This window comes from Micromonospora sp. TSRI0369 (assembly GCF_001905625.1).
Taxonomy (GTDB): Bacteria; Actinomycetota; Actinomycetes; order Mycobacteriales; family Micromonosporaceae; genus Micromonospora; species Micromonospora echinospora_A.
Genome location: NZ_LIVU01000004.1, coordinates 1 through 175,445, shown reverse-complemented (window position 1 = coordinate 175,445; position 175,445 = coordinate 1). Strand labels below are relative to the sequence as shown.

The window sequence follows — 175,445 nt, the reverse complement described above, 5'->3', positions numbered from 1 at the left end:
GGGTGGGTGGGATCTCGCCACTTCGCCGGGCTGGTGGGGTCGGGTGGGTGGGATCCCGCCACTTCGCCGGGCTGGCGGGGTCGGGGTGGGTGGGTTATCGCCACTTCGCCGGGCTGGTGGGTGGGCCGGGTTTCGGTGGTCGTGCCACCGTCGGGTGTGCGTGGGGCGGGATTCAGGGTCGGGTTGGCGGTTTTCGGCTGGCGGGCGGCGCCAGTTCGGGGGAGTGGTGTGGTCGGGGCCGGTGGGATACCGCCACCTCCCCGAACTGGCGGGGTGGAGGTGGGTGGTTACCGCCACTTCGCCGGACTGGTGGGGCCGGGCTGGGTGCGATGTCACCACTTCGCCGAGCTGGTGGGTGGGCCGGGTTTCGGTGGTCGTGCCACCGCGGGTGCGTGGCGGGACTCGGGGTCGGGTTGGCGGGTTTCGGCTGGTAGGTGGTGCCAGCTCGGGGAAGTGGTGTGGTCGAGGGCGGTGGGATGCAGCCACCTCGCCGAGCTGGCGAAGCTGCCGGCCGGTCCGGGCGGACAGAGGGCCGGGTGGAGACAGGGCCGGGCGGACACAGGGCCGGGTGGACACAGGACGGGCGGACACGGTCCCGGCCCGGACCGTCGTTGCCGCGACGGTCTCGGGCCGGGAACACGGGCCGTCGTGGCCGGGTGAGGCGATGATCGGCGGGGGAAGCCGGTCCGGCCACGACGGACGTCAGCGTCCGGTCATCCACCGTCCCAGCGGTACGGGTGCCCGGGTGCGGGCTCCTCGATGGGCAGCACCTTGACCCGGTGCCGGCCGGCGCGTACCGCCCCGACGGCGGACAGCGCCCGGGCGAGCAGGAGCGCGGCGTCCCGGTCCTCGGCGTGGACGACCTGGCGGCGGGGTTCCGGCGTGCTCGTCTCGTCCCGCAGGCGGCCCCCGCCGGCCCAGACGGCGGCGATGTCGGCGTCGGCGGCGGTACGGATCTCGGTGCGGACGATCAGGAACCGCATGGTGTCCCCCGGAGAGTGGACGGTTACCCGCTGGAACTTCCACGTCACTCCCGCGTCATGTTACGCCGCTGTGTCCTCCCGACAAGTGGAACGCGCCAGCTCGACCGATCGGGGGATGCCAGGTCAGCACCGTTGTCGGGGCCGGACACGCGAGGGGGCCGCCGGCGTGACGCCGACGGCCCCGAACGTTCGCCGGATCAGTCCAGATCGAACTGACCGTTCTTCGCCCCGGCGAGGAAGCCGAGCCAGTCGGCCCGGTTGAACAGCAGGACCGGCCCGCTCGGATCCTTGCTGTCCCGCAGTGCCATGGTCGCCGGCCCGGTGCCGAGCGGCGCGACCTCCACGCAGTTGGAGGTCTGGCTGCGGGTGCTCTTGCGCCAGGTGGCGTCGGCGAGCTCTCCCGAGAGGGCGGTCGTGCTGGTACGGATCTCGTTCATGGTGCTTGCTCCTGGTGAGGTGCTCCGATGGGACCGAGCGACGCCGGAGCGCGGACGGTGTCCTGCCGGATCACCGCTCCGTGGTGAGGCGCCCCGAGTCCCGGCGGCGCTGGGTCGGCGCCGTTGCCGGCCCGTACACCGCCGTGGACTCGACTGCCGTGCCGGTCAGCCGTCCTGTCGCCTCGATCAACCAGGAGAGGGTGTCCGATGCGGAGAGTGCCGACGAGCATAGCCACTCGAACACCACTTTATAGCGATTTAGGGTGTTCACCTCGGTCGACATGACGTCGGTGAACCCACCTTCGATGGCCAATGTCTCCGGATCGAGCGGATCGGCGAACCGGTAGACCGAGAACGCGGTCGGCGGAAGGTACCAGTCGCCGACCCGGGTGTCCCGCAACAGCAGCAGCAACGTCACGTTCGGGAGCAGGGCCATCTCGCACAGGTGGACGAGCTGGTCGTGCAGCACCTCCGGCGGGCCGGCCCGCCGGCCGAGAGCGGCCTCCTCCAGCACGGCCGTGTACCGGGGCACATCGGGGGAGCGGGTCAGCAGCGACTGGCGGGCCTGCCGCGCGCGTACCTCGGTCTCCGGGTCCTCGTGCTCCTGGTCGCCGGCCTCGGCGGCGACCTGCGCGGCCGACATGATCCGGTGCCGGGCGTACCCGGGCGTCTGCAACAGCCCCGGGACCAGCACCGGGTTGTACTCGGAGATCTCCGCGCAGCCGGCCTCCAGCTCGGCGAAGGCGCGCTGCTGCTGAGTCATCACCGGGAAGTTGCGCAGCCACCCGCGCATGTCGCCGGCCTCGTGGGTGATCCCGGTCAGGTCCGCGCGCTGCTCCTCGTCGGCGCCGTAGAGCGTCAACAACACGTCCACGTCGTCCGGGTCGGGCCGGCTGCGGCCGTTCTCCAGGCGGGACAACTTGGATGCGGAGGCCCAGCCGATCCGCTCGATGACCTGGTCACCGGTCAGACCGGCCTGTTCGCGGAGCCGACGCAGCTCGATGCCGAGTCGACGGCGGCGCAGAATCGGGCCTGGTACGGCAGGAGGCACGGTGTCCTCTTTCCCGTCGACCGTCGCAGGACACGACGGTAACTGTATGAAATTCGCCCCCCACGGTCAGTATGGACGGCGCGACCGGCGTCGGAGGTTCCGGCACGGGCGTGTCATGAGACAAAAAGAGGACTGTGGAGGGTGTCTTCACCAGCGCCCACCCCCGACGCGTCCCTGGTGGCGCACCCCTGCCGGAGGCAATCCGATGCGCACCGTCCTGCGCCGCCCCGACTTCCGTCTCCTCTTCGCCGCACTGGTGGCGAGCATGGCGGCGGAGTCGGTGCTGCTGCTCGCCCTGGCCGTCTGGGTCAAGGACCTGACCGGGTCGGACAGCATGGCGGGGGCGACCATCTTCGCGGTCATCGCCCCGATGGCGCTCGCCCCGCTCGTCGGCTGGGTGGTCGACCGCTACCGCCGGAAACCCTTCTTCATCGCCGCCAACCTGGTCGCGGCCGCGCTGCTCAGCCCGCTGCTCACGGTGCGGGACCGGTCCGACGTCTGGGTGATCTACGTGGTCGCGGCGTTCTACGGACTGTCGTACATCACGCTCGCCGCCGTGCTCAACGGACTGATCCGGCATCTGGTTCCGGCCGACTCGCTGGCCGACGCGAACGGTCTGCTGCAGACAGTCCGGCAGGGCCTGCGGCTGATCGGGCCGCTCGCCGGGGCGGGCGTCTACGCCGCCGTCGGCGGCTGGCTGCTCGCCGTCCTGGCCATGACCGGATTCGTGGTGGCCGCGGCGGTGGTCGGCCGGCTGCGGGTGCGGGAGCGGAAACCGTCGCGGTCCGGCCGCCGCGGGCCGTCCGAACTGGGCGCCGGGCTGCGCCACCTGACCGGCGAGCCCGCGCTGCGCCGGGCGCTGCTCGGGTACGGGCTCGGCTCGCTGGTGATGGGCTTCACCGAGTCGCTGATCTTCGCGTACGTCGATCTGGGCCTGCGCCGTGAGGCCGCGTTCGTCGGCGTGCTGGTCATGGTGCAGGGCGTCGGCGGCCTGGTCGGCGGCCTGTTCTCGGCCGCCGTGGTCCGCCGGTACGGCGAAGTCGGCGCGCTGGCCGCCGGCGTGACGTTCTTCGGACCGGCCGCGCTGGCGCTGGCGTACCCCCGGCTCTGGCTCGGGGTGGTGGCGCTGCTGCTGGCCGGCCTCTCGCTGCCGCTGACCATGGTGGGGTTGAACACGCTGATCCAGCGGCGGACCCCGCCGGGGCTGCTGGGCCGGGTCACCGCGGCGTCGGAGGCCCTGGTCAGCGGGCCGCAGGCGCTCTCCATCGGCACCGGCGCGCTGCTCGTCGGCGTGTTCGACTACCGGCTGCTGTTCGCAGTGGTCGGGGCGGTCACCACGGCGGCGGGTCTCTACCTGTGGCGGGGCCGCGGGCTGAGCGCGCCGGTCGCCGGGCCGGTGCGGATCCCGGGGCCCCGGAAGCCGGCCGACGACGGCGTGCTCAGTCGGGGCGGCTCCTGAACGGCGACGAGCGGCCGTACCCGGGTCGGGTACGGCCGCTCGCAGTGTCGCGGGAGATCAGCCGGGCAGCGCGGCCAGGTGCTGCTTGACCTGGTTGATCGAAGGGTTGGTCAGGGCGCTGCCGTCGGCGAAGCGCAGCGTCGGGACGGTCTGGTTGCCGCCGTTGACGCTCATCACGAAGTCCGCGGCCGCGGGGTCCTGCTCGATGTCGACCACCTCGTACGCGATGCCCTCCCGGTCGAGCTGCGACTTCAGCCGGTGGCAGTAGCCGCACCACGGGGTGGAATACATCGTCAACATGGTCTGGTCCTCCAAGGGGTGGCTCGCGCCCGGTCCGATCAGGCCAGGCTAACCGCTGCAACGTCACACGATGCTGGGATGATTCCCTGCTGTGGGCGTTCACTCAGGTGCGGAACGGGTGCTGGCCGGGCTGGATCCGGAGCAGCGGTCCGCGGTGATCGCCCCGGCCGGGCCGGTCTGCATCCTGGCCGGCGCCGGCACCGGCAAGACCCGGGCGGTGACGTCGCGGATCGCGTACCGGGCGCTGACCGGCGACATCGCCGGCCGGCACGTGCTGGCGGTCACGTTCACCGCCCGCGCCGCGGCCGAGATGCGCAGCCGCCTCACAGTGCTCGGGGTGCAGGGTGTGCAGGCGCGCACGTTCCACGCCGCGGCGCTGCGCCAGGTCCGCTACTTCGCGCCCCGGCTGCTGGCCGGGCGGGCCATGCCGGAGCTGCTGGACAGCAAGGTGCGGGTGGTCACGCTCGCCGCCGCCAAGGTCGGGCTGCGCGCCGACCGGGCCGCCGCGCGTGACCTCTCCGCCGAGATCGAATGGGCCAAGTCGTCACTGGTCGAGCCGGGGGAGTACGTGGTCGCCGCGGCCAAGGCGCTGCGCGAGACGCCGTACGAGCCGGCCCGGGTGGCCGACGTGTTCGACGCGTACGAGCGGCTCAAACGCGGCAACGGGGTGATCGACTTCGAGGATATGCTGCGCGCCGCGGTCTGGGGCATCGAGGAGCATCCGGACGTCGCCGAGCAGGTGCGCAACCAGTACCGGCACTTCGTGGTCGACGAGTACCAGGACGTCAACCCGCTCCAGCAGCGGCTGCTGGAGGCGTGGCTGGGCGGCCGGGACGACCTCACTGTGGTCGGCGACGCCAGCCAGACGATCTACTCGTTCACCGGGGCCACCTCGTCGTACCTGGTCGACTTCCCCAGGCTGCACCGGGGCGCGACTGTGGTCCGGCTGGTCCGCGACTACCGCTCCACCCCGCAGGTGGTCGGTCTCGCCAACGCGGTGATCTCCCAGGCGCGGGGCACCGAGGCGCGGCTGCGGCTGGAGCTGCACGGCCAGCGCCGGCCCGGTCCGGAGCCGGAACTGCGGATCTTCACCGACGAGCCGGCCGAGGCGAACGCGGTAGCCGCCCGCTGCCGGGTGCTGATCGCGGGCGGCACCCCGGCGCGGGAGATCGCCGTGCTGTTCCGCACCAACGCGCAGTCCGAGGCGTACGAGAAGGCGCTCTCCGAGGCCGGTGTGCCGTACGTGCTCCAGGGCGCGGAGCGGTTCTTCGAACGGCCCGAGGTTCGCCAGGCGATGATCGCGCTGCGTGCCGCCACCCGATCGGCGCCCGCCGACACGCCGCTGCGAGCCGCAGTGGTCGACGGGCTCACCGCTGTCGGCTGGGCGCCCGACGCGCCTCCGCCCGGCGGTGCCGCGCGCGAGCGGTGGGAGGCGCTCGCCGCGCTGGTTCAGCTCGCCGAGGAGTACGCGGCGCAGGCCGAGGAGGAGCCCGGCCTGACCGGGTTCACCGAGGAACTCGCCCGGCGGGCCGCCCAGCAGCACGTGCCCACAGTCGAGGGCGTCACGCTCGCCTCGCTGCACTCGGCCAAGGGGCTGGAGTGGGACGCGGTGTTCCTGGTCGGGCTGGCCGAGGGCACGCTGCCCACCACGTACGCGAAGACCATGGAGCAGGTCGAGGAGGAACGGCGGCTGCTCTACGTCGGGATCACCCGGGCCCGCGAGTGGCTCTGGCTGTCGTACGCCACGGCCCGCTCGCCCGGCGGACGGGCCCGGCGTCCCTCCCGCTTCCTGCCCCAGCTCGACCGGTCCGGCGGCGGTGAGCGGGCCGGCAGCGCCGGTCCGGCACGGCGGGCCGAGCGGCGCCGGCCGCAGGTGGTCTCGTGCCGGATCTGCGGCGCCACGCTGCTCGCCGGCGCGGACCGCAAACTGGGCCGCTGCCCGACCTGCCCGTCGGACATCGACGAGGAGCTGTACGAGCGGCTGCGCGAGTGGCGGCAGCGGGTGGCCGGCGCGCAGAAGGTGCCGGCGTACGTGGTCTTCACCGACGCCACGCTCACCGCGCTGGCCGAGCGGAAGCCGGGCCGCACCGAGGAACTGGTGGCGATCGCCGGGATCGGGCCCCGAAAAGTGGGGCTTTACGGGGATACGGTGCTGGCCCTGGTGGCCGGCGCCACCGTGGACGAGGTCTGCCCGCAGAAAACTTTCGAAATCTAGCCGTAAATCGTTTGCCCTCGCCCGAGGGCGAGGAATAGCCTCAGGACACACCTCGCGAGCGGCGCCGTTCTGGCTGCTCAAGGGGGATGAGTCCGTGGTCGGCACGAGGAGAGTAGGGAGGTGGCACCAGTGAAGATCTTCAACTATGAGCGTCTCGCGGCGATGCCGTCTGCCGTCGCTCCGCTGTCGGCCGTCCGGGTGGCCCTCGCTGCTCGACCGTCGGCTCCGCAGGTGCACCAGGTCCAGGTTCAGGCCGAGCTGAACCTGACCGTTGCGCCGATCGCCGGAGTCGAGGGGACCAGTGGCTTCGCGGGCATGGGCATCGATGGCGCCAAGAAGCGCACGGATGTCCGCGGCGTTCCACCTCGAGGTAGACCGGTCTGATCCATCAGACACCGGCTCACCTCGAGGCCGCGGAACCCGCTACCGGGATCCGCGGCCTCAGTTTTTTGCCCCGCCGAAGTACGTCGGAATGCGATCCACGAGATCGAAGTGAGAGAGAGGTGACCGGAGGATGAGTCTGGCGTTGGCCCCACTCGACGTGAGCGTCGAGGTGGAGGCGAACCTGCCCTGCCGGAAGTTCGACCCCGACCTGTGGTTCTCCGACTCGCCCGCCGAGCTGGAGCTGGCCAAGTCGCTCTGCGGGGACTGCCCGCTGCGCGTCGAGTGCCTGGCCGGCGCCGTCGAGCGAGCCGAGCCCTGGGGCGTCTGGGGCGGCGAGATCTTCGAGCGTGGCGCGGTCGTCCCGCGCAAGCGGCCCCGTGGCCGTCCGCGCAAGGAGGACCTCGCCCGTGACGCCCAGCTCCGGGTCGAGGCGGAGGCGCGACTGGCGGCCAGCGGGCTGTCCGAGTCGCGTAGCGCCGTCCGGCTGGCAGCCTGACACACCTACGTTCCGAAACCGACCGATGCCGGTGTCCCTCCACCGGCCGACCTGAGAGAGAAACCCTGATGCTGAACCTGCCGAACGGATTTGAGATGCAACTACTTCACGAAGCGTTGTCCAGGGCCCGAATGCGCCGGCCTCAGGCCGGTCGCACCACCACGAGCACTGAGGCAACCCGTTCCGCCCGTAACGTCGCCATGCGGAGTCGCAGCCAGTCGGCCCGCGACCTGGGCGTCCTGTAGAACGATCGCGTGAAGAAGGGGCGGTGACCTGCTGGTCACCGCCCCTTCGCCGTTGCGTGCTCAGCCGGTGCTCAGGGCACCGGCGCGAAGCCGGGCAACCAGCGTTCCAGGATGGACCGGTAGGACGCCTTCGCCTCCAACTGACAGAGCACCCCGATCGAACCCAGCGTGACCCGGTGGATCATCAGGTACGACGGGGGCAGGTTGAGCTGCCGGCTGAGCTGGTAGGCGGGGGAGCGGGGACTGGCCAGCCGGGTCGCCTCGGCGCGCAGCCAGGCCCGGGTGAAGCGGAATTCGTCGGCCGCGATCGGCTCCAGCATCGGGCGGAGGAAGTCGAGCACCGCCGGGGCGTCGATCGACTCGGTACGGCTGACGAAGCCCTCGTCGCGCAGCCCTTCCACCACGGCGTCGGCGTCCCCCTGCAGCGCGAGCGCGGCGATCCGGCCGATCGGCTCCGGCGTGCCCTGCGGCATCCGGGCCACCGCACCGAAGTCGATCACACCGAGCCGCCCGTCCGGCAGCAGCCGGAAGTTGCCCGGGTGCGGGTCGGCGTGCAGCAACCCGGCCCGCTCCGGCGCGGAGAGGTGCAGCTCGGCCATCAGCCGGCCGGCCTCGTCGCGCTGCTCCTCGGTGCCCTCCCGGATGATCTGGGCCAGCGGGATGCCCTCGACCCACTCGGTGATCAGCACCCGGGGCGCGGCGTCGAGCACCTCCGGGATGAAGATGTCCGGGTCGTCGGCGTACGCGGCGGCGAACGCCCGCTGCGACTCCGCCTCCAGCTCGTAGTCCAGTTCCTCGGTGATGCGCTCGCGCAGCTCGGCCAGGAGCGGCTTCACGTCCAGCCCTGGCTGGATGGCCCGGAACATGCCGCCGAGCCGGGAGAGCTGCTTGAGGTCGGCGAGCAGGGCGTCACCGGCCCCCGGGTACTGGATCTTCACGGCCACGTCCCGGTGCAGCGGGCCGCCGTTCGGCCCGTACCCGGGGTCGCGCCAGACCGCGCGGTGCACCTGGCCGATGCTGGCCGCGGCGGCCGGGGTGTCGTTGAACTCGACGAACCGGTCTCGCCAGTCCGGGCCGAGCTGCTCGGCGAGCACCTTGTGCACGGTGGCCGCCGGAAGCGGCGGCGCGGCCTCCTGGAGCTTGGTGAGCGCCTGCCGGTACGGCGCGGCGATCTCCTCGGGCAGCGCGGCCTCGAACACCGACAGGGCCTGGCCGAACTTCATGGCCCCGCCCTTGAGCTGCCCGAGCACGCTGAACAGCTGCTCGGCGGTGCGCTGCTGGATCTCGGCGGAGATGACGTCGGACGCGAGCCCGGTCACCCGCTTGCCCATGCCGAGGACGGTTCGACCGGCGAATCCGAGCGGCAGGGCGGCGAGTTTGGCGGTGCGGGACACGGCCCGGCGCGGGATGTCGGTCACCCGGCCATTGTTACCGACTCAGGGCCTCCGCTGCTGCCGTGCGGCCGGGAGCGGCCGGGGCCGACCGGATCGGGCGACGCCGGCAGCAGCCACAGGAGGGGTGCGGCGGCCACCGTCGGTGACGGACGCGGCCCGGGCCCGGGATCTCCACGGCGCCGCCGAGCGTCTCCGGATGGCCGCCGTCGAGCTGTGCCAGCACCTCGGCCGTGGCGAAGGCGGCGGCGGCCAGCCGGGTGGTGGCGGCGCACGCCCGCTCGCCTCGGTCGGCGGCGAGCTGCGCGGCGAGCGCGGGCCAGTCCGGATCCCGGTCGCCCCGGTGCAGGTCGAGGCAGCGCAGGCAGGGGCCGACCGGCGGGCGGACCAGCGGACCGATGACGGGTACGCCGCCGCGCAGGTCGAGCAGCAGGTGGGGCTGGCGCCGGCGGGCGTACCCGCTGGCCAGCAGCTCGGCCGGACGGTCGACGCCGAGCTGCACCACCAGATCCGGCCGGGTCGCCCGAGACGGGCCGGTCACAGTTCCGGGTGCGCACCGGTCTAGCGCCGCGCGTACCGCCGGGGCCAGCGGCCGGCCCAGCTCAGCGGCGGTCAGGCCGGTCCCGACCAGGTCGCCGGGGCCGACCGGGCCGGCCAGATCGGGTACGACGTGCCCGACGCCGGCCTGGGCCAGCGCGACGACGACCGCCGCGCCGAGTCGTCCCGTGCCGGTGACAAGCACCCGGGCGGCACGGCGGCGGCGCAGCAGCCGGGCCGGTGTGCCCGGCAGATCGGGCGACGCGAGCGCCAGCGCGGTGGCCTCGGCGACCAGCCGGGCCCGGACCGCTCCGGCGAGGTCACGGGGAAGCAGGGCCTGGGCGGCCACCACCAGCCCGGCGTCCCGGAGCGTGTCGAGCAGGGCGCGTGCCTCGTCGGGCGGGACTTTGGCGGCGCCCGCCTCGGCCATCACGGCGCGTTCGCTGCGGGTGCCGTCGAGCAGGTCGAGCAGGCGGGCCGTCCCCGGCGAGGACATCTCCAGCAGCACCGCCCGGCCGGGCGGCTCACCGAGCTGGAGCGTGCGGCGGTCGCGCCAGAGCCGGGTCAGGCCGGGCAGCAGGGTCGGGCGGACGAGCGGTGTCGAGTCGGTCACGCCACTGATCGTGACCGTCTCCACGCGCTCCGTCGTTCGTTGTCCACAGGTGCGGCGAGCCGTGGCCAGCGTTGTCCACAGGATCTCGCCGGTTTTCCACAACTAGCCGGTAACTGTGTCGGCTACACGACGGGGAGGGTGGCTCTCGGCCACCCTCCCCGTGTGCGCGGTACGGGTCAGACCTTGGCCTTGCCCAGGATGCGGTTCACTGTTGTGCCGCACACCGGGCACTTGCCCTTGGCCATGTTCATGCCGGTCTTCGAAACCTCCACGTGCCCCTCGAAGTCCCGCTTCTCCTTGCACTTCACGCAGTAACCGTTGTAGGTCTGGGCCTGGTCGGCCACGGTAGCCTCCTCGTCTCGTCCGCCGGAGGTGTCCCGGCGGGTCTCCCTGCGGCCGAACGTGACGTCGGCGCCGGGGGGTTCTCCACGATCAGTCACCTGACCGTGGTTGGCGGACCCTACCCAGGTCTGGGCGGTTCCATGTCAGCTGTACGCCGACTCTGTGAGCAAGTCGACGTCGAGAGTGTGCATGCCGAGTTACGTCGGATAAGTCAGTTTCGCGCGGACACGCCGGGTAAAAGAGCCCAGATCCCCTTCGTGTGCCCCTGACGCCGGTCACTCACCGTAGATCACTTAACGTTGCAGAGGGGTGCTAGGTGATGGTCACCTACCATCGCAAAGAATTTTTTCTGGACTCCTGACAATCAACCGCCATTTTCCGGGCGCGTGTCGTCGTGTTGACTCTTGCGGAGTCCTGGTCAGTACGCATTAGCTTTCCATCGTGACAGTCAACCGAGGCTGCGCGGGCCGGTAATGGCCGTGACGCGGAAGCCCGTCGTCGAGGTACGGCGCAGCCAGCGCCGGCGGCGCACGGTGTCCGCGTACCGGGACGGGGAGCGCGTCGTCGTGCTGATCCCCGACCAGTTCTCCCGGGCCGAGGAGAGCGAGTGGGTCGACCGGATGCTGGCCCGGCTCGCCGCCCGCGAGGGCCGCTTCGCCCGTTCGGACGCCGAACTGCTCGCCCGCGCCGGCCGCCTGATCGACAGCTACCTTCCCGAGTACGGCTCGGCGGCGGTGCCCGCGAGCGTGCGCTGGGTGACGAATCAGAACGGCCGCTGGGGCTCCTGCACCCCCGCCGACCGCACCATCCGGATCTCGCACCGGATCCAGGACATGCCCGACTGGGTGATCGACTACGTCCTCCTGCACGAGCTGACGCATCTCATCGTGCCCAGCCACAACGCCGAGTTCTGGGCGCTGGTCGCCCGGTACCCGCGCTCGGAACGGGCCCGCGGCTACCTGGAGGGCGTGGCCGCCACCGCCGCCATCCCCTGACCGCCCCCCGCCCCCGCCCCCGCCCCCGCCTCCGGCCCCGCCCTCGGCCCCGGCCCGGCACCGCGCGGTCGATCATGAGGTTGACCTGTTGATCCGTCCGTTTCGTCACCGCCAACCTCATGATCGTCGAGAACGGGCGGGATCCGCGTACCGCGCGGGCGGGCGCGGGGTCGGCAGGGCGCCGGGGTTAGGGTCGGCGGGTGTCCCGACGTGTGGTGGTGGCGTTGCTCGGCCCGGTGACCTGGACGCCGCCCGGAATCGAGCCGGCGCGATGGCGTACCGCCCTCGCCGAGGACGTGGTGGACCTGCTGGCCACGCTGAACGAGGTGGAGACCGCCGTCGCGGTCACCGCGCCGGACCGATGGCTGGCCGACGCCGTGGTCTGGCCGGGCACCCCGGTGTACGAGGTGCCGGAACCGACGCCGAACGCGGTGTTCGCGGCGCTCGCCGCTGGTGGCTCGGCGGCGGTCTACGACCAGGTCGCAGTGGTGGCGGCCGACGCGCCGGACGTGCCCGGGCTGACGCTCGGCAAGCTGCTGCGGCCGCTGACCACCCGGCCGGTGGCGGTGGCCCCGGCCGAGGGAAGCGGAACCGGGCTGCTGGGAGTGGCGGCGCGACTGCCCGTACCGGCGTGGTTACCGGCGCTGGATCTGGACACGACCGGGCCGGCCGAGGTGCGCCGGGCCGCGCCGAGCCCGGGGGACGTGGCGGTCACCGCCGGCTGGCGCCGGATGCGCGGCCCCGCCGACCTGGCCGCGCTCGACCAGGCCGTCGAGGGCTGGGAGGCCACCCGGGCCCTGCTGTCCGGCCGCCCCGCCTGACGCCTGCCGCCCCCACCCACCCGCGCCCGCGGCCGCGCACCGCCACTCCGCCGATCTTGGAGTTGTGGCACCTCGCAAAGTTCGCCACTCGGGCATCCTGGGCGCCACAACTCCAAGATCGACGGGCGAGGGCGCGGGCGAGGGCGAGGGCGAGCGGGGCGAGGCAGAGCGGGGCGAGACGGGGGCGGGCCCGCACGGTGGAACCGTGCGGGCCCGGACGCGTACTGCGTCAGCGCTTGTCGTCGTCCTCGCCGGGGGACTTCTCCTCGGGGGCGCCCGGCGCGGAGAAGTCGAAGTTCGCCAGCTCGTCGTCGAGATCGGTGCTGGTCGCGGCGAACGCCTCCGGCGCGGCGAAGTCGTCGTCGGAGGGCAGCAGGTCCGGGTGGCCCCAGATCGCGTCCCGGCCGGCGATGCCGCGGTGCTCGGTCAGCGCCGCCCACAGCACAGTGGCCTCGCGCAGCCGGCGGGGCCGCAGTTCGAGACCGACGAGCGCGGCGAACGTCTGCTCGGCCGGGCCACCCGCGGCGCGGCGGCGGCGGAACGCCTCGCCGAGGCGTACGACGTTGGGGAGGCGGTCACCGGCGGCGCTGTCGACGACGTGGCAGACCCAGCCCTCGACCAGGGCGAGGACGGTCTCCAGCCGGGCCAGCGACGCCTTCTGCGCGGGAGTGTCCTCGGGCGTGAAGATGCCCTCCAGCGCGATCGCCTGCATGGACTCCGGGTCGGTCGGGTCGACCCGGCCCATCGCCTCCTCGATCGCCTCCCGGTTGACCCGGATGCCCGCGGCGTAGTTCTCCACAGCCGTCAGCACGTGCCCGCGCAGCCACGGCACGTGCTGGAACAGCCGCTGGTGGGCGGCTTCGCGCAGGGCCACGTAGAGGCGTACCTCGTCCTCGGGCAGCTCCAGGCCCTCGCCGTACGCCTTGATGTTCGCGGGAACGAGCGCGGCGGTGCCGGCGGGGCCGAGCGGCAGGCCGATGTCACCGGCGGAGAGCACCTCGGCGGCGAGCGAGCCGAGCGCCTGGCCTAGCTGGCCGCCGAAGAGCGCGCCGCCCAGCGTGGCGACCATCGACTGCATCGGGCCGAGCTGGGCGCGGGCCTCCGGCGGCACCAGGTCGCCCATCGCGCCGACCATCCGGCTGGCGACCGGGTCGCAGAGCTTGCGCCACACGTCGAGCGTCTTGAAGATCCACTCGTTGCGGTTCCAGGCGACCGAGGTGCGGATGCCGGAGGGCCACGAGGTCGCCGGCTCCAGCCAGAGGTCGGCGATCCGCAGCGCCTCCTCGACCGCGTTGCGTTCGAACGGCGAGACCGCCGGGTCGCCGGCGGCGGCGAGCTGGCTGGCGGCTACCTGCCGGGCGAGGTCCCAGTTGACCGGCCCGCTGCCCGGCGCCGAGAGCAGGTGCTGCAACTGCGACATGAACTGCTGCATCGCCGCGGGATCGTTGGGGTCCGGTGGTTGACCACCCGGGAGCGCGAAACCGAACGGAATATCAGGCACGACCTCTACGGTACGCGCGCGCCGCCGCAGGTCGTGCCACTCGGCGTTGCGCTGAGGGCGAAGTCCTCGGGTCACCGCGCCGGGCGGCGGGGTACGGATCGGTACGCTCTGGCGCATGAGACGTCGCGGCGTGACCGTCCTTCTCGGTGCCCTGCTCACCGCACTGCTCAGCGTCGGCGTGCTGAGCGTGCCGCTGCCGTACGTGGTGCTCGGCCCCGGTCCGACGGTGAACACGCTGGGCACCGAGGACGGCAAGGAGGTCATCCAGGTGACCGGCCGCGCGACGTCGACGTCCGCCGGTCAGCTCCGTCTCACCACAGTCGGTGTGCAGCCGACAGTGCGGCTCCGGTCGGCGCTGGCCGGGTGGTTCTCCTCGGACGAGGCGGTGGTGCCGCGCGAGCTGGTCTACCCGCCGGGGCAGTCGCAGGAGGAGGTCGAGAAGCGCAACGCGGAGGACTTCCAGAACTCGCAGACCAGCGCCGAGACGGCCGCCCTGCGTGAGCTGGGCTACCCGATCAAGGTGCTGGTCAAGGCGGTCACGCCGGGCGGTCCGTCGGTCGACGTGCTCCGGCCCGACGACGTGCTGACCTCGGTCGACGGGGTGCCGGTGACGAGCGCCGCCAAGCTCACCGAGCTGATCCGGGCGAAGCCGGCCGGCACCGCGCTGAAGATCGGCTACACCCGCGGCGACACTCCCGGCACGGCCACCGTGACCAGTCAGGAGCAGGACGGCCGGCCGCGGATCGGCGTGGAGATCGACCAGCAGCAGCCGCACCCCTTCACCCTCAAGATCGACCTGGGGGACATCGGCGGGCCGAGCGCCGGGCTGATGTTCTCGCTCGGCATCATCGACAAGCTGGAGCCGGCCGACCTCACCGGCGGCAAGATCATCGCCGGTACCGGCACCATCGACGACGAGGGCCGCGTCGGCCCGATCGGCGGCATCGCGCAGAAGCTCGTCGGCGCCAAGGAGGCCGGCGCGAGCGCCTTCCTGGTGCCCGCCGACAACTGCGCCGAGGCCGTCCGCAACCCGCAGCCGGGCCTGCCCATGCTGAAGGTCGCCACGCTGGACGACGCATTGACGGCGCTCGAGGCGCTGCGTGCCGGGGGACAGCCGACGCGCTGCTGAACCGGCCGGGACCACGGCTGCTGTGCCGATCGTGACGTGACCTTGACCCGACGTGCTCAGGAAGACCCCGTACTCTTGGTGCCTGGTCGGAGCCGATCACATCGAGCGTGCGGAGCCAACAGTGGTCATGCGTAGCAGTCCCTTGCCGAGGATGAGCCGACGCGGACGCGTCACCATCGGTGTTCTGGTCGGGGTGTTCGTCTTGTTCACCCTGCTCGGCTGGGGCGTCAACGCGTGGACGGACTGGCTCTGGTTCGACGAGGTCCGCTACACCCAGGTCTTCACCGGCGTCCTCGCCACCCGGCTGCTGCTGTTCCTGGTGATCGGTGTCGGCATGGCGCTGATCGTCGCCGGCAACCTCTGGCTGGCCTACCGGCTCCGGCCCCGGATGCGCCCGCACTCGGCCGAGCAGGCCACGCTGGAGCGCTACCGGATGCTCCTGAGCCCCCGGCTCGGCACCTGGATCGCGCTCGCCGCCGCCGTCGTCGGGCTGTTCGCCGGCCTGTCCGCGCAGAGCCGGTGGAGCCAGTGGCTGCTGTTCCGCAACGGCGGCGACTTCGGCGTGAAGGACCCCGAGTTCGGCATCGACGTCGGCTTCTACGTCTTCCAGCTCCCGTTCTGGCGCTACCTGCTCGGTGTCGGCTTCACCGCTGTCGTGCTGGCCCTGCTCGGCGCGCTCGCCGTGCACTACATCTTCGGCGGGGTGCGGCTCCAGGGCGTCGGCGACCGGATGACGAACGCCGCCCGCGCCCACCTCAGCTCGCTGGTCGCGGTCTTCGTGCTGCTCAAGGCCATCGCGTACGTGCTGGACCGGCGGGCCATGCTGCTGGAGTACAACGAGGGCGCCAAGCTCTACGGCGCCGGCTACGCCGACGTGAACGCGCTGCTGCCGGCGAAGGAGATCCTCGCCTGGATCTCCGTCCTGGTGGCGCTGGCGATCATCGTGTTCTCCAACGCGGTGATGCGGAACCTGGTCTGGCCGGGCATCTCGCTCGCCCTGCTCGGCGTCTCCGCTGTCGCGATCGGTGGCATCTACCCGTGGGCCGTGCAGACGTTCGAGGTCAAGCCGAGCGCCCGGGACAAGGAAGCGCCGTACATCGAACGCAGCATCAAGGCCACCCGCACCGCGTTCAGCCTGGAAGGCACGAAGACCACACCGTACGCGGCGAGCAACCTCGTTCCACCCGCCAGCCTGGCCACCGACACCTCGGTGGTGCAGAACATCCGGCTGCTCGACCCGCAGCTGGTCTCCGAGACGTACACCCAGCTCCAGCAGGTCCGCGGCTTCTACGACTTCGGCTCGAAGCTGGACATCGACAGGTACTCGGTCAAGGACAAGACCTCCGACTACGTGGTCGGCGTCCGTGAGATCAACTACGGCGAGCTGACCGACCAGCAGAGCAACTGGATCAACCGCCACACCGTCTACACCCACGGGTACGGCCTGGTGGCCGCCCCGGCGAACCAGGTGGTCTGCGGCGGGCAGCCGTACTTCGTCTCCGGCTTCCTGGGCGAGAAGGCGCAGGAGGCGTGTTCCTCGCCGGCCGAGGAGATCCCGGCCCAGCAGCCGCGGATCTACTACGGCGAGCGGATGGAGCCGGGGGACTACGCGATCGTCGGGCAGAACGGCGACCGCAACGTCGAGTTCGACCGGCCCACCTCCACCGGCGGCGAGCAGTACTACACCTACAGCGGCGAGGGTGGCGTCAAGATCGGTTCGTTCCCGCGCCGCCTGCTCTACTCGATCAAGGAGCAGGAGCCGAACTTCCTGCTCTCCGAGGCGGTCAACGAGAACTCGAAGCTGCTCTACGTGCGTAACCCGCGTGACCGGGTCGAGAAGGTCGCGCCGTTCCTCACGCTCGACGGCGACCCGTACCCGGCGGTCGTGAACGGCCGGGTCCTGTGGATCATCGACGGCTACACCACGGCGGCGACCTACCCGTACGCCGAGCGGGTCAACCTCCAGTCGGAGACCGCCGACGAGCTGACCGGCCGAGGCACGTTCCAGCTCGCCCGGGAGAACGTCAACTACATCCGCAACTCGGTGAAGGCGACAGTCGACGCGTACGACGGCACGGTCAAGCTCTACTCGTACGACGACACCGACCCGGTGCTCAAGGCGTGGAACAAGGCGTTCGGCGGTGACCTGGTGCTGCCCAAGGGCGACATCCCGGCCGAGCTGGCCGAGCACTTCCGCTACCCGGCGGACATGTTCAAGGTGCAGCGCAACCTGCTCACCAAGTTCCACGTCACCGACCCGGGCGACTTCTACTCCGGCCAGGACTTCTGGCAGGTGCCGAACGTGCCGGACGCGCCGGACAGCGGGCAGAAGCAGCCGCCGTACTACCTCTTCACCCAGTTCCCCGGGCAGGAGGGGCCACGCTTCCAGCTGACCTCCGCGGTCACCCCGAACGGGCGGCAGAACCTCGCCGCGCTGGTCTCCGGCTCGTACGTCGACGGCAAGCCCCAGCTGGAGGTGCTGGAGCTGCCGGACCAGACCCGTATCTCCGGGCCGACGCAGGTGCACCAGCAGATGACGAACAACGGCGACATCCGGCAGCAGCTCAACCTGCTCTCCTCCAACCAGGCCCAGGTGCAGTACGGCAACCTGCTGTCGCTGCCGTTCGCCGACGGCATGCTCTACGTCGAGCCGGTCTACGTGAAGAGCAGCAACCAGGACGCGTACCCGCTGCTGCAGAAGGTGCTGCTCTCCTACGGTGACGGCGGCTCGTACGTGGTGCTCGCCAACAACCTCAACGACGGCATCAAGCAGCTCGTCGAACAGGGCAAGCGGGCGCCGAACAACAACCCGCCGCCGAGCACCGACGACAACGAGACGCCGACGCCGACGCCGACGCCGACCGGGGGTGACAACAACACCCCGCCGGCGACCGGCGAACTGGCCCAGGCGGCGGCCCGGGTGCAGACCGCGATCAGCGAGGTCAAGGCCGCGCAGGCGTCCGGCGACTTCGAGCGGTACGGGCGCGCGCTGAAGGCGCTGGACGAGGCGATGAGCGCGTTCCAGCAGGCCCAGGCCGCGGCCGGCGGCTCGGGCAACCCGGCGCCGTCGGGCAGCGTCTCACCGCCGGCGTCCACCTCGCCCGCGCCCACACCGAGCGGCTGACGCCGAGCCGACACCACGAGCCCGTGGTCCGGGACCGCAACGGTCACCCGGACCCCGGGCTCGTGTCGTCTTACGGACTCCCCGCCCGCAACCCCGCACCCCACTGCGCCGTCAACAGTGCAGATGGACGTGTGGGGGGCGGGAGGGCACATGCGTGACGCGAACAGCTTCGACGACTTCTACCGCAGCACGTCGGGGCGGGCCGTCCGGTACGGCTACGCGGTGGCCGGTGATCCGGCCGAGGCCCAGGATCTCGTGCAGGAGGCGTACGCGCGGGCCTGGCGGCAGTGGGCGAAGCTCGCCGCCCACCCCGCCCCGGAGGCGTGGCTGCGGCTGGTGATCAGCCGGCTGGCGACCGACCGGTTCCGGCGGCTGCGCGGGTGGCGCCTCGCGGCCAGCCGCACCGGGCCGCCGCCCGACGTCGGCCCGCCGGGCGAGGACACCGTGCTGCTGGTCGGGGCGCTGCGGCAGCTCCCGCCCCGGCACCGGCAGGCGCTCGCCCTGCACTACCTGTTCGACCTGCCGGTGGAGGAGATCGCCCGGGAGGCCGGGGTACCCGCCGGCACTGTGAAGTCCTGGCTGTCCCGGGGCCGGGCCCGGCTGGCCGAGCTGTTGCCCGGCGTCGCCGCCGAGGAGCTGGAGGTCAACGATGTCGCCTGAACTGCACCGCTACTACCGGTCCCTCGCCGCCGACACCGACGAGCGGGTGCTGCCCGCGCCGGACCGGCTGCGCCGTAGCGCCGACCGCTGGGCCCGGCGCCGCGCCGCGCTGACCGTACTGGCGGTGGCCGGGCTGGTCGGCGGCACGGTGGCCGGCAGTCAGCTGGTGCTCGCCGCCGGGCCGGCTCCGAACCCGGTTCCGCCGCCCGCGGGTACGCCCACCCCGCGGCCGTCCACCGTCACGCCCTCGGTCGCACCGTCGTCACCGCCCCCGCCGTCGCCGACCGTCGGCCGTACGCCCGGCTCGCGGAGCCCGGCCGTGACCACCACGCCTCCGGCCCCGGCCACCCCGACCACCGTCCCGGACCGGGCGTTCTTCGTCATGCCCGCCGCGAACGACGCCGGCACCGGCAACTACTTCGGCCCGGGACCGGTGCTGCCGGTGCTCTGCGGCGCGAGCCCCGCCGACGAGCGGGTGGTGGCGCAGCGGGCCCGGTCGTTGCCGTACCGCCGGACCGGGGCCCCGGCCGACGAGGTGCCGTCCGGCAACTACCGGCACAGCATCACGATCTACCGGGCCGGCGGCGCCGGCGCGGCGCTGGCCGAGCTGCGCGCGGCGGTCCGGGCCTGCCCCGAGCAGCCCGCCCGGGGGCGGCCGTCGGTGACGGTACGGCAGCAGTTGCTGCCCGACACCGGATACGGCGACGAGTCGGTGCTGTTCGAGACGCGGACGCCGTACCGGGACGCGAACGGCGATCCGAGCGGCGGCGACGAGGTGCACCTCATCCGCGCGATCCGCTTCGGTGACGTGGTGACGGTGCTGTGGGAACAGGGCTGGGAGAGCACCTCGACCGAGCGCGCCCAGTTCGACGCGGACAGCCGCCGGGCGGTCGAGGCGATCCGGCGGTGGCTGGACTGAGTACCCGTTTTGCGCCGCCCCGGGTCGGTGCGCTACGGTTGTCGAGCCGACGCGGGGTGGAGCAGCTCGGTAGCTCGCTGGGCTCATAACCCAGAGGTCGCAGGTTCAAATCCTGTCCCCGCTACTCGTGACGAAGGGCCCCGGAGTTCTCTCCGGGGCCCTTCGCCGTTCCCGCCTGCCGCCGGCCGCGCGCAGCCCGGCCAGGGAATCGGGGACCCGGCTGATCTCCAGGATCGGAGTGCGATAAGCTTTACGAGCCGACGCGGGGTGGAGCAGCTCGGTAGCTCGCTGGGCTCATAACCCAGAGGTCGCAGGTTCAAATCCTGTCCCCGCTACTCGTGACGAAGGGCCCCGGAATTCTTTCCGGGGCCCTTCGCCGTGTCCGGCGACATCCGCCCCGTCCGCCGTGCCTCGGTTGCGTGTCTCGGCGAGGATGGGGGCATGTCTGCATGGAACAAGTGGTGGGGCCGCCTGGGCGCGGTCCTCGGTACGGTCGTGCTCTCGGTGTTCGTGCCGGTCGCGGCCTGGGCGTCGTCGGGCACCGGCGAGATCGTGGTGGAGGCCGCGCGCCGTCGCTCCCGCGGCGGGTTCGGCTTCCTCGGCCTGCTCTGCTGCCTCGTGGTGGTCGGCGGCATCGTGCTGCTGGTGCTAATGCTCATGCGTGGTCGCCGCAACCGCCCGCCGCGCTGACGTACCCCGTCGCACCCCCGCCGGGCGGCGGGGGTGGAGGCGGCTCAGCTGGCCAGGGCGGCGTTGGCCTGAGCCATGAAGCGGGATGTCGCGGTGCGGGCGCCGGAGCGCTTGCCGCGGATGCTCTCGGCCGCGTCGATCAGCAGGGTGCGGACCTTGGCGTGTCCCTTGGGCGGCGGCGTGGGTGACGGACCGGCCAGCTCGTCCAGCTCGGCGCCGAGCGCGGCCATCCGCTTCTCGGACCGGTCGGTCACGTCCGCGACGACGAACGAGCGCACCTGCTTGCTGGCGTTGAGGCCGCGTTCCACGCCGAGGAGCCGGCCGGCGGCCACGTTCGTGGTCAGGAAGTCGATCACGTTCACCACCACCTCCGGGTGGCGGGTGCCCTGGAAGGCGGCCCAGTACATCGACGCCCGGGGCCACTGGGCGGCGGGCGTGCCCGGGAGGGCCACCGCCGCCAGCTCGTCGTCGGTCAGGCGTTGCAGCTCCGGCAACTGGTGCGACCAGGCGAAGGAGGCGGCGGTGTGCCCGGTGACCACGAGCTGGCGGGCCAGCTCGCCGCTGTCCGCCTGCTCGACCAGCGCCGCGCTCGGGGTGGCCCGGCTGAAGCGGGCCACCTCCCAGAACTCGAACCAGTCGAGCAGCTCGGCCGAGCTGAACCCGAGCTGCCGCCCCCGGTACATCTCGCTGCCCTGGCCGCGCAGCCAGAGCCAGAGCGCCCGGTAGTCGCCGGACGCGTCCATGGTGCCGGCCACCCGGTTGCCGGAGGCGCGGGTCACGCGGGCGGCCCAGGCGACGTACTCCTTCCAGGACATGCCGGTGCGCGGCTCGGGCTGGTCCAGCCGGCGCAGCAGCGCGCGGTTGAACACCAGCGCCGCGCTGGTCTGCGCGGCCGGCACGCCCACTGTCCGCTCGTCCACCTGGCCGTAGCGGGCCAGCTGCGCCGGCACCTCGCGCAGGTCGATCCGCCCGTCGGCGGCGTACGGGCTGAGGTCGAGCAGGATGTCCCGGCCGGCGTACTCGGCGAGCAGGGTGTCGTCGATCTGGAACAGGTCCGGCGGGTTGCCGCCGGTGGCCTGGGTGGCCAGCCGGTCGTAGTAGCCGCTCAGCCCTTGCCAGGTGACCCGGAAGCTCACCCGGGGGTTCTGCTGCGAGTACAGGCGCAGCGCCTGTTCGGTGGCCGCCGCCCGCCGGTCGCCGCCCCACCAGAACACCGACAGCTCGACCGGCCCGTCGTCGACGGCCGTCTCCTCCGGGCTGCACCCGGCCAGCGCCGGCAGCCCGCCGCCGAGCAGCGGAAGCCCGGCGAGCGCGCCGAGAAGCCGTCGTCGGTCGAGGCCGGGACGGGGTACGGACTGCGCTGCGGGCACGGATCTCTCTCCGAACGTCGGTGGACGGATCATTTCACCGGCCCCCGGCGGGGTGTCAACGCCGGGCTGGACCGCCGGTGGGCGCGCCGGGCCGCCCCCGCCGGTCATGGTGTACTAGCGCCGTGGAACTTCTGCACTCGGGCAAGGTCCGGGACGTCTACGCCGACGGCGAGGACCTGATCCTGGTCGCCACCGACCGCGTCTCCATCTACGACGTGGTGCTGCCGACCCCGATCCCGGACAAGGGCCGCCTGCTCACCGCGCTGTCGCTGTGGTGGTTCGAGCAGCTGTCCGACCTGGTGCCGAACCACGTGATCTCCGCGACTGACGTGCCGGCGGAGTTCGCCGGCCGGGCGATCCGCTGCCGGCGGCTGGAGATGGTGCCGGTCGAGTGCGTGGCCCGGGGCTACCTGACCGGCAGCGGCTTCGCCGAGTACCAGCGCTCCGGCTCGGTCTGCGGGGTGCCGCTGCCCCGTGGCCTGGTGGAGGCGTCGATCCTGCCCGAGCCGATCTTCACGCCGACGACGAAGGCCCCGAAGGGCGAACACGACGAGCCGATCACGTACGAGCAGGTGGTCGACAAGGTCGGGCCGGAGCTGGCGGAGCGGCTGCGGCAGATCACCATCGACGTCTACCGGCGTGGCGCGGAGATCGCCGCCGAGCGGGGCATCCTGATCGCGGACACGAAGCTGGAGCTGGGCTGGGCGGCGGACGGCACGCTGGTCCTCGGCGACGAGGTGCTCACCTCCGACTCGTCCCGGTTCTGGCCTGCCGAGTCGTACCAGCCGGGCCGCGCCCAGTTCTCCTACGACAAGCAGTACGTGCGGGACTGGGCCACGGCCGCGGGCTGGGACAAGCAGCCGCCCGCGCCGGAGGTGCCGGCCGAGGTGATCGAGGCGACCCGGGCCCGCTACGTCGAGGTGTACGAGAAGCTCACCGGCAACCGCTGGGACTGACGCTCACTCGGCCCAGTCGAGCGTGCGCTGGACCGCCTTGTGCCACTGGCGCAGCTCGCGCTCCCGGTGCGCCGGGTCCATCGTCGACTCCCACTGCGCGTCCGAGCGCCACTTCTCGCGCAGCGTGGCCAGGTCGGGCCAGAACCCGACGGCCAGGCCGGCGGCGTACGCGGCGCCGAGGCACGTCGTCTCGGTGATCCGGGACCGTACGACCGGCACGTCCAGCACGTCGGCGAGGAACTGCATGAGCAGCTCGTTGCCGGTCATCCCGCCGTCGACCCGCAGCCGCCGCAGCGCCACGTCGGAGTCGGCGTTCATCGCGTCGACCACCTCGCGGGTCTGGAAGGCGGACGCCTCCAGCACCGCGCGGGCCAGGTGCCCCTTGGTGATGTAGCCGGTCAGCCCGGCGATCACGCCCCGGGCGTCGCTGCGCCAGTGCGGGGCGAACAGGCCGGAGAAGGCCGGCACCACGTAGCAGCCGCCGTTGTCGTCGACGGTGCGGGCCAGCTCCTCGACCTGCGGGGCGCTGGAGATCAGGCCGAGGTTGTCGCGCAGCCACTGCACCAGCGAGCCGGTGACCGCTATGGCGCCCTCCAGCGCGTACACGGCGGGCTGGCCCTCGATCCGGTACGCCACGGTGGTGAGCAGGCCGTGCCGCGACGGCACCGGGCTGGCGCCGGTGTTGAGCAGCAGGAAGCTGCCGGTGCCGTAGGTGCACTTGGCCTCGCCGGGCTGGAAGCACGTCTGCCCGAACAACGCTGCCTGTTGGTCACCGAGCGCGCTGGCGACCGGCACTCCGGCCAGCACCCCCTGCGCGGTGCCGTACACCTCGGCCGAGCTGCGGATCTCGGGCAGCACGGCGGCCGGGATCCGCAGCGCGTCGAGCAGCTCCGGGGCCCAGTCGAGCGTCTCCAGGTCCATCAGCATCGTGCGGCTGGCGTTCGTCACGTCGGTGACGTGCCGGCCGATCAGCTTCCAGATCAGCCAGCTGTCCATGGTCCCGAACAGCACCTCGCCGCGTTCGGCCCGCTCGCGCAGCCCGTCGACGTTGTCGAGCAGCCAGCGCAGCTTCGGCCCGGCGAAGTAGGTGGCCGGGGTCAGGCCGGTGCGGGACCGCAGCCGCTCCTGGTCGTACGTCTCGGCCAGCTCACGCAGCAGCGGGCCGGTGCGGGTGTCCTGCCAGACGATCGCGTTCGCCACCGGGCGGCCGGTCGCCCGGTCCCACACCACAGTGGTCTCCCGCTGGTTGGTGATGCCCACCGCGGCCAGCATCTCGGTGCCGATGTCGGCACTCGCCAGCGCCTCGCGCACCACGTGCTCGACGTTCGTCCAGATTTCCTCGGCGTCGTGTTCCACCCAGCCGGGCCGGGGGAAGATCTGCCGGTGCTCGCGCTGGGCGACGGCGACGATCTCGCCGGCCCGGTCGAAGACGATGCAGCGCGACGACGTGGTGCCCTGGTCGATGGCGGCGACGAACTCTGCGGTCACGGCAGCACCGTACCCGCCGCCAGTGTCCACCGTCTTCCTCCGGCGGCCCGTACGATCAACAGACGTGCGTGACATTGCCGTGTTCAGTGGGTCGGCCCATCCCGTCCTCGCCGCCGAGATCTGCGCCCACCTCCACGTCCCGTTGCATCCGGTACGGGTGTCCCGGTTCGCCAACGACTGCCTGGAGGTGCAGTTGCAGGCGAACTGCCGGGAGCGCGACGTCTTCCTCATCCAGCCGCTGGTGCCGCCGGTCCAGGAGCACCTGGTCGAGCTGCTGCTCATGATCGACGCGGCCCGGGGCGCGTCGGCCGCCCGGATCACCGTGGTGCTGCCGCACTACGCGTACGCCCGGTCGGACAAGAAGGACGCGCCGCGCATCTCCATCGGCGGCCGGCTCGTCGCCGACCTGCTCACCTCCGCCGGCGCGCACCGGGTGCTGGCCATGACGCTGCACTCGCCGCAGGTGCACGGCTTCTTCAGCGTCCCGGTGGACCACCTGCACGCGCTGCGCGAGCTGGCCGCGCACTTCAAGGGGCACGACCTGAGCAACGCGGTGGTGGTCTCGCCGGACCTGGGCAACGCCAAGGAGGCCGCCGCGTTCGCCCGGATGCTCGGCACGCCGGTGGCGGCCGGCGCGAAGCAGCGCTTCAGCGACGACCGGGTGCAGATCAGCACCATCATCGGCGACGTGGCGGACCGGGACGTGATCGTGCTGGACGACGAGATCGCCAAGGGCAGCACGGTGATCGAGCTGATCTCGCACCTGCGCGAGCGGCAGGTCCGCTCGATCCGGCTCGCGTGCACCCACGGGCTCTTCTCCAGCGGGGCGCTGGAGCGGCTGAGCGGGCAGGAGGGCGTACTGGAGATCGTCTGCACCAACACGGTGCCGATCCCGGCGGAGAAGCGGGTGCCGAAGCTGGAGGTGCTGTCGGTGGCGCCGGCCCTGGCCGAGGCGATGCGGCGGATCCACAACGGGGAGTCGGTCAGCGCCCTCTTCGCCTGACACGCTGCGGCCGGCGGCCCGGCGGTGGGTCAGCCGTCCCGCGGGCCGGTGGCGGACTGCCGGGTGGCGAGCGCGGCGGTGATGCGGACGACAGTGCCCGCGTCGCCGGTCTCCACCTCCATCGTGTCGCTCAGCTCGCGGGCCAGCCAGAGGCCCCAGCCGCCGGCGGTGTCCGGCGCCGGCCGGTCACGGTCGCGCAGCCGTCGCTCGCTGATCCCCTGTCCGTGGTCGGCGACCTCGCAGACCAGTTCGTCGCCGCGCTGCCAGAGCCGCAACCAGCCCTGTCCGCCGCCGTGCCGCACCGCGTTGGTGATCAGCTCGTTGACCGCCAGCACGAAGTCGTCCAGCCGTTGACCGGACAGGCCCGAGCCCTGCGCGCAGGACGTCACCGAGTGCCGCAGCTCGGTCACCTGCGCCTGGCCGAAGGCCGTGGCGAGAAGGAGGGAAGGTTCGATGGGCACAACCGTACGCGGTGCGGGGAGTTCTGCGTCTGTCATGACCCCGTCCCGGCGATGGTTCTCGACGACTTTCGCGGCATTTCAACCGTACGTCAGGGTTTCCCAGGCCGCACCGGCCGGGGTCCCCTCGACCGGCTGTGACATGGTGACGCACATGCCGTCGTCCTCCGGTCTCGAGGGCCCGTTCTGGCGATCCATCGCGGTGTTCCGCTTCGCCGCGCTCGCGTACGTCGGCTTGGTCGTGCTGCGCGACGCGGACCGCTACGCGCACCCGGTCGCCGCGGGCGGCGTCCTGCTGGCGATGCTGGCCTGGAGCGGCGTGACGGCGGCCGGCTACGGCCGCCCGGCCGGGCGGCGCTGGCCGCTGCTGCTGGCCGACCTCGGTGTGGTGCTGGCGATCATCCTGGTCACGCCCTGGGTGGTCGGCCGGGCGGCGCTCGCCGCCGGTGTGCCGATGCTGACCGCCGCCTGGCTGGCCGGGCCGGTGCTGGCCTGGGCGGTCTCCGGCGGGCGGCGGCGTGGCGCGGTGGCCGCGCTGGTGCTCGGCGGCGCCGACCTCGCCACCCGGGACCGGATCAGCCCGTCCGCGCTGACCGGGGCGATCCTGATGCTGCTCGCCGGTGTGGTGGTCGGGCACGTGGCGCGGCTGGCGGTGCAGGCGGAGGAGCGGTTGCAGCGGGCGGTGGAGCTGGAGGCCGCGACCCGGGAACGGGAGCGGCTGGCCCGCGACATCCACGACTCCGTGCTCCAGGTGCTCGCGCTGGTCCGGCGGCGCGGCGCGGACCTGGACGGCGAGGCGGCCGAGCTGGCCCGGCTGGCCGGCGAGCAGGAGGCGGCGCTGCGGGCGCTCATCGGCCGGGCGGGCGCGCCGCCGGACCCGGCCGGGGCCGAGCAGGACCTGCGCGACCTGATCGACAGGTACGCCTCGGCCACTGTCGTGGTGTCCGCGCCCGCCACGCCGGTGCCGCTGCCGGCGCGGGCCGCCGGTGAGCTGGGCGCGGCGGTCGGCGCGGCGCTCGACAACGTGGCCCGGCACGCCGGTGGACGGGCCTGGGTGCTGATCGAGGACGAGGAGGAGACGGTGACCGTCTCGGTACGCGACGAGGGGCCGGGCATCCCGGCCGGGCGGCTGGCGGAGGCCGCCGCGCAGGGGCGGCTCGGGGTGGCGCAGTCCATCCAGGGCCGGGTGGCCGACCTGGGTGGCGAGGTGCGGATCATGTCCGCGCCGGGCGCCGGCACCGAGATCGAGCTGATCGTGCCGAGGAGCCGCGGGTGAGCATCCGGGTGATGGTGGTCGACGACCACCCGATGTGGCGCGAGGGCGTGGCCCGCGACCTCACCGAGGCGGGTCACCAGGTGGTGGCGACCAGCGGCGAGGGCCGGCAGGCGGTACGGGTTGCCGCGGCGGCCCGCCCCGACCTGGTCGTGCTCGACCTCCAGCTGCCGGACATCTCCGGCGTCGAGGTGATCAGAGGGCTGCGCGCCCTGTTGCCTGAGGTGCGGGTGCTGATGCTCTCGGCCAGCGGCGAGCCGCAGGGCGTGCTGGACGCGGTAAAGGCCGGCGCCACCGGCTACCTGGTCAAGTCGGCCGCCCCGGCGGAGTTCCTGGACGCGGTCCGCCGGACGGCGGCCGGTGAGCCCGTGTTCACGCCCGGCCTGGCCGGGCTGGTGCTGGGGGAGTACCGGCGGCTGGCCGCGACGCCGCCCGCCCCGCACGACGACGCGCCCCGGCTCACCGAACGGGAGACCGAGGTGCTGCGTCTGGTCGCCAAGGGGCTGTCCTACAAGCAGATCGCCGACCGGCTGGGCCTGTCCCACCGGACCGTGCAGAACCACGTGCAGAACACCCTGGGCAAGCTCCAGTTGCACAACCGGGTCGAGCTGACCCGGTACGCCATCGAGCGGGGCCTGGACGGCTAGCTAGTGCGCCTCCGGCGCCCGGGTCTCGTGCACCGCCAGCTCCTCGGCGCTGGCGCCGCCGCCGGCCGCGCCCGCGTCGTAGGCGACGTTGTCGGTCTCCTGGTCGGTGTGCGCGCCCTCGTCCGGCTCGACCAGCCGGCCCACCTGGTGGTCGGCGACGGTGCCGAGCTGGCCGTGGTCGTACACGGACACGGGGGAGTCCGGGTCGGAGACCGGGCCCGGGTCGATCACGTCGGCGTCGAGCTGGGCCTGCGCGGCGGCCTCCTCGCTGTCCGCCTCGGCGGCGATGTCCGGGTCGACCGGGCCGGCGAGCGGGTCGTCGGCGGGACGCTCGTACTGCTCGCGCTGGAGCTTGTAGTCCAGCGACTCGCCGTCGAGCTGCTCCTCCGCCGTGGTGCCGAACTGGTCCACCGCGACCGGCGTGCGGTCGCCGGGGAGCTGCGCCGGCTCGGGGCCGTCCGCCTCGCGCCCGGTGAGCACGTCGTCGTTGGCGGTGGAGTCGTCGTCGGCGGTGTCGGGCAGGCCCGCCGCCTCGGGATCGGACACGGGGGTGGGGTACTCGTCGTCGCGCATGCCCGGGAACTACCCACTGGGCTCCCCGCCCTAACCGCAACCGGCCGGGTGGATCGGGAGCAACGGTGCGAAAGGGCACCTCAGTTGCGGACCGCCGCCTCGTCCTCGACGTACAGCACGCACCACACCACCTTGCCGTCGGGCAGCGGCGTGCTGCCCCAGCGCCGGGCCACCGTGTCGATGAGCAGCAGCCCGCGCCCGCCCAGCGCGTCCGCCGCCGCCGGCCCCACGTACGCGGGCTGCCCGGCCGAGTGGTCGCGGACGGCCACGTGCAGCGCGTTGCCGCGCGGCGCCAGCCGGAGCGTCATCGGGGTCAGGGCGTGCGCCACCACGTTGTTGACCATCTCGGTGACCGCGATGCAGGCCGGCTCGACCAGCTCCGGCAGGCCCCACCGGAGGCACCCGGCGGCGACCAGCGACCGCGCCTGGCGCGCGGCCTCGACCACCGGGGGCAGCTCGACGCCGAGCGGGTCCAGCGGCGGGTCCGGCGGCGCGCCGTCGGGGTCGAGCAGCATCTCGCTGGCGGGCCAGTCGGCCACCGTCCGGCAGACCTCGTCGAGCGCTTCGCGGGCCAGCGGGTCGGGGATCCGTACCCCGGACAGGTCGACCAGCAGCAGGCCGGGGCGCTGCCACAGCCGGGCCAGCAGCGCTTCCCGTACGGCCTCCACCTCGGCCCGGTCGAGCACACCGGTCAGCCGGACTCTCGCGGAGGAATCGTCGGTCTCCACCAGGCAACGCGCATCCGTCGGCATGATCGCCCCATTGTGCACCTCGGCCGCCGCCCGCGCATCGGTCCGGTCGGCGGGACTCACGGCCGACCCACCCGGGACCGGCGGCTGATCGCCGCCGCCGTACCCACGGCGGTGCCGGCCGCCAGGCCGACGGCCGCGGTGAGCCGCAGCAACTGACCACGCCGCCCGGACCAGCCGTCGGTCCGCTCGGCCGCCCCGGCAGGGGCGAAGACGGCGCCGGTGGAGTCGGCGCGTACGCCGGGACCGAACTGGGTGCGCGCGGTGTACCAGCCGAGCACCCGCTCGGCCAGCGCCGGGGCGAGCCGCCACTGGAGCCCGATCAGCCGGGCCGCGCCGCCCGCGTATGCCTCCCGCCGGGGCCGGCGCAGCAGCTTCACGATCGTCTCGGCGACCATCTCCGGCGGGTACACCGGCGGTGGCGGGGTCAGCTCCCGGCCGGTGTGGTTGGCCGCGTGCCGGAAGAACGGCGTGTCGATGGTGGCCGGCAGCACGGTGCAGATCGAGATGTTCCCCCGGCCGGTCACCCGCAGCTCCTGCCGCACGGTGTCGGCCAGCCCGCGGATCGCGTGCTTCGTGGCGTTGTACGCCGACTGGTACGGCATCGCCACCTCGGCCAGCACCGACGCGTTGTTCACCAGCACCCCGCCACCGGCCGCGGTCAGCCAGGGCAGCGCCGCGCGCGTCCCGTACACGGCCCCCAGCAGGTTCACGTCCACCACCCGGCGGAACTCGGCCACCGGGATCTCGTCGAACAGCCCCACGGTGCCCACGGCGGCGTTGTTGACCCAGGCGTCGATCCGGCCGAACTCGGCCACCGCCCGCGCCGCCAGCTGCTCCACCGCCTCCGGGTCGGTCACGTCGGTGGGCACCACGAGGGCCCGTCCGCCCAGTTCCCGGCAGCTGGCCGCCACCCGGCGCAGCGCGGACTCGGTCCGGGCGGCGAGGACCACGTCGGCGCCCCGCTGGGCCAGCGCGTACGCGGTCGCCGCGCCGATCCCGCTGGAGGCGCCGGTGATGACGACTGTGGCGTCGGAGAGGCTGCGGGTGAGCGGCATTCTCCGGCGGTACCCCCGGACCGCCCGGTCATGCCGACCGATTTCGACGGTGATCGCGTTCGGTCGGCCGTCCCGCTCGCGGGACGGCGGTGGCCCGGTGATGCCGATCTGCCAGGTTTGGGCGCGCCGGACCTGGGTTAATGGGACGCTCTGACCGGAGACCCCGCTACGCGAGAAACGCATGGAGGTGCACCATGCGCGTCGGCCTTGTATGCGCGCACGCCGGCTCGTCCACCGACGGTCCCACCGTCGGGACGCAGGAGCACATTGCGCGCGTGGCGGCGGAGCTCGCCGCCCGGGGCCATGACGTCCGCGTGTACGAGCGCCGTGCCGCCGCCGCCCAGCCGGCCCTGACCGAACTCGACGGCTACCGGGTGGAACGCGTGCCGGTCGGGCCGCCCGACGTGCTCTCCACCGCCGAGCTGGTGCCGTTCGTCGCCGAGTACGGCCGCTGGCTGGCCGGGCAGTGGGCCGGCGACTGGACCCCCGACGTGGTGCACGGCCACTACTGGGTCGGCGGGCTGGCCGCCGCCCACGCGGTACGCGCCACCGACATCCCGGTGGTGCAGACGTTCCACTCGCTCGGCGTCGAGCAGCTGCGGCACCTCGGGTCCCGTTACGGCGGGCCGGGCGAGCGCATCCCGCTGGAACGGGCGCTGACCCGGGCGGTGGACGTGGCGGTGGCCCAGTGCAACGACGAGGTCGACGAGCTGACCCGGATGGGCCTGCAACGCACCGCCGTGGCGATGGTGCCGACCGGGGTGGACACCGGCCAGTTCCACCCGGACGGCGAGGCGGCGCCCCGGGACCAGCGGCCCCGGATCCTCTCCGTCGGGGGGCTGGCGCCCGGGCACGGGCAGGACGACCTGATCCGCGCGATGCGGCTGGTGGGCGACGCGGAGCTGGTGATCGCCGGTGGCCCGCCGGCCGAGCGGCTGGACGGGCACGCCGAGGCGCGCCGGCTGCGTGAGCTGGCCGAGCGGGCCGGCGTGGCGGAGCAGGTGAAGCTGGTCGGCGCGGTGCCGCACGACCAGATGGCGACCTGGTACCGCTCCGCCGACGTGGTGGCCTGCACGCCGCACTACGCGGCGGCCGGGCGGGTGTCGCTGGAGGCGATGGCCTGCGGCGTGCCGGTGGTCGGGTACGCGATGGGCGGCATCGCCGACGCGGTGGTGGACGAGGTGACCGGCAAGCTGGTGCCGCCGGGTGACGTGCGCACGCTCGGGGTCACGCTGCGCCGGCTGCTGTCGGACAACGCCGGACGGTTCGCGTACGGGCACGCCGCTGTGGACCGGGTCCGGTGCAGCTACACCTGGGAACGTACCGCCACCGCGCTGGAACGCCTCTACGAGCGGGTGATCGGGCGTCGCCGGCCGGCCACGCCCATCGAGCCGACGCCGGTCGAGGTGACGCCGCCGGTCGAGGTGGCCGTCTCGGAACGGGGACCGGTCGAGGCGGCCTGAACGGGCACCATCCCGGCCGCTGTCGCCTTCTGGCGGTCGCGGGCGCTGGCGTGGTGGTGCTGCGGTTCGGCGTACCGGGTCAGGCCGACCACCGCCGCGAGCGTGACCAGGAAGCCCAGGCCGGCCAGCCACTCCCGCCCGGGCCAGATCTTGTCGTTCAGCAGCAGCAGGCCGACGATCGCCGCGGGCACCGCGCCGGCGGCGTCCATCGCGGCCACCGCCGCCGTCGTCGACCCCCGCTGCATGGCCAGGCCGAGCAGCAGCTGCCCGATCACCGAGTGGACGATCAGCAGGTAGAGCAGCGGGTCGCGGACGAACGCCTCCGCCGAGCCGGCCGACGCGAGCGGGCGGGCCGCCACCGCCGCGGCGGAGAACGCCATCCCGGCCAGTGAGCCGAGCACCACCGACCCGAGCGCGCCGTGCAGCCGGGCCGCGAAGAAGCCGGACACGGCGATCGCGGCCACCGCCACCGCCAGGCCGACCAGCCCGGCGGTGCCGAGCTGCCGCGACGGGGCCGGCTGGGCCGACAGCACGAGCGCGGTGATGCCGGCGAACAGCAGCACCAGCAGCACCACCTCGGAGGCCGGCAACCGCCACTTGAGCACCAGCACGCCGAGCACGGCGGTCACCCCGAGCCCGGCCGCCACGCTCGCCTGCACCAGGAACAGCGGCAGGTCGCGGCGGGCCAGGAACGCCAGCACGAAGCCGACGACCTGGCAGGCCAGACCGATCAGGTACGTCCGGTGCCCGGCGAGGCGCAGCAGCAGCCCCGGGTCGAACGTGTGGTGCACAGTTGTCCGCGCCGCGGCGACCGACTGGAGAAGGTTGGCGAAGCCGTACGCGATGATCATCGCTGCCAGGAAGCACCAACCGGAGGAAACCACCTGGCGAGGATAGAGGCTCTTCCCGGTTCAGCGCTCGGCTGGACGGCCGAGCCGGGCCAGGATGTCGTCGTGCAGCGCTCCGTTGCTGGCCAGGGCGCTGATGTCGGCGGAGTCCGCGCCGGCCGGGGCGGGCCGCCCGGCCAGATCGGTGATCACGCCACCCGCCTCCGTGACGATCGGCACCAGCGCGGCGATGTCCCACAGCGACAGCTCCGGCTCCACCATCACGTCCAGCGCACCCTCGGCAAGCAGCATGTAACCGTAGAAGTCGCCGTACGCGCGGCTGCGCCAGGTGTCCCGCATGAGCTGGAGCACCGCGTCGAGGCGGCCGGCCTGCTCCCACCCGGTCAGCGACGAGTAGCAGAAGCTCGCGTCGCCGAGCGCGGTGACGCCGGAGACCCGGATCGGTGTGCCGTCCGCCGGTCCGGTGCCGGCGAACGCGCCCGCGCCTAGTGCGCCCCACCAGCGGCGGCCCAGCGCCGGGGCGGAGACCAGGCCGAGCACCGGCCGGTCGTGCTCCAGCAGCGCGATGAGCGTGGCCCAGACCGGTACGCCCCGGACGAAGTTCTTCGTGCCGTCGATCGGGTCGATCACCCAGCGCCGCCCGTCGGGGCCGGCGGGCGGCTGCTCGCCGTACTCCTCGCCGAGCAGGCCGTCGCCGGGACGGTGGGCGGCCAGCAGCGCGCGGATCTCCCGCTCCACCGCGGTGTCCGCGTCGGAGACCGGGGTCAGGTCCGGCTTCGACTCGACGCGCAGGTCCAGCGCGCGGAACCGGGCCGAGGAGACCGCGTCCGCGGCGTCGGCGAGCAGGTGGGCGAGGGCGAGGTCGTCGGCGTACCCGGTCATGTCCGACACGCTAGTGGCGGCGGCCCGGCCCGCGACGGCGGGTCGCCGCCGGTCCGCCGGTCAGGACCCGGCGAGCGGGTCGCCGGGGTTGCGCTCGGGCTCGCGTGGGTCGCCCTCGCCGCTGCGGGAGGCCAGCAACCGCCGGTACGAGGCGAGCCGGCGCGCGTCCGCCTTCCCGGCGGCCACCCAGGCGTCCAGCGCGCAGTCCGCCTCGTCGGCGGTGTGCGGGCAGTTGGCCGGGCAGTCCACAGTCGCCTCGACCAGGTCGGGGAAGCCGTGCAGCAGGCTCTCGGCGGACACGTGGGCCAGCCCGAAGCTGCGTACCCCCGGGGTGTCGACGATCCAGCCGGTGTCTCCGTCGGTGTCCGGTTCCGGCGGCAGGCGCAGCGCCACCGCGCTCGTCGACGTGTGCCGGCCCCGGCCGATCGCGCTGACCGTGCCGACGGCCCGCTCGGCGTCCGGGACCAGGCGGTTGACGAGCGTCGACTTGCCCACCCCGGAGTGGCCCACCATCACCGACACCCGGCCGGCGAGCAGCGCGCGGAGCGCGGCCAGGTCGGAGTCCGGGCGGATCAGCACGTACGGCAGCTCCAGCTCGGTGTAGTAGCCGAGCACCGCCTCCGGGCCGCCCAGGTCGGCCTTGGTGAGGCAGAGCAGCGGCTCGATGTCGGCGTCGTACGCGGCCACCAGGCAGCGGTCGATGAACCCGGTGCGCGGCGGCGGGTCGGCGAGCGCGCTGACGATCACCAACTGGTCGGCGTTCGCCACTACCACCCGTTCCAGCCGTCCCTCGGCGGTGGTCTCGTCGTCGTCGGCGGTACGCCGCAGCACCGAGGTCCGCTCGGCGATGCGCACGATGCGGGCCAGCGCGCCCGGCGCCCCGGAGGTGTCCCCGACCAGCCCCACCCGGTCGCCCACCACCACCGACTTGCGTCCCAGCTCGCGGGCGCGCATGGCGGTGACGAGCGGGGCGTCGGGCCCGGCGCCGGCGAGCACGCAGGTGTAGCGACCCCGGTCGACGGCGATGACGAAGCCGTCGACGGCGTCGGCGTGCTGAGGGCGGGTTCGGGTACGCGGCCGCGACGATCTGCCCGGTCGGACCCGGACGTCGTCCTCGTCGTACTCCCGCCGCTTCGTCGCCAGGACGTCCCCCCGCTGTCAGTTCTTGCCGGTCACCATCCCCGACCATAGTGCCGGGAACTCCGGCATGGTCTTGGAGGTGCACGCCACGTCGTCGACCTCGATGCCGGGGACGGCCAGCCCGGCCACCGCGGCGGCGTGCGCCATCCGGTGGTCGGCGTACGTGCGGAACGTCCCGCCGCGCAGCGGGCGGGGCCGGATCTCCAGGCCGTCGGGGGTCTCGGTGATGTCCGCGCCGAGCGCGGTGAACTCCTTCGCCAGCGCGGTGACCCGGTCGGTCTCGTGGCCCCTGATGTGGCCGATGCCGGTGAGCCGGGACGGGCCGTCGGCCAGCAGCGTGAGCGCGGTCAGCACCGGAGTCAGCTCGCCGACGTCGGAGAGGTCGGCGTCCAGCCCGCGTACCGTGCCGGTGCCCCGCACGGTCAGGCCGCCGGTGCCGAGCGTCACCTCGCCGCCCATCCGGTGCAGCAGCTCCCGCAGCTGCTCGACCGGCTGGAGGCTGCTGCGCGGCCAGTCCTGGAGCGTCACCTCGCCGCCGGTGACGAGCGCGGCGGCGAAGAACGGCGCGGCGCCGGAGAGGTCGGGCTCGATCTCCCAGCCACGCCCGGACAGCGGGCCCGGCTCGACGGACCAGACGTCCGGCGTGGTGTCGTCCACCGCGGCGCCGGCGGCGCGCAGCATCTGCACAGTCATCCGTACGTGCGGCGCGGACGGCACCGGCGGCCCCTCGTGCCGGACCACGACGCCCCTGTCGAAGCGGGGCGCGGCGAGCAGCAGGCCGGAGACGAGCTGGCTGGAGGCGGAGGCGTCGATCACCACGTCGCCGCCGGCCACCCGGCCGGCGCCGAGCACGACGAGTGGCAGGCTGCCCGTCGGCGGGGCGTCGATGCGGACGCCGAGCGCCCGCAGCGCGCCGATCAGCGGGCCGAGCGGGCGGGTGCGGGCGTGCGGGTCGCCGTCGAACGTGACCCGGCCGGCGGCCAGCCCCGCCACCGGGGGCAGGAAGCGCATCACGGTGCCGGCCAGGCCGACGTCGACGTGCGCCGGGCCGGCCAGCGGGTTGGGGCGGACCAGCCAGCGGTCGTCGTCCGAGATCGACATGTGGGCGCCGAGTGCGCGCAGGCCACCGGCCATCAGCTCGGTGTCCCGGGCGCGCAGCGGCCGGGCCAGTGTCGACGGCCCGCTGGCCAGCGCGCAGAGCACCAGGGCCCGGGCGGTCATCGACTTGGAGCCGGGCAGACGCAGCGTCGCGGCGACCGGGTCGCTCGCGGTCGGCGCGGTCCATGGTTGCGGCTGATGTGTCGCGGTCGGATTCCCCACGGTCACATTCTGCCAAGTTCCCGGCCCGGTGGAACCGTCCGCGGCCGCTGCTCCCGTTGGGCGGGACAGCCGAAGTGTCCGGATGGAGCTAGCGTGGGCGCCATGTGCGGGAGGTACGCCACGACCCGGAGCGCCGGTGACCTGAGCGCGCTCTTCTCCTCGGCCGACGAGACCGGCGGGGTGGGGCCGGACTTCAATGTCGCCCCGACCGATCCGGTGCCGCTGGTCCGGCTCGCTCCGGAGGGGCACCGGCTGCTCTCCCTCGGCCGCTGGGGGCTGTTGCCGCAGTGGTCGCGCAGCGCCGCCGGCGCCGCCCGCATGATCAACGCGCGGGCCGAGACGGTCGCCACCAGCCGGGCGTACGCGCCGTCCTTCGCCCGCCGCCGCTGCCTGGTCCCGGCCGACGGGTGGTACGAGTGGGTCCGGCTCGCCGGTGGCGGGCGGCAGCCCTACTTCATGACGCCCCGGGACGGCTCGGTGCTCGCCTTCGCCGGCATCTGGTCGACGTGGGAGTCGGCCGGGCAGGCCCGGCTCACGTTCAGCGTGCTCACCACCGCCGCGGTCGGCGAGCTGGCCGAGGTGCACGACCGGATGCCGCTGCTGCTGGCGCCGGACCGCTGGGCGGACTGGCTCGGCCCCGCCGACGACCCGGCCGGGTTGCTCACGCCGCCCGACGCCGGCCTGCTCGCCGGGCTGGAGATCCGCCCGGTCTCCCGGGCGGTCGGCGACGTCCGCAACGACGGTCCCGAGCTGATCGCGCGGGTGTCCCCGGAGGGCGTGCAGGCGGTCTCCGGGCCGACCCTGTTCTGATCACGCTCCGCCACATCGACGCACCCCGTTTGCCGGGGTTTCTCCAGAAAAGTCGCCCGGACGTTCAGTCAGTTTCATTGAAGACTCTTGTCCTTACGTATGCGAATGCGATAGAACACAGCGCCGGTGATGGGCGTCGGTTCGCACGGGGCGACGACACCCATCGATCTTGCTGAAAGATCTTCGCCGGTCCCACGGGGGAGGTGGGTGTATTGACACGGGCACGCATGCCCCGCCCGCACGAGGTCGCCGCGGCACGGCGCGACCCACGACTGCTGCGGGCTCTGCACGAACGACGCCAGGACGAGGCGTGGCGCACCAGAGGCACCTGTCAGAACGTCGATCCGGAGACGTTCTTCCCGGCGCCCAACGAGCCCGCCGATGCGGCGGTGGCACTCTGCCGCACGTGTGACGTCCAAGGCTCCTGCCTGGCCTGGGCGCTGGAGGTGGGCGACTGCCACGGCGTCTGGGGCGGCACCACGCCGCGCGAGCGGCGAGCCATGCTCGTGGCCTGGCGTAGCGAGGTGCAACCCGATCCGGACGCGATCGACGACGCCGGCCCGCCGGTGCGTGACCGCCTGCTCACCCTGGTGCCGCTGAGCTGATCCCTCGTCGCCCGGGGCCCGTTCGCGGGCCACGGGCGACGAGCGGTTCTCCCGCCCTGCCGCCGCCGGCCCGACCGGCGTGCGCAGAATGGGCCGGTGCGGCACGACGACGAGATCGACACACCCCGGGGACGGGCCCGGTTCCGCTTCCACCCGCCCACCGGCGGCGCCACGGTGCTGGTGCTGGGTCACGGGGCGGGTGGCGACGTGGACGCGCCGGACCTCACGGCGGTCCGGGACGCGGTCCGCGACGCCGGAGCCGGGGTGGCCCTGGTGACCCAGCCGTACCGGGTCGCCGGGCGGCGCGCGCCCGCTCCCGCCGGACACCTCGACGAGGCGTGGACGGCCGTGCTGGCCGAGCTTCGCCGTCGCGCCCCGCAGGTGCGCGACTGGGTGGTCGGTGGGCGGTCCAGCGGCGCCCGGGTGGCCTGCCGCACCGCCGTCGCCACCGGGGCGGCAGGTGTGGTGGCACTGGCGTTCCCGCTGCACCCGCCGGGGCGGCCGGAACGCTCCCGGGCCGCGGAACTGCTCACCGGACTGCCCACGCTCGTGGTCAACGGCGACCGGGACCCGTTCGGCGTACCCGAGCCCGGCCCCGGGATCGAGGTGGTGGTCCGGCCGGGACAGCGGCACGACCTGCGGGGCGACCCGGCCGGCACGGCCGCCGTGGTCCGGGACTGGCTGCGCGTACGCGGATGGTTGTCCTGACCGGCGGCCCGCGCCGTGACCGTCGCCCGCAGCGGGTCGTTGCACCGGTTGGTGCCGGCCGCCCGGTTCGGGCGCGCCGGGGCCACCCTCCCAGGCCCTTCCTGGTCCCAGCGGCGGTCGCGGCCGCCGCCGGGACCAGGATCGGGTGGGACCTGTGGAATGCCGCACCCCGTACCTCGCGTTACCTCCCTGTGGACGACGACAGTGCCAGCGCGAGGGGGGTGACCGGTGCCGATACAGACACGGAGCCGGGAACGGGACGAACGGGACGAGCGGCAGCTCAAGCGGCTGCTCGACGCGCCGGAGTGGCCCGCGGCGGCGTCGGTCGTGAGCACCGGCACAGACTCCGGAAGTGAATCTGCCGGAAAGTGGGTACGCGTATCCTCGGCGGGAAAGCATCCGACGCGAGGGGATGTGCGGTTGACCACCGAGAAGACGGACGAGCGCAGGGCCCGCTTCGAGCGGGACGCGATGCCCTTCGTCGACCAGCTCTACGCGGCCGGTCTGCGGATGACCCGCAACCCGGCCGACGCGGAGGACCTGGTTCAGGAGACGTACCTGAAGGCGTACGCCGCCTTCCACCAGTTCGAGCAGGGCACGAACCTGAAGGCCTGGCTCTACCGGATCCTGACCAACACCTACATCAACACCTACCGCAAGCGGCAGCGGCAGCCCATCCAGGCGCCGACCGAGGAGATCACCGACTGGCAGCTCGCCGAGGCCGAGTCGCACACGTCCAGCGGCCTGCGCTCGGCCGAGACGGAGGCGCTCGACCGGCTGCCGGACAGCGACGTCAAGGAGGCCCTCCAGCAGTTGCCGGAGGAGTTCCGCCTGGCCGTCTACCTGACCGACGTCGAGGGCTTCTCCTACAAAGAGGTCGCCGACATCATGGGCACGCCGATCGGCACCGTGATGTCCCGCCTGCACCGTGGCCGACGTAATCTGCGGAAGCTGCTCGAGCAGTACGCGGCGGAGCGCGGTTTCAGCGCCGCCTCGTCGAAGAAGGGTTCGACCGCCGCCGCCAGCCGGGAGGTGTGACCGTGAGCTGTGGACAACCGCACGAGACGGACTGCCGCGAGGTGCTCGCCGAGGTCTACCTCTACCTCGACCTGGAGTGCGGCGAGGAGCGCCGGGTGCTGATCCGGCACCACCTGGACGAGTGCGGGCCGTGCCTGCGCGAGTACGGCATCGAGCAGGAGGTCAAGGCGCTAGTGGCCCGCTGCTGCGGCAACGAGGCGGCGCCGGAGAAGCTGCGCGAGCGGCTGCGCCTGCGGCTGACCGAGCTGGTGGTCTTCGAGACCACCGAGTCCCGCGAACTGGCCGACTGACAAGCGACGGAACGGCCCGGGTCCGAATGATCGGACCCGGGCCGTTCCGCGTTTGCGGCAGGTGCCGCGCTGATCCCGATGATCAGGAGTTGGGGCGCTTGCCGTGGTTGGCGCTGCTCTTCTTACGGGCCTTCTTCTTGCGGGCCTTCTTCGCCATGCTCTGCCTCCTTGTGCTGGTCACGGTTCCGTCCGCGGGTGAGCGCGGCGGAGGTCGCGGTGTGGCTCCCCGGCTCGCCGGTGGCCGACCCGCACGATGCTAGTGCCGCCGCCGCCCACCGGAGCGCGGTGGGGCGGATCGCGTGCCGGTGGTGCGCGGTCGGGCGTGACCGGCGTCATGATTGGATACCGTTCGCAGGACTGTCGGGGAGCTGTCGGGGAGAGGGAGGGCCGGGACATGGCCGAGGAGATCCGCGCCGAGATGGTGGCGAACGTCTGGAAGGTCGTGGTGTCGGCCGGCGACACCGTGTCCGAGGGCGACACGCTCGTCATCCTGGAGTCGATGAAGATGGAGATCCCGGTGGTCGCCGAGTCCGACGGCGTGGTGCAGCGCCTCGCCGTCAACGAGGGTGACGTGGTGCAGGACGGCGACCTGATCGCGGAGATCGGTTGACCGCCCTGCTGGTGCGCCGCGCCGAGCCGGCGGACTTCCCCGCCGTGGCGCGGCTGACGGTCGCCGCGTACGAGGCGGACGGCCAGCTCAAGGACGAGAGCGGGTACGCGCCGGTGCTCGCCGACGTGGCCACCCGCGCCCGGACCGGCGAGGTGCTGGTGGCCGTCGACGACACCACCGGCCAGGTGCTCGGCGCGGTGACGTTCGTGCTGCCCGGCACGCCGTACGCCGAACTCGCCGGTGCCGGCGAGGCCGAGTTCCGGATGCTCGCGGTGGATCCGGCCGCGCAGGGCCGGGGTGCGGGCGCCGCGCTCGCGGCCGCGTGCGTGGCGCGCGCGGCGGAGCTGGGCTGCACGGCTGTGGTGATCTGCGTACGCGCCGGGATGGCGGCGAACGCGCACCGCCTCTACGACCGGCTCGGTTTCGTCCGGCTGCCGGAGAAGGACTGGTCGCCGCTGCCCGGCATCGACCTGCTCGGTCTGCGGCTGGACCTGACCGCGGCGCGCTGAGCCGGGCGCGGCTCAGGCCGCCGGCCCAGTCCCGTCCCGGTCTCCGCCGTCCGATCCGGTTTCGCCGATCTTCGCGAGCAGCTCGTCGGCCACCTCGAGCGCGATCCGCTTCCGCTCGTCGTCGGTGATGCCGGGCGCCCGGACCGCGAACCAGCTGCTGTGCACCGCGAACAGCGTCAGCGCGGCGCGGAGCTGGGCGGCCGGCGAGTCGTCGCCCCGGCACAGTTCGTGGGCCAGCCGCATCATCCGGTCCCGCATCTGCTGGCCGGCAACCAGGCTCTTGAGCACCGTCTGGTTCTGCTCGAAGAAGCGCATCACCTGGGGCAGGTCGCCGGCGAACATGCTGTCGGCGTACCGGCCGAGCAGAGCGCGCCGGGTCGCGAGGGTGGGCGGCTGGTCGGCGGCCCAGGCGATCAGCTCGTCCATCCGGCGCAGCCGGTCGTCGACCAGGCTGGTGACGATCTCGTCCTTGCTCTTGAAGTGGTAGTAGAGCGCCGCCTTGGTGACGCCGAGCCGCTCGGCGATCTCCCGCAGCGAGGTCTTCTCGTAGCCATGCTCGGTGAAGAGTTCCAAGGCGACGGCCTGGATGCGCTGCCGCGTGCCCCCTGTGGTCTCCCTCACCAACCGACTTCCTTCCAATCCGCTTGACGTCCGACCGTCATCAGCTTACCGTCCGGCTAGTAAGTCAACTAGCCGGGCGGCAAGTAAGTTGATCACATGATCTGCGGGGGAGCCTACCGATGAGTCAACAAGCCCCGGTCGCCGCGAGACCCAACATCCGCGTCGTCCTGTTCGGCCTGATGATCGCGATGATGCTCGCGATGCTCGACAACATGATCGTCAGCACCGCGCTGCCGCGGATCGTCTTCGAGTTCGGGGGCGCCGACCACTTCACCTGGGTGGTCACCGCGTACGTGCTGGGCACGACGGTCTCCACGCCGATCTGGGGCAAACTCGGCGACCTCTACGGACGCAAGGCCGTCTTCCTCACCGCCGTCGTCGTGTTCCTGGTCGGCTCGGCGCTGTGCGGCATGTCCGGCTCCGGCGTCTTCGGCGGCGCCGACAGCGGCATGATCGAGCTGATCGCGTTCCGCGCCGTGCAGGGCCTCGGCGCCGGTGGCCTGATGGTCGGCGTCATGGCGATCATCGGCGACTTGGTGCCGCCCCGCGAGCGAGGCCGCTACCAGGGCATGATCGCCGGCATCATGGCCATCGCCATGGTCGCGGGGCCGCTCGTCGGCGGCTTCATCACCGACAACCTCTCCTGGCGCTGGGCGTTCTACGTCAACCTGCCGCTGGGCGGCGTGGCGCTGCTGGTCCTGGCCACCACCATGCACCTGCCGAAGTACCGCACCGAGCACAAGATCGACTGGCTGGGCGCGGCGCTGCTGTCGGTGGGCATCACCGCGATCGTGCTGGTCACCACCTGGGGCGGCAACGAGTACGCCTGGGCCTCGCCGCAGATCCTCGGCCTCGCCGTGCTGGCGGCGGTCGCGCTCGGCGCGTTCGCGCTCGTCGAGCGGCGCGCGCCCGAGCCGATCCTGCCGCTGGGCCTGTTCGCCAACCGCAACTTCGCGCTGATCTCGGTGATCGGGTTCCTGCTCGGCTTCGCCATGTTCGGCGCGATGAACTTCCTGCCGCTCTACCAGCAGACCGTCCAGGGCGCCTCGGCCACGAACAGCGGCCTGCTGCTGCTCCCGCTGATGTTCGGCATGCTCGTGGTGTCGCTCGTGGTCGGCCGGACGATCACCAGGACCGGCCGCTACCGCGTCTTCCCGATCGTCGGCGGCGTGGTGATGGCCGCCGGGATGGGCCTGCTCAGCCTGCTGGACGTGGACACCAGCAAGGCGCAGTCCTCGCTCTACATGGTCGTGCTCGGCGTCGGCATGGGCTTCCTGATGCAGACCTCGATGCTCATCGCCCAGAACAGCGTCGAGCAGAAGGACCTCGGCGCGGCCAGCGGCGCCGCCACGTTCTTCCGGTCCATCGGCGGCTCATTCGGCGTCTCCCTCTTCGGCGCGATCTTCGCCAACCGTCTCGCCGACTCGGCGGCCGGTCCCGCGTTCGCGGGCTCGGGTGGCGGCGAGGGCGGCGCGATGAACCTGGAGGCCCTCAAGAAGCTCACCGGTCCGGTGCGCGAGGCGGTGCTCGGTGGCCTCGCCGACGCCATCTCGCACGTCTTCTTCTGGGCTGTCCTCTTCACCGTCGCCGTGCCGGTGCTCGCCTGGTTCATCAAGGAGGTGCCGCTGCGCGCGACGAACGACGTGCGGCCGGCCGGCGCCACCCCGGAGGACGAGGCCGAGACCGCGCTCGGCAAGGCCCCGGTCGCCTGACGCACCCGCCGCGGCCCCGCGCCCCCACCCCGGGGGTACGCGGGGCCGCCGCGTATCCATTCCAGCGAGGTGCCCCGGTGCCTGGTACCGGGATGCCTTGCGCCCGCTGCCCGCCATCTCGGGGTAGTGGTGGGGTCCGAGGCGAGTTGATCGCGCCACTTCGGGGAGGTGGCGGGCCAGTGGGTGTCTGGGCGGTCGGCGAGGTGCGCCCGGTCCCCGGTGCCCGGTGCCGGGTGCCCGCCAGTTCGGGGAAGTGGTGGGGTCCGGGGTGAGTTGATCGCGCTACTTCGGGGAGGTGGCGGGGTGTGGATGTATGCCCGTGCCGAGTGCTCCCCAGATCGGGGCAGTGGTCAGGTCCGGGGTGAGTTGATCGCGCCATTGCGGGGGAGTGGCGGGGCGCCGGCGCTGGGAGTTGGTGTGCGGGGGTGGGCCTCGGGCTGTGGTCGCCAGTTCGGGGAAGTGGTGGTGTCCGGTTGAGTTGATCGCGCTACTTCGGAGAGGTGGCGGTCTGCTGGTGGTCGGCGAGGTGTTTCGGGTGCCGGCCGCTGCCGCCCGCTGCCCGCCAGTTCGGGGTAGTGGTCAGGTCCGGGGTGAGTTGATCGCGCCATCTCGGGGAGGTGGTGGGGTTCGGGGTGAGTTGATCGCGCCACTTCGGGGAGGTGGCGGGTGTTCGGGTGGTCGGCGGGGCCGCTCTGGATGGCCGGCGCCGGGCAGTGCGGGGTGGTGGTGGGGTTCGGGGTGGGTTGATTGCGCCATCTCGGGGAGGTGGCGAGGCTCCGGCCACTGGGAGTTGGTGTGCGGGGGTGGGCCTGGGGCCGTGGTCGCCGCGCGGTGCCCGCCAGCTCGGGGGAGGGGCGGGGTCGGAAGGGAATTGATCGCGCCAGCTCGGGGAAGTGGCGGCGCTCGGCGAGGTGGTGAGGGCCAGGGCGGGCCACCTCGGCGCCGTAAGGGACGGGCGCGTCTGCGGTCAGCCTCGGCGGAACACGGCTGTGAGGCGGCGCCAGAGACGGCGCAGCGGGCCGCCGGCGGCGCCGGCGATGAGCGAGTCGGCGGTGGCTCGGGCGGCCGGGTCGAGGGCCGGGGTGGCCCGCGCCAGGTATGCGAGCGACACCGCCTCCCGGGTACGCCGGGCGGCGCCCGATGCCACCTCGGTGAGCCGGCCGGCCACCACGGCGGCCACGTCGGCACGGGTGGCCGGGTCCACCCAGGCGGCGGTGACCAGGGCGAACAGCGCCGCGTCGGCGGCCGGGCCGGGACCGGTGGCCAGTTCGCGCAGCACCCGCCGACGGGTCGACGACTCCCACGGCTCGTCGGTGCGGTGGTGCAGCAGGCCGAGGCAGGCCCAGACCTGCGCGCAGCGTTTCCACAGTGCCGGGTCCTGCCCGCCGAGTACCCGGCCCAGCGCGGTGGCCGGCGCGTCGGGCGGGTACGCCAGCAGCGCGAGCAGATCGGTGAGGTCCACGGTGGCCAGCCCGACGGCGGCGTCGTACGCGGCCGGGGGGTGCGCCCACGCCGGGTGCGCCAGGTGCTGGAGCCGTCGTACCGCGGCCGCCGAGGGGGCGGGTCCGTCGGTGGACGCGAGTTCGTCACCGGCCGGTGTGACCTGACCCAGCCAGGGTCGCCCGCGGCAGCACTCGGCGAGGTCGCCGTGCTCGTGCGTGTCGTCGGGGTGCTCCCGGACGAAGTCGGCGAGCGCCACCAGGTGGTCCACGTCGCCGTCGCGCTGGAAGCGCAGCCGGTGGGCGGTGTGTACGGCGCAGTCGAAGGCGGGGTCCTTCGCCAGCGCCCGGTCGATCCAGCCCAGCGCCGCGTCGAGCCGGCCGTTGTCGGCGAGCGTGCCGGCGATGTCCGCGTAGACGGCGAGGTCGTCGGGGTCGAGCGCGACAGCGCGTTCCAGTGCCGCCAGCGCCTCGGCGGTCCGGCCGGCGCTGCGGTACGCGTACCCGAGCCACACCTCGCCGAGTTTGGTGGGCTCCGCGCGTACCCCCCGGGTGGCCCAGGTGACGGCGAGGGCGACCTCGCCGAGGCGCCGGGCCAGCGCGGACGCCGCACCCAGCAGCAGCGGGTGGGCCGGATGCACGGTGATCGCGTTGCGGGCCAGCGTGAGGTACGGCTCCAGCGGCTCGCGCAGCCGGCGCGGCGCGGGGTCGGGCGCCGCCGCGCAGACCTGCATGAGGATCCGGGCCGTGCGCTCGGGATCGAGGCGTTCCGGCAGGTCGGCGGCGGTCACCCAGGGCACGGCGGCCCATGGCGCGGCGGGCGCGTAGCCGGTGGCGGCGGCCAGCAGGTCGAGCCCTTCGGCGGGGCGGCCGGCGGCGGCGAGCAGGTGCGCGCGGGCCACCACGGCGCCGACGAACGCCTGCTGACCGAGTGGGAAGAGGTCCAGGTCCCCGCCGCTGGCCGCGTTCAGCCGGGCGAGTGCTTCGTGCGCCTCGGGCAGCGTGGGGGAGCGGACCAGCGCGGCGGCGATGTGGTCGGCGGCGTGCCGCAGGTCGCCCTCACCCAGCGCCAGCCGGGCCAGCGCGAGTTCCTCCTCCGCCGAGAGCGCGGCGTCGTCCTCGGGCACGTCGTCCTTCCGCCGGTCGGGTCGGTCAGCCGGGCAAGCCTAGGGGATCTTCCGTGGAATGGTGATCCACTGCGCACTTCTGTTCGTTGCGTTGCTCGGTATCTCTGAAACGTGCAAGACTGAGCATCGAACGCGCGAGAAACGCGCAGAAGGAGGTCTGGAGTGACGCGTCCAGGGGCCGGTATGGCCGCCGACATCGACGAGCAGCCAGCCGGTTACGAGCGCCTGCTCTCCACCGAGCACGCCGCGGCGATCGCCGAGGTCGCGGCCGTCGTCGCGCAACGGCGCCCCCGGCACGTGGTGTTCACCGCCCGGGGCACCTCCGACCACGCCGCGCTCTACGCGGCCTACCTGACCGAGATCCGCCTCGGACTGCCCGCCGGACTGGCCTCGCCCAGCGCGATCACCGTCTTCGGCGCCCGGCCCGACCTCTCCGACGCGCTCGTCGTCGGCGTCAGCCAGAGCGGCGGCTCACCCGACCTCGCCGAGGTGCTGCGGGTCGCCCGCGCCTCCGGCGCGCTCACCCTGGCCGTCACCAACAACCCCGGCTCGCCGCTGGTCGAGACCGCCGAGCTGAGCGTGGACATCGCCGCCGGCCACGAGCGGGCGGTCGCCGCCACCAAGACCTACACCGCCGAGCTGCTCGCGCTGCTCATGCTCATCGAGGGCGTACGCGCCGGCGACGGCGTGCTGCCCGCCGAGGAGCGGGCCGCCCTGAGCCGCCTGCCCGAGCTGGCCGCGCAGACGCTCGCCGACGACACCCCGGCCCGGCTCGCGCCGCGCTACCGGTTCGCCGCCCAGCTCGTCACCACCGGCCGGGGCTACGCGTACCCGACCGCCCGGGAGGCGGCGCTGAAGCTGATGGAGACCTCGTACCTGCCGGCGCTCGCCTTCTCCGGCGCGGACCTGCTGCACGGCCCGCTCGCCATGACCGACCCGGACGTGCCGGTGCTCGCCGTGGTCGGCTCCGGCCCCGGCGGTACGTCGATGCGCGAGGTCCTGCCCCGCCTCGGCGAGCGTCGCGCCGACGTGGTGGTGGTCGGCTCCGCCGAGATCGGCGAGACCCGGATGGCGGTGCCCGAGGTCGACGAGCGGTACGCGCCGCTGCTCGACATCCTGCCGCTGCAACGACTCGCGCTGTCCCTGGCCCTGGCCCGGGGCGAGGACCCGGACGCGCCGCGCGGCTTGAAGAAGGTCACGGCGACGATGTGAGGTCCGGCGTGGCACGCTGTGGGGCGTGTCCACCCTCCGTGACCTCGCCGAGGAGCACACCGCGCTCCGGCCGGCCGACATCGACCATCTGCACCGGATCGCCGGCGACTGGCAGTTGCTGTCCGACCTGTCCTTCGCCGACCTGCTGCTCTGGGTGCCGGTGGACGGCGACGGCACGTTCCTCTGCGTAGCCCAGGTCCGTCCCACCACCGCCCCGACCGCCTACCTGGACGACCAGGTCGGGCGGATCGTCGGCGGAGCCGAGGTGGCCCACCTGGAGGTGGCCTACCGGCAGGGACGGATCTGGCGCGAGGGCGACCCGGTCTGGTACGGCGACGTCCCGGCCCGCCACGAGGCGATCCCGGTCCGGCTGCGCACCGGCGACGGTGAGGCCGGCGAGGTGATCGCCGTGGTGGGCCGGGACACCAACCTGTCCACCGCGCGCACCCCCAGCCAGCTCGAACTGAACTACCTCACCACCGCCGACGACCTCGCCCAGATGATCGCCGACGGCACGTTCCCGCCGCCCCGGCACCCGGGCGAGACCACCTCGGCGCCCCGGGTCGGCGACGGCCTGGTGCGGCTCGACGCCAACGGCAAGGTCACCTACGCCAGCCCGAACGCGCAGTCCGCGTACCGCCGCCTCGGTTACGCCTCCCATCTGGTCGGCGAGGACCTGGCCAAGCTGCACCGCCGGCTGGCCGGTGACCCCCTCGAAGGCACCGACGCGGGCAACGCCGTGCTCGCCGCGCTGCGCGGCGAGGCGCCGCCCCGGCGGGAGATCGACGCCCGCGGCGCCACCATGCTCACCCGCGCGCTGCCGCTGATGCCCGCCGGAGTGCCGATCGGCGCGCTGGTGCTGGTCCGCGACATCACCGAGGTACGCCGCCGCGACCGCGCCCTGATCACCAAGGACGCGACCATCCGGGAGATCCACCACCGGGTGAAGAACAACCTCCAGACCGTCGCCGCGCTGCTACGCCTGCAGGCCCGGCGGGTCTCCATGCCCGAGGCCCGGGTCGCGCTCGAAGAATCGGTACGCCGGGTCGCCTCGATCGCGCTGGTGCACGAGACGCTCTCCATGTCCAGCGACGAGGCGGTCGAGTTCGACGGCATCGTGGACCGGGTGGCCAGCGCCGCCACCGAGGTCGCCGCCACCGAGGTGACGGTCGGCATGCGCCGGCGCGGCAGCTTCGGCATACTGCCCGCCGAGATCGCCACCTCCCTGGTGATGATCCTCAACGAGCTGCTGCTCAACGCCGTCGAGCACGGTTTCCCGCCGGCCGACGAGGAGGCTGCCACGCCTTCGCCGGCGGACGCTCCCCGGCCGGAGGCGGCAGTCACCGCGCCCCGGCCCGAGGTGGTGGTCTCCGCGCACCGGGCCCGTAAGCAACTGCACGTCACGGTCAGCGACAACGGCCGAGGGCTGCCCGAGCAGTTCGACGCCGAGCGCGGCGGCAACCTCGGCCTGCAGATCGTCCGGGCACTGGTCACCGGCGAGCTGCGCGGCACCATCGAGCTGCGCAACGGCGCCGACGGCGGCACCGAGGCGGCCATCGTCGTACCGCTGGCCCGCGGCACCACCGACCGCCTCACCGGGCGAGCAGGGCCACTGTGATCCCCGGTCGCGGCCACACCTGGCGCACCGTGTAGCCCGCGCGCAACGCGTCGCCCTTCGCGCCCGGCACCGCCGCCACCGGATCCGTGCGCCGGCCGGTGACCACCAGCCACACCCGGTCCACCCCGGCCAGGCACCGCGCCGGGTCGTCGCACTCCACGGCCCAGAGGCTCGCGTCCTGACGCTGGTCGCGGACCACCAGCACGTCGCGTGGCAGCCTCGACCCCAGGTGGTACGCCACGCCCAGGTCGGGAAAGAGCCAGCTGTCCCGGGGCGCGTAGACGATCGCGTCGCCCGGCCGCTGTTCGGCGCCGATGATCCGGGCCGCGCCCGCGTAGTCGACAGGGGCGCTGCGCGGCCACTCGTGGGTGCGGCGCAGCGCCGACTGGTCGGGCAGGCCGAGCAGCCCGGCCAGGACCACCACCGCGACCCCGGCCGCGACCCGTCCGCGCGGCGATGTCGGCCCTTGCTCTGCTTCCACGGGCGCGGCAGTGCGGCCGGCTGCGGCGGGTGTCGCAGTGCGCGCTGGTTCAGCGGGCGTTGCTGTTGCCGGCGTTCGGGCCGGTGCGGGAGTGACCCGCGCGGCAGCCAGCGCGGCGCCGGCCAGTACGCAGGCGAACGGCACGGTGAAGACCAGGTAGCGGGTCACCCAGAGCGGCACCATCGTTCCGGCGGCGAACACCAGCAGCACCGGCAGCAGCACGGCGGCGGCCGGCAGCAGCGCCCGGCGACCCAGCCGGGCCACGCCGAGCGCCGCGAGCGCGAGCACGAAACCGCCGACGACGCCGCTCTGCGCCAGCGCACCCGGTAGCGCCGCCAGGTCGGGCAGGCGCGCCGGGTCGACCCAGTCGAGCTGTCGACCGCGCTGCCCCCGGGCGACGAGTGCCAGTGGGGTGACGAGCACGACGGCCGGCACCAGCGCCAGCAGCCACCCGGCCAGCGCCCGTCGGCCGGGCGCCCACGCCTCCCGAGCCTCGCCGGTCACGTCCTGCGGTTCCGCTTCCGGCGCGTCCGTGCCGTGCTCCCTGCGCCCGGGATGCGGTGACACCCGTGGCGTTCCACCGGCGTTCGATCTCGTGGCTGAGTGGAACGCCGTGGGTGTCTGCGGGGCGCCGTGACACCCGTGGTGTTCCACTCGCGTTCGATCTCGTGGCTGGGTGGAACGCCACAGGTGTCTGCGGCGTGGCCGGCTCGCGTCGGGCATCTGGGCCCGGGACTGGCCGGGCGGATCGACGACCCCCGCAGGGCCATGTGCGGCGACCAGCAGCACCACCACTGCGTGCGCGGCGAGCAGCGTGAGCGCGAGCAGGTGGAGCAGCCCGAGCGCGGCGACCGCGGCGGCGTACCCCGCCCAGCGCCACCGCCCCGGCCGGCGCAGCGCCTCGACCAGCAGCAGCGTGGCCAGCACCGCGAACAGCGTGGCGAGCGCGTACGGGCGGGCCTCCTGCCCGTACCGCGAGGTGGCCGGCAGGACCGCAAACAGCAGTCCGGCCAGCAGCCCGGCGCGACGGCCGACCAGCACCGCGCCGAGGCGGGCGGTGAGCGCGGCGGCCACGGCCATGGCGAGCGCGGAGGGCAGCCGCAGCGCCGTCGGTGACGTGCCGGCCACCGCGGTCCAGCCGTGCATGAGCAGGTAGTACGGCCCGGTGGCGGCGTCGATGGTGCGGGTCATCCGGAACAGGTCGGAAAGCGGGCGGGTGGCCGCGCTCCAGGTGGCCAGCTCGTCCCGCCAGGGTTGGGCGTGCCCGATCCCGGCCAGCGTCACGGCGAGCGTGAGCAGCCCCGGCGCCACCCACACCGCCCAGCCGGGACGGGCGCGAACAGACGCTGGCGCGAACCTCCTCACCCACGCAGCGTCACACGCCCGCTCCCGCTCACCCGCCCGCTCCACCAATTCCCACCCGCCCGACCCCTTCCCGCCCCAACCCTCACCCGCCCCGAGCCCGTCGATCATGAAGTTGACGGCACTCACCGTCCCTTTTGTCCCCGTCAACTTCATGATCAACGGGGAGGGGGTGGGAGGGGGAGTGGATGAGAGTCGATCTCGGTGGGGCCCGTGATGTGGGATCACAGTGCGGAGCTGTGGTCGGGCAGGGCGTGGTGTGGCAGCATGAGGCACATGACCGCCGCTGTCGTCCGCCGCTTCGTGGCTCGCCGCCACGTCGATTACGGCCGCGTGCGCAGCGCGATCTGTCCGGCCTACTGACGACGCCCGACCCATCCGTCTCGGGCGCGCACTCGCGCCGGCCGTCATCGACATCGCCGTCCACGGCCCACTCTCGGGCCGGCCGTCGCGTCCGCGCTCGCAGGCACCGCAGCAAGCAATGGAGGACGCCGCGATGGCGGTCAGCAGCACCCCGACCCGACCCGACTCCCCGGCGCCCGCCGCCCGTGCGCCCCGCCGGCCACGCGGCGAGGGCCAGTGGGCGCTCGGGCACAAAGAGCCGCTCAACCCCAACGAGCGGATCAAGAAGGACGACGACCCGCTGAACGTGCGGGACCGGATCGAGAACATCTACGCCCACCGCGGTTTCGCCTCGATCGACCCGCAGGACCTGCGCGGGCGGTTCCGCTGGTGGGGCCTCTACACCCAGCGCAAGGCCGGCATCGACGGCGGGCGCACCGCAGTGCTGGAGCCGCACGAGCTGGAGGACGAGTTCTTCATGCTCCGGGTCCGGGTGGACGGCGGCCAGCTCAACCTGGCCCAGCTCCGCGTGATCGCGGACATCTCCCGCGAGTTCGCCCGCGACACCGCGGACATCACCGACCGGCAGAACATCCAGTACCACTGGATCCGGGTCGAGGACATGCCGGAGATCTGGCGTCGGCTGGAGGCGGTCGGCCTGCAGACCACCGAGGCGTGTGGCGACTGCCCCCGGATCGTGCTCGGCAGCCCGGTCGCCGGGGTGGCCCGGGACGAGGTGCTCGACCCGACGCCGGCGATCGACGAGATCGTCCGCCGGTACGTCGGCGACAAGGCGTTCTCCAACCTGCCCCGCAAGTTCAAGACCTCGATCTCCTGGCTGGTCGACACGCCGTACGAGGCGAACGACATCTCGTTCCTCGGCGTGGAGCACCCGGAGCACGGTCCCGGCTTCGACGTCTGGGTGGGCGGCGGGCTCTCCACCAACCCGATGCTCGCCAAGCGGCTCGGCGTCTGGGTTCCGCTGAACGAGGTGCCGGACGTGTGGGCCGGCGTGGTCGGCATCTTCCGTGACTACGGCTACCGTCGCCTGCGCAACCGGGCCCGGCTGAAGTTCCTGGTCGCCGACTGGGGCGTGGAGCGGTTCCGGGAGGTGCTGGAGAAGGAGTACCTGGGCCGCACGCTGCTGGACGGCCCGGCCGCGGACCTGCCGGCGAAGCCGGTGGACCACATCGGCGTGCACGCCCAGCGTGACGGCGCGAACTACGTGGGCGCGGCCCCGGTGGTGGGGCGGGTCTCCGGCACCCAGCTGGCGCAGCTCGCCGACGTGGTCGAGGCGCACGGCAGCGGCCGGGTGCGGCTCACCCCGTACCAGAAGTTGCTGGTGCTGGACGTGGCGGCGGAGCGGACCGACTCGCTCGTCACGGCGCTGCGCGGGATCGGCCTGGAGGCCCGGCCGTCGGCGTGGCGGCGCGGCACGATGGCCTGCACCGGCATCGAGTTCTGCAAGCTCGCCATCGTCGAGACGAAGCGGCGCGGCGAGGAGCTGGTCGCGCGCCTGGAGGAGCGGCTGCGCGACTTCGACGCGGACATCTCGATCCACCTCAACGGCTGCCCGAACGCCTGCGCCCGCACCCAGGTCGCGGACATCGGGCTCAAGGGCCAGCTCGTGGTCGGCCCGGACGGCCGGCAGGTCGAGGGCTTCCAGGTGCACCTCGGCGGCGGCCTCGGCATGGCCCAGGGGCAGACCGCCGGCTTCGGCCGCAAGCTGCGCGGCCTGAAGACCACCGCCGAGGAGCTTCCGGAGTACGTGGAACGGCTGGCCCGCCGCTACCTGGCCGGCCGGACCGAGGGTGAGACGTTCGCCAACTGGGTGATCAGAGCCGACGAGGAGGAGTTGCGATGAGCGACGCTCGGTCTGCGCCTCTCTACTGCCCGTACTGCGGCGAGGAGGACCTGCGACCGCACGAGGCCGGGCACGGCGCCTGGGAGTGCCACGCCTGCGCGCGGGTCTTCGCGGTGAAGTTCACCGGCCTGCTGAGCCGGGCGGTGACCCGGTGAGCGGCCTCGTCTCCGCCGCCGGTCTCGGCCTGATCGGCGAGGCCGGCCCGGCCCGCCGCGACCCGGAGGAGCTGCGCGCGCTGGCCGAGGAGGCCGGCCGGGAACTGGCGGACGCGCCCGCGATCGAGATCGCCCGGTGGGCCGCGGAGACGTTCGGCGAGCGGTTCTGCGTGACCAGCTCGATGGCCGACGGAGTGGTGGCGCACCTGGTGTCCCGGGTCGCGCCCGGCGTCGACGTGGTGTTCCTGGACACCGGGCTGCACTTTCCGGAGACGCTGAGGGTCCGCGACGAGGTGGCCCGCCGGATGCCGGTGCGGGTGCGCTCGATCCGCCCCCGGATGACAGTCGGCCAGCAGGACGGCCAGTACGGCCCGCGCCTGTTCAACAGGTCCCCGGACGACTGCTGCCAGCTGCGCAAGGTGGAGCCGCTGGAGCGGGCGCTGTCCGGGTACGACGCGTGGGCCGCCGGGCTGCGCCGCGACGAGTCGCCGACCCGGGCCAACACGCCGGTGGTGGGCTTCGACGCGCGGCGCGGCAAGGTCAAGGTCAACCCGATCGCGGCCTGGACGCAGCGGGAGGTGGACGCGTACGTGGCCCGGTACGACATCCCGGTCAACGAGCTGTTCGCCCGCGGCTACGGCTCGATCGGCTGCTGGCCGTGCACCCGGCGGACGAAGGCGGGGGAGGATCCGCGTTCCGGTCGCTGGGCGATGTTCGAGAAGACCGAGTGCGGCCTGCACACCTGAGGGCCGGGCCGCCCGTGGTGCTCGTCGCGCACGGGAGCCGTGACCCTCGGGCGGCCGAGGCGACCCGGGCGCTGGCCCGGGCCGTGGCGGACACCTGGCCCGGTCGTGCGGTGCTCCCGAGCTGGCTCGACCACACCGATCCGGGCCCGGCCGAGGTGCTGCGCGGGCTGGCCGCCGCCGGCCACTCCCGGGCGGTTCTGGTGCCGCTGCTGCTGACCGCCGCGTACCACCGGAAGGTCGACATCCCGGCGGCGGTCGCGGCGGCGGGCGCGGACATCGAGGTACGGGTGACAGACGTGCTGGGCCCGGCCGGCGCCGGCGTGGACGGCGGGCTGCTGGACGGGTTGCGCCGCCGCCTGGCGGAGGCGACCGGCGACGAGCCGGCCGGGCTGGACGCGGTGGTGCTTGCGGCGGCGGGCACCCGGGATCCGGCCGCGCGTGCCTCGGTGGGTCGGGTCGCCGCGGCGTTCGGCGCCGGGCTGGGCGTGCCGTGCCGCGTCTCGTACGCCTCGGCGGCGCCGCCGGAGGTCGGCGGCGCGGTGGCGCGACTGCGCGCGGCGGGGGCCCGCCGGGTCGCGGTGGCGGCCTATTTCCTGGCGCCGGGCCGGTTCCACGACGGGGTACGCGAGGCGGCCCGGTCGGCCGGCGCGGTGGCGGTGGCGGAGCCGCTGACCGACCTGCCGGAGTTGGCGGACCTGGTCCGGCGGCGCGTGGACACGGTGGCGGCCTGACCGGCCCGGACACAGCGCGACGCCCCGGCCGGAATCCCGGCCGGGGCGTCGACGAGTGGTACGGGTCAGGCGGAGTGAGCGCGCAGCACCCGGAGACCGCCGCGGCGCTTCACCGCGCGGCGCTCTTCCTCGCTCATCCCGCCCCAGACGCCGGCGTCCTGACCGGACTCCAGCGCCCACTGCAGGCACTGGTCGGTCACGGGGCAGCGCCGGCAGACGGCCTTCGCCTGCTCCACCTGAAGGAGGGCCGGGCCGGACGTCCCGATCGGGAAGAACAGCTCCGGGTCCTCGTCGCGGCAGACCGAATCGTGGCGCCAGTCCATGGCGGCAACACTCCTCATTCTTAGTGGTGGCCAGTAAACGCTTCGTTGTTATTGCTATATGCGTCCGCATTGCCGAATGGTGACGTTCAGCATCCATCAATTCGGCGCAGCGTGAGCAGGCTGTGGGGTGCCTGGACCTGCTGGAACAGCTCAACCGAACGAGCATATCCAGGCAATGTCCCGGCAACACGAGTTCGCTTGTGAATACTTTCACGAACTACAGCGATGTCAAGGGTGCCGCTCGGAAAAACTCCGAACAGTGAGCGGGCTCACCACCCATTTGTCCGGGTTTACCAGGGTCCTGGTTACCCGGCGTGCCACAGTCGATAATCAATGTAGTACGGTCTGCGTGACGTTGCTGACATTTCCGGCACCCTTCCTCGGCGTGGCGGCCACCGCGCCCGCGCGGCGGGGGGGATCCGCGTCAACCGAGTGGAGTACCCGAGACCTAGCAGATTACTCTCAGTGCCGCCGGCACGGAGGTGAATCGGACTTTCTCCCGCTCGCCGAGGTAGTCCCCGTCCATCTGGAACGGCAGTGGGCGCTCCGAGCGCAGGGTGAACTCCGCCAGGTCGTGCAGACGCAGCACCTGCTTGCCGTGCGGATCCGGCTTCCGGGAGAAGAACTGCGCCGCCGTACGGGCCGTGCTGGCCACCCGCAGCCGTCGCAGCGCCAACACGTCGAGCCCGAGGTCGAACGACGCCTCCGGGTTCGGGTTGATCTCCCGGTCGCCCAGGTACGTCCACGGCGCGGTGTTCTGGATGATCGCCGTGGCCAGTTCCGTGTCCGGCGCCTCACCCGGACGCTCCAGCGTGATCGACGGGTGGCGGCGGTCCGAGCCGACGAAGTACTGGCTCGCGGTGGAGCGGAAGTAGAGCGCCGGAGTCGAGACACGCCCCTTCTTGCGGGACTGTTCCACCCGGCGGATGACCGCCGCGTCCAGCCCGAAGCCGGCGCAGAACGTGAAGTAGCGGTCGTCCGCCCGGCCCAGCCCGATCGTGCGGGACCGGCCCAGCCGCAGCCCTTCCAGGATCATGCTGGTGCCGTCCGGCCACTCCCGGGGCAGCCCGAGCGCGCGGGCGAAGACGTTCGTCGAGCCGCCGGGCACAGTGGCCAGCGCGGGCAGCCGCTCGGCCGAGGTCTGCCCGGTCCGGAACGTCGGCGGCTCCGCCGCCATCAGGCCGTTGACCACCTCGTTGACGGTGCCGTCGCCGCCGAGCGTGACGACCAGGTCGACGCCCTCCTGGGCGGCCTCCCGGGCCAGGTCCATGGCATGGCCCCGCCGGCGCGTGTAGCGCACCGACAGGTCGACTTCACTGCGCAACGCCCGGACCAGCACGTCCCGGCTGCGCTCGCTGGTGGTGGTGGCCTTCGGATTGACCACCAGGACGGCCCGCATGGGCGGCACTGTACCGCGACTACCCACCGGTATCGTGGCGCCCGTGACGATCGACTCCGACCCGGTCCCCGGCACGCTGCGCGCCGCGGTGCTCCTGCTACGCGCGGAGGCGGTGGCGCTCGGGCTGATCGCGGTGTGGCTCATCTGGTCCGACCTCACCGCTGAAACGACGGACCTGGTCTCGGCGCTGTGGGTGACCGCTTTCGCGATCGGCGGCGCGGTGGCGCTCTGGGCGCTCGGCGGCGCGTTGTCCCGCCGTCGCGCCGGGGCGCGCGCTCCCGCGATCGTGCTTCAGCTCATGCTGCTGCCGGTCGGCTGGTTCATGATCGAGGGAGGGATGGGCTGGCTCGGCCTGCCGCTCATGGCGTTCGGCATCGGCATGGTCGGGTTGCTCGTGAGCGGCCCGACCAACCGCGCGCTCGGCTTCGGCGACCCGGAACGCTGAGCGGGGGAGCGGCGGCCGCGACCGGTCAGTAGCCGCCGGCGCGGCGGGTCAGCAGCGAGATGGTGGCCCGGCCGTCCGTAGCGTGGGCGTTGGCCCCGGTGGTCAGCGCGGTGAGGACCTTCCAGGCGAACGACGACTCCGACGGCAACGTCGCGCCCCGGACCGTCGGCACCGTCACCTCGACGGTGAGCGCGTCCTCGGTGACCGCGAAGCGGCACTCCAGCTCGGCGTCGCGGGTGGCGATGGCGAGCAGCATGGCGCACGCCTCGTCGACAGCGATGCGCAGGTCCTCGATCTCGTCGAGGGCGAACTGGAGCCGGGCCGCGAGGCCGGCCGTGGCGGTGCGGAGCACGCCGAGGTAACCACCGTCGGCGGGCACGGTGAGATGGACGACGTCGTCGTCAGTCGTCGGGTGCCCGGTCAGTTGAGTCACGGCTCCTCCCCCCGGTGCGGGACTCTACCCGGTCAGGGGGCCGACCGCGTGGGCGCGGCCGTCGCGCGCGTGGCGAGCTCGCGCAACGCCGGCCCGGCCAGGCGGTACGGGGTCCACTCGTCCATCGGCGTGGCGCCGATCGCGGCGTAGAAGCGGGCCGCCGGGTTCCAGTTGATCATCCACCACTCCAGCCGCTGGTAGCCGCGCTCGACACAGATCGCGGCGAGGGTGGCGAGCAGCATCCGGCCCGCGCCGGTGCCCCGGGCGGCCGGGCGGACGTACAGGTCCTCCAGGTAGATGCCGTGCACGCCGGCCCAGGTGGAGAAGTTGAGGAACCAGAGCGCGAAGCCGACCGGCTGGTCCGCCGCGTCGACGGCCACGTGACCGAAGAGCGCCGGCGACGCCCCGAACAGGGCCGCGTCGAGTTGCTCGGTGGTGAGGTGGCACTGCTCCGGGGCGCGCTCGTACTCGGCGAGCTCGTGCACCATGGCGACGACGGCCGGTACGTCCCCAGGACGTACCGGCCGGATCGTCAACGTGTCGTCGGGCGACGTCACGCCTGCTTGGTCTCCCAGAAGATCTTCGAGATCTCGTCGATCTTCGCCAGCAGCTCGTCGGCCTTGGCCGGGTCGGTGCCGCCCTTGGCGCCGGCCGCGCCGGCCAGCTTGGTGGCCTCGTTGAACAGCTGGTGCAGGTGCGGGTACTTCTCGAAGTGCTGCGGCTTGAAGTAGTCGGTCCAGAGCACCCACAGGTGGTGCTTGACCAGGTCCGCCCGCTGCTCCTTGATCAGGATGGCGCGGGTACGGAACTCCGGGTCGGTGTTGGCCTGGTACTTCTCGCAGATCATTTTGACCGACTCGGCCTCGATCCGGGCCTGGGCCGGGTCGTATACGCCGCAGGGCAGGTCGCAGTGAGCGCTGGCCGTCACCCGGGGCGTGAGGATGCGGGGAAGGCGCATCAGGGTCCTCCATGGGTTGTTTGCGATGATCCAAGACGACATTACTCCTGGAGACGCCCTCAGGGGCTGGGAGGTGACATGGCGCCCACCGGCGAACCTCCGCTACTGCGCGGCCCGCTGGCGCCGGTGCTGGTGACCGGCCCGTCCATGTCCCCGACGCTGCGTCACGGCGACGCGGTGCTGGTCCGCACCGGAGGCCGGGCGGTGCGCCCCGGGGACGTGGTCGTCGCGGTCTTCCGCAGCCGTCCCGACCTGCTCGTCGTCAAGCGCGCGGTGGAGCCGCGCGACGGCGGCTGGTGGTTGCGCGGCGACAACGAGTTCGTCACCGACGACTCCCGGGCGTACGGGGTGGCCGACGTCCGGGGCCGGGTGGTGGCCCGCTGGTGGCCACGACCCGGACGGGTGCGGCGCAGGTAGGTGAGGGGGCGATATGACCCCGCTCACATCCTGAGGGCCGGAGCGTGACTATGCTCGGAAAGTGCCCGGGTGACCCCCGCACCGCCACGCCGCCGGTCGCTGACCACCGCTGACCGTGCCGGCCGGTCCGTCTGCTCGACAGATCCTGGAGTCACCATGTCTTCGTCCACCCCGGACCCCGCCGATCCCGTCTTCCGCCTGCACGTCGGCGGCAAGATGGCAGTCACCTCCACCGTGCCGCTGACCAGCCGCGAGGACCTCTCCCTCGCGTACACCCCGGGGGTTGCCCGGGTGTGTGAGGCGATCGCCGCCGACCCCGCGCTCGCCGACACCTACACCTGGGTGTCGCACACCGTCGCCGTGGTCACCGACGGCTCCGCCGTACTCGGTCTGGGCAACATCGGCCCGCGCGCCGCGCTGCCCGTGATGGAGGGCAAGGCGGTGCTGTTCAAGCAGTTCGCCGGCGTCGACGCGGTGCCGGTCTGCCTGGACACGCAGGACGTGGACGAGATCGTCGCGACGGTCAAGGCGCTCGCGCCCTCGTTCGGCGGGATCAACCTGGAGGACATCAGCGCGCCGCGCTGCTTCGAGGTGGAGCGGCGGCTCGACGAGGCGCTGGACATCCCGGTCTTCCACGACGACCAGCACGGCACCGCGATCGTGGTGCTCGCCGCGCTGCGCAACGCCGCGACGCTGCTCAACCGCAAGCTCGGCGACCTGCGGGTGGCCGTCAGCGGCGCGGGCGCGGCCGGCGTCGCGGTGACCAAGATGCTGATCGCCGGCGGCGTCGACCCGGCCCGGGTGGTGGTGTGCGACTCGCGCGGCATCATCGGCCGGCACCGCGAGCTGACCGGCACCAAGGCCGAGCTGGCCGAACTCACAAACGCCGAGGGCCGGCAGGGCGACGTCACCGAGGCGCTGCGCGGCGCGGACGTGCTCATCGGCGTCTCCGGCGGCCAGATCCCCGAGGCGGCGGTGGCCGGCATGGCCCCCGGCGGCATCGTGTTCGCGCTCGCAAACCCCACTCCGGAGGTGCACCCCGAGGTGGCCGCCCGGCACGTGGCGGTGGTCGCCACCGGGCGCAGCGACTACCCGAACCAGATCAACAACGTGCTCGCGTTCCCCGGTGTGTTCCGGGGCGCGCTGGACGCCGGCGCCACCCGGATCACCGACTCGATGAAGGTGGCCGCCGCCGACGCCATCGCCGGCGTGGTGGCCGAGTCGCTGACCGCCGACGCGATCGTGCCCTCGCCGCTGGACCCGCGGGTGGCGCCGGCGGTGGCCGAAGCGGTCGCCGAGGCCGCTCGCCGCGACGGCGTCGCCCGCCGCTGAGATGTAAGGAAGGGGCCCTTCCTAACGCCTCCGGTAGAGGAAGGGCCCCTTCTTAACTGCTGCTCAGCTTGTTACCGTGCCGATCATGCGTGCTGCCTTCGCCTCGGCCTTCGACACCGACAACCCGCTTGCCGCGCTCGCCGTCGGCGACCGTCCCGAGCCGACCCACCCGCAGGACGACTGGGTCACCGTGCGGGTCCGGGCCAGCTCGCTCAACCACCACGACCTCTGGTCGCTGCGTGGCGTGGGCCTGACCGCCGACCAGCTCCCGATGATCCTCGGCTGCGACGCGGTCGGCACCGACCCGGACGGCAACGAGGTCGTGATCTACCCGGTGGTGCCCACTCCGGGCGACCCCCGCGGGGTCTCCATCCTCTCCGAGCACTACCAGGGCACATTCGCCGAGCTGGTCGCCGTACCCCGGGTGAACCTCCTGCCGCTGCCCGACGGCCTGTCGGCCACCGACGCGGCGTGCCTGCCCACGGCCTGGCTCACCGCCTGGCGGATGCTCACCACCAAGGGCCGGGTCGCCGACGGCGAGTCGGTGCTGGTCCAGGGCGCCGGCGGTGGCGTGGCCACCGCGGCGGTCGCGCTCGGCGTCGCGCTCGGCAAGCGGGTGTACGCGACCAGCCGCGACGCCGCCAAGCGGGAGCGGATCGCCGAGCTGGGCGCGACCGCGCTGGAGCCCGGCGCGCGGCTGCCGGAACGGGTCGACGTGGTGATCGAGACGGTCGGCGCGGCCACCTTCGACCACTCGCTGAAGTCGGCCGCCCCGATGGCGCGGATCGTGGTCTCCGGCGCCACCTCCGGCCACGAGCCGAAGGTCAACCTGCGCCGGGTCTTCGCCATGCAGCTGGAGATCCTCGGCACCTCGATGGGCACCCCGGACGAGCTGACCGAACTGCTCGCGTTCTGCGCCGAGCACGAGGTGCGGCCGGTGGTCGACCGGGTGGTGCCGTTCAGCGAGATCACGGAGGCGTTCGCGCGGCTGCACTCCGGCGACGTCTTCGGCAAGGTGGTCGTCGACCACACCGCCTGAGGCGTACGGCGCGGGCGGCGCGGATGGCGTGTTAAGAAGGGGCCCCTTCTCTACCGGAGGCGTTAAGAAGGGGCCCTTCCTTACAGCCGGTCGTCGAGCGTGGCCACGCCGCCCTTGGCGGCGTCGACGGGGAGGCGCTCCTTCGCCGCCGGGTCGCCGTAGAGCGTCCAGCGGAGGAACTCCACTGTCGTGTCCGCGACCACGCCCAGCGCCTTGCCGTCGCCGAGCAGGGCCCGGCCGTGGTCGCCCTTCGGCAGGCTGAGCATCGCCTTCGGCCACGGCACCGCGTCGAAGACGGCCTTGCCGGCGGCGTACGACACCACCTCGTCGGCCTCGCCGTGCACGAACAACTGCGGCGCGACGGTGCCGGCGAACGCGGTACCCACGCCGAGCGCCGTGCCGGAGAAGACGATGCCCGCATCCAGCCGCGCGTCCCGGCCCGCCGTGAACAGGCCGATCGTGGTCACGCCACCGGCGCTGTGCCCGGTCGCGGCCACCCGCTCCGGGTCCAGCCGGCCGCGCAGCGGATCGCCCGCCTTCTCGCCGAGCGCGAGCACCCGGGTCAGCACGTACGACACGTCGGCCGGCTGGTTCAGCACGTCCAGCGCGTTGCCGTCGGTGCCCCGGGACGTGTGCGGGAAACGTGGCGCCGCGACCACGAAACCGGCCGCCGCCCAGCGTGTGAGCAGCACCTGGTAGTCCTCGGGCCGGGCGGTCAGCCCGTGACTGAACAGCACCACCGGGAACCGCCCGTCGGCCGCCGGGGCGGAGCGCTCGACCGCGCCGCCGGCCGCGCCCGCCGCCGGGTACCAGAGCGTCACCGGCAACGGCCGGGTGCCGTCCCGGTTCAGCTTCACCTGGCGTACGCCGACCGCGAAGCTCTCCGTGGGAGCCTTGCCGGCGGGTACGAGCGGGGTCGGTGTGACGCTGGTCGGTGAGGTGTCCGGAGCGGGCCGCCCGGCCGGGGCGGCGGGCTGCTCCGAGCAGCCGGCGAGGGTGGCGCCGAGGACGGCGGCGGTGACGAGGGCGGCGGAACGACGGCGCATGAACTCGATTGTGCCTCGCGATCGCCTGACATCCGGCCCGGTCAGCCCGTCGGATGGTCGCACGCCGATGCCCGCAGCCGGGCCAGGTCGGCGGCGTCCTTGGCACGGCGGGGCCGCTCCGGCATCCAGACCGGGAACATCTCCTTGAACTCGATCTGCGCGGCGACGCTGATCACCGGCGCCGCGAGCGGACCGATCCGGCCCGGTGGGGCGCTCAGCATGCCCTCGGGCAGTACGGTGCCCGCCCACGGTCCGGCGCCCACGACGACCCGGCCCGCCGCGTCCCGGTCGAGGTACGCGAAGCTCAGCTCGACGTCGTCCCGGACCAGGTCGAGCTGGAGCGTTGCCGGCATTCGAGGGTCGGGCCGCCAGTCGAGCGTGCCGAGCCGGTCGGCCAGCAGGTCGGCGTCCCGCCGCCAGCAGTACCAGTCGACATCGACGTGAGGGCGGCTCACCGCGCCGAGGTGGAAGTCCATCGCCCAGCCGCCACGCAGCCAGACGTCGATCCCGGCCGCTCCGGCCACCTCGACGACCTCCCGGATGGCGCCCAGTTGCCGCCCTTCCAGCCCGTCCACGCCCGCACCCTACCCACCCCCGCCCTGGCTCGCGTCGATCATGAAGTTGGCGGCATCTGCTGTCCGGTTTGTCGCCGTCAACCTCATGATCAACGGCGCTGGGCCGGGCAGGGTGCGGTCACGCCGGGAGGGAGCGGGTGGTGAAGGTGGTGTTGAGGGCTGTCGCGTCGGCGGGGAGGCGGCGCAGCGCCGCCCGGTCGGCGTAGAGCGTCCAGCGCAGGAAGTCGGTGGTGGTGGCGAGCACCTGGGCGAAGCCGGAGCGGCCGGGCGTCAGGTACTCGCCGTGGCCCTGACCGCGCAGGCTCAGGAAGGCGGCCGGGCCGAGACAGCGGGCGTACGCGGCCCGGCCGATCGACTCCGGCACGATCCGGTCGGCGCTGCCGTGCACGAACAGCATCGGCGCGAGCGGCCGGGAGAAGCCGGCGACCATCCGGCCACCGGCGATCACTATCCCGGCCCGCAACGGGGACGGTTGCCCCGAGGCGAACATCCCGAGGCTGGTGTGACCGCCGGCCGAGTGCCCGGCGGCGGCGAACCGGTCCACGGCCAGGTGCGCGCCGAGCGGGTCGCCGGGGCGGGCGCCCAGGCGGACCAGGTGGCGGACCAGCCGCCAGGCGTCGGCCGGCTGGTTGCGTACGTCATCGCGGGTGTAGTGGCGGGCGCGCAGGTTCGTACGCGGGTATGCGGGCGCTACCACCACGAACCCGGCGGCCGCCCAGCGGCTGGTCAGCGCGGCGTGCAGCGCGGGCAGGCTGCGCAGCCCGTGGCTGTAGATGACCACCGGGAACCGGCCCGCCGCGAACGGCGCGCCCGGTCGCACCCGTGGCCCGTCCAGCGTGCCGGTGCCGGGCGGCCTGGAGGCGGGGCCGGTCGAGGTAGCGGCGGGGCCCGGCGAGGGGGCGGAGCCGGGTAGCGCGGCGGAGCCTGGCGCGGTGGTCCGGTCGGGCGTGGTGGCGAGGGTCTGTGCGGTGGTGTGGGCCGGTGCGGCGGGACCTGTGGTGGCGGAGGTCTGTGCGGGGGCGTGGGCCGGTGCGGCGGGACCCGTGGTGGCGAGGGTGCGCGCGGTGGCGCGGGCCTGTCCGGCGGGATCCGTGGACGCGGACGGGGTCGCCTGCGTGGGCAGGGCGGCCGGGTACCAGACGGTGACCGGCAGCGGCCGCGCGCCGTCCGGGTCGAGCGTGAACTGGCGCATCCCCACCGCGTACTGGCGCTCGGGCGCGGGCCGGACACCGGCCGGTACGGGATCGGTGGTGGCGACGGCCTGGCCGCAGCCGGCCAGCAGCGCCGTCATCAGCGCGGCCACCAGCCGCTGCCCCCTCACACCTGCACGGTAGGCAGCCGAGCGGTCGGTCCGCGCCCGCCGTCCGGATCGGCTGCCGTCACCACCCGGCTGGGCGACACCTCCACCGGCCGGGCGGGTTTGCGCGGGCCGGGTGAGCCGGATGTCGAGCTCCGGCCCGGCGGGGCGGCCTGGTCCGGCCGGCTTCGCTAGGGTCACCCGCATGGCTGAGAACTACACCGACCCGAGTGGCAACACAGCGCAGTTCCGCGCGTTCGTCGATTCGCCCGAGCCGGCCGCGTCGGCGTCGGCGCCGTCCCGGGTGCCGCTGATCGCCGGTGTGGCTGTCGCCGTCGTCGTGGTGGTCGCGCTGGTCGCCTGGATCGCCCTGGGCTGACCCGGCCGCCGCAAGCCGGTCGCCGGCAGCGGCAGGTTCGGCACCTGAGGCACCGGGGTCACGCCACTTCGCCGTAGTGGTGGCATCGGAGGGGTCGGGATCACGCCACTTCCCCGAGGTGGCGGCGTCGCGCGCACCGGACCACGCCACCTCCCCGAAGTGGCGGCACCGTCGCCCAAACCGCTGTCAGACGCCCAGCACCTCGCGGGTCTCGCGGGCGATCTCCCGCTCCTCGTCGGTGCCCACCACCAGCACCGCCACCTCCGCGCCGTCCGGCGAGACGACCCGGTCGCCGTGGCCGTCGTTGCGCGCCGGGTCGACGGCGATGCCGAGCCGGTCCAGCCCGGCCAGCGCCGCCGCCCGTACCGGCGCGGCGTGCTCGCCGACCCCGGCGGTGAACGCGATCGCGTCGACCCGGCCGAGCAGCGCGTAGTACGCGCCGACGTAGCCGGTGATGCGGCGGCAGTAGACGTCGAACGCCAGGGTCGCGTCCGGGTCACCGGCAGCGCGCCGGGCCAGCACTTCGCGCATGTCGTTGACGCCGGTCAGCCCGAGCAGACCGCTGCGGTGGTTGAGCAGGTCGTCGATGTCGTCGACGCCCATGCCGCCCTCGCGGCGCAGGTGGAAGATGACTGTCGGGTCGAGGTCGCCGCTTCGGGTGCCCATCACCAGGCCCTCCAGCGGTGACATGCCCATCGAGGTGGCCACGCTGCGGCCACCCTGGACCGCGCACGCGCTCGCCCCGTTGCCCAGGTGCAGCGTGATGGTGTTCAGCTCGTCGTACGGGCGGTCGAGGAGGTCGGCGACGCGACGCGAGACGTACGCGTGCGAGGTGCCGTGGAAACCGTACCGGCGGACGCCGTAACGCTCGGCTGTGGTCTTGTCGATCGCGTACGTGGCGGCGGCCTCGGGCAGCGTGTGGTGGAACGCGGTGTCGAAGACCGCCACCTGCGGGGTGTCCGGCAGCGCCTCCAGCGCGACCCGGATGCCGGCGAGGTTGGCCGGGTTGTGCAGCGGGGCCAGCGGCACCAGGTCCTCGATGGCGGCGACGACCGCGTCGTCGATGCGTACCGGCTCGCTGAACTTCCGCCCGCCGTGCACCACCCGGTGACCGACGCCGGCCAGCCCGGTCAGGTCGAGGCGGCCGATGATCTCCCGGACCGCGCTCTCGTGGTCGGCCGGCCCGCCGCCGGGTTCGCCGATCCGCTCGACGGTGCCCTTTTCCAGGACGTCGTCGCCGTCGTACAGCCGGTACTTGACGGACGAGGATCCGCTGTTGAGGACCAGGATGCGGCTCATTGCGACGCCTCCGCGGCGGCCTGGATGGCGGTGATCGCCACCGTGTTGACGATGTCCGGCACGGTGGCGCCCCGGGAGAGGTCGTTCACCGGCCGGTTCAGGCCCTGCATGACCGGCCCGACCGCCACCGCTCCGGCCGAGCGCTGCACCGCCTTGTACGTGTTGTTGCCGGTGTTCAGGTCCGGGAAGATGAACACGGTGGCCCGTCCGGCGACCGGGCTGTCCGGCAGTTTGGTTGCCGCCACCTGCGGGTCGATCGCCGCGTCGTACTGGATCGGGCCCTCGACGAGCAGGTCGGGCCGGCGTTCCCGGACCAGCTTGGTGGCCGCGGCGACCTTCTCCACGTCGGCGCCGGCGCCGGAGCTGCCGGTGGAGTACGACAGCATCGCCACCCGTGGCTCGATGCCGAACCGGGCCGCGGTGTCGGCCGACGAGATGGCGATGTCGGCGAGCTGGTCGGCGTCCGGGTCGGGGTTGACGGCGCAGTCGCCGTACACCAGCACCCGGTCGGCGAGCAGCATGAAGAAGACGCTGGAGGCGACCGAGACGCCCGGCACGGTCCGGATGATCTCGAATGCGGGCCGGATGGTGGCGGCTGTGGTGTGGGTGGCGCCGGAGACCATGCCGTCGGCGTGGCCGGTCTGCACCATCATCGTGCCGAAGTAGTTGGCCTGCGCCACGATGTCGTGTGCCAGCTCCACGGTGACGCCGCGGTGGGCGCGCAACTGCGCGTACGCCTGCGCGAACTCGTCCCGCCACGGGCTGGTCGCCGGGTCGACCACCTGGGCGTCGCCGAGGTCCACGCCCAGTTCCCGGGTGCGGCGGGCGATCTCGTCCGGGCGGCCGAGCAGGGTGATCTCGGCGACGCCCCGGCGCAGCAGCACCTCGGTGGCGCGCAGGATCCGCTCGTCGGCGCCCTCGGGCAGTACGAGCCGGCGGCGCTGGGCGCGGGCCCGGTCGATCAGGTCGTTCTCGAACATCAGCGGGGTGACCCGTGCGGAACGGCTGACGCGCAGCCGGCGGGCCAGGTCGTCGGTGTCCACGCAGCGTTCGAACGCGCCGAGCGCGGCCTCGACCTTGCGCGGGTTGGCGGTGCTGGGGCGGCCCTCGATGCGGCTGGACGCGGACACCGTGTCGTAGCTGTCGCTGGGCACCGACAGCACTGGGAGCCCGGTGTTCATCCGCTCGACCAGGCGCATGGCGCGCGGGTCGGGCTGTTCGCCGAGCGTGAGCACCAGCCCGGCCAGCGACACCTGCCCGGCGACGTGCGCGGCGCCGGCGGCCACCAGCAGGTCCGCGCGGTCGCCCGGGGTGATCACCAGCGCCCCGTCGGTGAGGTGGTCCAGCAGCGTCGGCACGTGCGCCGCGCCGACCACGTAGTCGAGCACGTCGCGGTCGAGCGCGGTCTCGTCGCCGGTGAGCACAGTGCCGCGCAGCGCCGCCGCGACCTCGGCCACCGTCGGCGCCGACACGGTCGGCACCTCCGGGATCGCGTACGCGGGCACCGGCAGCTCGGGCAGCGTCATCGGCTGCGGCACGCGGTTGGCCAGCGCCGCGATCACCGTCGCGCCGAGGTCGACCAGATCGTGGTACGCGCCACGCAGCGCCGCAGCGATCGCCTCCGGCTCCTGCGCGAACCCGTCCACCACGGGCACCACGACGCTGCCGAACTCGGTCGCGAGCCGGGCGTTGAAGGCCAGCTCGCGCGGGCCGGTGCCGTCGCCGTAGGCGAAGTCGCTGCCGACCACCACTATCGCCGGGCAGCGGCGTTCGACCTCCCGGTATCGGCTGACGATCCGGGAGATCAGTTCCTCCCGGCGGCCGTCCGCGACGAGCGCGCTCGCCTCGGCGTACGTGGCGCCGTACAGCTCGTCGACCGGCAGTTCCATCCGGTAGCGCTCGGTGAGCAGGGCCAGGATCGGGTCGGTGCCGTCACCGGCGACGAGCGGCCGGAACGCGCCGATCCGTTCCACCTGCCGGGACAACAGCTCGGCCAGCCCGAGCGCCACTGTCGATTTTCCCCCGCCTGAGCCGACGCCGGTGAGGTACACGCTGCGAGCCACGGCACCCAACCTACAAGATCGAGGTCGGTGCTGTCCGTTCTGCCTGGTCAGCACGGCTAGCCGGGGAGAAGGTGGGAATCCTTCACATCTACACTCGGCGTGTGGAAGGCCCGACAGCACTGATTCCTGTCGTACCGGAATCGCCCCCCGTCTTCGTCGACCCGAGCGGGCGGCGACGCCGGCGGCTTCGCCGTCTCGCCTACTGCGCCGGCGCGGCGGGTGTGATCTACACGGTCATGGTCGGAGCCAGCTTCGCCGGCGGGCCGATCAGCCCGGACACCGTCATCCCGTTCGTCGAGCCGACCAGCGAGCAGCGGCTGCCCTCGCCGAACCCGTCGGACGCGCCCGCGCCGACCCGTCCCGCTCCGGACACGCCCACCGACATCCGCACCGCTCCGGCGCGGGCGCCGGCCACCTCCGTCGCCCCCGCCACCACGGTCCCGCCGAGCCCTCGGTCTCAACGGCCGACCCGGCCCGCCCCGACCGCGCCCCGGCCCGTCCAGACGCCGGCCACCACCGCGCCGCCCACCGCCCCCACCGCCGAGGTGCCGCCGCCCGTGGCCGACCCGCCCGCCGTCGACCTGCCCGCCGAACCCGCCGCGCCCACCGATGAGTGACCAGGCGCCCGCCCGTCCGAACCCGCCGACGAGCGAGCAGCCCACAGTCACGCTGGACCCCCGCCGTGTGCGGGCCGCCCGCCGGCAGCGGGCCGGGCGGCAGCCGGACGACGCGCCCACAGTCGTGCTGGACGTCCGGCAGATCCCCGGCGCGCCGCAGATCCCCGGCCCGCGCCGGTCCCGCGGCCGGCGTCTCCTGCCCCGGCCGAGCTGGGCCCTGGTCGCCATGGTCGTGGTCGTCCTGGGCGGCCTGCTGGTCGTCGAGGCGTACACGAACGCCGCGTTCGTACCGGACAACCGGGTGACGCCCGGCAGCCAGCGGGAGGTTCCCAGCTCGGTGGTCGGGGGCGGCCCGATCGTCAACGTCGGCGCGGAGGGCCGCACCCAGTCGCACCGCCTGCCGCCGCGCACCATCGCGCTCACCTTCGACGACGGACCCGACCCGCGGTGGACGCCGGAGGTGCTGCGCGTCCTGGACAAGTACCAGGTGAGGGGCACCTTCTTCGTCATCGGCTCGCAGGTCGTCCGCAACCCGGAGGTGACCCGCCGGCTGGTGGCCGAGGGGCACGAGCTGGGCGTGCACACGTTCACCCACCCCGACCTCGCAGCGCTGCCGGAGTGGCGGCGCGAACTGGAGTACGCGCAGACGCAGCTCGCCATCGCCAGCACCACAGGTGTCCGGACGTCGCTGCTGCGCTTCCCGTACTCGTCCCGGGCGGACGCCTACACCGACCGGGACTGGCCGATGCTGCGGCAGGCGGGCGAGCTGGGCTACCTCACTGTCGTCAACGACGTCGACAGCCGGGACTGGGAGCTGCCCCCGGTCGAGGAGATGGTCGCGAACGCCACGCCGGACGGGACGGCCGGCACCATCGCGCTCTGGCACGACTCGGGCGGCGACCGCTCCAGCACCGTGGCCGCGCTGGACCGCTACATCCCGGCGATGCTGGAACGCGGCTACCGCTTCACCACTGTCAGCGAGGGACTCAACCAGACGTTCGCGGCCGCGGGTGTGTCCGGCCCGGTGGGCGGGCTCACGGCGGCCTCGCTCGACGAGCGGTTGCGGGGCCACGTCCTGGTCGGCGCGGTACGGGTGGCCGACGGCATGTTCGGGGTGCTCGGCGTCTTCTTCGTGCTCGTCGGGGTGCTCACCGTCGGCCGGTCGCTGCTGCTGTTCGTCCTGGCCACACGGCACGCGCGGCGGCGCCGTCGCCGTGACTGGTCCTGGGGCCCGCCGGTCACCGAACCGGTCTCGGTGATCGTGCCCGCGTACAACGAGCGGGAGGGCATCGCCGCGGCCGTCCGCTCGCTGGCCTGCGGCGACCACCCCGGCGGCATCGAGGTGGTGGTGGTCGACGACGGCTCGACCGACGGCACCGCCGACATCGTCGCGGCGCTGGGGCTGCCGAACGTCCGGGTCGTCCGCAAGCCCAACGGAGGCAAGCCGAGCGCGCTCAACACCGGCGTCGCGCTGGCCCGGCACGACCTGATCGTCATGGTCGACGGCGACACGATCTTCGAGCCGGAATCGGTCCGCCGGCTGGTCCAGCCCTTCGCCGACCCCCGGGTCGGCGTGGTCGCCGGCAACGTCAAGGTCGGCAACCGTCGCGGCCTGATCGCCAAGTGGCAGCACATCGAGTACGTCATCGGCTTCAACCTCGACCGCCGCCTCTACGAGACGCTGCGCTGCATGCCCACCGTCCCCGGCGCGATCGGCGCGTTCCGGCGGCAGGCGCTGGAGCAGGTGGGCGGCATGACCGACGACACGCTCGCCGAGGACACCGACGTCACCATCGCCGTCGGCCGCGCCGGCTGGCACATCGTGTACGAGGAGAGCGCCCGCGCCTGGACCGAGGCGCCGACCACCATCGGCCAGTTGTGGAAGCAGCGGTACCGGTGGAGCTACGGCACCATGCAGGCGATGTGGAAGCACCGGCGCTCGGTGATCGAGAGCGGAACGTCGGGCCGGTTCGGCCGCCGGTGTCTGTCGTTCCTGACGCTGTTCGGCGTGCTGCTGCCGCTGGCCGCCCCGGTGATCGACCTGCTCGCCATCTACGGGCTGATCTTCCTGGACCGCAGCGACACGGTGGTGGCCTGGCTGGTGATGCTCGCGCTCCAGTTCGTCACGGCGGTGCTGGCCTTCCGGCTGGACCGGGAGAAGCTCGGCGTGCTCTGGGTGCTGCCGTTGCAGCAGTTCGTCTACCGGCAGGTGATGTACCTGGTGCTGCTCCAGGCCGTCGGCACCGCGCTGACCGGGGGCCGGCTGGGCTGGCAGAAGCTGCGCCGTACCGGGAATCTCCAGGTCGCCGGGCGGGGCGCGACCGGCTGAGGCCGCGCCCGGCCGCGCCGGTCAGTCGTCGTCCGGGTCGTCGAGGCGGGCCAGCCAGGTGGCGAACCGCTCGATCGGGGTCTCGAACTCCGGATTCAGGTCGACGAAGTCACGTAGCCGCTCGCCCAGCCACTCCAGGCTCACCTGCTCGTCGCCCCGGCGCTCGACCAGCTCCTCGATGCCACGGTCGGTGAAGTACACGGTGTTCCTCTCGTCGTCGTACGGCAGCGGCCCGCCCCGGGTCGGGACGGGCCGCTGCCGGTGGTGTCACGGGCGGGGGAGAGCCGCCTCGATCAGCGCGTTCTGCTCGACCTCGTGCATCTTCGCCGAGCCGACCGCCGGAGCGGCGGCGGCGGGCCGGGAGATGCGGCGCAGCCGGACCTCGGGCAGGTGCTCCAGCAGGTTCAGCGCGACGAACGACCAGGCGCCCTGGTTGGCCGGCTCCTCCTGGACCCAGGCGAAGTCCTCGGCGTTCGGGTACTGCGCCAGCGCGGCCCGGACCTCCTCGACGGGCAGCGGGTAGAGCTGCTCCATCCGGATGATCGCGGTGTCCGTGACGCCCCGCTCCTGCCGGGCCTGGAACAGGTCGTAGTAGACCTTGCCCGAGCAGAGCAGCACCCGCTTGACCTGCTCCGGCGCCGGAGCCGCGGTGTCGGCCAGCACCGGGGAGAACGTGCCGGTGGTGAAGTCCTCCACCGGCGACACGCAGAGCTTGTGCCGCAGCAGCGACTTCGGCGTGAACACCACCAGCGGCTTGCGCTTGGGCGACAGGGCCTGGCGGCGCAGCAGGTGGAAGTAGTTCGCCGGGGTGGTCGGGATGGCCACCCGCATGTTGTCCTCGGCGCAGAGCTGCAGGAACCGCTCCGGGCGGCCGGAGGTGTGGTCCGGGCCCTGGCCCTCGTGGCCGTGCGGCAGCAGCAGCGTCACCGCGGAGCGCTGACCCCACTTCACCTCGCCGGAGGAGATGAACTCGTCGATCACCGACTGGGCGCCGTTGACGAAGTCACCGAACTGGGCCTCCCAGGCCACCAGCGCGTTGATGTTCTCCACCGAGTAGCCGTACTCGAAGCCCATGGCCGCGTACTCGGAGAGCAGCGAGTCGTGGACGAAGAAGCGCGACCGCTCGCCGTCGGCGGTGAGCGACATCAGCGGCAGGTAGTCCTCGCCGGTCTTGGCGTCGACCACCGAGGCGTGCCGCTGGACGAACGTGCCACGGCGGGAGTCCTGCCCGGCGAGCCGGACCGTGACGCCGTCGTGCAGCAGCGTGCCGAACGCGATGATCTCGGCGAAGCCCCAGTCGATGCCGCCCTCGACGGACATCTTGCGGCGCCGCTCCAGCAGCTGCTGGATCCGCTTGTGCGGGGTGAAGCCCTCCGGCAGGTTGACGTGCGCCTCGCCGATCGCCTTGACCACCGAGGCGTCGGTGGCAGTGTCGACCTGCGGCTCCGGCTCCTCCTCCCGCGCCGGGCGGCTGAGCTGGCGCGGCGTGGTCGCGGCGTCTCGGGTGGCCTTGAAGACCCGCTCCAGCTGCCCCTGGTAGTCGCGCAGCAGCTCCTCCGCGTCCTCCACGGTGATGTCGCCGCGCCCGATCAGCTCCTCGGTGTAGAGCTTCCGGACCGAGCGCTTCGAGTCGATGATCTTGTACATCTCCGGGTTGGACATCGACGGGTCGTCGCCCTCGTTGTGCCCGCGCCGGCGGTAGCAGACCATGTCGATCACGACGTCCTTGTTGAACGCCTGCCGGTACTCGAACGCGAGCCGGGCCACCCGGACCACTGCCTCCGGGTCGTCGCCGTTCACGTGGAAGATCGGCGCCTGGATCATCCGGGCCACGTCGGTGCTGTAGAGGCTGGACCGGCTGTACTCCGGGGCGGTGGTGAAGCCGACCTGGTTGTTCACGACCACGTGCACGGTGCCGCCGGTGCGGTAGCCGCGCAGCTGGGACAGGTTGAGCGTCTCGGCGACCACACCCTGGCCGGCGAAGGCGGCGTCACCGTGCACCGCCAGCGGCAGCACGGTGTAGCCCTCCAGCTTGAGGTCGATCCGGTCCTGCTTGGCCCGGACTATTCCCTCCAGCACCGGGTCGACGGCCTCCAGGTGCGACGGGTTCGCCACCACCGACACCTTGACCGCGTGCTCGCCGTCCGGGGTGGTGAACTTGCCGTTCTGCCCGAGGTGGTACTTCACGTCGCCCGAGCCCTGCGTGGAGCGCGGGTCGAGGTGCCCCTCGAACTCGGAGAAGATCTTCTCGTACGGCTTGCCGACGATGTTCGCGAGCACGTTGAGCCGGCCGCGGTGGGCCATGCCGATGACGACCTCGTCCAGCCCGGCCTCGGCGGAGCACTCCAGCACCTCGCCGAGCAGCGGGATCAGCGACTCGCCGCCCTCCAGCGAGAAGCGCTTCTGGCCGACGTACTTGGTCTGCAGGAACGTCTCGAACGCCTCGGCGGCGTTGAGCCGGTTCAGCACGTGCTTCTGCTCGTCCTGGCTCGGCTTCTCGTACTTGCGCTCGACCCGCTCCTGGATCCAGCGCCGCTCCTCCGGGTCCTGGATGTGCATGTACTCGATGCCGACCCGGCGGCAGTACGAGTCACGCAGCACGCCGAGGATCGAGCGCAGCTTCATCCGCTGCTGGCCGGCGAAGCCGTTGACCGGGAAGACGCGGTCGAGGTCCCAGAGCGTGAGCCCGTGCTGGAGCACGTCCAGGTCCGGGTGCTTACGGATCTTGAACTCGAGCGGGTCGGTGTCGGCCATCAGGTGGCCGCGCACCCGGTACGCGTGGATCAGCTCGTGCACCCGCGCGGTCTTGTTGATCTGGCCCTCGCTGTCGACGGCCACGTCGCGCATCCAGCGCACCGGCTCGTACGGGATGCGCAGCGAGGTGAAGATGCCGTCGTAGAAGCCGCGCTCGCCGAGCAGCAGCTCGTGCATGACCTTCAGGAACTCGCCGGACTGCGCGCCCTGGATGATCCGGTGGTCGTACGTGCTGGTCAGCGTGATGACCTTGCTGACCGCGTTCTCGGCCAGGGTGGCCTCGCTCATGCCCTGGTAGGGGGCCGGGTACTCCATCGCCCCGACACCGATGATGGCGCTCTGCCCCTGCATCAGGCGCGGGATCGAGTGCACGGTGCCGATGCCGCCCGGGTTGGTCAGCGAGATCGTGGTGCCGGAGTAGTCCTCCATGGTCAGCTCGTTGCGGCGGGCGCGCCGGACCACGTCCTCGTACGCCTGCCAGAACTGCCGGAAGTCCATCTGCTCGCAGCCCTTGATGGACGGCACCACCAGGTTGCGGGAGCCGTCCGGCTTGACCAGGTCGATCGCGATGCCCAGGTTGACGTGCTCCGGGCGGACCATCGCCGGCTTGCCGTCGACCTCGGCGAAGGAGTTGTTCATCTCCGGGTGCTCGACGACGGCGCGCACCAGCGCGTACCCGATCAGGTGGGTGAAGCTGACCTTGCCGCCGCGACCCCGGGTGAGGTGGTTGTTGATCACGATGCGGTTGTCGACCAGCAGCTTGGCCGGGACGGCGCGCACGCTGGTGGCGGTCGGGACCGACAGCGACGCGTCCATGTTCTGGACGATCTTGGCGGCCACGCCGCGCAGCGTCGTGGTGCCGGCGGCGCTCGCGGCCGGTGCCTTCGCGGCCGGCTTGGCCGGTGCGGACTTCTTCGCCGGCTCGGGGCTCTTCGCCGCCGGCTTGGCGGCGGGCTTGGCCGGGGCGGACGCCTTCGGGGCGGCCTTCGGCTCGGCCTTGGCGGGCTCGGCCTTGGCGGGCTGCTCCTTGACCGTGGCCACTGCTTCCTGCTGCTCGGCCGGCTCAGGCTTCGCGGCCGGCTTGGCCTGCCCGTCCGGGCGCGGTGTGGCGGCGCCCGGGGCCGGCCGGTAGTCGGCGAAGAAGTCGTGCCAGGCCGAATCGACGCTCGAGGGGTCGGCGAGGTAGCGCTGGTACATCTCCTCGACGATCCACTCGTTCGGGCCGAAACCCGCCAGTGGGTTCTCCTGCGAAGTCTGCTGGGTCGACACGGCCGCTAATCGCCTCTTTCACGCGGTTGTGAATGTCACGGTGGCCCCCGGTGACCCCCGGTTGCCGACGCTGGGTAAACCGATGCCAAGGCTACGCCGTGCGCTGGGCGCAGGCATTCTCGCCTCCGGCTGGTGGTCCGATTCACAGAAGATGCCAGAAGTTCGGCAAACGCTGCGTGATCCACCGACTCCTGCTAGACGACGAGGACCCCGGACGGTGACGAGTGTCACCGGCCGGGGTCCGCCTGACGGCGAGGTCAGGAGATGTCGCGCTTGCGGATGGTGGCGATGCCGATCGCACCGGTCACCACCGCGTACCCGATCAGCACCAGGGCGCCGGCCCACTGCGGCGGGTTGCCCGGGATGTCCGTGTCACCGCCGACCATGAGCCCGGAGGCCAGCGACGGGACCAGCAGTTGGAGCTTGTTGATCCAGTCGCCGTACCGCGCCGCGAGGAGGCTGAGGACGATGACCGCGCCGATCGCGCCGCCCAGGTAGAACAGGATGCCGGTCACGGTGGCGCCGATCTGGCTGCGGATCAGCACGCCGAGCCCGACGCCGAGCACCGACCACAGCAGGTACGCGAGGCCGTTGAGCGCGATCGCCCGCCACACGGCGCCGCTGCCGAGCTGCGAGCCGACGTCCACCGAGCTGAGGATCAGCGGCGCGGTGACCAGGTTCAGCACCGTGGTGACGAGCCAGAACAGCAGCGCCAGCACGCCGGCCGCGGCCAGCTTGGCCAGCATCACAGCGGTGCGGTGCGGCGCGGTGAGGAACGTGGTGGTCACCGTCTGGTGGAAGAACTCGCTGGTCACCACCACGATGCCCAGCAGCAGCACGATGAGCAGCCCGAAGAACTGGCCGTTCGTGTAGAGGTTGGCCGCCAGGTTGTCGGCGGCCGAGATGGCCTGCAACTGGTCGGACTGGTCGGCCGGCACCTCGCCGAAGTCCCCGCCTGCCAGCGCCTCGGTCTGCAACCAGTTGAAGAACAGCGTGAGCGCCCACAGCGCCAGGCTGATCAGCCCGAAGATCCACCAGGTGCTGGTGGTACGGATCTTGAGCAGTTCGGATCGGACAAGCGTCATCGGATCTCCGCCTTTCCGGCCGTCAGCTCCAGGAAGACCCCTTCGAGGTCGGGGCGCTCGGTGGTGAGCTCGTGCAGCTCGACCTTGGCGGCCAGCGCGAGGCGGCCCACGGTCGGGGCGTCCACGCCGCTGACCAGCAGCGCGCCGTGCGGGTCGGCGTCGACGGTGGCGGACTGCTCGCGCAGCACCGTGGCCAGCTCGTCGGCCTGCGGGGTGCGCACCCGCACCCGGACGCCGTGCGTCATCGAGGCCATCACCTGGTCGACCGGGCCCTGCCGGACCAGCTTGCCGGCCGCGATGATCACCACGTCGTCGGCGAGCAGCTGCATCTCGGAGAGCAGGTGGCTGGAGACCAGCACGGTCCGGCCCTCGGCGGCGAGACCCTTGAGGAAGCCGCGCATCCAGCGGATGCCCTCCGGGTCCAGGCCGTTGGCCGGCTCGTCCAGGATCAGCACCTGCGGGTTGCCCAGCATCGCGGCGGCGATGCCGAGCCGCTGCTTCATGCCCAGCGAGTAGCCCTTGAACTTGCGCTTCGCCGCGGGCGAGAGCCCGACCAGGGCGAGCGCCTCGTCGGCGCGCTCCTTCGGCAGCCCGGCCGCCGCGCAGATCACCCGAAGGTGGTTGATCCCGGTGCGGCCCTTGTGCGCGCTGGACGCCTCCAGCACCGCGCCCACCGTGCGCAGCGGGTCGGCCAGGTCGGCGTACCTGCTGCCGCCGATGGTCGCCGTGCCGGCGCTCGGCGTCACCAGGTTGAGCAGCATGCGCAGCGTGGTCGTCTTACCGGCGCCGTTCGGGCCGAGGAAGCCGGTGACCCGGCCCGGCTCGACGGTGAACGACAGATTGTCCACCGCGCGGACGGTCTTGTATTGCTTGGTCAGGCCGGACACGATGATCTGGCCGGTCCCGGCACTGGGGCGTGGCTGCCCGTCGGACATCATTCTCCTCTCCTGCCCCGGCGGGCGTGACGCGCGCCGGTGGGGGCGCCGTTGCGGGGGCACCCGGCAACAGCCTTCCAACCCGGCGCAAGGGGGTCAATCAGGCGGGACGCGTACCCGCCGTCCTCCTCAGGGAGGAGATCAGGCGGTCGGCAGCGCCACCCAGGTGGCCCGGGCGCGGCCGAGCAGCGCGCCGTCCGCACCGTACAGGCTGGTGTGCACCTCGGCCTTCCGTTTCTCGCCGCCGACCGCGAGGCCGGTCACCACGCACTCGTCGCCGGGTCGTGGCAGCGCCGTGACCTGCGCGGCGATCCGCCCCAGCACGTACGGGCGGCCGGGCGCGAGCACCGCCCAGCCACCCGGGCAGTCCAGCGCCGCCCACACCGTCGCGGGCGTCACCTCCGCCGGGGCGTCGAACGGCGCGGCGGTCCGCCCGTCCGGCAGCCGTCCCGGGAAGATCCGCAGCCCGTCCGGGTGCGCCGGGCCGCAGACGAAGCAGCGGGGGAACGGGTGGTCCAGCAGACCGGGGTACGCCCGCGCGGCGTCGGCCGCCGTCGCCCGGTCCACCGGTGGCACCACCGCCTCGACCGGCGCCACCCGGCGTACCTGGGCGATCAACTGGCCGTCCGGGTCGCGTACCTCGCCGTCGGCGGCGGTCAGCGGGGTGTCCAGCGGCGGCGGCCGGCGCAACGTGACCTCCACCGGCCCCCGGTCGTCGATCAGCGCGGCGAAGATCCCGGCGCTCCAGCCGCCGTTGCCCGAACCGTCCGGTCCCTGGAAACGGGCCTCGACCAGCATGCGCACCTCCGGGTTCAGCTCCGCCGGCGCCCTCGCCGGCGGTCCGCCCGGCAGCCTCGCACACACCCGTCCCGCACCGGCCGTCCCGGTTCGCACGACGCCGCCGGCACCGTCTTCGTGGACCGGTCCCGGCCGCGCGACCTGCCCGCTACCGACTGCCGCCCGGCAGCGCTGAACCTGGACCGTCAGAGATCTTGGTAGCAAACGGCCCCTATGAGGGCCTTTTGCTACCAAGATCTACCGGCTTCTCAGGGTGTGGAAAAGCGATCCTTGTCAGTGGGATGAGGCGACGGAGGCGGACCGAGGCGGGCGTCGGAGACGCGACACAGTCGCGATAGCATCTTGTTCAGTCGCGATGTATCGCGTTATGCTCCTCGCGTCACTCGACGTGCCGTCGGTCGGTACGTCGTCGAGGGGAGGACGCCATGGCCAACTGGACGGTCGACAGCCCGCAGCGGATCACGGTGGACGAGCCGGTCACCCGGCTCGACGTCCGGCTGGTCAGCGGCCGGCTCAACGTGGTCGCCACGGACGGCCCGGCGCGGGTCGACGTCACCCGGATCGGCCGGCGGCCACTCCTGGTCGAGATGCGCGACGGCCGGCTGACCGTGCAGCACGAGCGGTCGACCCGGTGGCCGGGGGTGCTCTGGTCCTTCGGCCCGCTCCACCGCCGGTATCGCGCCGAGGTGTCGATCGCCGTGCCGGCCGAGGTCCTCGCCGACCTGCACCTGGTGGACGGCACGCTGGTCGCCTCCGGCCTGCGCGGGGACACCAAGGTCGACGTCACGTCCGGCCAGGTCACCCTGCGAGGGCTGCGGGGGCGCACCAGCGCCAAGGTCATCTCCGGGCCGGTCGAGGCGCTCGGCATCGGCGGCGACCTCGACCTGGAGACGGTCTCCGGTGAGCTGATCCTCGCCGACAGCGCGCCCGAGCGGGTCCGCGCCCACGCCGTCTCCGGCTCGATCACCTGCGACCTGGACAACCCGCGCGGCAGCGAGATCCGGCTCAGCGCCATCTCCGGCAGCATCACCGTACGGGTCCGCGAGGACAGCGACCTCACCGTGCACCTGCACACCACCTCCGGCCGCATCACCAGCGGCTTCCCCCAGGTGGGGGCCGGTCCGCGGGGCTTCGGCCCGATCAAGGACAGCCACGGCGTGCTCGGTGGGGGCGCGGGTAGGCTCTGGGCCTCCGCGACCTCCGGCAGCATCGCGCTGCTCGCCCGCCCGGTCGCGACCGCCGAGGACGTGGAGGAACTGCCGTGACCGCCGTGTTCAGCCACGGCCGGCTCCGGCTCTACCTGCTGAAGCTGCTCGACGACGGCCCGAAGCACGGATACGAGCTGATCCGCCTGCTGGAGGACCGCTTCCTCGGCCTGTACGCCCCCAGCGCCGGCACCATCTACCCCCGCCTGCAGCGGCTGGAGACGGAGGGCCTGGTCACGCACACCGCCGCGGGCGGGCGCAAGGTCTACGAGATCACCGAGGCGGGCCGCGCCGAGCTGCGGCAGCGCGCCGACGAGCTGTCGACCCTGGAGGCCGACATCGGCGCCGCCGTCGAGGACCTGTCCGCGCTGGCCGGTGAGATCCACAACGAGGTACGCGGCTCGGTCCGCGACCTGAAGCGCGAACTGCGTGAGGTGGCCCGGCAGACCCGGCAGGGCGCGTGGACGGCCTCCGCCACGGCCCGGCCCGCCGGCGACGGGGGGTCGGCCCGTCCGGACGACTCGCCGCTGCTCGCCGAGTTCGACAAGCGGCTGGCCGCGTTCACAGTCGAGGTCGGCGCGCTGGTACGGGCGCGGCGGCTCAGCGACAACCAGCTCCGCACCGCGATCCGGATGCTCGACGGGGCGCTGGAAGGGCTGCGGCGGCTGTTCCGCTGATCTCACAGGTTGTTTCCAGGCTCCACCCAGCGCGGCCGCAGCCGGAGCGCGGATGATGGGGCCCATGGCGGCTACCCAGACGGAGGCTCGACTGCTCGTGGTCGAGGACGATCCCAACATCCTCGAACTGCTCTCCGCGAGCCTGCGCTTCGCGGGCTTCGACGTGGCCACCGCGACCAGCGGCAGCGCCGCGCTGAACGCCGCCAAGGACCACCGGCCCGACTTGGTCGTGCTGGACGTGATGCTGCCCGACCTGGACGGCTTCGAGGTCATCCGGATGCTCCGCGAGGGCGGCACCCGTACCCCGGTGGTCTTCCTGACCGCGCGCGACGCCACCGACGACAAGATCCGCGGGCTCACCCTGGGCGGCGACGACTACGTCACCAAGCCGTTCAGCCTGGAGGAGCTGACCGCGCGGATCCGGGCCGTGCTGCGGCGTACCGCGACCGGCGACCAGACCCCGTCCCGGCTCACCTTCGCCGACCTGGAACTGGACGAGGAGACGCACGAGGTGCACCGCGCCGGTCAGCGGGTGCAGCTCTCGCCGACCGAGTTCAAGCTGCTGCGCTACCTGATGCTCAACGCCAACCGGGTGCTCAGCAAGGCGCAGATCCTCGACCACGTCTGGAACTACGACTTCCGCGGTGACGACAACATCGTCGAGTCGTACATCTCCTATCTGCGCCGCAAGGTCGACAACACGCAGCCGCGGCTGATCCACACGCTCCGGGGAGTGGGATACGTGCTACGCAAGCCGGCGGCGTGAACGTCGTCCACGACGCGAAGGGCAGGCTGCGTAGCGTCCCGCTCCGGCTGAAGCTCGTCGCCGCGGTCCTCGCGCTCGTGGCTGTGGCGCTGGTGGTGATCAGCGGCCTGACGGCGTTCCTGCTGCGGAACTATCTGATCGGGCAGGCGGACGACCAGCTTCGCGGCGGCGCGTACACGGTGGCCAACACGCTCGACAAGGCCGGTGGCGGCCCCATCAAGATCACCATTCCGTCGGACTACGTGGCGTCCGTCATGGCGCCCGGCGAGTTGCCGGAAGAGCCGACGCGCTACGAGGGCCTGCGCGAAGAGGAACTGCCCCGGTTCCCCGTCGACTACGCGGGCTACCAGGAGCGGGTGGGCGACCCGTTCACCGTGCGCTCCGAGGACGGCCGGAGCCGGTGGCGGATGCTCTACACCGCCCTGCCCGACGGGCGGATCATCGCGCTCGGGCAGCACCTCACCGGCGTCGACTCCGCGGTCGGGCGACTGGTGTGGATAGACCTCCTGGTCGGCGGCGCGGTGCTGATCTCGCTGGCGTCCGTCGGCGCCGGCATCGTGCGTACCAGCCTGAAGCCGCTCGTGGAAATAGAGCGTACGGCGGCTGCCATTGCCGGCGGTGATCTGACCCGGCGGGTGCCCGACCCGGAGATGGGTCGGCCGTGCCCGACCTCCGAGCTGGGTCGCCTGTCCCGGGCGCTGAACGCGATGCTGGCCCAGATCGAGGCCGCGTTCACCGCGCGGGCCGCCTCCGAGGCGGCGGCGCGCAGCGCCGAGATGGGCGCGCGGGACGCGGCCGCGTACGCGCAGGCGTCGGAGGCGCGGGCCCGCCGGTCCGAGGAGCGGATGCGGCAGTTCATCGCCGACGCCTCGCACGAGCTGCGGACGCCGCTGACCACCATCCGGGGCTTCGCCGAGCTGTACCGGCAGGGCGCCGCGCGCGCGCCGGAGCAGACCGCCGACCTGCTGCGCCGCATCGAGGACGAGGCGTCCCGGATGGGGCTGCTGGTGGAGGACCTGCTGCTGCTGGCGCGGATGGACCGGGAACGGCCGATCACGCTGGCCCCGGTCGAGCTGCCGGTGCTGGCCTCGGACGCGGTGGAGGCGGCCCGGGTGGTCGACCCGGACCGGCGCATCGAACTGGAGCGGGCGCCGGGCGCCGGCCCGCTGGTGGTGCTCGGCGACGACGCCCGGCTGCGCCAGGTGATCGGCAACCTGATGACGAACGCGCTCACCCACACCCCGTCCGATGCCTCGGTGACGCTGCGGCTGCGGGCGGAGGCGGGCAACCTCGCCGTGGTGGAGGTGGCGGACACCGGTCCCGGCCTCACCCCGGAGCAGGCCGAGCGGGTCTTCGAGCGGTTCTACCGGGTGGACGCCGCGCGTACCCGGCGGGCGGGCGGGCCGATCAGCACCGGCCTCGGCCTGGCCATCGTGGCCGCGCTCGTGGCCGCGCACCACGGCACCGTCGAGGTGGACGAGACTCCCGGCGGCGGGGCGACGTTCCGGGTGAAGCTGCCGCTGCTGCCCGAGGCGCCGGAGCCGGGCGAGTGACGTTCAGAAAACTTCCAGGCGGATTCCAGGCTGATGACAGTGCCACGGGGAAAACTGGTGCCATGACCGACCACGAGACCGATCCGCAGCGGTCGCCGGCCCCCGCCGACGCCGAGCCGTCGCACCACACCGCCGAGCTGCCCCGCGTCGAGAGCGGGACGTCGGACTCCTCGAACACCCCGGCCGCCGCGCCGGTTCCGGCCGACGCCCCGGCCGCCGGAACCACGGCGCAGCCCGGAACCGCGAACCCCGCCGCCGCGCCGGCCGGCCCGTACCCGCCGCAGGGCGGGACGCCGTACCAGGCCGCGGCGCAGCAGCACCACCCCTGGTACGGCCAGCAGCACCAGCAGCACGGCTGGGCCCAGCAGCAGGGCGGCTCCGGCTACCCGTCGGCGCCGCACAGCGGCGGGCCGGTCCCGTCGTACCAGGCGCAGCCGTACCAGGGACAGCACGCGCAGCACGGGCAGCAGGGCTACCAGCCGTACCAGGCCGGGCAGCCGACCCCGCCGTGGGGCGCGCCGCAGCCGGCGCGGCCCAGCCGGGCCGGGAAGTTCATCGGCGCCGGCGCGCTGGCGCTGGCCCTGATGTTCGGCTCGGGCGTGGCCGGCGGCGCGCTGGCCCTCGCGCTCGACCCGGACGGCCCGACCCGTACCTACTCCGCCGCTCCGATCATCAACAGCGCCGACCTGCCCAAGATCGCGGCTTCCGTCCAGGACAGCATCGTCACGATCATGACGGGCAGCGGTGAGGGATCCGGGGTGATCCTCAGCGCTGACGGGTTCGTGCTGACGAACAACCACGTGGTCGCCGGCGCCGGCGGCGACACCGTCCGGGTGGTCTTCGCCAACGGCAAGAGCGCGTCCGCCAAGATCGTCGGGACCGACCCGAAGACCGACCTCGCGGTGGTCCAGGCCAGCGGTGTGAGCGACCTGAAGGCGGCGAAGTTCGGCGACAGCGACGCCATGCAGGTGGGTGACCAGGTGCTCGCCCTGGGCAGCCCGCTCGGCCTCCAGGGCTCGGTCACCGCAGGCATCCTCAGCGCCCGCGACCGCACGATCCAGGCGGGCAGCGGCCAGCAGAACCCGCAGCAGGGCGCCAGCTCGATCTCCGGCCTGCTGCAGACCGACGCCCCGATCAACCCGGGCAACTCCGGCGGCGCGCTCGTCAACACCCGGGGCGAGGTGATCGGCATCAACACCGCCATCGCCACCGCCGGGCAGGGCAGCACCGGCAACATCGGCGTGGGCTTCGCCATCCCGAGCAACAAGGCCAAGGACGTGGCCGAGAAGCTCCAGCGCGGCGAGAAGATCAGCCACCCCTCGCTCGGCGTGAGCGTGAACGGCGCCGAGGACGGCGGCGCGCTCGTCGCCGCCGTCACCCCTGGCAGCCCCGCCGAGAAGGCCGGGATCCAGCGCGGCGACGTGATCACCAAGTTCGGCGACAAGGTGATCAACGACTCGAACGATCTGGTCGGCGCGGTGCAGGCCGGCAAGGTCGGCGACCGGGTCGAGGTCGAGTACAAGCGAAACGGATCCGCCGAGACCGCAACCGTGACGCTCGCCGAGACGTCATAGTCCGAAGACCTGCCTCCCTCCTGGGCGGCGGGCGGCGGAGCCAAGGGGGTTGGCTCCGTCGCCCGCCGCCCCTCCTCTTTCTCACCCGGCGCGGGTGAGACCGGCTCACCCGCGCCGGGGCCACGCTGGGGGCATGACCACCACGTCCGCCGTGCGTACCGACCAGCAGATCCAGCGCGACGTCCTCGCCGAACTGGACTGGGACGCGCAGACCCGGGCCACCGAGGTCGCCGTCACCGTCGACCGGGGCGTGGTCACGCTGGCCGGGCGGGTGGACAGCTACGCGCGGCGGTGGGCCGTCGAGCGCTGCGCCCACCGGGTACGCGGGGTGCGCGCGGTCGCCAGTGACCTGGAGGTCGACCTGACCGCCACGGACCGGCGTACCGACGCCGACATCGCGATCGCGGCCAGCCGGGCGCTGGAGTGGGACAGCTTCGTGCCGGCCGAGCGGCTGGACGTGACAGTCGCCGACGGCTGGGTCATGCTCCGGGGCGCTGTGGAGTTCGGCTTCCAGAGCCGGACCGCCGAACGTGAGCTGCGCCGGCTGCGCGGCGTACGCGGGTTGACGAACCTGATCGAGGTACGGCCCCCGGGCCCGCCCAGCGACGAGCAGCAGCGCCTCGACCTGCGCCGACTGCTGCTGCGGCGTACCGGCACCGAGCGGATCGACGCCCGGGTCGACGGCGACACGGTGGTGCTCGACGGCGTCGTGGGCGCCTGGTGGCAGCGCGAGGAGGCGGAACGGGCCGCCTGGGCCCTGCCGGGCGTACGCGAGGTGCACGTCGGGATCGTGGTGTCCGGCTGAGCCGCCGGGGCGTCGTTTACCGCGGGCCGGGCCGGGAACCCGCGGCCCAGCGGGTACGCCGGGGACCGAGCGGGGAGGACTCGTGGCCGTGAACCAGCAGTCCTCGGAGCGCGGGCAGGCCGGGCCGCTGCGGATCGCGATGGTGGTGCCGCCCTGGCTGTCGGTGCCGCCGCCCGGCTACGGCGGGCTGGAGACGCTGGTCGCGGGGCTGGTCGACGCGCTCGTCGAGCGGGGCCACGCGGTGACGCTGTTCGGGGCCGGGACCGGGCACGGCACCTCGGCCGACTTCGTCTCCACCTGCGACGAGTTGCAGTACGAGCGGATGGGCGAGTCGCTGCCCGAGCTGGCGCACCTGGCCCACGTCGACCGCCTGATCGGCCCGGCGGACTTCGACTTGGTGCACGACCACAGCACGATCGGCCCGCTGGTGGCCGGACGCCGCCGGGTGCCCACAGTGGCGACCGTGCACGGCAATCCGGTGGGCGAGTACGGCACGGTGCTCGGCAACACCGACCGGGGGGTGGGCCTGGTCGCGATCTCGCACGCGCAGCGCCGGGCGAACCCGGGGCTGCCCTGGGCCGGCACCGTGCACAACGCGATGCCGCTGCGGGACGTGCCGCGCAAGGGGGCGCCCGGGACGGGACCGGTGCTCTGGCTGGCCCGGTTCAGCCCGGACAAGGGACCGGACGTGGCGATCGCGGCGTGCCGGGCGGCCGGGCTGCCGCTCACGCTGGCCGGCAAGTGCAACGAGCCGGGCGAGCGCCGCTACCTGGAGCAGGTGGTACGGCCGCTGCTGGGCGAGGACGTCACGCTCGTGCTGAACGCCGACCGTGAGGCCGCGTGGCGGCTGCTGGTGGAGGCCCGTTGCCTGATCATGCCGATCCAGTGGGCGGAGCCGTTCGGCATGGTGATGGTGGAGGCGATGGCGACCGGCACCCCCGTGGTGGCGCTGCGCCGGGGCGCGGTGCCGGAGCTGGTCCGCTCCGGGGTCACCGGCTTCGTCTGCGACGACGCCGACGAGCTGCCGGCGGCACTGCTGGCGGCGGCCGACCTGGATCCGGCCGACTCCGTCGCCCACGTCGCGGAGAACTTCTCGGTGGAACGGATGGCCGCCGACTACGAGGCGGTCTACCGGGGCTTCCTGGCGGCGCGAGGGGGCACACGGGCGCCCCGGGCGGTCGCGCCCGCTGTCGCGGGCTGACCGGTCAGGTCTGCCCGGCCACGAGTTCCGCGGCGGCGGCGTCGAGTCGCCGCGCGTACCCGGGGGTGATGCTGCCCTCGCGCCGACGTTCGTCGATCTTGGCGCGGAGCCGGTCCACGGCGGCGGTCACCTCGCCCTCACCGCTCGCGGCGACCGCGTTGCGCAGCAGGTTGCGCAGGTCCACCCCGACGTCCTCGCGGATCTGGCCCTCCGCCAGCCCGGCCTCGATCAGCCCGTCGACCCGTTCGGCGGCGTCGGCCTGGCCGGTCGCGGGCGGGCGGTTGCCGGCGGTGGGGGGCGCGCTCGACGGCGCGGCCGGCGCCGTGGTGACCGGCGGCTCCGCCGCGGGCGGGACGGTGGTCGGCGGCTCGACCGGCCCGGCGGTCGGCAGCACCCGGGGGTCGTCCGGCCGGTCCGGCGTCAGCGCGGGCACGAGCAGCGCGGCGGCCGCGACCACCGCCACGCCGGCCGCCGCCAGCGCGAGGACGCGCCGCCGGCCCGGCGCGGCGGCCGCGGTGTCCGGCGGGAGCGGGTCCGCGGCCGGCCCGGGTGGCGGGGGAGCAGGCGGGGGCGGCAGCGCGGGCAGCGTCATGGTCGGCGCCAGCATGGTGGCGGCCTGCGGGTCGGCGGGCAGCATCTGGTCGCGCAGCACGGCCGCCACCCGGTGCGCGCTGGGCCGCCGTCGCGGGTCGCGCGCCAGGCAGCGCAGGCAGATCTCCGCGACCGGTCCGGGCAGCCCCGGTACGCCGTCCAGGCTGGGCTCCGGGCTCTCCGCGAGCGCGGCGCTGAGCTGCTCCCAGGTCTCCGCCGGGTACGGCGGCTGCCCGGTCAGCGTCTCGAAGAGCAGCACACCGAGCGAGTAGACGTCGGTGGCCGGCTGGGCCGGCGCCCCGTCCAGCCGTTCCGGCGCCACGTACGCCGGGGTGCCGAACGTGCCGCCGTCCTCGTCGTCGTCCGGCGTCCCGATCCGGGTGGCGATGCCGAAGTCGAGGACCTTCGCCCCGGTGCGGGTCATCATCACGTTGGCCGGTGTCACGTCCCGGTGCACGATGCCGAGCCGGTGCGCCGCGGCGAGCGCCTCGGCCACCTGGGCGCCGGTCTCCACCGCTGCCGGCCAGGGCAGCGGCCCCTCGGTGAGCCGGTGTTCCAGCTCCTCACCGGCGAGCAGCTCCATCACCACGAACGAGGTGATCGAGCCGTCCGGCGCCACCGTCTCGCCGTAGTCGTGCACGGCCGTGACATGTGGATGGTCGAGCTGGGCGGCCGAGCGGGCCTCCTCGCGCACCATGTCGCGGAACCGGGCGTCGGCGGCGAGTGAGGGCGCGAGCACCTTGACCGCCACCACCCGGTCGAGCACCTCGTCCCGGGCTCGCCAGATCACCGACATGCCACCGGCGCCGATCCGGTCGATGAGCCGGTACCGACGGGCCAGCAGACGGCCGGCCTGGAGTGTCGCCATCAGCTCGCACCTGCCTGGGCTCGGGAGCGCTATCAGGTTGCGTGAATGTGTCTTACCTGTCAACAGTCCTCGCGGCGCCGATTGCGGGGCGCGCATTCGCGATGGCTCCCGGTCACCGCCGGGACCAGCGGGGACGCCCGCCCGGCCGGTTGTGGGCCGCGTGCCAGGATGAACGTCATGGCAGCGGGTCCGGTGGCGTTCGTGCTCGGCGGCGGGGGAGTGCTCGGCGCGGTCGAGGTGGGGATGCTGCGCGCCCTGTTCCGCGCCCGGATCAAACCCGACCTGGTGCTGGGCACCTCGATCGGCGCGGTCAACGGCGCCCTGGTGGCCGCCGACCCGACCGAGGCGGTCACCGACCGGCTGGTCCGGCTCTGGGCCTCCCCGGAGGCCAGCGAGGTGTACGGCGACTCGGTCGCCCGGCAGCTGCGCCGGTTCGCCGCCCGTACCCACCTGCACTCGCCCCGGCCGCTGTACCGCCTGCTGGAGAGCACACTGGGCGAGGACACCACCTTCGCCGACCTGGCCGTGCCGTTCCGCTGCTGCGCCGCGAACATCGAGCGCGCCGCCGAGCACTGGTTCCACAGCGGACCGCTGGTGCCGGCGGTGCTCGCCTCCGCCTCGGTGCCCGGGCTGCTGCCTCCGACCCAGATCGACGGTCAGCACTACATCGACGGCGGGGTGGTCAACTCGATCCCGGTCGGCGAGGCGGTGCTGCTCGGTGCGAAGCAGATCTTCGTGCTCCAGGTGGGCCGGATAGAGCGCGAGCTGAGCCCGCCGCGCCGCCCGTGGGAGATCGCCCAGGTGGCGTTCGAGATCGCCCGCCGGCACCGGTTCGCGCGGGAGATGGCGGCGCTGCCCGAGGGCGTGGAGGTGCACGTGCTGCCCACCGGCGGGCTGGAGCCCCGCGACGACAGCCCGTGGGCGTACCGGGACACCGCGGCGGTGGGACGGCGGATCAGTCGCGCGTACACTGCCTCCCGCCGATACCTGGACACCGCGCTGGAGCGCTGATGCCGTTGCCGCCCCGCTGGCTCCGCCGGCTGGTGCTCGCGCCCGGAGTGGTGCTGCTCGCCTTCTTCGTGGTGACCACGCTGCCCGGCTGGGCGCTGCTCGCGCTCGCCGCGTCGCCGCTGGTGCCGGGGCGGCTGCGCCCGCTGCGGCTGCTCTGGATCGGCACCGTCTACCTGGTCTGGGACGCCGCCGCGCTGCTCGCCCTCTTCCTGCTCTGGCTGGCCTCGGGCTTCGGCGTCTACAAGCGGTCGCCGGCCTTCCAGCGGGCCCACTACGTGCTCGCCGGGTGGTTCCTGCGGGTGATGTTCTGGCAGGCCCGGTGGACGCTGCGGCTGAGCATCGACGTGGTCGGCACCGACCCGGACACCGCCCTGCCCGGCCGCCCCGAGCTGGTGGTCTGCCGGCACGCCGGGCCCGGCGACTCGTTCATCCTGATCCACGCGCTGGTGAACTGGTTCGACCGCGAACCCCGGATCGTGCTCAAGGAGACGCTCCAGTGGGATCCGGCCATCGACGTGCTGCTCAACCGGCTGCCCAACCGGTTCATCGCGGCCGGGCCGGACGGACGCGACTCGGTGGTGCGGCAGATCGGGCACCTGGCCACCGGCCTGGACGACGACGACGCCTTCGTGATCTTCCCGGAGGGGGGCAACTTCACCCCGTCCCGGCGGCTGCGCGCGATCGACCGGCTCCGCGGGCTCGGGCTGGAGCGGATGGCGCGCCGCGCCGAGCGGATGCGGCACGTGCTCGCCCCGCAGCCCGGCGGGCTGCTCGCCGCGCTCGACGCCGCGCCGGACGCCGGGGTGATCTTCGTGGCGCACACCGGCCTGGACCAGATGCTCACTGTCGCCGACGTGTGGCGCGAGCTGCCGATGGACAAGCGGATCGTGATGCGGTTCTGGTCGGTGCCGCCGGAGGAGATCCCGGCCGGCAAGCAGGAGCGCATCGACTGGCTGTTCGACTGGTGGGCCCGCATCGACACCTGGATCGCGGCCAACCGCAACGGCACTGCAGACGACGCCTGAGCGCAATCGCCGCGCGTGTTCAGCGCGGTGCCAGGTCCGCCGCGTAGGGTGCGCTGGTGGACCAGATCTGCGTGGTGACGACTGTGGTGGACGCCCGCGGGGTCGCGGACGTGCTGGCGGCCGCGGCCGTCGCCGGCCGGCTGGCGGCCTGCGCCCAGGTGGGCGGGCCGGTGGACAGCACCTACTGGTGGCAGTCGGCGATCCAGACCACGGCCGAGTGGCAGGTGCGGTTCAAGACCGCGCCGGACCGGGTGGACGCGCTGGTCGACCAGCTCCGCGCCAACCACCCGTACGAGGTGCCGGAAATCCTGGTCAGCCGGGAGGGCAGCGGCAACCCCGGTTACACCGCCTGGGTGCACGAGCAGACCCGGCCCTAGGTACTCCTACTCTGTCCGTCCGCCCACCCGCCCGCGAAGCTGGCCGGGTGGAGAACACCGGCTACCCCTGCCCCGGATGCGGCGCTCCGGCCGACCTCACCGCCGGATGCCGCGGTTGCGGCCGCCCGCCCTATCCGCCCGCCGCCGAGGTGATCCGGCTGGACCGGGAGATCACCGAGCTGGTGCCGCGCGTCGAGGCGGCCCGGCTCGCGTACCACGATCTGTCCGGCCGCCTGTCCACGGCCCGGCAGCGGCGGTCGGCGCTGGCCGCCCGGATCCGTCAGGAGATCCCCGTGCCGGGCCCGGTCACCGTGCCCGTGCCGCAGGCCGCCGGCCCCGCGCCGCTCCCGGTCGCCGCGCCGGCGCCGCCGCCGCGTGTGGTTCCGCCCGCCGCCCCGGTACGCCCCGGCGGCGCGGAAACCTCCACCCGGGCGGTGCAGGGGCTGCTCTTCGTCCTGGGTGGACTGCTGCTCGGCACCGCCGCCGTGGTGTTCACCGCTGTCGCCTGGGCCACGTTCGGGGTGACCGGCCGGGCGCTGGTCCTGCTCGCGGTCACCGCGCTGGCCCTGGCCGCGCCGCTCGTCGCCCGGGCGCGCGGGCTGCGCGGCACCGCCGAGACGCTCGCCTCGGTGGGGTTGCTGCTGGTGGTCCTGGACGGGTACGCCGCCTGGTCGGTGAACCTGTTCGGGGTGACCGGCCTGCCGGGCAGCCGCTACGCGGCGCTCGTCGCGGCCACCGGCGCGGCCGTCGCGGCCGGGTACGGGCTGATCAGCCGCCTCACCGCGCCCTGGTTCGCGGCGTGGCTGCTCGCGCAGCCGGTGCTGCCCCTGGCCGCTGCGGCGTTCCGGCCCACTGCCGCCGGCTGGGCGCTGGTGCTGACCGCCGTGGCGCTCGGCGACCTCGCGGTGGTGGCCGTGCTGCGCCGCCGGACCTCCGACAGGCGCGGCGCGCTGGTGGCCGGGCAGGCGCTGGGCTGGATCGGGCACGGCGCGGCGCTGGTCCTGGCGGCCGGCTGCGCGCTGGTGCCGCTGGCGGTCGGCCACGCGGCGGGCACGCCGCTGCTGGCCGGTGGCCCGCTACTGGTGGTGGCGCTGGCCCTGCTCGTCGGCGCGCTCACCGCGGGTGGCCGGACGTGGCGGGCGACGACCGCCGGGCTGCTGGTGCCGGTGCTGGCGGTCGCGCTGGTCCGGCCGGTCGCCGAGCTGCGTCCCGGGCTGCTGCTGGTCGCCGCCGCGCTCGTGGTCGCGGCGCTGGCCGGTGCGGTGCGGGCGCTGCCGGCGTCGGTCCGGACCGGCCCGCGGGTGGGCGCGCTCGCGGTGGCCGCCGCGCTGGGCCAGGTCGCGGTCGTGCTCACCGGCCTGGTCGGCGCGGCCACCGCGAGTGCCTCGTTCCCGGCCTGGCAGGGCGGGCGGGACGTGCCGGTCCCGTCCTGGGGCTGGCAGCTCCCGGCGGCCCTGCTGCTGACCGCCGGCGCGGTGGCGCTGCTGACGCCCCGGGCCGCCCGGCCACTGGTCGGCGTGATCGCCGCCGGGCTGGTCGCGCTCGCCGCGCCGGCCGTGACGGCGACGCCGTGGCCGCTGGTGCTGGTCGTGGACCTCGCGACGGCCGCCGCGCTGCTGCTGGCGGCGGTGGCCCGGCCGCGCCCGGGCCGGGTGGCCGTCCCGGTCGCCGCCTCGGCCGGTGCGGTGCTGCTCGGGCACGCGCTGCTGGTCGGCTTCGCCGAGCCCGCCGGGGCGGTGGCGGTGCTCGCCGTGACGGCGCTGCTCGGCGTGACGGTGGCCGGGCTGGGCCGGCGCGGGCTGGGCGCGCAGCCGGTCGTCGGCGGTGTCGCGCTGGCGGTGGCGCTGGTCGCCGTACCGGCGGCGGTGGCCGTCGCGCTGTTCGGCCTCGGCGCGCCGCTGTGGTGGCAACTGCGGGGTGCGGCCGCCGCCGTCGTGGTGCCGGTCGTCGTCGTCCTCGCCGTCCGTCGTCTGTGGACCGACCTGACCGGGTACGCCTCGACGGGGCTCGCCGTGGCGCTCGCCGGGACCGGCCTCGTGCCGCTCGTCGCGCCGGGCGGGGAACCGGTGGCGCTCTACGCGGCGGCGGGAGTCCTGCTGGCGCTCGCCGCCGGGGGCGGCTCCCGGCCGGCGGCCGCCCCGCGCGCGGTGGGCGCCGGGCTGGCCGTGGTGGCGTTGCTGGCCACCGCGCGGACCGTGCTGCTGGTGCTCGCGGATCTGCCGGTGCGGCCCGGGTCCGGGGTGCCCGCCGCCGCGGCGGCGTCTGCCGAGACCGCCCGCGCCGGGCTGGTGCTGCTGCTCCTGGGCGCCGCCGCCGGCGCGTACGCCGCGACGGATCGCCGCGTCGCGTGGTGGGTCGCCGGGGCGCCGTTCGGCGCGGTGGCGTTGCCGGTGCTGGCCGAGGCGGCCGGCGCGCCCTGGCCGGTGGTGCCGGCGACGGCGTTCGGGATCGGGCTTGCCGCGCTGCTGGCCGCCGCGCTCACCGGCGCGTACCGGGCGGTGCTCGTGCCGCTGGCCGTGGTGCTTGCCGTTCCCGGGTTCGGCGGCCTGCTCGCCACCCGGGCCGGGACGCTCACCGCGCTCGGTGTGCTGGTGGTGGCCGGGGCGGTGACCGGGATGGCCGGGCGGCCGGCGGTGGTCCGGATCGTGGGGTGGCTGGGCGCCGTCGCAGCGGCCACCGGGTTCGCCGTCGTCGCGTCGCTCACGGCCGGGCAGTCGCTGCGTACCGGGGCGTTCGCGGTCCTTGCCGTCGCGGCCGTGACGCTGCACGCGGCGCCGCTGCTTCGTGGGGTCCGATCGGGCGGCCCGGGCGGCGCAGGGCAGGCCGGCGCGTGGGCGCTGGAGGCGGCGGCGCAGGCAGTGGCGCTGCTCGCGCTGCTGCTCGCGGGCGGCTCGTTGCGGCACGCGGCGGCGGTCTGCGTGCTGTGGGGCGTGGCCGTCGCGGTCCGGGTGCTGCGCCGGGGCGAGTCGCCGGACGGGCGTCGGGTGCTGGCCGCTGTCGCGGCGGGCAGCGAGCTGATCGGCGGCTGGTTGGTGCTCGCAGCGCGCGGGGTGGTCGTGCTGGAGGCGTACACGCTGCCGGCGGCGGCGCTGGCCCTGGGCGCCGGGGTGCTGGCGCTGCGGCGCCGGCCCGGGCTGACCAGCTGGCTGGCGCTCGGCCCCGGGCTCGGCGCGGCGTTGCTGCCGAGCCTCGTGTCGGTGCTGGTCCTCGCTGAGCCGCAGCCGTGGCGGCGGCTGGCGCTCGGCGCGGCGGCGGTGGCAGTGGTGTTCGCCGGGGCGGCCCGGCGCTGGCAGGCGCCGGTGGTGCTGGGTGCCGCCACGCTGGTGCCGCTGGCGCTGCACGAACTGGCCCGGGGCTGGGACCTGCTGCCGCGCTGGATCTTCCTGGGCCTCGGCGGGCTGCTGCTGATCGGACTGGCCGCCACCTACGAGCGGCGCCGGCGCGACGTGGTCCGGCTGCGCGACGCCGTCGCCCGGCTCAGCTGATCTGCGCGGCGAAGCCCTCTCACGCACGGTGGTGAGAGGGCTTCGCCGCGCAGAGCGACCGGGGCGGATGCCGGGTCCGCTCGCCTCACCTGATCGGCGAACCGCCGTCGACCGGGATGGTGTGGCCGTGGATGAACGACGCGTCGTCGCTGGCGAGGAAGCAGACGGCGCGGGCGATCTCGTGCGGCTCGCCGTACCGGCCGGCGGGCGCCTGCATGGTCAGGTCGTAGAACGGGAAGTCGCTGGTGATCTCCGCGCCCTCAAAGGCGGCGGTCTTGATGACGCCGGGGCCGATGCCGACCGCGCGGATGCCCTGGTGGCCGTAGTCGTAGGCGATCTGCTTGGTGAGCCCGATGACGCCGTGCTTGGCGGTGGTGTACTCCGCGCCGACCTCGCTGGCGACCACGCCGGACGCCGACGACACGTTGATCACGACACCCTTGCCGCGCTCCAGCATGTGCGGCAGCGTGGCCTTCGTCGCGAGGAAGACGCCCTTCAGGTCGACCTCCATGACGCGGTCCCACTGGTTGTTCTCGATCTCCAGCAGCGGCACGTACGCGCCGAACACGCCGGCGTTGTTCACCAGCACGTCGACGCGCCCGTACGCGTCGAGGGCTGCGCTCACCATGGCGCGGACCGAGTCCTCGTCGGTGACGTCGGCCGCCACCGCCACCGCGTCGCCGCCGGCTTCCTTGACGCGCGTGACAGTCGCCTCGGCGCGCTCCAGGGAGAGGTCGGAGACGACGACCTTCGCGCCCTCGGCGGCCAGCTCGACGCACATGGACATGCCGAGTCCGGAGCCGACCTGGTCCGGGCTGAAGCCGCCGCCCGTCACGAGCACCACTTTGTCTGTCAATCCACGCACCGCGCTGTCTCCCGTCTGTCGATGACCGTGCGTCCGGCACGGCTGACCGTTCGGATGAATGGCCCTCATCTTTACGTACATATTAGCTGGTCAGATGGGGTGCGCCCACCGGCGCGAGAGCTCGCGGCGGTGTGACGAAGATCGTTTGCGCCGCTCCGGCCCGGCGGGGTAGGGACAGCATCACCCCGGAGTCGGGGGTATGCGGGATTACCCACGGCGACGGCCGTCACCATAATCGGTGACGGAGAGTCGCGTACGAGAGCGTGGCTCGCGGCATCGGGGGCGACATGACTTCTTCCACGTCGACGGAACCCGCGGCACGGCGGGGCAGCGACTACGCGCGGCTGTCCCGCCGGATCGCCGAGGCGGGACTGCTCGAGCGGCGGCCCGGCCGGTACGCGTTGCGGATCGCGCTCACGCTGGGCGCCTTCGTGGCCGGCTGGGTCGTCGTGGCGCTCGTCGGCGACTCGTGGTGGCAGCTTCCGCTTGCCGTCGTGATGGCGGTGGCGACCACGCAGGTGGCGTTCCTCGGCCACGACGCCGGGCACCGGCAGATGTTCCGGCGGCGCGGGCCCAGCGAGGCAGCCGGGCTGGTCGCCGGCAACCTCGCCGTCGGGCTCAGCTACGGCTGGTGGGTGGACAAGCACAACCGCCACCACGCCAACCCGAACCACACCGACGAGGATCCGGACGTCGGCGCGGGCGCGCTGGTCTGGACGTACGAGCAGGCCACTGCCACCCGCGGCCTGAGCCGGTGGATGGCCCGCCGCCAGGCGTGGCTGTTCTTCCCGCTGCTCCTGCTGGAAGGGTTCGCGCTGCACGTGGCGAGCGTGCAGGCGCTGGTCGGGCGGGAGCCGGACGGCAGGTGGCGGGTGCCGATGCGGCACCGGGCCGTGGAGGCGCTGCTGCTCGCCGCACACGCCGCCGGTTACCTCGGGCTGCTGTTCGCGGTCATGTCCCCGGCCAAGGCGCTGCTGTTCGTGGCCGTGCACCAAGGGCTCTGGGGTCTCTACATGGGCTGCTCGTTCGCCCCGAACCACAAGGGCATGCCGATGCCGACCGCCGACGACGAGCTGGACTACCTGCGTAAGCAGGTGCTCACCGCACGCAACGTCCGCGGTGGCCGGTTCGTCGACCTGGCGCTCGGCGGTCTGAACTACCAGATCGAGCACCACCTCTTCCCGAACATGCCCCGCGCCAACCTGCGCCGGGCCCGGCCGCTGGTCATGGCGTACTGCGCCGAGCAGGGCGTCCCGTACGCGGAGACCGGGCTGATCGAGTCGTACCGGCAGGCGCTGGCGCACCTGCACGACGTCGGCCGCCCGCTGCGCGCGGGCTGACCCGGCCGGCTGCCGGTAGGGTCCGCATGGTGGAGGGCGCGCCACGGTGGTGGCGCGCGGCGCGGCGGGCCGACCGGCCCCGACCGCGTCACGGGACGACATCGTGCGGAGCTGCGGCATGAGATTCGAGATCAGCAAGGTGCTCGACGCCATCGAGGGACGGGTCTGCACCGATCCGTCGCTGGCCCGGGCCGTGGTCGACCTGGCCGAGGTCATCCGCTGGCAGAACCTGGACGGCGGTCGGCCGGCCAGCCTGCTGCGGCTCGGCATGGTGATCGACGCGCTGTCCCGGCAGATCGGTGAGGACAGCGTCCCGGTCTACGCGATCGTGCACCGGGCGCTGCTGTCCGACGCCGACCTGACCTCCAACGAGCGGATGGTGGTCCGCCGCTGGGCCGACGACGGCCTGGTGGAGGTGCTCGATCAGCCCGGTGACCGGATGCTGGAGGTGGCCGACCTGCTGGGCCTGCCGGTACTCACCCGGGCCCGGCTGGACGGGCTGGTCGGCCGGTACCCGTGGGTCGGGCAGGCGGGCCGCGTGCTCGCCCCGGTGCCCGGCGCCGGTGGGCCGGTCTTCATCGCGCACGTCGGCGGCGGCCAGGACCCGGCCACCGGCAGCCGCTCACCGGCGGGTGTCAAGCTGCTCTCCCGGAAGTGGCGCTGCCCCGAGCCGGGTTGCGCGCTGTTCGGCGGCGGCGGGGGCGGCGGCGCGTTCGCCGACCTGGCCGCCGTGGACCGGGTGCCGGCCGAGCAGCCGCCGCCCACGCTGCGCACCGGCGCGCCGACCTGCCCCCGGCACGGCGCGCGGCTCTCCGACGCCGGTCCGCGCCCGCGTACCGAGGTGCTCGCGGTGCGCATCGGCGGGCTGGTCCGCAAACGGTTCGTGCTCACCGAGACCGAGCCGGTGCCGGTCGGCCGGGCGCCGGAGGGGCCGGGCGCGGTGACCCTCGGCCAGTGGCTCAACGACGAGGCCCGGCGCTGGATCAGCCGCAGCCACATCCGGCTGGAGCTGCGGGTGGGCGAGGTGGTGGTCACCGACACCAGCACCAACGGCTCCGGCGTGCGACCGGGCGGCTCGATGGCGGAGAACGAGCGGATCGCCCTGCCGCCGCAGCAGTCCCGGGTGCTCGGCGAGGGTGACCTGATCGAGCTGTACCCGGGCGTGCAGGTGGGCCGCGCCGCCCAGATGATCAGCGACGCCACGTACACCCCGAACTCGGTGATGGCCGAGGCGCCGACCATGGCGATGCGGCTGCCGCGTCAGTGACGCGCGTGCGAAGGCGCCGGGACCGTCGTGGTCCCGGCGCCTTTCGCGTACGACCTCAGGCGGCCAGCACGGCGGCGAGCTGCGCCACCGCGTGGTCGATCTCGTCCTCGGTGATCACCAGCGGCGGGGCGAGCCGGATGGTCGAGCCGTGCGTGTCCTTGGCGAGCACACCCCGCTCCATCAGCAGCTCGCACGCCTGCCGGCCGGTCATCAGCGCCGGGTCGATGTCCAGCCCGGCCCACAGGCCGCGACCGCGTACCGCCACCAGGCCCTTGCCGACCAGGCCGCGCAGACCGGCGTGCAGCCGCTCGCCCAGCTCGGCCGAGCGGCGCTGGAACTCGCCGGTCGCCAGCAGCCGGACCACCTCGGTCGCGACCGCGCACGCCAGCGGGTTGCCGCCGAACGTCGAGCCGTGCTGGCCCGGCTGGAGCACGCCGAGCACGTCGGCGTTCGCGGCCACCGCCGAGACCGGCACGATGCCGCCGCCGAGCGCCTTGCCCAGCAGGTACATGTCCGGCTCGACGCCCTCGTGCTCGCACGCGAACGTGGCGCCGGTACGCCCCAGACCCGACTGGATCTCGTCGGCGACGAACAGCACGTTGCGCTCGGTGCAGACCCGCCGCACGCCCGGCAGATAGCCCTCCGGCGGCACCACGACGCCCTGCTCACCCTGGATCGGCTCCAGCAGCACGGCCACCGTGTTCTCGTCGATCGCCCCGGTCAGCGCGGCCAGGTCGCCGTAGGGGACCACAGTGAAACCCGGGGTGTACGGCCCGAAGTCGGCGCGCGCGTCGGAGTCGGTGGAGAAGCTGACGATGGTGGTCGTACGCCCGTGGAAGTTGCCCTCCGCCACCACGATGTTGGCTTGGCCCGGCGTGACGCCCTTGACCCGGTAGCCCCACTTGCGGGCGACCTTGATGCCGGTCTCCACCGCCTCGGCGCCGGTGTTCATCGGCAGCACCAGGTCCTTGCCGCAGAGCGCGGCAAGCTCGCGGCAGAAGTCGGCGAACTGGTCGTGGATGAACGCGCGGCTGGTGAGCGTGAGCCGGTCGAGCTGCGCGTGCGCGGCCTCGATCAGCTTCGGGTGCCGGTGGCCGAAGTTCAGCGCCGAGTATCCCGCCAGACAGTCCAGGTAGCGGCGGCCGTCCACGTCGGTCAGCCAGGCGCCCTCGGCCGACGAGATCACCACGGGCAGCGGGTGGTAGTTGTGCGCCGTGTGACGCTCCGCGTCCCGGACCGCGGACGGAGTCCGCAGCATGTCGTCGATGATCACTTGCTCGCCTTTCCCTGACGGAGTCGCAACGTGCAGCACTTCGGTCCGCCGCCGGCCTTGCGCAGCTCGGACAGGTCGATGCCGATGGTCTCGTAGCCCCGGTCGCGCAGCTTCGCGGCGAGGTCGGTGGCCTGCGCGGGCAGCACCACGTGCCGGCCGTCGCTGACCGCGTTCAGCCCCAGCACCTCGGCGTCGGCCATGGTGGCGTGGACGGCGTCCGGGAACAGCCGGCGCAGCACCGCCCGGCTGCCGGGGGAGAACGCCTCCGGCAGGTACGCCACGGTGCGCTCGTCGAGCACGGTGAGCGCGGTGTCCAGGTGGTAGAAGCGGGGGTCCACCAGCTGCATGGTCACCACCGGGTAGCCGAAGGTCTCCTGGAGCTGTGCGTGCGAGGCGTGCGCGGTGCGGAACCCGGTGCCGGCGAGCAGGTGGTCACCGGCCAGCAGGACGTCGCCCTCGCCCTCGTTGACGTGCTTCGGGTCGTACATCTCGAAGCCGGCGGCCTCGAACCAGGCCCGGTACGCGGGCGCCTCGTCGGCGCGCTGCGGGTCGCGGAACTGCACCGCCATGGCCTTGCCGTCGATCACGGTGCCGCCGTTCGCGGCGAAGACCATGTCCGGCAGGCCGGCGACCGGCTCGATCAGCTCGACGGAGTGGCCCAGGTCGAGGTACGTGCGGCGAAGCTGCTCCCACTGCCGGATCGCCAGGTCGGCGTCGACCGGGGCGGTCGGGTCCATCCACGGGTTGATCGCGTAGTCGACGGCGAAGTACGTCGGCCGGCACATCAGAAAGCGCTGGCGGATGGCGTCCATCGTCATGTCGTGCTCCCAGTGTCGGGCGCGCCCGGCCACCGTCGGCCCACGGGCTGGCGCCGTGGTCCAACGTTATGCGGCCCCGGTAGACGACATCCACCGCGAGAAGTTGCGTTCGGCAGCGAATCATTGCGTTGAACCGGTCAGCGGCGAACGATCATTGCGCCGACCCCGGACACACTTCGGGGGCGGCGAACCGCCGCCCCCGAAAGAGGTGTTGCCCGGCCGGTGAACCACCGGAGCTGATCAGGCTGCCGACGCCCCGCGTCGGCGATCGGGACAGTGCCCGTCAGAACCAGCTGCCAAACTGTGAGTCGAGCCACTCGCGGAAGCGGCCGACCCAGTCGCCGTCGGTGGTCGGCCAGTCGAACTGGCCGGTCATCGCCACGATGCCGAGCACCACGGCGGCCAGGCCGACAGCGATGCCGATGAGCGCGTCGGTCTTGCCCGCCACGTGCCGGCGACGAGTGGCGATCAGGCCCAGCACCGCCAGCACCGCGCCGGCCGCGCCGACGCCGATGCCGTACCCGGCGAGCGTGCCGGAGAGCACGAACAGCGCGCCGACCACGGAGACGATCAGGCCGAGCGTGGCGAGCAGGCTGGCCCGGGGACGCTTGGTCGTGTACGGCTCCGGCCGGTCCACCCGGCCGTCGCCGTCGGTGTCCGTACCGTCGGGGCGGCCGTCCCGGTCCAGGTCGGTGCGGTCCGGGCGGCCGTCGCGGTCCAGGTCGGCACGGCCGTCGCCGTCCAGGTCGGTGGTGCGCTCGGCGGCGGGCGCCGCGCCGACTGTGCGCGCGTCGGTCACCGGAACGGTCCGCGTGTCGGCGTCGGTCCGGCGGCCGGTGACCGCACGCGCCGCCGCGCCCCGGTCCGCCGCCCGCCGCCGCGCCTCCGCGTCCCGCTCGTCGTCGGCCGCCACGGTCCGGCCGTCGGTCGTCGCCGCCCGGCCGTCGGTCGTCGCCGTCCGGCCGTCGGTCGTCGCCGTCCGGCCGTCGGTCGTCGTCCGGCCGTCGGTGGTGCCGCCGAGGTCGCGTGCGTCCCGGTCGGTCGCCGCGTCCCGGGCGCGCTCGTCGTCGGTGGCGGTGGCGGCGCTGCGGTACGTGGTCCGCTCCTCGTCGCGGTCGGTGACCACGGGCCGGTCGGTCGGCTGCTCGGCAGTCCGGTCGCGCTCGTCGACCACGCCGTCGCCGTTGGTATCGGTACTGGTCGCCGGAGGGTTCCGGCGGGACAAGATGTTCACGATGGCACCTCCTGATCCAGGCGCGGAGGCCGCGCATGACGGGAAGGAAGTACCCAGGTGTGCCGAAATCGACACCCGCTGTCGCTCCGCACGCTCCGGCGACCCGGCCGGAGCGTGCGGAGATCGCCGCCGGTCAGGACACGGTGCGTGACCACTGCTGGTTGGTGCCCGCACCGCAGGTGTACTGCTGGACGTCCGCGCCGTCGCCGGTGCCGGCGTTTACGACGTCCAGGCACTTGCCGCTGTGCCGGGCCCGCAGCTGGAACCAGCCGTCGCGCGCGGCCCACTGCCACTGCTGGTTGGCGCCGCCGCCGCAGGTGTACTGGATGATGTTGGCGCCGTCTGCGGTGCTCGCGTTGGCGACGTCGAGACACTTGCCGCTCGCGGCGTTGACGAGGCGGAACCAGCCACCGCCGGCGTCCTGGAACTCCCACCTCTGGTTCCCGCCGCCGTTCCAGCTCCACTGCTTGACCTCGGCGTTGTTCGCCGTGGAGCCGTTGATCACGTCCAGCACCCGGCCGCTGTGCCGGGCCGTGACGCGGTAGTACGCGGGCGAGTTGCCGGTGACGGTGCCCGCCGCCGCGTCGATGGTGACCGACGGGTACCAGGTCAGGCTCATGCTGGTGGCGCTCGGGAAGGTGATCGGCAGCCACACGTACTGGGAGTCGTTGGCCGGGCCGCCCCACGCTCCGGCCCACCTGTCACCCAGATAGAGGTAGCTGGTGCCGGAGGTGCCCTGGACCGGCAGCACGAACGCCGGCTGCGAGTTGAACGTGGTGCCGTTGCCCACGTCGGTCCAGCCGCTCCACGGTCCCGAGATGCTCGGCGCGGTGGCGTACCGGGCCTGGTTCGGGCTCCAGCCCGTCGCCCCCGACGTCAGCAGGAAGTAGGTGCTGCCCCGCTTGAACATCGCCGGCGCCTCGCGGTGCGCGCCGTCCCAGAAGTTGCCTACCAGAGTGGCCACGTTGAGGTAGTCCGACGTGAGTCGGTAGATGTTCAGGTCGTAGTTGTCGTCGGCGGCCGAGATCATGTACGCGGTGCCGTTGTCGTTGTAGAGCGTGATGTCTCGGGACATGTGCTGCCCGAGCGGCCGGAAGCTGCCGTGATAGGTGTAGTTGCCGTCCACGGTGGACGATGAGGCGACGGCCGCCCGCGCCTCGTTGTAGTCGGACCCGTTCTCCTTGTGCATCCACATCACGAACCGGCCGGTGGCGGCGTTGTAGATGACCTTCGGCCGTTCGATGTTGGCCACACCTAGTTCCGCCGCCGACGACTGGGTGAGCACGTTGTTGCGGAACTCCCAGGTGCGCAGGTCCGTCGAGCGGTAGACGGAGACCGCCCGGAACGTGTTGTCCGGGTTGCGGTTCTCGCCGAACCAGTAGTAGTAGTCGCCGACCTTGAGGACGCCGCCGCCGTGGGCGTGCACCACGGCGCCGGAGGTGTCGGTGAACTGGGTGCCGTTGGTGACTGTCACCGGAGCCGCCAGCGCGCCCGCCGCCGGTCCCAGCACCGTCGCCGCGAGCGCCACGGCGAGCGCCAGCCCTGCCGCCAGGAGGCGACTTCTGCCACCGGCCCGGTCGTTCCCGCCGTACCGTGTCGTCCCTCGCACGGCTGTCACCTGCCGCACTTCGGCGTGATGGTGCCGGGCGTCGCGCCGGCCGCCACGAGCATGCCGAACGTCGTCGAGCCACCCGGCGGCAGCGTCCCGTTCCAGGAGGCGTTGCGGACCGCGGCGTCCTGGCCGGCGCCCTCGGCCACCCCGCCCCAGACCGACTGGATGCGCTCGTCACCCGACCACCGCCAGGAGACGAGCCAGCCCGGTGTCGGCTCGGTACCGTCGTTGCGGACGGTGACCGTGGCGACGAAGCCACCGCCCCAGCTGGCGTCGATCGTGGCCGTCGCGGAGCAGGTTCCCGACGTCCGGGCCGGTCCGCCGATCACGTACGGATCCCGTGTGCCGTGGGTGTCGCCGAACCGGAACCAGTAGTCGGTGTCGGGGGCCAGGCCGGTGACTGTCACCTTTCCCTGGCGCTCCGGCCCCGTGACGGCTTCGGCCACCGGGTCGCGCCACGCGGTGGCGTCCTCGCGGCTGGTGAAGAGGCTGACGAGGAGCGGCGGGTCGTAGCCGCAGGGCGGGCTGAGCACCATCCAGTAGGTGATGGTGAGACTGCTGGCGGTCGCGTCGGTCACCTGGCCGGTGACCGGCAGCGCCGGCGGGCAGGCGAACGTGGGCGTGGGCGTCGGCGTCGCCGCCGCGGCGGGCGTCACCGTCGTGGTGGCGGGCGACCGGACGACGCCGGACGAGGCGGCCCAGCCGGTCAGGGTGAGGGCGGCGGCCAGTGCCGCGCCGAGCGTACGGAGCATCTGTTTCTCCCGAGCTGGGGGCGCCGGGGGCGGTCGGCGCCGGAGTGGTGGTGGACCGCGATGTCGCCGCCGTAGCGGCACGGCGGAGCGCCGGAGACGACTGCCCGGCACCGGGGTGGCGCATCACCCCGCGCTTGTCCCTCCGGCGAGATCGAGCGGCTCGCACTGGCTCCCGAGCGCTACCGCCGCCAGTCTTTCAGTCGACGGACATCGATTCAACGTCGTCCCAGGACCCGACGTCGCCGGCGGTGCGATCTGCTGGCTACGCTTGACCGTTGTGCCAGAGGGACACACCATCCACCGCCTCGCCGCCCGGCACGCCGAGCTGTTCGCGGGCGACAAGGTGCACGCAGACAGCCCGCAGGGGCGCTTCGCCGAGGGCGCGGCCCGCCTCAGCGGCACCGTCCTGGACGGCACCGAGGCGTACGGCAAACACCTGCTGCACCACTACGCGGGCGAGCTGACGCTGCACGTACACCTGGGGCTGTACGGGAAGTTCGCCGACGGGGCCGGGGAGCCGCCGGCCCCGGTCGGGCAGGTGCGGCTGCGCCTGCACAGCGATCGGAACTGGCTGGAGCTGCGTGGCCCGACCGCCTGCGAACTGCTGACCCCGCCCGAGGTGGTGGCGCTGCGCGACCGGCTCGGACCCGACCCGCTGCGCGCCGACGCCGACCCCGACCGGGCGTACGCGCGGATCCGGCGCAGCCCCACCCCGCTCGCCGCGCTGCTGCTGGACCAGTCGGTGGTGGCCGGCACCGGCCTGATCTTCGTGACCGAGGCGCTGTTCCGGGCCGGCCTGCCGCCGCTGCTGGCGGGCCGCGACCTGAGCGCGGCCGGCTGGGCCGAACTCTGGGCGGACCTGGTGACGCTGATGACCCGCGCGGTCGAGCGGGGCCGGATCGACACGGTGCGCGACGCCGACCTGCCCGAGGTCACCGGCCGCGCGCCGCGCGTCGACCGGCACGGCGGCGAGGTGTACGTCTACCGCCGCCCCGGCGCACCCTGCCACGTCTGCGGCACCGAGGTGAGCCGGGGCACGCTGGCCGGGCGCAACCTGTACTGGTGCCCCACCTGCCAGGCGGGCTGACTCTTCGCCGCGGCTCTTGCGTGCCGCGGCTCTTGCAGGCGGCGGCGCTGTCACATCTCGTCGAGCAGCCAGCGGGCCGCCTCGACGTTGCCGGGGAAGACCTGGTCGCCGCCGATGCTCCAGGCCACCGTCTGGCCGATCGCCCAGCCGCGTACCCGCTCCCGGTCCAGGCCCAGCTCGGCGCTGAGGCGGTTGAGCCGGTGCCGGACCGCCGCCGGGGAATGACCCAGCTCCGCGCCGCGAACCAGCGGCACCACCGCGAACTCCCGCTCGCCGACCAGCGGTTTCGGGTCGATCACCAGCCACGGATCGCGCCCGGCCGCCAGGATGTTGCCGGCGTGCAGGTCCTGGTTCACAAGCACCTGCTCACCCTGGCTCGGCGCCAGGTCGGCGAGCAGCCCGAGCGCGGCGTCGAGCAGCCGCCGCTCGTACGGGTGGTTTGCCCGCCGCCAGTTGCCCGGCATCCGCTCCGCCCAGCCGGCCGCCTCCTCGGCGAGCGGAGTGAACGGCGGCCCGGCCGGCACCCCGAGGCGGGGCAGCAGCTCGACCGCCACGTCCAGCGCGGCGTCGGGCGGCAGGCCGTACAGCGGGGTGCCCGGGTCGCAGCGCTCGACCAGCAACGCGCGCCGGCCGGGATCGTGGGCGAGCAGCCGGATCGCGCCCCGGCCGTCCCAGTGCGCCAACGCGGTGGCCTCGTGGCGGCTGTCGTCGTCCGGGTACTGGAGCTTCAGCACCGCCCGCGTCCCGTCGGGCAGCGTCGCGGGCAGCGCGAGGGACGCGAACGCGTACCCGAACGGCTGTCCGATCGTCAGTTCCCACCGCGCGACGCACGCGGCGAGCCGGTCCGGCAGCTCCGCGAGCCACGCCCGCCCGGTCTCCGTCCGCTCGACCCAGCGCAGGCTCTCGGGAATGTCACACCGCATCCGGCCATCCTGGCCGAGCGAGGCCCTCGGCGCCGCCCGGCCCGATCAGGGAACGCCGGCTGCTCACCGGCGGGCGAGGACCTCGCCCAGGTGGGCGCGCCTCCCACCACCTCGCCGAGGTGGCGGCATCATCGCCCATGATCACCACCAGCTCGGCGAGATGGTGGTGTCGCGGAGCCGCTGATGCGACCACCTCGGCGAGCTGGTGTTGATCAAGCTGGGCCGCGGCTGTCGGCCTGCGGGCACCACTCGGTACCGGTGTTGACCAAGGAGTTCGCGTCACCGGAACACCAGGAATTCGCCGCAAACTCCTTGATCAACTGGCAGGTGTGCAGGGTTCCGGTGCGGGGTGCGGCGTGCGGCGTGCGGGCGGGGTGGGGTGCTGGCCGTGCCGCGCTGGCTGAGTCGATGCCGAGATCCTTCGCTAGCTTGCGGACCGGCGGCGGTGGGACTCGGCGCCGGGGAGCCGGGCCGGGGAAGTCGTCATGCCCGGCCTTCCGCCTGTCCGGCCTACCGCCCGCCCGGGACGGTCGCATGCCCGGGCTTCCGCCTGTCCGGGCTTCCGCCTGTCCGGCCTTCCGCCCGCCGGGATGGGTCGTTTGTCCGGCCTTCCGCCCGTCCGGGACGGGTCGTTCTGCCCGGCCTACCGGCCGTTGGTCTACCGCCCGTCCGGGGTTGAGATCGGCCGGCGCCGGCGGGCCAGCAGCATCAGACCGGCGCCGACGATCAGGAGAGCCACGCCGCCGGTCACCAGCGGCGCGGTGGCGGGACCGGTGATCGGCAGCCCTCCGGTGCCTCCGCCTCCGACGGTGCCACCGCCTCCGCCACCGCCCGGCGAGGGCTCGCTGCCGGGTGTCGACACGCGTACGGTGACCACCTCGGACACGCCGACCGTCGCCGGGTCTTCACTCGGGACGACTACGCGGTAGCGCAAGGTGCCGGGTGTCTTCGGCGTGATGGTGATGCGGTACGCGCCGCGGTCTCCGCTCGTCAGGTCGCCGGCCACCTTCCGCCACGTCCTGCCCTGGAGCTGCTGTAGTTCGATGTTCCAGCCGGCGTCGGGCTTCACCACGCCGGTGATGGTGACTGTGGTGCCGGGCGTGACGGTGGTGCGGTTCGCTTTCGCCGTGACTGTCGGCTTCACCCGGGGATGGTCTGCCGTGACGACGATGTAGGACGGTGCGACCCTCGAGTTGGACGGACGGGTGATGCCGACGCACTTGAGGTAGCTGTCGCCCTTCGGATAGGTCCGGGAGAACGTGCCGTCGGCCTTGGTGGTGCCGTTGGGCTCGCTGTGATATTCAACGCAGAGGTTGTCGGTGCCGAAGAAGATGGGCTGGTTACCGATGCCCTCGCCGGTGTCCTCGTAGTAGAACCGTCCCGCCACGGTCAGCGGTCCGTCACCGACCAGCGGGTTCGGGGTGAGACGCATGGTGACCGCGGGCCGGTGTGTGCCGGTGACCTCCAGCCTGGTGTCCGCCGAGGCGGGCGGGTCGACGTCGAGCCGGTTCCAGGCGGCGTCCGTCGCCACCAGACGGTGGACCTCCCAGGTGCCGTTCCAGGTCGACGGCACGTGGATCGTCGCGCTCCAGGTGCCGTCCTGCGGGGTGCCGGCGGTGAGCGACAACTCGGCGCCGTCGGTGCGGTCCGTGCCGACGAGGCGCAGACCGACGTAGGGCAGGGAGCCGCCGTCCATCTCGGAGGCCTCGACGACGCCGGTGTCGTCGGTCAGGTGCACCGTCACCGTCACCGGCACCAGGTCGACGCCCGAGACGGAGACCGCGTCGGGTGAGACCGTGACGTCCACCAGCACCGGTGGCGTCTGGTCCGCCGCGGCCGCAGGGGAGGGCGTGGCGGTTGCGGAGGGCGTGGCGGTTGCGGGCGGCGCGGCGACGAGGACACCGCCGGGCAGCAGGAGAAGAGCCGTCGCGGCCATGCGCCACACTCGCATGTCGGTGCCCCTTCCGAGGTCGACCCGTAACGGAGAGTTTTCCTGTCGGTACCGTACTCCGTCGATGCGTTGCCGGCTGCCCCGTCGGCCTGTCGATTCGCCGGGACGGTCGGCCGAGGCTCCCGGCCGACCCGCCCTCCGACCCGGCCGCCGGCTCATCGCAGCCGGCGGATGTCCCCGTACGCCCGGTAGAAGCCGCCTCGGCCGGACTCGCGGATCTCAGTGACCAGGAAGCGCGCGCCCGGCTCGCGGATGCCCTTGGGGAACTGCACCGGCCAGTCCCGCCGGTAGCCGTCGGCCAGGACGTGGACGCGCAGCCGGCCGCCCTGCTCGACGCACTGCACCAGCACGCCGTCGCGGTCGTCGGTGGTCACCTCGACCGACGTCCAGGCGGCCGGCTCGGGCAGCCGGGCCGGCGCCTTGACGTCGACCACGTCCGGGACGCTGCCGGCCTCGGCCGCCCGGATCGCCGCCTCGCTCGCGTCGATGCAGGCCAGGTGACCGCTCGTGGTGACCACGTAGAGCCGGTTGTCGTGGTACTGCATCGAGTACGCCGAGCCGCAGCCGGTGCCGAGCTTCCACAGCCGGTTGCCGGCCTGGTCGAAGCAGTAGATCGAGGACGCGCTGTCGCCCGCGAACACGTACCGGCCGCCCTCGGCGGTGGCGCAGGAGAAGACCGCGGCGTCGCAGCGGTACGTCTGCTCGGCCCGGCCGTCCTTACGCAGGCGGACCACCTCGCGGGTGCCGGTGCCGGCGAACACGGCATCCCGCTCCTGCCAGCCGAAGAGGACCGCCCCGGTGCCGGTGTGCCACAGTTCACGCCCGGTACGCCAGTCGTAGCCGGTGACCCCCTGCGAGTGGCCGTGGTAGATCGCGTCGGCGTCGCAGCGCACCATCCACGCGGACCGGCCTCGCCCCGGCCGGCGCCAGAGGAACTCGTCCTCGTGGTCGACCGCCGAGATGCCGCCGTCGCGATCGGACACGCCCAGCACGCCGTCGTGGATGTCCAGCCAGTAGATGTCGATTTCGGGCGCGATCGCGTACGCCGCGCGGGGCACCTTGCCGGACAGGTCGTAGACGTTGCCGTCGTCGCAGCCGGCGTAGACCCAGGCGTCGTCGGCGACGATGCACTTCACCCCGTCGGGGAGCCGGACCTGGTTGACCAGCCGGGCGTCGTGGTCGAGCGTGGTGATCACGCCGTGCTCGTTGCCGACCATGCAGTGCCGGTCGTCGACGAAGATGCCGAAGGCGGGGGCGCCCGAGGCGTACCGCCAGAGGACCGGCGCGGTGCGGGCGGTGGAGCGGGTGCTGACGATCTGCCGGCGCGAGACCGTCCGCTTCTGGCGTACGCCGCGCACCGCCGGGGCGTACCCCTTGCGGACCTTCTCGCCGATCTTCTTCGCGGCGGCGGCGCGGGCGCGGGCGTTGTCCGGGTAGGTGCTCGTCTTCACCTGGCCCTGGTCGCCGATGCGTCCGTAGCGCACGGTCATCGCGGTGTCGTCGACCACCACCTCGTAGAACTTGTGCGCTCCACCGTCCACTTCGGACAGTTCGAGGTAGGTCGTCTCCTGGGACATCTGGATATACCTCCGAGGGGAAGTGCCGGACCGGCAACGCGCACACGCTAACGCCGGGCACCGACAAATCCAGGTGTTAAGAAGGGGCCCTTCCTCTACCGGAGGCGTTAAGAGGGGGCCCTTCCTTACACAGCGGCGAGGGCGTCGACGGCCTTGCGGGCGGCGATCAGCACCGGGTCCCACACCGGGGCGTACGGCGGCGCGTACCCCAGGTCGAGCGCTGTCATCTCGTCCACTGTCATGCCGTTCCACAGCGCCACGGCGAGCGCGTCGATCCGCTTGGCCGCCTCGGACCAGCCGACGATCTGCGCCCCGAGCAACCGCCCGCTGGGCCGCTCGGCGAGCAGCTTGACGGTCATCGGCCGGGAGCCGGGGTAGTAGCCGGCCCGGTTCGTCGACTGCGCCAGCACTGTGACGAACTCGAAGCCGGCCTCCAGCGCGTCCCGCTCGCGCAACCCGGTCCGGCCTACCTCCAGATCGCAGACCTTGGTCACGGCGGTGCCGATCACGCCGGGGAAGGTGGCGTACCCGCCGCCGATGTTGATGCCGGCGACCCGGCCCTGCTTGTTGGCGTGTGTGCCGAGCGGGATGTGCACCGGCATGCCGCTGACCCGGTGCAGCGACTCCACGCAGTCACCGGCCGCCCAGACGCCGGGCACGCCCGGCACCCGCATCCGGCGGTCCGTCCGGACCCCGCCGGAGGGGCCGATCGGCAGGCCGGCGGCCTCGGCGAGCGCGGTGTTGGGGCGTACCCCGAGACCCAGCACCACGACGTCCGCCGGGATCGGCCCCTCGTCGGTGACCACGGCGGAGATCCGGCCGTCCCGTTCCTGCAGCCCGGTGACGGTGAGGCCGGTGCGGACGCCGATGCCGGTGGCGCGCATCGCCTCGGCCACCAGCTCGCCCATGTCCGGGTCCACAGCCGACATGGGCTGGTCGGCCTGCTCCAGAAGTTGAACCGAGAGCCCGCGCTGCACGAGCGCCTCGGCCATCTCGACGCCGACGTAGCCGCCGCCGACCACCACCGCGTGCCGGGGCGGGGGCTCGCCTTCGAGCCAGTCGATGAGCGCCGCGCCGTCGTCCAGCGTCTGCACGCCGAACACCCCGGCCACGTCGTCGCGCGCCCAGTCCGGCTGCACGGGGGACGCGCCGGTGGCGTACACCAGGGTGTCGAAACCGGCGCGGACCTCGCCGCCGCCGTCCAGGTCCCGCACGATCACCTCGCGGCGGTCCAGGTCGACGGCGGTGACCTCGTGCCGGGTACGGACGTCGATGCCGAACTCGTCGCGGAACGTCGCCGGGTCGCGGGCGACCAGCTCGTCCCGGTCCTCCACCAGGCCGCTCACCCAGTAGGGGATGCCGCAGGCCGAGTAGGAGGTGAAGTGCCCGCGCTCGAACGCGATGATCTCCAGGTCGGTCCGGTCGCGGCGGCGACGCGCCTGCGACGCCGCCGACATACCGGCGGCGTCGCCGCCGATGACGATCATGCGCTCCGCCACGCCGCCCATCCTGTCACGCCGGGCCACGGCCGTGCGGCCGCTCAGCCACGGGTCTGGCGTGCCACGTCCGTGACCACGTCGACGAGCCGTCCGGTACGCGCGAACACCGCCCGCTGCCGGGCCGCTCCGCTGCCGTGCCGGCGCAGCCCGCCCAGCAGGTCGGTCACCCGGTCCAGGTCGCCGTGCCGCTCCAGTTCCGGGCGCAGCCGGTCGACCAGCCGGTCCAGCAGCTCCCAGGCCGGGCGCAGCTCACCGTCGGTGAGGTCGACGCCCTCGCCCTCCAGCCCGTCGTGGGCGGCCCGCCAGTGCGCCGCGACGAGCAGGTGGTGGTCGGTGTTGACGGCGGGACGGCCGGCGGCGATGTCGGTGAGCGCGGTCGCCACGAGCGCGCGGACCAGCGCGGCGACGAGCACCGCGTCGTCCACTGTCGGGCAGACGTCGCCGATCCTGATCTCCACGGTCGGGTACTTGGCGGAGAGCCGGGCGTACCAGTAGAGCATTCCCTCGTCCAGCATCACGCCGCTGGCGATGAGCTGCCGGATCAGCCGCTCGTAGTGCTCGTGCGACTCCAGGTACGGGGTGGGCGCGACCGACGGCCAGCGTTCCCACTCGACCGAGCGCCAGCTCGCGTACCCGGTGTCCTCACTGCGGGAGAACGGGGAGTTCGCGGTGACCGCCTGCAGGATCGGCAGCCACGGCCGGACGTGGTTGAGCACCTGCACGCCGGTGTCCGGGTCGGGGATGCCGACGTGCACGTGCATGCCGTTGTTGCCGGGACCGGGCACCAGGAGCCGGAACCGCTCGATCATCCGGTCGAAGCGGGGCTTGTCCACCACCGGCGGCACCGGCCCGTCGACCGGTCCGGTGCCGATCGCGAGCAGCCGTACGCCGGCCCGCTCGGCCGCGTCGGCCAGCTCGGCGCGCAGCATCGACAGCGAGTGCCGGATCGAGGAGAGTTCGAGCCCGGGCGGGCTGCCGATCTCGATCTGGCTGGTCTGGAACTCGCGCTCCACCTGACCCCGTAGCTCGGCCGGAACCTGCTCCATCACCAGGTCGACGGCGGGTACGGCGGTCCCGGTGTGCGGGTCGGCGAGCAGGAACTCCTCCTCGACGCCGACTGTCAGCAGGTCGGTCCCGCCGGTCTCGGCGCTCCGTTCCCGCTCCGCCACTGAGCCGCTCATCGTCACCACCGTCTCTCTGGACCGTCCACGGCACCGTGCCGCGTGGTCGAGGCCCTGTTACCCACCGTGTCCGTGCCGGGAAACGCGCCGGACGGCGTGTCGGTGCCGGTTCGCCCGTTCGGGCCACGCGCCGCCGGTGTGCGCGCAGGGGGCAGCAGGGCGTGACACGGCGGGCTACCGTGGTCGCGTGGCGGCGATGCTGGCGGTGCTGACGGGGACGTGGGCGTACACCCTCGCCCTGTTCGCGGATCGGCCGGCCGGGCTGCTCGCCGGCGCGGCCGTCGCCGCCGCGCTGCTGCTGGCCACCCTGCTCGCGTTGCGGGTCCGCGCGCTGCCCGCGCCGCCCGGCACCCGGTTCGCCGCCGCGCTGCGGGCCCGCGCCCGCCGTCGCGGGGTGCCCCGGCAGGTCGACCCGAACGCGCCGGGGCGTCCGCGCCCCCGCGCACCCGGCCTGCGCCCCTCGGCCGCGTAGCCACCTTCCGATCCGCGTCGGCGGGTCGCCGGCACCTGTGCCCGGCTTTCGCGGCCGATTCCGTCGTCATCCGTCTCGCCACGCGGCACGTCGCCGCCCGGGACACCCGGAATCGTCACCGAGGGGTCCACCCATGCTCGCCTTCGCACCGTTGCACTCCGCGGCCTCGGCCGCGGCCACCGTCGTCACCTGGCTCGCCGACGTACTGGCCCCGCTCACCGGCGGTGCCGCGACAGCCGCCGCCATCGTCCTGTTCACCGCCGCCGTCCGGCTGCTGATCTCGCCGCTGACAGTGGCCCAGGTCCGCGGGGAGCGGCGTCGCACCGCGCTCGCCCCCGAGGTACGGGAACTGCAGCGCCGGTACGCCGACGATCCGGCCCGCCTGCAGAGCGAGGTGTTCGCGCTCTACCGCAACGCCGGGGCCAGTCCGGTCGCGGGCTGCCTGCCGGCACTGTTGCAGGCGCCGTTCTTCCTGGTCATGTACCGCGTGTTCGCCACCGGTGACGGCGCGCCGGAACTGCTGGGGGAGCGGCTCGCCGGCGTACCGCTGGGGTGGCACCTCGGCGACGGGCTGTCCGGCCCGGTGCCGCTGGTGTTCGGGGTGCTGCTGGCCGCGCTACTCGCGCTGGCCTGGTGGTCGTCGCGGCGGATGCGCCGGGCGGCGGCCGCCACCGGCACCGTGGCCGGGACGCCTGCCGAGGGTCCGGGCGCGGCGGTGCTCGGGCGGCTGCTGCCGCTGCTGCCGTACGGCACGGTGCTGGTGGCGCTCGTGGTGCCGCTGGCGGCCGTGCTCTATCTGGTCACCACCACGGCGTGGACCGCGCTGGAGCAGGTGGTGCTGCGTCGCCCGCAGCCGGCGGCAGCCATCGACAAGCGTTGACAAGTGCGGGGGCGGGGCGTAGAAATCGCGTCAGAGAGCGCTCTCCCGGACCCGTCCCCGCAGAGAGGCACCCCGAATGAACCCGATCCCGGCGGCTCCGGCCGCCTCCGCCACCGTGCCCCGAGCACGCCGCCGCCTCGCCCTCGCCGCGGGCGTGCTGGCGCTCACCACCGCGCTCGCGGGCGTCTCGATGACCGCCCAGGCGGCGGTGCCGCCGACTCCGTCCGGCTGGAGCCTGGTGTGGAGCGACGACTTCACCGGCTCGGCCGGCACGCTGCCCTCGTCCGCCAACTGGATCATCGACACCGGCACCAGCTACCCGGGTGGACCGGCCAACTGGGGCACCGGCGAGATCCAGACCTACACCTCCAGCACCGCCAATCTGGCCCACGACGGCTCGGGCAACCTGCGCATCACGCCGCTGCGCGACTCGGCCGGCCGCTGGACCTCGGCCCGGATCGAGACGGTGCGTTCGAACTTCAAGGCGCCGTCGGGCGGCGTGCTGGCCCTGGAAGGCCGGATCCAGATGCCGAACGTCACAGGCGCGGCGGCGTCCGGGTACTGGCCGGCGTTCTGGGCGCTCGGCTCGCCGTACCGGGGCAACTACCAGAACTGGCCGGGCATCGGCGAGTTCGACGTGATGGAGAACGTCAACGGGATCAACTCGGTCTGGGGCGTGCTGCACTGCGGCGTCGCGCCGGGCGGCCCGTGCGGGGAGTTCAACGGCATCGGCGCGTCCCGGGCCTGCCCGGGCAGCACCTGCCAGTCGGCGTTCCACACCTACCGGTTCGAGTGGGACGCCTCGGTCAGCCCGCAGCAACTGCGCTGGTACGTCGACGGCCAGCTCTTCCACACCGTCGGGCAGAACCAGATCGGTGAGCCGTACTGGAGTCAGATGACCAACCACGCCGGCTACTTCCTGCTGCTCAACGTGGCGATGGGCGGCGGCTTCCCGGACGGCGTGGCCGGGTCGGCGACGCCCACCGCCTCGACCGTGTCGGGCCGGTCGATGCTCGTCGACTACGTGGCCGTCTACACCCGGGGTGGCGGGAGCAATCCGTCGCCGACCCCGACCACGCCGCCGCCGGGCGGGGTGCGCGACGCGTACGCCACCATCCAGGCCGAGTCGTTCAACGCGCAGAACGGCGTGCAGGTGGAGACGTGCGCCGAGGGTGGGCAGGACATCGGCTGGCTCGCCAACGGCGACTGGGCCCGCTACGACAACGTCGACTTCGGCTCCACGCCGCCGCGCGACTTCGTGGCCCGGGTGGCCTCCGGCGCGGCGTCCGGGGTGAGCGGGCTGGTGGAGGTCCGGGTGGACAGCCCGACCGCGCCGCCGATCGGCAGTTTCGCGATCGGCAACACCGGCGGCTGGCAGACCTGGCGCTCGGTGCCGGGCAACGTCAGCGCGGTGACCGGCCGGCACACCGTCTACCTGACGTTCAGCAGCGGCCAGCCGTCCGACTTCGTCAACGTCAACTGGTTCACCTTCCGCCGCTGAGCCCGGTCGGGACGCGACCCGGGCTCCGGCCCGGGTCGCGTCGAACCGGCGCTGGACAGAAACAGTTAACACTCTTAATAATAGGCGCACGTCGACGGTTGTGAATCCCTCTCCACCCCCCGCCCGTCCCCTGGAGGACGCCGTGAGACTCCGCCCCCGCCTGGCGACGCTCGCCGCCGCGCTGACCACCGCCGTGGTCGCCGGTGCCCTGCTGGCCGCGCCGCCCGCCTCCGCCGCCACCGCGGCCTTCGTCCGCACCTCCAGCTGGAGCAGCGGGTACGAGGCCCGGTTCACAGTCACAAACGACAGCTCCGCCGCCATCTCCTCGTGGAACGTCCAGTTCGACCTGCCCACCGGCAGCACGCTCGGCTCGTTCTGGGACGCCCGGCTGACCACCTCCGGTCAGCACGTCACCGCCGTCAACCAGTCCTGGAACGGCGCGCTCGCCCCCGGCGCCAGCACCAGCTTCGGCTTCGTCGTCAGCGGCACCGGCGACCCGGTGAACTGCACAGTCAACGGCGGCTCCTGCGCCGGCGGCGGCAACCCCGGCAACCCGGGCGCACCGGCCACGCCGGGCGGGCTGCGGGTCACCGGCACCACCGCGTCGTCGGTCTCGCTCGCCTGGAACGCGGTCTCCGGCACCGTCACCGGTTACCGGGTGTACGAGGGCAGCACGGTCAAGGCCACCGTCACCGGCACCTCGGCCACCGTCTCCGGGCTGGCCGCGTGCAGCGGGCACAGCTACACGGTGACCGCCTACAACGGCAGCGGCGAGTCGGCGAAGTCGGCGGCGGTCGCGGCCACCACCAGCGGCTGCACCGGTGGCGGCGGGGGCGCGATGGCCGCCGCCCCCTACCTCTACCCGGGCTGGGGCGACCCGCCCGCGCCGTCCACAGTCATGGGCGCGACCGGGATCAAGTGGTTCACCATCGCGTTCGTGCTCTCCGGCGGCGGCTGCACCCCGGCCTGGGACGGCAACGGCCCGCTGACCGGCGGCACGCACGCCGCCACCATCGCCGCGATCAAGGCGGCCGGCGGCGACGTCATCCCGTCCTTCGGCGGGTGGAGCGGCAACAAGCTCGGCCCGAACTGCTCGTCCGCCGCCGCGCTGGCCGGCGCGTACCAGCAGGTCATCAACGCGTACGGGCTGAAGGCCATCGACATCGACATCGAGAACAGCGACGAGTTCGAGAACGAGGTGGTGCAGGACCGCATCCTGGACGCCCTGAAGATCGTCAAGCAGAACAACCCGGGAATCAAGACGATCATCACGTTCGGCACCTCGACCACCGGGCCGTCGTACTACGGCACCCGGCTGATCAACCAGGCGGCGGCCAAGGGCGCCGGGATCGACGTGTTCACCATCATGCCGTTCGACTTCGGCGGCGGCGCGAACATGTACCAGAACACGGTGAACGCGGCCGAGGGCCTGAAGACCGCGCTGCGCAACGCGTTCGGCTGGTCGGACGCCACCGCGTACGCGCACATGGGCCTGTCCGGGATGAACGGCCTCTCCGACCAGCAGGAACTGACCTCGCCGGCCACCTGGACGCAGATCCGCGACTGGGCCAAGGCGCGCGGTCTGGCGCGGTTCACGTTCTGGTCGGTCAACCGGGACCGGCCCTGCCCGGGTGGCGGCGTGGTCGCCAACTGTTCCGGCATCGCGCAGAACACCTGGGAGTTCACCGGCATCACCGCAGGCTTCTGAGCCCGCGCAGCGGTCAGCGCCCGGTGGTCACCGACTGCCGGGCGCGCCGCCGGCGCACCTTCTTCACCGCCCAGCTCACGATCATGAAACCGAAGACGGCGAAGATCGCGTAGTTGAACCACTGGCTGTACCTGTCGACGTCCTCCCAGCGCGAACCGAGGACGTAGCCGGCACCGACGATCAGGGCGTTCCACACCCCGCTGCCGAGCGTGGTGAGCAGGACGAACTCGCCGAGCGGCATCCGGTTCGCGCCGGCCGGGATCGACACCAGGCTGCGGACCACCGGCACCACCCGGCCGATCAGCACCGCCCACCGGCCGTGCCGCTCGAACCAGCGGTCGGCCTTCTCCAGATCCTCCAGGTCGACCAGCGGGATGTGGTCCAGCCAGCGCTTGAGCCGCTCCTCGCCGAGCGCCGCGCCGAGCCAGTAGAGCACCAGCGCGCCGATCAGCGAGCCGACAGTCGCGGCGACCACGATGAGCACCAGGTTGAACCGGCCCTCGGCGGCCAGGTAGCCGGCCATCGCCAGCACGATCTCGCTCGGGATCGGCGGGATGATGCTCTCCAGCGCCACCAGGAACGCCACACCGACCGCGCCGAGCGAGTCGATCACACTCGCCACCCAGCCGGTCAGCCCGGTGAACTGGTTCGGGTCGACGTCCTGGGCCAGGGCCATGTCGGTCCTTCCACGCGAGAGCCGGAGATCCGAAGGTGTTACCCGGACAGGCGGCCGTCACACCTGTGACTCAGCCCTCCGGGTGCAGCGCGGCGTCCGCCGGACCCCGCCGCCAGCCGGTGAAGCGGACCAGCAGGCCGCCCCGGCTGGGCGAGCAGCAGTACGGCCCGGCCGACGCCTGCGCCGACGGGTCGAGCGGGGCGACGCGGACCAGCCGCCACGGCTCGTCGTCGCACCGGGCCCGGACGGTCAGCGCGTCGCCGGCCCGGCTCACCCGGACCGTCACCTCCCGGCCGGACCACTGCGGCACCGGCGCCACCGACCAGTCGGAGAACTCGTCGGTGACCACGGCGCCGACCTGCGGGGCGCCGTCGCTCACCTCGACCCCGGCCTTGGTCCACCGCCGCTCGTCCACCCGCACCAGCACGCCGGCCTGGTCGAACTGGACGGAGTAGTCGAGCCGGAACGACACCTCCACGGCGCTGCCCACCGGAAACGGAGCGAGCAACGCCGAGCCGTCGTCGTGCACGAAGCCGTAGCTGGTGCGCCGCCAGAAGTCGCTGCCGCCGCGCGGCTCGACAAGCAGGCCGCGACCGTCCGGCTCGGCCCGCTCGGGCGGGTTCAGCCAGGTGCCGGCGGACCAGTCGTAAGCCTCCTCGCTCATCGGAGCACCGTACCGGGTTTGCCGCCGCGCGCGTTCGGAGAAGTAGTCCTCGCATGGGTGACAGGTGGTATCAGGAGGCGGTCGTCTACTGCCTCGACGTCGACACTTTCGCGGACTCCGACGGCGACGGGGTGGGTGACTTCCAGGGCCTGATCGGGCGCCTGGACTACCTGGCCCGGCTCGGGGTGACGTGTCTCTGGCTGAACCCGATCCATCCCTCGCCGAATGAGGACGACGGGTACGACGCGACCGACTTCTACAACGTCGACCCGCGCCTGGGCACGCTCGGCGACTTCGCCGAGTTGCTGCACCAGGCGAGCAACAGGGGCATCCGGGTGATCATCGACCTGGTGGTCAACCACACCTCGGACCAGCACCCGTGGTTCCAGTCCGCCCGGTCCTCGCCCGACTCGCCGTACCGGGACTGGTACGTCTGGGCCGACCACGAGCCGGCCGACCGCCACCAGGGCATGGTCTTCCCGGGCGAGCAGCACGAGACGTGGACCTACGACCGGACCGCCAAGGCGTGGTTCTACCACCGCTTCTACAAGTTCCAGCCGGACCTGAACATCGAGAACCCGAAGGTCCGCGCGGAGATCAAGAAGATCACGTCGTTCTGGCTCCAGCTCGGCGTCTCCGGCTTCCGGATGGACGCGGCGCCGTTCATCATCGAGCGCACCGAGCCGGGCAACCCGAACTCACCGAAGGACTTCGACTTCCTCACCGACCTGCGGCAGCACGTGCAGTGGCGGCGCGGTGACGCGGTCCTGCTGGCCGAGGCGAACGTCGAGCCGGACGAGTTGCCCGTCTACTTCGGCGACGGCAGCGGCTCGGGCAACCGGATCCACATGCTCTTCGACTTCATGCTCAACGGCCGCCTGATGCTCGCGCTGGCCCGGGAGGACCCGGAGGTGATCATCGAGGCGCTGCGCGACACCCCGAAGCTGCCCACCGGCGGCCAGTGGGCGACGTTCCTGCGCAACCACGACGAGATCGACCTGTCGAAGCTCACCGCCGACCAGCGCAACGACGTGCTGGCGAAGTTCGGGCCGGACGAGAACATGCAGCTCTACGGCCGGGGCATCCGCCGCCGGCTGGCGCCCATGCTCGGCAACGACCGCCGGCACATCGAGCTGGCGTATTCGCTCCAGTTCTCGCTGCGCGGCACGCCGGTGCTGCGCTACGGCGAGGAGATCGGGATGGGGGAGGACCTGTCGCTGGACGGACGCGACGCGATCCGTACCCCGATGCAGTGGTCCTACGCCGACAACGCCGGCTTCTCCACCGCCGAGCCGGAGAAGCTGGTCCGCCCGGTCATCGACAAGGGTGAATACGGCTACCAGAAGGTCAACGTCACCGCCCAGCGCAAGGACCCGCGGTCGCTGCTCGGCTGGTTCGAGCGGATGATCCGGACGCTGCGGGAGGCGCCGGAGACCGGCTCGGGCAGCACCACCCACATCGACGTGGTGATGCCGCCGGGCGTGCTCGCGCACCGCGCCGACGGGCGTACCGGGACGATGGTCTTCCTGCACAACCTCGGCACTGAAGACGTCGAGGTGGACCTGAGCACGCTGGCGCCGGAGGCGGACCTGCCCATCGACGTGCTGAGCGACCGCAACTACGAGGACGTGGGCAAGCTCGACCGGCTCAAGCTCGGCGGGTACGGCTACCGGTGGATCCGCCTCCGCCGGGGCCACGAGCGGTAGGCGCGGCGTACCGGCGGGTTAAGCTCCTTCGATCGAGCCACAAGTTACCGGGAGGTAAGCATGTCGGAGGAGCCCCGCGTCGCCATCGTGACCGGAGCCGCGCGCGGCATCGGGGCGGCGACCGCCCGCCGGCTGGCGGCCGACGGCATGGCCGTCGCCGTGGTCGACATCGACGAGTCCGCCACCAAGGAGACGGTGGACGCCATCGGCTCGGCCGGCGGCCGGGCGCTCGGCGTCGGCGCCGACGTGTCCGACCGGGCCCAGGTCGAGGCCGCCGTGGAGCGGATCGCCGCCGAACTGGGCGCCCCGACCGTGCTCGTCAACAACGCGGGTGTGCTGCGGGACAACCTGCTGTTCAAGATGACCGAGGGCGACTGGGACACGGTCATGGGCGTGCACCTGCGCGGGGCGTTCCTGTTCAGCCAGGCGGCCCAGAAGCACATGGTCGAGGCGAAGTGGGGCCGGATCGTCAACCTGTCCAGCACCTCCGCGCTCGGCAACCGGGGCCAGGCGAACTACTCGGCCGCCAAGGCCGGCCTCCAGGGCTTCACCAAGACGCTCGCGATCGAGCTGGGCCCGTTCGGGGTCACAGTCAACGCGGTCGCGCCGGGCTTCATCGTCACCGACATGACCGCCGCCACCGCGGCCCGGATGAAGGTGGACTTCGACGATCTCAAGAAGCACGCCGCCGCCGAGATCCCGGTACGCCGCCCCGGCCGCCCGGAGGACGTCGCGCACACCATCTCGTTCCTGGTCGGCGAGGGCGCGTCCTTCGTGTCCGGCCAGGTCATCTACGTCGCCGGCGGCCCGAAGGACTGACCGGGCCCGGCCCTTCCCGGCGCGATCCCGCTCAGGCGGGGTCGCGCCGCGTGCGCCAGAGCCAGAACAGGCCGAGCACCGGCAGCACCAGCGGCACGTATCCGTAGCCGCTGCCGAAGCCGGACCAGACCGTCTCGTCCGGGAACAGCTCCCTGTCGGCGATGCTCAGCACGCCGACGCCGAGCACGCCGACCAGTTCGACGGCGCAGCAGGCCAGCGCGACCCGGCGGCCGGCGTGCCCGGCCCGGGCCAGCCCGACCGCCGCCACGATGTAGATCAGCGCCGCCACCGCGGACAGCAGGTACGCCACCGGCGCCTCGTCGAACTTCGTGGCGATCTGCAAGCCGGCCCGCGAGGTCGCGGCGATGGCGAAGACGATGTAGACAGCGATCAGCAGCCGGCCCGGACCGCGGTTGGTGGCGCGTTGCTCGGTCGTGGTCTCAGCCACCGACTGCCTCCCAGGTCTGCTGGAGCCGTACCGCCACCACGGGCGTGACCAGGCAGATCGCGCAGACGATGCCCGAGCCCCAGCGGGTCGGCTCCATCCGGGCCAGCACCCAGGCCAGCGGCGGCAGGCAGACGAGCGTCGCCAGGTAGCCGAAGAACGCGCCGGGCTCGCCCGGACGCTCCCCGCCGCCGAGCGCGACGAGCGCCACCACGGTCAGCGCGAGCAACGCCACCTCCAGCACGGCCAGCCCGACGAACTGGATCCGGTCCGGCGGCCGGTGGCGTACCGCAGCCACCAGGGCCCAGAGCGCGACCGCCAGCGAGATCACGATCGCGACCGTGGCGAGCGGCCCGTCCACCGGGGATCCGGCGGCCGCCGCGGCGGTCGTCGACACAGTGTCGTTCACCGGCACAGCCTACTAACCGGTGTAGTAGCTGCCCGCCCGCCGGGTCGAGGCGCGCCGGACGGGCGGGAGGACTAGCGTGGATCACGGTCCCGGCGTGCGCCGGTGGCGGACGTCGACGGCAGGGGGTCCGGGTGCGGTTCGGGTTGTTCGGCACGGGTTACTGGGCGGCGCAGACGCACGCGGCGGCCATCGAGGCGCATCCGCGGGCCCGGCTCGCGGGCGTGTGGGGGCGCAACCCCGCCAAGGCGGAGGAACTGGCCACCCGGCACGGCGTACCGGCGTTCACCGACGTCGACGCGCTGATCGACGCCGCCGACGCGATCGCCGTGGCGCTCCCGCCGGACGTGCAGGCCGACATCGCCGTCCGGGCCGCCACCGCCGGGCGGCACCTGCTGCTGGACAAGCCGCTGGCGCTCGACCTCGCCGGCGCCGACCGGGTGGTCGACGCGGCCCAGGCGTCCGGTGTCGCCTCGGTGGTCTTCTTCACGCAGCGCTTCCACCCGAACGTCACCGGGTTCCTCGCCTCGACCGCGGCGGCCGGCGGCTGGCAGCACGCCCGCGCCACCATGTTCGCGTCGATCTTCCAGCCGGGGAACCCGTACGGCGACTCGACCTGGCGGCGGGAGCGCGGCGCGCTCTGGGACATCGGCCCGCACGCGTTGTCGCTGATCCTGCCGGTGCTCGGCCGGGTCACCCGGGTCGCCGCGATGGACGGCCCGAGCGGGCTGGTGCACCTGCTGCTCACCCACGACGGCGGCGCGACCAGCTCGCTGTCGCTCACCCTGGACGCGCCGTCCGAGGCGGTCACCCGGGACTTCGTCTTCTTCGGCGAGAACGGCACCGAGACCGTCCCGCCCGGCGACGGCAGCGTGCTCCAGGCGTTCGGCGCCGCGCTCGACCAGCTTCTGGAGGAGGTCGACGCGGGCACCCGCGACCACCGGTGCGACGTGCGGTTCGGCCGCGAGGTGGTGGCGGTGCTGGACGCCGCGCAGACCGCCCGGGCGCAGGGCCGCACCGTCGACCTGTAAGGAAGGGCCCCTTATTAACGCCTCCGGTAGAGGAGGGGCCCCTTCTTAACACCTGCCGTCAGGCGCCGGCGAGCGTGACGATCGCCTCGCCCAGTTCGGTGGGGGACTGGAACTCCTCGGCCGGCAGGGCCCGTAGCGCCTGCAGCGCCTCGGTGCTGGCACCGTTCTCCTGACCCCAGCGGACCAGGTCCTCCCGGGAGACCGGGTAGTCCAGCCCGGCCAGGAACTCCTGCAACTGCGCGCCGGTGACGGTCATGCCGCCCGGCTACCCACTGGGCCCGTCGGCATGCCCCCCGCCGCGCCCGGGCCGCGGTTTGTCCCGGCAGGGCCGGGGTAGCCGCGAACATGCTGGTACAGCGGCTCGGCGCGCCGAGCGACTTCGACCCCTTGCTGGACCGCGTGCGGGACGCCCGGGTGGTGATGATCGGCGAGGCGACGCACGGCAGCTACGACTACTACCGGCTGCGGGAGCAGTTGACCCGGCGGCTCATCGCCGAACAGGGTTTCGACTTCGTGGCGGTGGAGGGGGACTGGCCGGACTGCGACCGGGTGCACCGGTCGGTGGTGGGCGCCCCCGGAGGGTCGGCCGATCCGCTGGCCGCACTGGAACGGTTCGAACGCTGGCCCACCTGGATGTGGGCGAACGCCGAGGTGGCCCGCTTCTGCCGCTGGTTGCGGGCGTGGAACCTGGAACGCCCGGAGGGAGAGCGGGCCGGCTTCCACGGGCTGGACGTGTATTCCCTCTGGGAGTCGATGCAGGCCATCTTCGACTACCTGGGCGAGGAGGATCCGGCCTCGCTGGAGGCCGCCCAGGAGGCGTACCGCTGCTTCGAGCCGTACGGCAAGCGCGTCGAGGAGTACGGCATGGCCAGCCGGTTCGTCTCCGCCCGGTGCGAGGAGGAGGTGGTCCGGCTGCTGGCGCGTACCCGGGAACAGGCCGCCGCGGACGGCCCGGACCGCTTCTCGGCCTGGCAGAACGCGGAGGTGGTGGCCGGCGCGGAGCGGTACTACCGGGCCATGGTCGGCGGCGGCCCCGAGTCGTGGAACGTGCGGGACACCCACATGGCCGACACGCTCGACCGGCTGCTCGACCGGTACGGGCCGGGTTCGCGGGGCATCGTGTGGGCGCACAACACGCACGTCGGCGACGCCCGGGCCACCGACATGGCGGCGGACGGGATGGTCAACATCGGGCAGCTCGGCCGGGAACGGCACGGCCGGGACGCGGTGGCGCTCGTCGGCTTCGGCAGTTGGCGCGGCAGCGTGATAGCCGCACCGCGCTGGGGTTCCCCGGCCGAGGCGATGGTGGTGCCGCCGGCCCGGGAGGGCTCGGTGGAGCACCGGCTGCACGAGCTGATGCCGGACCGGGCGGTGCTGGTGTTCGGCGGCGACGACCAGCCGGAGTGGGTGACCGGCGAGGCGGACCACCGGGCCATCGGGGTGGTGTACGACCCGAGCTTCGAGTCCTGGGGCAACTACGTGCCGACCCGGCTCGGCGAGCGCTACGACGCGCTCATCTGGTGCGACGAGACCACGGCGCTGCACCCGCTGCCGGCGCACGTGACGCCGGGTGAGATGGAGACGTACCCGGCGGGCGTGTGACCGGGTGGGGTCCCGTCGGACCCCACCCGGTACGGCTCACACCTGGGCGTGCTGCTTGTCGGCGAGGTGGGCGCGCAGCCCCTCACCCTCGACGTCCACGTTCGGCAGGATCTTGTTGAGCCAGCGCGGCAGCCACCAGGCCGCGTTGTTCAGCAGCGACATGACCGCCGGCACGATGGTCATCCGGACCACGAACGCGTCGATGGCGACACCGATCGCGAGCGCGAAGCCCATCGACTTGATGATCGGGTCCTCCAGGAAGACGAAGCCGCCGAACACCGAGATCATGATGAGCGCGGCGGCGGTGACCACCCGGGCGCCGTGCCCCATGCCGTTGATGGTGGCCTGCTGCGCGGTGTCGCCGTGCACGAAGTCCTCGCGCATCCGGGAGACCAGGAAGACCTCGTAGTCCATGGCCAGGCCGAACAGGATGCCGATCAGCAGGATGGGCAGGAAGCTGACCAGCGGGGCCGGGGTGTCCAGGCCGACCAGGTCGGCCAGGTGGCCCTGCTGGAACACCGCGACGGTGATGCCGAACGTGGCCGCCACGGTGAGCAGGAAGCCGAGCGCCGCCTTGACCGGCACCAGGATCGACCGGAACACCAGCATCAGCAGCAGGATCGACAGGCCCACCACCAGCAGCAGGTAGACCGGCAGCGCGTCGGAGAGCTTCTCGGACACGTCGATGCCGACCGCTGTGACGCCGGTGAGCAGCACGTCGGCGTTCTGGATGCCGGCGACCTGCTTGCGGATGTCGTGCACGACCGTCTCGGTGGCCTCGTCGGTCGGCCCGGTCTCCGGGATCACGCCGAGCAGCGCGGTACGCCCCGACGGGTCGACCTGCGGCGGGGCCACCGCGAGCACCCCGTCGGTCTTCTGGATCAGCGCGGTGACCTGCGGAAGCGCGGCCTGGGTGTCCTGCGGCGAGTCGGCGGTCACGACGACCGCGAGCCGGCCGGTGAAGCCGGGGCCGAAGCCCTCCCGGATCAGGTCGCTGCTGACCCGGGCCGGGGTGCCCTCGGCGGCGGCGGAGGCGTCCGGCAGCGCCAGGCGCATGTCCTGGGCCGGGATCGCGAGCAGGCCGAGGCCGAGCAGCCCGACCAGGATGACCGGGATGCGGAACCTGGTGACCCAGTTCGCCCAGCGGAAGCCGAAGCCGGAGCGGTCCTCCGAGCCGGTGGCCGGGTCCTCGACCGCCTTGCGGTCACGCAGCTTGCGCGGCAGCACCTTGTTGCCGGCGAAGCCGAGCAGCGCCGGGGCCAGCGTGATCGCCACCAGCACGGCAATGGTCACGGTACCGGCGGCGGCCAGGCCCATCACGGTGAGGAACGGGATGCCCACCACGGCCAGGCCGGCGAGCGCCACCACCACCGTGGCGCCGGCGAAGACCACCGCCGAGCCGGCGGTGCCGACCGCGCGGCCGACCGCCTCCTCGGGGGAGTGCCCGTCGAGCAGGTTCTGCCGGTGCCGGGAGGTGATGAACAGCGAGTAGTCGATGCCGACCGCGAGGCCGAGCATGAGCGCCAGGATGGGCGCGGTGCTGGTCAGCTCGATCGCGCCGCTGAGCGCGTACAGGCCGGCCATGCCGACGCCCACGCCGATCAGCGCGTTCAGCATGGTCATGCCGGCCGCCACGAGCGAGCCGAACGTGATGACCAGGACGATCGCCGCGACCAGCACGCCGATCGCCTCGGTCGAGCCGACCTCCGGCTCACCGTTGAGCACCTCGCCGCCGGGGGCGATCTGCCAGCCCTGCGCCTCGGCCTGCTCGCCGACCTTCTCGTACGCGTCGCGCTGCTCGTCGGTGACCTCGTCGGCACCGCCGGCGAACTGCACCTGGATCAGCGCGTACCGGCCGTCCGGGGTGAGCGCCTGTGCCTGGTACGGGTCGACCGCGCCGACCACGCCGGGCAGCGTGGCCGCCTGCTCGGTGACCTGCTTGACCACCGCCTGACCGGCGGGCGTGGTGAGGGCGCCGTCCTGTGGCGCCTTGATCGCGATCGTGCCGGTGGCGCCGCTGGCGGCCGGGAAGCGGTCGGCGAGCAGGTCGATCGCCTTCTGCGACTCGGTGCCCGGCATGGTGAAGTTGCTCGCCGTCGGGCCCCGCAGCGTGGCCGCGGCCAGGCCGAGGCCGACGAGTACGACGAGCCAGATGACGGCGACGAGTCGCCGTCGGCGCAGAGATGCCCGGCCGAGCCGGTACAGCAGGGTCGCCATGGACCTTCCTTGTCCTCGGGTTTCGGATCAGTTGGAGACTTCGAGCGCGCGGTACGCCACGGCGAGCAGCGCGGGACGGAGCTGTTCGTCCGGGATGTCCAGGAATTCGCCGCAGGTCTCGGCGATGCCGGCGAGCACGACGAGCGCGGCGACGCGGGCCTCGGGCCGGTCGGAGAAGCCGGCGAACGCCGCGACGAGCCGTTCGGAGATCTGCTGGATGTGCATGAACGTGGGCTGCTGGAGCAGGTCGGAGAACTCACCCCGCAGCAGCGCGATCTCGCGGCGGAAGCGGACCGCCAGGTCGACGAAGCCGTCCGCCGCGACGCGCTGGGCGTCCGCGCCGGTGTGCTCGGCGATCCGGGCGTCGAGTTCCTCCAGCACCGCGATGGCCGGGGCCATCAGCTCGCCGAGCAGCGCGTCCTTGCTGGCGAAGTGGTAGAGCACGGTGGCCTTGGAGCAGCCGACCTCGCGGGCGATGTCCTGGAGTGAGGTGCCCTTGTAGCCGGTGACGGCGAACCTGCGAGCCGCCGCGGTGAGCAGCTCGTCGTGGGTGGCCGGGGTCGGGCGCGCCATGTCCTCCAGCATGCCTGACCGATCGGTCAGGTGCTGACCGATCGGTCAGATCAGAGGCGTGGTGTTCGCCACATAAGGGCGATTTCAGTTGTTCAGGCCGGTGGGTGGCCGTGCCTGCGGTCGTACTCGGCCCGGGCCGCGCTGATCGCCTCCCGGTGCCGCTCGGCCCAACTGGTCAGCGCCACCAGAGAGTCGTGCAGCTCGCGGGCCATCGGGGTGGCCGTGTACTCGACCTTCGGCGGCACGCAGGGGTGGACGTGCCGGTGCAGCAGCCCGTCCCGCTCCAGATTGCGCAGCGTCAGCGTGAGCATCCGGCGGCTGATCCCCTCCACCCGGCGCTCCAGCTCGGTGAAGCGGACCGGGCCGGACGAGGCGGCGATCAGGATGCCGATGGCCCACTTCCCGCCCACCCGGTCCAGCGCCTCCCGCACCGTGCAGGCGCTCGCCTGCTCCGCCGGGCCGGACCCGCACCGGTTCGCCTCTTCCTCGCCCACGCCCTGATCGTCGCAGGTGCCGGCCGCCGAAGCGCGCCCGGCACCGTGTCGGGGTTGCCGAGCCGGGCCCGGCCCGGGAAGGTGGTCCGATGGGCGCAGCCGACGAGACCCGGGCCGGAGTGTCGCTGACCAACCTCGACCAGCCGCTGTTCGACGGCGCCGGCGCGACCAAACGCGACCTGGTCGACTACCTCGACGCGATGCGCGACCGGATCCTGCCGGAACTGCGGGACCGGCCGCTGTCGGTGCTGCGCGTGCGGCCCGGCCAGGAGCCGTTCATGCAGAAGAACCTGCCGAAGTACACGCCCGAGTGGGTCCGCCGCACCGAGGTGTGGGCCGAGGCGTCGCACCGGCGGATCTCGTACGCCCTCTGCGACGACCGGCGGACGCTGCTCTGGTTCGCCAACCAGCGGGCGGTCGAGTACCACCCGACGCTCGGCCGCGCCGGGCAGCCCGAGCACCCGACCCACCTGGTGCTCGACCTGGACCCGCCGGAGGGCGACTCGTTCCCGGCCGCCGTGCGGGTCGCGCTGCTGGTCCGGCAGGCGCTCGCCGACGCCGGGCTGGCCGGCGCGGTGAAGACGAGCGGGGCGAAAGGACTGCACGTGATCGTGCCGGTCGACCCGGCCACCACGGCGGAGGAGGCCGCCGCCGCGACGCGGGCGCTCGCCGTCCGTACCGAACTGCTCGACCCGGCGGCCGCGACCACCGCGTTCATCGTCGCCGACCGCGGCGGCCGCGTCTTCGTCGACTCCACCCGGGCGTACGGGGCGACAGTGGTGGCCGCCTACAGCCCTCGGATCCGGCCAGGCGCCCCGGTGTCGTACCCGGTGGGCTGGACCGACCTGGAGAGCGCGAGCCCGGCCGACTTCACCGTGCGGACCGCGCCCACGCTGCTGGGTGACCGGGATCCCTGGGCGGAGGCGCTGCCTGCGCCGCAGCGGCTGCCGGCGGAACTGGTCGAGCAGGGGCGGACCATCCCGGTGGCCCGGGTGCAGGCGATGCACGAGGGCAAGCGGCGCGCCAAGGCCCGGCGCGAGGCCGGGTGAGCCCGGTCCGCGTCAGCGCCGCCGGGTCACCGTCGCCGGCGGGTGCTTGCCCCAGGTGGACGCGATGAGCACGACGGCCAGGCCCCAGGTGACGATCATCGTCCAGATCGGGCGGGTCTCGGTCGCCGCGCCCACGAACCCGCCGATCGCGTAGCTGACCAGGCAGAGCAGCCCGGTCGCGGCGAGCCGCCCGGCCGCGGCCCGGCCCTCCGGCTCGAACACCCAGTCGGCGATGCCCTTCGTCGTGCGCAGCACGGTTCCGGTCTGGTACGACGTGGCGGTCTGCACGCCGAACGTGCGGACGATGAGCCCGCCGAGGATGCCGACCGGGAACGCCAGCAGCGCGGTCAGGACGGTGCGCTCGGTCAGCGAGTCGCGACCCGAGTCGAGGGACCGGTCCACCAGCCCCCAGAGCACCAGCAGCGCCAGCATGGCGAGCAGCTCCATGCCCGGCGGGGTGAGTGGGCCGGCCGGGCGCAGGCGGCGGATCCCGGCGCCGAGCAGGCCGCCGAGGCCGAACGCGACAAGTGACGCCACCGCGGCCGGCCAGGGCGGAAAGTGATCGGCGGCGCCCATTCCGACGAACGCCACGTTGCCGGTCTGAATACCCACGAACACCTTGTACCTGAGGAATGAGAATGCGTCGACCACACCGGCGAGGCCGGTGGCGAGCGCAAGCGCCAGAAACGGTACGTGGAAGTCGTATTCCCCCACCCGCCAGCGGTCCTCGGCGTTGTTGGACATCGCCCTCCCTACCCCCGGCTGCGCCCGTGAAACCGCTGCGGCGCGCGATGCGCAGAAGTGCCGGTAAAAGTGTTTCCTGTCGTTTCCGGTGAATAGCGCGATCGCGTTATTCACCATTCGTATCCGGTTCGGCAGCATCGCAATTGCGTCTCGACGGCAAGACTCGAAGCCGAAGGAGGCCGAGCGCATGTTCGTGCTGCCTGTCGCCAGACTCCGCGTCACGTTCTATTCGATCGCGGCGCTGGCCGTTGCCGGAGTCGCCACGGATGCTCCGGTCTGGAGCATTGCGGCGTCGCTGTTCCTCTGTGTCGCGATTCCGCTCGCGGTGGCCTTTCAGAGCCCGGAGCACCTGCGGGCGTTGTTCGTCCCGTCCCGGGCCGTCGACGAGGCGGCCCACACCCGGAAGGACATTCGTCATGCCCAGATCCACTGACGGCCGCGGAATGGGATCGCCCAAGGACCACCAGATGGTCGGAACGGTCCCGCGGAATCCGGCGATCGACAAGTCACATCCGGACCTGGTGAATCCGCCGTCGACCGACAACGGGCTCATGCCCAACCTGGTGTTTCCGTTCTCGCTGTCGCACACCCGCCAGGAGAGCGGCGGCTGGACCCGGGAGGTCACCAACCGCCTGCTGCCGATCGCCCACGACCTGGCGATCGTGAACATGAAGCTCAACCCCGGCGCGTACCGGGAACTGCACTGGCACATCCAGTCCGAGTGGGCCTTCGTCCTCACCGGCAGCTGCCGGATCGCCGCCGTGGACCAGGAGGGCCGCAACTTCCTGGAGGACGTCAAGGCGGGTGACCTCTGGTACTTCCCGGCCGGCATCCCGCACCACATCCAGGCGCACGACGAGGGCGTGGAGTTCCTGCTCGTCTTCGACGACGGCTGCTACTCCGAGGACGCGACGTTCCAGGTGACCGACTTCTTCTCGCACGTGCCGAGGGAGGTCATCGCCAAGAACTTCGGCTGGACGATGCAGCAGATGGCCAACTTCCCGGCCGAGTCCGAGCGGTACATCTTCCCGGGCCAGAGTCCGCCGCCGCTGGCCGAGGACCGGGTCTTCAGCCCCACCGGCGACGTACCCCGAACGTTCAAGCACAGCCTGCTCGCCCAGACGCCGGAGAAGTTCGAGGGCGGCAGCGTACGCATCGCCGACTCGAGCAACTTCGCCGCGGCGATCACCACCACCGCCGCGCTGGTGGAGATCGAGCCCGGCGCGATGCGGGAACTGCACTGGCACCCCAACGGCGCGGAGATGCAGTACGTGATCTCGGGCAAGGGGCGGATGGGCGTCTTCGCGAACCACGCCACGGCCCGCACCTTCAACATGGAGACCGGCGACGTCGGCTACGTGCCGATCTCGATGGGCCACTACATCGAGAACATCGGCGACAAGCCCTTCGTCTACCTCGAGCTGTTCCGGACCGCGAAGTTCGAGGACGTGTCGCTCGCGCAGTGGCTGGCGAACATCCCGCCGGAGGTGGTCGCCGACACGATCAACGTGCCGCGCGAGCTGGTCGAGGCGCTGCCGAAGACGAAGAGCCCGCTGCAGCGGCACTGAGAACGCGGCTGGGCGCGGACGCCACGACCCGGTGGCGTCCGCGCTCAGCCGTTGTCCCGGGACTCCCAGACCAGCGCCAGCTCCACCCGGTTGTGGACGCCGAGCTTCGCGTAGATCGAACGCAGGTGGGTGTCGACGGTGTGGAACGAGACGAACAGGTCCCGGGCCGCCTCCTGCTTCGTCATGCCGATCGCGAGCAGCTCGGCCACCCGTACCTCGGCGGGGGTCAGCGCGGCCGCTGCCGGGCGGCCGGCGTCGTCGCCCGCCGTGGTCGCGGCCGTGCCGTCGCGCTCCGGCGTCCCGTCCCCGCCGGCCGCGGCGCCCATCCGGGTGTACATCGCGGCGGCCTCGGCGAGCAGGTTGCCGGGCGCCTGCTCCGGCGGCAGGCCGGGCGACCGCGCCAGGTCGTGCAGCGCGTCGGCCAGGGCCGGCCGGGCCGAGGTGGTGCGGAGCAGCCGTACCGCCGCGCGCAGCGCCGCCGGGTCGCCGGTGAGCAGCCCGTCGACCTGGTGCGCCACGCCGCGCCAGAGCGCGTTGTTCGCCATGCCGGCGGCTCGCTTCAGGTGGTCGGCGAGGGTCTCGGCGCGGTGCCGCTCACCCAGCGCCAGTGCCGCGCGGACCAGTCGCGGACCGTGGTGCGGCACCAGCAGCAGCGGCGCCATCGAGCGGTCCGGCACGGCGAAGGCGGCGCCGAGGAGCGCGGCGTGCCGGGCCGGGTCCGGGTCGCCCGCGGCGGCGCAGCCCAGCCGGAACCACTGCATGTCGTCGGGCCACCCCACCGCAGGGCGTTCCCGGGCCAGCAGCTCCCGGGCCGCGGCCACCTCACCCCGGCGCAGCAGCACCTCCACGACAGTGGCGAGCAGGTCCACCCGGGCCTGCGCCGGCAGGGCGCCGCCGCGCTCGGTCAGGGCGAGGCGGGCCCGGGCCTCCGCCTCGGCCAGTTCGCCGACGGTCAGCCGCAGAACGCAGTCCAGCGCCGTCACCAGCGGCTGCGCCACCGCGCCGAGCATGTCGATCTCCGCGGCGACGCTGTCCAGCGCGGTCGCCGCGTCGACGTGCCGGCCGAGCGCGATCTGGTTCACCACCCGGTCGACGCGCAGGAAGATCGCCTGGGTACGGGCGGCCGGCTCGCCCGCGTCCACCTCCCGCAGGATCCGCGCGGCGCGGTGCAGGTCGCCGGTGGCGGTGGCCCGGGCCGCGTTCGCCAGGGCCAGCCGGATGGCGCCGCCGGGGGAGGGGCTGCGCTCGTGCGCCCGCTCCGCCGCCGCCACCAGCTCGGCGGCGTCGGGGTGCCCGAACCGGGCCGCCAGCGACGCCAGCATGGTGAGCGTCCAGCTCCGCCCCGCGACGTCCAGCTCCTGGTTCAGCGCCCGCCCGAGGTACGTCAGGGACAGCGAGGGGCGCTGGGTCGCGTAGTAGGCGCCGAGCCGCCCGAGCAGCATCGCCCGCTGACGTGGCCCGTACCGGTCGGCGGCGACCTCCCCGTGCAGCATGCGCAGCGTCTCGTCCACCCGGCCGGCCAGGTAGAGGTTGTCGGCGACGTCGACCAGCCAGGTCAGGCGCGCGTCGGCCGCTCCGGGCGCCGGGGTGGCCAGCAGCAGATCCGCGGCGAGGCTGGGACCGACCGCCGGGTCGACCGCCAGCCGCGCGGCCAGCGCCCGGGCGGACCGGCTCACCGCCGGCAGGACCCGCAGGAGCTGCCGGGCGGCCTGGGCCGGGCGCCCGGCGTCGGCGAGCACCTCGGCCGCGGCCTCGCGCAGCGCCTGACGTACCGAGGGCGGGGTGTCCCGCAGTACGTCGTCGCGCAGCGCGATCGAGGCCAGCCGCAGCCCGGCGGCGGTGTCGACGAGGAAGCCGCGCGAGATCAGCTCCTCCACCGTCGCATCGATCGGCTCGTCCGGCGTGGTGCCGGTACGGCCGGCCACCGCTTCGAGGAACCACAGCCCGCAGGGGGCGTCGGCGACGGCGGTGCCGCGCAGGACCCACCGTTGCGCGGTGGTCAGGGAGGAGGGAACGCCGGTGTGCATCTTGGGACGGTTGGTCAACGGAGTCTCGGGCAACTGGCTCACCTTCGCAGGTGCTGGGGTTCGACCCGTTCACCGCGAGGTTAGCCAGCTTGTGACCGGTACATTCCCGAATTCGGGGACAACTGCTCAACACGCCCCGGAGACGACGAAGGCCCTTGACCGGGCTGGTCAAGGGCCTTGCGGTGATCCGATCTGGTGCCCCCGGCAGGATTCGAACCTGCGCTCCCGCCTCCGGAGGGCGGTGCTCTATCCCCTGAGCTACGGGGGCTCAGCGACCCGAGAAGAGTAGCAAACCCCCTCCCGGATCACCGAATCGGTATCCCCGAGTCGATCTTCGTCGGATCAGGCGGCGGCGACGGCGCGACCGCAGCTCGGCAGCGGGTGCAGCACGACGCGCCGGGGCAGCCGGCGGGGCCACTCGTTGCGCGGCCACGAGCCGTCCACGATCAGGTGCACGGTGCGCTCCTCGGCGCCGCTGAGCCGCAGCACGAAGTCCCGGGGCAGCGGCGGGTCCACCGACGGCGTGGTGACCATGAACCGCACCCGTCCCCGTGAGGAGACCGCCGAGACCACGTCGGCGGCGGGCATGGTGCCGCGCAGGCGTACCCGGCCGATCCAGTAGACCTCGGCGGCGTGCTCCTGGGCCGCCCGCGTGATCGCCGGGTACTCGCTGCGTACCCAGCGCTCGACCGCGCTGACGCACAGGCCGCAGGCCCGCTCGCGCGGCTCGCGCGGCCCGAGGCCCCAGGCCCGCAGGTACGCCCCGACGGTGCCGGCGTCCATCGTCAGCCCGAACCGGCGCTCGATGAGGGCGGTCAGGCTCTGCCGTGTCCAGAGCTCCTCGTCGAGGCCGAACTCGTCGGGGTGGACGCCCCGGAGCACGTCGATGAGTTCGAGTTCCTGTTCGCGGCTGAGCGTTCCCGGCTCGCCCTGCCGCAGTCCGCGACGGACGGCTGCCACCGCTCCGTCACCGCCGATGGTGTGGCGTCGGCACCAGCTGGTCACCGACCGCCCTGCGTCTCTGAGTGCAACCCCCACGTCTTGGGCAACGAGCCCGAATCGCAACTGGTCACGATATGTGGGTAGAAAACTCTCCAACCCCCACAATGACCCGTTAACCCCAAACCGTTACAAACCCCCAAACCAGGACATCTCGCCCCCGTGCCCCAATCTTCGACGTGGCCTCCCCGTCCCACCTAGATCGCCCCGCCCACCCGAACACATCACCCCGGGCCACGAGCCGCCCTTGATCGACTCCACTTCGCCGAAGTGGCTGCATCCCACCCGCCCTGATCCCGCCGCCTCCCCGAGCTGGAGTGGATCAAGGACGGGGATGCCGCCACTTCCCCGAGCCGGTGTCGATCAAGCACCGAACCGGAGGCGCGGGTACGCGAGGCGGGCGGGGATGCCCTGTCGGGCCGGCCCTCGGCCATCACCCGACCCTCGACGCGGCCTCCCCGTCCTACCTCGATCGGCCCGCCTGTCCGAACGGTTCTTGATCGACTCCACTTCGCCGAAGTGGCTGCATCCCGCCCACCTCGACCTCGCCACCTCCCCGACCTGGTGTCGATCAAGGGCGGGGATGCCGCCGCCTCCCCGAGCTGGTGTCGATCAAGCGCCCAGCCGGAAGCGCGGACGCGCGAGGCGGCGAGGATTCCCTGTCGGGCCGACCTCGGTCCGTCTTCACCCATCTTCCCGCGATCTTGCACTTGCGGCCCTCTCAAAGCGGGGCGGATCCGGCATGGCCGGGGCAGCAAGTGCAAGATCGCCGGAGCGGGCAGGCGGGGGCGAGGGTGGGACGGGTGAGGCCCGGTGCCCCTGGGAAGGGGGACCGGGCCTCGGGGGCGGGCGGGGTGGCGGGTGTTACGGGGTGCCGCCCAGGCGCTTCAGCGCCGCGCTCAGGTTGGTCAGGTCGTTCTGCTGGGTGTTCTTCATGATCTGTGCGACCGCCAGCACGTCGTCGTCGCGCCCCTGGTCGAGGATGCCGTCGATCATGTGCACCCCGCCGATGTGGTGGCGGATCATCATCTGGAGGAAGAGCACGTCGAACTCGCGGCCGCTCGCGGACCGCAGCTTCGCCATCTCCTCCGGCGTCGCCATGCCCGGCATCAGGCCGTCCTTGATCAGTCCGCCGCCGTCCGACATCCACGCCATCGGCGCCTGCTCGCCGGTCGGGTCCAGCTTCCAGGACCGCAGCCAGGTCTGCATGGTGCCGATCTCGCCCTGCTGGCCGGTGGCGATGTCGACGCCGACCTGGCGTACCTCCGGGTCCTGGCCCTGGTTGAACGCCAGCAGGCCCATGGCCACGGCCTGGTTGTGGTGGGCGGTCATGTCCCGGGCGAACCCGGCCTCCGCCGAGTTCTCACCGGGCCGGGTCAGCGTCGGGGTGAGCAGACCGCCGGCGTACCCGAGGAGCAGCCCGACCACGAGGGCGGCGACCACCGCCGGCAGGCCGTAGCGGCGCATCGTGCCCCGGCCGCCCTGGTCGGCGGCCGGAGCCTCGTCCAGCTCGCTGTCGGTGGTCGCCGGAGCGGTCATCGCGGTGTCGTCCTTACTGGGTGGGCTGCTGGGGCATGGTGTTCTGCAGGTTGTCGCGCGGCGTGGTGCCGGTGGCCGTGATGCCCTGGTCGCAGAGCGCGTTCGGGCCCTCGATCGAGGCGTTCACCCGCAGCGTCTTGATGAAGTCGTCGATGCGGCCGTCGTCGGCGTTGTCGACCTTGAGCTGGTAGCCCCAGGCCTGCAGCGAGATCGGCTTGTCCAGCCCCTCGAACGGGCTGAGCATCAGCTTCTCCTTGCCCTGCACCTTGCTCTTGAGCTTCTCCACCTGGTCGGCGGGCAGGTCCGGGCGGTAGGTGATCCAGACCGTGCCGTGCTCCATGCTGTGCACCGCGTGCTCGTTGGCGATCGGGGCGTCGTAGACGTCACCCATGCAGTTCTGCCAGGCCTGGTTGTGCGGGCCGCCGACCGGCGGGAGGACGTCGTACTTGATCGCGCCGGGCTGGTGGTTGCCGCCCTTGACCAGGTCCTTGTCCTTCTCGCGGTAGTCCACGATGCCGTCGATCGCCTGGGCCCGCTTCTCCCACGGCTGGCCGCCCTGGTAGACCGCCCAGGCGCCGACGCCGACGATGCCCACGGCCAGCACGCCGACCGCGACGAAGAGGGCGATCGGGCCCCACGAGCGACCCTGGCTGACCTTCACCGGGGCGATCGGCTTGCGGCCCTTGCCGCCGGCACCGGGCCGTGGCGTGCCCTTGCCACCCCCGGCCTTGCCCGCGCCGGCCTTCGCGGCGGGCTTGTCGGCAGCCGCGGGCCGGCCGGCGGCCGGCTTCTTGCCGGTGCTGACCACGGTGGGACGGCGCTCCGGGCCGCCCGGGGTGCTGATGCTCATCGTGCCTCGTCAGGTCGGTCGGTCAGGGGGACCGCGGGGCCGGTTCACATGCTGGGTCGCTCCCGCGGTGCCCGAGTCTACCCCCGATAACATGGATCAGTGACTCCCGCAGAACTCGCCGAGGTCGTCCTCGCCGCAGCCCACGCCGTCTTCGACGAGCGCGGGCTGGACCGCGCCGCGCTGCCCGCGCAGACCACCGTCGAGCGACCCCGTAATCCGGATCACGGCGACTACGCCTCGACGCTGGCGCTGCAGCTCAGCAAGAAGGTCGGCGTACCGCCGCGGGAGCTGGCCACCGCGCTGGCCGACGAGCTGGCCAAGGCGCCGGGGATCAAATCGGTGGAGATCGCCGGGCCGGGCTTCCTGAACGTCCGCCTCGACGCGGCCGCCGCCGGCCAGCTCGCAAAGGTCATCGTCGAGGCCGGCCCGGCGTACGGGAGCAGCGACACCCTCGCCGGGCAGCGGATCAACCTGGAGTTCGTCTCGGCGAACCCGACCGGCCCGGTGCACATCGGCGGGGTCCGCTGGGCGGCGGTCGGCGACGCGCTCAGCCGTCTGCTGCGCGCCACCGGCGCCGACGTCGGCACGGAGTACTACTTCAACGACGCCGGCTCCCAGATCGACAGGTTCGCCCGCTCGCTGCTGGCCGCCGCGCAGGGCGAGCCCGCGCCGGAGGACGGCTACGGCGGCGCGTACATCGCGGAGATCGCCGCCGAGGTGGTCCGTCGCCGGCCGGACGTGCTCGACCTCACGCCGGAGGCCGCCGAGGAGGTGTTCCGGACCGAGGGCGTCCAGCTGATGTTCGCCGAGATAAGGTCGTCGCTGCGCGACTTCGGTGTGGAGTTCGACACCTACTTCAACGAGAAGGACCTGCACGACCAGGGCGCGCTGGACGCGGCGCTGGCCCGGCTGCGGGAGCAGGGTCACGTCTTCGAGTCCGAGGGCGCGACCTGGCTGCGCACCACCGAGTTCGGCGATGACAAGGACCGGGTGCTGCGCAAGTCCAACGGCGAGTGGACGTACTTCGCCGCCGACTGCGCCTACTACCTGAACAAGCGGGAGCGCGGCTTCGACCGGGTCGTGATCATGCTGGGCGCGGACCACCACGGCTACATCGGCCGGATGAAGGCGATGTCGGCCTGTTTCGGCGACGACCCGGCGCGCAACCTGGAGATCCTCATCGGCCAGCTGGTCAACCTGGTCCGCGACGGCGCCCCGGTGCGGATGAGCAAGCGGGCCGGCACCGTGGTCACGCTGGAGGACCTGGTCGACGCGATCGGCGTGGACGCGGCCCGGTACGCGCTGGCCCGCTACTCGGCCGACTCGCCCATCGACATCGACGTGGAGCTGTGGACGCGGGCCAAGAACGACAACCCGGTCTACTACGTCCAGTACGTCGCGGCCCGGACCGCCGGGGTGGCCCGCAACGCGACCGAGATCGGGCTGACCCGGGGTGACGCCGCCGCGTTCCAGCCCGAGCTGCTCGGCCACGACAAGGAGAACGAGCTGCTTAAGGCGCTCGCCGAGTTCCCCGCGGTGGTGGCCACCGCCGCCGAGCTGCGCGAGCCGCACCGGGTGGCGCGCTACCTGGAGGAAAGCGTCGCGCAGGCGTACCACCGGTTCTACGACAACTGCCGGATCGCCCCGCAGGGCGACGAGGAGATCACCGACACCCACCGGGCCCGGCTCTGGCTCAACGACGCCACCCGGGTGGTCATCGCCAACGGCCTGCGCCTGCTCGGGGTGTCCGCGCCGGAGCGGATGTAACGGCATGCGAGCACACGAGGCAGGAGCGCTGCACGGCGAGATCGGCAGCCGGGGGCCGGCGTGGCTGCGTCCCCCGGTCGACGTCAACGCCCTGGTGCCGCAACTGTGGCCGCGCAACGTCGCGCGCGGCCCGGCCGGCGCGCTCACCGTCGCGGGCCTGGACGTCCGCGACCTGGCCGCCGAGTACGGCACCCCGGCGTACGTGCTGGATGAGGACGACCTGCGCGAGCGCTGCCGCGAGTTCCGCGCGGCCTTCCCGGACGCGGACGTCTACTACGCCGGCAAGGCGTTCCTCTGCCGCGCGGTGGTCCGCATGATCGCCGAGGAGGGCCTGTTCCTCGACGTCTGCACCGGCGGCGAGCTGGCCACGGCGTTGTCGGCCGGGATGGAGCCTGCGCGGATCGGCTTCCACGGCAACAACAAGTCGGTGGCGGAGCTGACCCGGGCGGTCGACGCCGGGGTGGGCCGGATCATCGTCGACTCGTTCACCGAGATCGACCGGCTCTCCGAGCTGGCCCGCGAGCGCGGGGTACGCCCGAAGGTGCTGGTCCGGGTCACCGTCGGCGTGGAGGCGCACACCCACGAGTTCATCGCCACCGCGCACGAGGACCAGAAGTTCGGCTTCTCGCTCGCGGGCGGGGCCGCCGCCGCGGCCGCGTTCAAGATCCTCGACGAGGACGTGCTGGAGCTGCGCGGCCTGCACTCGCACATCGGCTCGCAGATCTTCGACGCCAGCGGCTTCGAGGTCTCCGCCCGCCGGGTGCTCGCCCTGCAGTCGCAGATCCGCGACGCCCGGGGCGTGGAGCTGCCCGAGCTGGACCTGGGTGGCGGCTTCGGCATCGCCTACACCACCCAGGACGACCCGGCGTCGCCGCACGACCTGGCGAAGCGGCTGCGCAAGATCGTCGACGGGGAGTGCGCGGCGGAGAACCTCGCCGTGCCGCACCTGTCGGTCGAGCCGGGCCGCGCGATCGTCGGCCCGGCCGTGTTCACGCTCTACGGGGTCGGGACCGTCAAGGACGTCGACGGCCTGCGCACGTACGTGAGCGTGGACGGCGGGATGAGCGACAACATCCGTACCGCGCTCTACGATGCCTCGTACTCGGCGACGATGGCGAATCGCACGTCGTCCGCGCAGCCGATGCTCGCCCGCGTGGTGGGAAAGCATTGTGAGTCCGGGGACATCGTGGTGAAGGATGAATTCCTGCCCGCCGACGTGCAGCCCGGAGATCTTGTTGCGGTGCCCGGCACCGGGGCGTACTGCCGGAGCATGGCCAGCAACTACAACCATGTCCCGCGGCCCCCGGTCGTCGCCGTCCGTGACGGTCGAGCGCGGCTGATCGTCCGCCGGGAGACCGAAGACGACCTGCTGGCATTGGATGTGGGATGACCTCACCGGTTCGCTTGGCGCTGCTCGGCTGTGGCACGGTCGGTAGCGACGTGGTCCGACTGCTGCACGAGCAGTCGGCCGACCTCGCCGCCCGGATCGGCGCCCCGCTGGAGATCGCCGGGATCGCCGTACGCCGGCTCGGCCGTGACCGCGGTGACCTGCCGGTCGACCCGGCCCTGTTCACCACCGACGCGCTCGGGCTGGTCAAACGCGACGACGTGGACGTGGTGGTCGAGGTGGTCGGCGGCATCGAGCCGGCCCGCGGCTGGCTGGTCGAGGCGCTGCGCGCCGGCAAGAGCGTGGTCACCGCCAACAAGGCGCTGCTCGCCGAGGACGGCGCGACGCTGCACGACGCCGCCGCCGAGGGCGGCGCCGACCTCTACTACGAGGCGAGCGTCGCCGGGGCGATCCCGCTGCTGCGCCCGCTGCGCGAGTCGCTGCACGGCGACCGGATCACCCGGGTCACCGGCATCGTGAACGGCACCACCAACTTCATCCTCTCCGCCATGGACGCCACCGGCGCCGGCTTCGCCGAGGCGCTGGAGGAGGCCACCGAGCTGGGGTACGCGGAGGCGGACCCGACGGCCGACGTGGAGGGCTTCGACGCCGCCGCCAAGGCCGCCATCCTCGCCTCGCTGGCGTTCCACACCCGGGTGACCGCCGCCGACGTGCACCGCGAGGGCATCACCGAGGTGACAGCCGCCGACGTGGCCAGCGCCAAGGCCATGGGCTGCACGATCAAGCTGCTCTGCATCGCCGCCCGGGGCGTCGACCCGGCCGGCCGGGAGACGGTGAACGTCCGGGTGCACCCGGCGATGATCCCGCTGACCCACCCGCTCGCCAGCGTGGGCGACGCGTTCAACGCGGTGTTCGTCGAGGCCGACGCGGCCGGGCAGCTCATGTTCTACGGCCGGGGCGCCGGTGGCGCGCCGACCGCCAGCGCGGTGCTCGGCGACGTGGTGGCGGTGGCCCGCAACCGCCTCGCGGGGGTGCGCGCGGCGAGCGAGTCGGCGTACGCCGACCTGCCGGTGCGGCCGATGGGGGAGGCGCTCACCCGCTACCACATCAGCCTCGACGTGACCGACCGCCCGGGTGTGCTGGCCGGGGTGGCGGGCGTCTTCGCCCGGCACGAGGTGTCCATCGCCACGGTCCGGCAGGGACCGGCCGGCGGCGACGCGGAACTGGTTATCGTCACCCACGTCGCGCCCGACGCCGCGCTCGCGGCCACCGTCCGTGAGCTGCGCGGACTGGACATCGTCCGCTCGGTGACGAGCGTGCTGCGGGTGGAGGGCGGCGCGTAACCAGCGCGTCCCGCCTGATGGTTAAGGCAGGGTGTGCCGGTGGCCGGCCGGGCAGGCTGGTCCACGCTGTTGGCAGGCCCCGGAGCGGGGCGACAGAGGCGAGGAGCGCGACATGTGGCGGGGACTGATCGAGGCGTACCGGGACCGGCTGCCGGTCACCGACGCGACTCCCGTCGTCACCCTGCACGAGGGCAACACGCCGCTGCTGCCGGCGCCGGTGCTCTCCGCCCGGGTCGGCGCGGACGTCTGGCTCAAGGTCGAGGGAGCCAACCCGACCGGCTCGTTCAAGGACCGGGGCATGACGGTCGCCGTCTCCAAGGCCGTCGAGGCCGGTGACAAGGCGATCATCTGCGCGTCCACCGGCAACACCAGCGCCTCCGCCGCCGCGTACGCGGCCCGCGCCGGGATCACCTGCGCGGTGCTGGTGCCGCAGGGCAAGATCGCGCTGGGCAAGCTGGCCCAGGCGCTCGTGCACGGCGCGAAGCTGCTCCAGGTGCAGGGCAACTTCGACGACTGCCTCGGGCTGGCCGGCAAGCTCGCCCAGGACTACCCGGTCGCGCTGGTCAACTCCGTCAACATCGACCGGCTGCACGGGCAGAAGACCGCCGCCTTCGAGATCGTCGAGGCGCTCGGCGACGCGCCCGACATCCACTGCCTGCCGGTCGGCAACGCCGGCAACATCACCGCGTACTGGATGGGCTACTCCGAGGACCTGCGCGACGGCAACGCCACGAAGGCCCCCCGGATGTACGGCTTCCAGGCCGCCGGCGCGGCCCCCATCGTCACCGGTCAGGTGGTGCCGGAGCCGTCGACGATCGCCACCGCCATCCGGATCGGCAACCCGGCGAGCTGGACCAAGGCCCTCGACGCGCGGGACGCCTCCGGCGGACTGATCTCGGCGGTCACCGACCGGGAGATCCTGTCGGCGTACCGTCTGCTGGCCCGCGAGGTGGGCGTCTTCGTGGAACTGGGCAGCGCGGCGAGCGTCGCCGGCCTGCTCCAGCAGGCCGCCGCCGGCAAGGTACCGGCCGGTTCGCGGGTGGTGTGCACGGTCACCGGGCACGGTCTGAAGGACCCGGAGTGGGCCATCTCGACCGCGCCGGCGCCGGTGACCATCGCCAACGACGCGCTGGCCGCCGCGCGTTCCCTCGACCTGGTCTGATCTCTCCGTCTCCTTGGGCGTTCCCCGGCCCGGCTCACACCTTCCGGGGCCCTTTGGTGACGCACTCGCTGGACCTCACGGGGGGTCCGCGCTTCCCTCCCGGACCTCACTTCGAGGGCCTTCTCCGCCCTGATCGCCGCCACTTCGGGGAGGTGGCGGCAGTCCTCTCCTTGATCCACGCCTCTTCGGGGCACGTGGCGACAGCCCTCTCCCTGACCCACGCCTCTTCGGGGCACGTGGCGACAGCCCTCTCCCTGACCCACGCCACTTCGGGGCGCGTGGCGCAACCTCCTCCCTGACCCACGCCTCTTCGGGGTACGTGGCGGCATGCTCCGCGCTTGATCGACTCCAGTTCGGGGAGGTGGTGGAGTCCCCTTCCTTGATCCACTCCAGTTCGGGGTGGTGGCGGGGTCGGGGTGGGTGGGAAGTAGCCACTTCGGCGAAGTGGAGTCGATCAAGGGTGGGCTCGTGGCCGGAAGTGATGTGCGCGGGCGGGCAGGCCGAGCGAGGTGGGTGGGGTGGCCGTGCCGCCGCATCGGGTGCCGAGTGGTGGCGGGCTGACCCGACTGTGGCATCCCACCCGCCCCCGCCCCCGCCCCCGCCCCCGCCCCCGCCCCCGCCCCCGCCCCCGCGACCGCACTTCGCCTCGCTTCCGTGCTTCCGCAAAACCGGCACGCAACAGCGCATGGCGCCCCTCGCCCTGGCAGGCGTGCTCTTCCGACACCAGCTCGGGGAGGTGGTGGCATCCCCGAGCTTGATCCACTTCACTTCGGGGAGGTGGAGGGATCCGAGCGGGTGGGATGCAGCCACTTCGGCGAGGTGGAGTGGATCAACGGTGGGGGCGGGGGCCGAGTGCCCGGGCGGGCCGGTTGAGGTGGGGCGGGGTGGCCACACCCGAGGGTCGGGTGGTGGCGGGTCGGACCGACAAGGGCATCCCGCCCGCCTCGCGCATCCGCGCTTCCGGGTCGGACCGACAAGGGCATCCCCGCCCGCCTCGGGTGTCCGCGCTTCCGGATCGAACCTTGATCTACTCCAGCTCGGGGAGGTGGCGGGATCGGGGCGCGTGGGACGCAGCCACCCCGGCGAAGTGGAGTCGATCAAGGCGGGCACGGGCGACCCCGAGGGCGGCAATGTCATCGGCTGGGGCGGATGCCGGGAGTGTCGGGGCGTGCGGCAGACTCAGGGCCCCGCAAACCCCTCTTCAGGAGTGAATAACGCCGATGTCGCTGCTCGCCAGATTCAGTCTCGCCAACCGGGGCCTGATCGCCCTCGTCGCGTTGGTGACGACGGCGTTCGGCCTGTTCGCCGTGCCGTCGCTGAAGCAGCAGCTCCTGCCGTCGCTGGAGTTTCCCGCCGCGTTCATCGTGGCGACGTACCCGGGCGCCGCGCCGGAGATCGTCGAATCCCAGGTCGCCGAGCCGATCGAGAACAGCCTCAAGGGCATTCCGGGCCTGGACAAGGTCACCTCGACCTCGCGCGAGGGCTCGGCCACGGTCCAGGTGCAGTACGAGTTCGGCACCGACCTGGACGACGTCGTCAACAAGATGGAGACGGCGCTCAACCGGATCGACGCCCAGCTCCCCGAGGGCGTCGATCCGCAGGTGATCGCCGGCAGCACCGACGATCTGCCCGCCGTGGTGGTCGCCGCGACCGGTGACGGTGACGAGCGGGCGCTGGCGGAGAAGCTGCGCACCGCCGTCGTGCCGGAGCTGGAGGCGGTGGACGGCGTTCGCTCGGTGGACGTCACCGGCGCCCGGAACCAGGTCGTGACGATCACCCCCGACGCGGCGAAGCTGGCCGCCGCCAGGGTGGCGCCGACAGCCATCGCGTCGGCGCTCAAGAGCAACGGCGTTGCGGTGCCGGCGGGCGCGCTCGCCGACGGTGACCGGTCGCTGCCGGTGCAGGTGGGCACGCCGATCCGTACGCTCGACGACCTGCGCGGCATCGTGCTCACCACGGCGCCCGCCGCCCCGGTACGCCTCGGCGACGTCGCGGCGGTGGAGCAGCAGCTCGCGCCGGCGACCTCGTTGACCCGTACCAACGGCAAGCCCAGCCTCGGCATCGCGGTGACGGCCGCTCCGGACGGCAACGCGGTGGAGATCTCGCACGAGATCCGGGACCGGCTGGACGAGTTGGGCGCCGCCGCGGGCGCCGAGCTGACAGTGGTCTTCGACCAGGCTCCGTTCGTCGAGAAGTCCATCGAGAGCCTGACCACCGAGGGCCTGCTGGGCCTGGTCATGGCGGTGGTGGTGATCCTGGTCTTCCTGCTGTCGGTGCGTTCCACGGTGGTCACCGCGGTCTCCATCCCGCTGTCCGTGCTGGTCGCGCTGATCGTGCTCTGGTCCGGCGACTACTCGCTGAACCTGCTCACCCTGGGCGCGCTGACCATCGCGGTCGGGCGGGTGGTGGACGACTCCATCGTGGTGCTGGAGAACATCAAACGGCACCTGGAGTACGGCGAGCCGAAGCGGGACGCCATCCTCACCGCGGTACGCGAGGTGGCCGGCGCGGTGACCGCCTCCACGCTCACCACGGTGGCCGTGTTCGCGCCGATCGCCCTGGTGGGCGGCTTCGTCGGGCAGCTCTTCGCCCCGTTCGCGATCACCGTGACGGTGGCGCTGCTCGCCTCGCTGCTGGTGTCGCTCACAGTCATCCCGGTGCTGGCGTACTGGTTCCTGCGGCCGCGCGGCGGCGCTGACGACGCCGCCCGGCGGGCCGCCGAGGAGAAGGAGCTGCGCAACCCGTTGCAGCGGGCGTACCTGCCGGTGATCGACTTCGCCACCCGCTCCCGGAAGACCCGGTGGGCGACCGTCGGCCTGGGCCTGCTGGTGCTGCTGGGCACGTTCGGGCTGGCGCAGAAGCTGGAGACGAACTTCCTGGACGACTCGGGCCAGGACACGCTCGCCATCCGGCAGGACATGCCGGCCGGCACCTCGCTCGCCGGCACCGACCGGGCCGCCGCGCGGATCGAGGAGGTGCTGCGGCGTACCCGCGGGGTGGAGACCTACCAGGTCAGCGCCGGTGGTGGCGACAATCCGTTCGCCGGCGGCGGCAGCGACCGGGCCACCTGGTCGCTGTCGCTCTCCGACGACACGGACGCCGCGACGGTACGCCAGGGCCTGCGCAAGGAGTTCGACGCGCTCGGCCCGGAGGTCGGCGAGTTGACGTTCGGCGGCGGGCAGAACGCCTCCGCCAACCAGGTCGAGGTGGTGGTGCAGGCCGCCGACCAGGAGACGCTGGCCCGGGCCGCCGAGGCGGTACGGGCCGCGATGGCCGACACGCCGGGCGTGGAGGACGTGACCACCAGCCTGACCACCCAGGTGCCGCGCGTCGAAGTGACTGTGGATCGGCTGGCCGCGGCCCGCGCCGGGCTCACCGAGGCGGCCGTCGGGCAGCTCGTCGCGCAGACGTACCGGGGTGCGCCGCTCGGTCAGGTCACGCTCGACGGCACGGCCCAGACCGTGGTCCTGAGCAGCGGCGCCCGGCCGCCGTTGACGGTTGAGGAGCTGCGGGCGCTGCCGGTCGGCGCGGTGCCGCTGGACGCGATCGCGGACGTCAACCAGGTCGAGGGCCCGCAGCAGGTGACCCGGATCGACGGTGAGCGCAGCGTCTCGGTCACCGGCACGGCAACCGGCTCGAACCTCGGCGCCACCACGCAGGAGCTGCAGAAGCGGCTGGACGCGCTGGACGTGCCGGGCGCCACGTACGAGATCGGCGGCGTCAGCGCCGACCAGGCGGACGCGTTCGCGGACCTCGGTCTTGCGGTGCTGGCCGCCATCGCGATCGTCTTCCTGATCATGGTGGCCACGTTCCGCAGCCTGACCCAGGCGCTGATCCTGCTGATCTCGGTGCCGTTCGCGGCGACCGGGGCGATCGGGCTGCTGCTGGTCACCGGTACGCCGCTGGGCGTGCCGGCGCTGATCGGCGTGCTCATGCTCGTCGGCATCGTGGTGACGAACGCGATCGTGCTGCTGGACCTGATCAACCAGTACCGGGCCCAGGGCATGGACGTGACCGAGGCCGTGGTCGAGGGTGGTCGCCGCCGGCTCCGGCCGATCCTGATGACAGCCGTCGCCACCATCTTCGCGTTGCTGCCGATGGCGCTGGGGCTGACCGGCGAGGGCGGCTTCATCTCCAAGCCGCTGGCGATCGTGGTGATCGGCGGCCTGCTCAGCTCGACGTTGCTGACGCTGGTGCTGGTGCCGACTCTCTACACGATGGTGGAGCACACCAAGGGCTCGTTCCGGGCCCGGCGCCGGGGCACCCCGGAGCCGGTTGAGCCGGAGCCGGCGGCCGCTCCGGTGCCGGTGCCGGTCGGCGGCGGCGAGGAGCGGGCCGAGGAGCGGGCCGGGGCCGCGCCGCCGCCGGCCCGCACGTCGGGCGCGCTGATCGACGGTACGGACCAGTTCGAGGTGCTCCGCCTGCCCAAGACGCGTCGTTCCCCGCTTCCCCCCACCGAGTGACGGGGTCGGGAGGGGCCCGCGCGGCCCCTCCCGACACCTCGGCGCACGGGACACACCGGGCCCCCGTCCGGCGGTACGCTCGGTGAGCTGATGCCTACGTGGGGTGCGGGGGCGCGATGGGGGTCGCGGGCCGGTGGAATCGGCGCACCGTGCTGCGCCGGTCCGCGCTGCTGTTCGGTGGCGCCGCGCTCGGCTCGGCCGCCACTGTCGAGAGCACCTGGGTGGCCGACCGCCGGCTCCCGCTGGCGGGCGGACCGGCCAGCGCCACCCTCGGCAGCGGCCACCAGGACGTCGGCCGCGGCGGGGTCCAGGTCCTCTGGGGCGTACGCACCGATGAACCCCTGGTGGCGCTCACCTTCGACGACGGCCCCCGCCCACAGTGGACGCCGATGGTGCTGGACACGCTGGCCGAGCACCGGGTGCCGGCCACCTTCTTCCTGGTCGGTGAGCGGGCGCGCCGGCACGCCCCGCTGGTCCGGGGCCGGATGGACGGCCACGAGGTCGGCAACCACAGCTGGGCGCACCGCGACCTGGCCCGGATGGACGCCGCGACGGTCTACGACGACCTGCGCCGCAGCCACGACGCGATCGCGGCGGCCACCGGATCGCCCCCGCGCCTGCTCCGCCCGCCCTGGGGGCACCTGGGCGGGGCGGTGCTGTACGCGTCGGCCCGCCTGGACTACCGGCTGGTGCTCTGGACGCTGCAGATGGTCGAGAGCGAGTTCCCGCACGACCCGGCCGGGCACGCCCGGCGGATCGTGGCCGACGTGCGCCCCGGCACGATCGTGCTCGGGCACGACGTGGGCGACGACCGGCGGCTTGTCGCGCTCCGCGGCCTACCCGACATGATCGACGGGTTGCGGGCCCGGGGATACACCTTCGTCACGGTCTCCGACCTGCTGCGCCGAGCTGCCGGCGGGGGAGCGGCCCGATAGGGTGCCCGCGTGTCGCCCACCCTCTCCGTCCTCGTCCGCAACCGCGACTTCCGCCATCTGTTCATCGCCGAGCTGGTCGTGTTCGGCGCGGACTGGTTCGTCATGGTGCCGCTGCTGGTGCTGCTGCCGGAGCTGACCGGCAGCGGGGTGTGGGGCGCGCTGGTGCTGGCCGTGGACACCGGCACCACCGCGTTGCTGCTGCCGTACGCCGGGACCGTGGCCGACCGGTTCGACCGCCGCAAGGTGATGATGGGGGCGAACGTCGCCGCCCTGGCCGGTGTCCTGCTGCTGCTCGGTGTGCGCAGCTCCGCGACGGCCTGGCTGGCGCTGGCGGCGATCGCGCTGGTGGCGGTGGCGAAGGCGTTCTACTCGCCGGCCGCCCAGGCCGCGCTGCCGAACGTGGTCGACCCGGCGGACCTGGCGGCGGCGAACGCGGTCGCCGGCTCGGCCTGGGGCACGATGACAGTGGTCGGCGCCTCGCTCGGCGGCATCCTGAGCGCCGCGTCCGGCCCGTACGTCAGCTTCTGGGTGGCCGCCGCGGGCCTGCTCGCCGCCTTCTTCCTGGCCGCGTCGATCCGCCGGCCGTTGCAGGCGCCGCGCGACCCGGCGGCGGCAGTGCCGCGCACCTGGGCGGCGATCCGGGAGGCGCTGCGCTACATCGCCCAGCGCCCGCGCGTGCTCGCGCTGGTCACCGTGAAGTCGGCGGTCGGCCTGGGCAACGGGGTGCTGACCGTCTTCCCGCTGCTCGCCGGCGTGTACGGCGTCGGCGCGGTCGGCGCGGGCCTGCTCTTCGCCGCCCGGGGCGCCGGGGCCCTGGTCGGCCCGATCCTGATGCGCCGGGTGCTCAGCAACCGGGCCTGGCTGCTCACCGGCCTGGCGCTGTCCATGTCGCTGTACGGCCTGGCCTACCTGGGCGCCTCGGCGGTGTCCTGGTTCCCGCTGGTGCTGGTCCTGGTCTTCCTGGCCCACCTGGGCGGCGGCAGCAACTGGGTCCTGTCCAACTACGCGCTGCAGGGCGAGGTGCCGGACCGGCTGCGCGGCCGGGTCTTCGCCACCGACATGATGCTGGCCACGCTCGCCATCGCGGTGAGCCAGCTGGTCGTGGCGCTCGTGGTGGACCGGGTGGACGAGCGGACCGTGCTGGCCGGTTGCGGCCTGGTCACCGTCGTCTACGCGCTCGGCTGGCGGTTCGCGACCCGACGGCTCTCGCTCACCGACCCGGTGGACGCGCCGGTGCCGGACCGGGCGGGATGACACGGCGGTCTCACGCTCCGGGCGGTACGGCTGGCTTGTCGGTCGTACGCCCTAGCATGAGCCGGTGCCGACGACCTTCATCCCCGGCCCGGTCCGGGTCCGGGTGCCCGCGACCAGCGCCAACCTGGGCCCCGGCTTCGACGCGCTCGGCCTGGCGCTCGGCCGCCACGACGACGTCACGGCCGAGGTGACCGGCGGCGGCGTGCAGGTGTCGGTGACCGGCGAGGGCGCCGGTGAGCTGCCGGCGGACGAGCGGCACCTGATCGTGACCGCCATGCGGGCCACCTTCGACGCGCTCGGCGCGCAGCCGGCCGGCCTGGAGCTGAAGTGCGAGAACCGCATCCCCCAGGCCCGCGGGCTCGGCTCGTCCTCGGCCGCGATCGTGGCCGGGGTGCTGGCGGCCCGCGCGCTGGTTGCAGGCGGCGAGCAGCGGATGGACGACGACGCCGCGCTGCGGCTGGCCGCCGAGCTGGAGGGGCACCCGGACAATGTCGCGCCCTGCCTGCTCGGGGGCTTCACGATCGCCTGGACGGAGCCGGGCGGCGCTCGGGCGGTCTCGCTGCCGGTGGCGCCGGCCGTGCGCCCGACCGTCTTCGTGCCCGCCGAGCGGGGCCTGACCTCGGTGGCCCGGGCCGCGCTGCCGGCCACCGTGCCGCACGCGGACGCGGCGCTCAACGCGGGCCGGGCGGCCCTGCTGGTGCACGCGCTGACGGCCGATCCGGCGCTGCTGCTGCCGGCCACCGTCGACCGGCTGCACCAGGAGCAGCGAGCGCCGGGGATGCCCGCCACCGCGGCGCTCGTCGGCGCGCTGCGTGCGTCGGGTGTGGCGGCTGTGGTCAGTGGGGCGGGGCCGACAGTGCTGGCGCTTTCCCAGGTCCCGGTGGGATTCGAGGCGGGAACAGATTGGCGCCGGTGGGAGTTGCCGATAGATGTCAGCGGTGCCCGGGTCATCCGGGGTAGACTTTGACACGCCGAGCGGGGCCCTGTTGCCGCAGGTCGGAAGAGTTGATTACGCTCTAGACCTAGCACAGCCGCGAAGCATGCGATCTTCCTGCGGTTCGGCGCACCCCCGAAGCTCTCGGCGGTCAGCCCGTCACCCCTGCCCAAGGCCCACGCCGCACCGCAGTTTCCACAGGTCGCCGCAGGCGGCGAGACCTGCTCACCGATGGTGGTGAGTCGGGAAACCACCGGCTGCTGTGTCACAGACTCCCGCGACGCGTCCATGCGAGGCGGGTGCACCGAGGCCGCCCGGCCACCTGGTTCCACGACTCCGGGCAGCTCCGGCCTATCGAGGGAAGGAATCCATTGAGCGACACCACCGACGTGACGTCGGATGTTTCCAACGTCGCTGGCGATGCCACCACCGCCGCCCCCACGCGCCGCCGCCGGAGCGGCACCGGCCTGTCGGCGATGCTGCTGCCGGAGCTGCAGAGCCTGGCCGCGTCGCTCGGCATCTCTGGTACGGCCCGCATGCGCAAGGGCGAGCTGATCAGTGCCATCACCGAGCGGCAGCAGGGCGGCGCCGCCGCCGGGACCCCTCGACCGCGCGCCGAGGTAGCGGCCGCGGCTGCTGCTCCCGCCCGTGAGGAGGTGCACGCGGAGGTCCGTGAGGAGCGGGCCGAGGCGCGCCCCGCCGAGCAGGCGCCCGCCGAGGCGACCGAGGGTCGTACCCGTGGCCGCCGCAGCCGGGCCGCCGCCGCGACCACCGAGGCCCGGCCGGCCGAGACGCCGGCGGCTGAGGCGCGGCCGGCCGAGACCCGTGCCGAGGAGGCTCCCGCCGAGACCGGCGAGCGTGCCGAGGGCCGGGGCCGTGAGCGTGCCGAGCGCGGCGGCGAGCGTGCCGACCGGGCTGAGCGTGGCGGTGAGCGTGCCGAGCGCGGCGGCGAGCGTGCCGAGCGTGGTGGCGATCGGGCCGAGCGTGGCGGCGAGCGCGGCGAGCGGGCCGAGCGCGGCGACCGGGCCGAGCGTGGCGGTGAGCGTGCCGAGCGCAACGACCGTGGTGACCGGGCTGAGCGCGGCGACCGTGGTGACCGGGCCGAGCGCGGTGGCGACCGCAACGAGCGTGCCGACCGGGGCGAGCGTGCGGAGCGCAACGACCGCAACGATCGGGGCGACCGCAACGATCGCAACGACCGGGGTCAGCGCGCCGAGCGGGACAACGACGGCGACGACGACGAGGGCGGCGGCCGGCGGGGCCGGCGCAGCCGGTTCCGGGACCGCCGTCGCGGCCGTGGCGAGCGGGGCGAGGGCGACAGCGGTGGCGGTGGCGGCCGCGAGCCGCAGGTCGGCGAGGACGACGTGCTCGTCCCGGTCGCCGGCATCATCGACGTGCTCGACAACTACGCCTTCGTCCGGACCACCGGCTACCTGGCCGGCCCGAACGACGTGTACGTCTCGATGTCCCAGATCAAGAAGTACGGCCTGCGCCGCGGTGACGCGATCACCGGCGCCGTGCGGGCCGCGCGGGACGGCGAGCAGCGGCGCGACAAGTACAACCCGCTGGTCCGGCTGGACACCATCAACGGGATGGAGCCGGACGAGGCGAAGCGCCGGCCGGAGTTCTACAAGCTCACCCCGCTCTACCCGCAGGAGCGCCTGCGGCTGGAGACCGAGCCGCACATCCTCACCACCCGGGTGATCGACCTGGTCATGCCGATCGGCAAGGGCCAGCGGGCGCTCATCGTGTCGCCGCCGAAGGCCGGTAAGACGATGGTGCTGCAGGCGATCGCGAACGCGATCACCCGCAACAACCCGGAGTGCCACCTGATGGTGGTGCTGGTCGACGAGCGGCCCGAAGAGGTCACCGACATGCAGCGCTCGGTGAAGGGCGAGGTCATCGCGGCCACGTTCGACCGTCCGCCGCAGGACCACACCACGGTGGCGGAGCTGGCGATCGAGCGGGCGAAGCGCCTGGTCGAGCTGGGGCACGACGTGGTCGTGCTGCTCGACTCGGTGACCCGGCTCGGCCGGTCGTACAACCTGGCGGCGCCGGCCAGCGGCCGGATCATGTCGGGTGGTATCGACTCCACCGCGCTCTACCCGCCCAAGCGCTTCCTCGGCGCGGCGCGCAACATCGAGAACGGCGGCTCGCTGACCATTCTCGCCACCGCGCTGGTGGAGACCGGGTCCATGGCGGACACGGTCATCTTCGAGGAGTTCAAGGGCACCGGTAACGCCGAGCTGAAGCTGGACCGGAAGATCGCCGACAAGCGGGTCTTCCCGGCGATCGACATCAACCCCTCCGGCACCCGCAAGGAGGAGGTCCTGCTCGCGCCGGAGGAGCTGGCGATCATCCACAAGCTCCGCAAGGTGCTGCACTCGCTGGACTCGCAGGCGGCGCTCGACCTCCTGCTGGACCGGCTCAAGCAGTCCCGCACCAACATCGAGTTCCTGATGCAGATCGCGAAGTCCACTCCGGGCGAGTGATCTGACGGACGACGAACGAGGGGCACGGCCGAACGCGGCCGTGCCCCTCGTCGCGTTCCCGGCATCGCCACGGTGAAGTTTTCCTTCGGTTCAGCCGCTAGGTATTGAAACTTCTGTTCATCGTCGGGTTGACTGTCGTCCATGCGAACCCGCAGTCGACCCGCCCGCCTCGCCGGCGTCCTGCTGCTGACGCCGTTGCTGACCATCACCGCGCCGACGCCGTCCGCCGCGACGGCCGCCGGGCCGTCGCCCGTCGCGCCGCCGGCCGCCACCGCCGCCGAGGACGCGCCACGCGCCTCGTCCCGTCCCGACCCCGCCGTCGCGCTGGCCGGTGTGGAGCCGGCCGGCGGCCTGGAGACCGCCAAGAGCACCCGGCCGGTCGCGCCCGGCCTGAGCCTGACCTCCTTCGACAGGTACGACGCGGCCGGCTGGCTGCGCGCCGACGCGCTCACCGCGGATCTGAGCGGTGGGCTGACCGTGGACTACGTGAACTCGGGCGAGGTGACGCGGGACGAGCCGCTGCGTGCCGCGGTGGACCGGTCCCGCGCGGTCGCGGCGGTGAACGGCGACTTCTTCGACATCAACAACTCCGGTGCCGCCCAGGGCGTCGGCATCCGTTCCGGCGAGCTGGTGCAGTCGCCGGTCGCCGGGCATCCCAACGCGGTGGGCGTCAGCGCCCAGGGCATCGGCCGGGTCGTCGAGGTCGGCTTCGAGGGCGCCGCGACGCTGCCCACCGGGCCGGTGCCGCTCACCCAGTTCAACAACATGGTGCAGCGCGACGGCGTGGGCGTCTTCACGCCGCTCTGGGGCTCGTACACCCGCAAGCGGGCCGTGGAGGGCGCGGCCCGGACGGTCGAGGTGACGCTGACCGGCGGCCGGGTGGCGAGCGTGGCCACCACGGCGGGCGAGGGGCCGATCCCGGCCGGCAGCACTGTGCTGCTCGGCCGCGAGGCCGGCGCCGACGCGCTCGCCGCGCTGCGGCCCGGCGACGCGGTGGACGTGTCCTGGCGGCCGCGGGCCTCCGACGGCGGTGACCTGCGCGCCGCGGTGGGCGGCGGCAACGTGCTGGTCCGCGACGGCGTGGTGCAGGACATCGCCGACCAGTCGCTGGCTCCGCGTACCGCTGTCGGCTTCTCCGCCGACGGACGCAAGATGATCATGCTGACGGTGGACGGCCGGCAGGTGGACAGCCGCGGCGTCACGCAGACCGAGATGGGCCGCATGATGGCCGAGTTGGGCGCGGCGAACGCGCTCAACCTCGACGGCGGCGGCTCGTCCACGCTGCTGGCCAGGGAGCCGGGCGCGGCCACGGTCCAGGTGGAGAACAGCCCGTCCGACGGCAGCGAGCGGCCGGTGCCCAACGGGCTCGCCGTCTACGCCCCGAAGGGCAGCGGCCGGCTCACCGGCTACTGGCTGGAGACCGCCAGCGACCCGACCGCCGCGCCGGGCGTGGCGCCGGTGCGCGGCGGCCGGCCGGACCGGGTCTTCCCGGGCCTCACCCGCCGGCTCACCGCCGCCGGATACGACGAGACGTACGGCCCGGCCGCCGGCGAGCCGCGCTGGCACGCCACCCACGGACGGGTGGACGGCGACGGCGTGTTCCGGGCCGCCGTGCCCGGCCGCAGCACCGTCACCGCCGCGCGCGGACGCGCCCGGGGCACGATCGAGCTGACAGTGCTCGGTCCGCTGGCGCGGATCGACGGCACCGTCGACCGGGTCGGCCTGGACCGGGCCGGCGACAGCGGCCTGTTCGGCGTGGTCGGCTACGACGCCGAGGGCAACACCGCGCCGATCGAGCCGGCCGACCTGAAGCTGGAGTACGACAGCGACCTGCTCTCGGTCACCCCCACCGCCGACGGCAACCTGTCCGTCACGGCGCTCCGCGAGACCGGCTCGGCGCTGGTCACCGCGCGGGTCGGCAACCGCACCACGGTCCTGCCGGTGACCGTCGGGCTCACCGACGTGCCGGTGTCCGGGTTCGACGACGCCGCGTCGTGGAAGTTCAGCCAGGCCCGCGCCTCCGGTGCGGTCGCCCCGGCCGAGGGGCACACCGGCACCGGGCTGCGGATGTCGTACGACTTCAGCCAGTCCACCGGCACCCGGGCCGCGTACGCCGACCCGCCGGCCTGGATCGACGTACCAGGACAGCCGCAGGCGTTCGGCATGTGGATCAAGGCCAACAGCGCCGGCGAGTGGCCCAGCCTGCACCTGCACGACGCGCAGGACACCCAGTTCGTGCTGCGTGGCCCGTACCTGGACTGGACCGGCTGGCGCTACGTCGAGTTCGCCGTACCGCCCGGCGTGCAGTACCCGGTGCGGGTGCGCCGGTTCTACGTCGCCGAGACCGACCCGGCCAAGCAGTACCGCAGCGAGGTGGTCATCGACGACCTGGTCGCCCGGGTGCCGCCGGACGTGCAGGCGCCGCCGGAGCCGAACCGCACCGACCGGGTGGTGGTGCGTGACGGCACCGTGGACGGGGCCCCCTGGCGCTTCGCTGTGCTCTCCGACGCCCAGTTCGTCGCCGCGAACCCGGACAGCGACCTGGTCGCCCAGGCCCGCCGTACGCTGCGCGAGGTCCGCGCCGCCCGGCCGGACTTCCTGATCATCAACGGCGACTTCGTGGACACCGCCTACCCGGCGGACTTCGCGCTGGCCAAGCGCATCCTGGACGAGGAGCTGGGCGGCGAGGTGCCGTACCACTACGTACCTGGCAACCACGAGATCATGGGCGCGCCGATCGACAACTTCCGCAGCGTCTTCGGGGACACCTCGCGCGTCTTCGACCACCGGGGCACCCGGTTCCTCACGCTCAGCACGGCCACCGGCTCGCTGCGCGGCGGCGGGTTCGACCAGGTGGAGCTGCTGCGCCGGACGCTCGACCAGGCCGCCGCCGACCGCTCGGTGGGCTCAGTGGCGGTGCTGTTCCACCACCCGCCGCGCGACCCGAGCCCCGCCAAGGCCAGCCAGCTCGGCGACCGGAAGGAAGCGGCGCTGGTCGAGCAGTGGCTGGCCGACTTCCAGCACCGCACCGGCAAGGGCGCGCTGATGGTCAACGGCCACGTCGGCACGTTCCACGCCGACCGGGTGGACGGCGTGCCGTACGTGATCAACGGCAACTCGGGCAAGGACCCGTCCACCCCGGCCGCGCTCGGCGGGTTCACCGGCTGGACCGAGTTCGGGGTGGACCCGGTGACGCCGGGGGAGGCCGATCGGGCCCGCCGTGACCCGCTGGCCGAGGGCCCGACGTGGGTGAACGCGGAGACGCACGCGCACGTCGACCGGCTCGCGCTGACCGCGCCCGCGCAGGTGCGCCAGGGCTCGCCCGTGGACGTCACGGCCGCGCTCACCCAGCCCAGCGGCCGGCAGGTGCCGGTGGCCGCGCCGGTCAGCGCCGACTGGTCCGGCTCGCCGAACCTGCACATCGGGGGTGCCGCGGGCGTACGGCCCTGGCACGTGGCCCGGTTCGACCCGGCCACCGGCCGGCTGACCGCGCTGCGTCCGGGGGTTCAGGTGCTGCTGGCGGTGACAGTCAACGGCGTGAAGGCCGAGACGACGGTGACCACCGCCGCAGCGGTCCGCGCCCCCGCGGCCTGACCCGGGGCCGGGGCTCCTCATCCTGGGGGAGGAGCCCCGACCCCCCGCCCCCCGCCTTGCTCCGCCGTCGCTCCGTTGATCATGAAGTTGACCTGGACAAAAGCGACAGGAATTGCCGTCAAGTTCATGATCAGCAGGGTGGGGGGCGTGGGGGTGGGAATGCGGGAGTGTGGGCGGGCGTTGCGGGTGGCGGACCTCCTGTGCCGGGTGGGCGAGCCCCATGGCACACTGGTCAATCGGCCACCGGTTCCGGTTCACGCCCGAGCCCGTCGCGGACGACGGGGAGCACCGACGGCGACCCGGCGACCACCGACGAAAGGACCGAGGCGACATGAAGCCCAACATCCACCCGGAGTACGCGACCACCGAGGTCCGCTGCTCCTGCGGCAACACCTTCACGACCCGCAGCACCGCCAAGGGCGGCGCCATCAGCGTCGAGACCTGCAGCGCCTGCCACCCGTTCTACACCGGTAAGCAGCGCGTGCTGGACACCGCCGGCCGGGTCGCGAAGTTCCAGCAGAAGTACGCCAAGGTTCAGGCCAAGAAGGCCAAGTAGCTCCGTCGACGACGCCCGTGTCCGGCTCCCGCCGGGCACGGGCGTTCGTCCGTTTGCGCCGGTTTAATCCCCAAGGAGCATCCGCAGCATGAGCAGTGAGCGCCTGGCCGCCCTCCTCGACGAGTACGCCGAGCTGGAGCGGCGGCTGGCCGACCCGGCCATCCACGCCGACCAGGGCGCCGCCCGGCGGGTCGGCCGTCGGTACGCCGAACTGGTCCCGCTGCACAAGGCGGCCGGCGAGCTGGAGCAGGCCCGCGCCGACCTGGCCGCCGCGCGCGAGCTGGCCGCCGAGGACGCGACGTTCGCCACCGAGGCGGAGGCCATCGCCGCCTCTCTGCCGGCGCTGGAGGAACGGCTCGCGGAACTGCTCATCCCGCGCGACCCGCACGACGCCAAGGACGTGATCGTCGAGATCAAGGCCGGCGAGGGCGGCGAGGAGTCCGCGCTGTTCGCCGGGGACCTGCTGCGGATGTACACCAGGTACGCCGAACGGCACGGCTGGGTGACCGAGGTGATCGACGCCCAGGACTCCGACCTGGGTGGCGTCAAGGACGTGTCGCTGGCGATCAAGAGCAAGGGCGTGCCGGAGGGCGGCAACGGCGTCTGGTCCCGGCTCAAGTGGGAGGGCGGCGTGCACCGGGTGCAGCGCGTCCCGGTGACCGAGTCGCAGGGCCGGATCCACACCAGCGCGGCGGGCGTGCTGGTGCTGCCCGAGGCGGAGGACGTCGACGTCACCATCGACCCGAACGAGCTGCGCATCGACGTGTTCCGCTCGTCCGGCCCCGGGGGCCAGTCGGTGAACACCACCGACTCGGCGGTACGGATCACTCATGTGCCGACCGGCATCGTGGTCTCCTGCCAGAACGAGAAGTCGCAGCTGCAGAACCGCGAGCAGGCCATGCGCATCCTGCGTGCCCGGCTGCTCGCCGCTGCTCAGGAGCAGGCCGACGCGGCGGCGTCGGACGCCCGTAAGGCGCAGGTCCGCACCGTGGACCGCTCCGAGCGGATCCGCACCTACAACTTCCCGCAGAACCGGATCACCGACCACCGCATCGGCTACACCGCGTACAACCTGGACCTGGCGCTGGCCGGCGAGCTGGACGGGGTGCTCGACGCGCTGACCGAGGCGGACCGCGCGGCCCGCCTGGCCGGCGAGACGGAGCTGTCCCGCCGCTGACCGCTGGGGGGTGTTAACAGGGGGCCCTTCCTCTACCGGAGGCGTTAACAGGGGGCCCTTCCTTACCGCTCAGCTCGCGCGCGGTCGCGCCTTGGCGCGCAGCATCTCCCGGTCGGCCAGTTCGAACGCGGTGCCGAGCGCCTCCCGGACGCTCACAGTGGTGCTGCCGTCGACCTCGGCGAAACCGATGGTCACCCCGACCGGGGTGCCCGGCACCAGGGACTCCCAGTCCTCGGTGCGGACGGCCGCCTCGATCCGCCGGGCCACCTCGACCGCCTCCGGCATGACGGTGTCGGGCAGCACCACGACGAACTCGTCGCCGCCGTAGCGGGCCACGAAGTCGCCGCGCCGCATCACCCGGTTGATCACTCCGGCCACCCGTTGCAGCACCAGGTCGCCGGAGTGGTGGCCGTGGCGGGTGTTCACCGCCTTGAAGCCGTCGAGGTCGCAGACGCCGATCACCACCCGCTCGCCCCGCGACACCACAGCGCCCAGGTAGCGCTCCAGCCGGCGCCGGTTGGGCAGGCCGGTGAGCGGGTCGGTGAGCGCCTCGCCCTCGTACCGGGCCGCCTCGCGGCGCATCTCCTCGTGGTCGATCCGGGCGGCGATGCCGTCGATGTAGACGTCCCGCAGCCGGTCGCTGCGCCGTGCGGCCAGCCGGAACGCGTGCCGGTCGGCCCGGTGCGCGCCCGCGTGGTCGCCGGCCCGGGCCAGCGCGACGCTGCGCAGCCGGGGCGCCTCGGCCGCGCCGAGCGTCTCGTCGGAGACCTGGAGCGCGTCCAGCCGGGTGACCGCCTCGATCGGGCGGTCGGCGGCGACGGCCAGGCAGACCTGACCGAGCTGACGCAGGTCGCGGGCGCGGGCGCTGTCGCCGCCGTGGCCGAGCAGCCGTTTCGGGTCGGCGTCCCCGGCGGACTCCACCCGGTCGCCGAGCGCGGCCCGCCGGGCGGCGGCGTAGCCGTACGCGGCGAGGCTGCTGGGACGCAGGTTGCCGGCCCGCCCGCCGCGCAGGAACCGGGCCAGGTCACCGGCGACGTCGCGCAGCACCCGCAGGCAGCCGTCGCTGTCGCCGTTGTGGTCGAGTGCCACCGCGTTGCGCAGCCGGATCCCCGGCGCGGCGAACGTCTCCTCCGGGATGCCGGCGCTGAGCCCCACCTCGCGGGCGCGCTCGATCGCGCCCAGCGCGTGGCCGTGGAAGCTCAGGTACGAGTACGCCATCGCGAGGTCGTGCCAGCCCCACGCGGTGTCCCGGTCCGGCGTGTCGTCGGCGCCCAGCGCGCGGGCGGCCCGGACCAGGTGCATCACGCACCGGTCCAGCGCGCCCTGGTGGTGGGCGGCGAGCGCGGCGAGCGCGTTGAGGTGCCCGTGCAGGTAGGGCTCGGCGAGATCGCGTACGGCGGCGGAGGCGTCCTCGACGGCGCGGGTGAACTCGGCGGTCCGGCCGAGATTGATCAGCGCGGACAGGCGTTGCACGAGCGCGTCGGCGCGGGCGTACGGGTCGCCGGTGGTGCGGATGACGCGGTCGAGCAGGGCGCACGCCTCCGCTGACCGGCTGGCCTCCTGCAGTGACCGAGCGCGTCGGAGAGCGTCAACCTGGTCCTCGACCTGGTCGAGCCAGCCCACTCGCGACCTCCCTGCCGTGTGCGCCCGGACGCACCCGCTCGTGAGGTGGGCCGCGACGCTTCATGATTATTGCGTGACAGCACTCCCGCAACACCCGTCCGAAGGGACAGAACGCGAACGGCCCTCGCTGGTGATCGCCCGGGTGGCCCGGGCGCTCGCGGCGGCGGGCGTCGAGGCGCCCCGCGCCGAGGCCGAGCAACTGGCCGCGTACGTCCTCCAGGTGCCGCGCGGCCGGCTGGCGCTTGCCGACGGCTTCACCCCGGCGCAGCGCGACCACCTGGACGCGCTGGTCGGACGGCGGGTGACCCGGGAGCCGTTGCAGCACCTGATCGGCACGGCGGGCTTCCGGCTGCTGGAGCTGGCGGTCGGGCCGGGCGTGTTCGTGCCCCGCCCGGAGACCGAGCTGCTGGCCGGCTGGGGGATCGAGCGGGCCCGGGAGCGTACGGCGCCGCTCGTGGTCGACCTGTGCAGCGGCTCCGGCGCGATCGCCCTGGCCGTGGCGCAGGAGGTACCAGCGGCCCGGGTGGTGGCTGTGGAACGGTCCCCGGCCGCGCTGGCGTGGCTGCGGCGCAACGCGGCCGACCGGGCCGCCGCGGGGGACCGGCCGGTCGAGGTGGTGGCCGCCGACGTGACCGGTCCGGAGCTGCTGGCCGACCTGACCGGGCAGGTCGACGTGCTGCTCTGCAACCCGCCGTACGTGCCGAGGTCGGTGACGGTGCCGCCGGAGGTGGCCGGACACGACCCGGACGAGGCGGTCTTCGGCGGCGCGGACGGGCTGGACGTGATCCGCCCGGTGGTGCGCCGGGCCGCCACGCTGCTGCGCCCGGGCGGCGCGATCGGGATCGAGCACGACGACACGCACGCGACGGCGGTGCCCGCGCTGCTGCGCGGCGACGGCCGCTACGACCGCGTCGAGGAGCACCGGGACCTGGCCGGGCGGCCCCGCTGGGCGAGCGCGTCCCGGCGGGCGGACGGCACCCACGCCGAGACCGCCCGGGCGTGGCAGACTGACTCCTCGTGATGCTCTACGACTGTCGGTCGCCCGCCGACCGGGACCGCGGCATCGCCGCTGCCATCGAGGCGGTCAAGAACGGGGAACTCGTCGTCCTGCCGACCGACACGGTCTACGGCATCGGGGCGGACGCGTTCACGCCGTACGCGGTGAAGGCCCTGGCGGACACCAAGGGCGGCGCCCGGCAGGCGCCCCCGGTGCTCATCGGCTCCCGGCACACGCTCGACGGCCTGGTGTTCTCGCTGCCCGGCGCGGCCCGCGACCTGGTCGAGGCGTTCTGGCCGGGCGCGCTGACGATCGTGGTGGAGCACTCGCCGAGCCTGGCCTGGGATCTGGGCGACAGCAGCGGCACGGTGGCGGTACGGATGCCGCTGCACCCGGTGGCGCTGGAGGTGCTGCGGGAGACCGGGCCGATGGCGGTGGCCTCGGCCAACAAGGTCGGCCAGCCGGCCGCGCTCACCGCCGAGGAGGCGCGTGACCAGCTCGGCTACGGCGTCCGGGCCTATCTGGAGGCCGGGCCGGCGGTGGACCCGGTGCCGAGCACCATCGTCGACCTGACCGGCGACGTGCCGCGGGTGCTGCGCGAGGGCGCGGTGACGCTGGCGAAGCTGCGGGAGGTCGTGCCGGACATCCTCGACGAGCGGGGGGTCTGAGTGCCGCCCTTCACTGTCCTGCACGTCTGCATGGGCAACATCTGCCGGTCGCCGATGGCCGAGCGGCTGCTGCTGCTCGCGGTCCGGGAGCGGCTGGCCCGCCTCGACGTCGACCCGGCCGGGTCGGACGCGCTCGTGCACAGTCACAGCGCCGGCACCGGCGGCTGGCACGCGGGTGAGGAGATGAACCCGCCGGCCGCCCGCCAGGTGATCTCGCGCGGCGGCGACACCGAGGGGTTCGCCGCCCGGCGGCTGCGCTCCGACCTGATCGACGCCGCCGACCTGGTGCTCACCGCCACCGCCGACCAGCAGGAGTACGTGGTGGCGTTGCGGCCGGACGCCGCCGCGCGCACGTTCGTGCTGGGTGAGTTCGGCCGCCTGCTCGGCGGGCTGGACCGGTCCGCCCTGCCGCCGGCCGAGCCCACGCCGGACGCCGTGTACGCGCGCGGCGTCGCGCTGGTGGCGGCCGCCGACGCGGCCCGGCAGCACGCCTCCGCGCTGCCCACCGACGATCTGGACGACCCGTGGGGCCGGGGCGACCAGTGCTTCAGCCGGGTCGCGGACGAGATCGAGGAGACGGTGCAGCCGCTGGCTGCCGCGCTGTTGCCCTGAGATTCATCCTTCCTCGCGAACTTCCTGCGCCTTTCTCGGAAGGTGGCGGCAAAAGCGAACATTCCGGTCATTCTGAACAGGTCCGTACGGCCGGCTCCTGCGGGGAGAGCTGATGAACCGGGCCTATCTCGACAAGCTGTTCACCGTTGTGCTCGCCGGCGTGCTCGCCGGGCTGGTCCTGGCCGTCGCGGCGCTGCCGGCCGCGCTGGTCTTCGGGCTGGGCCTGAAGAACCTGATGCCGTACACCGCGCTGCCGGAGGCGCTCAAGGCGCCACAGCCGGCGCAGCGCTCCAACCTGTACGCCAACGACGGCCGCACGCTCATCACCTCGTTCTACGTCGAGGACCGGGTGGACGTGCCGGTCGCCGAGGTGGCGCCGGTGATGCGCGACGCCATCGTGGCCGCCGAGGACGTGCGCTTCTACGAGCACCACGGCGTCGACGTGCGCGGCGTCGCGCGGGCGTTCACCGCCAACCGCCGCGAGGGCACCCGCCAGGGCGCCTCCACGCTGACCATGCAGTACGTGCGCAACGCGCTGGCCGGGGACACCCGGCTGACCGAGGAGCAGCGCGCCGCCGCCACCGAGATCACCGTCGGCCGCAAGATCCGCGAGATGCGGTACGCGCTGACGCTGGAACGGCAGGTCGGCAAGGACGAGATTCTCGGGCGCTACCTGAACATCGCGTACTTCGGCGCCGGGGCGTACGGCATCGCCGCCGCCAGCAAGCGCTACTTCTCCACCACTCCGGACCGGCTCACGCTGGCCCAGGCCGCCCTGCTCGCCGGGCTGGTCCGGTCCCCGGCTGACGACCCGATAAACGGCGACGCCGACTCGGCGGTGCAACGGCGGGCGTACGTGCTGGACCGGATGGTGGAGACCGGCCGGGCGAGCGCGGCCGACGCCGAGGTGGCGAAGGCGACGGAGTTGGCCCTCAAGCCCAACACCACCCCGAACGACTGCGCCGCGGTGCCCGCCGACCACAACGACTGGGGCTTCTTCTGCGACTGGTTCACGCAGTGGTGGAACGCCCAGCCGGCGTTCGGCAAGTCGGTCGACGAGCGGCAGCGCACGCTGCGCCGCGGCGGCTGGTCGATCGTGTCCTCGCTCGACCCGGACGTGCAGGCCAAGGCGAGCGAGCAGGTGCGGGAGGTCTATCCGGAGACGATCGCGCGCGCCGCGCCGACCGCTGTGGTGCAACCGGGCACCGGACGGGTGCTGGCCATGGCGGTGAACCGCACGTACGGCGTGGCCGCGAACCCGGACGGGCAGCAGAACTACCCGAACACTGTCAACCAGCTGGTGGCCGGCGGTGGCGGCATCACCGGCTACCAGGCGGGCTCGACGTTCAAGCTGTTCGCCCTGCTGGCCGCGCTGGAGTCCGGGCTGCCGCTGGACACCGTGTTCGACGCGCCGCGCGTCTACGTCACGCAGTACCCGGTCGGCGCCGGCCCGGCGAGCTGTGCCGGCCGGTGGTGCCCGGCGAACGCCAACACCTACTGGATGGACGGCGACCGGGACATGTGGGACGCGTTCGGCCGGTCGGTGAACACGTACTTCGCCTGGCTGACCGAGCGGGTCGGCGCGGACCGGGTGGTCGAGATGGCCCAGCGGCTGGGCATCGTGTTCCGCGCCCCGGCCGACGCCCGGATGGCCCGCGACGGCGCCAAGAGCTGGGGGCCGTTCACGCTCGGCGTCTCCGCCACCACGCCGCTCGACCTGGCCGGCGCGTACGCCGCGGTGGCCGCCGAGGGCACCTGGTGCCGGCCCACGCCGGTCACCTCCATCACCGACCCGTCCGGCCGGAAGGTCGCCGCCGGGAACACCGACTGCCGGCAGGTGCTCGACACCGAGGTCGCCCGCGCGGCGGCCGACGCCAGCCGCTGCCCGGTCGGCGACCAGTCCATGTACCGGCGCTGCGACGGCGGCACGGCCGAGGAGCTGGCCCCGGGCCTGCGCCGTCCGGTGGCCGGCAAGACCGGCAGCTCGGAGCGGAACGCCACGGAGACGGTTGTCGCGTTCACCCCGCAGCTCTCGGTGGCGACGATCGCCGCGAACCCGGACGACCCCCGGGACGCGGTCGGCGGCGGCGTGCAGAAGCGGCAGATCGCCGCGGTGGGCCGGATCCTCGCGTGGGCGCTGCGCGACGAGCCGGTACGCGACTTCGTCCCGCCCGGCCAGGCCGTCGCCTTCCAGCACACCAGCCCGCGCACCGGCGACTGAGAGTCAGCTCGTCGACCTGCCGTACCGCGCGACCATGGTTCGGACAGCTTCGTCGACGACCGCTGTCGTGCGGTCGGGGGTGACCGTCCAGTCCGGGAGGACCAGGCTCGGCCAGAGCAGGTAATTGGAGATCATCCCGAGGAACTGCGTAGCGGCCAACTCCGGGTCGGCGATGTCCGCGGCTCCCGCCTCGTGCTCGGTCACGAGGTAGAGCCGGACGGACTCGAAGTACGGCAGTTTGCCCTGGGAGAAATGCGCTCTGGCCAGTTCGGGAAAGCGTGGCAGTTCGGCGATCACGATGCGGAACAGGTCGGTCATCTCCGGCCGGCGCAACAGCGTCGCGTAGTGCCGTCCGAGAACCGTCAAGCCGGCCGCCAGGTCACCGGCGGGCGGCACGTCGGCGATCTCGTTGCGGGCCCATGAGTCGATGACGATGGCGTCGAACAGTGCCGCTTTTGTCGGAAACTGCTTGAACAGCGTCGCCTTCGACACGCCGGCGTCGGCCGCCACGCGCGCCAGCGAGGCCCGGTCGTAGCCCAACTCCAGGAAGAGCTCGGTGGCGGCCTGCACGATCAGCGCGCGCTTCTCCTCCGCCACGCGCTGGTGATAGGCCGACGGCGCTGGGGTCATGCGGCCATCATAGCGAGGTGAGTGGGTTGACTCACCATTCGCCCGGGGCGTAGCGTCAGCATGGTGAGTCGCCCGACTCGCCATCCCGTCTCGCGTTCACCGGAGGATCCGATGTCCCGCTTCGCCAATCAGACAGTTCTCGTGACCGGCGGCACCGGCGGGCAGGGGGCCAGCCACGTACGCGCCCTGCACGCCGAAGGCGCCAATGTCGTCATCGGCGCCACAGATGCCGAGCGTGGCGCCGGCCTCGCCGCCGAGCTGGGACCCCGGGCACGGTTCGTCCGCCTGGACGTCTCCCGCGAGGAGTCGTGGGCCGCCGCCGTCGCGGAGACCGAGAAGGCATTCGGTGCGCTCACGATCCTGGTCAACAACGCCGGGGTGCAGAACCCGCCGGCCGTCATCGAGTCCACCGACGGGGCCACGTGGGCTCGCATCCTCGACGTCAACCTCACCGGCACGTTCCTCGGCATCAAGGCGGCCGTCCCGGCGCTGCGGCGGGCGGGCGGAGGAGCGATCGTCAACATCGGCTCCACCATGGGCTTGGGCGGTACCGCCTTCTACGCGCCCTACGTCGCCGGCAAGTGGGCGGTTCGGGGGCTCACCCGGACCGCCGCCCTTGAGCTGGGCCGCGACAACATCCGCGTCAACGCGATCCACCCGGGCGTGATCGAGACTCCGTTCATCACCGAGCCGGCGGCCGGCAGCGACGCCCCGATCGCCGACTTCTACTCGCCCGAGCCGTTCGCCGTCCCGCGACTCGGGCAGCCCGCCGACGTCACCGCGCTGCTGTTGTTCCTCACGTCGCCGGACGCGGCCTTCATCACCGGCGCCGAGTACGTCATCGACGGGGGACTGCTCCTCGGCCCCGCACTGCCGAGCGGCTCTCCTGCCTAACCGGCCGGGTGCTCGGCGCCCTTGGCGATGTTGCGGGCCATGCCGCCGAAGACGACGGCGTGGAACGGGGCCACCGAGGCCCAGTAGAGATGGCCGGGCAGGCCGCGCGGGAGGAACACGGCGCGCTGCACATACCTGCTGCCGCCGTTCCCGTCCGGTTCGGCGCGCATCTCCAGCCAGGCCCGGCCGGGCAGCCGCATCTCGGCGCGCAGCCGGAGCAGCTCGCCCGGGACGATCTCCTCGACCCGCCAGAAGTCCAGGGCCTCGCCGACCTGGAGGCGGTGCGGGTCACGCCGGCCCCGGCGCAGCCCGACGCCGCCGATCAGCCGGTCCATCCAGCCGCGCACCGACCAGGCGAGCGGGAACGAGTACCAGCCGTTCTCGCCGCCGACGCCCTCGATGACCCGCCACAGCGCCTCCGGTGGCGCGTCCACCGCTCGCTCCCGCAGGTCGGTGTACGCGGTGCCACCGGACCAGCGCGGGTCCGACGGCAGCGGCTCGGCCGGCGCGTCCGGACCGCTCGCGTTCGACCAGCGCGTCTCCACCTGCGCGTCGCGCACCTTGGACAGCGCCAGCGCGACCGCCTGGTCGAAGCCGGTCAGCCCGTCGGGCGGGTCCGGCACGTACGCCGCGATGTCGTGCTCGTGCGCCACCGCCTCGTGCACGAGGCTCTCCACCAGCGGCCGGGCGATGGCGTTCGGCACCGGCGTGATCAGGCCGACCCAGTGCGAGGAGAGCGACGGCGTGAGCGGGCGCACCGGCAGGATGACCCGGGGACGCAGCCCGGCCACCCGGGCGTAGCGCTGCATCATCTCGCTGAACGTCAGCACGTCCGGGCCGCCGATGTCGAAGGCCCGGTTCACGTCCGGCGGCAGGTGCGCGCACCCGACCAGGTAGCGCAGCACGTCCCGGACCGCGATCGGCTGGATCCGGTTGCGCACCCAGCGCGGGGTGACCATCGCCGGCAGCCGCTCGGTCAGGTACCGCAGCATCTCGAACGAGGCCGAGCCGGATCCGATGATCACCGCCGCGCGCAGCACCGCTGTCGGCACGCCGCTGTCCAGCAGGATCCGCGCGACCTCCGCCCGGGAGCGCAGGTGCGCCGACGGCAGGCCGTCGCGCTCCGCCGGCTCCGGCCCGCCGAGGTACACGATCCGGCGTACGCCGGCGGCGCGCGCCGCCTCGGCGAAGTTGGTCGCCGCCTCCCGGTCGGCCGCCTCGAAGCCGCGCTGGCCGAGCGAGTGGACCAGGTAGTACGCGACCTCCACGCCCTCGAACGCGGACGGCAGCGTCTCCGGGCGGCGCAGGTCGCCCTCGACGATCTCCGCGTCGGCCGCCCAGGGCACGTCCCGCAGCCGCCCGGCCGTGCGGGCCAGGCAGCGTACGGTGTGCCCCTCGGCCAGCAGCCGGGGCGCGAGGCGCCCGCCGATGTAGCCGGTCGCGCCGGTGACGAGGCATCTCACGGCCTCCAGTCTGCGGCTCCGTAGACTCCTTCGCTGTGGAGAACGCGAGGGACACCTTCTGGGGGCCGGACTTCCAGCAGCTCAGTACCGTCGACCCGGAGATCGCCGAGGTGGTGCTGGGGGAGCTGGACCGGCTGCGCGGCGGCCTGCAACTGATCGCCAGCGAGAACCTCACCTCGCCCGCGGTGCTGGCCGCGCTCGGCTCCACCCTCACCAACAAGTACGCCGAGGGCTACCCGGGCCGGCGCTACTACGGCGGCTGCGCCGAGGTGGACCGCGCCGAGGAGCTGGGCATCGCCCGGGCGAAGGACCTGTTCGGCGCCGAGCACGCCAACCTCCAGCCGCACTCCGGCGCGAGCGCCAACCTGGCCGCGTACGCCGCCCTGGCGCAGCCGGGCGACACGGTGCTGGCCATGGACCTGCCGCACGGCGGGCACCTGACCCACGGCAGCCGGGTGAACTTCTCCGGCAAGTGGTTCCACCCGGTCGGCTACACCGTCCGGCCGGACACCGAGACGATCGACTACGACGAGGTACGTGACCTGGCCCGGGCGCACCGGCCGAAGCTGATCATCTGTGGCGCGACCGCGTACCCCCGGCTCGTCGACTTCGCCCGGTTCCGCGAGATCGCCGACGAGGTCGGCGCGTACCTGATGGTGGACGCCGCCCACTTCGTCGGCCTGGTGGCCGGCGGCGCGATCCCGTCCCCGGTGCCGCACGCCGACGTGGTCACCGCGACCACGCACAAGGTGCTGCGCGGCCCGCGCGGCGGCATGATCCTGTGCCGGGAGCCGCTGGCCGCGCGGATCGACAAGGCGGTCTTCCCGTTCACCCAGGGCGGCCCGCTGATGCACGCGGTGGCGGCCAAGGCGGTCGCGCTGCGCGAGGCCGCGCAGCCGGAGTTCCGCACGTACGCCGCCCAGGTGGTGACGAACGCTCGGGCGCTCGCCGACGGCCTGGCCGCGGAGGGCCTGCGGCCGGTCTCCGGCGGCACCGACACCCACCTGGCGCTGCTCGACCTGCGCGAGACGGGCGTGACCGGCGCCGAGGCCGAGGCCCGCTGCGAGGCGGCCGGCATCGCGCTCAACAAGAACGCCATCCCGTACGACCCGCAGCCGCCGCTCGTCGCCTCCGGCATCCGGGTGGGTACGCCGAGCGTGACCACCCAGGGCATGCGCGAGGGGGAGATGGGCCGGATCGCCGGGCTGATCGCGCGCGCGGTACGCACCGATCCCGGCGCTCCCGGTGGCGCCGACACCCTGGCCGAAGTGGCCCGCGAGGTCACCGAGATGGTCGCCGCCTTCCCGGCGTACCCCCGATGACGGCGCCACGGGCGGGTGAGCCCGGCGCGATCCGGTCCCGGCTGAACCATCTGCGGCTACCGTTGCTGGCGTGCGCGGCACTCGCGGTGGTGGGGGTGCCGGCGGCGGCGTTGCTGCGCGGCGCGACCGGGGCGGCCGGCTTCGCGGCCGGGGTGGCGCTGGTGATCGTCAGCTACCTGATCTCCAGCCTCTCGGTGGCCTGGGCGGACGCCATCCACCCTCGGATGATCATGTCGGTGGGCCTGGTCACCTACGCCACCAAAATCGTGATCCTGGGCGTGGTGATGGCCGCCGTGGCGGCCACCGGCTGGCCCGGCCTGCCGGACATGGGCGTGGCGATCATCGCGGCCGTGGTGGTGTGGACGGGCGCCCACCTGACCTGGGCGATGAGGTCCCCGCTGCCCACATTCGAGCGTCGCGACGACATCGAGTGACTTCGCCGAATTCTGTCCGGTACGGCGGGTGCCCTGACGGGCGCGACAGGAGTAACGTGGCGCCAGGTTGACGCGCCCGCAGTACGGCCCGCACGCTGTCCGCAGTGTGGGGGGTGCCGCACATCCCCGCGCGCCCCTGCTGATATTGTTCGCCACGTCATGGCCGATGACCCCCACTCCCGCAAGTCCGACGAGCACTCGTCGGAGGGTGTGGCAGGCGCCGTCGTGGGTTACCTGCTCGCCGGCATTCTGATGTGGGGTGGCCTCGGCTGGTTGGCGGAGCGGTTCCTCGGTCTGCCAGCCGGCATCGGGGTCGCCGTCGGCATGATGCTCGGCGCGGCCGGGGCGATCTACCTGATCATGAAGAGGCTCAGTGCCTGAGTTCCGGCACACGCGGGTCTGTTGAGTGCGGAGGATGACACGGTGAGCGGACAGCTGGTCGTCGCCCAGGACCTTCCCTGGCCCCCCAGCGTCGGGGATTTCTACCCGCCGGACGTGGCCGGCCCCTGGGTCACCAAGTTCAGCATCATGATCTGGATCGCCGTCGCGCTGCTGATCATCTTCTTCGTGGCCGCGTACCGGAAGCCGAAGCTGGTGCCGGGCAAGGGACAGTGGGCCGCCGAGGCGGTCTACGGGCTGGTCCGGGACAACATCGCCCGTGAGCAGATGGGCAACGCGGGCATCCGCTTCGCGCCGTACCTCACCGTGCTGTTCAGCTTCATCCTGCTGACCAACATCTTCAGCATCGTGCCCGGCCTGCAGATCTCGCCGAACTCGCACATCGCGTTCCCGATCGTGCTCGCCGCCATCTCGTACGTCATGTACAACTACGTCGGCATCCGCAAGCACGGCCTCGGCAAGTACCTCAAGCAGAGCCTCATCCTGCCCGGCGTGCCGTGGCCGATGCACTTCCTGCTGATTCCGATCGAGTTCCTGCAGAACTTCGTCGTCCGCCCGGTCACCCTGGCACTGCGGCTCTTCGCCAACATGTTCGCCGGCCACCTGCTCCTGCTGGTCTTCACCGTCGGCGGCTTCGTGATGCTCGGGTCGAGCAGCGTCTTCGTCCAGGCGACCTCGGTCTTCTCCTTCGCGATGGCGATCGTGATGGCCTTCTTCGAGGCGCTGGTGGCGGTGCTGCAGGCATACGTCTTCGTCACGCTGAGCGCCAACTACATCGGCACGTCGCTGGCCGACGAGCACTGAGATCCGGCTCGGCGGGCACCCGGCCCGGCCAAGCAATCTGGTACCGACCGCGTACACGTGAGCCCTCACGTGTGAACTAGGAGGAATACCCGCAATGAACGTTCTTGCCGAGATCGGTGGCAACGTCAACACCATCGGCTACGGCCTCGCCGCCATCGGCCCCGGTATCGGTGTGGCCCTGGTGTTCGCGGCCTACATCCAGTCGAGCGCCCGCCAGCCCGAGTCGGCCGGCTACAACCGCACCTGGCTGGTGCTGGGCTTCGCCCTGGTCGAGGCGCTGGCGCTGTTCGGCCTGGTGCTCGCCTTCGCCGTTAGCTGACGCGAGCTCTCCCGACCCGGAGGTCTGACATGTATCTCGCCGCCGAAGGCGCGCACAATCCGATCTTGCCGATCTGGCAGGAGATGGTCGTCGGAACGATCTCCTTCGCCCTGCTCGTCTTCGTCCTGCTGAAGTTCGTCATGCCCCGTATGGAGGCGATGTACCAGGCGCGGGTCGACGCGATCGAGGGTGGCATCAAGCGCGCCGAGGCGGCCCAGGCCGAGGCGAACCAGCTGCTCGAGCAGTACCGGGCCCAGCTCGCGGAGGCGCGTACCGACGCCGCCAAGATCCGCGACGACGCGCGGGCCGACGCCGACGGCATCCGGCAGGACATCCTCGCCAAGGCGCGTGAGGAGTCCGACCGGATCATCGCCGCCGGCAAGGAGCAGCTCGCCGCCGAGCGCGCCACCATCGTGCGCGAGCTGCGCACCGAGGTGGGCACCATCGCGGTGGACCTGGCCAGCAAGATCGTCGGGGAGTCGCTCGCCGACGAGGCGCGTCGCAAGGGCACCGTCGACCGGTTCCTGAGTGATCTCGAGAGCACGGGGGCCCGCTGATGCAGGCCGCCAGCCGGGAGTCGTACCGGGCCGGGGCCGAGCGCCTCGACGCGTACGTCCGCGGCGCGGAGCCGTCGGCGGTGGCCGCCACCGCCGACGACATCCTCTCCGTCGCCGCCCTGCTGCGGCGTGAGCCGCGGCTGCGCCGGGCGCTCTCCGACCCGGCCCGGGCCGGGTCCGACCGCTCCGGTCTGCTCGGTGACATGCTGCGCGGCCGGATCGGCGCGGAAGCGCTCGACCTGCTCGCGTCGCTGGTGTCAGGCCGCTGGTCGAACTCGTCCGAGCTGCTCGACGGCGTCGAGCGCCTCGGCGTGGAAGCGCTGCTCGCCAGCGCGGACCTGTCCGGAGACCTGGGCGAGGTGGAGGACGAGCTGTTCCGCTTCGGGCAGGTCGTCGGTGGTTCCGCCGAACTGTCGAACGCGCTCTCCGACCCGATGGCCTCGGTCGAGCGCCGGGCCGAACTGGCCCGGCAGCTGCTCGCCGGCAAGGCCCAGCCGGTCACCGTCAGCCTCGTCGAGGCCGCGCTCGCCGGTTTCGGGGGACGCTCCTTCACCGGTGCGCTCACCCGGCTCGTCGAGCTGGCCGCCGACCGGCGGGACCGTCAGGTCGCGTACGTGACCGTGGCGGCCGCGCTGACCGAGGACGAGGAGCGACGCCTCGGTGCCCGCCTCTCGGAGATGTACGGTCGGGAGGTCTCCGTCAAGCAGACGGTCGACCCCGACGTGCTCGGCGGAGCGCGCGTACAGGTCGGCTCCGACCTGTACGACGGCACCGTCCTGCGCCGCATCAACGAGACCCGCAACGCGCTCGCGAAGCGCTGACCAGCGTCTTAGCAGCCCTGATTCGACGCCATCGGACCGGTCGGTACTAGGTATCCCGGGCCCCTGATACTTAAGGAAGCAGAGGATGGCCGAGCTGACCATCTCGACGGAGGAGATCCGCGGCGCCCTGGAGCGCTACGTCTCCTCCTACACGGCCGACGTCTCCCGCGAGGAGGTCGGCACCGTCGCCGACGCCGGCGACGGCATCGCCCACGTCGAGGGCCTCCCCTCGACCATGACCAACGAGCTCCTGGAGTTCGAGGACGGCACGCTCGGTGTGGCGCTGAACCTCGACGTCCGGGAGATCGGTGTCGTCGTCCTCGGTGACTTCGGCGGGATCGAAGAGGGTCAGCGCGTCAAGCGCACCGGCCGGGTGCTCTCCGTGCCGGTCGGTGACGCGTTCCTCGGCCGCGTGGTCAACGCGCTCGGCGAGCCCATCGACGGCATCGGTGACATCGCCAACGAGGGCTTCCGCGAGCTGGAGCTCCAGGCCCCGAACGTGATGTCCCGCAAGTCTGTCGACGAGCCGCTGCAGACCGGCATCAAGGCCATCGACGCGATGACCCCGATCGGCCGCGGCCAGCGTCAGCTGATCATCGGCGACCGGAAGACCGGCAAGACCACTGTCGCGCTGGACACGATCCTCAACCAGCGCGAGAACTGGCGCTCCGGCGACCCGAAGAAGCAGGTCCGCTGCATCTACGTCGCGATCGGCCAGAAGGCCTCCACCATCGCCTCCATCAAGGGGACGCTGGAGGAGGCGGGCGCGATGGAGTACACCACCATCGTCGCCTCCCCGGCCTCCGACCCGGCCGGCTTCAAGTACCTCGCCCCGTACACCGGCTCGTCCATCGGGCAGCACTGGATGTACGGCGGCAAGCACGTCCTGATCGTCTTCGACGACCTGAGCAAGCAGGCCGAGGCGTACCGCGCCGTGTCGCTGCTGCTGCGCCGCCCGCCGGGCCGTGAGGCCTACCCGGGTGACGTCTTCTACCTGCACTCGCGTCTGCTGGAGCGCTGCGCCAAGCTCTCCGACGAGCTGGGTGGCGGCTCGATGACCGGCCTGCCGATCATCGAGACCAAGGCGAACGACATCTCGGCGTTCATCCCGACCAACGTCATCTCCATCACCGACGGCCAGATCTTCCTCGAGACCGACCTGTTCAACCAGGGCGTCCGGCCGGCCATCAACGTCGGCACCTCGGTCTCCCGGGTCGGTGGCGCCGCGCAGGTGAAGCCGATGAAGAAGGTCGCCGGCTCGCTGCGGCTGAACCTGGCCCAGTACCGCGAGCTGGAGGCGTTCGCCGCCTTCGCCTCCGACCTGGACCGGGCCTCCCGGGCCCAGCTGGACCGCGGTTCCCGGCTGGTCGAGCTGCTCAAGCAGCCGAACTACTCGCCGTACCCGGTGCAGGAGCAGGTCGTCTCCGTCTGGGCCGGCACCGAGGGCAAGCTGGACGACGTCCCGGTCGGCGAGGTCCGCCGCTTCGAGTCGGAGTTCCTGCAGTACCTGCGGCACAAGCACGAGGGCGTCCTGGCCTCGATCGCCGACCACAAGTGGGGCGACGACATCATCGCCTCGCTCGACTCGGCCATCGCCGAGTTCAAGCAGCTCTTCCTGGGCAAGGAGGACGAGGTCCGGATCAACGAGGCGCCGGCCAAGCCGCTGGAGGGTGAGCAGTCCCGCGAGACGGTGACCCGCCTGCGCGACGGCGTCGACCGCCCGGCCGAGAGCTGATCCGATGGCCGCCCAGGTACGCGTTCTCCGGCAGCGGATTCGTTCCGCCAAGGGGATGAAGAAGATCACCAAGGCGATGGAGCTCGTCGCGACGAGCCGCATCGCCAAGGCCCAGGCCAAGGTGGCGGCCTCGCTGCCGTACGCCGAGGCGATCACCGGCGTGCTGACGGCGCTGGCCTCGAACGCGCGGATCGACCACCCGCTGCTCACCCCGCGCGAGCGGGTGCGGCGGGCGGGCGTCCTGCTGGTGACGGCCGACCGGGGTCTGGCCGGTGGCTACAGCTCGAACGCGATCCGGACCGCCGAGTCGCTGATCGCCCGGCTGCGCGCCGACGGCAAGGAGCCGGTGCTCTACGTCATCGGCCGCAAGGGCGTGGCGTACTACCGGTTCCGCAGCCGGCAGATCGCCGGAAGCTGGACCGGCTTCTCGGAGCAGCCGACGTTCGCAGACGCCCGCGAGGTCGGTGACACGCTGATCAAGGCGTTCACCGCCGGCGCGGACGACGTGGACGGGGATGCCGGCGCCGACGGGATCCTCGGCGTGGACGAGTTGCACATCGTCTACACCGAGTTCAAGTCCCTGATGACGCAGAACCCGGTGACCCGGATCATCGGCCCGATGCAGGTCGAGGACCGGCCGCGGACCGAGGGCGCGCTTCCGGCGTACGAGTTCGAGCCGGAGCCGGAGTCGCTGCTCGACGCCCTGCTGCCGAAGTACATCAACACGCGGATCTTCGCGGCGTTGCTGGAGTCGGCGGCCAGCGAGTCGGCCGCCCGCCGGCGGGCGATGAAGAGCGCCACCGACAACGCCGAAGAGATGATCGAGAAGTACACGCGCGAGATGAACTCGGCCCGTCAGGCCGGGATCACCCAGGAGATCAGTGAGATCGTCGGCGGCGCGAACGCGCTGGCCGCGTCGGGAAGTGAAGTGTGATGACTGTATCCGCAGTTGAGACCAAGACGGCCACGGGTCGCGTGGTCCGGGTCATCGGCCCGGTCGTCGACGCCGAGTTCCCGCGCGACGCCATGCCGGAGCTGTTCAACGCTCTGCACGTCGATGTGACCCTCTCCGGTGGTGAGAAGACGCTGACCCTGGAGGTCGCCCAGCACCTGGGCGACAACCTGGTCCGCGCGATCTCCATGCAGCCGACCGACGGTCTGGTCCGCGGCACCGACGTGCGTGACACCGGGGCGCCGATCAGCGTGCCGGTGGGTGACGCGGTCAAGGGCCACGTCTTCAACGCGATCGGCGAGTGCCTCAACCTCACCGAGGGCGAGACGATCGAGGCCGACGACCGGTGGGGCATCCACCGCAAGGCCCCGGCCTTCGCGGACCTGGAGCCGAAGACCGAGATGCTGGAGACCGGCATCAAGGTCATCGACCTGCTCGCCCCGTACGTCAAGGGCGGCAAGATCGGCCTGTTCGGCGGCGCCGGCGTCGGCAAGACGGTGCTCATCCAGGAGATGATCACCCGGGTGGCCCGGAACTTCGGTGGTACCTCGGTCTTCGCCGGCGTGGGTGAGCGCACCCGCGAGGGCAACGACCTCATCGCCGAGATGACCGAGTCGGGCGTCATCGACAAGACCGCGCTCGTCTACGGCCAGATGGACGAGCCGCCGGGCACCCGTCTGCGGGTCGCGCTCTCCGCGCTCACCATGGCGGAGTACTTCCGTGACGTGAAGAAGCAGGAGGTGCTGCTCTTCATCGACAACATCTTCCGCTTCACCCAGGCCGGTTCCGAGGTGTCCACGCTGCTCGGCCGTATGCCGAGCGCCGTGGGTTACCAGCCGACCCTGGCCGACGAGATGGGCCAGCTCCAGGAGCGGATCACCTCCGTCCGGGGCCAGGCCATCACCTCGATGCAGGCGATCTACGTGCCCGCCGACGACTACACCGACCCGGCGCCGGCCACCACGTTCGCCCACCTCGACGCGACCACCAACCTGGAGCGGTCGATCTCCGACAAGGGCATCTACCCGGCCGTGGACCCGCTGGCGTCCTCGTCCCGGATTCTCGCCCCGGAGTTCGTCGGCGAGGAGCACTTCGCCGTCGCCACCGAGGTGAAGCGGATCCTGCAGCGCTACAAGGACCTGCAGGACATCATCGCCATCCTCGGTATCGAGGAGCTCTCCGAGGAGGACAAGCTCACCGTCGGCCGCGCCCGCCGGATCGAGCGGTTCCTCTCGCAGAACACGTACGCGGCGGAGCAGTTCACCGGCGTGCCCGGCTCGACGGTCCCGATCGCCGAGACCATCGACGCCTTCCGCCGGATCAGCGAGGGGGAGTTCGACCACTTCCCGGAGCAGGCGTTCTTCATGTGCGGCGGCCTGGAAGACCTCAAGGCCAAGGCCGAGGAACTGATGGGTGAGGAGGGCTGAGAGCCCGCTCACACATGCGAGGGCCGTCCCGGCGAAAGCCGGGGCGGCCCTCGCCGTTTCGGACCACTGCACTACCAGATGCCCGGTTCTCCGGCAAGCGGTTCGCCGGATCGCGCGGTACCGTTCCTGACACGACTTCACATCCCGGCCGTTGATCTCTGCAACCAAACGGACCCCCGCGCCCGTCTCCTACCCGTGGGCGCGACGATTGGAGATGCTCGTGGGCGGTAAGGGCGGCACTGACCGCGGCAAGCGGTCCCGATGGCGCGGCGTGCCCCGGTGGGCCCGCGTCTGCACGATCCTGGGCATCGTCATGCTGGTGCTCAGCGGCTCCGTGCTGATCGGCTCCCGCGCCCTGGTCGCCCGCTACGAGGGATCGGTCGGCAAGGCTGACCTCTTCGGCGACCAGGCCGCCGGCGCCAACGAGAAGAAGAGCGACATCAAGGGTCCGCTCAACATCCTGCTCGTCGGCGTCGACCCGCGTACGGCGACCGCCCGGCCGCTCGCCGACTCGATCATGGTGCTGCACGTGCCGGCCAGCATGGACCGGGGTTACCTCTTCTCGCTCCCGCGCGACCTGCGGGTGGACATCCCGGCCTTCTCCAAGGCCGACTACTCCGGCGGCAACGACCGGCTCAACGCCGCCATGTCGCACGGCAGCAACGTGCCGGGGCAGAACCCCAGCACCGCGCAGGGCTTCGAACTGCTCGCCAAGACCGTGCAGGACGTGACCGGCATCAAGCGCTTCGACGCCGGCGCGATCATCAACTTCAGCGGCTTCAAGAAGATCGTCGACGCCATGGGCGGCGTCGACATGTACATCGAGCGGGAGGTGCGCTCCGAACACCTCCAGCCGGACGGCACGCCCCGCCAGCTCCGGCCCGGCGGCGGCGGCTACCTCGGACCGCAGGCGGTGTACAAGAAGGGCAACGCCCACCTCGAAGGCTGGCAGGCGCTGGACTACGTCCGGCAGCGCTACCCGAAGAACGGCGTGCCCGACGGCGACTACGGCCGGCAGCGGCACCAGCAGCAGTTCGTCAAGGCCATGGCGAGCCAGGCGTTCAGCGCCGACGTGGTGACCAACCCGGTCAAGCTCGACCGGGTGCTGCGGGCGGCCGGCAAGTCGCTGGTCTTCAACGGGCGCGGCAACAGCGTGGTGGACTTCGGGCTGGCGCTCAAGGACATCCGCCCCAACGCGATCGAGACGATCAAGCTGCCGGGCGGCTCTATCGGCACCGGCAACGCGTACCGGGGTGAGCAGCTGCTCGAACCGGCGGAGGACTTCTTCACCGCTCTGCGTACCGAACAGCTCGACGCTTTCCTCCTGGAGCACCCCGACTTCATTCAGAAGACCAAGTAGCCTGAGCGGGTGCGGGGCCGTGGTGGTCCGGCTCTCACCACCCGCGTTGGGTGGGCCGCGGGGGCGCGACTAGACTTTCGGCAATCCGCCGCCGCAGCAAGGAGACAGCGTGGCACAGCAGCTTCACGTCGAGCTCGTAGCCGTCGAGGAGAAGGTCTGGACCGGCGAGGCCGAAATGGTCGTCGCGCGGACGACCGAGGGTGAGCTCGGTGTGCTGCCGGGGCACGCACCGCTGCTCGGCCAGCTCGCGGAGCCCAGCCAGGTACGCATCAAGCAGGCCGGTGGCCAGCAGGTCGTCTACGACGTACCCGGCGGCTTCCTGTCGGTGACCGGCGAGGGCGTCACGGTGCTCGCCGAGAGCGCGACCCCCGCCACCCCGGCCCGCTGAGCCGACCCGCCGATGGAGATCGTCGAAGGGTTCGGAATCGGCGTAGCGGTAATCGTCGTCGGCATTCTGATCCTCTTCATCCGGCGGGCACTGTTCACCCGTAGTGGTGGCACCATCCGGCTGAGCGTCCGCGTCTCCACGATCCTCGACGGTCGTGGCTGGTCGCCCGGGTTCGGTCGCTTCGTCGGCGACGAACTCCGCTGGTACCGCATGTTCAGCTTCGCGCTGCGCCCCAAGCGGGTGCTCTCCCGCGAAGGGCTGGCGGTCGAGCGACGCCGGCTGCCCGAGGGTCAGGAGCGCATGTCGATGCCCGCCGAGTGGGTGATCCTGCGCTGTACCAGCCACCACGCGCCGATCGAGATCGCCATGGCGCGTTCCACTGTGACCGGATTCCTGTCCTGGCTCGAGGCCGCCCCACCCGGGGCGGTCTCGCCGCGTCTGGCCTCCCAGGACTGGCCCGCCGCCTGACCTCGGCCGCACACGCGTTCGTATGTCGCCCCGCTCGCGGCTCGCTGCCAGCTGGGCCGCGCGGCAGATCCGGGTGGGTCGGCATCGTTCGACTCGCGCCCGGCGGGTTCCCCGGCCCTGGCTGCTTGATCGACTCCACTTCGCCGAGGTAGCGGTATCGCAGCGCCTCGGATACGCCCACCTCCCCGAAGTGGCGGCGCCCCCACACATCTTGACCCGGCGGGGCTTGAGCTGGGCCCGGCCAGCCCTCGTCCTCGGCGGGATCCGGCACCCGGGTTGCCCAGCCCGGCTGCCCGCGCATGACGCCCTCTCCTCGCCATCGATCTTGGAGTTGTGGCGCCCACGATGCCCGCTTTGGCGAGGTATACGAGGTGCCACAACTCCAAGATCGCCGAGGTCGCCCCGGGATCCTGGCGGGTTGCCGCCCCCTAGCTCCTGATGCCCCCGCGCGATCTTGCACTTGGGTGCCCCATGAACCTCGCGAATGGGACGCTCGGGCGGCTCAAACTGCAAGATCGCGGGTGCGGCCCTGCGGCCCTGCGGCCCTGCGGCCCTGCGGCGGGGCGGCTCCTCGGTTCGGCCCGCCCTGAGGGCGTCGATCATGAACTTGGCGGCACGTGGTGTCCGTTTTGTCGCCGCTAACCTCATGATCGACCCTGTGATGGGTGGGAGGGCTCCTTCGGGGGTGATCAAGGAGTTTGTGTCCTCGTAGGTGCCGAAAGGTGCCGCAAACTCCTTGATCACGGGCCGGCGGAGCGAGGTTGCCCGGGCTGGGCGCGGTGGGATGCGCTCGGCGGCGGGCCGGGGGCGGCTGCATCTGGTGTGTGGGAGGTGTGGGGTGGGTGTCGGGTTCGGGGGTGGTGGGTGGCACTGTGGTGGCGGAATCGTGGGCGGGCCGGTGGCGTTGTAACCGGGTGACCGACCGAGCAAGGCCCCGCCCCTCGCGGTGGCGGTGCCGGGTGTGGGAACAGTCCGGGGCTGCCGGTCGTTGAGTCCGGTTCCGGCGGGGGAATCATCTCGCCCGGCCGGTCGTTGTGCATGGTTCCGACGAGGTGAACCCGCGCCGTCCCCTCCGGTGGCGTGAGGCGCCCGACGAGGTGAACCCGCGCCGCTTGCCGGTGGCGTGAGGCGCCCGGGAATGACGCCGGGTGGCGGGTCGTTGGACATTCTTCCGGCGCCGCGTAGAGGCCCCCGCCCCCGCGAGCAGCCGAACTCTCGAAGACTTTGTTGAGCGCCTGACGTGGTGCTCGCACCCGCGCCGAATCCCCTGTCGGTGTGGGCGTCGATCCCCCGAATGGAGCCCCCTGATGAACACGATTCTGCGTAAGAGCATCCTGGGTATTGCTGGTCTGGCTTTCACCGGTGGCGTGTTCGCCGGCCCCGTCGCCGCCCACGCGGCCGACACCACCACCACCACCACCAGCGTCAAGCCGGTGAGCGTGAGCGTGCAGGGTGACAAGCTGATCCCGCACGGTGTGCAGGGCACCCAGTCGCGCATCGACCTGAACGACGAGCAGACCGCGAATGTGAAGGCGATCATCGCGGCG

157 protein-coding genes, 3 tRNA genes and 1 pseudogene are annotated in these 175,445 nt (G+C 73.0%); 95 read left to right on the top strand and 66 right to left on the bottom strand.

The window, feature by feature from the left end; translation table 11 throughout:
• Positions 1–713 precede the first annotated feature (713 nt).
• From AMK25_RS13760 to AMK25_RS13750, 3 genes are all read right to left on the bottom strand, one after another.
• Positions 714–983, bottom strand: coding sequence for a hypothetical protein (locus AMK25_RS13760; RefSeq protein WP_073828776.1), 270 nt, complete (start codon positions 981–983; stop codon positions 714–716).
• A 197-nt stretch (positions 984–1,180) separates the two neighbouring features.
• Complete coding sequence (locus tag AMK25_RS13755) at positions 1,181–1,420, bottom strand: DUF397 domain-containing protein (RefSeq protein WP_073828775.1); 240 nt, start codon at positions 1,418–1,420, stop codon at positions 1,181–1,183.
• A 70-nt stretch (positions 1,421–1,490) separates the two neighbouring features.
• Positions 1,491–2,471 carry a helix-turn-helix domain-containing protein gene (locus tag AMK25_RS13750; protein WP_073828774.1) on the bottom strand — a complete coding sequence of 327 codons (981 nt, stop codon included), beginning with the start codon at positions 2,469–2,471 and terminating at the stop codon, positions 1,491–1,493.
• A 205-nt stretch (positions 2,472–2,676) separates the two neighbouring features.
• Between AMK25_RS13750 and AMK25_RS13745 the strand changes: the two genes are divergently transcribed.
• Positions 2,677–3,930, top strand: coding sequence for an MFS transporter (locus AMK25_RS13745; protein WP_073828773.1), 1,254 nt, complete (start codon positions 2,677–2,679; stop codon positions 3,928–3,930).
• 57 nt (positions 3,931–3,987) lie between these two features.
• On the opposite strand, the gene AMK25_RS13740 is transcribed toward AMK25_RS13745, so the two are convergent.
• The gene (locus tag AMK25_RS13740; RefSeq protein WP_043328458.1) at positions 3,988–4,230 is read right to left on the bottom strand and encodes a mycoredoxin; all 243 of its coding nucleotides are present in this window, start codon (positions 4,228–4,230) and stop codon (positions 3,988–3,990) included.
• A 91-nt stretch (positions 4,231–4,321) separates the two neighbouring features.
• Here AMK25_RS13740 and AMK25_RS13735 point away from each other — a divergent pair, with 91 nt between their 5' ends.
• From AMK25_RS13735 to AMK25_RS13725, 3 genes are all read left to right on the top strand, one after another.
• Complete coding sequence (locus AMK25_RS13735; protein WP_073828772.1) at positions 4,322–6,445, top strand: ATP-dependent DNA helicase UvrD2; 2,124 nt, start codon at positions 4,322–4,324, stop codon at positions 6,443–6,445.
• A gap of 129 nt (positions 6,446–6,574) precedes the next feature.
• Positions 6,575–6,829, top strand: coding sequence for a hypothetical protein (locus AMK25_RS13730; RefSeq protein ID WP_030503669.1), 255 nt, complete (start codon positions 6,575–6,577; stop codon positions 6,827–6,829).
• Between the two features lie 130 nt (positions 6,830–6,959).
• Positions 6,960–7,325, top strand: coding sequence for a WhiB family transcriptional regulator (locus tag AMK25_RS13725; RefSeq protein WP_073828771.1), 366 nt, complete (start codon positions 6,960–6,962; stop codon positions 7,323–7,325).
• A gap of 316 nt (positions 7,326–7,641) precedes the next feature.
• Here the strand turns inward: AMK25_RS13725 and AMK25_RS13720 are convergent, their stop codons facing one another.
• From AMK25_RS13720 to AMK25_RS32705, 3 genes are all read right to left on the bottom strand, one after another.
• Entirely contained in the window at positions 7,642–8,988 is a 1,347-nt protein-coding gene (locus AMK25_RS13720) for an ABC1 kinase family protein (RefSeq protein WP_073828770.1), read from the bottom strand.
• 10 nt (positions 8,989–8,998) lie between these two features.
• A complete protein-coding gene (locus AMK25_RS13715) occupies positions 8,999–10,111 on the bottom strand; it encodes a TOMM precursor leader peptide-binding protein (protein WP_143194734.1) in 1,113 nt (370 codons plus the stop codon).
• A 176-nt stretch (positions 10,112–10,287) separates the two neighbouring features.
• Positions 10,288–10,455, bottom strand: a complete 168-nt coding sequence (locus tag AMK25_RS32705) for a DUF5679 domain-containing protein (protein ID WP_007464795.1) — start codon at positions 10,453–10,455, stop codon at positions 10,288–10,290.
• A 471-nt stretch (positions 10,456–10,926) separates the two neighbouring features.
• On the opposite strand from AMK25_RS32705, the gene AMK25_RS13710 reads away from it, so the two are divergent.
• On the top strand, positions 10,927–11,448 hold the full coding sequence (locus AMK25_RS13710; RefSeq protein ID WP_073828768.1) for a M48 metallopeptidase family protein: 522 nt from the start codon (positions 10,927–10,929) through the stop codon (positions 11,446–11,448).
• Between the two features lie 200 nt (positions 11,449–11,648).
• Positions 11,649–12,269, top strand: coding sequence for a hypothetical protein (locus AMK25_RS13705; RefSeq protein WP_073828767.1), 621 nt, complete (start codon positions 11,649–11,651; stop codon positions 12,267–12,269).
• Between the two features lie 229 nt (positions 12,270–12,498).
• Here the strand turns inward: AMK25_RS13705 and AMK25_RS13700 are convergent, their stop codons facing one another.
• Positions 12,499–13,770 carry a zinc-dependent metalloprotease gene (locus AMK25_RS13700; protein ID WP_083664743.1) on the bottom strand — a complete coding sequence of 424 codons (1,272 nt, stop codon included), beginning with the start codon at positions 13,768–13,770 and terminating at the stop codon, positions 12,499–12,501.
• Positions 13,771–13,885: 115 nt separating this feature from the next.
• Between AMK25_RS13700 and AMK25_RS13695 the strand changes: the two genes are divergently transcribed.
• From AMK25_RS13695 to AMK25_RS13665, 7 genes are all read left to right on the top strand, one after another.
• On the top strand, positions 13,886–14,899 hold the full coding sequence (locus tag AMK25_RS13695) for a YlbL family protein (RefSeq protein WP_192900114.1): 1,014 nt from the start codon (positions 13,886–13,888) through the stop codon (positions 14,897–14,899).
• Positions 14,900–15,026: 127 nt separating this feature from the next.
• On the top strand, positions 15,027–18,023 hold the full coding sequence (locus AMK25_RS13690) for a UPF0182 family membrane protein (protein WP_241826357.1): 2,997 nt from the start codon (positions 15,027–15,029) through the stop codon (positions 18,021–18,023).
• Between the two features lie 150 nt (positions 18,024–18,173).
• Complete coding sequence (locus AMK25_RS13685) at positions 18,174–18,683, top strand: RNA polymerase sigma factor (protein ID WP_073828764.1); 510 nt, start codon at positions 18,174–18,176, stop codon at positions 18,681–18,683.
• On the top strand, positions 18,673–19,602 hold the full coding sequence (locus AMK25_RS13680; RefSeq protein ID WP_073828763.1) for a hypothetical protein: 930 nt from the start codon (positions 18,673–18,675) through the stop codon (positions 19,600–19,602). The genes AMK25_RS13685 and AMK25_RS13680 overlap by 11 nt, the downstream gene beginning before the upstream one ends.
• Before the next feature lie 50 nt (positions 19,603–19,652).
• Positions 19,653–19,726: transfer RNA gene (locus AMK25_RS13675), tRNA-Met, on the top strand.
• A gap of 137 nt (positions 19,727–19,863) precedes the next feature.
• Positions 19,864–19,937: transfer RNA gene (locus AMK25_RS13670), tRNA-Met, on the top strand.
• A 106-nt stretch (positions 19,938–20,043) separates the two neighbouring features.
• A complete protein-coding gene (locus tag AMK25_RS13665) occupies positions 20,044–20,292 on the top strand; it encodes a hypothetical protein (RefSeq protein WP_073828762.1) in 249 nt (82 codons plus the stop codon).
• Between the two features lie 44 nt (positions 20,293–20,336).
• Here AMK25_RS13665 and AMK25_RS13660 read toward each other — a convergent pair whose 3' ends face one another.
• Positions 20,337–21,662: an ABC transporter substrate-binding protein gene (locus AMK25_RS13660; RefSeq protein WP_073828761.1), complete on the bottom strand. Its 1,326-nt coding sequence runs from the start codon at positions 21,660–21,662 to the stop codon at positions 20,337–20,339.
• Between the two features lie 122 nt (positions 21,663–21,784).
• Between AMK25_RS13660 and AMK25_RS13655 the strand changes: the two genes are divergently transcribed.
• Positions 21,785–22,618, top strand: coding sequence for a phosphoribosylaminoimidazolesuccinocarboxamide synthase (locus AMK25_RS13655; RefSeq protein WP_073828760.1), 834 nt, complete (start codon positions 21,785–21,787; stop codon positions 22,616–22,618).
• A 3-nt stretch (positions 22,619–22,621) separates the two neighbouring features.
• Here the strand turns inward: AMK25_RS13655 and glpK are convergent, their stop codons facing one another.
• Positions 22,622–24,106 (bottom strand): glycerol kinase GlpK, encoded by a 1,485-nt coding sequence (glpK, locus tag AMK25_RS13650; RefSeq protein WP_073828759.1) that lies wholly within the window; start codon positions 24,104–24,106, stop codon positions 22,622–22,624.
• Between the two features lie 64 nt (positions 24,107–24,170).
• Here glpK and AMK25_RS13645 point away from each other — a divergent pair, with 64 nt between their 5' ends.
• A complete protein-coding gene (locus AMK25_RS13645) occupies positions 24,171–25,109 on the top strand; it encodes a ribose-phosphate diphosphokinase (protein ID WP_073828758.1) in 939 nt (312 codons plus the stop codon).
• Positions 25,110–25,138: 29 nt separating this feature from the next.
• Here AMK25_RS13645 and AMK25_RS13640 read toward each other — a convergent pair whose 3' ends face one another.
• Complete coding sequence (locus tag AMK25_RS13640; protein WP_073828757.1) at positions 25,139–25,606, bottom strand: ATP-binding protein; 468 nt, start codon at positions 25,604–25,606, stop codon at positions 25,139–25,141.
• A gap of 115 nt (positions 25,607–25,721) precedes the next feature.
• Between AMK25_RS13640 and macS the strand changes: the two genes are divergently transcribed.
• Positions 25,722–26,843, top strand: a complete 1,122-nt coding sequence (gene macS / locus AMK25_RS13635; RefSeq protein ID WP_073829331.1) for a MacS family sensor histidine kinase — start codon at positions 25,722–25,724, stop codon at positions 26,841–26,843.
• Positions 26,844–26,854: 11 nt separating this feature from the next.
• On the top strand, positions 26,855–27,487 hold the full coding sequence (locus AMK25_RS13630) for a response regulator (protein WP_198937541.1): 633 nt from the start codon (positions 26,855–26,857) through the stop codon (positions 27,485–27,487).
• On the opposite strand, the gene AMK25_RS13625 is transcribed toward AMK25_RS13630, so the two are convergent.
• From AMK25_RS13625 to AMK25_RS13615, 3 genes are all read right to left on the bottom strand, one after another.
• A complete protein-coding gene (locus AMK25_RS13625; protein ID WP_073828755.1) occupies positions 27,488–28,060 on the bottom strand; it encodes a DUF5709 domain-containing protein in 573 nt (190 codons plus the stop codon).
• 80 nt (positions 28,061–28,140) lie between these two features.
• Positions 28,141–28,788: an ATP-binding protein gene (locus AMK25_RS13620; protein WP_241826356.1), complete on the bottom strand. Its 648-nt coding sequence runs from the start codon at positions 28,786–28,788 to the stop codon at positions 28,141–28,143.
• Between the two features lie 80 nt (positions 28,789–28,868).
• Positions 28,869–29,867, bottom strand: coding sequence for an SDR family oxidoreductase (locus AMK25_RS13615; RefSeq protein ID WP_073828754.1), 999 nt, complete (start codon positions 29,865–29,867; stop codon positions 28,869–28,871).
• 194 nt (positions 29,868–30,061) lie between these two features.
• Between AMK25_RS13615 and AMK25_RS13610 the strand changes: the two genes are divergently transcribed.
• Positions 30,062–31,330 (top strand): glycosyltransferase, encoded by a 1,269-nt coding sequence (locus tag AMK25_RS13610; protein WP_073828753.1) that lies wholly within the window; start codon positions 30,062–30,064, stop codon positions 31,328–31,330.
• On the opposite strand, the gene AMK25_RS13605 is transcribed toward AMK25_RS13610, so the two are convergent.
• The 4 genes from AMK25_RS13605 to aroA form a co-directional block, all read right to left on the bottom strand.
• On the bottom strand, positions 31,213–32,181 hold the full coding sequence (locus AMK25_RS13605) for a hypothetical protein (RefSeq protein ID WP_192900320.1): 969 nt from the start codon (positions 32,179–32,181) through the stop codon (positions 31,213–31,215). The genes AMK25_RS13610 and AMK25_RS13605 overlap by 118 nt on opposite strands.
• 60 nt (positions 32,182–32,241) lie before the next feature.
• Positions 32,242–33,060 carry a histidinol-phosphatase gene (gene hisN, locus AMK25_RS13600; RefSeq protein ID WP_073828752.1) on the bottom strand — a complete coding sequence of 273 codons (819 nt, stop codon included), beginning with the start codon at positions 33,058–33,060 and terminating at the stop codon, positions 32,242–32,244.
• A gap of 60 nt (positions 33,061–33,120) precedes the next feature.
• On the bottom strand, positions 33,121–34,056 hold the full coding sequence (rsgA, locus tag AMK25_RS13595; protein ID WP_073828751.1) for a ribosome small subunit-dependent GTPase A: 936 nt from the start codon (positions 34,054–34,056) through the stop codon (positions 33,121–33,123).
• A gap of 162 nt (positions 34,057–34,218) precedes the next feature.
• The gene (gene aroA / locus AMK25_RS13590) at positions 34,219–35,520 is read right to left on the bottom strand and encodes a 3-phosphoshikimate 1-carboxyvinyltransferase (RefSeq protein ID WP_073829329.1); all 1,302 of its coding nucleotides are present in this window, start codon (positions 35,518–35,520) and stop codon (positions 34,219–34,221) included.
• A 102-nt stretch (positions 35,521–35,622) separates the two neighbouring features.
• Here aroA and AMK25_RS13585 point away from each other — a divergent pair, with 102 nt between their 5' ends.
• The 5 genes from AMK25_RS13585 to rsrA all read left to right on the top strand — a co-directional run bounded on the left by AMK25_RS13585 (position 35,623) and on the right by rsrA (position 38,971).
• Positions 35,623–36,330 (top strand): SOS response-associated peptidase, encoded by a 708-nt coding sequence (locus AMK25_RS13585; RefSeq protein ID WP_073829328.1) that lies wholly within the window; start codon positions 35,623–35,625, stop codon positions 36,328–36,330.
• A gap of 212 nt (positions 36,331–36,542) precedes the next feature.
• Positions 36,543–36,935: a WhiB family transcriptional regulator gene (locus AMK25_RS13580; RefSeq protein WP_030503699.1), complete on the top strand. Its 393-nt coding sequence runs from the start codon at positions 36,543–36,545 to the stop codon at positions 36,933–36,935.
• Positions 36,936–37,031: 96 nt separating this feature from the next.
• Complete coding sequence (locus tag AMK25_RS13575) at positions 37,032–37,643, top strand: alpha/beta hydrolase family protein (RefSeq protein WP_073828750.1); 612 nt, start codon at positions 37,032–37,034, stop codon at positions 37,641–37,643.
• Positions 37,644–37,871: 228 nt separating this feature from the next.
• The gene (locus tag AMK25_RS13570; protein ID WP_073828749.1) at positions 37,872–38,681 is read left to right on the top strand and encodes a sigma-70 family RNA polymerase sigma factor; all 810 of its coding nucleotides are present in this window, start codon (positions 37,872–37,874) and stop codon (positions 38,679–38,681) included.
• A gap of 2 nt (positions 38,682–38,683) precedes the next feature.
• On the top strand, positions 38,684–38,971 hold the full coding sequence (gene rsrA / locus AMK25_RS13565) for a mycothiol system anti-sigma-R factor (RefSeq protein ID WP_073828748.1): 288 nt from the start codon (positions 38,684–38,686) through the stop codon (positions 38,969–38,971).
• A gap of 82 nt (positions 38,972–39,053) precedes the next feature.
• On the opposite strand, the gene AMK25_RS33220 is transcribed toward rsrA, so the two are convergent.
• Positions 39,054–39,128, bottom strand: a complete 75-nt coding sequence (locus AMK25_RS33220; protein WP_369752275.1) for a 50S ribosomal protein bL37 — start codon at positions 39,126–39,128, stop codon at positions 39,054–39,056.
• 237 nt (positions 39,129–39,365) lie between these two features.
• Between AMK25_RS33220 and AMK25_RS13560 the strand changes: the two genes are divergently transcribed.
• Together AMK25_RS13560 and AMK25_RS13555 are read left to right on the top strand one after the other, a co-directional pair.
• Entirely contained in the window at positions 39,366–39,581 is a 216-nt protein-coding gene (locus AMK25_RS13560; protein WP_043328500.1) for a biotin/lipoyl-binding carrier protein, read from the top strand.
• On the top strand, positions 39,578–40,090 hold the full coding sequence (locus AMK25_RS13555; protein ID WP_073828747.1) for a GNAT family N-acetyltransferase: 513 nt from the start codon (positions 39,578–39,580) through the stop codon (positions 40,088–40,090). The genes AMK25_RS13560 and AMK25_RS13555 overlap by 4 nt, the downstream gene beginning before the upstream one ends.
• Before the next feature lie 12 nt (positions 40,091–40,102).
• Here AMK25_RS13555 and AMK25_RS13550 read toward each other — a convergent pair whose 3' ends face one another.
• Positions 40,103–40,711, bottom strand: a complete 609-nt coding sequence (locus AMK25_RS13550) for a TetR/AcrR family transcriptional regulator (RefSeq protein ID WP_073828746.1) — start codon at positions 40,709–40,711, stop codon at positions 40,103–40,105.
• A gap of 119 nt (positions 40,712–40,830) precedes the next feature.
• Between AMK25_RS13550 and AMK25_RS13545 the strand changes: the two genes are divergently transcribed.
• Positions 40,831–42,423: an MDR family MFS transporter gene (locus AMK25_RS13545; RefSeq protein WP_073828745.1), complete on the top strand. Its 1,593-nt coding sequence runs from the start codon at positions 40,831–40,833 to the stop codon at positions 42,421–42,423.
• A gap of 967 nt (positions 42,424–43,390) precedes the next feature.
• Here the strand turns inward: AMK25_RS13545 and AMK25_RS13540 are convergent.
• A complete protein-coding gene (locus tag AMK25_RS13540) occupies positions 43,391–44,989 on the bottom strand; it encodes a tetratricopeptide repeat protein (RefSeq protein ID WP_073828744.1) in 1,599 nt (532 codons plus the stop codon).
• 183 nt (positions 44,990–45,172) lie between these two features.
• Here AMK25_RS13540 and AMK25_RS13535 point away from each other — a divergent pair, with 183 nt between their 5' ends.
• Together AMK25_RS13535 and AMK25_RS13530 are read left to right on the top strand one after the other, a co-directional pair.
• Positions 45,173–46,201 carry an SIS domain-containing protein gene (locus AMK25_RS13535; RefSeq protein ID WP_073828743.1) on the top strand — a complete coding sequence of 343 codons (1,029 nt, stop codon included), beginning with the start codon at positions 45,173–45,175 and terminating at the stop codon, positions 46,199–46,201.
• A 25-nt stretch (positions 46,202–46,226) separates the two neighbouring features.
• The gene (locus AMK25_RS13530) at positions 46,227–47,819 is read left to right on the top strand and encodes a PAS domain-containing sensor histidine kinase (RefSeq protein ID WP_073828742.1); all 1,593 of its coding nucleotides are present in this window, start codon (positions 46,227–46,229) and stop codon (positions 47,817–47,819) included.
• Here the strand turns inward: AMK25_RS13530 and AMK25_RS13525 are convergent.
• Positions 47,794–49,665, bottom strand: a complete 1,872-nt coding sequence (locus AMK25_RS13525) for a glycosyltransferase family 39 protein (protein ID WP_073828741.1) — start codon at positions 49,663–49,665, stop codon at positions 47,794–47,796. The genes AMK25_RS13530 and AMK25_RS13525 overlap by 26 nt on opposite strands.
• A 493-nt stretch (positions 49,666–50,158) precedes the next feature.
• Between AMK25_RS13525 and AMK25_RS13520 the strand changes: the two genes are divergently transcribed.
• Genes AMK25_RS13520 through AMK25_RS13510 form a run of 4 tightly spaced genes read left to right on the top strand, consistent with a single transcriptional unit; the run spans position 50,159 to position 53,500 of the window.
• Entirely contained in the window at positions 50,159–51,868 is a 1,710-nt protein-coding gene (locus tag AMK25_RS13520) for a nitrite/sulfite reductase (RefSeq protein WP_073829327.1), read from the top strand.
• Positions 51,865–52,023: a hypothetical protein gene (locus AMK25_RS32405; RefSeq protein ID WP_013288361.1), complete on the top strand. Its 159-nt coding sequence runs from the start codon at positions 51,865–51,867 to the stop codon at positions 52,021–52,023. The genes AMK25_RS13520 and AMK25_RS32405 overlap by 4 nt, the downstream gene beginning before the upstream one ends.
• Positions 52,020–52,769: a phosphoadenylyl-sulfate reductase gene (locus AMK25_RS13515; RefSeq protein WP_043328516.1), complete on the top strand. Its 750-nt coding sequence runs from the start codon at positions 52,020–52,022 to the stop codon at positions 52,767–52,769. Before AMK25_RS32405 ends, AMK25_RS13515 begins: the two co-directional genes overlap by 4 nt.
• Positions 52,751–53,500, top strand: coding sequence for a sirohydrochlorin chelatase (locus tag AMK25_RS13510; RefSeq protein WP_073828740.1), 750 nt, complete (start codon positions 52,751–52,753; stop codon positions 53,498–53,500). Before AMK25_RS13515 ends, AMK25_RS13510 begins: the two co-directional genes overlap by 19 nt.
• Positions 53,501–53,565: 65 nt before the next feature.
• Here AMK25_RS13510 and AMK25_RS13505 read toward each other — a convergent pair whose 3' ends face one another.
• Together AMK25_RS13505 and AMK25_RS13500 are read right to left on the bottom strand one after the other, a co-directional pair.
• Complete coding sequence (locus AMK25_RS13505) at positions 53,566–53,823, bottom strand: WhiB family transcriptional regulator (protein ID WP_013288358.1); 258 nt, start codon at positions 53,821–53,823, stop codon at positions 53,566–53,568.
• Positions 53,824–54,271: 448 nt separating this feature from the next.
• A complete protein-coding gene (locus tag AMK25_RS13500) occupies positions 54,272–55,222 on the bottom strand; it encodes a diacylglycerol/lipid kinase family protein (RefSeq protein WP_030503232.1) in 951 nt (316 codons plus the stop codon).
• A gap of 43 nt (positions 55,223–55,265) precedes the next feature.
• Here AMK25_RS13500 and AMK25_RS13495 point away from each other — a divergent pair, with 43 nt between their 5' ends.
• Positions 55,266–55,667: a hypothetical protein gene (locus tag AMK25_RS13495; protein ID WP_073828739.1), complete on the top strand. Its 402-nt coding sequence runs from the start codon at positions 55,266–55,268 to the stop codon at positions 55,665–55,667.
• A 25-nt stretch (positions 55,668–55,692) separates the two neighbouring features.
• On the opposite strand, the gene AMK25_RS13490 is transcribed toward AMK25_RS13495, so the two are convergent.
• The 3 genes from AMK25_RS13490 to sodN are packed head-to-tail and all read right to left on the bottom strand — an operon-like array spanning position 55,693 to position 57,058.
• Entirely contained in the window at positions 55,693–56,100 is a 408-nt protein-coding gene (locus AMK25_RS13490; RefSeq protein ID WP_030503230.1) for an ATP-binding protein, read from the bottom strand.
• Between the two features lie 32 nt (positions 56,101–56,132).
• Positions 56,133–56,657 (bottom strand): GNAT family N-acetyltransferase, encoded by a 525-nt coding sequence (locus tag AMK25_RS13485; protein WP_073828738.1) that lies wholly within the window; start codon positions 56,655–56,657, stop codon positions 56,133–56,135.
• On the bottom strand, positions 56,654–57,058 hold the full coding sequence (gene sodN, locus AMK25_RS13480; protein ID WP_073828737.1) for a superoxide dismutase, Ni: 405 nt from the start codon (positions 57,056–57,058) through the stop codon (positions 56,654–56,656). The genes AMK25_RS13485 and sodN overlap by 4 nt, the downstream gene beginning before the upstream one ends.
• A 78-nt stretch (positions 57,059–57,136) precedes the next feature.
• On the opposite strand from sodN, the gene AMK25_RS13475 reads away from it, so the two are divergent.
• From AMK25_RS13475 to AMK25_RS13465, 3 genes are all read left to right on the top strand, one after another.
• Positions 57,137–57,475, top strand: a complete 339-nt coding sequence (locus AMK25_RS13475; protein ID WP_073828736.1) for a S24 family peptidase — start codon at positions 57,137–57,139, stop codon at positions 57,473–57,475.
• 156 nt (positions 57,476–57,631) lie between these two features.
• Positions 57,632–58,807, top strand: a complete 1,176-nt coding sequence (locus AMK25_RS13470) for an NAD(P)-dependent malic enzyme (protein ID WP_073828735.1) — start codon at positions 57,632–57,634, stop codon at positions 58,805–58,807.
• Between the two features lie 85 nt (positions 58,808–58,892).
• Positions 58,893–59,846, top strand: coding sequence for a zinc-binding dehydrogenase (locus AMK25_RS13465; protein WP_073829326.1), 954 nt, complete (start codon positions 58,893–58,895; stop codon positions 59,844–59,846).
• An 80-nt stretch (positions 59,847–59,926) separates the two neighbouring features.
• Here AMK25_RS13465 and AMK25_RS13460 read toward each other — a convergent pair whose 3' ends face one another.
• From AMK25_RS13460 to AMK25_RS13450, 3 genes are all read right to left on the bottom strand, one after another.
• The gene (locus AMK25_RS13460) at positions 59,927–60,892 is read right to left on the bottom strand and encodes an alpha/beta hydrolase family protein (RefSeq protein ID WP_073828734.1); all 966 of its coding nucleotides are present in this window, start codon (positions 60,890–60,892) and stop codon (positions 59,927–59,929) included.
• Positions 60,893–60,933: 41 nt separating this feature from the next.
• Positions 60,934–61,467 (bottom strand): nucleotidyltransferase domain-containing protein, encoded by a 534-nt coding sequence (locus tag AMK25_RS13455; RefSeq protein WP_073828733.1) that lies wholly within the window; start codon positions 61,465–61,467, stop codon positions 60,934–60,936.
• A gap of 118 nt (positions 61,468–61,585) precedes the next feature.
• Positions 61,586–62,788: an alpha/beta hydrolase gene (locus AMK25_RS13450; RefSeq protein WP_073828732.1), complete on the bottom strand. Its 1,203-nt coding sequence runs from the start codon at positions 62,786–62,788 to the stop codon at positions 61,586–61,588.
• Between the two features lie 181 nt (positions 62,789–62,969).
• On the opposite strand from AMK25_RS13450, the gene AMK25_RS32400 reads away from it, so the two are divergent.
• The gene (locus AMK25_RS32400; RefSeq protein ID WP_166457193.1) at positions 62,970–63,143 is read left to right on the top strand and encodes a hypothetical protein; all 174 of its coding nucleotides are present in this window, start codon (positions 62,970–62,972) and stop codon (positions 63,141–63,143) included.
• Positions 63,144–63,329: 186 nt separating this feature from the next.
• Here the strand turns inward: AMK25_RS32400 and AMK25_RS13445 are convergent, their stop codons facing one another.
• Both AMK25_RS13445 and pta read right to left on the bottom strand, forming a co-directional pair.
• Entirely contained in the window at positions 63,330–64,442 is a 1,113-nt protein-coding gene (locus AMK25_RS13445) for an acetate/propionate family kinase (RefSeq protein WP_073828731.1), read from the bottom strand.
• Positions 64,439–66,514, bottom strand: a complete 2,076-nt coding sequence (pta, locus tag AMK25_RS13440; RefSeq protein ID WP_143194731.1) for a phosphate acetyltransferase — start codon at positions 66,512–66,514, stop codon at positions 64,439–64,441. The genes AMK25_RS13445 and pta overlap by 4 nt, the downstream gene beginning before the upstream one ends.
• A 92-nt stretch (positions 66,515–66,606) precedes the next feature.
• Here pta and AMK25_RS32395 point away from each other — a divergent pair, with 92 nt between their 5' ends.
• Positions 66,607–67,122, top strand: coding sequence for a hypothetical protein (locus AMK25_RS32395; protein WP_198937518.1), 516 nt, complete (start codon positions 66,607–66,609; stop codon positions 67,120–67,122).
• Positions 67,115–69,451 (top strand): bifunctional polysaccharide deacetylase/glycosyltransferase family 2 protein, encoded by a 2,337-nt coding sequence (locus AMK25_RS13430; RefSeq protein WP_073828729.1) that lies wholly within the window; start codon positions 67,115–67,117, stop codon positions 69,449–69,451. Before AMK25_RS32395 ends, AMK25_RS13430 begins: the two co-directional genes overlap by 8 nt.
• A 21-nt stretch (positions 69,452–69,472) precedes the next feature.
• Here AMK25_RS13430 and AMK25_RS13425 read toward each other — a convergent pair whose 3' ends face one another.
• From AMK25_RS13425 to AMK25_RS13405, 5 genes are all read right to left on the bottom strand, one after another.
• Entirely contained in the window at positions 69,473–69,652 is a 180-nt protein-coding gene (locus AMK25_RS13425) for a DUF6104 family protein (protein WP_030503218.1), read from the bottom strand.
• Positions 69,653–69,718: 66 nt separating this feature from the next.
• The gene (locus tag AMK25_RS13420; RefSeq protein WP_073828728.1) at positions 69,719–73,474 is read right to left on the bottom strand and encodes a multifunctional oxoglutarate decarboxylase/oxoglutarate dehydrogenase thiamine pyrophosphate-binding subunit/dihydrolipoyllysine-residue succinyltransferase subunit; all 3,756 of its coding nucleotides are present in this window, start codon (positions 73,472–73,474) and stop codon (positions 69,719–69,721) included.
• A 257-nt stretch (positions 73,475–73,731) separates the two neighbouring features.
• Positions 73,732–74,559, bottom strand: a complete 828-nt coding sequence (locus AMK25_RS13415; RefSeq protein ID WP_073828727.1) for an ABC transporter permease — start codon at positions 74,557–74,559, stop codon at positions 73,732–73,734.
• Positions 74,556–75,497, bottom strand: coding sequence for an ABC transporter ATP-binding protein (locus AMK25_RS13410; RefSeq protein WP_443189911.1), 942 nt, complete (start codon positions 75,495–75,497; stop codon positions 74,556–74,558). The genes AMK25_RS13415 and AMK25_RS13410 overlap by 4 nt, the downstream gene beginning before the upstream one ends.
• 138 nt (positions 75,498–75,635) lie before the next feature.
• Complete coding sequence (locus AMK25_RS13405; RefSeq protein WP_073828726.1) at positions 75,636–76,292, bottom strand: hypothetical protein; 657 nt, start codon at positions 76,290–76,292, stop codon at positions 75,636–75,638.
• A gap of 425 nt (positions 76,293–76,717) precedes the next feature.
• On the opposite strand from AMK25_RS13405, the gene AMK25_RS13400 reads away from it, so the two are divergent.
• The 7 genes from AMK25_RS13400 (at position 76,718) to AMK25_RS13370 (ending at position 84,073) form a co-directional block, all read left to right on the top strand.
• Positions 76,718–77,557, top strand: a complete 840-nt coding sequence (locus AMK25_RS13400) for a DUF4097 family beta strand repeat-containing protein (protein ID WP_073828725.1) — start codon at positions 76,718–76,720, stop codon at positions 77,555–77,557.
• On the top strand, positions 77,554–78,174 hold the full coding sequence (locus AMK25_RS13395; RefSeq protein WP_073828724.1) for a PadR family transcriptional regulator: 621 nt from the start codon (positions 77,554–77,556) through the stop codon (positions 78,172–78,174). Before AMK25_RS13400 ends, AMK25_RS13395 begins: the two co-directional genes overlap by 4 nt.
• 64 nt (positions 78,175–78,238) lie before the next feature.
• Positions 78,239–78,940, top strand: coding sequence for a response regulator transcription factor (locus tag AMK25_RS13390; protein WP_043328553.1), 702 nt, complete (start codon positions 78,239–78,241; stop codon positions 78,938–78,940).
• The gene (locus AMK25_RS13385; RefSeq protein WP_073828723.1) at positions 78,937–80,493 is read left to right on the top strand and encodes a sensor histidine kinase; all 1,557 of its coding nucleotides are present in this window, start codon (positions 78,937–78,939) and stop codon (positions 80,491–80,493) included. Before AMK25_RS13390 ends, AMK25_RS13385 begins: the two co-directional genes overlap by 4 nt.
• Before the next feature lie 62 nt (positions 80,494–80,555).
• Positions 80,556–82,067: a S1C family serine protease gene (locus AMK25_RS13380; RefSeq protein WP_073828722.1), complete on the top strand. Its 1,512-nt coding sequence runs from the start codon at positions 80,556–80,558 to the stop codon at positions 82,065–82,067.
• Between the two features lie 133 nt (positions 82,068–82,200).
• Entirely contained in the window at positions 82,201–82,872 is a 672-nt protein-coding gene (locus AMK25_RS13375; RefSeq protein WP_073828721.1) for a BON domain-containing protein, read from the top strand.
• An 88-nt stretch (positions 82,873–82,960) separates the two neighbouring features.
• The gene (locus tag AMK25_RS13370; RefSeq protein ID WP_443189910.1) at positions 82,961–84,073 is read left to right on the top strand and encodes a glycosyltransferase family 4 protein; all 1,113 of its coding nucleotides are present in this window, start codon (positions 82,961–82,963) and stop codon (positions 84,071–84,073) included.
• 4 nt (positions 84,074–84,077) lie between these two features.
• Here AMK25_RS13370 and AMK25_RS13365 read toward each other — a convergent pair whose 3' ends face one another.
• Positions 84,078–85,532, bottom strand: a complete 1,455-nt coding sequence (locus AMK25_RS13365) for a serine/threonine-protein kinase (protein ID WP_073828719.1) — start codon at positions 85,530–85,532, stop codon at positions 84,078–84,080.
• 177 nt (positions 85,533–85,709) lie between these two features.
• Between AMK25_RS13365 and AMK25_RS13360 the strand changes: the two genes are divergently transcribed.
• From AMK25_RS13360 to AMK25_RS13345, 4 genes are read left to right on the top strand one after another with little or no spacing between them, the layout of a single operon-like run.
• Positions 85,710–86,543 carry a patatin-like phospholipase family protein gene (locus tag AMK25_RS13360; RefSeq protein ID WP_073828718.1) on the top strand — a complete coding sequence of 278 codons (834 nt, stop codon included), beginning with the start codon at positions 85,710–85,712 and terminating at the stop codon, positions 86,541–86,543.
• Positions 86,543–87,568 (top strand): 1-acyl-sn-glycerol-3-phosphate acyltransferase, encoded by a 1,026-nt coding sequence (locus tag AMK25_RS13355; RefSeq protein WP_073828717.1) that lies wholly within the window; start codon positions 86,543–86,545, stop codon positions 87,566–87,568. The genes AMK25_RS13360 and AMK25_RS13355 overlap by 1 nt, the downstream gene beginning before the upstream one ends.
• Positions 87,569–87,624: 56 nt before the next feature.
• Entirely contained in the window at positions 87,625–87,945 is a 321-nt protein-coding gene (gene cutA, locus AMK25_RS13350) for a divalent-cation tolerance protein CutA (protein WP_073828716.1), read from the top strand.
• A gap of 47 nt (positions 87,946–87,992) precedes the next feature.
• Positions 87,993–91,430, top strand: coding sequence for an SCO7613 C-terminal domain-containing membrane protein (locus AMK25_RS13345; RefSeq protein WP_073828715.1), 3,438 nt, complete (start codon positions 87,993–87,995; stop codon positions 91,428–91,430).
• Positions 91,431–91,515: 85 nt separating this feature from the next.
• Here the strand turns inward: AMK25_RS13345 and AMK25_RS13340 are convergent, their stop codons facing one another.
• The gene (locus tag AMK25_RS13340; protein WP_073828714.1) at positions 91,516–92,295 is read right to left on the bottom strand and encodes an SDR family NAD(P)-dependent oxidoreductase; all 780 of its coding nucleotides are present in this window, start codon (positions 92,293–92,295) and stop codon (positions 91,516–91,518) included.
• Positions 92,296–92,582: 287 nt separating this feature from the next.
• On the opposite strand from AMK25_RS13340, the gene AMK25_RS13335 reads away from it, so the two are divergent.
• Together AMK25_RS13335 and AMK25_RS13330 are read left to right on the top strand one after the other, a co-directional pair.
• Positions 92,583–93,635, top strand: coding sequence for a fatty acid desaturase family protein (locus AMK25_RS13335; RefSeq protein WP_073828713.1), 1,053 nt, complete (start codon positions 92,583–92,585; stop codon positions 93,633–93,635).
• A 118-nt stretch (positions 93,636–93,753) separates the two neighbouring features.
• The gene (locus AMK25_RS13330) at positions 93,754–94,902 is read left to right on the top strand and encodes an FHA domain-containing protein (RefSeq protein WP_073829324.1); all 1,149 of its coding nucleotides are present in this window, start codon (positions 93,754–93,756) and stop codon (positions 94,900–94,902) included.
• A gap of 55 nt (positions 94,903–94,957) precedes the next feature.
• On the opposite strand, the gene rocD is transcribed toward AMK25_RS13330, so the two are convergent.
• The 5 genes from rocD to AMK25_RS13305 form a co-directional block, all read right to left on the bottom strand.
• Positions 94,958–96,172 carry an ornithine--oxo-acid transaminase gene (rocD, locus tag AMK25_RS13325; protein ID WP_198937538.1) on the bottom strand — a complete coding sequence of 405 codons (1,215 nt, stop codon included), beginning with the start codon at positions 96,170–96,172 and terminating at the stop codon, positions 94,958–94,960.
• The gene (gene ddaH / locus AMK25_RS13320; RefSeq protein WP_198937537.1) at positions 96,172–96,987 is read right to left on the bottom strand and encodes a dimethylargininase; all 816 of its coding nucleotides are present in this window, start codon (positions 96,985–96,987) and stop codon (positions 96,172–96,174) included. Before ddaH ends, rocD begins: the two co-directional genes overlap by 1 nt.
• Before the next feature lie 289 nt (positions 96,988–97,276).
• A complete protein-coding gene (locus AMK25_RS13315; RefSeq protein WP_073828711.1) occupies positions 97,277–98,227 on the bottom strand; it encodes a DUF4190 domain-containing protein in 951 nt (316 codons plus the stop codon).
• 133 nt (positions 98,228–98,360) lie between these two features.
• Positions 98,361–99,836 carry an RICIN domain-containing protein gene (locus tag AMK25_RS13310; protein WP_073829322.1) on the bottom strand — a complete coding sequence of 492 codons (1,476 nt, stop codon included), beginning with the start codon at positions 99,834–99,836 and terminating at the stop codon, positions 98,361–98,363.
• Positions 99,837–99,841: 5 nt separating this feature from the next.
• Positions 99,842–100,591, bottom strand: a complete 750-nt coding sequence (locus AMK25_RS13305) for a cellulose binding domain-containing protein (RefSeq protein ID WP_073828710.1) — start codon at positions 100,589–100,591, stop codon at positions 99,842–99,844.
• A 277-nt stretch (positions 100,592–100,868) separates the two neighbouring features.
• Here AMK25_RS13305 and AMK25_RS13300 point away from each other — a divergent pair, with 277 nt between their 5' ends.
• The gene (locus tag AMK25_RS13300; protein ID WP_073828709.1) at positions 100,869–101,678 is read left to right on the top strand and encodes an Fpg/Nei family DNA glycosylase; all 810 of its coding nucleotides are present in this window, start codon (positions 100,869–100,871) and stop codon (positions 101,676–101,678) included.
• Between the two features lie 50 nt (positions 101,679–101,728).
• Here the strand turns inward: AMK25_RS13300 and AMK25_RS13295 are convergent, their stop codons facing one another.
• The 5 genes from AMK25_RS13295 to AMK25_RS13275 form a co-directional block, all read right to left on the bottom strand.
• Positions 101,729–102,601 carry an aminoglycoside phosphotransferase family protein gene (locus AMK25_RS13295; RefSeq protein WP_073828708.1) on the bottom strand — a complete coding sequence of 291 codons (873 nt, stop codon included), beginning with the start codon at positions 102,599–102,601 and terminating at the stop codon, positions 101,729–101,731.
• Between the two features lie 658 nt (positions 102,602–103,259).
• On the bottom strand, positions 103,260–104,552 hold the full coding sequence (locus tag AMK25_RS13290) for a hypothetical protein (protein WP_143194730.1): 1,293 nt from the start codon (positions 104,550–104,552) through the stop codon (positions 103,260–103,262).
• A 155-nt stretch (positions 104,553–104,707) separates the two neighbouring features.
• The gene (locus tag AMK25_RS13285) at positions 104,708–106,129 is read right to left on the bottom strand and encodes a WGR domain-containing protein (RefSeq protein ID WP_073828706.1); all 1,422 of its coding nucleotides are present in this window, start codon (positions 106,127–106,129) and stop codon (positions 104,708–104,710) included.
• 125 nt (positions 106,130–106,254) lie between these two features.
• Positions 106,255–107,628 carry an FAD-dependent oxidoreductase gene (locus AMK25_RS13280; RefSeq protein WP_073828705.1) on the bottom strand — a complete coding sequence of 458 codons (1,374 nt, stop codon included), beginning with the start codon at positions 107,626–107,628 and terminating at the stop codon, positions 106,255–106,257.
• A 41-nt stretch (positions 107,629–107,669) separates the two neighbouring features.
• Positions 107,670–108,818, bottom strand: a complete 1,149-nt coding sequence (locus tag AMK25_RS13275; protein WP_073828704.1) for a carboxylate-amine ligase — start codon at positions 108,816–108,818, stop codon at positions 107,670–107,672.
• Positions 108,819–109,005: 187 nt separating this feature from the next.
• Here AMK25_RS13275 and AMK25_RS13270 point away from each other — a divergent pair, with 187 nt between their 5' ends.
• From AMK25_RS13270 to AMK25_RS13255, 4 genes are all read left to right on the top strand, one after another.
• Positions 109,006–109,281, top strand: coding sequence for a DUF6412 domain-containing protein (locus AMK25_RS13270; RefSeq protein WP_073829321.1), 276 nt, complete (start codon positions 109,006–109,008; stop codon positions 109,279–109,281).
• Positions 109,282–109,414: 133 nt separating this feature from the next.
• Positions 109,415–110,161 (top strand): YidC/Oxa1 family membrane protein insertase, encoded by a 747-nt coding sequence (locus AMK25_RS13265; RefSeq protein WP_073828703.1) that lies wholly within the window; start codon positions 109,415–109,417, stop codon positions 110,159–110,161.
• A 76-nt stretch (positions 110,162–110,237) separates the two neighbouring features.
• On the top strand, positions 110,238–111,662 hold the full coding sequence (locus tag AMK25_RS13260; RefSeq protein ID WP_073828702.1) for a carbohydrate-binding protein: 1,425 nt from the start codon (positions 110,238–110,240) through the stop codon (positions 111,660–111,662).
• A 142-nt stretch (positions 111,663–111,804) separates the two neighbouring features.
• Positions 111,805–113,370 (top strand): cellulose binding domain-containing protein, encoded by a 1,566-nt coding sequence (locus AMK25_RS13255; protein ID WP_073828701.1) that lies wholly within the window; start codon positions 111,805–111,807, stop codon positions 113,368–113,370.
• 13 nt (positions 113,371–113,383) lie between these two features.
• On the opposite strand, the gene AMK25_RS13250 is transcribed toward AMK25_RS13255, so the two are convergent.
• Both AMK25_RS13250 and AMK25_RS13245 read right to left on the bottom strand, forming a co-directional pair.
• The gene (locus tag AMK25_RS13250; protein ID WP_073828700.1) at positions 113,384–114,046 is read right to left on the bottom strand and encodes a DedA family protein; all 663 of its coding nucleotides are present in this window, start codon (positions 114,044–114,046) and stop codon (positions 113,384–113,386) included.
• A gap of 70 nt (positions 114,047–114,116) precedes the next feature.
• Positions 114,117–114,710, bottom strand: coding sequence for a DUF1349 domain-containing protein (locus tag AMK25_RS13245; protein ID WP_073828699.1), 594 nt, complete (start codon positions 114,708–114,710; stop codon positions 114,117–114,119).
• 53 nt (positions 114,711–114,763) lie between these two features.
• Here AMK25_RS13245 and AMK25_RS13240 point away from each other — a divergent pair, with 53 nt between their 5' ends.
• Together AMK25_RS13240 and fabG are read left to right on the top strand one after the other, a co-directional pair.
• Complete coding sequence (locus AMK25_RS13240) at positions 114,764–116,416, top strand: alpha-amylase family protein (protein ID WP_073828698.1); 1,653 nt, start codon at positions 114,764–114,766, stop codon at positions 116,414–116,416.
• Positions 116,417–116,476: 60 nt separating this feature from the next.
• Positions 116,477–117,235, top strand: coding sequence for a 3-oxoacyl-ACP reductase FabG (gene fabG / locus AMK25_RS13235; RefSeq protein ID WP_073828697.1), 759 nt, complete (start codon positions 116,477–116,479; stop codon positions 117,233–117,235).
• Positions 117,236–117,266: 31 nt separating this feature from the next.
• On the opposite strand, the gene AMK25_RS13230 is transcribed toward fabG, so the two are convergent.
• Positions 117,267–117,683 (bottom strand): hypothetical protein, encoded by a 417-nt coding sequence (locus tag AMK25_RS13230; RefSeq protein ID WP_073828696.1) that lies wholly within the window; start codon positions 117,681–117,683, stop codon positions 117,267–117,269.
• Positions 117,676–118,089 (bottom strand): hypothetical protein, encoded by a 414-nt coding sequence (locus tag AMK25_RS13225; RefSeq protein ID WP_083664740.1) that lies wholly within the window; start codon positions 118,087–118,089, stop codon positions 117,676–117,678. The genes AMK25_RS13230 and AMK25_RS13225 overlap by 8 nt, the downstream gene beginning before the upstream one ends.
• Before the next feature lie 131 nt (positions 118,090–118,220).
• Between AMK25_RS13225 and AMK25_RS13220 the strand changes: the two genes are divergently transcribed.
• The gene (locus tag AMK25_RS13220; RefSeq protein WP_073828694.1) at positions 118,221–119,117 is read left to right on the top strand and encodes a Gfo/Idh/MocA family protein; all 897 of its coding nucleotides are present in this window, start codon (positions 118,221–118,223) and stop codon (positions 119,115–119,117) included.
• 58 nt (positions 119,118–119,175) lie between these two features.
• Here AMK25_RS13220 and AMK25_RS13215 read toward each other — a convergent pair whose 3' ends face one another.
• Positions 119,176–119,373 carry a DUF2795 domain-containing protein gene (locus AMK25_RS13215; protein ID WP_073828693.1) on the bottom strand — a complete coding sequence of 66 codons (198 nt, stop codon included), beginning with the start codon at positions 119,371–119,373 and terminating at the stop codon, positions 119,176–119,178.
• A gap of 89 nt (positions 119,374–119,462) precedes the next feature.
• Between AMK25_RS13215 and AMK25_RS13210 the strand changes: the two genes are divergently transcribed.
• Entirely contained in the window at positions 119,463–120,719 is a 1,257-nt protein-coding gene (locus AMK25_RS13210) for an erythromycin esterase family protein (protein ID WP_073828692.1), read from the top strand.
• Positions 120,720–120,755: 36 nt separating this feature from the next.
• Here AMK25_RS13210 and AMK25_RS13205 read toward each other — a convergent pair whose 3' ends face one another.
• The 3 genes from AMK25_RS13205 to AMK25_RS13195 all read right to left on the bottom strand — a co-directional run bounded on the left by AMK25_RS13205 (position 120,756) and on the right by AMK25_RS13195 (position 124,003).
• Complete coding sequence (locus AMK25_RS13205) at positions 120,756–122,936, bottom strand: MMPL family transporter (protein WP_073828691.1); 2,181 nt, start codon at positions 122,934–122,936, stop codon at positions 120,756–120,758.
• A gap of 27 nt (positions 122,937–122,963) precedes the next feature.
• Positions 122,964–123,509, bottom strand: coding sequence for a TetR/AcrR family transcriptional regulator (locus AMK25_RS13200; RefSeq protein ID WP_073829320.1), 546 nt, complete (start codon positions 123,507–123,509; stop codon positions 122,964–122,966).
• A gap of 92 nt (positions 123,510–123,601) precedes the next feature.
• Positions 123,602–124,003: a winged helix-turn-helix transcriptional regulator gene (locus AMK25_RS13195; RefSeq protein WP_073828690.1), complete on the bottom strand. Its 402-nt coding sequence runs from the start codon at positions 124,001–124,003 to the stop codon at positions 123,602–123,604.
• Between the two features lie 89 nt (positions 124,004–124,092).
• Between AMK25_RS13195 and ligD the strand changes: the two genes are divergently transcribed.
• Positions 124,093–125,052, top strand: a complete 960-nt coding sequence (gene ligD, locus AMK25_RS13190; RefSeq protein WP_073828689.1) for a non-homologous end-joining DNA ligase — start codon at positions 124,093–124,095, stop codon at positions 125,050–125,052.
• Between the two features lie 12 nt (positions 125,053–125,064).
• Here ligD and AMK25_RS13185 read toward each other — a convergent pair whose 3' ends face one another.
• Positions 125,065–125,796: a DUF1275 family protein gene (locus AMK25_RS13185; protein WP_073828688.1), complete on the bottom strand. Its 732-nt coding sequence runs from the start codon at positions 125,794–125,796 to the stop codon at positions 125,065–125,067.
• Positions 125,797–125,884: 88 nt separating this feature from the next.
• Here AMK25_RS13185 and AMK25_RS13180 point away from each other — a divergent pair, with 88 nt between their 5' ends.
• Positions 125,885–126,229: a hypothetical protein gene (locus AMK25_RS13180; protein ID WP_241826355.1), complete on the top strand. Its 345-nt coding sequence runs from the start codon at positions 125,885–125,887 to the stop codon at positions 126,227–126,229.
• 34 nt (positions 126,230–126,263) lie between these two features.
• Complete coding sequence (locus tag AMK25_RS13175; RefSeq protein WP_073829318.1) at positions 126,264–127,364, top strand: cupin domain-containing protein; 1,101 nt, start codon at positions 126,264–126,266, stop codon at positions 127,362–127,364.
• A 44-nt stretch (positions 127,365–127,408) separates the two neighbouring features.
• Here AMK25_RS13175 and AMK25_RS13170 read toward each other — a convergent pair whose 3' ends face one another.
• From AMK25_RS13170 to AMK25_RS13150, 5 genes are all read right to left on the bottom strand, one after another.
• Positions 127,409–129,433, bottom strand: a complete 2,025-nt coding sequence (locus AMK25_RS13170; RefSeq protein WP_073828687.1) for a helix-turn-helix transcriptional regulator — start codon at positions 129,431–129,433, stop codon at positions 127,409–127,411.
• A 151-nt stretch (positions 129,434–129,584) separates the two neighbouring features.
• Positions 129,585–129,659: transfer RNA gene (locus tag AMK25_RS13165), tRNA-Arg, on the bottom strand.
• Positions 129,660–129,733: 74 nt separating this feature from the next.
• On the bottom strand, positions 129,734–130,429 hold the full coding sequence (locus AMK25_RS13160) for a winged helix-turn-helix domain-containing protein (protein ID WP_073828686.1): 696 nt from the start codon (positions 130,427–130,429) through the stop codon (positions 129,734–129,736).
• Positions 130,430–131,254: 825 nt separating this feature from the next.
• Positions 131,255–131,929 (bottom strand): DUF305 domain-containing protein, encoded by a 675-nt coding sequence (locus AMK25_RS13155; protein WP_073828685.1) that lies wholly within the window; start codon positions 131,927–131,929, stop codon positions 131,255–131,257.
• A gap of 13 nt (positions 131,930–131,942) precedes the next feature.
• Entirely contained in the window at positions 131,943–132,779 is an 837-nt protein-coding gene (locus tag AMK25_RS13150; protein WP_073828684.1) for a DUF3105 domain-containing protein, read from the bottom strand.
• A gap of 99 nt (positions 132,780–132,878) precedes the next feature.
• On the opposite strand from AMK25_RS13150, the gene argS reads away from it, so the two are divergent.
• The 12 genes from argS (at position 132,879) to prfA (ending at position 153,804) form a co-directional block, all read left to right on the top strand.
• Positions 132,879–134,546 carry an arginine--tRNA ligase gene (gene argS / locus AMK25_RS13145; protein WP_073828683.1) on the top strand — a complete coding sequence of 556 codons (1,668 nt, stop codon included), beginning with the start codon at positions 132,879–132,881 and terminating at the stop codon, positions 134,544–134,546.
• A 4-nt stretch (positions 134,547–134,550) separates the two neighbouring features.
• On the top strand, positions 134,551–135,936 hold the full coding sequence (gene lysA, locus AMK25_RS13140; protein ID WP_073828682.1) for a diaminopimelate decarboxylase: 1,386 nt from the start codon (positions 134,551–134,553) through the stop codon (positions 135,934–135,936).
• The gene (locus AMK25_RS13135) at positions 135,933–137,237 is read left to right on the top strand and encodes a homoserine dehydrogenase (protein ID WP_073828681.1); all 1,305 of its coding nucleotides are present in this window, start codon (positions 135,933–135,935) and stop codon (positions 137,235–137,237) included. Before lysA ends, AMK25_RS13135 begins: the two co-directional genes overlap by 4 nt.
• Positions 137,238–137,349: 112 nt before the next feature.
• Positions 137,350–138,399 carry a threonine synthase gene (gene thrC, locus AMK25_RS13130; protein WP_043328624.1) on the top strand — a complete coding sequence of 350 codons (1,050 nt, stop codon included), beginning with the start codon at positions 137,350–137,352 and terminating at the stop codon, positions 138,397–138,399.
• Between the two features lie 1,220 nt (positions 138,400–139,619).
• Entirely contained in the window at positions 139,620–142,862 is a 3,243-nt protein-coding gene (locus AMK25_RS13125) for an efflux RND transporter permease subunit (protein WP_073828680.1), read from the top strand.
• Positions 142,863–142,978: 116 nt separating this feature from the next.
• Positions 142,979–143,797, top strand: coding sequence for a polysaccharide deacetylase family protein (locus AMK25_RS13120; RefSeq protein ID WP_073828679.1), 819 nt, complete (start codon positions 142,979–142,981; stop codon positions 143,795–143,797).
• A gap of 9 nt (positions 143,798–143,806) precedes the next feature.
• Positions 143,807–145,051, top strand: a complete 1,245-nt coding sequence (locus AMK25_RS13115) for an MFS transporter (protein ID WP_073828678.1) — start codon at positions 143,807–143,809, stop codon at positions 145,049–145,051.
• A gap of 64 nt (positions 145,052–145,115) precedes the next feature.
• Positions 145,116–146,018: a homoserine kinase gene (gene thrB / locus AMK25_RS13110; protein WP_073828677.1), complete on the top strand. Its 903-nt coding sequence runs from the start codon at positions 145,116–145,118 to the stop codon at positions 146,016–146,018.
• 338 nt (positions 146,019–146,356) lie between these two features.
• Positions 146,357–148,477, top strand: coding sequence for a transcription termination factor Rho (gene rho / locus AMK25_RS13105; protein WP_073828676.1), 2,121 nt, complete (start codon positions 146,357–146,359; stop codon positions 148,475–148,477).
• A gap of 141 nt (positions 148,478–148,618) precedes the next feature.
• Positions 148,619–152,071 (top strand): phosphodiester glycosidase family protein, encoded by a 3,453-nt coding sequence (locus AMK25_RS13100; RefSeq protein WP_073828675.1) that lies wholly within the window; start codon positions 148,619–148,621, stop codon positions 152,069–152,071.
• Positions 152,072–152,402: 331 nt separating this feature from the next.
• Positions 152,403–152,627 (top strand): 50S ribosomal protein L31, encoded by a 225-nt coding sequence (rpmE, locus tag AMK25_RS13095; RefSeq protein ID WP_073828674.1) that lies wholly within the window; start codon positions 152,403–152,405, stop codon positions 152,625–152,627.
• An 88-nt stretch (positions 152,628–152,715) separates the two neighbouring features.
• Entirely contained in the window at positions 152,716–153,804 is a 1,089-nt protein-coding gene (prfA, locus tag AMK25_RS13090) for a peptide chain release factor 1 (RefSeq protein ID WP_073828673.1), read from the top strand.
• A gap of 69 nt (positions 153,805–153,873) precedes the next feature.
• Here prfA and AMK25_RS13085 read toward each other — a convergent pair whose 3' ends face one another.
• The gene (locus tag AMK25_RS13085; RefSeq protein WP_073828672.1) at positions 153,874–155,427 is read right to left on the bottom strand and encodes a GGDEF domain-containing protein; all 1,554 of its coding nucleotides are present in this window, start codon (positions 155,425–155,427) and stop codon (positions 153,874–153,876) included.
• 130 nt (positions 155,428–155,557) lie between these two features.
• Here AMK25_RS13085 and prmC point away from each other — a divergent pair, with 130 nt between their 5' ends.
• The 4 genes from prmC to AMK25_RS13065 all read left to right on the top strand — a co-directional run bounded on the left by prmC (position 155,558) and on the right by AMK25_RS13065 (position 159,925).
• Complete coding sequence (prmC, locus tag AMK25_RS13080; RefSeq protein ID WP_073828671.1) at positions 155,558–156,448, top strand: peptide chain release factor N(5)-glutamine methyltransferase; 891 nt, start codon at positions 155,558–155,560, stop codon at positions 156,446–156,448.
• Positions 156,448–157,092: an L-threonylcarbamoyladenylate synthase gene (locus AMK25_RS13075; RefSeq protein WP_073829317.1), complete on the top strand. Its 645-nt coding sequence runs from the start codon at positions 156,448–156,450 to the stop codon at positions 157,090–157,092. The genes prmC and AMK25_RS13075 overlap by 1 nt, the downstream gene beginning before the upstream one ends.
• Positions 157,093–157,704, top strand: a complete 612-nt coding sequence (locus AMK25_RS13070; protein WP_073828670.1) for an arsenate reductase/protein-tyrosine-phosphatase family protein — start codon at positions 157,093–157,095, stop codon at positions 157,702–157,704.
• Between the two features lie 112 nt (positions 157,705–157,816).
• The gene (locus AMK25_RS13065; RefSeq protein WP_073828669.1) at positions 157,817–159,925 is read left to right on the top strand and encodes a transglycosylase domain-containing protein; all 2,109 of its coding nucleotides are present in this window, start codon (positions 157,817–157,819) and stop codon (positions 159,923–159,925) included.
• Positions 159,926–159,928: 3 nt separating this feature from the next.
• Here the strand turns inward: AMK25_RS13065 and AMK25_RS13060 are convergent, their stop codons facing one another.
• Positions 159,929–160,555 carry a TetR/AcrR family transcriptional regulator gene (locus tag AMK25_RS13060; protein ID WP_073828668.1) on the bottom strand — a complete coding sequence of 209 codons (627 nt, stop codon included), beginning with the start codon at positions 160,553–160,555 and terminating at the stop codon, positions 159,929–159,931.
• A gap of 111 nt (positions 160,556–160,666) precedes the next feature.
• On the opposite strand from AMK25_RS13060, the gene AMK25_RS13055 reads away from it, so the two are divergent.
• Positions 160,667–161,449, top strand: a complete 783-nt coding sequence (locus AMK25_RS13055; protein WP_073828667.1) for an SDR family NAD(P)-dependent oxidoreductase — start codon at positions 160,667–160,669, stop codon at positions 161,447–161,449.
• Here AMK25_RS13055 and AMK25_RS13050 read toward each other — a convergent pair.
• Positions 161,446–162,912, bottom strand: coding sequence for an SDR family oxidoreductase (locus tag AMK25_RS13050; RefSeq protein WP_073828666.1), 1,467 nt, complete (start codon positions 162,910–162,912; stop codon positions 161,446–161,448). The two genes, AMK25_RS13055 and AMK25_RS13050, sit on opposite strands and share 4 nt — an antisense overlap.
• 35 nt (positions 162,913–162,947) lie before the next feature.
• Between AMK25_RS13050 and glyA the strand changes: the two genes are divergently transcribed.
• The 14 genes and pseudogenes from glyA to AMK25_RS12980 form a co-directional block, all read left to right on the top strand.
• Positions 162,948–164,234 (top strand): serine hydroxymethyltransferase, encoded by a 1,287-nt coding sequence (gene glyA / locus AMK25_RS13045; protein ID WP_073828665.1) that lies wholly within the window; start codon positions 162,948–162,950, stop codon positions 164,232–164,234.
• The gene (locus AMK25_RS13040; RefSeq protein ID WP_073828664.1) at positions 164,231–164,668 is read left to right on the top strand and encodes a hypothetical protein; all 438 of its coding nucleotides are present in this window, start codon (positions 164,231–164,233) and stop codon (positions 164,666–164,668) included. The genes glyA and AMK25_RS13040 overlap by 4 nt, the downstream gene beginning before the upstream one ends.
• Positions 164,669–164,827: 159 nt before the next feature.
• On the top strand, positions 164,828–165,049 hold the full coding sequence (locus tag AMK25_RS13035) for a hypothetical protein (RefSeq protein WP_073828663.1): 222 nt from the start codon (positions 164,828–164,830) through the stop codon (positions 165,047–165,049).
• Between the two features lie 42 nt (positions 165,050–165,091).
• Complete coding sequence (gene atpB, locus AMK25_RS13030) at positions 165,092–165,871, top strand: F0F1 ATP synthase subunit A (protein WP_073828662.1); 780 nt, start codon at positions 165,092–165,094, stop codon at positions 165,869–165,871.
• Positions 165,872–165,965: 94 nt separating this feature from the next.
• Positions 165,966–166,190 (top strand): ATP synthase F0 subunit C, encoded by a 225-nt coding sequence (gene atpE / locus AMK25_RS13025; RefSeq protein WP_018789141.1) that lies wholly within the window; start codon positions 165,966–165,968, stop codon positions 166,188–166,190.
• Between the two features lie 29 nt (positions 166,191–166,219).
• Positions 166,220–166,747: a F0F1 ATP synthase subunit B gene (locus AMK25_RS13020; protein WP_018789140.1), complete on the top strand. Its 528-nt coding sequence runs from the start codon at positions 166,220–166,222 to the stop codon at positions 166,745–166,747.
• Positions 166,747–167,568, top strand: a complete 822-nt coding sequence (locus tag AMK25_RS13015) for a F0F1 ATP synthase subunit delta (protein WP_073828661.1) — start codon at positions 166,747–166,749, stop codon at positions 167,566–167,568. The genes AMK25_RS13020 and AMK25_RS13015 overlap by 1 nt, the downstream gene beginning before the upstream one ends.
• Positions 167,569–167,653: 85 nt before the next feature.
• A complete protein-coding gene (atpA, locus tag AMK25_RS13010; RefSeq protein ID WP_073828660.1) occupies positions 167,654–169,303 on the top strand; it encodes a F0F1 ATP synthase subunit alpha in 1,650 nt (549 codons plus the stop codon).
• 4 nt (positions 169,304–169,307) lie between these two features.
• Positions 169,308–170,237: a F0F1 ATP synthase subunit gamma gene (locus AMK25_RS13005; RefSeq protein ID WP_030504728.1), complete on the top strand. Its 930-nt coding sequence runs from the start codon at positions 169,308–169,310 to the stop codon at positions 170,235–170,237.
• Positions 170,237–171,682: a F0F1 ATP synthase subunit beta gene (atpD, locus tag AMK25_RS13000; RefSeq protein ID WP_073828659.1), complete on the top strand. Its 1,446-nt coding sequence runs from the start codon at positions 170,237–170,239 to the stop codon at positions 171,680–171,682. The genes AMK25_RS13005 and atpD overlap by 1 nt, the downstream gene beginning before the upstream one ends.
• A gap of 214 nt (positions 171,683–171,896) precedes the next feature.
• Positions 171,897–173,042 (top strand): LCP family protein, encoded by a 1,146-nt coding sequence (locus AMK25_RS12995; RefSeq protein ID WP_073828658.1) that lies wholly within the window; start codon positions 171,897–171,899, stop codon positions 173,040–173,042.
• A 109-nt stretch (positions 173,043–173,151) separates the two neighbouring features.
• Positions 173,152–173,430 carry a F0F1 ATP synthase subunit epsilon gene (locus tag AMK25_RS12990; protein ID WP_073828657.1) on the top strand — a complete coding sequence of 93 codons (279 nt, stop codon included), beginning with the start codon at positions 173,152–173,154 and terminating at the stop codon, positions 173,428–173,430.
• A 12-nt stretch (positions 173,431–173,442) separates the two neighbouring features.
• Complete coding sequence (locus AMK25_RS12985) at positions 173,443–173,898, top strand: DUF2550 domain-containing protein (protein ID WP_073828656.1); 456 nt, start codon at positions 173,443–173,445, stop codon at positions 173,896–173,898.
• Positions 173,899–175,205: 1,307 nt separating this feature from the next.
• Positions 175,206–175,445 (top strand): annotated as a pseudogene (locus AMK25_RS12980) (hypothetical protein); the annotation flags it as partial.

What these genes read in the sequence shown, in the direction of transcription:
- AMK25_RS13740 (WP_043328458.1), bottom strand. Translation starts at nt 4,230, where the DNA reads ATGTTGACGATGTATTCCACCCCGTGGTGCGGCTACTGCCACCGGCTG.
- AMK25_RS13400 (WP_073828725.1), top strand. Translation starts at nt 76,718, where the DNA reads ATGGCCAACTGGACGGTCGACAGCCCGCAGCGGATCACGGTGGACGAG.
- AMK25_RS13605 (WP_192900320.1), bottom strand. Translation starts at nt 32,181, where the DNA reads ATGATCATCGCGTACGGCTTCGCCAACCTTCTCCAGTCGGTCGCCGCG.
- AMK25_RS13405 (WP_073828726.1), bottom strand. Translation starts at nt 76,292, where the DNA reads ATGCTGGTCGAGGCCCGTTTCCAGGGACCGGACGGTTCGGGCAACGGC.
- AMK25_RS13290 (WP_143194730.1), bottom strand. Translation starts at nt 104,552, where the DNA reads ATGCGAGTGTGGCGCATGGCCGCGACGGCTCTTCTCCTGCTGCCCGGC.
- AMK25_RS13500 (WP_030503232.1), bottom strand. Translation starts at nt 55,222, where the DNA reads ATGCGGGCCGTCCTGGTGGTCAATCCGAAGGCCACCACCACCAGCGAG.
- atpE (WP_018789141.1), top strand. Translation starts at nt 165,966, where the DNA reads ATGAACGTTCTTGCCGAGATCGGTGGCAACGTCAACACCATCGGCTAC.
- sodN (WP_073828737.1), bottom strand. Translation starts at nt 57,058, where the DNA reads ATGCGCCTTCCCCGCATCCTCACGCCCCGGGTGACGGCCAGCGCTCAC.
- AMK25_RS32405 (WP_013288361.1), top strand. Translation starts at nt 51,865, where the DNA reads ATGAGCGACGCTCGGTCTGCGCCTCTCTACTGCCCGTACTGCGGCGAG.
- AMK25_RS13155 (WP_073828685.1), bottom strand. Translation starts at nt 131,929, where the DNA reads ATGACCGCTCCGGCGACCACCGACAGCGAGCTGGACGAGGCTCCGGCC.
- AMK25_RS13695 (WP_192900114.1), top strand. Translation starts at nt 13,886, where the DNA reads ATGAGACGTCGCGGCGTGACCGTCCTTCTCGGTGCCCTGCTCACCGCA.
- AMK25_RS12985 (WP_073828656.1), top strand. Translation starts at nt 173,443, where the DNA reads ATGGAGATCGTCGAAGGGTTCGGAATCGGCGTAGCGGTAATCGTCGTC.
- AMK25_RS13690 (WP_241826357.1), top strand. Translation starts at nt 15,027, where the DNA reads ATGCGTAGCAGTCCCTTGCCGAGGATGAGCCGACGCGGACGCGTCACC.
- AMK25_RS13215 (WP_073828693.1), bottom strand. Translation starts at nt 119,373, where the DNA reads ATGACCGTCACCGGCGCGCAGTTGCAGGAGTTCCTGGCCGGGCTGGAC.
- AMK25_RS13560 (WP_043328500.1), top strand. Translation starts at nt 39,366, where the DNA reads ATGGCCGAGGAGATCCGCGCCGAGATGGTGGCGAACGTCTGGAAGGTC.
- AMK25_RS13760 (WP_073828776.1), bottom strand. Translation starts at nt 983, where the DNA reads ATGCGGTTCCTGATCGTCCGCACCGAGATCCGTACCGCCGCCGACGCC.
- AMK25_RS13120 (WP_073828679.1), top strand. Translation starts at nt 142,979, where the DNA reads ATGGGGGTCGCGGGCCGGTGGAATCGGCGCACCGTGCTGCGCCGGTCC.
- AMK25_RS13410 (WP_443189911.1), bottom strand. Translation starts at nt 75,497, where the DNA reads ATGATGTCCGACGGGCAGCCACGCCCCAGTGCCGGGACCGGCCAGATC.
- macS (WP_073829331.1), top strand. Translation starts at nt 25,722, where the DNA reads ATGCCGTCGTCCTCCGGTCTCGAGGGCCCGTTCTGGCGATCCATCGCG.
- AMK25_RS13135 (WP_073828681.1), top strand. Translation starts at nt 135,933, where the DNA reads ATGACCTCACCGGTTCGCTTGGCGCTGCTCGGCTGTGGCACGGTCGGT.
- AMK25_RS13460 (WP_073828734.1), bottom strand. Translation starts at nt 60,892, where the DNA reads ATGCGCCGTCGTTCCGCCGCCCTCGTCACCGCCGCCGTCCTCGGCGCC.
- AMK25_RS13060 (WP_073828668.1), bottom strand. Translation starts at nt 160,555, where the DNA reads ATGACCCCAGCGCCGTCGGCCTATCACCAGCGCGTGGCGGAGGAGAAG.
- AMK25_RS13445 (WP_073828731.1), bottom strand. Translation starts at nt 64,442, where the DNA reads ATGAGCCGCATCCTGGTCCTCAACAGCGGATCCTCGTCCGTCAAGTAC.
- hisN (WP_073828752.1), bottom strand. Translation starts at nt 33,060, where the DNA reads ATGACCGGGTACGCCGACGACCTCGCCCTCGCCCACCTGCTCGCCGAC.
- AMK25_RS13150 (WP_073828684.1), bottom strand. Translation starts at nt 132,779, where the DNA reads ATGAGCATCAGCACCCCGGGCGGCCCGGAGCGCCGTCCCACCGTGGTC.
- ddaH (WP_198937537.1), bottom strand. Translation starts at nt 96,987, where the DNA reads ATGGACGCCATCCGCCAGCGCTTTCTGATGTGCCGGCCGACGTACTTC.
- AMK25_RS13040 (WP_073828664.1), top strand. Translation starts at nt 164,231, where the DNA reads ATGACGGCGCCACGGGCGGGTGAGCCCGGCGCGATCCGGTCCCGGCTG.
- AMK25_RS13415 (WP_073828727.1), bottom strand. Translation starts at nt 74,559, where the DNA reads ATGACGCTTGTCCGATCCGAACTGCTCAAGATCCGTACCACCAGCACC.
- AMK25_RS13245 (WP_073828699.1), bottom strand. Translation starts at nt 114,710, where the DNA reads ATGAGCGAGGAGGCTTACGACTGGTCCGCCGGCACCTGGCTGAACCCG.
- AMK25_RS13535 (WP_073828743.1), top strand. Translation starts at nt 45,173, where the DNA reads ATGGCCGCCGACATCGACGAGCAGCCAGCCGGTTACGAGCGCCTGCTC.
- AMK25_RS13710 (WP_073828768.1), top strand. Translation starts at nt 10,927, where the DNA reads ATGGCCGTGACGCGGAAGCCCGTCGTCGAGGTACGGCGCAGCCAGCGC.
- AMK25_RS13465 (WP_073829326.1), top strand. Translation starts at nt 58,893, where the DNA reads ATGCGTGCTGCCTTCGCCTCGGCCTTCGACACCGACAACCCGCTTGCC.
- AMK25_RS13065 (WP_073828669.1), top strand. Translation starts at nt 157,817, where the DNA reads ATGAACCGGGCCTATCTCGACAAGCTGTTCACCGTTGTGCTCGCCGGC.
- AMK25_RS13305 (WP_073828710.1), bottom strand. Translation starts at nt 100,591, where the DNA reads ATGCTCCGTACGCTCGGCGCGGCACTGGCCGCCGCCCTCACCCTGACC.
- AMK25_RS13005 (WP_030504728.1), top strand. Translation starts at nt 169,308, where the DNA reads ATGGCCGCCCAGGTACGCGTTCTCCGGCAGCGGATTCGTTCCGCCAAG.
- AMK25_RS13330 (WP_073829324.1), top strand. Translation starts at nt 93,754, where the DNA reads ATGAGATTCGAGATCAGCAAGGTGCTCGACGCCATCGAGGGACGGGTC.
- AMK25_RS13335 (WP_073828713.1), top strand. Translation starts at nt 92,583, where the DNA reads ATGACTTCTTCCACGTCGACGGAACCCGCGGCACGGCGGGGCAGCGAC.
- AMK25_RS13725 (WP_073828771.1), top strand. Translation starts at nt 6,960, where the DNA reads ATGAGTCTGGCGTTGGCCCCACTCGACGTGAGCGTCGAGGTGGAGGCG.
- AMK25_RS13470 (WP_073828735.1), top strand. Translation starts at nt 57,632, where the DNA reads ATGTCTTCGTCCACCCCGGACCCCGCCGATCCCGTCTTCCGCCTGCAC.
- AMK25_RS13505 (WP_013288358.1), bottom strand. Translation starts at nt 53,823, where the DNA reads ATGGACTGGCGCCACGATTCGGTCTGCCGCGACGAGGACCCGGAGCTG.
- AMK25_RS13020 (WP_018789140.1), top strand. Translation starts at nt 166,220, where the DNA reads ATGTATCTCGCCGCCGAAGGCGCGCACAATCCGATCTTGCCGATCTGG.
- AMK25_RS13545 (WP_073828745.1), top strand. Translation starts at nt 40,831, where the DNA reads ATGAGTCAACAAGCCCCGGTCGCCGCGAGACCCAACATCCGCGTCGTC.
- AMK25_RS13265 (WP_073828703.1), top strand. Translation starts at nt 109,415, where the DNA reads ATGCTCGCCTTCGCACCGTTGCACTCCGCGGCCTCGGCCGCGGCCACC.
- AMK25_RS13295 (WP_073828708.1), bottom strand. Translation starts at nt 102,601, where the DNA reads ATGCGGTGTGACATTCCCGAGAGCCTGCGCTGGGTCGAGCGGACGGAG.
- AMK25_RS13390 (WP_043328553.1), top strand. Translation starts at nt 78,239, where the DNA reads ATGGCGGCTACCCAGACGGAGGCTCGACTGCTCGTGGTCGAGGACGAT.
- AMK25_RS13240 (WP_073828698.1), top strand. Translation starts at nt 114,764, where the DNA reads ATGGGTGACAGGTGGTATCAGGAGGCGGTCGTCTACTGCCTCGACGTC.
- AMK25_RS13185 (WP_073828688.1), bottom strand. Translation starts at nt 125,796, where the DNA reads ATGTCCAACAACGCCGAGGACCGCTGGCGGGTGGGGGAATACGACTTC.
- atpA (WP_073828660.1), top strand. Translation starts at nt 167,654, where the DNA reads ATGGCCGAGCTGACCATCTCGACGGAGGAGATCCGCGGCGCCCTGGAG.
- ligD (WP_073828689.1), top strand. Translation starts at nt 124,093, where the DNA reads ATGGGCGCAGCCGACGAGACCCGGGCCGGAGTGTCGCTGACCAACCTC.
- fabG (WP_073828697.1), top strand. Translation starts at nt 116,477, where the DNA reads ATGTCGGAGGAGCCCCGCGTCGCCATCGTGACCGGAGCCGCGCGCGGC.
- AMK25_RS32400 (WP_166457193.1), top strand. Translation starts at nt 62,970, where the DNA reads ATGGCTGAGAACTACACCGACCCGAGTGGCAACACAGCGCAGTTCCGC.
- AMK25_RS13685 (WP_073828764.1), top strand. Translation starts at nt 18,174, where the DNA reads ATGCGTGACGCGAACAGCTTCGACGACTTCTACCGCAGCACGTCGGGG.
- AMK25_RS13125 (WP_073828680.1), top strand. Translation starts at nt 139,620, where the DNA reads ATGTCGCTGCTCGCCAGATTCAGTCTCGCCAACCGGGGCCTGATCGCC.
- AMK25_RS13200 (WP_073829320.1), bottom strand. Translation starts at nt 123,509, where the DNA reads ATGGCGCGCCCGACCCCGGCCACCCACGACGAGCTGCTCACCGCGGCG.
- AMK25_RS13355 (WP_073828717.1), top strand. Translation starts at nt 86,543, where the DNA reads ATGCCGTTGCCGCCCCGCTGGCTCCGCCGGCTGGTGCTCGCGCCCGGA.
- AMK25_RS13250 (WP_073828700.1), bottom strand. Translation starts at nt 114,046, where the DNA reads ATGGCCCTGGCCCAGGACGTCGACCCGAACCAGTTCACCGGGCTGACC.
- AMK25_RS13055 (WP_073828667.1), top strand. Translation starts at nt 160,667, where the DNA reads ATGTCCCGCTTCGCCAATCAGACAGTTCTCGTGACCGGCGGCACCGGC.
- lysA (WP_073828682.1), top strand. Translation starts at nt 134,551, where the DNA reads ATGCGAGCACACGAGGCAGGAGCGCTGCACGGCGAGATCGGCAGCCGG.
- AMK25_RS13630 (WP_198937541.1), top strand. Translation starts at nt 26,855, where the DNA reads ATGGTGGTCGACGACCACCCGATGTGGCGCGAGGGCGTGGCCCGCGAC.
- thrC (WP_043328624.1), top strand. Translation starts at nt 137,350, where the DNA reads ATGTGGCGGGGACTGATCGAGGCGTACCGGGACCGGCTGCCGGTCACC.
- AMK25_RS13610 (WP_073828753.1), top strand. Translation starts at nt 30,062, where the DNA reads ATGCGCGTCGGCCTTGTATGCGCGCACGCCGGCTCGTCCACCGACGGT.
- AMK25_RS13360 (WP_073828718.1), top strand. Translation starts at nt 85,710, where the DNA reads ATGGCAGCGGGTCCGGTGGCGTTCGTGCTCGGCGGCGGGGGAGTGCTC.
- AMK25_RS13210 (WP_073828692.1), top strand. Translation starts at nt 119,463, where the DNA reads ATGCTGGTACAGCGGCTCGGCGCGCCGAGCGACTTCGACCCCTTGCTG.
- AMK25_RS13100 (WP_073828675.1), top strand. Translation starts at nt 148,619, where the DNA reads ATGCGAACCCGCAGTCGACCCGCCCGCCTCGCCGGCGTCCTGCTGCTG.
- AMK25_RS13175 (WP_073829318.1), top strand. Translation starts at nt 126,264, where the DNA reads ATGGTCGGAACGGTCCCGCGGAATCCGGCGATCGACAAGTCACATCCG.
- AMK25_RS13520 (WP_073829327.1), top strand. Translation starts at nt 50,159, where the DNA reads ATGGCGGTCAGCAGCACCCCGACCCGACCCGACTCCCCGGCGCCCGCC.
- AMK25_RS13615 (WP_073828754.1), bottom strand. Translation starts at nt 29,867, where the DNA reads ATGCCGCTCACCCGCAGCCTCTCCGACGCCACAGTCGTCATCACCGGC.
- AMK25_RS13375 (WP_073828721.1), top strand. Translation starts at nt 82,201, where the DNA reads ATGACCACCACGTCCGCCGTGCGTACCGACCAGCAGATCCAGCGCGAC.
- AMK25_RS13755 (WP_073828775.1), bottom strand. Translation starts at nt 1,420, where the DNA reads ATGAACGAGATCCGTACCAGCACGACCGCCCTCTCGGGAGAGCTCGCC.
- AMK25_RS13205 (WP_073828691.1), bottom strand. Translation starts at nt 122,936, where the DNA reads ATGGCGACCCTGCTGTACCGGCTCGGCCGGGCATCTCTGCGCCGACGG.
- AMK25_RS13640 (WP_073828757.1), bottom strand. Translation starts at nt 25,606, where the DNA reads ATGACAGACGCAGAACTCCCCGCACCGCGTACGGTTGTGCCCATCGAA.
- AMK25_RS13430 (WP_073828729.1), top strand. Translation starts at nt 67,115, where the DNA reads ATGAGTGACCAGGCGCCCGCCCGTCCGAACCCGCCGACGAGCGAGCAG.
- AMK25_RS13475 (WP_073828736.1), top strand. Translation starts at nt 57,137, where the DNA reads ATGGCGCCCACCGGCGAACCTCCGCTACTGCGCGGCCCGCTGGCGCCG.
- prfA (WP_073828673.1), top strand. Translation starts at nt 152,716, where the DNA reads ATGAGCAGTGAGCGCCTGGCCGCCCTCCTCGACGAGTACGCCGAGCTG.
- AMK25_RS13285 (WP_073828706.1), bottom strand. Translation starts at nt 106,129, where the DNA reads ATGTCCCAGGAGACGACCTACCTCGAACTGTCCGAAGTGGACGGTGGA.
- AMK25_RS12995 (WP_073828658.1), top strand. Translation starts at nt 171,897, where the DNA reads ATGCTCGTGGGCGGTAAGGGCGGCACTGACCGCGGCAAGCGGTCCCGA.
- AMK25_RS13015 (WP_073828661.1), top strand. Translation starts at nt 166,747, where the DNA reads ATGCAGGCCGCCAGCCGGGAGTCGTACCGGGCCGGGGCCGAGCGCCTC.
- AMK25_RS13380 (WP_073828722.1), top strand. Translation starts at nt 80,556, where the DNA reads ATGACCGACCACGAGACCGATCCGCAGCGGTCGCCGGCCCCCGCCGAC.
- AMK25_RS13260 (WP_073828702.1), top strand. Translation starts at nt 110,238, where the DNA reads ATGAACCCGATCCCGGCGGCTCCGGCCGCCTCCGCCACCGTGCCCCGA.
- AMK25_RS13035 (WP_073828663.1), top strand. Translation starts at nt 164,828, where the DNA reads ATGGCCGATGACCCCCACTCCCGCAAGTCCGACGAGCACTCGTCGGAG.
- AMK25_RS13075 (WP_073829317.1), top strand. Translation starts at nt 156,448, where the DNA reads ATGCTCTACGACTGTCGGTCGCCCGCCGACCGGGACCGCGGCATCGCC.
- AMK25_RS13745 (WP_073828773.1), top strand. Translation starts at nt 2,677, where the DNA reads ATGCGCACCGTCCTGCGCCGCCCCGACTTCCGTCTCCTCTTCGCCGCA.
- AMK25_RS13680 (WP_073828763.1), top strand. Translation starts at nt 18,673, where the DNA reads ATGTCGCCTGAACTGCACCGCTACTACCGGTCCCTCGCCGCCGACACC.
- atpD (WP_073828659.1), top strand. Translation starts at nt 170,237, where the DNA reads ATGACTGTATCCGCAGTTGAGACCAAGACGGCCACGGGTCGCGTGGTC.
- rpmE (WP_073828674.1), top strand. Translation starts at nt 152,403, where the DNA reads ATGAAGCCCAACATCCACCCGGAGTACGCGACCACCGAGGTCCGCTGC.
- AMK25_RS13365 (WP_073828719.1), bottom strand. Translation starts at nt 85,532, where the DNA reads ATGGCGACACTCCAGGCCGGCCGTCTGCTGGCCCGTCGGTACCGGCTC.
- AMK25_RS13270 (WP_073829321.1), top strand. Translation starts at nt 109,006, where the DNA reads ATGCTGGCGGTGCTGACGGGGACGTGGGCGTACACCCTCGCCCTGTTC.
- AMK25_RS13585 (WP_073829328.1), top strand. Translation starts at nt 35,623, where the DNA reads ATGTGCGGGAGGTACGCCACGACCCGGAGCGCCGGTGACCTGAGCGCG.
- AMK25_RS13625 (WP_073828755.1), bottom strand. Translation starts at nt 28,060, where the DNA reads ATGCGCGACGACGAGTACCCCACCCCCGTGTCCGATCCCGAGGCGGCG.
- AMK25_RS13665 (WP_073828762.1), top strand. Translation starts at nt 20,044, where the DNA reads ATGTCTGCATGGAACAAGTGGTGGGGCCGCCTGGGCGCGGTCCTCGGT.